The 229110-nt window shown below is 69.6% G+C and carries 190 protein-coding genes, 3 tRNA genes, 2 pseudogenes and 1 riboswitch (2 of these 196 cut by a window edge); of the genes and pseudogenes, 110 read left to right on the forward strand and 85 right to left on the reverse strand.

The genetic code is table 11. The annotated features are described in order from the left end of the window. The 6 genes from AC07VX_RS18515 to AC07VX_RS18540 form a co-directional block, all read right to left on the reverse strand. On the reverse strand, positions 1 to 234 hold the beginning of the coding sequence (locus AC07VX_RS18515) for a patatin-like phospholipase family protein (protein WP_493166041.1). It extends 873 nt beyond the left edge of the window; 234 of the gene's 1107 nt are visible here — the first part of the coding sequence; the start codon lies at positions 232 to 234; the stop codon falls past the left edge of the window. After that, positions 234 to 860 (reverse strand): glutathione S-transferase family protein, encoded by a 627-nt coding sequence (locus AC07VX_RS18520; protein WP_493166040.1) that lies wholly within the window; start codon positions 858 to 860, stop codon positions 234 to 236. The genes AC07VX_RS18515 and AC07VX_RS18520 overlap by 1 nt, the downstream gene beginning before the upstream one ends. Then, complete coding sequence (locus tag AC07VX_RS18525; protein WP_493166039.1) at positions 857 to 1381, reverse strand: hypothetical protein; 525 nt, start codon at positions 1379 to 1381, stop codon at positions 857 to 859. Before AC07VX_RS18525 ends, AC07VX_RS18520 begins: the two co-directional genes overlap by 4 nt. 8 nt (positions 1382 to 1389) lie before the next feature. Beyond that, positions 1390 to 1848, reverse strand: a complete 459-nt coding sequence (locus tag AC07VX_RS18530; RefSeq protein WP_493166038.1) for a hypothetical protein — start codon at positions 1846 to 1848, stop codon at positions 1390 to 1392. Between the two features lie 65 nt (positions 1849 to 1913). Next, positions 1914 to 2336: a VOC family protein gene (locus AC07VX_RS18535; RefSeq protein ID WP_493166037.1), complete on the reverse strand. Its 423-nt coding sequence runs from the start codon at positions 2334 to 2336 to the stop codon at positions 1914 to 1916. Positions 2337 to 2347: 11 nt separating this feature from the next. Next, entirely contained in the window at positions 2348 to 5125 is a 2778-nt protein-coding gene (locus AC07VX_RS18540) for a M16 family metallopeptidase (RefSeq protein WP_493166036.1), read from the reverse strand. A 285-nt stretch (positions 5126 to 5410) separates the two neighbouring features. On the opposite strand from AC07VX_RS18540, the gene AC07VX_RS18545 reads away from it, so the two are divergent. The 3 genes from AC07VX_RS18545 to AC07VX_RS18555 are packed head-to-tail and all read left to right on the forward strand — an operon-like array spanning position 5411 to position 8364. After that, entirely contained in the window at positions 5411 to 7792 is a 2382-nt protein-coding gene (locus AC07VX_RS18545) for a hypothetical protein (RefSeq protein WP_493166035.1), read from the forward strand. 1 nt (position 7793) lies between these two features. Further along, a complete protein-coding gene (locus AC07VX_RS18550) occupies positions 7794 to 8111 on the forward strand; it encodes a DUF1360 domain-containing protein (RefSeq protein ID WP_493166034.1) in 318 nt (105 codons plus the stop codon). Positions 8112 to 8154: 43 nt separating this feature from the next. Next, positions 8155 to 8364: a hypothetical protein gene (locus AC07VX_RS18555; RefSeq protein WP_493166033.1), complete on the forward strand. Its 210-nt coding sequence runs from the start codon at positions 8155 to 8157 to the stop codon at positions 8362 to 8364. 7 nt (positions 8365 to 8371) lie between these two features. Here the strand turns inward: AC07VX_RS18555 and AC07VX_RS18560 are convergent, their stop codons facing one another. From AC07VX_RS18560 to AC07VX_RS18620, 13 genes are all read right to left on the reverse strand, one after another. Further along, positions 8372 to 10183 (reverse strand): putative bifunctional diguanylate cyclase/phosphodiesterase, encoded by a 1812-nt coding sequence (locus tag AC07VX_RS18560; protein WP_493166032.1) that lies wholly within the window; start codon positions 10181 to 10183, stop codon positions 8372 to 8374. Beyond that, positions 10180 to 10758: a YfiR family protein gene (locus AC07VX_RS18565; protein ID WP_493166031.1), complete on the reverse strand. Its 579-nt coding sequence runs from the start codon at positions 10756 to 10758 to the stop codon at positions 10180 to 10182. Before AC07VX_RS18565 ends, AC07VX_RS18560 begins: the two co-directional genes overlap by 4 nt. Positions 10759 to 10766: 8 nt before the next feature. After that, positions 10767 to 12749: a TonB-dependent receptor plug domain-containing protein gene (locus AC07VX_RS18570; RefSeq protein WP_493166030.1), complete on the reverse strand. Its 1983-nt coding sequence runs from the start codon at positions 12747 to 12749 to the stop codon at positions 10767 to 10769. A gap of 113 nt (positions 12750 to 12862) precedes the next feature. Beyond that, positions 12863 to 15811, reverse strand: coding sequence for an EAL domain-containing protein (locus AC07VX_RS18575; RefSeq protein WP_493166029.1), 2949 nt, complete (start codon positions 15809 to 15811; stop codon positions 12863 to 12865). After that, complete coding sequence (locus AC07VX_RS18580) at positions 15808 to 16419, reverse strand: FecR family protein (RefSeq protein WP_493166028.1); 612 nt, start codon at positions 16417 to 16419, stop codon at positions 15808 to 15810. The genes AC07VX_RS18575 and AC07VX_RS18580 overlap by 4 nt, the downstream gene beginning before the upstream one ends. 184 nt (positions 16420 to 16603) lie before the next feature. Beyond that, positions 16604 to 17767 (reverse strand): MFS transporter, encoded by a 1164-nt coding sequence (locus tag AC07VX_RS18585; protein ID WP_493166027.1) that lies wholly within the window; start codon positions 17765 to 17767, stop codon positions 16604 to 16606. Next, positions 17764 to 19110 (reverse strand): DNA recombination protein RmuC, encoded by a 1347-nt coding sequence (locus AC07VX_RS18590; protein WP_493166026.1) that lies wholly within the window; start codon positions 19108 to 19110, stop codon positions 17764 to 17766. Before AC07VX_RS18590 ends, AC07VX_RS18585 begins: the two co-directional genes overlap by 4 nt. Positions 19111 to 19127: 17 nt before the next feature. Continuing rightward, on the reverse strand, positions 19128 to 19919 hold the full coding sequence (locus AC07VX_RS18595; RefSeq protein ID WP_493166025.1) for a hypothetical protein: 792 nt from the start codon (positions 19917 to 19919) through the stop codon (positions 19128 to 19130). Further along, positions 19916 to 20899 carry a 2-hydroxyacid dehydrogenase gene (locus tag AC07VX_RS18600; protein WP_493166024.1) on the reverse strand — a complete coding sequence of 328 codons (984 nt, stop codon included), beginning with the start codon at positions 20897 to 20899 and terminating at the stop codon, positions 19916 to 19918. The genes AC07VX_RS18595 and AC07VX_RS18600 overlap by 4 nt, the downstream gene beginning before the upstream one ends. Continuing rightward, positions 20887 to 22212, reverse strand: coding sequence for a sodium:proton antiporter (locus tag AC07VX_RS18605; protein ID WP_493166023.1), 1326 nt, complete (start codon positions 22210 to 22212; stop codon positions 20887 to 20889). The genes AC07VX_RS18600 and AC07VX_RS18605 overlap by 13 nt, the downstream gene beginning before the upstream one ends. Beyond that, positions 22212 to 22925: a nitroreductase gene (locus tag AC07VX_RS18610; protein WP_493166022.1), complete on the reverse strand. Its 714-nt coding sequence runs from the start codon at positions 22923 to 22925 to the stop codon at positions 22212 to 22214. The genes AC07VX_RS18605 and AC07VX_RS18610 overlap by 1 nt, the downstream gene beginning before the upstream one ends. Next, the gene (locus AC07VX_RS18615; protein ID WP_493166021.1) at positions 22922 to 23362 is read right to left on the reverse strand and encodes an acyl-CoA thioesterase; all 441 of its coding nucleotides are present in this window, start codon (positions 23360 to 23362) and stop codon (positions 22922 to 22924) included. The genes AC07VX_RS18610 and AC07VX_RS18615 overlap by 4 nt, the downstream gene beginning before the upstream one ends. Continuing rightward, positions 23359 to 24297 carry a histone deacetylase family protein gene (locus AC07VX_RS18620; protein ID WP_493166020.1) on the reverse strand — a complete coding sequence of 313 codons (939 nt, stop codon included), beginning with the start codon at positions 24295 to 24297 and terminating at the stop codon, positions 23359 to 23361. The genes AC07VX_RS18615 and AC07VX_RS18620 overlap by 4 nt, the downstream gene beginning before the upstream one ends. Positions 24298 to 24466: 169 nt before the next feature. Here AC07VX_RS18620 and AC07VX_RS18625 point away from each other — a divergent pair, with 169 nt between their 5' ends. The 5 genes from AC07VX_RS18625 to AC07VX_RS18645 all read left to right on the forward strand — a co-directional run bounded on the left by AC07VX_RS18625 (position 24467) and on the right by AC07VX_RS18645 (position 28653). Next, positions 24467 to 25021: a phasin family protein gene (locus AC07VX_RS18625; RefSeq protein WP_493166019.1), complete on the forward strand. Its 555-nt coding sequence runs from the start codon at positions 24467 to 24469 to the stop codon at positions 25019 to 25021. A 168-nt stretch (positions 25022 to 25189) separates the two neighbouring features. Then, complete coding sequence (locus AC07VX_RS18630) at positions 25190 to 25915, forward strand: LiaI-LiaF-like domain-containing protein (protein WP_493166018.1); 726 nt, start codon at positions 25190 to 25192, stop codon at positions 25913 to 25915. 4 nt (positions 25916 to 25919) lie between these two features. Further along, entirely contained in the window at positions 25920 to 26981 is a 1062-nt protein-coding gene (locus AC07VX_RS18635) for a sensor histidine kinase (RefSeq protein WP_493166017.1), read from the forward strand. Further along, complete coding sequence (locus tag AC07VX_RS18640) at positions 26978 to 27724, forward strand: LytR/AlgR family response regulator transcription factor (RefSeq protein WP_493166016.1); 747 nt, start codon at positions 26978 to 26980, stop codon at positions 27722 to 27724. Before AC07VX_RS18635 ends, AC07VX_RS18640 begins: the two co-directional genes overlap by 4 nt. A gap of 98 nt (positions 27725 to 27822) precedes the next feature. Next, positions 27823 to 28653: an alpha/beta hydrolase gene (locus AC07VX_RS18645; protein WP_493166015.1), complete on the forward strand. Its 831-nt coding sequence runs from the start codon at positions 27823 to 27825 to the stop codon at positions 28651 to 28653. A gap of 4 nt (positions 28654 to 28657) precedes the next feature. Here AC07VX_RS18645 and AC07VX_RS18650 read toward each other — a convergent pair whose 3' ends face one another. Genes AC07VX_RS18650 through AC07VX_RS18660 form a run of 3 tightly spaced genes read right to left on the reverse strand, consistent with a single transcriptional unit; the run spans position 28658 to position 30685 of the window. Beyond that, a complete protein-coding gene (locus AC07VX_RS18650; protein WP_493166014.1) occupies positions 28658 to 29290 on the reverse strand; it encodes an LON peptidase substrate-binding domain-containing protein in 633 nt (210 codons plus the stop codon). Between the two features lie 3 nt (positions 29291 to 29293). Beyond that, positions 29294 to 30214 (reverse strand): patatin-like phospholipase family protein, encoded by a 921-nt coding sequence (locus AC07VX_RS18655; RefSeq protein ID WP_493166013.1) that lies wholly within the window; start codon positions 30212 to 30214, stop codon positions 29294 to 29296. Between the two features lie 45 nt (positions 30215 to 30259). Then, positions 30260 to 30685 carry an Lrp/AsnC family transcriptional regulator gene (locus AC07VX_RS18660; RefSeq protein WP_493166012.1) on the reverse strand — a complete coding sequence of 142 codons (426 nt, stop codon included), beginning with the start codon at positions 30683 to 30685 and terminating at the stop codon, positions 30260 to 30262. A 134-nt stretch (positions 30686 to 30819) separates the two neighbouring features. Here AC07VX_RS18660 and ocd point away from each other — a divergent pair, with 134 nt between their 5' ends. After that, positions 30820 to 31857, forward strand: a complete 1038-nt coding sequence (gene ocd / locus AC07VX_RS18665) for an ornithine cyclodeaminase (protein ID WP_493166011.1) — start codon at positions 30820 to 30822, stop codon at positions 31855 to 31857. Positions 31858 to 31946: 89 nt separating this feature from the next. Further along, positions 31947 to 32858, forward strand: coding sequence for a DUF4399 domain-containing protein (locus tag AC07VX_RS18670; RefSeq protein WP_493166010.1), 912 nt, complete (start codon positions 31947 to 31949; stop codon positions 32856 to 32858). Positions 32859 to 32861: 3 nt separating this feature from the next. On the opposite strand, the gene AC07VX_RS18675 is transcribed toward AC07VX_RS18670, so the two are convergent. After that, positions 32862 to 35789, reverse strand: coding sequence for an HD domain-containing phosphohydrolase (locus AC07VX_RS18675; protein ID WP_493183937.1), 2928 nt, complete (start codon positions 35787 to 35789; stop codon positions 32862 to 32864). Positions 35790 to 35950: 161 nt separating this feature from the next. Here AC07VX_RS18675 and ybiB point away from each other — a divergent pair, with 161 nt between their 5' ends. The 15 genes from ybiB to AC07VX_RS18750 all read left to right on the forward strand — a co-directional run bounded on the left by ybiB (position 35951) and on the right by AC07VX_RS18750 (position 48706). Beyond that, the gene (ybiB, locus tag AC07VX_RS18680) at positions 35951 to 36883 is read left to right on the forward strand and encodes a DNA-binding protein YbiB (RefSeq protein ID WP_493166008.1); all 933 of its coding nucleotides are present in this window, start codon (positions 35951 to 35953) and stop codon (positions 36881 to 36883) included. 124 nt (positions 36884 to 37007) lie between these two features. Continuing rightward, positions 37008 to 37775: a sulfite exporter TauE/SafE family protein gene (locus tag AC07VX_RS18685; protein WP_493166090.1), complete on the forward strand. Its 768-nt coding sequence runs from the start codon at positions 37008 to 37010 to the stop codon at positions 37773 to 37775. A gap of 2 nt (positions 37776 to 37777) precedes the next feature. Further along, positions 37778 to 39493, forward strand: coding sequence for a nitrite/sulfite reductase (locus AC07VX_RS18690; RefSeq protein WP_493166007.1), 1716 nt, complete (start codon positions 37778 to 37780; stop codon positions 39491 to 39493). 6 nt (positions 39494 to 39499) lie between these two features. Then, positions 39500 to 39994, forward strand: coding sequence for a DUF934 domain-containing protein (locus AC07VX_RS18695; protein ID WP_493166006.1), 495 nt, complete (start codon positions 39500 to 39502; stop codon positions 39992 to 39994). Next, positions 39991 to 40746, forward strand: a complete 756-nt coding sequence (locus tag AC07VX_RS18700) for a phosphoadenylyl-sulfate reductase (protein ID WP_493166005.1) — start codon at positions 39991 to 39993, stop codon at positions 40744 to 40746. Before AC07VX_RS18695 ends, AC07VX_RS18700 begins: the two co-directional genes overlap by 4 nt. Next, positions 40743 to 41708, forward strand: a complete 966-nt coding sequence (gene cysD, locus AC07VX_RS18705; protein WP_493166004.1) for a sulfate adenylyltransferase subunit CysD — start codon at positions 40743 to 40745, stop codon at positions 41706 to 41708. The genes AC07VX_RS18700 and cysD overlap by 4 nt, the downstream gene beginning before the upstream one ends. Beyond that, positions 41708 to 42994 (forward strand): sulfate adenylyltransferase subunit 1, encoded by a 1287-nt coding sequence (locus AC07VX_RS18710; RefSeq protein ID WP_493166003.1) that lies wholly within the window; start codon positions 41708 to 41710, stop codon positions 42992 to 42994. Before cysD ends, AC07VX_RS18710 begins: the two co-directional genes overlap by 1 nt. Positions 42995 to 42996: 2 nt before the next feature. After that, positions 42997 to 43779 (forward strand): uroporphyrinogen-III C-methyltransferase, encoded by a 783-nt coding sequence (gene cobA, locus AC07VX_RS18715; RefSeq protein WP_493166002.1) that lies wholly within the window; start codon positions 42997 to 42999, stop codon positions 43777 to 43779. Between the two features lie 2 nt (positions 43780 to 43781). After that, a complete protein-coding gene (gene fdxA / locus AC07VX_RS18720) occupies positions 43782 to 44105 on the forward strand; it encodes a ferredoxin FdxA (RefSeq protein ID WP_493166001.1) in 324 nt (107 codons plus the stop codon). Positions 44106 to 44131: 26 nt separating this feature from the next. Continuing rightward, positions 44132 to 45229 (forward strand): NAD(P)/FAD-dependent oxidoreductase, encoded by a 1098-nt coding sequence (locus AC07VX_RS18725; protein WP_493166000.1) that lies wholly within the window; start codon positions 44132 to 44134, stop codon positions 45227 to 45229. A 61-nt stretch (positions 45230 to 45290) separates the two neighbouring features. Then, positions 45291 to 45392, forward strand: a riboswitch (TPP riboswitch). A gap of 71 nt (positions 45393 to 45463) precedes the next feature. Then, positions 45464 to 47584, forward strand: coding sequence for a TonB-dependent siderophore receptor (locus tag AC07VX_RS18730; RefSeq protein ID WP_493165999.1), 2121 nt, complete (start codon positions 45464 to 45466; stop codon positions 47582 to 47584). A 36-nt stretch (positions 47585 to 47620) separates the two neighbouring features. Continuing rightward, positions 47621 to 47696, forward strand: a tRNA-Asn gene (locus AC07VX_RS18735). Between the two features lie 56 nt (positions 47697 to 47752). Continuing rightward, positions 47753 to 47828: transfer RNA gene (locus AC07VX_RS18740), tRNA-Asn, on the forward strand. A gap of 88 nt (positions 47829 to 47916) precedes the next feature. Further along, complete coding sequence (locus AC07VX_RS18745) at positions 47917 to 48351, forward strand: nucleotidyltransferase substrate binding protein (RefSeq protein WP_493165998.1); 435 nt, start codon at positions 47917 to 47919, stop codon at positions 48349 to 48351. Further along, positions 48335 to 48706, forward strand: coding sequence for a nucleotidyltransferase domain-containing protein (locus AC07VX_RS18750; RefSeq protein WP_493165997.1), 372 nt, complete (start codon positions 48335 to 48337; stop codon positions 48704 to 48706). The genes AC07VX_RS18745 and AC07VX_RS18750 overlap by 17 nt, the downstream gene beginning before the upstream one ends. Positions 48707 to 48851: 145 nt before the next feature. Here the strand turns inward: AC07VX_RS18750 and AC07VX_RS18755 are convergent, their stop codons facing one another. From AC07VX_RS18755 to AC07VX_RS18780, 6 genes are all read right to left on the reverse strand, one after another. Next, on the reverse strand, positions 48852 to 49136 hold the full coding sequence (locus AC07VX_RS18755; protein WP_493165996.1) for a type II toxin-antitoxin system RelE/ParE family toxin: 285 nt from the start codon (positions 49134 to 49136) through the stop codon (positions 48852 to 48854). After that, positions 49133 to 49426 carry an antitoxin of toxin-antitoxin stability system gene (locus AC07VX_RS18760; protein WP_493165995.1) on the reverse strand — a complete coding sequence of 98 codons (294 nt, stop codon included), beginning with the start codon at positions 49424 to 49426 and terminating at the stop codon, positions 49133 to 49135. Before AC07VX_RS18760 ends, AC07VX_RS18755 begins: the two co-directional genes overlap by 4 nt. A 359-nt stretch (positions 49427 to 49785) precedes the next feature. Next, a complete protein-coding gene (locus tag AC07VX_RS18765) occupies positions 49786 to 51435 on the reverse strand; it encodes a PEP-CTERM sorting domain-containing protein (RefSeq protein ID WP_493165994.1) in 1650 nt (549 codons plus the stop codon). A gap of 286 nt (positions 51436 to 51721) precedes the next feature. Continuing rightward, the gene (locus tag AC07VX_RS18770; RefSeq protein WP_493165993.1) at positions 51722 to 52171 is read right to left on the reverse strand and encodes a universal stress protein; all 450 of its coding nucleotides are present in this window, start codon (positions 52169 to 52171) and stop codon (positions 51722 to 51724) included. A 172-nt stretch (positions 52172 to 52343) separates the two neighbouring features. Next, a complete protein-coding gene (locus AC07VX_RS18775) occupies positions 52344 to 53246 on the reverse strand; it encodes a spermine/spermidine synthase domain-containing protein (RefSeq protein WP_493183936.1) in 903 nt (300 codons plus the stop codon). Then, positions 53221 to 53982, reverse strand: coding sequence for a YoaK family protein (locus AC07VX_RS18780; RefSeq protein WP_493165991.1), 762 nt, complete (start codon positions 53980 to 53982; stop codon positions 53221 to 53223). The genes AC07VX_RS18775 and AC07VX_RS18780 overlap by 26 nt, the downstream gene beginning before the upstream one ends. A gap of 146 nt (positions 53983 to 54128) precedes the next feature. Between AC07VX_RS18780 and AC07VX_RS18785 the strand changes: the two genes are divergently transcribed. The 6 genes from AC07VX_RS18785 to AC07VX_RS18810 all read left to right on the forward strand — a co-directional run bounded on the left by AC07VX_RS18785 (position 54129) and on the right by AC07VX_RS18810 (position 56523). Continuing rightward, positions 54129 to 54314, forward strand: a complete 186-nt coding sequence (locus AC07VX_RS18785) for a CopG family transcriptional regulator (protein WP_493165990.1) — start codon at positions 54129 to 54131, stop codon at positions 54312 to 54314. A gap of 135 nt (positions 54315 to 54449) precedes the next feature. Further along, on the forward strand, positions 54450 to 54791 hold the full coding sequence (locus AC07VX_RS18790; protein ID WP_493165989.1) for a zinc ribbon domain-containing protein YjdM: 342 nt from the start codon (positions 54450 to 54452) through the stop codon (positions 54789 to 54791). A 152-nt stretch (positions 54792 to 54943) separates the two neighbouring features. Then, positions 54944 to 55696, forward strand: coding sequence for a PRC-barrel domain-containing protein (locus AC07VX_RS18795; protein WP_493165988.1), 753 nt, complete (start codon positions 54944 to 54946; stop codon positions 55694 to 55696). Positions 55697 to 55768: 72 nt separating this feature from the next. Further along, positions 55769 to 56008 carry a hypothetical protein gene (locus AC07VX_RS18800; protein WP_493165987.1) on the forward strand — a complete coding sequence of 80 codons (240 nt, stop codon included), beginning with the start codon at positions 55769 to 55771 and terminating at the stop codon, positions 56006 to 56008. Positions 56009 to 56042: 34 nt separating this feature from the next. After that, the gene (locus AC07VX_RS18805; protein ID WP_493165986.1) at positions 56043 to 56201 is read left to right on the forward strand and encodes a DUF3309 domain-containing protein; all 159 of its coding nucleotides are present in this window, start codon (positions 56043 to 56045) and stop codon (positions 56199 to 56201) included. A 37-nt stretch (positions 56202 to 56238) separates the two neighbouring features. Beyond that, the gene (locus tag AC07VX_RS18810; protein WP_493165985.1) at positions 56239 to 56523 is read left to right on the forward strand and encodes a sll1863 family stress response protein; all 285 of its coding nucleotides are present in this window, start codon (positions 56239 to 56241) and stop codon (positions 56521 to 56523) included. Here the strand turns inward: AC07VX_RS18810 and AC07VX_RS18815 are convergent. Further along, positions 56507 to 56788 (reverse strand): BON domain-containing protein, encoded by a 282-nt coding sequence (locus tag AC07VX_RS18815; protein ID WP_493165984.1) that lies wholly within the window; start codon positions 56786 to 56788, stop codon positions 56507 to 56509. The two genes, AC07VX_RS18810 and AC07VX_RS18815, sit on opposite strands and share 17 nt — an antisense overlap. A 201-nt stretch (positions 56789 to 56989) precedes the next feature. Between AC07VX_RS18815 and AC07VX_RS18820 the strand changes: the two genes are divergently transcribed. Further along, positions 56990 to 57130 carry a hypothetical protein gene (locus AC07VX_RS18820; protein ID WP_493165983.1) on the forward strand — a complete coding sequence of 47 codons (141 nt, stop codon included), beginning with the start codon at positions 56990 to 56992 and terminating at the stop codon, positions 57128 to 57130. Next, positions 57127 to 57804 carry a lipid-binding SYLF domain-containing protein gene (locus AC07VX_RS18825; protein WP_493165982.1) on the forward strand — a complete coding sequence of 226 codons (678 nt, stop codon included), beginning with the start codon at positions 57127 to 57129 and terminating at the stop codon, positions 57802 to 57804. Before AC07VX_RS18820 ends, AC07VX_RS18825 begins: the two co-directional genes overlap by 4 nt. On the opposite strand, the gene AC07VX_RS18830 is transcribed toward AC07VX_RS18825, so the two are convergent. After that, entirely contained in the window at positions 57723 to 58601 is an 879-nt protein-coding gene (locus AC07VX_RS18830) for a DUF6920 family protein (protein ID WP_493165981.1), read from the reverse strand. The genes AC07VX_RS18825 and AC07VX_RS18830 overlap by 82 nt on opposite strands. 189 nt (positions 58602 to 58790) lie before the next feature. Here AC07VX_RS18830 and AC07VX_RS18835 point away from each other — a divergent pair, with 189 nt between their 5' ends. From AC07VX_RS18835 to AC07VX_RS18845, 3 genes are all read left to right on the forward strand, one after another. Then, a complete protein-coding gene (locus AC07VX_RS18835) occupies positions 58791 to 59438 on the forward strand; it encodes a J domain-containing protein (RefSeq protein WP_493165980.1) in 648 nt (215 codons plus the stop codon). A gap of 225 nt (positions 59439 to 59663) precedes the next feature. After that, positions 59664 to 60074 (forward strand): PRC-barrel domain-containing protein, encoded by a 411-nt coding sequence (locus AC07VX_RS18840; protein WP_493165979.1) that lies wholly within the window; start codon positions 59664 to 59666, stop codon positions 60072 to 60074. Between the two features lie 58 nt (positions 60075 to 60132). Further along, the gene (locus tag AC07VX_RS18845; RefSeq protein WP_493165978.1) at positions 60133 to 60315 is read left to right on the forward strand and encodes a CsbD family protein; all 183 of its coding nucleotides are present in this window, start codon (positions 60133 to 60135) and stop codon (positions 60313 to 60315) included. 80 nt (positions 60316 to 60395) lie between these two features. On the opposite strand, the gene AC07VX_RS18850 is transcribed toward AC07VX_RS18845, so the two are convergent. Then, entirely contained in the window at positions 60396 to 60803 is a 408-nt protein-coding gene (locus tag AC07VX_RS18850) for a hypothetical protein (RefSeq protein ID WP_493165977.1), read from the reverse strand. Between the two features lie 219 nt (positions 60804 to 61022). On the opposite strand from AC07VX_RS18850, the gene AC07VX_RS18855 reads away from it, so the two are divergent. Then, entirely contained in the window at positions 61023 to 61859 is an 837-nt protein-coding gene (locus AC07VX_RS18855; protein WP_493165976.1) for a beta/gamma crystallin-related protein, read from the forward strand. Positions 61860 to 62027: 168 nt separating this feature from the next. Continuing rightward, positions 62028 to 62333: a fasciclin domain-containing protein gene (locus AC07VX_RS18860; RefSeq protein WP_493165975.1), complete on the forward strand. Its 306-nt coding sequence runs from the start codon at positions 62028 to 62030 to the stop codon at positions 62331 to 62333. Between the two features lie 66 nt (positions 62334 to 62399). On the opposite strand, the gene AC07VX_RS18865 is transcribed toward AC07VX_RS18860, so the two are convergent. From AC07VX_RS18865 to AC07VX_RS18905, 9 genes and pseudogenes are all read right to left on the reverse strand, one after another. Then, entirely contained in the window at positions 62400 to 62606 is a 207-nt protein-coding gene (locus AC07VX_RS18865) for a hypothetical protein (protein ID WP_493165974.1), read from the reverse strand. Positions 62607 to 62629: 23 nt separating this feature from the next. Beyond that, complete coding sequence (locus AC07VX_RS18870; RefSeq protein ID WP_493165973.1) at positions 62630 to 63169, reverse strand: ferritin-like domain-containing protein; 540 nt, start codon at positions 63167 to 63169, stop codon at positions 62630 to 62632. Beyond that, entirely contained in the window at positions 63166 to 63906 is a 741-nt protein-coding gene (locus AC07VX_RS18875) for a diguanylate cyclase domain-containing protein (RefSeq protein WP_493165972.1), read from the reverse strand. Before AC07VX_RS18875 ends, AC07VX_RS18870 begins: the two co-directional genes overlap by 4 nt. A gap of 33 nt (positions 63907 to 63939) precedes the next feature. Beyond that, complete coding sequence (locus AC07VX_RS18880; protein WP_493165971.1) at positions 63940 to 64662, reverse strand: Crp/Fnr family transcriptional regulator; 723 nt, start codon at positions 64660 to 64662, stop codon at positions 63940 to 63942. A 56-nt stretch (positions 64663 to 64718) separates the two neighbouring features. Then, a complete protein-coding gene (locus AC07VX_RS18885; protein ID WP_493165970.1) occupies positions 64719 to 65453 on the reverse strand; it encodes a Crp/Fnr family transcriptional regulator in 735 nt (244 codons plus the stop codon). A gap of 104 nt (positions 65454 to 65557) precedes the next feature. Beyond that, positions 65558 to 66304 carry a S1 family peptidase gene (locus tag AC07VX_RS18890; protein ID WP_493165969.1) on the reverse strand — a complete coding sequence of 249 codons (747 nt, stop codon included), beginning with the start codon at positions 66302 to 66304 and terminating at the stop codon, positions 65558 to 65560. A 261-nt stretch (positions 66305 to 66565) separates the two neighbouring features. Beyond that, entirely contained in the window at positions 66566 to 66814 is a 249-nt protein-coding gene (locus AC07VX_RS18895; RefSeq protein ID WP_493165968.1) for a hypothetical protein, read from the reverse strand. 14 nt (positions 66815 to 66828) lie between these two features. Then, the gene (locus AC07VX_RS18900) at positions 66829 to 67071 is read right to left on the reverse strand and encodes a hypothetical protein (protein WP_493165967.1); all 243 of its coding nucleotides are present in this window, start codon (positions 67069 to 67071) and stop codon (positions 66829 to 66831) included. Between the two features lie 214 nt (positions 67072 to 67285). After that, positions 67286 to 67819, reverse strand: a pseudogene (locus AC07VX_RS18905) (DUF1003 domain-containing protein); the annotation flags it as partial. Positions 67820 to 68004: 185 nt separating this feature from the next. On the opposite strand from AC07VX_RS18905, the gene AC07VX_RS18910 reads away from it, so the two are divergent. After that, positions 68005 to 68595, forward strand: a complete 591-nt coding sequence (locus AC07VX_RS18910) for a hypothetical protein (protein WP_493165966.1) — start codon at positions 68005 to 68007, stop codon at positions 68593 to 68595. 17 nt (positions 68596 to 68612) lie between these two features. Continuing rightward, positions 68613 to 69254, forward strand: a complete 642-nt coding sequence (locus tag AC07VX_RS18915; RefSeq protein WP_493165965.1) for a sterol desaturase family protein — start codon at positions 68613 to 68615, stop codon at positions 69252 to 69254. Here the strand turns inward: AC07VX_RS18915 and AC07VX_RS18920 are convergent. Genes AC07VX_RS18920 through AC07VX_RS18930 form a run of 3 tightly spaced genes read right to left on the reverse strand, consistent with a single transcriptional unit; the run spans position 69211 to position 70968 of the window. Further along, a complete protein-coding gene (locus AC07VX_RS18920; RefSeq protein ID WP_493165964.1) occupies positions 69211 to 69531 on the reverse strand; it encodes a BON domain-containing protein in 321 nt (106 codons plus the stop codon). The genes AC07VX_RS18915 and AC07VX_RS18920 overlap by 44 nt on opposite strands. Before the next feature lie 55 nt (positions 69532 to 69586). Then, positions 69587 to 70528 carry an OmpA family protein gene (locus tag AC07VX_RS18925; RefSeq protein ID WP_493165963.1) on the reverse strand — a complete coding sequence of 314 codons (942 nt, stop codon included), beginning with the start codon at positions 70526 to 70528 and terminating at the stop codon, positions 69587 to 69589. Between the two features lie 32 nt (positions 70529 to 70560). Continuing rightward, on the reverse strand, positions 70561 to 70968 hold the full coding sequence (locus AC07VX_RS18930) for a DUF4398 domain-containing protein (RefSeq protein ID WP_493165962.1): 408 nt from the start codon (positions 70966 to 70968) through the stop codon (positions 70561 to 70563). Positions 70969 to 71196: 228 nt separating this feature from the next. On the opposite strand from AC07VX_RS18930, the gene AC07VX_RS18935 reads away from it, so the two are divergent. From AC07VX_RS18935 to AC07VX_RS18945, 3 genes are read left to right on the forward strand one after another with little or no spacing between them, the layout of a single operon-like run. Next, entirely contained in the window at positions 71197 to 71361 is a 165-nt protein-coding gene (locus tag AC07VX_RS18935) for a DUF1328 domain-containing protein (RefSeq protein ID WP_493165961.1), read from the forward strand. Continuing rightward, positions 71351 to 71539, forward strand: coding sequence for a hypothetical protein (locus AC07VX_RS18940; protein ID WP_493165960.1), 189 nt, complete (start codon positions 71351 to 71353; stop codon positions 71537 to 71539). Before AC07VX_RS18935 ends, AC07VX_RS18940 begins: the two co-directional genes overlap by 11 nt. 29 nt (positions 71540 to 71568) lie before the next feature. After that, positions 71569 to 79806, forward strand: a complete 8238-nt coding sequence (locus AC07VX_RS18945; RefSeq protein ID WP_493165959.1) for a GH36-type glycosyl hydrolase domain-containing protein — start codon at positions 71569 to 71571, stop codon at positions 79804 to 79806. Positions 79807 to 79959: 153 nt separating this feature from the next. On the opposite strand, the gene AC07VX_RS18950 is transcribed toward AC07VX_RS18945, so the two are convergent. Both AC07VX_RS18950 and AC07VX_RS18955 read right to left on the reverse strand, forming a co-directional pair. Next, positions 79960 to 81990 carry a hypothetical protein gene (locus AC07VX_RS18950; RefSeq protein ID WP_493165958.1) on the reverse strand — a complete coding sequence of 677 codons (2031 nt, stop codon included), beginning with the start codon at positions 81988 to 81990 and terminating at the stop codon, positions 79960 to 79962. 198 nt (positions 81991 to 82188) lie between these two features. Further along, positions 82189 to 82566 carry a hypothetical protein gene (locus AC07VX_RS18955; RefSeq protein WP_493165957.1) on the reverse strand — a complete coding sequence of 126 codons (378 nt, stop codon included), beginning with the start codon at positions 82564 to 82566 and terminating at the stop codon, positions 82189 to 82191. 277 nt (positions 82567 to 82843) lie between these two features. Here AC07VX_RS18955 and AC07VX_RS18960 point away from each other — a divergent pair, with 277 nt between their 5' ends. After that, a complete protein-coding gene (locus AC07VX_RS18960; protein ID WP_493165956.1) occupies positions 82844 to 84241 on the forward strand; it encodes a B12-binding domain-containing radical SAM protein in 1398 nt (465 codons plus the stop codon). On the opposite strand, the gene AC07VX_RS18965 is transcribed toward AC07VX_RS18960, so the two are convergent. Further along, positions 84231 to 85238: a hypothetical protein gene (locus AC07VX_RS18965; protein ID WP_493165955.1), complete on the reverse strand. Its 1008-nt coding sequence runs from the start codon at positions 85236 to 85238 to the stop codon at positions 84231 to 84233. The genes AC07VX_RS18960 and AC07VX_RS18965 overlap by 11 nt on opposite strands. A gap of 65 nt (positions 85239 to 85303) precedes the next feature. On the opposite strand from AC07VX_RS18965, the gene AC07VX_RS18970 reads away from it, so the two are divergent. Then, positions 85304 to 86482: a nucleotidyltransferase family protein gene (locus tag AC07VX_RS18970; RefSeq protein WP_495122024.1), complete on the forward strand. Its 1179-nt coding sequence runs from the start codon at positions 85304 to 85306 to the stop codon at positions 86480 to 86482. Here AC07VX_RS18970 and AC07VX_RS18975 read toward each other — a convergent pair. Continuing rightward, on the reverse strand, positions 86458 to 87558 hold the full coding sequence (locus AC07VX_RS18975) for a glycosyltransferase family 4 protein (RefSeq protein WP_493165954.1): 1101 nt from the start codon (positions 87556 to 87558) through the stop codon (positions 86458 to 86460). The two genes, AC07VX_RS18970 and AC07VX_RS18975, sit on opposite strands and share 25 nt — an antisense overlap. A 14-nt stretch (positions 87559 to 87572) precedes the next feature. Here AC07VX_RS18975 and AC07VX_RS18980 point away from each other — a divergent pair, with 14 nt between their 5' ends. Next, positions 87573 to 88385 (forward strand): class I SAM-dependent methyltransferase, encoded by an 813-nt coding sequence (locus AC07VX_RS18980; RefSeq protein ID WP_493165953.1) that lies wholly within the window; start codon positions 87573 to 87575, stop codon positions 88383 to 88385. On the opposite strand, the gene AC07VX_RS18985 is transcribed toward AC07VX_RS18980, so the two are convergent. The 12 genes from AC07VX_RS18985 to AC07VX_RS19040 all read right to left on the reverse strand — a co-directional run bounded on the left by AC07VX_RS18985 (position 88349) and on the right by AC07VX_RS19040 (position 99837). Then, positions 88349 to 89755, reverse strand: coding sequence for an oligosaccharide flippase family protein (locus AC07VX_RS18985; protein WP_493165952.1), 1407 nt, complete (start codon positions 89753 to 89755; stop codon positions 88349 to 88351). The genes AC07VX_RS18980 and AC07VX_RS18985 overlap by 37 nt on opposite strands. After that, a complete protein-coding gene (locus tag AC07VX_RS18990; RefSeq protein ID WP_493165951.1) occupies positions 89752 to 90849 on the reverse strand; it encodes a glycosyltransferase family 4 protein in 1098 nt (365 codons plus the stop codon). Before AC07VX_RS18990 ends, AC07VX_RS18985 begins: the two co-directional genes overlap by 4 nt. Before the next feature lies 1 nt (position 90850). Next, the gene (locus AC07VX_RS18995; protein ID WP_493165950.1) at positions 90851 to 92338 is read right to left on the reverse strand and encodes a B12-binding domain-containing radical SAM protein; all 1488 of its coding nucleotides are present in this window, start codon (positions 92336 to 92338) and stop codon (positions 90851 to 90853) included. After that, positions 92335 to 93444 carry an amidohydrolase family protein gene (locus AC07VX_RS19000; RefSeq protein WP_493165949.1) on the reverse strand — a complete coding sequence of 370 codons (1110 nt, stop codon included), beginning with the start codon at positions 93442 to 93444 and terminating at the stop codon, positions 92335 to 92337. Before AC07VX_RS19000 ends, AC07VX_RS18995 begins: the two co-directional genes overlap by 4 nt. Then, complete coding sequence (locus AC07VX_RS19005; RefSeq protein ID WP_493165948.1) at positions 93441 to 94106, reverse strand: class I SAM-dependent methyltransferase; 666 nt, start codon at positions 94104 to 94106, stop codon at positions 93441 to 93443. The genes AC07VX_RS19000 and AC07VX_RS19005 overlap by 4 nt, the downstream gene beginning before the upstream one ends. Further along, a complete protein-coding gene (locus tag AC07VX_RS19010) occupies positions 94103 to 95098 on the reverse strand; it encodes a radical SAM protein (protein ID WP_493165947.1) in 996 nt (331 codons plus the stop codon). The genes AC07VX_RS19005 and AC07VX_RS19010 overlap by 4 nt, the downstream gene beginning before the upstream one ends. Then, positions 95085 to 96167, reverse strand: a complete 1083-nt coding sequence (locus tag AC07VX_RS19015) for a hypothetical protein (RefSeq protein ID WP_493165946.1) — start codon at positions 96165 to 96167, stop codon at positions 95085 to 95087. The genes AC07VX_RS19010 and AC07VX_RS19015 overlap by 14 nt, the downstream gene beginning before the upstream one ends. Beyond that, entirely contained in the window at positions 96164 to 96613 is a 450-nt protein-coding gene (locus AC07VX_RS19020; protein ID WP_493165945.1) for a hypothetical protein, read from the reverse strand. The genes AC07VX_RS19015 and AC07VX_RS19020 overlap by 4 nt, the downstream gene beginning before the upstream one ends. A gap of 74 nt (positions 96614 to 96687) precedes the next feature. Further along, positions 96688 to 97401, reverse strand: coding sequence for a TorF family putative porin (locus tag AC07VX_RS19025; protein WP_493165944.1), 714 nt, complete (start codon positions 97399 to 97401; stop codon positions 96688 to 96690). Further along, positions 97401 to 98612, reverse strand: coding sequence for a S8 family peptidase (locus tag AC07VX_RS19030; protein ID WP_493165943.1), 1212 nt, complete (start codon positions 98610 to 98612; stop codon positions 97401 to 97403). Before AC07VX_RS19030 ends, AC07VX_RS19025 begins: the two co-directional genes overlap by 1 nt. After that, positions 98609 to 99220: a zf-HC2 domain-containing protein gene (locus AC07VX_RS19035; RefSeq protein ID WP_493165942.1), complete on the reverse strand. Its 612-nt coding sequence runs from the start codon at positions 99218 to 99220 to the stop codon at positions 98609 to 98611. The genes AC07VX_RS19030 and AC07VX_RS19035 overlap by 4 nt, the downstream gene beginning before the upstream one ends. Beyond that, the gene (locus AC07VX_RS19040) at positions 99220 to 99837 is read right to left on the reverse strand and encodes a sigma-70 family RNA polymerase sigma factor (RefSeq protein WP_493165941.1); all 618 of its coding nucleotides are present in this window, start codon (positions 99835 to 99837) and stop codon (positions 99220 to 99222) included. The genes AC07VX_RS19035 and AC07VX_RS19040 overlap by 1 nt, the downstream gene beginning before the upstream one ends. Before the next feature lie 79 nt (positions 99838 to 99916). On the opposite strand from AC07VX_RS19040, the gene AC07VX_RS19045 reads away from it, so the two are divergent. From AC07VX_RS19045 to AC07VX_RS19065, 5 genes are read left to right on the forward strand one after another with little or no spacing between them, the layout of a single operon-like run. Next, positions 99917 to 101086, forward strand: coding sequence for an MlaE family ABC transporter permease (locus AC07VX_RS19045; protein WP_493165940.1), 1170 nt, complete (start codon positions 99917 to 99919; stop codon positions 101084 to 101086). A gap of 2 nt (positions 101087 to 101088) precedes the next feature. Continuing rightward, positions 101089 to 102009 (forward strand): ABC transporter ATP-binding protein, encoded by a 921-nt coding sequence (locus tag AC07VX_RS19050; RefSeq protein WP_493165939.1) that lies wholly within the window; start codon positions 101089 to 101091, stop codon positions 102007 to 102009. Between the two features lie 3 nt (positions 102010 to 102012). Next, the gene (locus AC07VX_RS19055; RefSeq protein ID WP_493165938.1) at positions 102013 to 102978 is read left to right on the forward strand and encodes an MlaD family protein; all 966 of its coding nucleotides are present in this window, start codon (positions 102013 to 102015) and stop codon (positions 102976 to 102978) included. Beyond that, complete coding sequence (locus tag AC07VX_RS19060; RefSeq protein ID WP_493165937.1) at positions 102975 to 103553, forward strand: ABC-type transport auxiliary lipoprotein family protein; 579 nt, start codon at positions 102975 to 102977, stop codon at positions 103551 to 103553. Before AC07VX_RS19055 ends, AC07VX_RS19060 begins: the two co-directional genes overlap by 4 nt. Before the next feature lie 34 nt (positions 103554 to 103587). Further along, on the forward strand, positions 103588 to 104400 hold the full coding sequence (locus tag AC07VX_RS19065) for an alpha/beta hydrolase (RefSeq protein ID WP_493165936.1): 813 nt from the start codon (positions 103588 to 103590) through the stop codon (positions 104398 to 104400). 1 nt (position 104401) lies between these two features. On the opposite strand, the gene AC07VX_RS19070 is transcribed toward AC07VX_RS19065, so the two are convergent. From AC07VX_RS19070 to AC07VX_RS19090, 5 genes are read right to left on the reverse strand one after another with little or no spacing between them, the layout of a single operon-like run. After that, positions 104402 to 105169, reverse strand: coding sequence for a PEP-CTERM sorting domain-containing protein (locus AC07VX_RS19070; RefSeq protein ID WP_493165935.1), 768 nt, complete (start codon positions 105167 to 105169; stop codon positions 104402 to 104404). A 19-nt stretch (positions 105170 to 105188) separates the two neighbouring features. Then, entirely contained in the window at positions 105189 to 106187 is a 999-nt protein-coding gene (locus tag AC07VX_RS19075) for an alpha-ketoacid dehydrogenase subunit beta (protein ID WP_493165934.1), read from the reverse strand. Continuing rightward, positions 106184 to 107083, reverse strand: a complete 900-nt coding sequence (locus tag AC07VX_RS19080) for a thiamine pyrophosphate-dependent dehydrogenase E1 component subunit alpha (RefSeq protein ID WP_493165933.1) — start codon at positions 107081 to 107083, stop codon at positions 106184 to 106186. Before AC07VX_RS19080 ends, AC07VX_RS19075 begins: the two co-directional genes overlap by 4 nt. A gap of 11 nt (positions 107084 to 107094) precedes the next feature. Then, positions 107095 to 107241: a hypothetical protein gene (locus tag AC07VX_RS19085; RefSeq protein ID WP_493165932.1), complete on the reverse strand. Its 147-nt coding sequence runs from the start codon at positions 107239 to 107241 to the stop codon at positions 107095 to 107097. Positions 107242 to 107252: 11 nt separating this feature from the next. Beyond that, entirely contained in the window at positions 107253 to 108338 is a 1086-nt protein-coding gene (locus AC07VX_RS19090) for a hypothetical protein (RefSeq protein ID WP_493165931.1), read from the reverse strand. Between the two features lie 298 nt (positions 108339 to 108636). Between AC07VX_RS19090 and AC07VX_RS19095 the strand changes: the two genes are divergently transcribed. The 3 genes from AC07VX_RS19095 (at position 108637) to AC07VX_RS19105 (ending at position 111328) form a co-directional block, all read left to right on the forward strand. Continuing rightward, complete coding sequence (locus AC07VX_RS19095; RefSeq protein ID WP_493165930.1) at positions 108637 to 109119, forward strand: hypothetical protein; 483 nt, start codon at positions 108637 to 108639, stop codon at positions 109117 to 109119. Next, positions 109116 to 110501: a GAF domain-containing protein gene (locus tag AC07VX_RS19100; protein WP_493165929.1), complete on the forward strand. Its 1386-nt coding sequence runs from the start codon at positions 109116 to 109118 to the stop codon at positions 110499 to 110501. The genes AC07VX_RS19095 and AC07VX_RS19100 overlap by 4 nt, the downstream gene beginning before the upstream one ends. A gap of 77 nt (positions 110502 to 110578) precedes the next feature. Next, positions 110579 to 111328 (forward strand): substrate-binding periplasmic protein, encoded by a 750-nt coding sequence (locus AC07VX_RS19105; protein ID WP_493165928.1) that lies wholly within the window; start codon positions 110579 to 110581, stop codon positions 111326 to 111328. A gap of 3 nt (positions 111329 to 111331) precedes the next feature. On the opposite strand, the gene AC07VX_RS19110 is transcribed toward AC07VX_RS19105, so the two are convergent. The 5 genes from AC07VX_RS19110 to AC07VX_RS19130 all read right to left on the reverse strand — a co-directional run bounded on the left by AC07VX_RS19110 (position 111332) and on the right by AC07VX_RS19130 (position 117279). Continuing rightward, positions 111332 to 112423, reverse strand: coding sequence for a zinc metalloprotease (locus AC07VX_RS19110; RefSeq protein WP_493165927.1), 1092 nt, complete (start codon positions 112421 to 112423; stop codon positions 111332 to 111334). Positions 112424 to 112525: 102 nt separating this feature from the next. After that, the gene (locus AC07VX_RS19115) at positions 112526 to 112912 is read right to left on the reverse strand and encodes a RidA family protein (RefSeq protein WP_493165926.1); all 387 of its coding nucleotides are present in this window, start codon (positions 112910 to 112912) and stop codon (positions 112526 to 112528) included. Then, complete coding sequence (locus tag AC07VX_RS19120) at positions 112909 to 114873, reverse strand: amidohydrolase family protein (RefSeq protein WP_493165925.1); 1965 nt, start codon at positions 114871 to 114873, stop codon at positions 112909 to 112911. The genes AC07VX_RS19115 and AC07VX_RS19120 overlap by 4 nt, the downstream gene beginning before the upstream one ends. Positions 114874 to 114946: 73 nt before the next feature. Beyond that, positions 114947 to 116008, reverse strand: a complete 1062-nt coding sequence (locus tag AC07VX_RS19125; RefSeq protein ID WP_493165924.1) for a dipeptidase — start codon at positions 116006 to 116008, stop codon at positions 114947 to 114949. Then, on the reverse strand, positions 116005 to 117279 hold the full coding sequence (locus AC07VX_RS19130; RefSeq protein WP_493165923.1) for an MFS transporter: 1275 nt from the start codon (positions 117277 to 117279) through the stop codon (positions 116005 to 116007). Before AC07VX_RS19130 ends, AC07VX_RS19125 begins: the two co-directional genes overlap by 4 nt. A 204-nt stretch (positions 117280 to 117483) precedes the next feature. On the opposite strand from AC07VX_RS19130, the gene AC07VX_RS19135 reads away from it, so the two are divergent. The 6 genes from AC07VX_RS19135 to AC07VX_RS19160 are packed head-to-tail and all read left to right on the forward strand — an operon-like array spanning position 117484 to position 124112. Further along, positions 117484 to 118437, forward strand: coding sequence for a sugar kinase (locus AC07VX_RS19135; RefSeq protein ID WP_493165922.1), 954 nt, complete (start codon positions 117484 to 117486; stop codon positions 118435 to 118437). Positions 118438 to 118441: 4 nt separating this feature from the next. Continuing rightward, the gene (locus AC07VX_RS19140) at positions 118442 to 119755 is read left to right on the forward strand and encodes a pectate lyase family protein (protein ID WP_493165921.1); all 1314 of its coding nucleotides are present in this window, start codon (positions 118442 to 118444) and stop codon (positions 119753 to 119755) included. After that, positions 119752 to 121359 carry a family 43 glycosylhydrolase gene (locus tag AC07VX_RS19145; RefSeq protein ID WP_493165920.1) on the forward strand — a complete coding sequence of 536 codons (1608 nt, stop codon included), beginning with the start codon at positions 119752 to 119754 and terminating at the stop codon, positions 121357 to 121359. Before AC07VX_RS19140 ends, AC07VX_RS19145 begins: the two co-directional genes overlap by 4 nt. A 10-nt stretch (positions 121360 to 121369) precedes the next feature. Continuing rightward, entirely contained in the window at positions 121370 to 122326 is a 957-nt protein-coding gene (locus AC07VX_RS19150; RefSeq protein ID WP_493165919.1) for a TRAP transporter substrate-binding protein, read from the forward strand. Next, complete coding sequence (locus AC07VX_RS19155; RefSeq protein WP_493165918.1) at positions 122323 to 122817, forward strand: TRAP transporter small permease; 495 nt, start codon at positions 122323 to 122325, stop codon at positions 122815 to 122817. Before AC07VX_RS19150 ends, AC07VX_RS19155 begins: the two co-directional genes overlap by 4 nt. Then, positions 122817 to 124112, forward strand: a complete 1296-nt coding sequence (locus tag AC07VX_RS19160; protein ID WP_493165917.1) for a TRAP transporter large permease — start codon at positions 122817 to 122819, stop codon at positions 124110 to 124112. Before AC07VX_RS19155 ends, AC07VX_RS19160 begins: the two co-directional genes overlap by 1 nt. On the opposite strand, the gene AC07VX_RS19165 is transcribed toward AC07VX_RS19160, so the two are convergent. After that, positions 124109 to 124864 carry a substrate-binding periplasmic protein gene (locus AC07VX_RS19165; protein ID WP_493165916.1) on the reverse strand — a complete coding sequence of 252 codons (756 nt, stop codon included), beginning with the start codon at positions 124862 to 124864 and terminating at the stop codon, positions 124109 to 124111. The two genes, AC07VX_RS19160 and AC07VX_RS19165, sit on opposite strands and share 4 nt — an antisense overlap. Positions 124865 to 124937: 73 nt before the next feature. On the opposite strand from AC07VX_RS19165, the gene AC07VX_RS19170 reads away from it, so the two are divergent. The 4 genes from AC07VX_RS19170 (at position 124938) to cutA (ending at position 127169) form a co-directional block, all read left to right on the forward strand. Continuing rightward, entirely contained in the window at positions 124938 to 126038 is a 1101-nt protein-coding gene (locus AC07VX_RS19170) for a dienelactone hydrolase family protein (RefSeq protein WP_493165915.1), read from the forward strand. Between the two features lie 86 nt (positions 126039 to 126124). Beyond that, positions 126125 to 126439: a hypothetical protein gene (locus AC07VX_RS19175; RefSeq protein WP_493165914.1), complete on the forward strand. Its 315-nt coding sequence runs from the start codon at positions 126125 to 126127 to the stop codon at positions 126437 to 126439. Then, positions 126436 to 126858, forward strand: coding sequence for a GFA family protein (locus AC07VX_RS19180; RefSeq protein WP_493165913.1), 423 nt, complete (start codon positions 126436 to 126438; stop codon positions 126856 to 126858). The genes AC07VX_RS19175 and AC07VX_RS19180 overlap by 4 nt, the downstream gene beginning before the upstream one ends. Continuing rightward, positions 126858 to 127169: a divalent-cation tolerance protein CutA gene (gene cutA, locus AC07VX_RS19185; RefSeq protein ID WP_493165912.1), complete on the forward strand. Its 312-nt coding sequence runs from the start codon at positions 126858 to 126860 to the stop codon at positions 127167 to 127169. The genes AC07VX_RS19180 and cutA overlap by 1 nt, the downstream gene beginning before the upstream one ends. A 2-nt stretch (positions 127170 to 127171) precedes the next feature. Here cutA and AC07VX_RS19190 read toward each other — a convergent pair whose 3' ends face one another. The 4 genes from AC07VX_RS19190 to AC07VX_RS19205 all read right to left on the reverse strand — a co-directional run bounded on the left by AC07VX_RS19190 (position 127172) and on the right by AC07VX_RS19205 (position 134380). Then, a complete protein-coding gene (locus tag AC07VX_RS19190; protein ID WP_493165911.1) occupies positions 127172 to 127924 on the reverse strand; it encodes a rhamnogalacturonan acetylesterase in 753 nt (250 codons plus the stop codon). A 14-nt stretch (positions 127925 to 127938) separates the two neighbouring features. After that, on the reverse strand, positions 127939 to 130746 hold the full coding sequence (locus tag AC07VX_RS19195; protein WP_493165910.1) for a pectinesterase family protein: 2808 nt from the start codon (positions 130744 to 130746) through the stop codon (positions 127939 to 127941). Then, positions 130743 to 131312 (reverse strand): PEP-CTERM sorting domain-containing protein, encoded by a 570-nt coding sequence (locus tag AC07VX_RS19200; protein WP_493165909.1) that lies wholly within the window; start codon positions 131310 to 131312, stop codon positions 130743 to 130745. The genes AC07VX_RS19195 and AC07VX_RS19200 overlap by 4 nt, the downstream gene beginning before the upstream one ends. Positions 131313 to 131443: 131 nt before the next feature. Further along, a complete protein-coding gene (locus AC07VX_RS19205) occupies positions 131444 to 134380 on the reverse strand; it encodes a TonB-dependent receptor (protein WP_493165908.1) in 2937 nt (978 codons plus the stop codon). Between the two features lie 445 nt (positions 134381 to 134825). On the opposite strand from AC07VX_RS19205, the gene kduD reads away from it, so the two are divergent. From kduD to AC07VX_RS19330, 25 genes are all read left to right on the forward strand, one after another. Further along, the gene (gene kduD, locus AC07VX_RS19210; RefSeq protein WP_493165907.1) at positions 134826 to 135587 is read left to right on the forward strand and encodes a 2-dehydro-3-deoxy-D-gluconate 5-dehydrogenase KduD; all 762 of its coding nucleotides are present in this window, start codon (positions 134826 to 134828) and stop codon (positions 135585 to 135587) included. Positions 135588 to 135650: 63 nt separating this feature from the next. After that, a complete protein-coding gene (locus AC07VX_RS19215; RefSeq protein ID WP_493165906.1) occupies positions 135651 to 136538 on the forward strand; it encodes a carbohydrate ABC transporter permease in 888 nt (295 codons plus the stop codon). Positions 136539 to 136546: 8 nt separating this feature from the next. Beyond that, the gene (locus AC07VX_RS19220) at positions 136547 to 137407 is read left to right on the forward strand and encodes a carbohydrate ABC transporter permease (protein WP_493183933.1); all 861 of its coding nucleotides are present in this window, start codon (positions 136547 to 136549) and stop codon (positions 137405 to 137407) included. Between the two features lie 4 nt (positions 137408 to 137411). Continuing rightward, positions 137412 to 138518: an ABC transporter ATP-binding protein gene (locus AC07VX_RS19225; RefSeq protein ID WP_493165904.1), complete on the forward strand. Its 1107-nt coding sequence runs from the start codon at positions 137412 to 137414 to the stop codon at positions 138516 to 138518. Further along, positions 138515 to 139804, forward strand: coding sequence for an ABC transporter substrate-binding protein (locus AC07VX_RS19230; protein ID WP_493165903.1), 1290 nt, complete (start codon positions 138515 to 138517; stop codon positions 139802 to 139804). Before AC07VX_RS19225 ends, AC07VX_RS19230 begins: the two co-directional genes overlap by 4 nt. Before the next feature lie 2 nt (positions 139805 to 139806). Next, positions 139807 to 140973: an oligogalacturonate lyase family protein gene (locus AC07VX_RS19235; protein WP_493165902.1), complete on the forward strand. Its 1167-nt coding sequence runs from the start codon at positions 139807 to 139809 to the stop codon at positions 140971 to 140973. Further along, positions 140970 to 142061 (forward strand): pectinesterase family protein, encoded by a 1092-nt coding sequence (locus AC07VX_RS19240; protein ID WP_493165901.1) that lies wholly within the window; start codon positions 140970 to 140972, stop codon positions 142059 to 142061. The genes AC07VX_RS19235 and AC07VX_RS19240 overlap by 4 nt, the downstream gene beginning before the upstream one ends. Continuing rightward, a complete protein-coding gene (locus AC07VX_RS19245) occupies positions 142058 to 143311 on the forward strand; it encodes a pectate lyase family protein (RefSeq protein ID WP_493165900.1) in 1254 nt (417 codons plus the stop codon). Before AC07VX_RS19240 ends, AC07VX_RS19245 begins: the two co-directional genes overlap by 4 nt. A 53-nt stretch (positions 143312 to 143364) precedes the next feature. Continuing rightward, positions 143365 to 144171: a DNA-binding transcriptional regulator KdgR gene (gene kdgR / locus AC07VX_RS19250; RefSeq protein ID WP_493165899.1), complete on the forward strand. Its 807-nt coding sequence runs from the start codon at positions 143365 to 143367 to the stop codon at positions 144169 to 144171. An 89-nt stretch (positions 144172 to 144260) separates the two neighbouring features. Continuing rightward, a complete protein-coding gene (locus tag AC07VX_RS19255; RefSeq protein WP_493165898.1) occupies positions 144261 to 145280 on the forward strand; it encodes an NADP-dependent oxidoreductase in 1020 nt (339 codons plus the stop codon). After that, positions 145280 to 145726, forward strand: coding sequence for a GNAT family N-acetyltransferase (locus tag AC07VX_RS19260; RefSeq protein ID WP_493165897.1), 447 nt, complete (start codon positions 145280 to 145282; stop codon positions 145724 to 145726). Before AC07VX_RS19255 ends, AC07VX_RS19260 begins: the two co-directional genes overlap by 1 nt. Positions 145727 to 145728: 2 nt before the next feature. Next, the gene (locus tag AC07VX_RS19265; RefSeq protein WP_493165896.1) at positions 145729 to 146613 is read left to right on the forward strand and encodes an SDR family oxidoreductase; all 885 of its coding nucleotides are present in this window, start codon (positions 145729 to 145731) and stop codon (positions 146611 to 146613) included. Between the two features lie 22 nt (positions 146614 to 146635). Then, a complete protein-coding gene (locus AC07VX_RS19270) occupies positions 146636 to 147883 on the forward strand; it encodes a TIGR03862 family flavoprotein (RefSeq protein WP_493165895.1) in 1248 nt (415 codons plus the stop codon). A 113-nt stretch (positions 147884 to 147996) separates the two neighbouring features. After that, positions 147997 to 150321 (forward strand): Tex family protein, encoded by a 2325-nt coding sequence (locus tag AC07VX_RS19275; protein ID WP_493165894.1) that lies wholly within the window; start codon positions 147997 to 147999, stop codon positions 150319 to 150321. Between the two features lie 172 nt (positions 150322 to 150493). After that, positions 150494 to 152731 carry a TonB-dependent receptor plug domain-containing protein gene (locus tag AC07VX_RS19280; protein ID WP_493165893.1) on the forward strand — a complete coding sequence of 746 codons (2238 nt, stop codon included), beginning with the start codon at positions 150494 to 150496 and terminating at the stop codon, positions 152729 to 152731. A 61-nt stretch (positions 152732 to 152792) separates the two neighbouring features. Continuing rightward, positions 152793 to 153881 carry a patatin-like phospholipase family protein gene (locus AC07VX_RS19285; RefSeq protein ID WP_493165892.1) on the forward strand — a complete coding sequence of 363 codons (1089 nt, stop codon included), beginning with the start codon at positions 152793 to 152795 and terminating at the stop codon, positions 153879 to 153881. A 180-nt stretch (positions 153882 to 154061) separates the two neighbouring features. Beyond that, positions 154062 to 155969: a threonine--tRNA ligase gene (gene thrS / locus AC07VX_RS19290; protein ID WP_493165891.1), complete on the forward strand. Its 1908-nt coding sequence runs from the start codon at positions 154062 to 154064 to the stop codon at positions 155967 to 155969. A 69-nt stretch (positions 155970 to 156038) separates the two neighbouring features. Next, complete coding sequence (infC, locus tag AC07VX_RS19295; RefSeq protein ID WP_132570088.1) at positions 156039 to 156584, forward strand: translation initiation factor IF-3; 546 nt, start codon at positions 156039 to 156041, stop codon at positions 156582 to 156584. Between the two features lie 119 nt (positions 156585 to 156703). Then, complete coding sequence (gene rpmI / locus AC07VX_RS19300; RefSeq protein WP_025564002.1) at positions 156704 to 156907, forward strand: 50S ribosomal protein L35; 204 nt, start codon at positions 156704 to 156706, stop codon at positions 156905 to 156907. 27 nt (positions 156908 to 156934) lie between these two features. Beyond that, on the forward strand, positions 156935 to 157291 hold the full coding sequence (rplT, locus tag AC07VX_RS19305; protein ID WP_025564000.1) for a 50S ribosomal protein L20: 357 nt from the start codon (positions 156935 to 156937) through the stop codon (positions 157289 to 157291). Positions 157292 to 157377: 86 nt separating this feature from the next. Further along, the gene (gene pheS, locus AC07VX_RS19310) at positions 157378 to 158421 is read left to right on the forward strand and encodes a phenylalanine--tRNA ligase subunit alpha (protein ID WP_493165890.1); all 1044 of its coding nucleotides are present in this window, start codon (positions 157378 to 157380) and stop codon (positions 158419 to 158421) included. A 13-nt stretch (positions 158422 to 158434) separates the two neighbouring features. Beyond that, positions 158435 to 160864: a phenylalanine--tRNA ligase subunit beta gene (gene pheT, locus AC07VX_RS19315; RefSeq protein WP_493165889.1), complete on the forward strand. Its 2430-nt coding sequence runs from the start codon at positions 158435 to 158437 to the stop codon at positions 160862 to 160864. Positions 160865 to 160885: 21 nt separating this feature from the next. Next, positions 160886 to 161257: an integration host factor subunit alpha gene (locus AC07VX_RS19320; RefSeq protein WP_025563996.1), complete on the forward strand. Its 372-nt coding sequence runs from the start codon at positions 160886 to 160888 to the stop codon at positions 161255 to 161257. Positions 161258 to 161292: 35 nt separating this feature from the next. Beyond that, complete coding sequence (locus tag AC07VX_RS19325) at positions 161293 to 161811, forward strand: MerR family transcriptional regulator (protein ID WP_493165888.1); 519 nt, start codon at positions 161293 to 161295, stop codon at positions 161809 to 161811. A gap of 35 nt (positions 161812 to 161846) precedes the next feature. Next, positions 161847 to 161923 (forward strand) — tRNA-Pro (locus AC07VX_RS19330). Positions 161924 to 162214: 291 nt separating this feature from the next. On the opposite strand, the gene AC07VX_RS19335 is transcribed toward AC07VX_RS19330, so the two are convergent. Further along, the gene (locus AC07VX_RS19335; protein ID WP_493165887.1) at positions 162215 to 162355 is read right to left on the reverse strand and encodes a hypothetical protein; all 141 of its coding nucleotides are present in this window, start codon (positions 162353 to 162355) and stop codon (positions 162215 to 162217) included. Between the two features lie 8 nt (positions 162356 to 162363). Continuing rightward, positions 162364 to 162492: pseudogene (locus AC07VX_RS19340) on the reverse strand (type II toxin-antitoxin system RelE/ParE family toxin); the annotation flags it as partial. An 11-nt stretch (positions 162493 to 162503) separates the two neighbouring features. Between AC07VX_RS19340 and AC07VX_RS19345 the strand changes: the two are divergent. After that, positions 162504 to 163403: a DNA/RNA helicase domain-containing protein gene (locus tag AC07VX_RS19345; protein WP_493166088.1), complete on the forward strand. Its 900-nt coding sequence runs from the start codon at positions 162504 to 162506 to the stop codon at positions 163401 to 163403. A 232-nt stretch (positions 163404 to 163635) separates the two neighbouring features. On the opposite strand, the gene AC07VX_RS19350 is transcribed toward AC07VX_RS19345, so the two are convergent. After that, positions 163636 to 163962 (reverse strand): helix-turn-helix domain-containing protein, encoded by a 327-nt coding sequence (locus AC07VX_RS19350; RefSeq protein ID WP_493165886.1) that lies wholly within the window; start codon positions 163960 to 163962, stop codon positions 163636 to 163638. A 101-nt stretch (positions 163963 to 164063) separates the two neighbouring features. Here AC07VX_RS19350 and AC07VX_RS19355 point away from each other — a divergent pair, with 101 nt between their 5' ends. Genes AC07VX_RS19355 through AC07VX_RS19365 form a run of 3 tightly spaced genes read left to right on the forward strand, consistent with a single transcriptional unit; the run spans position 164064 to position 166209 of the window. After that, on the forward strand, positions 164064 to 164657 hold the full coding sequence (locus tag AC07VX_RS19355) for a hypothetical protein (RefSeq protein ID WP_493165885.1): 594 nt from the start codon (positions 164064 to 164066) through the stop codon (positions 164655 to 164657). Positions 164658 to 164662: 5 nt separating this feature from the next. Beyond that, the gene (locus tag AC07VX_RS19360; protein ID WP_493165884.1) at positions 164663 to 165157 is read left to right on the forward strand and encodes an RNA polymerase sigma factor; all 495 of its coding nucleotides are present in this window, start codon (positions 164663 to 164665) and stop codon (positions 165155 to 165157) included. A gap of 56 nt (positions 165158 to 165213) precedes the next feature. Further along, the gene (locus tag AC07VX_RS19365) at positions 165214 to 166209 is read left to right on the forward strand and encodes a FecR family protein (protein ID WP_493165883.1); all 996 of its coding nucleotides are present in this window, start codon (positions 165214 to 165216) and stop codon (positions 166207 to 166209) included. A 143-nt stretch (positions 166210 to 166352) separates the two neighbouring features. Here the strand turns inward: AC07VX_RS19365 and AC07VX_RS19370 are convergent, their stop codons facing one another. From AC07VX_RS19370 to AC07VX_RS19400, 7 genes are all read right to left on the reverse strand, one after another. Then, on the reverse strand, positions 166353 to 167198 hold the full coding sequence (locus AC07VX_RS19370) for an efflux RND transporter periplasmic adaptor subunit (protein ID WP_493165882.1): 846 nt from the start codon (positions 167196 to 167198) through the stop codon (positions 166353 to 166355). Then, a complete protein-coding gene (locus tag AC07VX_RS19375) occupies positions 167195 to 169240 on the reverse strand; it encodes a preprotein translocase subunit SecA (protein ID WP_493165881.1) in 2046 nt (681 codons plus the stop codon). Before AC07VX_RS19375 ends, AC07VX_RS19370 begins: the two co-directional genes overlap by 4 nt. Further along, positions 169233 to 171425 (reverse strand): hypothetical protein, encoded by a 2193-nt coding sequence (locus AC07VX_RS19380; RefSeq protein ID WP_493165880.1) that lies wholly within the window; start codon positions 171423 to 171425, stop codon positions 169233 to 169235. Before AC07VX_RS19380 ends, AC07VX_RS19375 begins: the two co-directional genes overlap by 8 nt. Beyond that, positions 171407 to 173278, reverse strand: coding sequence for a GAF domain-containing protein (locus AC07VX_RS19385; protein WP_493165879.1), 1872 nt, complete (start codon positions 173276 to 173278; stop codon positions 171407 to 171409). Before AC07VX_RS19385 ends, AC07VX_RS19380 begins: the two co-directional genes overlap by 19 nt. Positions 173279 to 173340: 62 nt before the next feature. Beyond that, entirely contained in the window at positions 173341 to 174102 is a 762-nt protein-coding gene (locus tag AC07VX_RS19390) for a SapC family protein (RefSeq protein WP_493165878.1), read from the reverse strand. Between the two features lie 193 nt (positions 174103 to 174295). Beyond that, entirely contained in the window at positions 174296 to 204340 is a 30045-nt protein-coding gene (locus AC07VX_RS19395) for an LEPR-XLL domain-containing protein (protein WP_493183931.1), read from the reverse strand. 453 nt (positions 204341 to 204793) lie between these two features. Then, positions 204794 to 206662 carry a S8 family peptidase gene (locus tag AC07VX_RS19400; protein WP_493165876.1) on the reverse strand — a complete coding sequence of 623 codons (1869 nt, stop codon included), beginning with the start codon at positions 206660 to 206662 and terminating at the stop codon, positions 204794 to 204796. Between the two features lie 135 nt (positions 206663 to 206797). Here AC07VX_RS19400 and gspG point away from each other — a divergent pair, with 135 nt between their 5' ends. The 17 genes from gspG to AC07VX_RS19485 form a co-directional block, all read left to right on the forward strand. After that, positions 206798 to 207223, forward strand: a complete 426-nt coding sequence (gene gspG, locus AC07VX_RS19405) for a type II secretion system major pseudopilin GspG (RefSeq protein WP_493165875.1) — start codon at positions 206798 to 206800, stop codon at positions 207221 to 207223. A gap of 10 nt (positions 207224 to 207233) precedes the next feature. Next, entirely contained in the window at positions 207234 to 208418 is a 1185-nt protein-coding gene (locus AC07VX_RS19410; RefSeq protein WP_493165874.1) for a type II secretion system F family protein, read from the forward strand. After that, entirely contained in the window at positions 208415 to 209953 is a 1539-nt protein-coding gene (locus tag AC07VX_RS19415) for a GspE/PulE family protein (protein ID WP_493165873.1), read from the forward strand. Before AC07VX_RS19410 ends, AC07VX_RS19415 begins: the two co-directional genes overlap by 4 nt. Beyond that, positions 209934 to 210956, forward strand: a complete 1023-nt coding sequence (locus AC07VX_RS19420) for a PilN domain-containing protein (protein WP_493165872.1) — start codon at positions 209934 to 209936, stop codon at positions 210954 to 210956. The genes AC07VX_RS19415 and AC07VX_RS19420 overlap by 20 nt, the downstream gene beginning before the upstream one ends. Further along, positions 210953 to 211462 carry a hypothetical protein gene (locus AC07VX_RS19425; RefSeq protein ID WP_493165871.1) on the forward strand — a complete coding sequence of 170 codons (510 nt, stop codon included), beginning with the start codon at positions 210953 to 210955 and terminating at the stop codon, positions 211460 to 211462. The genes AC07VX_RS19420 and AC07VX_RS19425 overlap by 4 nt, the downstream gene beginning before the upstream one ends. Beyond that, on the forward strand, positions 211459 to 211968 hold the full coding sequence (locus AC07VX_RS19430) for a hypothetical protein (RefSeq protein ID WP_493165870.1): 510 nt from the start codon (positions 211459 to 211461) through the stop codon (positions 211966 to 211968). Before AC07VX_RS19425 ends, AC07VX_RS19430 begins: the two co-directional genes overlap by 4 nt. Then, positions 211965 to 214106, forward strand: coding sequence for a secretin GspD/PilQ domain-containing protein (locus AC07VX_RS19435; RefSeq protein WP_493165869.1), 2142 nt, complete (start codon positions 211965 to 211967; stop codon positions 214104 to 214106). The genes AC07VX_RS19430 and AC07VX_RS19435 overlap by 4 nt, the downstream gene beginning before the upstream one ends. A 19-nt stretch (positions 214107 to 214125) precedes the next feature. After that, positions 214126 to 214566: a type II secretion system protein gene (locus AC07VX_RS19440; protein WP_493165868.1), complete on the forward strand. Its 441-nt coding sequence runs from the start codon at positions 214126 to 214128 to the stop codon at positions 214564 to 214566. Positions 214567 to 214571: 5 nt separating this feature from the next. Beyond that, the gene (locus AC07VX_RS19445) at positions 214572 to 214952 is read left to right on the forward strand and encodes a type II secretion system protein (RefSeq protein WP_493165867.1); all 381 of its coding nucleotides are present in this window, start codon (positions 214572 to 214574) and stop codon (positions 214950 to 214952) included. Further along, on the forward strand, positions 214927 to 215457 hold the full coding sequence (locus AC07VX_RS19450; RefSeq protein WP_493165866.1) for a type II secretion system protein: 531 nt from the start codon (positions 214927 to 214929) through the stop codon (positions 215455 to 215457). Before AC07VX_RS19445 ends, AC07VX_RS19450 begins: the two co-directional genes overlap by 26 nt. A gap of 137 nt (positions 215458 to 215594) precedes the next feature. Beyond that, positions 215595 to 216464 carry an XrtB/PEP-CTERM-associated transcriptional regulator EpsA gene (gene epsA / locus AC07VX_RS19455; RefSeq protein ID WP_493165865.1) on the forward strand — a complete coding sequence of 290 codons (870 nt, stop codon included), beginning with the start codon at positions 215595 to 215597 and terminating at the stop codon, positions 216462 to 216464. 290 nt (positions 216465 to 216754) lie between these two features. After that, positions 216755 to 217537, forward strand: coding sequence for a PEP-CTERM sorting domain-containing protein (locus AC07VX_RS19460; RefSeq protein WP_493165864.1), 783 nt, complete (start codon positions 216755 to 216757; stop codon positions 217535 to 217537). Positions 217538 to 217640: 103 nt separating this feature from the next. Further along, the gene (locus AC07VX_RS19465) at positions 217641 to 219131 is read left to right on the forward strand and encodes a hypothetical protein (RefSeq protein WP_493165863.1); all 1491 of its coding nucleotides are present in this window, start codon (positions 217641 to 217643) and stop codon (positions 219129 to 219131) included. Positions 219132 to 219330: 199 nt separating this feature from the next. Then, positions 219331 to 220389, forward strand: coding sequence for a PEP-CTERM sorting domain-containing protein (locus tag AC07VX_RS19470; protein WP_493165862.1), 1059 nt, complete (start codon positions 219331 to 219333; stop codon positions 220387 to 220389). 11 nt (positions 220390 to 220400) lie between these two features. Beyond that, entirely contained in the window at positions 220401 to 221426 is a 1026-nt protein-coding gene (locus AC07VX_RS19475; RefSeq protein WP_493165861.1) for a PEP-CTERM sorting domain-containing protein, read from the forward strand. 154 nt (positions 221427 to 221580) lie between these two features. Continuing rightward, positions 221581 to 223179: a ShlB/FhaC/HecB family hemolysin secretion/activation protein gene (locus AC07VX_RS19480; protein ID WP_493183941.1), complete on the forward strand. Its 1599-nt coding sequence runs from the start codon at positions 221581 to 221583 to the stop codon at positions 223177 to 223179. Positions 223180 to 223190: 11 nt separating this feature from the next. Beyond that, positions 223191 to 229110: the 5' portion of a filamentous hemagglutinin family protein gene (locus AC07VX_RS19485; RefSeq protein WP_493165859.1), read on the forward strand. The gene runs 6869 nt beyond the window's last position; 5920 of the gene's 12789 nt are visible here — the first part of the coding sequence; its start codon is at positions 223191 to 223193; its stop codon lies beyond the right edge, outside the window.

Genomic DNA, 229110 nt, shown 5'->3' on the forward strand with positions numbered 1-229110 from the left:
CGCCAGCCCCGGGCGCGTCACGCGGTCCCAGAAGCTGCGCAGCGCCTGGAGCCGCTCGGCCGGCGCATTGCCGGCGACAAGCGCCGCGTTGATGGCACCGATGCTGGTACCGACCAGCCAGTCCGGTGGCAGGCTCGCATCTTCCAGTGCCTCGACAAAGCCGGCCTGGTAGGCGCCCAGGGCGCCGCCGCCCTGGAAGACATAGACCGTTTGCGGCGGATGCTTCGTGGCCATCAGTCCAGCGTGACGGCTTCGTCACAGGGGATGGAACGGAACACCGGCAGCGCCTCGGCCGCCGCGGCATGCGCTACGAGATGCGGGAATCCAGGCGCCGGCACGATCTCGGGCAGCATGAACTGCGTGAAGGTCCAGGCCACGCCGACCGTGATGCCGGACTGGCGGATGCCGGTCTCGGTCGCGTCCAGGCTGGCCGCTGCGAGATCCTCGTCCAGCGCACGGTAGGCAGCGTTCAGCTGGCCCGTGACGCGGGCTATCCAGGGCTCGTGGCGCTTCTCGGGCGGCCGCAGCCCGCGCTCGTAGACGATCTGTGCCGTCTTCTCGCACGCCGCCAGCGCCAGGCCGATCAGGCGCAGCTCGTGCCGCAGCTCGGCTGGGGCGGCTGGCATCAGGCTGCGGCCCGCGAGGGCCTCCGCATACACCAGCATCAGCGTCGAATCCATCAGCACGCTGCCGTCATCGCAGATCAGCGTGGGCGCCTTGACGACAGGGTTGATCTCCTGAAAGGCGTCGAAGCCGCGGAACACCGAGAAGGCCGCGTGCTCGAAGGGCAGCCCCAGCAGCCGTATCGAAATGGCGACGCGGCGCACATAGGGCGAGTCGAGCATGCCGACGAGCTTCATGGATTGTCCTTGCCGTCCGGTTTCGCGGCACTGCCGTCGAGCTCGCGCATCAGCTGGTCCATCAGTTCCCGGCCATGACGGCGCTCGATTTCGGCCTGCATCACGCGGTTGTAGGCGTCTGCGTGAGCCTGGGTCAGCGGCGTGGCAGCCTTGCCCTTGTTAACCCAGGCGAAGCCATAGCGATGTTTCAGGCGTTGGGCCTTGGCTGGCAGCGGCGCGGCATTGAAGGTCTCCAGCTGCAGCAGGCCTGCCTCGATGTCCGCGCGTGCCTTGGCCTCGCCACGCTCGGCTGCCCCGGCCGGGTTGCCGACGCGCAGGTCGATGGCGGCGATCAGTTGCCGCTCCGGCTTGGCCTCGCCCTTGAAGACGCCAAACCGGTTGAAGAGGCTGAAGACGACGGTAGCCGCCAGCAGGGCGCTCAGAAGAGCCACGACACGGATGGCCTTGCGCTGGCGACGCCAGCCGGTGCCGAGTCGTTCGTCCGCCAGGGCCACGGACATGCCGGTTTTCGCTGAATCCATGGATTGCATCAGTTCCTTGAAGTGGGGTGGGCGGCCAGCGGCGCCAGCGCGCTGCGCACGCGGGCCTGCCAGGCCCCCTGCTCGGCCGCACTCCAGTCCGGCCAGCGCACCGACTCGGTTTCGAGTTCGTCCGCCAGGTCCTGCAACTCGCCCAGGCCGGTCACGGCAGCTGCCAGGCTGAGCCGGGCCAGCCATTCCTGAGCTTCGCGCACACGCGGGTAGGCGGCGAACAACCAGCGCGCCACCTCGGGGCGGGCGCGCCAGTCGGCGCTGCCGAAGCGTTCCTTGGCCTGCTCGGTCAGGCGCTGGCCGGCCCCCAGGCAGTCGAAGGCGACACAGCCGGCAAAACCCTGAGCCTGCAGCTCGGCGTGGATGCCGCAGCGGTGGTCGGCACAGAGATGCTGGCAGGGCGTCTCGGCCGGCTTGTCGAAGCCGAAGCCCTGCAGCGCGTCAAACGGGGGGATCACGCAGCACAACGCGGCGCAGGCCGAGCAATCGGCCTTGAGGTGGGCGGGAAGTTGGACTGGGTTGGTCACCCCGCATTGTCCGACACACCCACCATCCAGCCCACGCCAAAGCGATCGGTGACCATGCCGAACAGGGGGGCCCAGAAGGTCTTGCCCAGCGGCACGCTGACCTGGCCACCGTCGGCCAGCGCCGCGAAGGCCTCGCGGGCGGCGTCGGCGTCGGGGCAATCCAGTGACAGCGAGAAGCCCTTGAAGCCGCCCTGGCCGCTGCACATGCCATCGGACATCATGACCAGCGCGCCGCCGATGTGCACCGAGGCGTGCATGATCTTGTGCTCGGACCCCGGCGGCAGCACGCCCGGCGGCGGCGGCTCGGGGCTTTCCGAGTTGCGCATCATGAATTCCACGGTGGCGCCCAGGGCCTTCTTGTAGAACTCGATGGCCTCCTCGCAACGGCCCTCGAAGAACAGGTAGGGATCGATCTTCATCGTGCGCTCCTTCACTTGAAATCGCCGGCCGTCGAGATGACGAAGTCGCCGGCCCGGATGTGGCGGCGCCAGGCCGCGTTGGCCTGCTCGACGGTGACGGCCGCCAGCGCCCCGTCGCGCTTCTGGGCGGCGGCCCAGGTCTCGCCGCGCTCGGCAAGACTCGTCAGACCGCCGGCCAGCGCGCCGGGGTCGGCACGGCCCTGCTTGCGGCCTTCGAGGATGTCCTTCCTGGCGCGCGCCAGCTCGGCAGCGGTGATGCCGTCGGCCGCCATGCGCGCCACTTCTTCCTGAACGACGGCGATGACACGCTCGCGCTTGTCCGGCGCGAAGCTCGCCTGGATGGCGAAGCTGCCGGCATTGCCCCAGTAGCCGGCGCTCAAGGAGGCACCGATGCCGTAGGTGAGACCTTCCTTCTGCCGCACGCGCTCCGAGAGGCGGCTCTCCAGACCGCCGCCGCCGAAGATGTGCACGGCCAGTTCCAGCGCCGGGTAGTCGGGATCTTCGGCGTTCAGTGGCAGCGTCTCGTGCAGGCGCACGATGGCGTTGGCCTTGTCGCGTGCGATGGCGTCGAAACGCGCCGGCGGCACGACGACATGCTGCGGGATGTGGCGGACAAACTTCGGTGCAGCGGGCTTCTTCCAGTCGCCGAAGAGCTGGTCCACCTCGGCGGCCAGGCCGTCGGGGAGAGCGCCGACGACGCTGACCTGCGCGTCGTTCGCGCTCCAGTAGTCGGCGTAGAAGCGTTTGACCTCGTCCAGCGAGGTCGCCTTGAGGTTGGCAAGGCGCTCGTCGACGCTCATCACATAGTCCGGATGGCCCAGCGTGACGCCGCGGGCCTTGTTGTAGTGGCCACGCGTGGCCTCCTGCCGCAGCACGGCAGGCTCCTGGCGCGAGGCCTCGATGCCGGCGATGGCAGCCTTCACCTCACGGTCGAAGGCGTCCTGCGGGAACAGCGGCCGGCGCAACGCATCGGCGGCCACGCGCAGCGCCTGCAGCAGCGTGTCGCGCTCGGCGCTGATGAAGACGGTGGCACCCTGGTCGTAGCTGGTGATGCTGAGGCTGGCACGCAGCTTGATCAGCGCGTCCTGCAACTGCTGCTTGGTGTAGCCCGCACTGCCCTCGTCCATCAGCTGACCGACGAGGCCGGTGCCGTTGCGGGCGAAGGTGGCGTCGCGCTCGCCCCAGCGCAGCTGCATCTGCAGCACCACCGTGTTGCCGCGCGTCTGCTTCTTCAGCGTGTGCAATGCGATGCCGCCGGGCAGCGTCTGGCGGCTCATGCGCGTCTCCAGCACGACGGGCACGGGGTCGAGCTGCTCGCCCTCCTCCACCTTGGGCGGGCCCTTGAGCTCGGCCAGGCGTGCGCTGAGCGGCGGTGCGGCCGGGATCTCGACGCGCTCCACGCTGGCGGCCGGCAGATAGCGGCCCAACGTGCGGTTGGCGGGCTTGAAGTAGGCCGCGCGCACGCGCTCCACATCGGCGAGCGTGACCTTGGGGATGTCCTCCATCAACTGGAACAGCAGCCGCCAGTCGCCGGCAGCGATCAGCCCGGAGATCTGCTGGATCAGCGCCTCGGGGTTCTTCATCTGCTGGCGGTAACTGTTGACGGCGATGTCACGCACACGCACGAGCTCGCTCTCGTCGAAAGGCTTGGCCATGCGACCTTCGGCGAGGTCCAGCAGCAGGGCTTCGACCTTGGCCACGTCGGCATCCGGCGGCAGCACCGCGTAGGCGCTGCTCAGGTTCGGGTCCGCGCCGCCCACGCCACCGATGCCGGCGGCCACCGCCAGCTTGGGCTCGACGAGCTGCTTGTAGAGCTGGCCGCTGGGCTGCAGGCTCATCAAGAGGCCATAGACGAGGATTGCCGGCGTGTCTGGGTGGGTGATGGCCGGTACGTGGTAGTTGGCCAGCAGGATGGGCTGGCCGCCCACGCGGCGCACGACGACCGTGCGCTCGCCGTCCTGGGCCGGCTCCACGGTGTAGGGCTGGGGCGCGGGCGCGGCGGGCCGCGCGATGGGGCCGAAGTGGCGGCCGATCAAAGCCAGCGTGGCCGCCTTGTCGAAGGCGCCGGCAATCAGCAGCGTCGCGTTGTCGGGCCGGTAGTAGCGCCTGTAGAAGCCCTGCAGCTTCTCGATGGGCACGTTCTCGATGTCACTCTTGGGGCCAATGGTGGCGTGGCCGTAGGGATGCCAGGCGAAGGCCGCCGCATTGACGCGCTGGGCCAGCACGGCGAAGGGCTGGTTCTCGCCGCGCTCGAATTCGTTGCGCACCACCGTCATCTCGGTGTCAAGGTCGGACTTGGCAACGCGGCTGCCCATCATGCGGTCGGCTTCCAGGTCGAGCAGGAAGGCCAGCGTCTCGGCATTGGCGTTGAAGCTCGCGAAGTAGTTGGTGCGGTCCACCGTCGTCGTGCCATTGAAGCGCACGCCGCGCTGGGCCATCGCACCGGGGATGTCCTTCTGGCGCGCCGTGCCCTTGAACAGCAGATGCTCCAGCAGGTGGGCCATGCCGTACTCGCCGGGTGACTCGTGGCGGCTGCCGACGCGGTAGGTGATGTTGACGGTGGTGGTGGTCTGCGTGGCGTCCGGGAAGAGCAGGATCTGCAGGCCGTTGGGCAGCTGGAACTCCTCGATGCCGCCGAGCTCGCGCACCGGCGTCGGCACCACGGCGGCCGGCGCGGCCGCCGCACGGGCCGCCGCAGGCCGGGGCGCCTTTTGCGCCTGCGCGCCTCCCGGCGCCAGCCACAGGGCCGCCACCACCAGGGCCAGCGGCCGCCATCCGTTCCAAGTCATCCGCATTCGTTTGTCTCCACCAGGGGCCCGTGTTCGGGTCGGGGGCATTCTGCGCGGATTCTTCTGCGGAGCCGTTCGTCAGATGCCAATCGCGGCCTGTAACGCTTAGGCCGTTACACCCCGCCCCGCCTGTGAATATGTCCTGCCCGCCCTAGGGAGATGGCGTCCGCGCCCTCCGCCTAGCTTTGGAACGAGGCCCCGCGACGGCTCCCCGCCGCCGCCCTCTCGAAGAGCCCGCGGTACGCGCGGCCCGCCCATCGCCACACCATCTCCAGGAGGCACACCATGGCCACCCCACCCAAGCCGGCCCGTCCCGGCGCCATTCCCACTTCGACCGCGGCCGAACTGCTGCGCCCCGCCGCCGGCAACGACGACGGCGAGCCGCTGGACGAGGACTTCCGCTTCGTTCTCGGCGAGCTGCTCGCGGCCTACAAGCCCGTGCTGGAGGCCGACCTCCAGCGCGCCGAATCCTCCGAGGCACTCATCAAGGACGCCCTTGCCAACCCGCCCAGCTGTGAGGACGAGTTCACCCAGGCCTTCGCGCTGTTCGAGCGCTTCGGCAGCGAGGACGTCGCGCAGCGCCTGCTGCCCGCCGAACTGCGCGAGCAGCTCGGCGCCGTGGAGCGCTGGCGCTGGTGCCTGCTGCATCTGCGCTGCTGCATCGTGTTCGGCTGGCTGATGTGCCGCGGGCCGCGGAGCTTCCGCGGCTCCAGCTACTACCTGTGGCGCTACTGGCGCTGCGTGCGCGAGGTGCTGGGCGCGCCGGTCGCCAACCCGCCCACGGCCACCGAGCGGGCCGATTTCGCCCAGCTCGTGAAGGCCCTGGCCACGGCCTACAAACCCTACCTCGATGACCAGCTCGCCAACGTCGAGTTCGCGCAAGGCCTGCCCGAGCAGGTGCTGTCGGGCCAGGTGGACTGCTTCGAGGACGGTGACGCCAACACGCTGATCCTGGAGCGGCTGCTCAGCACCGACACGGCCGCTGCGCTGATGGGCCGCGAGCTCATCGCCAAGCACCGCGCCGATCCCTTCTTCTGGTTCTGCCGCTGCTGGTGCCTGTGCGCCATCCGCTTCGGCTGCTGCCTGGCGCGCGCCCGCAACCTGCGCGACGTGTTCCGCTGCCTGCGCAGCTACCGCGCCTGCCTGCGCCGCTGCCAGCGGCCGCTGCACTGCCGCCTCGTCGGCCCGACGGGCTGCGTGCGCGGCGAGACCGACATCCTGCCCGGGCGCATCCTGGAGCCGCTGCTGGGCGATGCCGAGGGCAGCGACTTCGGCCATTACCTTGTCGAGGTGCGCAGCCCAGGCGGCAACCTGCTCGGCGGCTGCGTGCTCTACCCCAACAACCTGGCCCTGCCCGACCTGGCCGCCACGCAGGGCAACTTCTCCGTGTCGGGCGGCACGCTGGGCTGGGTGGACACGCGCAAGTGCGCCGTGGACGCCGGCATCGAACTGCTCACCTCCACGACGTTCACGCTGACGCTGCGCGTCTTCTCGGCCAGCGGCGCCGAGCTGCAGCCGCCCTGCACCGGCAGCTTCTCGCTTTCGGTCAACGAGGTCTATATCAAGCGCGTCAGCACGCCCTGGTCGGTGGACTACCCCAATCCGGCTGAGCCCCTGCGCGCCAGCGACAGCGCGGCGGCCATACTGTCGACGATTGGCGGCGGCATGCACGTGCGCGGTGCGGCCAATGTCTACGGCTGCCTGGGCGAGAAGATCCGCGAGTACACGATCTGGGCCATTCCCGACCCGAGTTTCAGCGAGCCGCAGCCTGCGCCGTTCACGAGCATCGTGCCCGGCGGCAGCTGGCGCCTCGTCACGCACATCGAGTTCGCGCCGATGAGCATCGCCCAGCCCAGCGGCCCGCCCATCAACTACACGGCCGACCAGGTGCGCAGCAGCAACGTGCTGGACGGCGACCCCACGCCCAGCGTGCTGACCAATGTGTGGAGCGCCCGCAGCGAATGCATCTGCGTGCACATCGACTCCACCAACTTCTGCACCTGCTGGAACGTGCCGTCGCTGGCGCCCAGCGCGTTCGACAGCAACGCCCTTCCCAAGCAGGATCCGCCCAACCAGCAGGGCGCCAGCGGCAAGTTCAGCTTCCTGCTGCAGGTCATCGACACCGCCGGCAACACCTACTACGACATCCAGCGCGCGTGGGTGGACAACGAGCCCATCCAGGCTTCCATCGTCGGCATCGGCAACCAGGCGCCCTGCTCCGACATGTACACGCAGACGCCCGAAGGCGTGTTCAAGACGGTGGACATCCGCGGCTACGCCTGGGACCAGTACATCGACCGCATGGACCTCACTGCGCCCACCAGCAACAACTTCGACCGCTACGAGGTGCGCTTCGTCAAGCAGGGCGCAGTGTCGCCGCAGGTCCAGCTGATCAACTCGACCAACACCGTGCCGGCCCGAGCGCTCGCGCTGCCGGCCGAAAGCCTGGCCACCGGCACGCTGACCCCCTGGAACCTGCAGGTGCTGGACGCCGCCAGCAACCCGCTGGGCCTGCCCGGCGACCAGCTCCTCGGCCCGGGCGAAGCCTGCGTCTACAACGTCATCCTCGAAGCCTGGGACAAGACGGTGGTCAACGAAGGCACCGTGCACTACTCGGGCTGGGTGCTGTTCCCGATCAAGATCATCAACGGGCCGGAGCCCGTCTGACATGAGCTGGGAGGAGCTCGGCTTCTGGCCGCGGCTGGCGCTGGCGGTGCTCGCCGCCTGGCGCCTGACGCATCTGCTCGCGGCCGAGGACGGGCCCTTCGGCCTCGTGCTCAGGCTGCGCCAGCGCCTGGGCAGCGGTCCGTGGGGGCAGTTGATGGACTGCCCCTACTGCGTGTCGCTGTGGGTGGCCGCACCGCTGGGGGCGCTGCTGGCGAACGACTGGCTCGGCTGGGGCCTGAGCGTGCTCGCGCTGTCAGGCGCCGTCTGCATCATCGAGGCCGGGCTGGACACCCGTGTCTCGGCACACAAGGGGAATTGACATGGGTTGCTGCGGACAAGGCCGCGCCACGTTGCGCCAGGCCATGAACACCTCGCCCGCGCCGGCACGCGCGGCCGCCGGGCCGGCCGAGCGGCGGGTGCTGGTGCACTACCGCGCCAGCGCGCCGGTCGTCGTGCGCGGCGTGGCGAGCGGGCGGCTCTACGAGTTCGACGCCGGCCAGCCGACGCTGTACGTCGCCGAGGGCGACGCGGCCGCGCTGCTGCGGTCGCGCTGGTTCGAGCGGCGGGACTGAGCCCGGCTCACTTCCCCAGCAGCAGCGCAGGCACATCCTCCGGCATGACGGGCCGGCAGAAGCCGAAGCCCTGCATGAGGTCGCAGCCCATGGCGATCAGTGCCGCCTCGTCAGCCGGCAGCTCGACGCCCTCGGCCACCACCAGCATGTGCATGGCATGCGCGACGCGCACCATGGACTCGACCAGCGTGTGCGAGTCGGCGTTCGTCGACAGCCCATGCACGAACAGCCGGTCGATCTTGAGCTTGCGGCAGCGGATGCGGCGCAGATAGGCCAGCGAGCTGTAGCCGGTGCCGAAGTCATCGATGGCCAGGCCATAGCCCAGGCCCTGCAGCGTGAAGACGAAGGAGTCGGGCGTGTCGATGTCCTCGAAGCCCGCACTCTCCGTCAGCTCGAACTCGACCTCGGCCGGCGTCAGGTGCAGCTGCTTGAGCTGCTGCAGGAAACGCTCGCGATGCTGGGGCTTGCGGCACTGCTCCCAGGACAGGTTGATCGACACGGCGGGCGGCTTCAGGCCGATCTGCTTCCAGGCATCCAGGTCGCGGCGCAGCACGGCCAGCAGCGCCAGGCCGAGATCGACGATGAGGCCCGAGCTCTCGGCCACCGGGATGAACTCGACCGGCGACACCCAGCCCCGCTCGGGATGCCGCCAGCGCGCCAGCGCCTCCATGCCCAGCACGCGGCGCTGGGCGTCGTACTGCGGCTGGTAGGCCAGGGAGAACTGCTCCTGGGCCAGCGCCTCCAGCATGTCGTGCTCCAGCGCCAGCCGCGAGCGCAGCGCCTCGCCGATCTGCGGCGTGAACAGCTGGAAGCTGTCCTTGCCGAGCTGCTTGGCATGGCGCATGGCCGCGTCGGCGCAGCGCATGGCCTCGCTCGCGTCCTGCGCATGCTCGGGCAGCAGCGCGGCGCCGACGCAGACATGCAGCGGCAGCCAGTGGCCGTCGTAAGACACCGGCTGGGTCAGCTCGGTCTGCAGCTGCGCGACATGGGCACGCAGGGCCTCGCCCTCCAGGCGCGGCGCCAGCAGCAGCGCGAACTCGTCGGCCGACAGGCGCGCCGCCTGGTCGCCCGGCCGGCACAGCAGCCGCAGCCGCTGGCTGAAGGCCTGCAGCACGGCGTCACCCGCGGCATGGCGGTGCTGGTCGTTGATCTGCTTGAAGTCGTCCAGGTCCAGGATCAGCAGCGTGGTGGCCTCCTGCTGCTGCAGCGCGCGCTCCAGCAGGCCGCGCATGTGCTCGCGGTTGGGCAGGTCGGTCAGCGCGTCGAAGCGGGCGATGTAGCGGGTGCGGCGCTCCACCTCCTTCATCTGCACGCGCAGCCGCTTGGACATCCACCAGGCCAGGCCGGCCGTGACCAGCAGCGTGCCGAACGTCGCCACCAGGAAGCGGGCCTGATCCATCCACATCGGCAGCCGGCTGGCCTCGATGGCCAGCAGGCCCACCCGGCGCCCATCGGCCATCACCAGTACCTCGACCCTGGCAACGCCCGCCAGATCGTGCAGCCACAGCCGCTCGGCGGGCGGCCGCGAGAACTGCGTGAAGGCGCTGCCATCGTTCTTCAGCAGCCTGGCGTGGACGATGGCTGGGTTCTGCTGCAGCGCCAGCAGGCTCTCACCGGCGTCGCTGCGGCTGTCGAAGACCATGGCTGCGGACACCGTCTGCGCGACGATGCTGGCCTGGGTGCGCAGGTCCTCGTCCTGGCGGTCCAGCAGCCGCCAGTACTGCAGCAGGCTCAGCACCAGGGCGAAGGTCAGCAGGGCCGCGAACGCGACCATGAGCTCGCGCAGGCGTTCCGAGGCGTCGGCAAATCTCGGTTTCATGGGGCGGCTGTCTGGTGTCGCACGTAGCGGGCCAGGCGCAGCAGCTTGGTGCTGACGGTCAGGCCGGCGCGGCGGGCGGCGTCGAGATCCACGTCGAAGACGATACGACCGTCCTCGACCTGCAGGTTGATCATCGCGCCCTGATCGAGCATCGCGGCCACGTCGGACACGACGAGCAGCGGCAGGTCGGCAATCTGTGGACGCAGGCCGGTCTGCGGCGCCGGCAGGTAGAGCAGGTGGCAGCCGGTCAGCGGGTCGCCGCGGCCCAGACGGCGCACGTCGACGGTGAGCTGCCGGATGGGCCGGCCGGCCAGCCCCTGCAAGGCGCCCTCCATGCGCCCTTCCCCCAGCGTGCACAGCTGCAGGCCGCGGCCGGGCTGCTCGCGCTCGGTCGGCCAGCTCACGAACATCAGCACGCGGTAGACGACCTCCGCCTTCAGCGCCTCTGGGGTCCCCCCCTGCGCCAAGGCCGGCCGCGGAGCCGACAGGCAGAGCGCCAGGCAGGCCGCCAGCGCACAGCCGGCGAGCCATCGCCAGCGCGCACTGTGGGTCGGGGCCGCCTTATGCCAGGGCATGCTGTTGCTCAGAGCGTGATGCGCCAGTCCAGGCGCCAGGCGCGGGCCGGCTGGGGAATGGCACTCAATGCGGTGTCGGGCGTCGACGGGTCGAGGTTGCGGCGGTCCAGCGCGTTGTTCACGTGCAGGGACACGCTCTGGCGCTCGTCGACGTGGTAGCGGAGGTGGGCGTTGAGGCCGACGTTGGTCGGCACTTCCACCCGGCCAAGGCGCGGGCCGAGCAGCAGCCCTTCGAGGCCCAGCTGCAGACCCTTCCAGGGCGGCGACACGAGGTGCCCCTTCAGCATCCAGGTCGGCGCGTTGCTCAGCCGCTCGCCGCCCTCGTTGCGGGCGTCCATCCAGGAGGCGCTGGCGCGCCACAGCCAGCCATCGCTGGCACGCTGCTCCACCCCGAGGTCCACGCCGCGCAGCCGCACGCGGCCGACGTTGCGGTACTGCACCACCGCGTCCGGCTCATCCGTCAGCGGCACCGGCTCGATCAGCCGGTTCATGCGCGTGTAGTAGGCGTTGGCGCTGAGCGCGTGGCCGCCGTGCAGCAGGTATTCCCACGAGGCCTCGGCCGAATTGAGGCGCTCCGGCCTGAGGTTCTCGCTGCGCAGCTGGGAGACGCCGCCATCCTCGTAGAAGCGCTCGTACAGGTTGGGCGTGCGAAAGGACTGGGCCCACATCAGCTTGAAGGACTCGCGCTCGTCCGGGCGCAGCGCCAGCACGGCGCGCGGGGAAGCGGCGAGCGAGAAGCCACGCACATGATCCAGGCGCAGGCCGGTGGTCAGGTGCAGCGTCGACGACAGCCGCCATTGGTCCTGCGCATAGACGGCCGCGGAATGCTGGCTGACATGGGAGTCCAGGCTGACCTGGTAGGGCTCGACGTCGTAGTTGCGCTGCACGCCATAGGGCGAGGCGCGCAGCTCGGCGCCCACCATCAGCTGGTGGTTGAGCAGGCCGCGCCACTGCATGCGGCCTTCCAGCGTCGTCCATTGCGTGTAGGCCACATCCTTGTTGATGCGCTCGGGAGCAGGGCCGAACACATAGCGGCCGCGGAAGTCATAGCCCGCGACGTTGAGCCTGACCGTGCGACGCACATCGTCCTGCCAGTCGTCGTCGTAGGCCACTTCGCCGAGCACCAGGCTGTCGCTGTAGCGGGTGCCCGGCGCGCCAGCCACGGTGCCGTAGGGGGCGGTGGCGGCATCCTTGTCGCGGCGCACGGCACTGAGCGAGACGCGCCAGGCGCCGTTGCGGTACTTGGCGAGCAGCGCCGCCTGGCGCTCGCCGTCCAGGCCGCGCACCCAGCCATCGGGCGTGCCAAGCTCGGGCAGGTGGAGGTTCTCGCCCGCCATGCTCAGCAGGTTGACGCCGAGGAAGAGGTCGCCGCCGCCCGCGGGCGCGGCGCCGTAATGCATCTCGACCCGGCGCAGGCCCAGCTGCCCCACGCTGCCCTGCGCCGTCAGGCCCGGGGCGTCCGCGCCGTTCAGCGTGACGACGTTGACGACGCCCAGCAGCGCATTGCTGCCGTACACCGACGACCCGGGGCCATGCACCAGCTCCACGCGCTTGACCCACTCCGCCACCATGGGCAGCTCCAGCTGCGGCAGCCCCTGGTCGTAGATCGCATCGTTGACCCGCTGGCCATCGATGGTCATCAGCACGCGCGAGCTGTAGTCGCCGGGCCGGTTGAAGCCGCGCAACCCGAGCGCACTGTAGGTGCGCGAGTTGCTCAGGTAGACGCCCGGCAGGCGGGCCAGCTGGTCGCCGACCGTCAGGTGGCCCAGGGCGTCGGACTCCTCGCGCTCCAGCACCGTGACCGACGCGGGCGCGTCCATCAGGCTCTGGGCATAGCGGGAGGGGCCTTGCACCTCCCGTTTCAGAAGTGCTTCGAGCGCCTTGTCATCCGAGGCTTCGGGGGCGGGGGCGGCGCTAGCCGCGAAAGACAGTGCCAGCGTGGAAGACCAGGCCAGCGCAGAGATGCGGCTTGTCACGATTTCGGTCGCCATCGTCGCGATGGCGGAGGGGAAACGGAAACCTCAGCTTACCTTTGACACCCCCCGAAGTCGCTGTCACATGTCACGGCCGCCGTGGATTCGATCACCTCCGTGCAGCTGTCGTCTCAACGTCGCCACGGCGTCGTCCTGATCGCCTCCGTAGCCTGCGCCTCTGGCAGCGCTTTCGCAAACAGCCAGCCCTGCCCCACCTGCACGCCCAGCTGCTCCAGCAGCGCCGCCTGCTTCTCGTCCTCGACGCCTTCGGCCAGCGTCTGCTTGCCCAGGGCCAGGGCCAGGCCGACGATGGTGCGCACGATCTCCAGCGCCTCATGGCCTGCGGCCAGGCGGATGACGAAGCTGCGGTCCACCTTCAGCGTGTCGAAAGGGAAGCGGTGCAGATAGGCCAGCGACGAATAGCCGGTGCCGAAGTCGTCGATGCTGAGCTTGAAGCCCATGCGCGCCAGCTCCTGCAGCACCTCGGCGCTGCGCTGCGGGTTGGCCATGGCCATGCTCTCGGTCACTTCCAGCTTGAGGCGGTGCGTGGGCACGTCGCCCAGGGCCGCCAGCGTGGCTCGGGCATCGGCCAGCAGTTCGAGGTCGCGCTCCAGCTGCACGCCGGACAGGTTGACGGCCACCTCGCCCGTGAAGCCCAGCGGCTGCCAGCGCCGCAGCTGACGCGCCGCCTCCAGCAGCGCCCAACGCCCGATGGCGCAGATCTGGCCACTGGCCTCGGCCACGGGGATGAAGTCGCCCGGCATGATGACGCCCCGCTCGGGGTGGCGCCAGCGGATCAGGGCCTCGAAGCCCAGCAGCGCGCGGTCCTGCAGGCGAACAAAGGGCTGGTAGTGCAGCTCGAACTGCGTGCCGCTGGCGAGGGCCGCGTCGATGGCCTCGCGCAGCCAGCGGCGCGACTGCTCGACGAGCTGCTCGGCCTGGTCGAACTCATGCGTCTGCCCGGGCCCACCGGCCTTGGCGCGGGCCAGCGCACCTTCCGCGGCCGTCAGCAGTTCGTCGGCCGTGGCGGGGCCGTGGCGGCGCTGGGCCCAGGCAATGCCGGCGGTCAACTGCAGCATCGGCGTGGCAACGTTGAAGGGCTGCTGCAGCAGCCCCCGCACGCGGCGCGCCAGCTCGGCCGCGCCATCGCCGCCGGCCAGCAGCAGGGCGAACTGGTCCGGCCCCATGCGGGCGACGAGATGACGCGCGCCGAAGGCGGACTTCAGGCGCGCCCCCAGCTCGATCAGCACCGCGTCGCCGACGATCGGGCCGTGGGCCTCGTTCAGCCCGCGAAAGCCGTCCAGCCCCAGCAGCAGCACGCCGGTCTCGGGCGCGAACACGCCGGCCAGCAGCTGGGTCAGCTGCTCGCGGAACAGCACGCGGTTGGCCAGGCCGGTCAGGCGGTCGTGCAGCGCGTCGAAGCTGATCTGGCGCTGCAGGCGCTGGCTCTCGGAGATGTCGGTCAACGACCCGGCCATGCGCACCGGCCGGCCGTCCTCGCGCACGGCCAGGCCGCGCGCCAGCAGCCAGCGCTCCTGGCCGCCCTGGTTGAAGTGCAGCACGTGATGGAACTGCAGGCTTGCGCCAGCGAGGTGGGCCTGCAACTCGGCCTCGAAGGCGGCACGCATGGCAGGCTCCAGCGGCTGCGTCCAGGCCTGGATGGTGTGGCCGGCCTCGGCGGCGGACAGGCCCATCAGCGCCAGCCAGCGCGGCGAGTAATAGACCTCGCCCGTGGCAAGATCCCAATCCCACAGGCCGTCGTTGGCGCCCTGGGCAGCGAGGGCATAGCGCTGCTCGCTGGCCGCCAGGCGGCGTGCGGCGTCTCGGCGCTGGCTCTGCTCGATGCCGGCGCGCAGCGCGCTGCCGCCCAGCGTCGCCACGGTCAGGGCCAGCAGCGGGGGCGCCAGCCAGAACACGAAGTAGCGGCTCTCGAAGGCCCACTGCGCGGCCCCCAGCAGCGCCAGCACACCCAGGCCGATCAGCGCCAGCGCCAGGCCCAGCGGCCGGCGCGCCAGCAGCAGCACGGCTCCCAGCGGCAGCAGCAGCACGGCGGCCAGCTCCGCCGCGCCGCCCCAGGCCGGGCGCACGAGGCCGCGGCCGGTCAGCAGGTTGTCGGTGACGGTGGCGATGCGCTCCATGCCGGGCAGGCGGGCGTCGAAGGGCGACGGCAGGTGGTCGCCCGCGGCCAGGGCCGACACGCCGACGACGGCGATGCGGCCGCGCAGCCGCGCGGGATCGACCTGGCCGCCCAGCAGTTCGGCCAGGCCCACGCTCTCGAACGGGCTCTGCGGACCACCGGGGCCGTAGTAGTTGACGCCGGTGCGGGACAGTTCGTCCAGGGGCAGCACGAGTGCTTCGCCGACGCTGACCTCGGCGCCGAAGCGGGCCCGGGCCTGGCGCCAATCGGCACCGCGCGCGAAGGCGGCCAGGCGCAGAGGCAGCGAGGGGTAGACCTCGCCGTCCAGGCGCAGCACGGGCAGGTCGCGGCGGATGCTGCCATCGCTGCCGGGCCGCACGCTGATGTGGCCCAGGGCCGCGGCGGCTTCGGCAAGGCCCGCCTCGGGCGCGATGAGCCGGCGAGGCCGGTAGTGGCTCTCGCTGCGCTCCAGCGCCGCATCGCCCTCGTAGCGCAGCAGGGCCTGGGCCAGCACCGCGGGCGGCACCGCGGCGTCGGCCCTGCCCTCGTCGGGCAGGGAGAAAGGGATCAGCACGCAGGCGCAGGCCTTCATGGCGGCCGCCAGCGCGGCGCTGGCCTCGGCCGTGCCGCCGCCCGGCAGCAGCAGGATGTCCAGCGCGATGGCGCGCGCGCCGCCGGCGTGCAGGGCCTGCACCGCACGGGCCAGGTCGGCGCGGTCGGGCGCGCGGCCGCCCAGGGCCTCGAAGGCCGCATCGTCCACGCGCACCAGCAGCAGCGGCAGCTCTCGGCCCGGTGCCAGCGGGCCACGCCAGAAGGTGCGCCAGTCCTGCAGCCAATGGTCGGGCCGCTCCAGCGCGGGCATGTCCGCCCGCCACGCGGCCATGGCGAAACCCAGCAGCGCCGCTGCCAGCGCGATCAGCGCAAAGCCGAGCCTGGCCCTCAATCCAGCGACCCCAGGCGCTGCTCGACGCGCTGCACCCGCTCGGCCGACCAGGCGACCGCGGCGCTGCATCGGCTGGCATCGCATTGCGTGCCGTTCTGCGCCCGGTTCAGGCGCACCGGCTGGCGCGGCTTGATGCTGCCGGCCTGCTGGCCGGCAGGCTCGACATCGACCTCGCCCGTGCTCAGATGCACGGCCGTCGCGCGGTCGTCGCCGACCTCGACGCTGAACTCGGTGCCGCGCACGGCCGTCACTGCGGTCGGCGTGCGCACCGTCCAGCTGCCGTTGGCCGAGGGCGTCACGCGCTGGCCGACGAGGCCCAGCTCCAGCAGCAGCCCGGCCGCGCGCGGCTGCGTGGCCGGGGCGCTGAAGGCCTCGATGCGCAGCTGGCTCCTGTCGGCAAGAACGAGCACGGAGCCGTCGATGAACTTCAGTCGCACGCGACCCGTGGCACCGGTGTGCAACGTGGTGCCGACGTCCAGCCGGTCACCCACCGCGAGCGCCCTGCCGTCCAGGCGCCGGGCATCGCCGCTGACGGCCGTCACTTCACAAGCCTGCTGGGCAAGGGCCGCAGAACTCAGCAGGGACAGGCACAGCAGCAGCGCACGCATTGCAGGCTCCTATCGAGGCAGATCGCCGAAGAGCGCATCTCCGGCCCAGTAGAACGGATGCGTGCGGCGCCCGCCACCGAGGTTTCCTCGGATCATCCCCATTTGAGCCACGCGCGGCGGGCGGCCACCGCCACCGCCACCGCCACCGCCACCGCCACCGCCACCGCCGATGCTATCGGCGGCTTCAGAGCTTGCGCGCCGGCCACTGTGCCGCCAGCAGCGCCGCGGCCATCACCCACATCGGCGCCGTCAACGCCGTCGCAGCGGCCAGCATGCCGAAGCCGACCGGCATACCCACCGTCGCCCCATTCAGCGTCAGCATGCGCAGGCCCAGGGCCTGGCCATGGCGCTCGGGCGGCGTCGCACGGTGCAGCATGGCCAGCACCATGGGCTGCACCGAACCCAGCGCAATGCCCAGCAGCGCCGAACCGCATATCAGGCCCAGCGTGCCAGGCAGCCAGGCGTAGGCCATGAAGGTCAGCATCGCGACGGTCATCGCCACGCGCAGCGCCTTGGCTTCGTCGATGTCGTCGGCAAAGCGCACGATGGCCAGGCGCACCACCGTCGCGGCCGCCGCGAAGCTGCCCAGCACCAGGCCGATGCTGGACGCCGACAGGCCGCGCGCGTGACCCACGACGGGCACGACGAAGCTGTGCGCGTCCCAGCCGGCCGACAGCGCCAGGTTGACGATGAGCAGGCGGCGGTAGGCCGGCAGGCGGAACAGGTCCCAGGCCGCCCGCTCGCGAAAGCTCTTGGTGTAGACGGCCGGCGGGTTGCGCGGCACCTTGCGCGCCAGCGCCCAGGCCAGCACGGGCAGCACGGTCGCAAAAGCGAAAGCGGCCGTCATGCCGATGTGGTCGATGAGCAGACCGGCAATGATGGGCGACAGCGCGTTGGACATGGCCGGCCCCAGCGCCATCCAGCTGAAGATGCGCTTGAGCTCGCCGGGCTCCTCGGCCATCAACCCGGCCTCGCGCTGCAGGGCCACGGCCGCGACCGCCACGGCCCCGCCGCACAGCAGGCAGCCGGTGGCGATGGCCCAGAGCTGAGGGACCGCAAGCGGCAGCAGCGCACCGGCGAAGGCCAGCGCCACGCCGATGCCGACCGGCCGGTGGAAGCCGTGCCGGTCGGCCAGGCGGCCGGCCCACAGCGACAGCGCGATGGGCGCCACGGCGAACAGGCTCAGCAGCATGCCGACCGAGGCTTCGCCGTAGCCCTGCTTGAGCACCCAGAGGCTGGCGGTCACGCGCGTCGTCGCCATGCAGGCATGCACGCAGATCATGGTGGCGATCAGCCACGAGAAGGCGTGCCTCAGGTTCTGCTTGCCGGCCGGGGCAGCGTCGCTCACTCGGCGTCCTCGCCCAGGCTGATCTGCAGCAACTGCTGGGCCGCGTCATCGGGCAGGGCCTCCACGCCCTTGAGCTTGCGCGTCATCGCGCGGGTGCGCACCTCGGCTGCGTCCAGCGTGTTGCCGGCCTCTTCCAGCTTCTTCTTGGCCTTTGCCAGCACGTCGCCGAACTTGCCGAACTCGGTCTTGACGGCCCCCAGCACTTCCCAGACCTCGGCCGAGCGCTTCTCCAGCGCCAGCGTGCGAAAGCCCATCTGCAGGCTGGTGAGCGTGGCCAGCAGCGTGGTGGGTCCGCACAGCATGACCTTGTGCTCGCGCTGCAGGCCTTCCAGCAGGCCGGGACGGCGTAGCGCTTCGGCGTAGAGGCCCTCTGTGGGCACGAAGAGGATACCGAAGTCGGTCGTGTGCGGCGGGGCGACGTACTTCTCGCGGATGGTCTTCGCTTCCAGCCGCAGGCGGTTCTCGATGGCCTTGCCCGCCGCCTCGGCAGCGGGTGCATCCGCGCGCTCCTGGGCGTCCAGCAGGCGCTCGTAGTCCTCGCGAGGAAACTTGGCGTCGATGGGCAGCCACAGCGGCTGGCCATCGTCACGCTGGCCGGGCAGACGGATGGCGAACTCCACGCGCTCGTTGGAGCCGGGCAGCGTCGCCACGTTGGCCGCGTACAGCTCGGGCGTGAAGACCTGGTCCAGCAGCCCCGCGAGCTGCACTTCGCCGAACACGCCACGCGTCTTCACGTTGGTCAGCACGCGGTTCAGCGAGCCGACGTCGCGCGCCAGGTTCTGCATCTCGCCCAGGCCCTTGTGCACCTGCTCCAGCCGCTCGGCCACCTGCTTGAAGCTCTCGCCCAGGCGCTGCTCCAGCGTGGCGTGCAGCTTCTCGTCCACCGTGGCGCGCATCTGCTCCAGCTTCTTCTCGTTGTCCTGCTGGATGGCAGTGAGGCGCTGCTCCACCGTCAGGCGCAGTTCGGCCAGGCGCTGCTCGTTGGTCTTGGACAGGGCCTGCAGCTGCTCGCGCATCAGGTCACCCAGGCGCTGCATGGCCTCGGTCTGCGAGAGCGCACTGCGCTGCGCGGCGGCGTCCTGGGCCTCGCGGGCGGCCAGGGCCTGAGCGGCCAGCGACTGGTTGCTGCCCTGCAGCCCCTGCGTCAGCACCTGCTGGAACTGGGCCAGGCCCTGCATCAGCTCCTGGCGCGTGCCGCTGGCGCTGCGGCCCAGCTCGTCGCGCAGTTCGCGCTCCAGCCTCTCGTTGCTCTGCAGCAGCTCAGGCGGCACGCCGGCTTGTGGCTTGCCGCGCAGCAAGATCCAGACGAGCAGCAGCAGGATCAGGGCCAGCAGGCCCAGCATCAACAACTCATACACGCTCATGGAGCAACGAGCCCCGCCACGGCCTTGGGCAGCTCGGCCTCGATCAGCGCCTCCAGCGCCTTTACGCGCTGCTCGGGTGTCGTGGCGGCCCAGGGGTTGGCGGCGTCGGCGGCGGCCACCGGCAGGCGGGCCGCCACGGCGAGGGACTGCTCGCGCCGGAGCTTGAGGTCGCCGAGGTCGACAAGGGCCACCCGGATGGAGACATAGGGCGCGAACACCGGCAGGCCACCCTGGCCGTCGAAGCCGATCTGGCCGCTGGGCCGCTGGTCCAGCACGAAGCCAGGGCCTTCCAGCGTGGCCAGGATGCGCTGCGGCAGGGCCGCGGCCAGGGCCGGCTCCTGGCGGCTGCGCGTGACCAGCAGCAACCGGGCCGCGCCGCTCTGGCGCACGGCCTCGCCGAGCTTGCCGGGCAGGCTGAGCCTGCCGTTGACGAACAGGTTGGCCGGGTCGCCGAACAGGCTGCGCGTCGACGAGGTGTAGAGCTTGACCTCACGCTCCTTGCCCGAGGCCTTGACGGCCTCGTTCAGGGCCTGCAGCACCGCGTTGTCCAGGCCGCCGGCAGGCGATGACGTCCACTCGCCGGTCTGCACGGTGTCGCCGCGCGCCGGGCTCAGGGAAATGAGCTGCACGTTGTCGCCCAGCAGGGACAGCGCGGCGAACTTGGTTGGATCGCGCGGCGTCTTGTCCTCGACGACGGGCTCGGGTGGCGGCGGCGCAATGCTCTTGCTTTTCTGCGCGAAGGCAAGCGCGGGCAGGAGGCAGAGCAGGCAGATCAGGCGGCGGTTCATGCGCAGAGGACTTCGGGGTTCAGCGGCGTGAGGGGCTGGCGCGTGGTCAGCGCCGCGAGGAGGTTGTCGGCGGCGAGCGTCGCCATGGCGATGCGGGTCGGCATGGTGGCGCTGGCGATATGGGGTGTGAGGACGACGTTGGGCAGGGTCAGCAGGGCCGGATTGACCTTGGGCTCGCCCTCGAAGACGTCCAGGCCTGCCGCGGCGATGCGGTGCTCGCGCAGCGCGGCGGCCAGCGCGTCCTCGTCGACGATGCCGCCGCGAGCCACGTTGACCAGCGTCGCGGTCGGCTTCATCAGCGCGAGTTCGGCCGCGGCGATGCAGTGGTGGGACTCGGCGGAATAGGGCAGCACGAGCACGAGGTGATCGGCCTGGCGCAGCAGTTCGTCCTTGGACGTGTAGCGGGCGCCGAGCTCGGCCTCGGCCTCGGCCGGCAGCCGCGAGCGGTTGTGATAGATCACGTTCATGCCGAAGCCGAAGCGGCCGCGGCGCGCGATGGCCTGGCCGATGCGGCCCATGCCGAGGATGCCCAGCGTCGTGCCGTGCACCTCGGCGCCGGCCAGGAAGTCCCAGGCCCAGCTCTTCCAGCCGCCGTCGCGCAGCAGACGCTCGCCCTCGCTCATGCGCCGGGCCGTGGCCATCAGCAGCGCGAAGCCGAAGTCGGCCGTGGACTCGGTCAGCACGTCGGGCGTGTTGGTGACGAGCACGCCGCGCGCCGTGCAGGCGGCCAGGTCGATGTGGTTGTAGCCCACGCTCATCGTGCAGACGGCCTTGAGGTCCGGGCAGGCGTCCAGCAGCTCGGCCGTGATGCGCTCGGTGCCGGTGATGTAGGCGCCGGCCTTGCCTTTCAGTCGGGCGCGCAGCTCGTCGGGGCTAAGCGGCGATTCACCGTCGTGGAAGTCCACGTCAAAGCGGGCAGACAACTTCTGCACCACCTCCGCCGGCGCACGGCGGGCAATCAAGACTTTCAACGCATCCATATCCAGGCCATCACAAAAAGAAGAGGCAGCAGCACTGCGCCGGACCAGAGCAGATAGCCACCAAAGCTCGGCATCTTGACACCTCGCTCCTCGGCGATCGCCTTGACCATGAAATTGGGGGCATTGCCGATGTAGGTCATGGCCCCCATGAAGACCGCGCCGGCAGAGATCGCGGCGAGCACCGGGGCCCCTTCCGTCATCAGCCGCGCCGCGTCGCCACCGGCCAGGTTGAAGAAGGCGAGATAGGTGGGCGCGTTGTCCAGCACCGAGGACAGGCCGCCGGTCAGCCAGAAATAGGCCGCCGGCGAATCGAGCAGTGCCGCCAGCGGCGCAAAGGCGCCGGCCGGGCCGGCCTTGAGCATGGCGATGACGGGCACCATGGTCAGGAAGATGGCGATGAAGAGCTTGGCCACCTCTTGCATCGGCGCCCAGCTGAAGCGGTTCTTCTCACGCACGCCGGCGGGCGTGATGGCCAGTGACACGAGCGCCACCGCCACGAGGCCCGCGTCGCGCAGCAGGGCCTGCAGCGGCAGCGGCGTGCCCCAGAGATCGAAGACGATGCCCGGCTTCCAGGTGCCGCTCATCAGCACCAGGCCGACGGCGGCGGCCAGCGGCAGCAGATTGACGGCGCCTTCCAGCCCCGCCCGGGGGGCGTCGGGCGTGGGGTCGACGGGCGTGAGGCCCTCCCTGCGGTAGAGCCACGCGTCGATGCCCCAGAACACGGCCAGCAGGCTGGTGAGCAGGAACAGGGTCTCGGGCCACAGGTGGCCGGCCGTCCAGAAGAAGCCGACGCCCTGCAGAAAGCCGAGGAAGAGCGGCGGGTCGCCCAGCGGCGTCAGCGAGCCCCCAACGTTGCCGACGATGAAGATGAAGAAGACGACGACATGGGCGTTGTGGCGGCGGTTGTCATTGGCCCGGATCAGCGGGCGGATCAGCAGCATGGATGCGCCCGTCGTGCCCATGAAGCTCGCCAGCACGGCGCCGAGTGCCATCAGCCCGGCGTTCAGCGTGGGGCTGCCGTGCAGGTTGCCACGGATGTAGATGCCGCCTGCCGCCGTATAGAGCGCGCCGAGCAGGATGGTGAAGGGCAGGTATTCCTCCACCAGTGTGTGCAGCAGCACGCCGCCCGCTGCGGCTGTGCCGAAGGCCAGCGTGAAGGGCAGCAGCAGCGCCAGCGTCCAGGCCGCGGCGATCTTGCCGAAGTGGTGGTGCCAGAGCGCGGGCGCTGCCAGCGGCATGACGGCGATGGACAACAGCAGACCGGCGAACGGTGCCGCCCAGGCCAGGCCGAGTTCGGCGCCTTGCAGCGCCATCAGTCTTCGATGAAGCGGGCGAACTCGGACACGGGCGCGCGCTCGGTGACGAGGCTGTTCTCGACGGCGGCCGGATCGGCAAAACCCATGGACATGCCGCAGACCAGCATCTGCTCGTCGCTCAGCTGCAGCTCCTCGGCGATCAGCTTGTGGAACTGCGTGAAGGCCGCCTGCGGGCAGGTGTGCAGGCCGCGTGCGCGGGCCGCCACCATGATGTTCTGCAGGAACATGCCGTAGTCCAGCCAGGAGCCCTGCTGCATGACGCGGTCGATGGTGAAGAACATCCCCACCGGCGCGTCGAAGAAGATGAAGTTGCGGCCATGCTGGTACTGCATGCGCGCCTTGTCGGTCTTGGCGATGCCCAGCAAACCGTAGAGATCCCAGCCCACCTTGCGGCGGCGGTCGATGTAGGGGCTGCGCCACTCCGTCGGGTAGTAGGCGTACTCCTCCTTGTGAGCCGAGTTCTGCTCGGCGTCGAGGTAGGCGGCCTGGATGCGACCAGAGATGCGCTTGAGCGCTGCCCCGGTCAGCACATGCACCTGCCAGGGCTGGGTGTTGGTGCCCGAGGGGGCCCAGGAGGCGACTTCGAGGATGTCCTCGACGGTCTGGCGCGGCACGGGCGTCGGCAGGAAGGCGCGCAGCGAGTGCCGCGTCTTGATGGCGGCGTCGACGGCAGCGGTCTGCTCGGGCGTGGGGGTGTCGAATCGGCTCATGGGGTCAGGGTCTTGAGGGCGGTGAGGTAGGCGTCGGGCAGCGCGGCCACCGGGCGGCGGCTGTCGCGCTCGACGTAGACGTGAACGAAATGACCCCGCGCAGCGCACAGATCCGCACCTTCGGCGAACAGGCCGATCTCGTAGCGCACGCTGGAGCGGCCCTGTTGGGCCACCCGCACGCCAGCCTCGATGCGCTGCGGGAAGGCCAGCGACTCGAAGAAGTTGCAATGCGTCTCGACGACCAGGCCGATGACCGCGCCGCCGTGGATGTCCAGCGCGCCGGCCTCGATCAGCAGGCTGTTCACCGCCGTGTCGAAGAGGCTGTAGTAGACGACGTTGTTCAGGTGACCATAGACGTCGTTGTCCATCCAGCGGGTGGTCAGCGGCACGAAGCGGGGGTAGGCCTCGCGGCCGTCGGGCTGGGGGCGGGAAGTCATGGCGAGGATTCTTTCATGCGCTGCCAGGCAGCCCAGGACGCCGCGGCGACATTCAGCGTCGTGACCTGCACGGCCACCGTCGTGGCCAGGTCGTGGCCGTAGCCGCCCGCCATGCTCAGCGCCACCGGGATGCGGCGCTCGCGCAGCGCGTCCAGCACGCGGCGGTCGCGCTCGGCCAGGCCGGCGTAGCTCAGCTTCAAGCGGCCGAGGCGGTCGGCCTCGTGGGGGTCTGCGCCGGCCAGGTAGAAGACAAGGCCGGGGTCGCAGCGGCGCCAGACCTCAGCCAGCGCCGCGTCCAGCGCCGCCAGGTATTCGGCGTCGCCGCAGCCATCGGGCAGGCCCACGTCCAGGTCGCTGGCCTCCTTGCGGAACGGGAAGTTCTTCTCGCCGTGCATGGAGAAGGTGAAGACCGTGTCGTCGTCCCGGAAGATGGCGGCCGTGCCATTGCCCTGATGGACGTCCAGGTCGATGACGAGCACCCGCAGCAGGCGGCCGTGGCGCCGCTCCCATTGCGCCTGCATGAGCCGCGCGGCTACCGCCACATCATTGAAGACGCAGTAGCCGGAGCCCTTGTCGGCGTAGGCATGGTGGGTGCCTCCCGCCATGTTGGCGGCCACACCCTCGGTCAATGCCGCCTGCGCGGCGGCGATGCTGGCACCGACCGAGCGCTGCGACCGCTCGGCCATCGACGGGCTCCAGGGGAAGCCGATCTCGCGCTGCTCGGCGGCATCCAGTCGGCCCAGCAGCACCGCGTCCACGTAGTCCGGCGTGTGGGCCAGCATCAGTTCGCCCTCGGTCGCAGCCGGCGCCGGCCGCATTCTCAGCAGCCCCGGCTCGCGCTCGAAATGCTCCCGCAACAAACGGTACTTAGATTGCGGGAAGCGGTGCCCCGGCGGCAGCGCCAGGCTGTGGGCGTCGGAGTGGAAGGCCAGCATGGCCGCCACGATAGCCGCAGGTGCTTTTTTGCAGATTGACACCCCTAATTTGCTGCACTGCACAAAAAGTTCTTGCAATCCGGCGCAGGACCCCTATCATTCAGTCCATGTTGCAGTGCAGCAAAAGAAGCACAGCAAACGGTTCAACCACCCAACCCGGAGTAACACCATGCTGACCGCTGAACAAGTCCTCGCCGCTCACAAGGCCAATGTCGAAACCCTCTTCGGCCTGACCAACAAGGCTTTCGAAGGCGTCGAGAAGCTCGTCGAGCTGAACCTGCAGGTCGCCAAGACCGCGCTGAGCGAAGCCGCCGACACGACCGCTGCTGCCCTGTCCGTCAAGGATGCGCAAGAGCTGCTGTCCCTGCAGGCCGCCCTGCTGCAGCCGACCGCCGAGAAGGCCGCTTCCTACAGCCGCCATGTCTACGACATCGCCTCCGCCACCGGCGCCGAAGTCGCCAAGGCCGCTGAAGCCCAGTTCGCCGACGCCCAGAAGGCCTTCACGTCCGTCGTCGACAACGCCGCCAAGAACGCCCCGGCCGGCACCGAGAACGCCGTCGCCCTGGTGAAGTCGGCCGTCGCTGCCGCCAACAACGCTTTCGAGTCGGTCCAGAAGGCCGCCAAGCAAGCCGTCGAAGTGGCCGAGTCCAACTTCCAGGCCGCCACGACGCAAGCCGTCAAGGCCTCGCAGACGGCGACCCGCGCCACCAAGCGCGCTGCCTGATCTCCGGCTACCGCCTGAAAAGCCCGGTGCGAAAGCACCGGGCTTTTTTTTTCATTGGCGCAGCAGGCTGTCGATTCGTCGGCGGCTGGCGTCGATTGGCCGGAGGAGCCGCGCCGGCGCCGCAAGTTCGGGGTCTACTGGCGGCCAGTTCAAGACTGCAACCCCACCATGAGAGATTCCCGCATCAAGGTCCGCCGCGAGGCCCGGCATGCCGGCCACCGCGTCCTCTTCGGCCTGGCCGTCATCGGCATCGGCGTGCTGGCCCTGCTGGACAACCTGCGCTTCTTCGACGTCGCGCTGCTGCGCACCTTCTGGCCCCTGGGCCTGGTGCTGTGGGGCCTGGCGCGGCTGGCCTGGCCGCATCACCGCGGCAGCGGCCTGTTCGGCCTCATCCTGATCGGCGTCGGCCTGATGCTGACGGGGCAGAACCTCGGCTACGTGCACTTCCACTGGCGCGACTGGTGGCCGGTCTTCATCATCGTGGCGGGCCTGTCCATCCTGATGCGGGGCTTCTTCCCGCGGCATGAGGCGCAGGCCTGCTTCGACACCTCCACGCTGGAGCATGGCGAGGTGGCCAACATCCACGCCAGCTTCGGCGCCGTCAGCCAGCGCCATGACTCGCGCAGCTTCAAGGGCGGCCGTGTCGAGGCGACGTTCGGCGGCGTGGAGCTGGACCTGACCCAGGCCGCCATCGATGGCCCTGAGGCAAAGCTCGACATCGCAGCGCGCTTCAGCGGCATCGAGCTGCGCGTGCCCCGCGACTGGCAGGTCGTCGTCGAGGTGGCATCGACATTCGGCGGTGTCGAGGACAAGACCGTCCCGCCCATGAACCCCGTCGCCCGCCTGGTGCTGCGCGGCGAAGTGGTGTTCGGCGGCCTCGAAATCAAGCACTGATCCCTTGCATCCGCTGCTGACTCACTGGCGCGGGCTGGCCGTCTACCTGCTGGTCTGGGCCCTGGCGGGCCCCGCGCTGGCGGCGCTGCTGCACGTCCTGCACGTTGCGCCCCTGGGCGCCGCCCTGCCCTGGACGGTGCCGCTGTGCGGGGTGCTCGCCTTCGTCGCGCTGGCCACCTACTACCCTTGCCGCGGCCGCCCTTTTGGCGACACGGCGTGGGCGGTGGCGCTGGGCTACCGCGCCGCCCTGGTCGCCACCCTGGCTGCGGCGATGACCGGCCTGGCCGCGGGATGGGATGCCGCGGGCGTCCTGTTCGGCCACCCGCAAGGGTGGGTGGGCCTGGCGCAGGGCGGCCTCGTGATGCTGGCCGCCGCCCTGCTCGGCCTGTTGACGCTGGCAGTGCTGGCCCATGACCTGCTCATCGCTTTCCAGCGCGCCCAGGCCGCCACGGCGCGCGAGGCCCAGGCACGGCTGCTGGCACGCGACATGGAGCTGCAGCTGCTGCGCCTGCAGATCGACCCGCACTTCCTCTTCAACAGCCTGAACTCCATCAGTGCCCTCACCCATCTCGACCCCGCCGGCGCCCGCACGATGGCCATCGACCTGGCGCAGTTCTTCCGCCAGACCCTGGACCTCGCCGGCCGCGACCGCATCCGGCTGCAGGACGAGCTGTGCCTGGTGCAGCACTACCTCGCCATAGAGCAGCAGCGCCTGGGCGACAAGCTGACCACCGCCATCGACGCCACGCCAGACAGCCTGGACGCGCTGCTGCCACCGCTGACCCTGCAGCCGCTGGTGGAGAACGCCCTCAAGCATGGCCTTCGCCCGCTTGATGCTGGCGGGCTGCTCAGCCTGCAGGCGCTGGTACGCGACGGCTGGCTGCATCTGGCCGTGCGCAACCCCGTACCCGCTTCGCCGGCGCAGGAGGGTGGGCTGGGCCTGGGCCTGCGCAACCTCCGCGAACGCCTGGCCGCCCATTACGCCGGTCGCGCCCACGTGCACTGGAGCCGCACGGACGAGGGCTTTGCCGTCGAGATCTCCCTGCCCTTCGAGCCCCTGCCATGACGCCCAAAGCCCCCTTGCGAGCACTGATTGCCGACGACGAGCCGCTCGCCCGCCGGCTGCTGGCCGAATACCTGCGGGCGCACGACGATGTCAGCCTCGTGGCCGAGGTCGACAACGGCCTCGCCGCCGCCCGCGCCATCACCGATCTCAAGCCCGACCTCGTCTTTCTGGATATCCAGATGCCCAAGCTCACCGGCCTGGAGGTGCTGGCGCTGACCGGGCGGCGTGACGGCGTCATCTTCACGACCGCCTACGACCAACACGCCCTGCGGGCCTTCGAGCTGCACGCGGTGGACTATCTGCTCAAGCCCTTCGCCCAGGCCCGCTTCGACACGGCACTGGAGCGCGCACGCCGCCTGCTGGGCCAGCCCGCGCCGGGGCTGGACGGCCTCGTCGCCCCGGCTGGCCCGCGCATCGCGCGGGTGCTCGTGCGCGACAACGACAGCACCGGCGGCATGCAGGTGCTGCTGGTGGACGACATCGCCTACATCGAGGCCCAGGCCGACAACGTCGCCTTCCACGCCCACGGCCGCGAGCATCTGAAGGCGCAACGCATCTCGGAGCTGGAAGTCCAGCTCGACCCGGTGCGCTTCGTGCGCGTGCACCGCTCCTTCATCATCAACCTCGCCGCGCTGCAAGGCCTGGAGCGCACCGACAGCGAGGCCTACGTGGCCCGCATGAAGAACGGCAAGCGCATCCCGGTGAGCCGCAGCGGCTACGACAGGCTGCGCGCGGCACTCTAGGTCGCGCCGCCACGCTGCGTCGCGTCCCTGGCCGGCCCGCGGCGGATGTTGCGCCAAGCTCGTGCAAACTTGCGCACCGCTTCCCAACCTCCGACGCGATGACCACCACGACCACCGACGACGGCCTCAAGCTCCACCTCCGCCACTGGCCCGCGGCGACCTCCCCCGCACAGGGCCAGCTGCTGATCTGCCATGGCCTGGGCGAGCACATCGAGCGCTATGCCCATGTCGCCACGGCGTTGAACGCCGCCGGCTGGGATGTGCACGGCTGGGATCACCGCGGCCACGGCCGCAGCGAGGGCCGCAAGGGCGACATCCCCGAGCACGACGCGCTGCTGCGCGACACGGCCCGTGTCATCGACGCGGTGCGCAAGCCCGGCCAGCGCTTTGTGCTGCTGGGCCACAGCATGGGCGGGCTGATCGCGGCGCGGTTTGCTGCCGAGTCGCTGGCGGACAAGCCGGCCGTCTGGAGCCGACCGCTGGACGGCCTCGTGCTGTCGTCGCCCGCGCTCGATGCGGGCCTGTCCGGCCTCCAGAAGCTGCTTCTGGCCGTGGCCGGGTCGCTCGCACCCGGGTTGGCCGTCAGCAACGGCCTCAAGCCTGAGTGGATCAGCCGAGACCCGGCCGTCGTGCAGGCCTACGCCAGCGATCCGCTGGTGCACGACCGCATCACGGCCCGGCTGACGCGCTTCATCGTCGACAGTGGCAGCCGCGTCATCAGCGACGCGCCGCGCTGGGCCATGCCCACGCTGCTGATGTGGGCCGACGCCGACCGCTGCGTCGCACCGCGCGGCAGCGAGGCCTTCGCCACCGCCGCGCCGGCCAACGTGGTGGCCACCCGGCCGTGGGACGGCCTCTTCCACGAGATCTTCAACGAGCCGGAAAAGGCGCAGGTCCTGAAGACGCTCACGGACTGGCTGAACGGCTGAACGCCTATGGGCGCGGGGCCGTGATGGCGTCGAGCCGGTCGACCACCAACTCCAGCCTGAGCAGCGGGCTGTCCATCGCCATCAGCCGCTGACGCGCCTCGACGGGCATGGGCAGCAGTTCGGCCCAGCGGTTGGACAGCCAGCCGGCATCGTCCCATTCGTAGGGCGGCTGCACGGGCGGCTCCCCGGCGGCGGCGCGGGCGCCCCAGCCGGCGAGCAGATCCTGCAGCCGTTGCGCCGCATGGCGCAGGTCGTCGGGCACCGGCACGTTCACATCCTCGGGCAAGCGGTCCAGCTGACCGACCCACAGGCCGTGGCTCAGGCAGCGCGCGCCGCGCACGCGAAAACGCTGCACGCCGCGTGCGCGGATCTCGATGAGCCCGGCCTGGGTGTGCTCGAGATGCTCGATGCGCGCGAGCGTGCCGACCTCATGAAAGGCTTCGCGCTGGAAGCCTTCGCCCTCGCGGCGGCGCACCTCGTCGCCCGCCGTCAGGGCGACGACACCGAAGGGCTCGCCGAGGGCGTGACGGCGCTGCACCATGTCCAGGTAGCGCGGCTCGAAGATGCGCAGCGGCAGATGGCCGCCGGGGAAAAGCACCAGGCGCAGCGGGAACAGCGGCGTCTCGGTGTCGCTCATGCCTCAGCGCGTCTTCTCTGCGATGCGCTGGCGCAGCAGCGGCAGGATGGCCTGCGCCGCCTCGCGCCCGGCCTGCACCGCGCGGCGCCGGGCCGTGAAGTCGGCACTGCCGACGCCGTCGAGCCGGGGCCGGATGACGACGTCGGCCTCGCGCAGCTCGAACATGTTGATGCTGCGCCCCATGATGGAGAAGGTCTGCATCAGCATGCGGAAGGCGTCGCCGGGCGGGTCCTTCTCGGGCGGCGAGCTGATGTCCACGGCAATGACCAGCTGCGCGCCCATCTCGCGGGCGGAGCGCACCGGCACCGGTGAGACCAGGCCGCCGTCCACGTACTCACGCTGGCCGATCTTGACCGGCTGGAAGACGGCCGGCACGGCGCTCGACGCGCGCACCGCGGTGCCGGTGTCGCCGCTGCGAAAGAGGATGGAGGAGCCATCGGACAGGTCGGTGGCGACGATGCCCAGCGGCAGCGTCATCTGCTCGATGGCCTTGCCGCCGGTCTTGTCGCGGATGAAGCGGGCCAGCGCCTCGCCACGGATCAGGCCGCGCAGCGGGAACGACCAGTCGGTGATGGCTCCCTCGTCCATGGTGTCGGCCAGGGTCTGCAACTCCTTGCCGGTCTTGCCCGAGGCGTAGAGCGAGGCGACGAGGCTGCCGGCGGAGGTGCCGGCGACGAGGTCAACCTTGATGCCGTTTTCTTCCAGCACCTGAATGACGCCGATGTGGGCAAAGCCGCGCGCCGCGCCGCCACCCAGGGCCAGGCCCAGGCGCGGGGGCCTGGGGGCGGGCTTGACAACAGGCGCGGGCTCCGGCGCCGGCACGACAACGGGCGGCTGCGGCGGCTGGCTGGGCAGCACGGAGCAGCCGGCCAGCACGGCGAGGGTGGCCGCGAGCCAGGCGCGGCGGATCAGGGCGAGGGTCATGGAGAGAACGGGAAAGCGCGGCGCACGATACCCGAGTCGGGGACCCTAGCCGAGCTTGTAGCTTTGCAGATGGATTGACGTCTCGGTGCCGGCAATGCCCTTGATGAGCCGCACCCGCTCCAGCACGGCCGCCAGTTCATTGAGGTTGGAGCTGCGGATCTCGGCCAGCAGGTCCCAGCGGCCGTTGGTGTCGAACAGGCCGGTGATGCCGGGCTCGCCGAGCAGGATGGACACCACCTCCCTCGTGCGGTTGCCCTCCACCGTGATGCTCATCCAGGCGGTGATCTCGTCAGGCACGGAATCGGGCCGCAAGCGCACCGTGTAGCCGGTGATGACGCCGCCGTCCTCCAGCCTGGCGATGCGGTTGGTGACGGTGCCCCGCGACACCTTGAGCTTGGCCGCCAGTGTGGCGACGCTGGCGCGGGCGTCGGTGCGCAGCAGCGCGAGCAGTTGCTGGTCTAGAGCATCCATTTGGACAAATCGTCAATTTCAATTGCCATTTTGCCAAAAGCTTTTGCATTACGTGGCAAGACTTGCGCTTCTGTTTGCCGCCTCGCCTCGGAAGAATCGCTTCAAGCCCTTTCAAACACTTCCCGGAGACAGCCATGACCACCGTTCTCACCACCCAGGACGTCGCCCGAATCGTGCAGCGCGTCGGACTCCCCGATTTACTGCGCCGCCTCGTCGCCTACCTCGAGGCCGACTACCTGCGCTGGGCCGAGTTCGACAAGACGCCGCGCGTCGCCGCCCACTCGGCGGACGGCGTCATCGAGCTGATGCCCATCGCCGACGCATCGCTCTACAGCTTCAAGTACGTCAACGGCCACCCCAAAAACCACCGCCTCGGCCTGCCGACCGTGATGGCCTTTGGCGTGCTCGCCGACGTGGCGACCGGCGCCCCGGCTCTGCTGTCCGAGCTGACGCTGACCACGGCGATGCGCACCGCGGCCACCTCGGTCATGGTGGCCAAGCGCCTGGCCCGCCCCGACAGCCGCGTGATGGCCCTGATCGGCAATGGCGCCCAGAGCGAGTTCCAGGCCCTGGCCTTCCACCACGTTCTCGGCATCCGGGAGTTGCGCCTGTTCGACATCGACCCCGCCGCCACCGCCAAGCTCGTGCGTCATCTGCAGGCCACGCCCGGCCTGACGCTGACGGTCTGCGCCTCCACCGCCGAGGCCGTCCGAGGCGCCGACATCGTCACCACCGTCACCGCTGACAAGACCAACGCCACCATCCTGACGCCGGACATGATCGAGCCCGGCATGCACGTCAACGGCGTCGGCGGCGACTGCCCCGGCAAGACCGAGCTGCACCATGGCGTGCTGGCCATGGCCCGCGTCGTCGTCGAGTACGAGCCTCAGTCGCGCATCGAGGGCGACGTGCAGCAGATGCCGGCCGAGTTCCCCGTCACCGAGTTCTGGCGCGTGCTGGCCGGCGAGGCCACGGGCCGCGACTCGTCGAGCCAGGTCACGGTGTTCGACTCCGTCGGCTTCGCGCTGGAGGATTTCTCGGCGCTGCGCCTGCTGCGCGACGTCAGCATCCAGCTGGGCCTGGGCGCGCCGCTGGACCTCATTCCGCAGATGGCCGACCCCAAGGACCTGTTCGGCGAACTGCAGCTGAGCGCCCAGTTGCAGGCCGCTTGAACGGGGCCGGCGGCGTCACCACTTTTCACTAGACGGGCCGTCATCCAGCCCCCCCAAAATCGGCCGCAAATGCCGATGAAGGGGGTTGTATGCGGAGAGCTGTTGGCGGTGGCCTGATCCTGATCGGAACCCTGGCGCTGACGCCTTGCCTTGTCACGGCCGAAGCCTTGCCGGCCGACCCGCTGGAGCGCCAGTGCTGGCTGTCCCACACGGCCCAGCGCACGGCCGTGGATCTGCGCGAACCGGTGTCGGTGCACTTCAGCAACCTGAAGAGCGGCTACCGCGTACGCACGCCTTTCTGGGTGGAATTCGGCATCCGCGGCATGGGCGTCATACCGGCCGGCAACAAGAACGAGAAGGCCGGCCACCACCACATCCTCATCGACACGCCGCTGCCGCGCGACCACACCGCGCCCATCCCCTTCTCCGACACGCACAAGCATTTCGGCAAGGGCCAGACCGGCACCCAGATCGACCTGCCGCCGGGCCGACACACGCTGCGGCTGCTGTTCGCCGACCATGCCCACAAGCCCTATTTCGTGTTCAGCAACGAGATCGCCATCGAGGTGACGGGAAAGCGCAGCGAGCCCGGCCCCAAAGTGCTGCCGGGCGGCGACTTCCGCGAGAGCTGCGCGGCCTGGTACGAGGACGCACGTGCAACGCCGCGCGCGACCACCGGTCGCGAGGTCTACGTGAAGAACCTGCGTGACGAGGAAACGGTGTCGAGCCCCTTCACGCTGTCCCTCGGCGTGCTGGGCGCCGGCCTGGGCGTGGCGCCGGCGGGTACCGAGATCAAGGACACCGGGCACTTTCGCCTTGCCTTCAACCCCAGGGGCGGCGCCACCACGCAGCGCCAGAACCTGGTCGATGGCCGCACCGAGGCCATCGTCGACCTGCCGCTGGGCGACCACGAGGTCGTCGCGTCACTGCACGACGGCGCCGGCAACCTGCTGCTCAAGGGCACGCCGGTCAAGTTCAGCGTCAACCGCCACGATCGCTAGGACTCACAGAAAGCCCGTCACGTCCTCGACGTCGATCAGCTCCGCCGGCATGAAACGCCGCGCATAGGCCATGCAGGTGCCAGAACGCAGGAAGAGCTCGTAGAGCTCGGTGTCCAGATGCCCCTCGCGGGCCATGCGGCCGAGGATTGCCAGCGCCTCGGACAGCGGCTTGCCCGGCTTGTAGGGCCGGTCATCGGCCGTCAGCGCCTCAAAGACGTCGGCAATTGCCATCATGCGCGCCTGCGGACTCATCTGCTCGCGCGTCAGGCCGCGCGGGTAACCCTTGCCATCCATGCGCTCGTGGTGGCCACCGGCAATCTCGGGCACCTCGCGCAGATGGCGCGGGAAGGGCAGCTCGGCCAGCATCTTGAGCGTCTGCACTATGTGCTCGTTGATCTTGTAGCGCTCCTCATCCGTCAGCGTGCCGCGCGACACCGAGAGGTTGTGCAGCTCGCCGCGGTTGTAGAGGTGCTCGGGCTGGGCCATGCGAAAGCCCCAGCGGTTGTCCCGGTCCAGCCGCTCCCCTGCGGGGCGCGGCTGCACCTGCTCGGGCCTGTCGGCCAGCAGGCGCTCGGGCGCGGGCAGCGGCGGGCGCGGGCGTGGCAGACGGCGGGCCTCCTCCACCGACAGGCCCAGGCCGTCGTCCAGCGTGCGCTGCCAGGGCCGCGCGCCGATCTCCCGCAGCCGCGCCTGGTGCTCCGGGCTGAGGTATTCGCCGCCCTGGTTGCAGGCCGCGACGAAAGCGTAGTCGCTGTCCAGCGCGGCCAGCGCCTCGGCGGCATCGGCGCGCGCCCGGGCGGCCCCGTCGGCGCCGATTCGCTCCTCCAGGCGCTCGATCAGCGCGTCGCGCTTGAGCACCTCGAAGCGCGTGCGGATCTCGTGGATGCGGTTGTAGAGCGTTTCCAGCTTGGTCGCCTTGTCGACCACGTACTCGGGCGTCGTGACCTTGCCGCAGTCGTGCAGCCACGCGGCGATGTGCAGGGCCTCCCACTCGTCGGCGGTCATCGAGAAACGGGCATAAGGCCCTTCGGTCGCTTCGCAGGCGGCCTGGGCCAGCATGCGCGCCAGCTCGGGCACGCGCTGGCAGTGGCCGCCGGTGTAGGGGCTCTTGGCGTCGATAGCGCCGGCCACGAGCTGGATGAAGCTGTCCAGCAGCGCCTTGCGGGCGTTGAGCAGCAGGTGGTTGTCGATGGCCAGGGCCGCCGTGCCCGACAGCGCACGCACGAAGGCCACGCGCGCCGCGCCCAGCGGCTCGGCCTGGCCCTTGGCCGGCATCGCGAAGCTCAGCGTCAGCGTGCCGATGGTCTCGTCCTGGCGATTCTTCAGCGGCAGCGACAGCAGGCGCATGCGCGAGGCGCTCAGTCCGGCGAAGAGCGGCTCGTAGGCCTTGAGGTGGCGCGGGTCGTCCCAGCGCAGGTCGGTCTCGATCGGGGCATCCGCCCGCAGCGCCTGCACCGGGGCGGCGATGCTGTCGCCGTCCTTCAGGTCCCAGACCAGGGCAGCCGCCGGCGCCGGCTTGCCGAGCAGCTGCGCAGCGGCCGGCAGCAGTTGGTCCTGGTCTGCCGACAGCAGATGCACCGCACCGCCGCTGGCACCGGACACGGCAATGGTCTCGCTGAGGATGCGCTCCAGCAGCCTGTCGAAATCGCGCTCGGCGCTCAGCGCGCCGCTGATGTCGAGGAAGCGGCGCAGCGAGTGCTTCATCGCCGTCATCGCCAGGCCGAGCCGGTCCACCTCGCGGATCATGCTGCGCCCCGGGTCCGGCCAGTCGAACTCGAAATGCCGGATCGCCTCGGCCTGGCGCGCCAGGTGGCGCAGCGGGCGCGACACCCGGTCCGCCAGCAGGTGCACCACGGGCAGCAGCAGCAGCATCAGGCCCAGCGAGATGTAGAAGCCGTGACGCCGGCTCTCGATCTGGAAGGCCTGCAGCTCCTCGCGCGGCGCGGCCATCAGCAGCGTCAGCTCCGCGCCGGCCTCCCCACTGGCCGCCAGCGGCAGCGCATGGGCCACCCACTCCCGCCCGGCCACGGCCTGCACCGGCGCCAGCCGGCCTTCGGCATCGCGGCGCGACCACAGCTCGCGCATCAACGATGACGCCGTTTCCCCGATCTTGGGCAGGGACTTGGCCGTGCCGGCCTGGGCCAGGGTCTGGTGGCGAGCCTGCGCCACCAGGTCGCCGCCCGGGGTGGCGATCAGCAGCTCGGCGGACGCGCTGATCTGCGGCCGCGCCAGCATGCGGCCCAGGGCCTGCAGGCTGACGTCGGCGCCGACGACCGCTCCGCCCCGCGCCTCGGCCAGCGTCACACCGGGCTCTCCCGTCGTGAAGAAGACATAGGGCTCGGACTGCACCGCCCGGCCCTCTCCGGCCCGGCGCGCCAGCTCGTACCAGGGGCGGGTGCGCGGGTCGAACTCGTAATCGGGTCGGTCCAGCCGCTGCAGCTCGCGCAACTCGGCGTCGTAGAAGCGATAGCTGCCGCGCGGAGCGCTGCCGTCGCGGTCCACGCTCTGCAGGCCGTAGACCGCCCCCACCGGTGCGCCCATGCGGCTGCGCGTGGCTGCGTCGCCCAGCCGGCGCAACAGGAGAAAGGAGCCACGCGCGGTGCCCACGTAGACGGCTGACACCGAATCGTTGCTGCGCAGCGCCGCCGCGAACTGCGGCAGTGCCGCCAGACGCTCGGCCTCGCTGCCCACCCGGCCCAGGGCGCCCGAGGCCAGCAGGGCGACGCTGACCCGCGCCGGCCTCAACTCGGCCTCGACCGTGGCGGCGGCCTCGCGCCCGATGCGCTTGGCCGCCGCGCCGGCCTGCTGCAGCATCAACGCATCGCTGCGCGAACGCTCGTGCAGCAGCAGTGCGCCATAAACCAGCGTCACGAGGCCGATCATCAAGACGCTCAGCGTGATGTAGAGCGTCTTGGGCTTGAAGTAGGTCATGGCGTCGAAGTCAGACCGAGATGCGGAGCAGTATCCCCGGGGCGGGACCCGAAAGCCCGCCTTCGATCGCCGCGCTCCACAGGATGCGAGTCCCTTGCCTTCGGGCAACCCGGCCGCCAAGGCCGCCACGTGCAGCCCGCGGCGTTCCTACACTGGGCGCCATGGACTACGCACCCCTCATCAAGGAACTGGGCCGCGGCGCCCGTGGCGCACGCGACCTGAGCCGGGACCAGGCCGAAGAGCTCTTCGGTGCCATGCTGGACGGACAGGTGCCCGACATGGAGCTGGGCGCCATACTGATCGCGTTGCGCGTGAAAGGCGAAAGCGCCGACGAAGTGGCCGGCTTCCTGGCGGCCATGCAGGCGCGCACCGCCCACCTGGCCGCGCCGGCCGGACCGCGCACGGTGCTGCTGCCCAGCTTCAACGGTGCCCGCAAGCAGGCCAATCTGATGCCGCTGGTGGCCCGGCTGCTGGCCCGCGAGGGCGTACCGGTGCTGGTCTTCGGCCGGCACGACTTCGACAGCCGCCACAGCCCCTTCGAGCTGCTGGACGCCCTAGGCCTGCACGCCAGCGCATCGCTGCAGGACGCCGAGGCGCGGCTGGCAGGCGACAGATTGGCCGTCCTGCCTTTGCGGATGCTCAACCCAGGCTTGAACGCCCTGATGGCGCTGCGCCCGCGCCTGGGCGTGCGCAACAGCGCCCACAGCCTGGCCAAGCTGCTCGACCCCTTCCCCGCCAGCCGCGGCGTGCGCGTCGTCGCCGTGACCCACCCGGAATACCTGGACAGCATGGCCGCCGCCCTGCCCGGCCTGACGACCGTCCCAGAAGGCGGCGGCCGGGCCCTGCTGATGCGGGCCAGCGAGGGCGAGGCCTATGCCCACCTGCGCCGCAAGGCCCACCTGATCGGCTTCCAAGACGGCCAGACCGCCCCGCTGCACCCGGCCGACACGGCAGACCTGGACTGGCCGCTTTCGCCGGCCTGCGCCCCGGCCGAGAATGCGGATCTGATCCGTGCCATGTTGAATGGCACTGAAATGGTGCCTCCCCGGATTGCCGAGCAGGTCGCCGCGCTGCGGGTTCTCGCCACAAACTGAGGTTGCTTATTCAGCTCAGGCATATGGCCCGAAGAAGAATGTAGTTCTGCGGCACTGCAACATTCCCTAGAGTCGCGCCCTCGGGTGGCATGGGGCCGCCCGTCAGAGGCCTGGAGTTCGAGTGCTGGACGGAATTGCGATTGCGAGCGGATTGGGTGTCGGCCTCATCGTCGGCATCACCGGCGTGGGCGGCGGCTCGTTGATGACGCCGCTGCTGCTGTCCGTCTTCAAGCTGAACCCGGCGGTGGCCATCGGCACCGACCTGTGGTTTGCGGCCCTGACCAAGATGAGCGGCTCCGTCGCCCATGCCCGCCACGGCCACGTGGACTGGGCCATCGTGCGCCGCCTGCTGACCGGCTCGGTGCCAGCCTCGATTGCCACGGTCGCGCTGATGCACCTGACCGGCATCACCAAGGGCTGGGCCTCCGCGCTGACGCTGTCGCTGGGCATCGCGCTGCTGCTGACGGCCGTGGTCGTCGCCTTCAAGCAGAGCTGGCAGGCCCTGGGCCTGAAGCTGGAACGCTGGATTCCCGACAGCCGCAAGCCCGCGCTGACCATCCTCAGCGGCCTCATCCTGGGCGTGCTGGTGTCGCTGTCCTCCATCGGCGCCGGCGCCATCGGCGCAACGCTGATCCTGCTGATCTACCCGCGCATGAAGGCACGCGACATCGTCGGCACCGACATCGCGCATGCCGTCCCGCTGACGCTGGTGGCCGGCATCGGCCACGCCAGCCTCGGCAATGTGAACTGGGAGCTGCTCGCGTCCCTGCTCATCGGCTCCTTGCCCGGCATCTGGCTGGGCGCCCAACTGACCCGCCGCCTGCCCGACGGCGTCGTGCGCAGCCTGCTCTGCGTCTCTCTTCTGATGGCCGGCTGGAAGGTCATCCACTAATCATGTACCGCTACACCGACTTCGATCGCCGCTTCGTCCTTGCCCGCGCCGCGCAATACCGCGACCAGCTCGAACGCCACCTCGCCGGCACGCTCAGCACCGACGACTTCCGCGCGCTGCGCCTGCAGAACGGCTGGTACATCCAGCGCCATGCACCCATGCTGCGCGTGGCCGTGCCCTATGGCGAGCTGTCATCGCGCCAGCTGCGCCAGCTCGCACGCATCGCCCGCGACTACGACCGGCAGCCCGACGGCCCGTTTGCCGGCCAGGGCGGCTACGGCCACTTCACGACGCGCCAGAACCTTCAGTACAACTGGATCCCGCTGAAGGACAGCGCCACCGTCATGGACCTGCTGGCCGAGGTGGACATGCACGGCATCCAGACCAGCGGCAACTGCATCCGCAACATCACCAGCGACGCCTTCGCCGGCATCGCGCCCGATGAGCTCGTTGACCCGCGCCCCTACTGCGAGATCCTGCGCCAGTGGAGCACGCTGCACCCCGAGTTCGCCCACCTGCCGCGCAAGTTCAAGATCGCCGTCAGCGGCGCCTCCGAGGACCGCGCGGCCATCGGCTGGCATGACATCGGCCTGCAGCTGAGGAAGAACGCGGCCGGCGAGGTCGGCTTCCAGGTCTTCGTCGGCGGCGGCATGGGCCGCACCCCCATCCCCGGCGTGGAGATCAACGCCTTCGTGCCCTGGCAGCAGATCCTGGTCTACATCGAGGCCATCGTGCGCTGCTACAACCTCGCCGGCCGGCGCGACAACCTCTACAAGGCCCGCATCAAGATCCTCGTCAAGGCCGAGGGCCAGAAGTTCTTTGACGCCGTCAACGAGGAGTTCGCGCGCATCCTGGCCGACGACCCGGCGGGCCACGAGCAGATCATCCCGCAGGCCGAGCTGGACCGCGTGAAGGCCAGCTTTGTGGACCCCGATGGCGTGAAGGCTGAGGCCGCTGCGCAGCTCGACACCAGCGATCCGGCTTTCTCCCGCTGGCTGTCGCGCAACGTGCACGGCCACCGCCTGGGCGGCTACCGCGCCGTCACGCTGAGCCTCAAGCGTGTGGGGATCGCCCCCGGCGATGCCTCGGCCGACGTGATGGACACCGCCGCCGCACTGGCAGACAGGTTCAGCCACGGCGAGCTGCGCGTGACCCACCGCCAGAACCTGGTGCTGCCCTGGGTGCGCGAGGCCGACCTGGCCGAGCTCTTCCAGGCTGCGCGCGCCGCCGGCTTCGCGACGCCCAACGGCGGGCTGCTGACCGACCAGATCGCCTGCCCCGGTGGCGATTTCTGCGCGCTGGCCAACGCCCGCTCGCTGCCGCTGGCGGCCGAGATCGCCGAGCGCTACCAGGACCAGGACGAACTCGAAGAGCTCGGCGAGATCGACCTGCACATCAGCGGATGCATCAACTCCTGCGGCCACCACCACAGCGGCCACATCGGCATCCTCGGCGTCGACAAGGACGGCGCCGAGTGGTACCAGCTGACGCTGGGTGGCAGCGATGGCTCGACGCTGTCGGGCACGACGGTGGCCGGCAAAGTCATCGGCCCGAGCTTTGCCGCCGACGAGATCGCCGACGCCATCGACGCCGTCATCGAAACCTTCAAGCGCGAGCGACAGGCAGGCGAGCACTTCGTCGACGCCGTGCGCCGCCTGGGCCTCGATCCGTTCAAGACCGCAGCGAATGCCGTTCGCACCTCCACCGCGAAGGCCTGACCCGAAATGAAGTTCATCAACGCCACCATCTGCCCCTGGCAGCACGCCGTCGGCGAAGACGGCCCCAAGCCCGACCCTGATCCGGCGCCGAACCGGCTGCTGAGCCTGGAGCAATGGCACGCGGTCAAGGGCCACTGGCCGGCCGACGTGCCGGTCGCCATCGAGTTCCCCAACGACGCCGACATCCACCAGCTCGCGCCCGACCTGCCCCGCATCGCGCTGATCGTGCTCGACTTCCCCAAGTGGACCGACGGCCGCGCCTACAGCCAGGCTCACCTGCTGCGCATCCGCCACAAGTTCAAGGGCGCCATCCGCGCCCGCGGTGAGGTGCTGGTGGACATGATGCAGCTGCTGGCCCGCACCGGCTTCGATGAAGTCGTGCTGCGCGGCGACCAGTCCAAGGCCGCGGCACAGAAGGCCCTGGACCTGTTCGCGCCGGTGGGCTTCTACCAGGGCGACGTCAGCGAGACCCGCCCCTGGTTCCAGCGGAGCGCAGCATGAGCGAAGTGAGCAGCCTGCCCTGGGCGGCCGCGCCTGCGACGGGCAATGCCATCGGCCTGTACGCCAGGTGGACGCCTGCTCTGGACGCCAAGATCGAGGCTGCCCTTCAGCGTCTGCGCGATGCCAGCATCGAGCATGGCGACGGCTTGGTGCAGAGCAGCAGCCTGGGCGTGGAAGACATGGTCATCACCGACCTGATCGCCCGCACACGGCTGCCCATCGCCATTGCCACGCTGGACACGGGCAGGCTGCATGCCGAGACGCTGGCACTGCTGCCACGCATCGCCGAGCGCTACGGCCGCGAGGTCGAAGTTTTCAAGCCCGTCGCGGATGCCGTCATCCAGTTCGTCCGCAAGGAGGGCGAGGACGCGATGTACAAGAGCATCGAGCTGCGCAAGGCCTGCTGCGGCCTGCGCAAGATGGAGCCTCTGGGCCGCATGATGACGGGCCGCTCGGCCTGGATCACCGGGCTGCGCCGTGAGCAGTCAGGCGCGCGCGCCGACGTGGCCTTTGACGAGGATGACGGCAATGGCCGGCGCAAGATCAGCCCCATCGCGGACTGGACCTGGGCCGAGGTCTGGGCCTATGTTCAAAAATACGAGGTTCCTTACAACCCGCTGCATGACCAGTTCATGCCCTCGATCGGCTGCGCGCCTTGCACGCGCGCCATCGCGGTCGGTGAAGACTTCAGGGCCGGCCGCTGGTGGTGGGAAGACTCCACCAAGGAATGCGGCCTGCACGCCAAATCATGAATGCTGCTGTGAAACCCGAACAACTCATCGCCGACGTCGACCACGCCCACCTGGATGCGCTGGAAGAGGAAGCCATCTTCATCCTGCGCGAGGTGGCCGCGAGCTTCGAGCGCCCCGCCCTGCTCTTCTCCGGCGGCAAGGACTCGTGCGTCGTGCTGCGCCTGGCCGAGAAGGCCTTCAAGATGAAGAACGCGGCCCACCCCAGCGGCTACTCGGGCCACCTGCCCTTCCCGCTGGTTCACATCGACACGGGCCACAACTTCCCCGAGGTCATCACCTTCCGTGACCAGCGCGTGGCCGACATGGGCGAGCGCCTGGTCGTGGGCCACCTCGAAGACTCGATGGCCAAGGGCACTATCCGCCTCAGCCATCCGCTGGAAAGCCGCAACGGCCACCAGACCGTGACCCTGCTGGAGACCATCGAGGAACACAAGTTCGACGCCCTGATCGGCGGCGCCCGCCGCGACGAGGAAAAGGCGCGCGCCAAGGAGCGCATCTTCAGCCACCGCGACAGCTTCGGCCAATGGCAGCCCAAAGAGCAACGCCCCGAGCTGTGGACGCTGTTCAACACGCGCATCCGCCCGGGCGAGCACTTCCGCTGCTTCCCCATCAGCAACTGGACCGAGCTGGACGTGTGGCTCTACATCGCCCGCGAGAACATCCCGCTGCCGCAGATGTACTACGCCCACGAGCGCCAGGTCATCCGCCGCAAGGGCCTCTTGGTGCCGCTGACCGAGGTGACGCCGCCCGAGGCCGGCGAGACCGTCGAGACCGCCACCGTGCGCTTCCGCACCGTGGGCGACATGACCTGCACCTGCCCGGTCGAGAGCCCCGCCGCCAACGCGAGCGAGGTCGTGGCCGAGACGCTGACCGTCACCGTCAGCGAGCGCGGTGCCACGCGCATGGACGACCGCACCAGTGAAGCTTCCATGGAGAAGCGCAAGAAGGAAGGGTATTTCTGATGAAGGCGCTGCGATTCCTAACGGCGGGCTCCGTTGACGACGGCAAGAGCACGCTGATCGGCCGCCTGCTGTTCGACGGCCAGGCCATCCTGGCCGACCAGCTCGACACGCTGGAGCGCCGCGCCGCCGGCCGGCCCATCGACCTGAGCCTGCTGACCGACGGCCTCGAAGCCGAGCGCGAGCAGGGCATCACCATCGACGTGGCCTACCGCTACTTCGCCACCAAGACGCGCAAGTTCATCATTGCCGACGCCCCCGGCCATGAGCAGTACACCCGAAACATGGTCACGGCCGCCGCGGGCAGCGACGCCGCCGTGGTGCTGGTGGACATCACCAAGCTCGACCTGACACAGGACGAAGTGGTGCTGCTGCCGCAGACGCGCCGCCATTCGCTGCTGGCGCAGCTGCTGCGCGTGCCCAGCATCGTCTTCGCCATCAACAAGATCGACGCGCTGGACGACGCCGGTGCCGGCTTCGCCAAGGTGAAGGCGGCTCTCGACAAGTTCGCTGCCGCTGCCGGCCTGAACGTGGCCGCCACGGTGCCCGTCAGCGCCCTGCGTGGCGACAACGTCACCCAGCCGCTGGACGCGCCCTGGTGGAGCGGCGAGAGCCTGCTGCAGGTGCTGGAGCGCCTGCCCACGCTGAGCGAGCGCACCGACGCGCCGCTGTCGCTGCCCGTGCAATACGTACAGAAGGACGCCTACCAATCCCAGGGCACCGGCGTGCAGCCGCGCGTGCTGTGGGGCCGCATCGCCCACGGCGCCGTCAAGGCCGGCGACACCATCGAAGTGCTGCCGTCCAGGCAGACGGCGGTGGTCGCGGAAGTGCGACTGGCCGGTGAGACCGTCGCCAGCGCCGAAGCCGGCGACTCGGCCGGCCTGGTGCTGGACCGCCAGCTCGACGTCAGCCGCGGCGACTGGATCGTCACGCCAGACTCGGCCACGTCCACCAAGCACTTCCCCGCCACGCTGGCGTGGCTGGATACCGAAGCCGCCAAGCCCGGCCGCAAGTACTGGGTGCGCCACGGCAATCGCTGGGTGCAGGCCCGCATCTCGGCCATCGACTCGGTGCTGGACATCAACACCCTGCAACCCCAGGACGCGCACGAGCTGCCCGTCAACACCATCGGCCGCGTGCAGATGGAAGTGCAGCACGAGCTGCCGGTCGAGCCTTTCAAGGACAACCGCGTCGGCGGCGCGCTGATCGTCGTCGACCCGGCCAGCCACCGCACCAGCGGCGCACTGCTGGTGGATGTTCAGACCGCTCCGGCGGACGAGGCCTGGTGATCATGGGCAAGGTGATCTTCGTCAGCGCCGGCCCCGGCGCAGCCGACCTGATCACGCTGCGCGGCGCCCGTGCGCTGTCGCAGGCCGACGTCGTGCTCGCCGACGCGCTGGCCGACCCGGCCCTGCGCGAGCTGGCGCCCCATGCCCGCTGGATCTCCGTCGGCAAGCGCGGCTTCGAGCATTCGGCCAAGCAGACCGAGATCAATGCGCTGCTCGTCAAGGCGGCACTTGAAAACGCCCTGGTCGTGCGCCTCAAGGGCGGCGACGCCAGCGTCTTCGGCCGCCTGGAGGAAGAGCTGATCGCGCTGGCCCAGGCCGGCATCGCCAGCGAGGTCGTCCCCGGCGTCACTGCGGCCCTGGCCGCCGCGGCCCAGGCCCAGCGCCCGCTGACCCGTCGTGGCCGCGGCCGCAGCGTCAGCCTGACGACCGCCATGACCGAGGCCGGCGAACTGCGCGCCGCCCACTCGGCCGACACCGAAGTCTTCTACATGGCCGGCCGCCAGTTGGCCGCGCTGGGTCGCCAGCTGCTCGCGGCCGGCTGGGCGCCCGACACCCCCACCCTCGCCGTCAGCCGCGCTGGCTGCGCCGATGCCCTCACCAGCGAACACGCCCTGGCCAACCTCGCCCAGGCCGCGCTGCTGCACCGCGGCCGGCCCACCGTCGTCACTGTCGGGACAGGCGCAAGCCTTGTGGTGGATCAGGATCTGCCTCGGCCGGTGTCCAATAAAATCGCTGTTTCGCCCGAAATCCCACCGATGACGGCGCCCCTCACTGCCAAGAGCTGAACATGACCCACGTCGTCACCGAATCCTGCATCCGCTGCAAGTACACCGACTGCGTCGACGTCTGTCCGGTCGACTGCTTCCGCGAAGGCCCGAACTTCCTGACGATCGACCCGGACGAGTGCATCGACTGCGCCGTCTGCATCCCGGAGTGCCCGGTCAACGCCATCCTGCCGGAAGAAGACGTGCCCGGCGATCAGGTCCACATGATCAAGCTGAACGCGGACCTGGCCAAGAAGTGGCCCAGCATCACCAAGCGCAAGCCCGCGCTGCCCGACGCCGACGAGTGGAAGGACAAGACGGGCAAGCTGGACGAACTGATCCGCTGAACCCCGGCGCGCCAGCGCCGTCTCGCATGCAAGAACAAGCCTCCCTGCGCCCCGAAGCCATCGAGACCGATGCCGTCATCGTCGGCGCCGGGCCGGTCGGACTCTTCCAGGTCTTCGAGCTGGGCCTGCTCGAAATCAAGGCCCACATCATCGACAGCCTGGCCTACCCCGGTGGCCAGTGCATCGAGCTCTACCCGGACAAGCCCATCTACGACATCCCGGCCGTGCCCATGTGCACCGGCAAGGAGCTGACTGACAACCTGCTCAAGCAGATCGAGCCCTTCGGCGCGACCTTCCACCTGGGCCAGGAAGTGACGGCGGTGCAGAAGCTGGGGGACGAGCATGGCGGCCGCTTCTTCGTCGAGACCAGCAAGGGCACGCAGTTCCTGGCCAAGACAGTCTTCATCGCGGGCGGCGTGGGCTCTTTCCAGCCCCGCACGCTGAAGGTCGAGGGCGTCGAGAAGTACGAGGGGACGCAGGTCCACTACCGCGTCAAGGGCCCCGCGCAGTTCGCCGGCAAGAACCTGCTCATCATGGGCGGCGGCGACTCGGCTCTCGACTGGGCGCTGAATTTCTGCGCCGGCAATGCCGATGGCAACCCGCACAAGGCCGAAAGCGTCATCGTCGTGCACCGCAGGGACGGGTTCAGGGCGGCGCCTGCGAGCGTGGCCAAGATGCGCGAACTCTGCGACGCGATGGAGATGCAGTTCATCGTCGGCCAGGCCACGGGCATCGACGAAGCGGACGGCCAGCTCACCGGCGTCAAGATCACCGGTAACGACGGCATCACGCGCGTCGTGCCCTGCGACCAGGTGCTGGCCTTCTTCGGCCTCAGTCCCAAGCTCGGTCCCATCGCCGAATGGGGTCTGGCGCTGGAGCGCAAGCAGATCGTCGTCGACACCGAGAAGTTCGAGACCAGCGTGCCCGGCATCTTCGCCGTGGGGGACGTGAACACCTACCCGGGCAAGAAGAAGCTCATCCTGAGTGGCTTCCACGAATGCGCGCTGGCGGCCTTCGGCGCGGCGCCCTACGTCTTCCCGGACAAACGCGTGCACCTGCAGTACACGACGACCAGCCCGAAGCTGCACAAGGTGCTCGGGGTCGAGTCGCCGGTCTTCGATTGAGCGGCCGGGCCGCAATCGCAGCCAACTCGTAGAATCCCACCCGCGCACCACCTCTGTGGCGCGTCTTCGCTAGGGGTGTTGATGGCCTGGCGCCATCGACTGAGACAGTCCCTTTGAACCTGATTGAGGTAATCCTCGCGCAGGGAAGCAGCCGGAACCGCGGCCCCCATTCCTTCTCGTCTCCGGGGCCTGACGTCTTCAGTGTTTGCCGACCTGCCATCGCTTTGCACTCCGATGGCAAGACCTACTTTTCACCTCATCTCCGCTGCCGCGACCCTGCTGGTCACCGGCATCGCGTCTGCCCAGTCCCTGCCCCAGGTCAGCGTGACCGGCAAGGCCACCGAGACCGCCCCCGGCCTCGCCGGCTTCAGCGACCCGCCGGCCAGGCTGCCGATGCAGGCGCTGAGCCTGTCCGCCGAAAGGCTGGACGACCTGGGCATCGGCCAGCTCTCGGGCATCACCAAGCTCGACGCCTCCATCTCCGACGCCTACAACGCCGTCGGCTACTGGTCGCAGCTCAAGATCCGCGGCTTCGACCTCGACAACCGCTTCAACCTGCGCCGCGACGGCCTGCCCGTCAGCGGCGAGACAGCCCTGTCGCTCGTCAACAAGTCTGGCATCGAGGTGCTCAAGGGCAGCTCGGGCATGCAGGCAGGCACGAGCTCGCCGGCCGGCATGGTCAACTTTGTCGTCAAGCGCCCGCTGGCCGACGACACCACGGCCCTGATGCTGGAGGCCGTCCAGGGCGGCTCGGTGCAGGCCAGCATCGACCACTCCCAGCGCTTCGGCGCCAGCCGCGAGTTCGGCCTGCGCGTGAACCTCGCCGCCGCACACCTCGACCCCACGCTGCGCAGCAGCCAGGGCAGTTCACGCACCGCTGCCCTAGCTGCCGACTGGCGCGCCAGCCCCGACACCCTCGTCGAGGCCGAGGTCGAGTTCAACCGTCAGAGCCAGCCCAGCCAGCAAGGCTTCAGCCTGCTCGGCAACAACCTGCCCGACCCCAAGCGCATCGACCCGAATCTCAACCTCAACAACCAGCCCTGGAGCCAGCCCGTCGTCTTCGACAACACGCACGCGTCGCTGCGCGTGCAGCAAAAGCTCGGGGGCGAATGGCGCGCCCAGGCCCAGCTCGGCATCCAGCGCCTGCGCACCGACGACCGCCTGGCCTATGCCTACGGCTGCAGCGCGGCCGACGGCAGCTACTACGCCGACCGCTTCTGCCCCGACGGCACTTACGACCTGTACGACTTCCGCAGCGAGAACGAGCACCGCGACACGACGAGTCTGGACGCCTCAGCCAGCGGCCCCGTGCAACTCGCCGGCATGCGGCACGACGTCACCGCCGGCGCCCTCACCAGCCAGTTCAAGAGCCGCTTCCAGCGCCAGGCCTACAACTGGGCCGGCACCGGCAACATCGACGGCAGCGCCGTCACCGCGGCCCAGCCCGATCTGACCGACGAGAACACCAACCGGGACGAGCGCAGCAACGAGCTCTATCTGCGTGATCGCGTGGCGCTGACGGCCAGCACGAGTGCGTGGCTGGGCCTGCGCCACACCCGCCTGCACCGCGAGAGCGTGCGCACGGACGGCTCACGCGCGACGGACTACTCGCAAGGCGTCACCACGCCCTGGGTCGCCCTCAGCCACGCCATCGCCGCTGACTGGCTGGTCTACGCCAGCTGGGGCCAGGGTGTGGAGAGCGAGGTGGCGCCCAACCGCTCGCGCTACGTCAACGCCGGTCAGGCCCTGCCCGTGCTCAAGAGCCGCCAGACGGAGGTCGGCCTGAAGACCGGCAACCAGCGCGTCGAGGGCTCGCTGACCGCCTTCGACATCCGCCGCCCGCTTTGGCGCGACATCGGCAGTTGCGACGCCGCCCTGAGCTGCGAACGCCGTGCCGACGGCGATGCCCGTCACCGCGGCATCGAGGCGAGTGCCGACCTGAAGTGGAGCGGCGGAGGCCTGTTCGCCAGCGCCATGCGCCTGCACGCCCGCCGCGAAGGCAGCGCCGAGGCCGGCCTCAACGGCCTGGTACCGCCCAACGTGCCGCAGACCACGCTGAAGGCCCAGTTCCGCCAGGAACTGCTGCCCGGCCTGCAGGCCCAGCTGGGCCTGCTGCACGAAGGCAGCCGCTTCGCGACGCCCGACAACAGCATCGCCGTGCCCGCCTGGACCGTGGCCGACGCCGGCCTGCGCTACACGCAGGGCACGGGCAACCAGACCTGGATCTGGCGGGCCGCGGTCGACAACCTGACCAACAAGCGCGCCTGGCGCGAGTCGCCCTGGCAGTACGAGCACAGCTATCTCTACCCCCTCGCACCGAGAACTTTCCGCGCGAGTCTCGAGGTCCGACTCTGAAGCCGCGGAAAAAACTGCTATAGTGGCGGGCTCTGTTCCTCGATAGCTCAGTCGGTAGAGCGCCGGACTGTTAATCCGTAGGTCCCTGGTTCGAGCCCAGGTCGGGGAGCCAACAGAACCTCAAGACGCGTGGTGCAACCGCTTGCCACGCTGACATCAAAGAACTTTTCCTCGATAGCTCAGTCGGTAGAGCGCCGGACTGTTAATCCGTAGGTCCCTGGTTCGAGCCCAGGTCGAGGAGCCAAATGGAACCTCCAGCATCGCGAGATGCTGGAGGTTTTTTCTTATCATCAGTGCGAGGCCTGTCCAGGCCTTGTCTGCTGGAGCACCGGATGGCCCTGAACGTAGAGCACCTGCTGCGAACTGCCGCGACGCTTGAGCAGGCCCTGCTGGCTTTGCAGGCTCATCGCGACGGCAACGACGTGATGTTCGACCTGTTTCGCAACGCGGCGATCAAGAGTTTCGAACTCTCGCTCGAAACGGCCGGCAAACTGCTTCGCAAGGCGCTGAAGGGCTATGCCGGCAATCCCCGCACGGTTGATGCGTTGGTATTCAACGACGTGTTGCGCCATGCCGGCAAGCATGGCCTGCTCGATGCAGTTGGTGTGGAGCGCTGGCTGGCCTATCGCGCCAATCGCAACAATACGGCGCACGACTATGGCGAGGGCTTCGCCAACGACACGCTCAAGCTGCTGCCGCTGTATCTGCAGGACGTGCGCAGCCTAGCCGTGAAGCTCCAGGAGGTCTTTGATGCCTCAGCCGGTTGAAGCGAGCCTGCTTCAGTTGGAACCGCGCCATCTGCAGATCCTGCAAGGCCTGCTGAAGCAGCATGTGCCCAAGGCCGAGGTTTGGGCCTATGGCAGCCGGGTCAGCGGCGGCAGCCACGAGGGCAGCGATCTGGATCTTGTTCTGCGCGATCCCCTCGATCTCACACGCGATGTCGACGGCTGGGATGACCTGCAAACAGCACTTCAAGACAGCCCCTTGCCGATGCTGGTCGAAGCCCACCTGTGGTCACGACTGCCCGCATCCTTCCTTCCGGCCATCGAAGAGGTGCATGCCGTGATCCAGCGGGCCGCACCCGAGACTGCAGCAACACGCGGACTTCCCGCTCGACCATAGACCTGTTAATCCGTAGGTCCCTGGTTCGAGCCCAGGTCGGGGAGCCAAATCAAAGCCTCACATGCGTAAGCGTGTGGGGCTTTTCTTTGTGGCCGAGCGCGAGGTCAGTTGGTTGCCGTGACTGAAGACTGCATGTGGGAGGGCTTCACCCGTGCCTGGGTGGCCACATCTGCGCCGTGTGCACCACGGCCAATATCCACAAGGCATCGCTCTGCACCTCGTACACCAGCCGGTAGCTTTCAAGCGGGATCAACTCACGCGTGCCCGGAATCTGGCCTGACCTGCCGAGGTGGGGGTGATCAGCCAAGCGAGCAGCAGCGTCGGCAAAGAGGTCGTCCATCCTGATGGCGGCCAACGGGTTGTCCTGCCCGATATGGTCAAGGATGTCGGCGCGGTCCTGCTCGGCGGCCGAAACCCGATAGACCCTCACGCCTCGGTGCCGCCGGCCTTGGCCAGCAGTTGCGCGCGCCGAGCGGCGAATCGGGCTTCAACCTCTTCTGCGCTGGCGTACTCGCCGCCACGAACTTGCTCCCGCGCTTCAGAGACCTTGCTCTGAAGGAATTCGCCGTACTCGCGCTCCTGCCGCTGGCGCTTGACGAAGTCCCGCATCAGTTCACGCAGGATCTGGGAGGCGGGCCGATGGCTGGCCTCGGCCTCGGCCATGAACTCGGCCCGAAGCTCAGGCTCCAGCTTCATGGTGAAGACGGCTTCCTTGCTCATGAGATGTGCCTCCGTTGATTGACGACCTAACAAGGTGTAGCCATTGTCAGTACGTATAAGGACACAAGAAGCTGCGTTGGGCTTGAGCAGCGGTTGTCCCGTTGCTTCCACTCGAGTGGTGGCCCCATCTGCGAGAAGTCGGCAATCCAGTCAGCGTGCCTTGGCTGGGCCATGGCAGCGCTCCTCCCGTCATCGTCGAGCACCCGCTTCTCGAATGAGTGCGTCTTCAGTCAGCTGTGCGGCAGCTTGGTAGCGATTACGGTCTCATGACTCTCCGAATTCGATGCCCGAAAGCTGCCTTTCTACCCTCAAGCTCGGCGGGGCGGTTCAATGCCACATCCCGTGCATGCGCCGAGACGCTACGACGCCAGCCTTGATGGCCGACGAGCCCAGCCCAGCAGCACCAAGCCTGCCCCCAACATCAGCCCCGATGCCGGCTCGGGCACTGAGGCGGTCACGCTCACACTGCCGTCCACGCTGATCTGGCTGAAGTCGAGGCGGCTGGCGTCGAAGCCGGTCACTGTCACTTGATCGGCGCCCAGCAGGCCGCTGAAGCCGTCGAAGCTGAGCAATTGCAGCCGCTGGCCCGCTTCAGGCGCATAGCCGCCCGCGAAGCTCAGGTTCAGGTGCCCCTCGAAGTGCAGGGCCCCGTGGACCATCAGGAAGCCGGTCTCGAAGAGGGGGGCGGCACCGGTCAGCTCGAAGTCGAGCGTGGCGCGCGGCGCCACGCTCAGGGTGTCGGCCTGCACGCCGCCGTCGCGCAGCATCATCGTGGCGTGTGGCCCCAGCACCAGATTGCGGGCGGTCAGTGAGGCGCCGTCCGTCACCCGCAACGTCACAATCGTTTGCGCCCCCATCGAGAAGTCCCGCGCTTCCCAGTGCGTATCCGGTTGAGCGAGGTCGATGAAGCCGCTGCCGGCGGCCACATCGCCCATGCGGACATCGCCGCTGGCGATGCGCGCCCCGCCGGTTGCGACGATCCGGCCCTGGCCGCCGGCGGCCACGTCCATATCGCCGGTCACGGCCACCGAGGTTCCGGGTGCATCGAGGCTCAGCAAGCCGGACGAACCTGCGCCTTGCGCCACGGTGAGCGACCCGGCCTCGAATCGGCCGCCTGCGGCCAGGATCAACCGGCCCTGGCCGAGCGACCCGCTGCCGATCATGGCCTGGGCGGCGGTGAGCGTGGCCCCTGCGCCGGAGAGCTGCATCTCCCCGCTGCCACCGTCCACCCCCAGGGCCAGCCGGGCCGTCGTTGCCGTCTCGCCCGCGTTGCGCCGCAGCGAGCCGATGCGGCCCGCGGTGCTGCCGACCAGCAGCTCGCCGAAATTGGTGATGCGCGGCGCTTCCAGTTGTCCGCCGTCGATGAACAGCTTCGAGCTGACGAAAGTCGGGTGCAAGCCCGCTCCCGACAGGTCGCCACTGACTTGCAGCGTGCCGCCCGTCAACCGGACCTCGCCGCTGGACCGGGAGTCTTGCCCAAAGGCATCCTGGCCCACCTTGACCGCACCGGCGCGGACGATGCCGCCCTGCATCTCGAACACCGGATTGCGCAGCGAACGGTCGGGCCTCGCGCCCTGGAGCGAATCAGCCCCGACATTGATCAGGCCGAAGGAGCCTTGACCGGCCCCCACGGTGTAGCTGCCGTCTTCGACCGACAGGATGCTGCTACGCATCGTGCCGTACTGCGTGAAGTGGCTCGGGAAGGCCGCCGAGCCGATGAAGCTGGGCAGCCATACCACCCTCGTCAGCAAGAACTGATGTGACTGGCCAGCAGCCTGGCTGGCGTTGTCGCCGCCCAGCGTGGCCCAGTCATCCTGACCGGGTAGCCGCCCCGTCGGCGCGCCCGTGACGGGGGCTGACCAGCACGCCACCTGGCTGAGCTGGGTGCACGCCACCCCGTTGACCTTGGTCAGCAGAATCATTTCAACGGCCCGCGCCGGCCTGGGCGCCAACACCGTGAGCAGGCCAAGGGCCGCCGTGGCAAGCGGCGCGGCAAGGTATGGCTTCATGGGGGATCCTGAGCTGGGGCTGGCGCGGTGAGCGGGACGGGTGAGCGGTCAGGCAAATTGCTGGCTGTCTAGAGAAGACGTCATTGCCCGGCCTCTTGCGACACCCTGGACACCCGCGTCGTCTTGGAGAGGCGATCGACCTTTGAACCGGCGCCGGCCCGATCGCCATCGGGCACTGGACGCCGGCAGCGCAATGTTCTTGGAACCAGCGCACCTGCCAGTCAAAGGCCTCGCTCACCTTCTACGCCGAAGGCAATATCGTGGGCTTACACCACGCGCCGGGACATCAGTCGGACAAGGCGCGCCATACGAGCACCGGCACATCGGAATGGGCCAGGACACGCTGTGTCTCGCTGCCCAAGATGAGGCCCGTCAGGCCGCGCCGACCGTGCGAGGCCATCACAATCAAGTCGCATTGCTGCTGCTTTGCCGCGCGGCAGATGGCGTCATGAGGGTGATCGTTTCGCTCGACCATCGTCTCGCAGGGCACCTTCGCCTCGCTCGCGGTGTCGCGTATGAAAGCCAGATACTTCTCAGCGTGGCTTTGCACATCGAGCGCAAACTGATCTTGCGACTCCGAAATTGCAGCGGCGCGATAGCTGAGCAGATGGAATTCAGGGGCGGCATAGATGCCGGTGACCCTTGCACCGACCTGCCGCGCCAACTCGACGCCGCGAAACACGGCACGTTCTGAAAATTGCGACCCATCCGTGGGAATCAGGATGTGCTTGAACATGGCACGCCTCCACCCAAAACCCGGGCCTCAAGACGCGCGCGCAAGCAATTGCTGCCTGCTCAGACAATCCGACCGGACCCGGTTAGCGGGCGGGTCGCTGGAACTTGATCCTACGCCTCAGTACCTGGCGATGGAAGACTCCCCAGGCGCCGATGCAAGGGTCGCCCGCGCGTCAGTCGAGCACCGTCTTTCGCAGCTCCAGCATGACGCCGGCGAGGTTGGGAGCCAGTCCCTCCCAGGCGCCGATGTCGAAATGCCGTGGTCGTCGAAGCTGCAACGTTTTGCCGCGCTGCAGCCGTCGCCCATTGCAGGCGAAGACGATGCTGTTGCCGCAATCCTCGTCGCCAACGACAAGCATTTGGCCGTCGAATGCGCGACGTACCCTCTCTACGTGTAGCGCATAGTCGCAGTGCCCCATGTGCAGGTTCACGACCAGCAGGCCCTCCGCTCGCAGCGATTCGCGGCAATCGTCGTAGAAGCCTTGCGAGCACAGGGCAGGCGGTATGCCATCAGCGTCGTAGCCGTCCACCATCAAGACATCCAGGCGATGAGGGGGCGAGCGCACGAAGTCTGCGCCGTCGCCTCTGCGCACGGAGAACCGGTCGTCGTCGGGCGGCACATGAAACGCGTCCCTGAGCGCGATCACGTGCGGATTGATCTCGACCACGTCGATGCGGGCCTGCGGCAAGTAGGCACGACAGAACTTGGCCAGAGATCCACCCCCAAGACCGATCATGCCGATGGTGTCGGGCCTGTCATTGAACAGCAGGAAACCCATCATCGTGCGGGTGTAGTCCAGGTCCAGGTCGAGCGGCCTGAGTGACTGCATCCGGCTCTGGATCTCGCAGATAGAGAAGTGGAGCGCTTTGGTCGTCAGAGTCTCGTAGACGAAGGGCTTGACGTGACCTTCGGCGTTGGCGGTATCGGGCATGGTCCAGGTTGGGTATCTATGTTGGCGATGAGGGGCCGCGACGTTGAACAGGCGGCCGCCGTGATTCACGAGAACGGCGTCCTCGGCAAGGGATTGCGGCGCGGCAGCGAGGTGGCCATCAGCGACGACGCGTCCGCAATCCACGTCGAAGGTCGACCAAGAGGGCTGGAGAGGCCACCAGCACAAGCAAGCAAGCGATGGGAATCGTTGCAGCGAACCCGAAGCGCTTGAAGCCGCCAGCGCCGACCAGTCCGCCGAGAAAGAACAGGCTCAGGACCGTGGCGTGAATGAACAGCTTGTCGCGGTTGGCACGGACGAAATGGGTGAGGTTGGCGTCGCGAGACCGATTCCAGTACAGCAACCGACCAATCTCGATGCCCAGGTCGGTCACGACCCCGGTCATGTGAGTCGTGCGGATCTCGGCCTGCGAGATCTTCGTGATGATCGCGTTCTGCAGCCCCATGATGAAGCAAAGCAGCAGCACCGTGGCTGGCACCACCAGGTGAGCAAAGGCCGCCAGGTTCGCACCCAACATGCCGAACAGCAGCAACAGCACCGCCTCAACCATCAGAGCCAGCGCGTAGGTGCCGTGCAATTTACGGCGCCTGGCCCAGTTGATCATGATGGCCGTGCAGGCGGCACCGGTGATGAAGGCCAGCAACGAAGCAAAGCCGGCAAGCGCAAGACGCCATCCACCCATGGCCAGGTCGTCGGCGATCGCCGAAATGATGCCGGTCATGTGCGAGGTGTAGCGCTGCACCGCAAGAAATCCTCCAGCATTGGTCGCCCCGGCGACAAAGGCCAGGATCCCGCCCAACTGGCGGTTGACCGAACGGCTGCGTTGCGGGCCGGCGAGTCGGTGCAGGTGATGAATAGCCACGAGACAGCAGAGCCATCGGCCCAAGAAGCCATGAATCCCGCCAGTTGGCGACGATTCATCCGACCGCAACCACCTCAGCAGAAGGATAATCTACTTTGCATCACATTATTCTGCAATTATAATTTGATTAACATAGGAGGCACTCGATGGAGCAAAAGACCGCGCGCCTGACCGTCCTGATCGATCCGGAGAAGAAGAAGGCTTTCGAGATGCTCTGCGCCACGCAGGACGTCACGCCTTCGCAGGTTGTCCGGCGCCTGATCCGGGAATACCTGGCGACTCATGGCGTCGACCTCGGTCACGGTGGCAGCAACACACCCGGGGCCAGCTGAACCTGGCCCGCTCTGCCCTTCATCGATCCGTGCAGGCGGTGCTCTGTGCGACGGCCTGCAGTCAGCCCGAATCCCCCTGCAGCGCGCACGACCACCAGCCGGCGTACCTTTTCTTCATTCGTCCACACCCTCACGATGAGCCCCCTGCCCGCCTGCCCGAAGTGCCATTCCGCCTACACCTACGAGGACGGCGTCCAACTGGTCTGTCCCGAATGCGGCCATGAATGGCCGGCTCAGGGAGTGGAGCCCGCCACCGAAGAAGCGCGCGTCATCAAGGACGCAGTGGGCAATGTGCTGCAGGACGGCGACACGGTGACCGTCATCAAGGACCTGAAGATCAAAGGCTCGTCCCTGGTCGTCAAGGTCGGCACCAAGGTCAAAAACATCCGTCTGACCGACGGCGACCACGACATCGACTGCAAGATCGACGGGATCGGGGCCATGGGGCTGAAATCGGAGTTCGTCAAGAAGGCCTGATCGCTGTCCACGCTGGCCGACCTGCGGATGCATGAGTCCAACATGCCGCAAGAGCTCAGCTGATTGGCCCGTTCATCTGCAAGGTATGCAACCGCACGGACGGGCTCATGACAACTTGTCAGCATCGCCTGCATCACCCGATGGAGACAGGCATGTTCAACAGCTTCAGCCATGTCGCCGGTGCTCATGTGCATGCGGTAGACGGCGATGTCGGCCCGGTCGAGGACGCGCTGTTCGACGACCGCCACTGGGTCATACGCTATCTGGTCGTGGATGCAGGCACCTGGCTGGCAGAGCGCGATGTGCTGATCTCGCCCTACTCCATCAAGCAACCCGTGGGACGGGACGGGGTGATCGACGTCGCACTGACGCGACGGCTGGTGCGCACCAGCCCGGTCCTCGACATCGAACGGCCGGTCTCGCGCGAGCAGGAGCAGGAGTTCCTGCGTCACTATCACTACCCGGCCTACTGGGACGGCGGAGGCCTCTGGGCACTGGGCGCAACACCGTATCCGTCAGTGGCGCCTCTGTCGCACGTTGATCGCGGGTCAGCCGGCGACTACCCGGAGGACATGCAACTTCGCAGCGTCGAGCAGGTGCTCGGCTATGAGGTCCAAGGCACTGGTCACGGCATCGGCCAGGTGCAGGACTTCGTCTTCGATGACGACAACTGGCAGATCCACTACCTCATCGTCGACACCCACAGCTGGTGGCCCGATGGGCGCCAAGTGCTGATCGGCCGCCCCTGGGTGGATCACATCGACTGGGCCAGGCAGCAGATTCACGTGAAGCTGACGCGCGAGCTGGTCAAGTGCAGCCCGGTCTATCAGGATGTCGCCTCCATCCACCGCGACTACGAGATTGCGCTGCACGCCAACTATCAGCGCCCGGGCTATTGGGCCTGAAAGCTCCCCGGGTGCGACAGCGCACCGACACCATGGCAGCGATCCGCTACCTTGACTTCTGCGCACCGTCTGGTGCTGTCCGTTGCCAAGGAAAAGGCGATGTCGTCACGTTCGGTCCTCTCCCTGTCCGTCCTGGCGCTGCTGCTGGGCGCCTGCCAACGCACTGAACCGCCGCCGGCCACGATCATCCTGGCCCCTGCGGGCGAGCCCGGCGTTCCCGGCTCTGCCGGCGCCACGGGGGAAACCGGCAAGTCCGGCGCGACCGCCGCCGCCGTCGTCACGACACCACCGGCATCGGCCGCGTCGGCCTGAACCGCGCTGCCAACCGCTGCTGAAGGAGCCCGTCATGAGTCTTGCCACCATCCTGCTGATCCTGTTGATCCTGCTGCTTGTCGGCGCTTTCCCCACCTGGCCGCACAGCCGCGGCTGGGGCTATGCACCGTCCGGCGGCGTCGGCCTGGTGCTGTTGATCGTCGTCGCGCTCTGGCTGATGGGCCGGCTGTAGGTCAACAGGCGCGACTCATCCACGGCAAGGCATCGTCATGACTGCACGAGAGACTTATGTCGAGAACATCAAGCTGCAGCTCGACGAGCTGAACGACCAGCTCAGCTCCTTCGAGACCAAGGTGACGCACACCCGACGGGAGGCTCGGGAGCGATATGCGCTCGAGCTGGCCAAGCTGCATGGGCATTCGCAGGCCGCGCAACTGAAATGGGAGGAGTTGCAGTCTTCCAGCGAAGGGTCATGGCACCAGTGGGTGTCCGACATGGATCACATGCGCGACGCCTTTATCCACGCCTTTCACGACTTCAGGGCGCGGCTCTGACGCTGGCGCCACTGGGGCGCAGCGAGATGTCGTTGCTAATGCCCGCGACGCCCGGGAGATGGCGGACGCACTCGGCAGCATCCTGGCGCTGGCAATGCCACAGCACCTCGCCTGACAACGTCAGCCACCCGGCTGCGGCGCTGGCCCTGACTGCCCCGGGCGGCAGGTCCCGGTTCCACGTCAATGCCACCTGCGCCATGTATGCGAGCTCCGCATCGTCGAGCACTGGCACGACGGCTCGAGGGCGCTGCGGGTTGTCGTTCATGGCGGGCCTCTGCGGCGAATGAAGTGCGTTGAGACTGCGCACCGGCATCGCCTGCGTCTGTGCGGCAACGTACGCATGACAACGCACCGGGTGTGCGCGGCCGCACAGTCAGAGTCGCAGCTCCGCCCTAAGGTCGGCGCGTCCAGGCCAGCAATTCCTCGATGCCAGGACTTTGACCGGGAGCACCCCATGAAGAAATCGATGAAGACCAAGCGCCCGCCCGCCGCGCCGGCGGGCCACCCCCCAGTTCTGGAGATCAAGCCTGAACTGCCCAGGCCTTCAACCCCCATGCCAGAACGCCACAAGCACGCCGGCCGCAAGGGCCTGAAAGGTTCGCGATGAACAACCAAACCAGCCCCAGTGCGTCCACCCGCGTTCGCATGCGCACCGACGGGCCACCAGTACCCATCCATCGCCGCCGTGACCAGCGACCCGCGCTTGACGAGGGCTTCCTCGCCATGTCTCGTCGCCACCTGCCTTGGTTGTTGATGGCTGCGATGGGCGCCGTCCTGTTTGGCGGCCTGGTGGGGCACGCCCTGGGCGCGACGGCCCAGGACCTGGACAAGGACGCCGGGCAGGCGCTAACGACTCTGTACACGCACAACCCCACGGCCGAGACCATCGCCAAGAAGGCCAAGGCCATTCTCGTCTTCCCCAAGGTCATCAAGGCCGGTCTGGTGTTCGGCGGCGCCTACGGTGAGGGCGTGCTGATGAAGTCCGGCAGGCCGACCGAGTACTACAACACGGTGTCAGCGTCCTGGGGCTTCCAGGCCGGCGCGGAGTCCTACGCCTATGTCGTCTTGCTTATGAGTGACAAGGCCGTGGACTACCTGGCCAAGTCCAGGGGCTGGGAAATCGGCGTCGGGCCGACCGTCGTGGTCGTCAACGAAGGGGTTGCGAAGAACCTGTCCACCAGCACGCTGAAGGACGATGCCTACGCCTTCATCACCGACCAGCAGGGCTTGATGGCGAGCGTCAGCATCGAAGGCACCAAGATCAGTCCGATCAAGCGCTGAACCGGTAGCGGAGCTTGCCAAGGTGGCCGCGCCAATAGATCTGGCGCCCGCCCAGCAGCAGCCAGACCGCCTCGCCGGTCAGCGGGCACGCGCATGCCGTCGCGGCTCGCCCAGTCCTTCCAGCGTCCCTCCCAGGGCGTCATCACCAGGCGACTCCCCACGCCTCGCCCGCGCGCCTCACAGCGCACGGTGTCCACCATGCCGGCGTCGCCGAACCTGAAGCGCAGCGTCACCGACACAGCGCCATCGGCCAGCGTCGCGTCGGCCTGGCTGGCATTCACTGCCGCCCAGCGCACGCCCTGGCTAGGCAGCAACGCCGTCGGGTACCCGGGCGACTCGGCCAGGAAGCGCAACAGCCTGCTCCGCGCCAGTTCCTCTGCGCCCCGCATGTTCGGCATGCTGAGCAGGGCTGGCACCGCGGCACGCAACAGGCCTGTGCCGTTCAGATAGCCGTCACGCAGCCACAGATCCAGCCCTGCGAACAGTGAGACGCGCGCGTTCCACGGCAGCCCCGTTCTACAGGTCGCTACCTGCTGATCCGCCGCGAACGACTGCCAGCGCAAGCCGCAGGCAGGCACGCCGATGCGGCCGCTCTGCGTCAGCCGCAACCCGCTCACCAGCGGCTGGCCCGAGGTCAGCGCCATGCGCAGATAGCGCTGCACGGGTGCCCGCAGATTCTTCAGCTCGGCAGGGTCGAAATGCGTGACCTGCGCCGGACCGGGCTCGGCGTCGAGGCTGCTGGCCAGAGAGCGCGCGCGCCCGCCACCGGCGCCGGCCGCCCACGGCCAGCAGGACAAGCAAGGCGGCCAGGGTGGCAGACAGGGACAGGACGAGGGGCAGCCAGTGCATGAAGGGCGACCAGTTCCATCGGTTTGAAGCCGGGCAGGCTCGCCGCAGCGGCCACAGGGGTCTGTGCGTTGACGAACACAGCCTGCGGCGTGCGGCGGTGCACAGACACCCTTCAACCCGCCCTGCACCCTGGTCCCATGACCGCTCCAACACCATGCGCCGCTGCCTTGGGGGATCGCTGCGCGACCTCAGAAGTGGAACCCTCCGCCACGCGGGCCCCGATCCAATGCGCCAGCCGCGAGCGCTTCGCGACGGCGACCGGACAGTACTTCGCCAATGGCGACGATGAGTACGCCGTCATCCTCATAGCGCTGGCCGACGCCTACGGCGGCGCCACGCGCCGCATCCACTTGCAGATTCCGGCTTTCGACGGCCAGGGCGTGCTCGAGTTCAGCGACCGTCATCTCAACGTGCGCATCCCCAAGGGCGTGCGCGAGGGCCATCATCTGCGCCTGAAAGGACACGGCGTGAACAGTCGTGGCCGCGCATCAGCCGGCGACCTGTACCTGGAGGTGATCTTCATGCCGCACCGGCTCTTCCGGCTGGATACCGCCGACGTCTACCTTGACCTGCCCGTCACAACCCGGGAGGCTGCCCTGGGCGCGACCATCACGGTGCCCACGCCGACGGGCACGGCGCTGCTGACCATCCCGCCCGGCTCGGCGAACCATCGACGGCTGCGGCTCCAAGGCCATGGCCTGCCGGGTTCACCGCCCGGTGACCTGTACGCGGTGCTAGACATCACGCAGCCGCCCGACGACGGCATGCCCGCTCAGCAGAGCTGACGCGCGCTGGCCCTCGCATTTGCCGACTGCCCAGCCGGGCGGGTGACTTGCATCGACGTGGTGCCGGATGCCTGCACGACCGCGTCGAAATCCTGGCAGCCGCTTCGCCCGCTGCGTGGCCCTGCGTACAGACCGCCGCCGGCGTTTCACCTAAGGTCCACCGCATGGCAGCGAGATCATCTCGTGCCGCTCCAGCGTCGCAGAGCGACACATCAAGGATTACGCATGACCACCAGCTACCTCACCCGCGACAGCCCCGGCATGCATGCCAGCAACGGAGCTTGCCCCGGGCCGGCCCTGACGGGCGCCGAGACCCTGCCCAGCAACGACGACCACAACGAAGAGGGCGAAGACCTCGGCGACATCAAGGAGTTCACGATTGACATGCCCACCGGTCGGATCGCCTGCGCGGTCCTGACCTTTGGCGGAATGCTGGGCCTCGGGGACAAGCTCCTCGCGGAGCCCTGGATGGCCTTGACGCTGGACACCACGACCAAGCGATTCACGCGCGACTCGCTCAAGGCGTCGCTGAAGGATGTCCCCGGCTTCGACAAGGCTCACTGGCCGACGATGTCCGACCAGTCCTGGACCGACGGCCTGCACAAGTACTTCCGCCGGCCCGACGCGTCCGAATGATCCGCCCCGCGCGGCCTAGGCCGTGCGGATCCGTTTAATCCAAGTGAAGGAGAACCGCATGAACAAGGACCAGGTCAAGGGCACCCTCAAGGATGCTGCCGGCAAGGTGCAGCAGACCACCGGCAAGCTGATCGGCAGCACCGAGCAGCAACTGCACGGCATCAAGAAGCAGGTCGAGGGGCAGACGCAGAAGGCCGTCGGCGACGTCAAGGAGGCCGTCAAGGACGTCATCAAGAGATAGGCGACAGCCATCTTCCTTGCGGGGTCCCGGTCAGAAACCGGGACCCCGCCTTTTTGTGCTGTCCATTGAAGCGGGCTGGCTCAGCGGCCGGTCACCGGCTTGTCGACAAGGGCCGGCTCCGTCGTGACGAGTTCCCTGTAGATACCACCGCCGGCGACGCTCCCGCTCACCGTGCCGGCTCCCTGCATGCGCGCTGTGCAGGCCTGCCGCAGTTCCGGCGGCAGGACGTCGCATCGCCGGCTCGCGTTGCGCGCGTAATCGGCGGCGCCATCGTCAAGGTCGGCCTTGAGTGCCTGGGCATGGGCCGCATCGGCCTCCCGCAGACAGGTCTGCAGGCTCTGGTGGGATTGGCCGTCCAGGCAGACATCGCGCTCCACGCGGTAGCGCTCCTGCGCCTGCTTCAGCGCTGCCCTGCCGATGGCGCCCGAAGTGCTGGGCAGCAGCGCGAAAGCCAGGGTCAGAGCCAGTGTCGAGATTGTCTTGGTCATGCGGACCCTTCCATTGCGGCGCGGCCAAGGCCTTGCGGTCTCGCTGGCGACTTGATCGCACCCGCAACCGCTTGTAGCGCCGCGGCGCGGGTGCGTCTGTGTGCTGCCGCGCTGTGTACAAGCCGGCCTGCCAGCGCAAGCGGCACCGTGAGTCCGTCAACGCACAGACGGCCCGCCGGTGCGCAGCCAGACTGCAGCACGTTCCAACAGGAGAGCCCTATGCACTCACCACAAACCGCCTGGCTGCGCGGCCATGCCCTGGTCCTGCTCTGGGGCCTGGCGGCCGCTGCGCCTGCGCTGGCGCAGATCACCTTCTACGAGCAGTCCGACTTCGGCGGCCGCTCCATCACGACCAACGGCAACATCAGCAACCTCAGGAGCAGCAGTTTCAACGACCGCGCCTCATCGGCCGTCGTGCGCGGCCAGCGTTGGGAGGTGTGCGTTGATCAGCGCTACGCCGGCCGCTGCCGCGTGCTCCGTCCGGGCCAGTACGCGTCGCTCGAAGCCATGGGGCTGGACGACCAGATCTCCTCAGTTCGCGTGGTTGCGGGCGATACCCGTGACGACGAGCTGAGCTACGCGCCCTACCCCAACGTACCGGGTGACTACCGCCGTCGGGATCACGAACGCCTCTACCAGGCGCCCGTCAGCGACGTGCGCGCGGTCTACGGCGACGCCGGACAGCCACGATGCTGGACGGAGCATCAGCAGGTCAACGAAGGCAGCCGCAGCGAAGGCAGCATGCCAGGCATCGTCATCGGCGCCGTCATCGGCGGCATCCTGGGCCACCAGGTGGGCGGCGGCACGGGGCGCGCGCTGGCAACGGCCGGTGGTGCGGTAGCCGGTGGCATGGTGGGCAACAGCATCGGGCGCAACAGCAACGGGGAGTCGGTCGTGACCCGCGATGTGCAGCGCTGCGATGATCGGCCCGCGAGCCAGACCCCGGCCTACTGGGATGTGACCTACGACTTCCGAGGCCGGCAGCATCATGTGCAGCTCGCCAGGCCTCCCGGCGCGACCGTGACGGTCAATGCGCAAGGTGAACCGCGCGCCTGACCGCTGCCTTCAAGGACGCCATGACCACCGCCACGGCCACGGCGGCCTTGGGGCCTGCAGCCCCGCACGAGACTCTGCTTATACCGACCGACCGGTCGGGCCGCATCAAGTACCTGATGGCGGCCTTCAAGGCCGCGGGTCGGGCCAACATGCTCGGCGGTGCATGGAATGCACCGTGTCAGCGCCCAACGACAAGGCGTTCGACAAGCTCGCCAGGAGCGAGTGGGCCTACCTGTTCAAGCGCGAAAGCAAGGCGACACTAGCCGCGCTCCTGAAGCTCCATCTGGCTCGGCCACGTGTCCGCCGCCGCAGGCGAGCAGCCCATGCTGCTGGCGACGCTGCAGGGCGCGGAGCCTGGGCACGGTGCGGGCGTATCTGGGCGTGAACAAGGCCCGTGTTGTCGAACCTGACATCCAGGCCACCAACGGCGTGATCCACGTGATCGACACCGTTCTGATACCGACCCCACCCTGACCTGCGATCCCTCGCACCCTTGCGGGTGTCGATGCAGGCAGCGCGCAACGACGCCGCGCATCTGATTCAGCGCTTGGCGTGCTTGCTCGCCACTGCCAGCGCCGGCGGACCGCCGTCTTCGTCGGGCAGCGCGGGGCGCCCGGCGCCTACCTTGCCGGGCGGCGGAGATCCTTCGGCCGTGAAGTCGGTCTCCTGCTGCTCTTTGGCAGGTATGCGGGCCGGCCCCAAGCGATGGGGGCGGCGTTGTTCGGCTCTGGTGTCGCGCAGCTTCATGAGGGACTCCTGGGGGTCGAGGCTCAATTCGAAAGCCATACCTGCAACTCGCCGGATTGCCGCTGCTCGTCGGACAGCAGGTCTTCCAGCAAGCGACTTGTGCTGGGGTCGCGGTCACCGACCAGGCGCTCCAACTGGCTGTAGATCTTGATGGCGACTCGCTCGGCGGCCAGGTTGGCCCAGCTCATGGTCACCAACGCCGGAGGGCCGTCATAGCCCGCATGGCTGCGCTGCGCGAGTGTGCCGGGATCAAGGTCAGGCTGCCCGCCCTGCTGCACGATGCGCCTGGCGAGGCGGTCAGCGTGCACAGACTCCTCCGCCTCGCGAATCGCGAACGCCTCGGCGACGCGCGGTGACGCCAGGCCGCGGGCAGTGAAATGATGGCGCTCTTGGCACAGCGCGCAGACCAGTTCGGTGGCCGGCGCCCCGTTCAACGGCACCTCCAGAGCCTGCCGCCAGCCGTTGAAGCCCGCTGACGGTCCGCGGCGTGTGGCATCCATCGCATCGGTGTCGATTTCCATCTGGCGGGCGACGGGTCGAACCGGTTCGAACAACGCAGTCATCCAGCCTCTCCAGGCGGTGGCGAGTTGTCATCAGGCCCTGCCGCAGATGGGATCTGCGCGCTCTCGAACCGCGCCGGCACGGGCTGCAGGGCATGGTTCCTGCGATGCCACTTGGCGCGGTACATCGCGGCATCCGCGCTGGCCAGCAACGTGTCGACGCAGGCGCCGTCACCGGGGCTGATCGCCAGGCCCAAGCTGGCCTGCAGGCTCATGCGCCGGCCGGCCACCTGCATGGACGAAGCGATGGAGGCGCTGAGCTTGTCCGTCAGCGCCAGCAGGTTGGCGGGCGTGCCAGCGTTCTGCAGCAGACAGGCAAATTCGTCGCCGCCGAGGCGGCTCACCACATCGCCGTTGCGTAGCGCATGGACCATGCGGGCCGCGATGATGCGCAGCACCTCATCGCCTGCGGCATGGCCGTGATGGTCGTTGACGAGCTTGAAGCCGTCCAGGTCCAGCATCACGACCGCGACGGGTGCTCCGCAGGCCAGTGCCTGCCGGACCCGCCCGCGGAAGGCAGCGCGATTGGGCAGGCCCGTCAGGTCGTCATGCTCGGCGCGGTGCAGGTGGCGGCGCTCGCGCAGCTGGCCATCTCGCAACTGCATTTCCAGCTGCTGGCAGCGCTGCTGTGCCACGGCCAGCTGCAGCAGCGCCTCACGCTGTTGGCGGTGCAGGTCGAGGTCTCGCTTCGCCAGGCTGTTGCCTGTCAGTGCTGCGGTTTGAGCCTGGGCTTGGACCATGGGATGAGATTGATGGGTCACTTGACACCCCCGTCAGTGCGCTGGAGCAAGGAGGGCAGCATCCGTTGCAAAGCTCATCCCCAGGGAGTAGCTCGCCCGCTCCTGCGCATAGCAGCAGCAGGCAGCCGCCTCCAGGCCGGTGCGGTCACTGACGGTGATCCAGCCGCGGTGGTAGCGGATCAGGCCGGCCTCCTGCAGTCCACCCGCCGCCACCGTGACGCCGACACGCCGCACACCCAGCAGATGAGCCAGCCCCTCCTGCGTGACGGAAAAGCCCTCGCCAGCCGCGCGATCCTGGCCCATCAGCAGCCAGCGCGCCAGCCGCGCTTGCAGCGCGTGAAAGTGCAGACAGGCCGCGGCAGTGGCGGAGTTGCGCAGCTGCACCAGCAAGTAGCGCGTCAGCATCCGGCGCAGGCCGGGACTGCCAGGCAGCTGGCGACGCAGCACGGCGGCTGGCAGGCCCCAGGCCTGGCCCTCTTCCTGCACCATCGCGCTGACCGGGCTTGCAGGCAGGCCCAGCAGCAACTGCGCGCCCAGCACTCCCTCGCGGCCCACCATGCCCACCTGTAAGGGCGGGTGGGCATCCAGCGGCGCGACCAGCGACATGAAGCCCCGCAACGGAAAGAGCAGCACACGCGCCGGTACATCCTGGGTGGCCAGCTGCTGCCCACTGCGAAGAGGTACCTGCGACCCCAGGGCGAGCAGGCGTCGCAACTCAGCGGCAGGCAGATGATCCAGCAGTTGGTTGGCAGTCATGCCCCAGTCTGGGCGCGACCGGCCCGGCCCCGCTGTGCGCCAGCGCACCCTGCCCGTCAGCGGGCAACTGGCAGGGGCTGGTTGAGCAGGCGGTCGTACTCCAGCTTGACAACGCCGTAGCACTCGCAGCTGCGCTTCTCGAGACCGGGGCGGTCTATGACGGTGATGTGGCCACGGGCGTAGTCAATCAGCCCGAGCTTCTGCAGCTTCAACGCTGCTTCCGTAACACCTTCGCGTCGCACGCCCAGCATGTTGGCGATGAGCTCCTGCGTCATCACCAGCTCGTCGCCGGAGATGCGGTCCAGGCTCAACAGCAGCCAGCGGCACAGCTGCTGCTCCAGCAGGTGGTGCCGGTTGCAGACGGCCGTCTGCGCCATCTGCGTGAGCAGCGCCTGGGTGTAGCGCAGCAGCAGGTGCATGCAGACGCCGTAGCGGCCGAACTCGGCTTTGATGGCCGCGGCGCGCAGCCGGTGGCAGCCACCGGCACTCTGCACGACGGCGCGGCTGGGCGTGGTCTCGCCGCCCATGAAAAGCGACACACCGACGATTCCTTCGTAGCCCACCACCGCGATCTCTGCCGACGCACCGTCCTCCATCACATAGAGCAGGGACACGATGGCCGTGGTGGGAAAATACACATGGCTCTGAGGCCGGCCAGATTCGTACAACACCTGGCCCAGCTGCAGCGGCACGAACTCGAGCTGACCGGCAAGGCGGGCCCATTCCTCTTCCGACAACGCAGCCAGCAACCGGTTGCTGAGCGGATTCAGTGCATCAGGCGGAGCAGGCATCCAGCCTCCCGTGCTGTTGCATTGTCCAGGCTCCGACTCTAGCCAGCCCGTCGTGGCTTGTGTGTGCCATAACGAACACAGTCGCTGTTTCGGGTGTCATGGGCCTACTGAGTCAGCGCGAGCAGCACGTCCGAATACCAGGCCAGGTTCAGGCTTGGCGAGGCCTCATGCCCGTTGCCGCGCTCTCCCGGGTCCATGCGCGAGCCATGCACGCCCAGCAGCTGCCAGGGAAGGCTGGAGTCGCCGTCGGGATCGTGGCGCACAACCGGTGCGCCGCTGCTGCCGCGCTGCATGGGTGCGTCTGTCAAGAAGCAGCCCCGGCCCTGGAAGCGCACGCCAAATGCCGAGGCCACCACGGCGCCCCGCGCCACCGGAAGGTGGTGCAGATTGTCATGCCCCCCCAGAGGGAAGCCCACCAGCAGCAGCGGCTGGCCCAGGCGCACTGCGTGCACCTGCACCTGGATATGGCGGATCGTGAAGGCACAGAACTGCGCGTGCCGCGGCATGGCCATGCCCGGAATCTCCAGCGCCGCCACATCCACATCGCCGCCACTGTCACCAACCTGGCGCCAAAGCGGCAATCCGTTGTCGTAAAGCGGTAGCGATACGCGGTGCCGCTCTGCCAGGTCCACACCGGCGGCGTGCAGGGTGAACTCGATGCGTTGCGGCCGGTGGTCGGCGGCGAGATCCAGCAGCACGTGGCGGCTGGTGACGAGGAAGAGGCGCGCGCACCTCTGGAAGAAGAAGCCGCTGGCGGCCATCAAGGCCTGAGGGCCGATGAACGTGGCCACCTGGGTGCAGCTCAGCAGCAGGGGTTCCACTCCGGGTGCGCGCGGCTGAACGGCATGCATGGGCTCACTCCCGTAAAGGCACAGATGCTGACGGCGCCGGGCTGCGCCAACCGTGCGCTAGCGCACCAACCACGGCCCAAAGACCCGTGTGACCGGCGTCAGTGGCAGCGAGCCTGGCAGGCGAACCTACACCGGCAACACGCCTGCGGCAGCCTCCCCTGCCACGGCCAGCAGCAGGTGCCGACGCACCGCGGCACGAGATGCCGTGCGGCCTCGGCACAGGCCGGCCGCCCTGGGAAAGCAGCCAGGTGGTGGCCGCCGTCACGGCGCCGCGTCGGTGCTGTGGACCAAGTCCAGGTCGGCCGACAGCTGACGGCGCAGGCCGGCCCACCGCAGCACCGCCTGACCGGCCAGCACGACGCTGGCCAGCAGCGCGCCAGCCGCAAGCATCCGCAATCGGGTGCGGCGCAGCCAATCCGCGCTCAGCATCTCGCCATAGGCCCAGGCCTGTTCTGCCAGTAGCTCAGGCTGGGCCGGCAGCGGCCAGAACAGGCGACGGGCGCTTGCCACCGCAGGCAGCCCAGTCAGCGGCCCAGCGCGCGCAGGAGCAGCGCCAGCACCATTCCGGCGCCCGTGGCGATCAACACCGAGCGCAGCGGATGGGCGCGGATGTGCCCGGCCGTGCCATCTCGCCAGACCTCGGCCTGGCCACGCCAATGCTTGACGCTACGCTGCGTCAGATCGCCGGCCTTGGCCACGAGCTGACCCACCGCATCTCCGCCCTGGGTCGCGGCGTTATGCAGTGCCTCGGCCGCGAATTCGGTCACGGGGGGTCGGGGGCGCGGTCGGGTCAGTGCGATTCATGGCGAGTCCTTGCTAAAAGCTTGTCGGGCGCCGCCGGCCGCGACTGCTGCGGGGCGAACCGGGCACGGTCTCCCGTTCCTGGTCCGCGGGACCGGCGGCAGCACCATCCTGCAAGACCGACGCCGATGGCGTCGGTACGCTGGCGTACCCTGTCGGCAGGCCGGCCGCCAGAACAGCCAGCAACCGCATCTGCTCGGCCTGCATGGCCAGCAATTCCGCCCATTGCTGCTCGCGCAGCTGGTCCAGCTTGTCGTGCAACAGCATGATCTCCAGCTCGGCCTTGAGGTTGATCTCGTAGTCATGCCCGGCCGTGAGGCGGTCCTTCTGGGACTGTCGGTTCTGCGACATGAGGATGATGGGTGCCTGCACCGCGGCCAGCATGGACAGAAAGAGATTCAGCAGGATGAACGGGTAAGGGTCGAAGGCCTGGCCCCAGCGACCCAGCAGCAGCACGTTCAAGGCCACCCACACCAGCATCACGGTGGCAAACAGCCCGACAAAGAACCACGAGCCGCCGAAGGCCGTGACGGCGTCGGCGGCGCGCTGGCCACGGGTAGGTGGTGCGGCCGAAGCGGCCTCGGGATGTCGTGTGATCGGCTGGTGCAGGCCGATGTGCCGGGCCACACGCTGCGCCTGGGCGTCGAGCTCGGCAAACGGCCGACCCAGCAGTGCTGCGGCCTGCGCGTCGTGGACGTCATCGAAGGTAGGCATGGCGCACGGGAGAGGCGGATTGGGAAATTCGAGTCTGGCCCGGCCCGCGCAAGTTCACCGTCTGCTGGCGCACACAGCGTGGACGCGCTGGGTGCGCTGTCGAACCGACTGGACGACGCACCACCCTCAGGCTGGGCACCCGTCCCGGAGCGCCGGCGCGAGCGACTTACTCCAAAGGAAACACCATGAACACCCGCCTCCCGAATCCGTCCCGCACCATCCTGTTCACCCCCCGGCTGGCCATGGCCTGCCTGCTCACCGCGCTGTGTGCCAGCCCCGCCCTGGCCGCCAGCCTGACGAGCGTGGACGAATTCAACGCCGGCAAGGCGCGCGCCGAGGCCACGCTGCTGACTGACCGGGCCGCATGCGACAAGCTCGCGGGCACACCGCGCGACATCTGCCGCGAGCAGGCCCGCGGCAAGGAACTGGTAGCCAAGGCCGAGCTGGATCTGGCCCACACCGGCACCCGCAAGTCGCAGGACAACGTCACCTCCATCAAGCTGGACACCGCCTACGAGCTCGCCCGCACGCAGTGCAACGACAGGTCTGGCAGCGCCAAGACCATATGCACCAAGCAAGCCCATGCCGTGCGCGCCAAGGGCCAGGCCGACCTGAAGATGAACCAGCGTGTCACCGACGCCAAGCTCGACGCCGCCAGGGACCGGCGCGAGGCCGACTACAAGCTGGCCGCCGAGCAGTGCGGCGCGATGACCCCTGACGCGCGCGCCAGTTGCCTGGCCAGCGCCAAGGCCAAGGCCAAGGCCGGCAGGATCTGAACCGCGCCGCGATTCCCATGCGCTGGTTGGCCTTCGAACACAGTCCTGGCGCCTACCGCGCCGATTTCTACCTCTACGGCGCGGTCGACCTGGCCCTCGGTGCCGCTTTGCTGCTGGCAGCCCCGGCCAGCCTGGGTCTGGCGGGCTGGGCCGCAGCCGGCGTCCTGGGCTGGAGCTTGCTCGAATACCTGTTGCACCGCTTCGTGCTGCACGGCATGCCGCTGTTCAGGCGCTGGCACGCCGAGCACCATCGCCGCCCGGGTGCGCTGATTGCAGCACCCACAGCGCTGTCGGCCGCGCTCTTCGCCACGCTGCTGCTGCCTGCCATCTGGTGGCTGGGGGTCTGGCCGGCTGCAGCGCTAAGCTTCGGAATGCTCGGCGGCTACATCGCCTACGGGCTGACCCACCACGCCATCCACCAGCCAACGGCCGCCAGGCCCTCGCGCATCGGCGGACGCTGGCTGCGGCGCCGGCGCCAGTGGCATGGTCTGCACCACCGGCCCGCGCGCCTAACGCCAGACAGCCCACCGCCGATGTCGAGGGTGGGCTACTACGGTGTCAGCAGCACATTCTGGGACCGCGTCTTCGGCACCGACCGACCGCGTGCCCAGGATGTCACTTCATCCGCATGTCATTCGCCACCCCGCTCACGCCCTTGACGTTGCGGGCCACCATCACGGCCGTCGCCATCTCCGGCTTGGAAGACACAAAGCCGCTGAGCTGCACACGGCCCTTGAAGGTCTCGACGTTGATCTCGGCGGACTTGAGCGTGGGCTCGCCCAGGATGGCGGCCTTGACCTTGGCGGTGATGACGGTGTCGTCCACGTACTCGCCCGAACCCTCCTGGGTCCGGGTGGCGGCGCAAGCGCCGAGAAGCGCGAGCGCCGCGCCAGCGGCCAGCAGGCGCGCGGAATTCTTGAGGTTCAAAGTGTTCATGCCAACTCCTGTTCAATAGGGGCCGGCGCGGCACGGGAGCGGCCGCGCCAGCGGTTCACTTCCGCACCAGATCAGCCGCCTGGCTGGCGAAGACGACCTCGACACGGCGGTTCATCTGCCGACCGGCCGTGGTGTCGTTGCCGGCGACGGGGCGCTCTTCGCCGAAGGCCTGCGTGCTGAGCTGGCTGCCGGGCACGCCGAGCTGCACGAGGGCCGCCATCACCGAGTGCGCGCGGCGGTCCGACAGGGCCTGGTTGGATGTCGTGCTACCGGTGCTGTCCGTGTAACCTTCAATGGACGCACGCCTTTCGGGGTTGTGCTTCATGAAGACCGCCAGTTGGTCCATGCTGCGCTGACCTTCGGGGCGCAAGCGCGAGGCGCCGGTGTCGAACAGCAGGTCCCCCAGCGTGACGACGAGGCCGCGCTCAGTCTGCCGGGCGTTCAGCTCACGCAACTGGGCCTCGAGGGCACCGACCTTGGCGTCGCTTCGCTCCACCCGGTCACGCTCGGACTGGGTGTTGGCCTCGGACTGGGCCAGTTGCACCGTCTTGACCGCCGAGGCCTGCTCGGCGGCGGACTTCTGCGCCTGCGCCACGTCGGCTTCGCGGGTACGCATTTCCAGACGCATGCGGTCACGCTCGGCAGCCGCTCCGGTGACGATGGCCTGAGCGTTCCGGCTGGCAGCCGTGTCCTCGGCAATGCTTACGTGCTGAAGCGCCAGGTAGGACAGGTGGTCGACCTGGGTCACGCTGTCACCGTTGACCAGGGCCTGGTCGGCGCGGCGCAACGATTCACGGGCGCGCGCCAGTTCGTCTGAGGCCACGGCCACCGTCGTGGGCTGGGCCTGCGCGGCATTGAGCCGGGCGCGCGCCTGCTCCAGCGCGGCATTCTGGGTCGGCATGGAGGAGCACGCCGCCAGCAGCACCAGACAGGTGGCCGCGGCGGAGCCGGCAAGCGCGGGGTGGGTCGAGACAAATCGGGAAGGTCGTAAGTTCATGGCATGTCTTTCAAAGCTTGGGGGTGGTCCGCTCAACGGACCGTCTTGCGTTGGATCTCTTCGGCCAGCGCCCGGGCCGCGTCCTGCGACTCCTTCGCGGCCCTGCGCGATCGCACGCTGTCCGCATGCAACTCGGCGACACGGGCGTCGACCCCGGCCTGCTCGGAAAGCGCACGTGCGCGGTCCAAGTCCCCCGCGGACACGGCGGCCCGCGCGGCTGCCAGCTTGTCGGTAGCCAAGCGCAGTTCGGCAGGTGCGTCACTGGCAGTGGCCGGCGTACTGGCACGCTGCACGGCGGCCTCCGCTACGGCGAGCTCTGGGGGCGGCTTGGTCGGCGCAGCGCAGGCCCCGAGCAGCAGGGCGGCGATGGCAGCCACGGGAGCCCATGCCGAAGAGCGGAAAACGCCAGGCAGGGGAAGGGTGCAAAGGGTTGGATTCATGAATGCTCCTCGGGTCAGGCCGCGGGTTGCGGCGCCACGTCGGCGGATGCCGGCGACCCAGTGCCCTGCCGAGGACTGACCCCGCCGCAGCGCGCTGTGCCACCGACTCTGGGGGACCGTGTCCGCCCTGTCTGTCCGCCAGCGCACGCTGCCAACGTCTGCTGCCGCACAGACGACGGACGTTGCCGCTCCTCAGCATCGGCCTTCAGCCATTCCAACGAGCGCACCATGCTGCATTACGCATTGATCTTTCTCGTCCTGGCCATGGTGACCGCGCTGTTCAGCCTTGGCGGCCTGGCCGCTGGCGCCGTTGGCCTGGCCCATCTGATGGCCATGCTCTTCATCGTGCTGGCCGTGGCAGGCCTGATCGTGGGGATGCTGCGTGGCCGTTGATCCGCACACCGTCGACGATGCACTGAGGGGCCACTGTGTCGACTGCGCGGCCGCTCGCGGCCGTTGGCATGGTGCCGCCGGCACGTTTCAGACGATGCATGCGGTCCTTCGACCGCGCCTGATGTCCACGCTGACGGCATTGCTGCTGCTCATCGCGGGCGCGCTGTGGTTCGCCTGAGGCGCTGCTGGCCGCTCTGGCGGCGGTCAATGCAGGACACCCTTCTCGCGCCCGCGCGCGGGCCACTACAGCCGCCGATCCGCGCGGCGCTGCTGGGCGCCGAGGGATTCGCGTTGCACGGTCATGCGCTGGCCCGCACGCATGGCCTGCCACAGCGGGCCGACCCGCCGCTGACCTTCTTTCCGCGGCTGCGCTCCAACGTCGCGGTGCTTCGCGCGGCGCAGGCCACCATCGAGCGCCAGCAGCGCCTGGGGCGCCCGCTGAGCCCGGCCGGCGAATGGCTGCAGGACAACATCCACGAAGTCATCGCGCAGGCCCGTGTCGTGCGGGGCGAACTGCCGCATCGCTACTACCGGCAGCTACCCGTGCTGACCGCCCCCGGCCTCACCGGCCTGCCGCGCATCTACGCTGTCGCCTGGCACTACCTTGCCCACACCGATGGCGCCTTCGACGTCGACCTGTTGGCCAGCTTTCTGGAGGCCTACCAAGGCGTGCATTGCCTCACCCAGGGTGAGCTGTGGGCGCTGCCAACGACGCTGCGGGCCGTGCTGGTGGAGAACCTGCGCCGGCTGGCCGAGCGCGTCGCCACCGAGGAGGCTGCACGTGAGGTCGCGCACAGGCTGTGCGACACCCTTGCCGAGGAAGGCGCTCCACCGATGGCGCCACAGCCATGGTTCGAGCGCCTGCGCGTCCGCGGCGTGGCTGTCGCGTTCGCGCTGCAGATCATGCAGCGCCTGCACGCCGACTCAGAGACTGGCACCGCCCAGGGTGCCGCCGGCCGCGAGGCCATCCGCCTGGCGCTCGCCCAGTCCTTGCCGGACCCGGCCACCGCGCTGGAGGGCCAGCAGGCCGAGGCCGCCGCCGACGCCTTGAGCGTGGGCCACGCGATCGGCTCACTGGCTCGCCTGTCGCGGACCAACTGGCGAAGCCTTGTGGACCAGTCCAGTGCCCTCATGCAGCGGCTGCTGGCCTGGCCTGCCTTCGCCGCGGAGCACCGCGACACCCAGGACGCCAGTCTGCACGAGATCGAGCGCTTGGCGCGGCGCTGCGACCGCAGCGAGCGCGAAATCGCGGACCAACTGCTGAGCCTGGCCGCGCACGCGGCCCCGCTGGAAAGCGGTCCGGCCGCCGCGTCGCTGGGCTACTGGCTGCTCGGTGCGGGCCGTGACGCACTGCATGCCAAGCTCGGCCTGCCACCACCACGCGGGCCGCGCTGGCGCCCCCGCGCGCTGCCTCTGCTGCTCATCGGCCTTGCGCTGGCCAGCGCCGCCCTCGTATTCGTCTTCATGCATGCTGCCGCTGCGAGCCTGCACGGTTGGCTCTGGGTCGCGCTCGCGCTGCTGGCCCTGCTGCCGGCCAGCGAGGTGGCCCTCGCACTGCTGAACCGTCTCATCAGCGAGTCGCTGCCGCCACGGCGGCAGCCGCGGCTGGCGCTGGCTGCAGGCATCCCGCCCGAGCACCGCGTTCTTGTGGTGATGCCAGTGCTGCTGGACAACGCCGCCGCGGCGCAGGCCCTTGCGCAGCGGCTCGAGCGTCATCACCTGGCCAACCTCGAACAGAACGCCCAGTTCGCGCTGCTGAGCGACTTCGCCGATGCAGCCGAGGCCGACACCGACGCCGACGCCCCACTGCTGCGGGAGACCCTGGCGCAGATTGACGCGCTGAACGCGCGCCACCCGGCGCCGTTGGGCGAGCCCCTGCGATTTCTCCTGCTTCACCGCCCGCGCCGCTGGAGCGACGGCGAGCGCCGCTGGATCGGCTGGGAGCGCAAGCGCGGCAAGCTGGAGCAGCTGATGGCACGACTCAGCGGCCAGGCAGACGCCTTCCTGGACTTTGGCCTACGCTCGCAGCCGGTGGCCGGTACGCCGCATGTCGTTACGCTGGACAGCGACACCGTGCTGCCGCCTGGCTCGCTTCGCGAGCTGGTGGCAGTTGCAGCCCACCCGCTCAACCAGCCGCAGCTGGGTCGCAATGCCGACGGGCTGTGGCGAGTGGTCAGTGGCCACGGCATCCTGCAGCCGCGCGTGCAGGTCGCATGGCCGCCTGCAGGCCAGGGCAGCCTGTTCTACCGGCTGTTCGCTGGCGCGGGTACCGGCCACGACCCCTACAACGCTGTCGCCTCCGAGGTTTACCAGGATCTGCTCGACGAAGGCAGCTTCAGCGGCAAGGGCCTGCTTCACGTGGCCGCCGTGCATGCCGTGCTGGCGGGGCGCATGCCTGAAGGCCAGGTCTTGAGTCACGACCTCATGGAAGGATGCATCGCCCGCTGCGGCAGCGTAGGCGACGTCGCGCTGATCGAGCCGGCGCCGCAACATGCCGACGTGGCGAGCGCCCGGACGCACCGCTGGACACGCGGTGACTGGCAGTTGCTGCCATTGCTGTCGCGCCGCTACGGGCTGCGTGCGCTGGACCGCTGGAAGGTGCTCGACAACCTGCGCCGCAGCCTTGTCGCGCCTGCCGCGCTGGCGCTGGTGCTGCTGGCACTGGCCGGCGTGCCGCTGTCGGCATGGGGCGCGCTCGCCCTCGCCGCTGCGGCTTTCAGCGCCGCACCGCTGCTGGGCGCCATCGCCGGTCTGGCCCCAAGCCGTGACGACCTCGCCCTCGGCCACTTCCTGCGTGTGGCCCTGGCCGACTTCGGCCTCGCGCTCGCTGGCCTGGCCTGGCATCTGGCCTTGTGGCTGCGCCAGTCGCTGCTCAACGTGGACGCGATCGCTCGGGCGCTCTGGCGCAGCGCCGTCAGCCGCCGCCGCCTGCTGGCCTGGACGACAGCGGCAGCCTCCGAGGCCCGGGTCGCACAGGGCCTGCAGGACCAGCTGGTGCGCAAGGCGCCGCTATCGATGCTCGCGCTGGCCCTGGGCGGCGTGCTGCTGACGCTGCACACGCCGACCCCGTGGCTGGCGACGGGTCTGAGCCTGCTGTGGGCTGCCACGCCGCTTTGGGTAGCTTGGGCCAGCCGCCCACCCGCTGCCGTGGCGCCGCCGCTGGCGGACGACGACCGGCAGTACCTGCTCGGCGTCGCGCGCGAAACCTGGGGCTGGTTCGCAACCCATGTCGGTCCCGCGAGCCACCACCTGCCGCCCGACAATGTGCAGGCCGTACCGCGGCTGATGGTGGCGCAGCGCACCTCGCCGACCAACATCGGCCTGTACCTGCTGGCCGCCGCATGCGCTCGCGCCTTCGGCTGGATCACGCCGCTGGAGCTGCTGCAAAGGCTGCGGGCCACGCTGGACACGCTGGACCGTCTGCCGCTGCATCGCGGCCACCTGTTGAACTGGATCGACACCGCCACGCTGCAGGCGCTGCTGCCGGCCTATGTGTCCACCGTCGACAGCGGCAACCTGTGCGGCCATCTGCTCGCGGTGGCCAATGCCTGCGAGGAAGTTGGTGCCGCCGAGCCTCTGCAGCGGCAGCTCGACCGCATCGCACAGCGCTGCCGACGCCTTGCCGAGGACACCGATTTCAGCTTCCTGTATGACCCGCAGCGGCGGCTGCTGCACATCGGCTGGCAGGTGGCGGACCAGAAGCTCGATCCCCACCACTACGACCTGCTGGCCAGCGAGTCCCGGCTGGCAAGCCTGTGGGCCATCGCCAAGGGCGACGTGCCAGCCTCGCACTGGGCCGCACTGGGCCGCAGCTACCACGTCGACGGTGCCGCGCTGGGGTTGAAGTCCTGGTCGGGCTCGATGTTCGAGTACCTGATGCCGCTGCTGGTTCTGGACGAGCCGGCCGACAGCGTGCTGGGCCAGGCCGCGCGCATGGCCGTGCAAGAGCAGCGCCGCCATGCCGACGAATTGCGCCTGCCCTGGGGCATCAGCGAGTCGGCCTACGCCGCCACCGACCGCGCGTTGGCCTACCAGTACGCTCCGCAGGGCGTGCGCGGCCTGGCGCTGCGCCGCGCGCCGGCTGACGAGCGCGTCATCGCACCCTATGCCACTGCCCTGGCCGCCATGATTGCGCCGCAGGCCGCCGCGCGGAACCTGCGCCGGCTGCAGGGGCTCAAGATGCGCACCGCCCTGGGCTTCTTCGAGGCGCTGGACTGCACGCCCGCGCGCCAGGTCGATGAGCACCTGTGCACGCGCGTGCAAACCCACATGGCCCACCATCAGGGCATGACGCTGGTGGCCCTGGCCCAGGTACTGCTGGACGGACGACCACGGCACTGGGGGATGGCCGACGCCCGCCTGGCCGCCGTGGCCACGCTGCTGCACGAGGGCCTGCCGCGCGAAGTTGCCGGGCAGCGTGACCTGGCACCGGCGACGGTGGAGCGCGAACACTCGGACGCGACGGGTGCACCATTACGCGAGGTGCAGCCCGGCGAGGAGGCCCTGGCGCGTACCCAGCTGCTCGGCAATGCCGGCTATCGACAGGCGGCCGCACTGGCAGCCGGGCTCGCCCCCGACATGACGCGTCCGGCCTACAGCGTCTCGCTGCGCGCGAACGGCGCAGGATGGAGCCGGCTGGGCGACGTCGACCTGGGTCGCTGGCGCGACGACGCACTGCGCGACGACCATGGCCATTTCCTGTACCTGCGCCGCAGTGCCGGCGGCGCACCGGTGTCGCTGACTCAGCACCCCGCTCCCGACCCCACCGCCCGCTATACCGCCCGCTTTCTGCCGGACCGAGTCTGCTTCGACGCAACCTGGCCCGACCTTCACGCACGCTGCACCGTCTGGGTCAGCCCCGAGGACGACGTGGAACTGCGCCGCGTCGAGCTGTGGAACACCTCCGGACGACCCATCACGCTGGACGTGATGTCGGCATTCGAGGTGAGCCTGTCGACGGCGCGCGCCGACGAGATGCACCCAGCCTTCGCCAACCTCTTCGTCAGCGCGGACTGGGACGCCGCCACCCAGGCACTGTTCCTCGCGCGGCGGCCACGTCGCGAAGCCGAACCGGGCCGGCACGCAGTGCATTTCATCGCCCACGCAGAGACCGGTGGCTTGCTCGCGGCACGCGCGCTGGCCGACCGCGCGCGCTGGCGCGGCCGATTGCGCGGGCACTGGCAGACGCTGGCGGACTTCGAGCCGACTGCCACACCCAGCGGTGCGATGGACACCGGGCTGGACCCGGTGGCTGCTGTGTGCCTGCCGCTGACATTGGCGCCTCACGGCACCGCCCAAGTCACCTGGGCCACAGCCGCCGCCCAGGACGCGCCGACGCTTGCTGCACTGGTGGACAGCTACCGCCGCCCCGGCGCCGTGGAGCGCGCCTCGCAGCTGAGCGCCACGCTGCATGCGTTGCAGCAGCGCGAGCACCGCCTGCACAGCGACGACCTGGCCGCCATCCAGGTGCTGACCAGCTTGCTCGTGCTGCTCCACACCCGCCCCGACGCCGTCACGCCCGGCCAGGCCTGCGACCGCCGGCTGCTGTGGCGCTTCGGGCTCTCGGGCGAGCGGCCGTTGGTGGTCGTCACGGTGTCGACCGTGGCCGGCCTGGCACTGGTGCAGACCCTGATCCAGGGGCTGCTGCACTGGGCCCACGGCGGTGTCGGTGTTGACCTGGTGCTGGTCAATGCGGAGCCCAATTCCTATCTGATGCCACTGCGACAAGGCCTGCAAAGCCTGGGCGAGCGATACGCACCGGAGCTGCAGCACGGGTTGCCGGCCGGGCGCGGCGTGCTGCTGCTGCTGCAGTCCGCCGACCTGAGCCCCTCCGAGCGCACCACCTTGGCCCAGCTGGCACGGTTGCGCCTCAACGCTGATGGCCGGCCGCTGGGTCGCCACGTGGCTGACCTGATGGCTTGGCACGAAGGGGCCCGGCTGTTGCGCGAAGCGCGCGAGCGCAACGCAGCAACGGCGCCAGCGACAACCGTTGCCCCACCCGCTGAGCAGGGCCGCTTCGATCCGCTCGACGGCGGCTACAGCTTTGTGACCGCGCGGGCCCGGCCCACGGCCAGGCCGTGGGTCAACGTGCTGGCCAACCCGGACTTCGGCGTGCTGGTGTCGGAGAGTGGCGCCGGCTGGACCTGGGCCGGAAACAGCCGGCTACACCAGCTCTGCGCCTGGAGCAACGATCCTCTCGCTGATACCGCGCGCGAGCACTTCGCAGTGCAGGATCTGCAGACAGGCGAGGCCTGGAACCTCGCACCCGGCCTGGGTGCGGCCGAGACCAGCTACCGCGTCGAGCACGGCCCCGCAGGCACGTCCATCCGCCACAGCCACAACGGGCTGACGGTGACACTGGCCTGGCGCGTCGACGCGACGTTGGCGGCCAAGCGCGTACGGGTCTCGCTGAGCAACACCGGTAGCCAGGTCCGTAGACTGCGCGTGCTCGGCGCCATCGAGTGGTTGCTGGGCACCGTGCTCGTGGACCGGCAGTCGGTGCGTACCAGCCATGCCCGGCTCACGCCGGCCGGCTGCGCTGCCCTGGATGTTCTGATGGCCACCCAGCTCGACGAACATGACGCTGCTGCCGGCCAGACCGCGTTCTGGATTCTGCAGGCCCACGACGAGGGCGGCCGGGACGCCGTGTTGCCCGACTGGACCTGCGACCGCCGAGAGCTGTTCGACGCACGCGGCCGCCTCACCTGGCCCGACAGCTTCGGCCGGCTGTCTGGCCAGGGCGGTGACCCCTGCGCGGCGTCGAGCCTGAGCCTGAGGCTCGAGGCCGGCGCCACGCGCGAATGCGAGTTCCTGCTCGGCCACGCGGCGACGCCGCCGGCAGCGCTGGCGCTGGCACAGCTGCTGCTGGACGGTGAGCAAGGCCTGGGCGTAACCCGCCTGGACGCCGTGCAGGTGCAGAGCCCTGACCCGCGCTTCGACGCGCTCGTGAATCACTGGTTGCTTCACCAGACAACCGCCTGCCGCCTGTGGGGCCGGGCGGGCTTCTACCAGGCCGGGGGTGCATATGGTTTTCGCGACCAGCTGCAGGACGCCATGGCCCTCGCGCTGACCGCGCCCGAGTTGCTGCGCGAACATCTGCTACGCGCCGCAGCACGCCAGTTCATACAGGGCGACGTGCAGCATTGGTGGCACCCGCACAGTGGCGCGGGCGTGCGCACGCGCTGCAGCGACGACCTGCTTTGGCTGCCCCACGCCACCCACCACTATGTGCTGACCAGCGGTGACTCAGCCGTACTGGACGAGGCCGTTCCGTTCATCGAAGGTGACGCGCTGGCCGCAAGCGCAGAGGACGCGTACAACGTGCCGCGCGCGAGCGTCGAGGCGGCGCCGCTGTTCGAGCACTGTGCGCGCGCCATCGACGCACGGCTCAAGGTGGGGGCCCACGGCCTGCCTCTCATGGGTGCCGGCGACTGGAACGACGGCATGAACCAGGTCGGCGCGGCCGGGCGCGGCGAGTCGGTGTGGCTGGGCTGGTTCCTGTGCCGCGTCGTCGCGGACTTCGCGCCGCTGGCCCAGAGGCGCGGCGAGACCCATCGCGCCGCCCGCTGGCTGGCGGCCGCCGAGGGCTGGCGCCGGGCACTGGACGGGCCTGCCTGGGATGGACAGTGGTACCTGCGCGCCTTCTTCGACGACGGTACGCCGCTGGGCACTCAGGCCGGCACGGAGTGCCGCATCGACTTGATCGCCCAGGCCTGGAGCGTGCTGTCCGATGCCGCGCCGCAGGCGCGTCAGCACCAGGCCATGGCCTCGGCCGAGCGCATGTTGCTGGAACCCGACTGGCTGATGCTTCGCCTGCTGGACCCGCCGCTCGTCAACCACCGCCCTTCAGCAGGCTACATACAGGCCTATCCACCGGGCGTGCGCGAGAACGGCGGCCAGTACACCCATGCCGTCGTCTGGGCTGCAATGGCCTGGGCCCAGCTCGGTCAGGCCGACGCCGCCTGGCGCGCCTGGATGGCCTGCAGCCCTGCCCACCGCGCCGAAGACGCCACGGCGGGCCTGCGCTTCGGGCTGGAACCCTTCGCGGTGGCGGCCGACATCTGCAGTCAGCCTCCCTGGACAGGCCGGGGGGGCTGGAACTGGTACAGCGGCTCCGCCGCAGGCCTCTACCGCGCGGCAGTGGGCTCCATATGCGGGCTGCAGGTGCAGGGCGACCGGCTGCGCTTCGTGCCTGCGCTTCCAAGCCACTGGCCCGCCGTGGATCTGACGGTGCGCCGCCACGGCCGGCTGTTTCGCTTCAGCGTGTGCCGGGCCGACGCAGCCGCAACTGCACGGGCCCAGGGTGCACAGCCGCTCGCGATGGGGGAGTGGCTGAGGACGGACGGCGAGCCGACGACATTGCACTATCTCGTGCTCGTGCCGACCGAACAGGTTCGGCAACGGACCGGCCTGCCACAGTCCCTGGTGCTGCGAGACGACACATGAATTGCATGTCCTCCCAGCTTGGCCAGCACCAGGCGCCGTGAACAGCGATTGAGGAGTATCGGAAACCTGGCTCCACCCAACTGTCTAGCTTTCCTGCACGGACAGGCCGCGTGAGCCTCGCGCGGCCACGCTTCAAGCGGCATGCCGCATGAACTACAGCCTGAAGCACGACCAATTGCCGATGGGGTCCGTGGATTGCCCCCCGAACGTCGATGCCGTGTAGGTGCCGCTCATCGTGCCGCGCTCGGCACCGTCGATGGCAATCTGGCCGTAGTAGTGGGCCTTGTAGTTGCTGCCGATGGTGATCTCCAGCTGTCCACTGCCCTCGTCCAGGGTCGAATAGGACGGAATACCCTGGTATGCAGGCAGGCCGCCGGAGATGGTGAAGTATCCAACCCCGATGACGGTACAGATATATTTTCCGTCATAGCGGTGCGTAGAGGGGGTTACCGCGACGTCGAATTTCACGCTGCCGCCCCCTGGAACTGTCGCCGTGACGTATTGCGCGCCGGCAAGGTGGAAATAGATATCGAACGGCGTACCCGCACTGCCGCCAACGGGAGTATAGAGTTGCGCGGTTCCATCCGCCATCGTCGCGACGCTCACAGGATTTGTCGAGTAATACCCATCCGACGCCTGGAATGTCACCGGAGCATTTGAAACCGGATTATTCAACCTGTCCGTGACCAGAATCTTCGGTATCACCGCCAAAGGCTGATGCTGCACGACGCTTTGCTGATCACCGCTGAGTTTGGCGATGAAAGCGGCGCCAGCGGCATAGCAATCGATGACGGCGCCCGCTGTCGTGGCACCAACCGTTCCGGCACCATTCGCCACGGCACAAATCTGCGCCGGCGCCGTGGGCTGCGTCAGCAGCGTGATATTGAAGGGTGCCGCATTCGCGACCGGAGACGCGAACAAGAAACTGGTACTGCCGGCCGCCAACGTGATGGTCTCCGATGAATTCAACTGCAAGACCAGGCCACTGCCGGTCAACCCGTTGATCGTGCCGCCCAATGCCCGACTGGACACCCGCCAGGTGCTTGAACTGGCGCCAACGGAGACTGTTGACGAATGCGTGAGCGCATAACCCGGGGACGTGACGCGGACTGCCAGCGTGTCACCGTTCTGGACGACGGTGCGCCTGCTCGTCAGCGCCACGTTGTTCTTGATGATCGTGGTATCTGCGTCGACGGCAACGGCCACCGAGACGCCGGCCCCCAGGCCGGCAATCGTCACGGCGTTGCTGGTCACGACCGTCGCAGGGCTCATGCCGGCAACATCCGTGAAGACAAGCCCGGCGACTGCCGCCTGGCGCTGTGGCAGCACGCCCGAGCCGCTCGCATCCAGCCACTCTTCGAACTTGGGCGCCACCATCGCCACGGCTTGGGCTGCGTAGTAGGTCTCCAGATTCGAGCGGACCAGGGGGATATTGACTTCCGTCTGCGCCAGCTTGCGCGCGGCCACAATCGTCTGACTGGTTATAGAACCGGAATTTCCAATCTGCACCGCAATGCTGTTCACCAGGGTAGAAAGCTCCGCCGCCTGACTGGTCCCATTGGCCTTTGAAGCATCGGTTGCCATTTGCGCCAGCGTGGCCGAAACCGCCAGCAGAACTGCATCGGCATCCTTGATTCCGTCGATCCTCATCGCATCAAGGCTGGTCAGCCCGTTGACTCTCGCAGAGTCGACCCCGAATGCCGCCAGCACTTCGTTCTGAGACTGCGCATAGGCGGCGCTGAATGCGCCGCCCTGCAGCATCAAGGCTTTGAGACGGGGTGCCTGCAGAGAGGTCAGCACATTGACCGTCGGCACCGACTGGACGCCGAGATCCACTGTCGCCTGAAGATCGATGACCGAGGTCGACAGCCGCCCGGTAATTTCATCCAGGTAATAGCCATTGACGGAAATATCGACCAGCCGGGTGCCAATCTGCGTCGCAAAGGCAAAACTGCCGAGGTTGTCCGTCGTCTGGACCTTGTATATTTTTCCGGTCGCGCTCAGATTGGCATTCAATTCGCTGGCCGACACCTGCGAGCCAATGGCGAACGGGCCTTTCTGCGCCTTTCCGGACAGCGAATAACTTGGCGGGACCCCAGGCCCCCCACCGTCTGGCGACGAAGAGCCACCGCCGCCGCATCCCGCCAGCAACGCCAGAAGACACCAAACCAGTCGCAACGTCATCACTTGCCCCGGACTAGACAGACGATTCACGGACCCGACCACCGGCAGGCCCTGTCGCTCGCCCGACCGCCTGCCAGCGTCGGGAAGATCCAGACACCAGGCCAGCTATCTCCGGGATCGGCCCAGCGCCTGCACCCGACCAGCTTGCAGCGACTCTAGCAAGATTGGCCATTCTCCTAATGTCCAGTCTTCACGCAGTTACACATGGCCGTCGGCGCTTCGTCCGGTGGGCAACTCTTCGGCGCCCAGCTCACCATGGCCGGGGTAGCCGTTCACCGTCAGGCTGCCGCAGTTGTTCAGCAGGCTGGCGCTGGCGAGCCTGCCGTTGGGCGGGTAGGCCACGGGCGGGCAGATCGTCAGGCTCTTGTCCAATAGTTCGCCGGGGGCCATCCAGCCATAGCCCGTCACGCCGGGCCGGTCAAAGGCGCGGAACCAGCCCAGTCCGCCAGGCAGTTGCGGCTGCGTGAAGTACTGGTTGACCTTGAGCGTCGGCTGCTTAACACCGGCCACGCGGCTGTTGTCGATGATCTCGAAGCCCCAGGTGCGGTTCTTGAAGTACTGGGGTACGAACGTCAAGAAGTTGCGCGAGGCCGGCGCCATTGGCCGGAAACCGGATCGCCGTCGTGGCGATGCCCGCCATCGTGTTGTCGCTCCCCGGTGACTTGAAATCGACCTCGAACAGCGAGTAGCCATAGGTGCCAAAGAGGCGAGGCCCCGGTCTACCGCCGTCGCCAGCCTCCGCCCACTTCTTGCTCGCCGTTACAAGTCGGCGGCGCGCCCCTCCCGCCGCGCCGGTTGAACCCATCGCCCCCCGGACGGCACACACCTGCTGACTCCATGCCAAGGAGAAGGCGTGCTCTCCATCCTGGTCGGCCACAGTTTCTTTTTGCGCTTCGACGCCAAGCAGTTCGAACGCGCCAAGCCCTACCCCCCGCTCGCAACACTGCAGGTCGCAGAGATGCTGCGCCGCCTCGGCCACGGCGTTGCCCTCTTCGACGCCATGCTGGCCACGGGCACACAGGACTTCGACGCCAGCCTCGCAGCCGCGCGGCCCGACGTCGTGCTGCTCTACGAGGACAACTACAACTACCTCAGCAAGATGTGCCTGGCCAGGATGCGCGAGGCGGCCTGCGCCATGGTCACGAGCGCACGCCGGGCCGGGGCTCGCGTCATCGTCGCGGGTTCGGACGCCAGCGATGCACCCGAGGTCTATCTGCGCGCCGGTGCCGACATCGCGCTGCGCGGCGAAGGCCTGGACATGCTGCCCGCACTGCTGCGCCGCCTGCACGCCCAGCCGGCGCTGGCCGGCGCCAACCTCCTCGCCGGGCTGGAGCAGACCGTCGCCCTGCCCCGCCACGAAGCGGCCGACCTCGAAGCGCCCGTCGCCTGGGATCTCGTCGACATTGAGCGCTACCGCGCCACCTGGGTCGCCGCCCACGGCCGATTCAGCCTCAACATGGCCGCCTCCAAGGGCTGTTCCTTCCGCTGCGCCTGGTGTGCCAAGCCCATCTGGGGCCAGCGCTACCAGCAGCGCAGTGCCACGGCGGTGGCGGCCGAGATGGCCGAACTCAAGGCCCGCTTCGCGCCCGACCACATCTGGTTTGCCGACGACATCTTCGGCTTTCGCGCCGACTGGGTACAGCGCTTCGCCGCCGAGCTGGACCGGCTGGGTGGCGGCATCCCTTTCGCCATCCAGACCCGCGCCGACCTCGTCAGCGACGCCATGGCCCAGGCACTGGCCGACGCCGGCTGCCATGAGGCCTGGATAGGCGCCGAGAGTGGCAGTCAGCGGGTGCTGGACGCCATGAACAAGGGCACGACGGTGGCCGAAATCCACCAGGCCCGCCGCCGCCTGCAGGCCGCAGGGGTGCGCGTGGGCTTCTTCATCCAGCTCGGCTATCTCGGCGAGAGACTGCCCGAACTGCTGCAGACCCGCCGGCTCATCGAGGAAGCGCGACCCGACGACATCGGCGTCAGCGTGTCCTACCCGCTGCCGGGCACGCGGTTCCACGAGCAGGTCAAGGCCCAGCTCGGCGCCAAGACCCATTGGGATGACAGTGCCGACCTGGCCATGATGTTCCGCGGCAGCTTCGGCACCGAGGTCTACCGTGCGGTGCGCGACCTGCTGCACGCGCAGGTCGACCTCGGCCGGCTGGATCAGCAGGCGCGCCGTCGTGCAGGTGACGAGATCCGGCGCCGCTGGGCCAGCCTGATCGACAGCCTCAGCCCGGCTGCGGCCGTCATGCCATGAGCAGGTCCTGCAAGGCCGCCGCCCCGGCGCGTGGATGGCTGCCGCGACGCAGCTCCCAGCCATGAAGCCGCGCACAACCCTGGACGAAGGCCGCCCAGCCCGGCTGGGCGGCTGCATAAGGCTGGCTGATGTGCAGGCGCTCCAGCACCTCGATGGCATCCAGCGGCCTGAGCAAGTCGCAGCCGGCCGCGGCTTCGGGCGACGCAAAGACCAGATGCGCCAGCCGCAGCGGCTCGGCGGACAGCGACGCCCAGCCACCGCGCAAGTCCAGCTCGTGCTTCTCCACGCCACTGCGCCGGCGAATGACCGGCGCAGCCTGGATGCGATCACGCAGCGCCGCGTCCTCCACCCAGTGCAACGCGTCAAAGCGCAGGTGCAGGAAATTGGCCACGCCCGTCGCGCGCAGCGTGCGTGGGTCGACGAAGCTCGCGTCCTCGGTGAGAAAACTCAGGCCCTGCGCCATCGCCTGCAGAGCCAGCGTCGACTTGCCCGCGCCGCTTGCGCCGATCAGCAGCGCGCCCGCGCCGCGCCATCCCACGCAGCCGGCATGCAGCGCCACCAGGCCCTGGGCGCGGCAGGCCAGCGTGAAGACGGCGAACTCGATGAGCTCGTAGCGTGCGTGATAGGGCCAGCCCAGCAGCGCCCGCGAGACCTGCACGACGGCGCGGCCGGCCTGCGGGTTTACCAGTGCCAGGTTGTGCGCGTCCATCGCCGCGCCCAGCAGGCCCGCGCCACCCAGCATGCGCGCTGCAGGGGGCTCGGCGGCGAAGGCGTCGCCGCCCTCCATCAGCCTGAGCTCCACCTGCAGCGCCGGCCCGCCCAGGTCATGCGCCGGCAGGCCGGCATAGGCCGCATCGGCGAGGGCCAGCAGCTCGGCACTGTCGCTGAGGAACTCGATGCGGGCGCCCAGCAGCGCATGGGCGCGGCGCAGCGCCAGCGGCGCCTGCTCGGCAAAGGGATCGGCAATCTGCCGGAGGTCGGCGCGCCAGGTGCTCATGAAGGAGAGGCCTCTTGAAAGAGATGGCATTGCCAGGCACCAACATCGTGCAAGCGGCTCTGCGGATGACGACAAGGCAGCTGGCCGCCGAACTGGCCCGGCCGGGCCTGGTCGCGCCAGGATGGGATGAATTTGAATGGCGAGCCGCAATGGCCGTGTCCGTCATGCACGGCATCAGCGCCCGGCTGGCTGGCCGGCTGCGCTGGCAGGGGCCCACGGCCTGGCAGGCCTTCCTGGCCGAGCAGGCCGAGCAGGGGCGCCGTCGCGAGCAGCGCATCCGCACCCTGCTGGCACGGCTGGACCGCGCGAGCCAGGAGGCCGGCCTGCCACTGCTGGCCATGAAGGGCTCGGCCCTGCTGCCGCTGGGCCTTTACGCCCCGGGCGAGCGGCCGATGAGCGACGTGGACCTGCTGGCCCGCCCAAGCCATGCCGATGCGGCCGACCGCCTCATCCTCACCGCCGGCTATGCACCGGGCCTGCGCCAGCACCGCCATGTCGCTTACGAGCCGCTGCGGCAGCCGGCCGACCGTGCCTTTGGCGAGCACGAAGACAACCCGGTCAAGATCGAGCTGCACTGGGCCGTCCGCGAGCCCCTGCCGCTGCACGAGGTCGACATCACGTCCGGGCTGCTGCCCACCGCACCCCGGCCAGGGCTGAACGGCTACTCCAGCACCGCCGCACTGATGCGCCATCTGCTGCTGCACACTGCCGGCAACCTGTGCGGCCGCAGCGTGCGGCTGATCCAGCTGCACGACATCGCGCTGCTGGCGGGACAACTGAACGCTGCCGACTGGGACGAAGCGCTGGCCCCGGCCTCGGACGGCCGCGCTGCCTGGTGGGCCGTGCCACCGCTGACGCTGGCGCAGCGGCTGTTCCCAGGCTGGATGCCGGCCCTGCCCGCCATGGCCGTCGCTGCCTGCCCGCCACGGCTGCGCCGCAGCCTTGCCGGCTGCGAGCTGGCCGACGTGTCGCTGTCGCGCCTGGCCATTCCGGTGCTGCCCGGCCTGGACTGGACGCGCAGTCCCGCCGAAGCCCTGGGCCTGGCCTGGCAGCGCCTGCACCCACCGGAGCGGGCCGCCACGGCGCAGCTGCTGCCACGCCAGCACTCCCTGGCCGGCTCGGCCTGGACACGCCGGCCGCCCTGGCGCAAGGCGCTGAGCTTCCTGCTCGGCGCGCCACCACGGGCGCAGACGCTGTACTCGCTGCATCGTGCCCTCGCCTACCGGCCCGCCAGCCCGGCATGAAGCTGCTCGAACCGGCCATGGCTGAAGTCCGCATCCTCGGCAAGCGCGCAGCGTTGCGCTGCGCGTGCCAGCTGCAGCCGCAGGCCCTCGTCGCTGTCCACGCGGGCGATCAGCGCGGCCAGACCCGGGGCGTCGCCGGGCCTGACCACCAGGGCTGCCTGCGGCGCCCACTCGGCCAGGTGTCCGACCGCCGTGCCGACACTGGGCACGCCGAGTACCGCAGCCTCCAGCACCGCCAGCGGCCCGGCCTCGTGCCGCGAGGTGATGACGTGCAGATGCGCACGGGCGAGCAGCGGCCGCAGCTCGGCCTGCGCCCTGAAGCCATGAAAGCGCACCCGCATGCCCAGGCCCAGCCGCGCGGCGAGGGCCTGGATCTCGCCGTGCAGGGTGTCCTCGCCGATGAGATCCAGCGCCACGTCCGGCAGCAGGGCCAGCGCCTGCAACAGGCAGGCCTGGTCCTTCACGCGGTTGAGGCTGGCCAGCTGCACGAGGCGCAGCGGCTCGCCAGGTTCGCGCGGACGCGGCTCGCATGGTGGCCAGGCGCAGAGATCCACGCCCAACGGCAGCCGGCGGCCGGTGCGGCCAAGCGCCTCCAGCTGATCCAGCACGGGCTGGCTGGCCGCCGTCAGCGCGTCGGCGCCCTGCAGCACAAACGCCTCTCGCAACCGGCCGCGCCAGTCCTGGCGGCCGCCGTAGCCGATGTCGCGCAGCGCGACCAGCTCGCCGCCGGCCACGTGCACGGCGCAGCGCAGGCCCAGCAGCCGCGCCGCAGTCACCGCTACCACGCCGGCCGCACCCGACCAGATGGCCTGCACGACATCGAAGCGGCCTCGCCGGTGCTCCTTCGCGATCGCCCACACGGCACGCAGCTGGCCCAGGGCCAGGCTGGGGCCGCCGATGTTGTGCACGCGCGCACCGCACAGCCACCACTCGCCGGCCCGGGCCTCCTGGCGCAGCGCAAAAACATGTACTTCGTGCCGCACAGACAGGCGCCTGAGCAGTGCCAGCAGAGCCGGCACCACCCTCACCTCGCCCGAGCGGTCCACGCCGCCAGGCACGACGACCGCGATCTTCACAGCAAGCCTCCCCCATGAGCACCCAATCCCGACTGCTTGACACCCAAGAGGCCTTCGACAGCGTCGCCGCCGACTACGACGGGCCGCGCGGCAACAACACGGCCATCCAGGACATGCGCGCCGAGATGTGGCGCTGGCTGGACGCGAGCTTCGCGCCAGGCAGCCGCCTCATCGACCTCGGCTGCGGCACAGGGCTGGATGCCGTGCACCTGGCCGGGCTTGGCCATCGCGTGACAGCGACGGACTGGTCCGGGCGCATGGTCGAGCGCACACGCGAGCGCGCCCGCGAAGCAGGCCTGGACGTCGACGTGCGCGCCATCGGCGCCCACGAACTGCAGCGTCTTGAAGGCGACGCCGCCTTCGACGGTGCCTACTCCAACCTCGGCCCGCTGAACTGCGTGCCCGACCTGGACGCCGTGGCAGGCGAGTGTGCGCGCCTGATCAGGCCAGGAGGCCGCCTCGTCTTCACCGTCATAGGACGCTGGTGCCCCTGGGAGATCGTCCACTACCTGCGTCAGCGCCGCTGGGCGCGCGCCGGCATCCGCTTCGCGCGAGACACCGTCGCCGTAGGCATGAACGGCCGCACGATCTGGACGCGCTACTACACGCCTGCCGAGTTCTTCGCGCCCTTCGCCGAGGACTTCGAGCTGGAGGTGCAACGCGGCCTGTGCATCTTCGTGCCGCCGCCCTACCTGACCTGGCTGGCCGAGCGCCACCCACGCTGGCATGAACGGCTGTGGGCACTGGACCGGCGCGTGGCCGGCTGGCCGGGCGTCAGCAGGCTTGGCGATCATTTCCTGCTCGTCATGCGGCGCCGCACGAGCTGATCCAGCTCGTCGAGCAAGGGGTGGCGGCACCAGCGCCAGACCGCAATGCAGGCGATGGGAGCCAACGTCAGCGGCACGGCCAGCACAGCCAGCGCCGTCAGCGCACTTCCGCCCAGTGCAGCCGCCAGGGCGCGGGGGGGCTGGCCAAGAAGGCGGGCCGCCAGCCAGAGCTGGACAGGCAGCGCCAGGCAGGCCGCCCCGCACAACGCCCAGGCGAACGAGACCAGGCTGCCGTCGAAGAGCGCGACACCCAGCACGAGGCGCGCAGCCAGCGTCACGCCGGCGGGCCAGGCCGCCAGCCCCGGCCGGCCCACGGCCGCCAGTGCAGCGCCCAGCTGCGTGAACACCAGTCCCAGTGCCGCCGCCAGCGCCAGGGGCGGCACGGCGGGCGTGCAGTCGACCCAGGCCGGGCCGTAGAGCCATCGCACCAGCGGTTCACGGTAGGCGACGGTCAGCGCGAGCAGCGGCCAGCCCAGGCCGGTCAGCAACGCGGTCGCACGGCGCAGCGCCGGCTCCAGGCTCTCGGCCCGTGCGTGACGCCCGGCCAGCACAGGAAGGGCCCCAAAGCTCAAGGCCTGGCCGGAGACCGCCTGCAGCAGGCTGACTGCCGACTGCGCGCGGCCGAGCAGGCCGACGAGGTGGGCCGAGCCCAGCCGCCCCAGCCACAGGTCAGGCAGCACGGCGTTGACGCCGCTCAGAAGGCCGACGAACAGGGCCCCGCTGCCGAAACCCAGCACTTCGGCCCAGCCCCGCGCCGACGGCCGCCAGCTGCGCTCCGTCGGCATGCACGCATAGGCCAGGCCGCAGACGAGGATGCCGGCGACCTGGGCCCAGGCCAGGCCCAGCGCGCCCCAGCCTTCAAGCGACAGCAGCACGGCCACGCCCGCATGCGCGAGCGTGCCGATGCGCGACACGAAGGCGATGCGCGCCGCCGCCAGCTCGCGCAACTGCAGCGCGGCCATGACGCTGCCATACGCCGACAGCAGCAGGCCCAGGGCCAGCACCTGCAGCAGCGCGACGAGGCCGGCCTGGCCGAAGTGCGTGGCCAGCGGTTCGGCCAGCATCAGCAAGGCCAGCGTCGCCAGCCCCGTCGTGCATGCCAGCAACCCCAGGCAGGCCGAGAAGCGCGCCGGCGTCAGCACGGGCTCGCGCTGCAGATAGGCCGAGACGCCCGCGTCGCGCAGCAGCTGCACGACGCTGAAGACCGCCAGGCCCACGGCATACAGCCCCAGCTCGGCCGGCTGCAGCAGCCGCGCCAGCAGCAGGCCCAGCAGAAAGCGCGTGGCGACGCCGCCGGTGGACGAGGCCAGGTTGACGAGGAAGGCGCGCCGGAAATCGACGGCCGCCGTGGCGAGGACGATGCTGTTCATGCCGCGAGCAAATCGTCGTAGGCCGCCGCGAGGCAGCGGCCCAGGGCCTGGGCCGAGCAGTGCGACTCGAAACGCGCGCGGGCCCAGGCGCGGCGGGGCGCCGCCGGCAGGGCGGCCAGCTCCACGATGGCATCGGCCAGGCGCGCGGCATCGCCCGCCGGCCACAGCCGCGCGGCCGGACAGCCCGAGACCAGCGCTTGGAAGGACGGGATGTCGGTCACCGCCACGGCCAGGCCGCAGGCCAGGGCCTCGACGACGCTGAATCCCGTGGCCTCGCGGTGGCTGCCCTGCACGAGGACGTCTGCCGCCGCCATCAACATCTCGATGCGTGCATGCGGCTGGGTGCCGAGCAGATGCACGCGGCCGGCCAGCGCGGGCGAGCGCATCCGCTCGCGGACCGCCTCGTAAAGCGGTGCGCGGTCATAGCAGAGCCACAGCTGCAGGCCCGGCAGGCGCTGCGCCGCCAGCGCCACGCCGTCGAGCACGGCCAGCGGGTCCTTGTTGGCGTCCAGGTGCGCCACCCACAGCAGGCAGGGGGAGCCGGCCAGGCCGGTCTCGGCGCGCGCAACTGGCAGGTCGTGCGGCGTGAAGCCGCAGCTCGACCCCGGCACTTCGTAGACGCGCGTGGCGGCCGTGATGAGGCCGCGGCGGCGGAAGGGCAAGGCCTGATCGCGCGAGCAGAACATCAGGCCCCGCGCCGTCGCCAGCGCACGCCGCCAGGCCGGCCAATGCCAGGGGCGCGGCGGCGCATCGGCACGGTCCTGCAGCACGATGGGCCGGCCGGGTGCAAGGGCCGCAAGCGCCCGCACCTGCTGCACAAAGCCCAGGCCCTGCACATGCACCACCTGCGGCCGCAGACGCTCGAACAACTCGATCAACCGCTCGGGCTGGCTGTCGCAGGGCAGAAAGTGATAGTCGATACCGCCGCGCCGCACGTGCGCCACGCCGGCACAGGCCTGCACGACGTTCACCTCGGCGCCGGCGCCCGACGCAGCCTCGGCGAGCTGGGTGACGGTGGGCCAGTCCTGCAGCAGGCGCTCGGGCGCGCGGCCCTTCGGGTCGCGGTGAAAGCTGATCTGCAGGACGCGGGCCATGTCAGAGTGCATTCAGTTGCGGGTCCCAGAGCTTCACGGCGCGCTCCAGCCAGCGCAGCTCGCGCGGCCTGTCGTAGCGCGCCAGGCGGTAGCGCCAGGCAGAGGCCGCGCGCAGGGCGGCCTTCTGCCAGCGCGGTGCGCGGATGTCGGTCAGCGTCGGGAAGCGGCAGCCCAGCACGGTGCGGAAGTCCTGGATGCGCTGGCGCAGCGCGGGCGCCATCCAGGGCGCATCCCTGTGACACCAGTAGTCCACCCAGGCCTGCTGCGCCCAGGCGTCGGCACTGTCCGGAAACACGAAGCCGCGCGGCAGGGCCGGGTCGCGCGGCGTCCAGCGGCCTTCCTTGCCGCCTCCGAGGCGCCGCGGCGGCAGCGGCGTGTGGATGTGCAGCATGATCTCGGCGCCGGGGTGCAGGCGCTTGATCTGGCGGATGAAGGCAAAGGTCTTCTCCGTCTCGCCCTCGGGATCCTGCGGCGGCGCCAGCATGAAGGACAGCTCGGGCACGACGCCGTTGGCGCGGCAGGCCTCGACGGCGGCCAGCGTCTGATCGGCCCGGCTGCCCTTGCGCATGTCGCGCAGCAGGCCGTCGCTGGGCGACTCGGCGCCAATGTAGGCCATGCGCAGGCGGCTGCGACGCACCAGTTCCCACGACGCCGGCGACAGGCCCAGCAGCGCATCGGCGCGGGCATAGCACCACCAGGGCAGCTGCAGCCGCGCGAGCACTTCCAGCAGCGGCTGCATGTCGACCTCGCGATCGAAGAAGTTGTGGTCGTAGAACTGCACCGAGTCCGCGCCGAAGCGGCTCTGCAGCAGGCGCAGGTCGCGCTCCAGGCGCTCGGCCTCGGGCAAGGCCGTCTTGCCGCGGAACATCGCCGCCACGCCGCAGAAGCTGCAGCGGTAGCGGCAGCCCAGCGCCGCCTGGTAGCCGGTGGTGCGGCGGCCGAGGTAGGTAGGGCCCAGGTAGCGCTGCGGGTCGTCGACCTCGTCGTAGCCGAGCTCCAGCCGCAGCGGCGCGGTCGAGAAGCCGCGGTCGGCGTTATGCACGACCTCGCCATCGCGGCGCCAGGACAGGCCCGCGACATCGTCCGGCGGCGCACCGCCGGCCAATGCGTCAAGCAGCTCCAGAAAGCCCTGTTCTCCCTGACCGCGCAGCGCGAAGTCCACGCAGTCGCTGTTCAGGGCTGCGTCGGTGCACAGCGTAGGGAAATAGCCGCCCCAGACAATGGGCAACCGGGGCGCGACGGCGCGGATGGCGCGCGACACGGCCAGCGCCGCCGGCAACTGGGGCCCGCCCATGACGGACAGCCCCACGGCCGCATAGCCGCCCTCGCGCACGGCGGCGGCGGCGGTATCCGGCAGGTGGCGGTCCAGGTTGCCGTCGAGGATGCGCGTCGTATGGCGGCCCTTCAGCGCGGCAGCCAGCTGCATGACGGCCAGCGGGAAGCGCGCATTGGACGTGATGCGTGGGTTGATGAGCAGCACGCGACTCATGCCGGCGCCTCCTCGGCCAGCCGTTCCAGGCCAGGCTCGGCGACGAGCAGATGCGCAGCGATGGCCTTGAGGCGGCCGTCGACGCGCACAGGCACCAGGCCCAGCGCTTCGCCCAGGTCGGCGTCGGCATACAGCGGCCGTCCCGCCACCACCACCAGGCGCAGGTCGGCCCGCGACGCACGCGACAGCGGCAGACCTGGGGGCAGCGCAATCAGGTCGGCGCGCAGGCCCGGCTCCAGCCGGCCACGGTCGTGAAGGCCCAGCAGCCGGGCCGCGCCCTCTGTGACCCAGGCCTCCAGCCGTTCATCAGGCCAGCCGGTCAGCCCGCGCACGAGCGCGAGTTCGGCCAGCAGGTCGCGCCCGCCGCTGATGCGCGAGTCGCTGCCAAGCGCCAGCCGGCCCTGGGCGAACAGCCAATCCGGGTCCAGCGTGCGGCCGAACAGGTGCAGGTTGGACCCGGGACACCAGACGACGCCCGCCCCCGCGTCGACGGCGCGGCGCTGCTGCGCGGCGCTCAGGGCAAGGCCGTGCACCAGCAGCGTGCCCGGCGCGATGCAGCCGAGGGCTTCGAGACGGTCGAACTCCAGGGCCGCAGCCGTGTCCATGCCCTCGGCCGCGTGAATGATCCAGGAGCGTCCGGCCGGCGTCGCCCGGTGCGAGGTGCGCACGGCCTCCTCGCCGTCCAGTGCCAGCGAGTGGGACCAGCCGCCGGGCTCGGGCGCGTCGATGGGGAAGTCCGGCTCGTCCAGCAGCGCCGCACGCGGATCGTGGTGCAGCACTGTCGTCACGCCACTCAGGAGATTCTTCACGCCGCCCGCCAGCAGACGCTCGGCGCGCGGCAGGGCTCTGTGCGCCAGCAGGCCCGGGTCGGTGGCCAGGCACGGCGTGATGTCGGCAATCCAGGCGCTGGCATTGCGATAGCCATCGCGAAACTTCAGCCGCGGCAGCGCGCCGTTAAGGTGCAGGTGGTCATGCGCGTTGATGAGGCCAGGCAGCAGGCGCGCGCCATCGAGGTCGATGCGCCGGCCGCCGGATCCGGCAGCGATGCGCCCGCCCTCCATGCCCAGGCTCCTGCCACCCGCTGCGTTGACCAGGTGGAGCCTCATGGCTTCACCAGCCTCAATGCCAGCACGACGGCCAGCCCCGCCCAGCGCGCGTAGAAAGCCTCGGAGCCGGCGAAAGGCTCGCGAAGCTCGCGCCCGACGCACACCTCTCGGCTGGCTTGCAGTACCAGACCGGCCCGACCGGCGGCGGCCCGGTGAGCGTCGAGGCCGTAGAGCGCGTGCAGCAGCTCGTGGCGCTGGCCGGCGGCGTCGGTGAAGCTGCGCGTCATGCCTGCGCCCGCGGCGTCGACGTGAAAATCCGAGTAGACCAGCCGGCCACCGGGCGCCAGCACGCGCGCGACCTCCACCATCCAGGCGTCGAGGCTGGGCGCATGGCCGACGGCCAGGCCCGAGACGACGATGTCGAAGCTCGCCGCGGCGAAGGGCAGGCTCAGCATGTCAGCGCGAACGCGGTGCGCGAGTGGCGCCCGGGCCAGCATGCCGGCGGACAGGTCGCAGCCCACGACGATGCCTGCACCCCGCTGCTGCAGCAGCAGGCCGTAGCGTCCGCTGCCACAGGCCAGGTCCAGCGCACGCTGGCCAGCCAGGCCGGGCAGCAAGCCCAGCACCGCGGCCTGCTCGGCGCGCATCAGCGGGTTGTGCGGCAGCGGCGGATAGCGCTCGGCCCAGAGGTCATAGGCGGCTTCGTTGGCGAGGCTGTTCATGACTCAAACCACTTGGAGCAGACGCAGTGCCGGCACTCAGGCCGCTCACCCGCACGGATGCTGGTGCGCAGCCGGCGCATCGACGGCGAGTTGATCCCCTCGACCAGGCCGGCATCGCCAGGCTTTGAGCCGCCTGCGATGAAGAAGCAGGGCCGCAGGCCGCCATCGGCCTCGATGACGACCGAGTGCTCGGGCGCGTTGCATCGCACCGGCGGCGGCGCGGCCAGGCCCAGCCGGGCGCGGTAGTGGGCCTCGATGCGACGCAGCTTGGCGGGCGACTCTGCGATGAAGCCACTGGCGAAATCGGCTTCGTCCAGCGCATCGAGGCTGCGGACCAGTGCCGGCAGATCCTCGGCCCGCAACGCGACGCTGTCGACCGGCTCGCCGTGGCGGCCGAAGGCTTCGGCATGGCTGACATCGGCGGCGAGGAAGGAGATGCCCGCCACACCAAGCTTGTGCGCGAGCGCGACGAGTGCGTCCAGCTCGCCCGCGTTGCCGCGCTGCACCGTCACGCGCAGGCCGACGTTCAGCCCCTCGCGCACCGCGGCGCGGATACCGGCGCAGACGGCCTCGAAGGCGTCCAGGCCACGGATGGCCGCGTAGCTCGCTGCCGTGCTGCCGTCCAGCGAGACGGTGACCTGGTCGAACAGCCGTGCCACCTCGGCAGCGTGCCTGGCCAGCGCAAGGCCGGCCGTCAACAGCCAGAGCCTGTGGCCCTGGCCGCGCAGCAGGGCCGCGATGCCGGTCCATTGCGGGTGCAGCAGCGGCTCGCCGCCTGAAACCAGCACCGTCTGCGTGCCGAGGTCGCGCAACCCCGGCAGCAGCTGCCTGACGGTCTCGATGTCGATGTCCCGCCGCCCGTGCCGCCAATAGTCGCAGCTGACGCAGCGCGAGTTGCAGCGCTCGGTGAGGTAGAGCGTCGCCAGCGGCAGCCGCGTGATGGCGGGTGCCGGCGCAACGGGTCGCTCGACGGTGACGCTAGAACAGTCCATGCAGCTCGACAAAGCCCTGCCGCCGGTTGTCGATCGCGTTCTGCGGAATGCCGCCGAACTTGCGCCAGCCCGCGCGCAGCTGCACGAAGGCAAAGGGCGTGTACTCATAGACCAGGCTGTAGCGCACCTTGTTGTCATGGGCCACGCGGCGGTCTGGATCCAGGTATTCGCTGGTCAGCTTCAGGTTGTGGCCCTGCTGCACCAGCCAATTGGCTTCAAGCAGCGTCGCGAGCTGCCGGCGCCTGCCCTCGGGGTAGCCGGCGTCGCTGACCAAGTCGAACTCGGCCAGCCAGGCGATAGGCCCGGTCGTCGTGCCGGCGAACAGGCCCCAGGCCTGGCGGTCACCGGCCGATGACTTGACCTGGGCCGCGGCCACGCCGATGCGACCCCAGGGTTGCATCCAGATCGCCTGGGCCGTGGTCTGGTGGCCCGTCGTGCCCCCCTTGTTGCCAGGGCCGTTGCTGCGCACGAGCTGGAGGGACCACTCGTCGCTCTCGTGGCCCAGCTCCAGGCCCTTGTCGGGAACCGTCATGCTGACGCCGCTCAGCTGCCGTACGAAGGCCAGGCTGTCCTGCAGCCGCCAGCCGAACGGCAGGTAGAACTGGCCGGCCTTGGCGTACCAGGAGAGGCCGGGCGTCGACAGCCGCACATAGGCCTCCTGCCGCTCGGACTTGCCCGGGGCGACCTGCTGGTCAAGGTAGGCGCCGAGGTAGTCCTTGACCAGCTGCAGATCGGCATAGAGCCGCACCTGCTCGGTGCCGCCGACGCTGCGCGTGGGCTGGCCCGAGACCGAGGTGCGCGTCGTCGCCGTACGCAGGTCCCCGCCCAGGCGCAGGCGCTCGTCCAGCAGCGAGCCGGTCCAGCCCTGCAGGGGCTCGGGCAGCGCGTTGGCCGGGATGACGTTCTGCGCGAAGCTGTTGCCCACCGCGTTGCGCAGGCCGCCGCCGGTGGGATTCACATGGCAGGCCACGCATTTAAGGCCGGCGCGGACGGCGAGATAGGGCTCGGCGCGTGCCGTCGACACGAGGGCCAGCAAAACCAGGCCGAGGAGGATCCGCGCGGCCTTCATTTCTGCGCTCCGTTGGCAATCCACTGGCGGATCAGCGCGATGGTCTGGGCATCCAGATAAGGTCCGCCAAAGGGCATGCGTGCGCCCACCGCCTGGTGGCCCTCGAGCTTGTGGATGAGGTAGCTGTTGGCCGCATCGCCCGGTGCCACGCGCTTGAGCGCGGGCACCTCGGCGCTGGCCACGCCGACCAGCATCGTGAAGCTGTTAGACGCATCCAGCCTGAGGCCCTGCGGCGCCGCACCACCGGCATGGCAGGCCGTGCAGATGGGCGTGAACACATGCGACTGGATGGAGCTGAAGCTGGCCGTCATCGGGCCGCCAGGGTCGTCACCCTCGCCGAGCGGCCGGCCGTTGGCGTCCAGCCCCGCGCCGCTGCCACCGCCGCAGCCCGCAACCAGCACGGCCGTGGCGGCGAGCGCGCCGCCCCAAGTTCTCGAGATTCTCATCACGGCCCTTTCCTGGCTCTCACTGCGTGGTAAGTGCCGACCCGCCCGTTTCGGGTTCAAGGAAAGCCCGGGATTCAGAAGGCCGTCGTGAGGTTGAGCACCACCCGGCGCCGCTGCGTCGAATCCAGCCAGGTGTAGGGCCCGCCCCGGCTCACCGAGACCCAGGCGAGCTGCAGCTCGCTGCTAGCGCCCGGCTGCCAGGACGCGCCCAGGCGCAGGTCCAGCCGCGTCGGGCCGTGGGGCTCGACGTAGGGCAGGTCCGCCCCCCCCAGCGCGCGCAGCACGCCGAGATGGCCGAGAGCTGCCCAGCCATCGGCCACCGGCCAGCGCCCGTTGAGCTCGGCGTAGGCACTGCGCTGGCCGCTGCCGTAGTAGTCGGGTGAGTGGTACAGCCGCAGGTTCCAGCGCTCGCCCAGCAGACCGACATAGACCTCGTGGAAGTCGTAACGTGACACGTTTTCGAAGCTGCGCGTGAGCACGCCGGCCTCGGCGTCAAGCCCTGGCGCCAGCTCGAACACGCGGCCCCCATAGACCAGCAGCGAGGCGTCACGGCGCCGGGCGTCGAAGCGCGCCTGCGCCAGCTGGGCGCCGGCATACCAGCCGGCCGCGCCGTCCCAGGCCAGGCCGACCTGGGCGCTGGGCCGATTGCGGCTGTAGGACATGCCGCGCTCGCGCGCATCCGTCTGCAGCGCCAGCGTGCCGCCCACATCGGCGCGCGCACCCCCCACGCCGGACAGCAGCGTGGCGATCAGCGTCGTCAGTCGGGCCAGGCGCGCGGGGGGAGACATCAATCGGCAGTGTGCCCCAGTGCCGCGCAGGCCTGTGCGCGCGTGCCGGCATGGCGGGCCAGCGTGGCGCAGCTGTCGATGCGGCCCTCGGCGGCGGTGACGAGGGCCGTCTTCAGCGCCAGTGCACCGCGCGTGCCGTCCAGCTCGCGCACCAGCGCCAGCAGGCCGGCCGCGTGGGCCGCCGCGAACGACGAGCCCGTGACCAGCGACCAGCCGCCCCCAACCGCGGTGCTCGGCACGTCGCGCCCCGGCGCCATCACCGCCCCCGCCGGCAACGGCGGCCCGCTGCCGACGACGAAAACGCCCGGGTGATTGGCCGGGAACTGGTTGTGGGGCCCGCCGCTGCCCGGAAGCGCTGCGACGACGCTCGCGCCGCGCGCCTGGGCCTGATCCAGCAGCAAGGCCAGCAGCCGGTCGTCAGGGCCGCCCAGGCTCATGTTGATGATGTCGGCGCCCTGCTGGATGGCCGCGTACAGCGCCCGGGCCAGGCCCAGGCTTGTGCACAGCGTCTGGTCCTGGGCGGCCTGCCAGCAGGCGCGCAGGGCCAGCAGGCGCGCCTGCGGTGCAATGCCGGCAATGCCTGCGCCGTTGTCGGCCCTCGCACCAATGATGCCCGCCACCGCCGTGCCATGGCCCTCGGCGGGCGGCGCCTTGTCATCGACGAAATTCTGGTTGAAGACCACCTGGCCGGCCAGGTCCGGGTGCAGGGCCTCGACGCCGCTGTCGACGACGGCCACGCGCACGCCGCGGCCCGTGGCCAGCTTGTGCAGTTCGGCCAGATGCCATTGGCCGGCGGCCGGCTGGGCCGCGTAGAGCGGCTCCTGCTCGCTGCCCTGGGCACGGTAGAGGCCCACCGGCTGGGCCCAGGCGACACGCCGGTCCTCAGCCACGGCCCGGGCAGCCTCGGCGGACGTGCGCGCGTCGCCATCGGGCAGGCGCATGACGAAGCAGTCCACGCCCGCCAGAGGCATGGCCCATTCGCTGCGCATCTCCAGCTTGTGGGCCTGGGCCAATGCCTGGGCCATCTGCTGGCGCGACTGCCGGCCCACGCCCTCGCCGTAGGTGCCGGCGTAGCTGCCGTCCGGCCGGTAATGGGCCTTGGGCAGCTGCAGCATGACGAGCACCTGGCGCTGGGCCTCCTCGGCCTGGGCAAAGGCCGGGCTGACGACACAGCACAGCAGCAGTGCCAGCAGGCGCAGCAGCATGCTCATCGCGCCGGCCCCGGTTGCAGCGGCTCCGCCATGGCAACGATGGGCGCCATGCGCAGGGCTGCCAGGCCGCGGGCGTCGACACGCAGCAGCCAGGCCCCGGCCTCCGTTGGTCCGGCAACGACGCCGGCCTTCTCGTCCTGCAGCAGTTCGCGCACGGCCTGCTCGCTGGTACCGGGCTTGAACATGACAAGGGCGTCCGCCACCACGGGAGCGCTGCCGGCGGCCGACAGGCCCTGGTAGGCCGCCTCGTCCTGGCGCGTCGTCAGCAGCAGGCCCAGCAGCAGCGCGACGGCCGCGCCCTGGATGCCCAGGGCCCAGGGGATCCAGCGCGGCACCGCAGCAGGTCGGGCTGCAGCAGGCTGCATCAGGGCATGCATCCTGGCCAGGCCGGCCTCGACGTCAGCGGCCGCCATGGGCGCGCCAGCCACGCTCAGCAGCGTCTGCATGGGCTGCTCCGCCGCCAGCTCATTGCGGCAGGCCTGACAGTGCAGCAGATGGCGCTGCACCTGGGCAGTCTCGTCCTCGCCCAGCTGACCACGGGCATACCAGGGCAGCAGGGCCTGGGTGGCCGCGTGCTCGTCGTGTTCCATGGGGATGATCACACTCATCACAGTTCTCCGTGCCCGGCCAGATCGTCGAGCAACAAGCGCAGGCGCCGCCGCGCATAAAACATCCGTGTCTTCACGGTCTCGGCCGGGCTGCCGACGACCTCGGCGATATCACCGTAAGCCATGTCATGGAAATAGCAGAGCTCCACGACGGCCCGGTGTTCCGGCGACAGCTCTGCCATCGCCGCGCGCAGCCGCCCGCGCAATTGCGCCAGCCCCATACGCTGCTCCGGCCCCGGCGCGGTGTCGACGGGCTCTTCGGCAGATTCGGCGTCCACCGGCAGGTCCTGCCGGCTCAATGCCTTCAGCGCCTTGCGGTAGGCAATGCCGAAGATCCAGGTCGAGAGCTTGCTGCGCCCGTCGAAGCTGTCGGCGCGCTGCCAGACGACCAGCAGGGTGTCGTTCAACACCTCTTCCAGTACGTCCGGCTGCCGCAGCATGTGCACCAGAAAGCGCGACAACCTCGGGTGGTAAAGCCGGTACAGCGCGTCGAACTCGTCCCGCTGGCCGCGCCTGACACCGTCCAGCAACGCCAGCTCCAGCCGCTCGGCGGCCGGCCCGCGGCCGTCGGCCGGGGCGTCCTCGCGCTTCTTCCTGACGTTGAGCCACTTCAACATGGGGATCCTTGGTTGCGCGTGTGTACCGCCCGCGCGCCGGAAGGTTCAAACCCATCCTAAGGGCGCTATCGTTGCACCCATGAGCGATGCTGGCGCCCTGCCCCTGCAAACCCAGCCCACGGGCTGGGCGGGCGAGCCAACCGATAACGACACGCCGCCCCGGCTGGAGCCGGGCGGTGCCCGGGAATGGCGGGTCAGTGGCGACTGGACGGTGCTGGCCCTGCGCGAGCGCTATGCGGAGTTCCACCAGCGCATCGCCGCGGCCGTCGCCGAGTCGCCGGACGCGCTGTGGGATCTGCGGGCCCTGGGCCGGCTGGACACCGCCGGCGCGCTGACGCTGTGGCAGGGCTGGGGCCTGAAGACACCTGCCCGCCTGCTGTGGTTGCCCGAGCATGTGACGCTGTTCTCGCAGTTCATGCAGCCCGGCGCCCTGCCCCGGCGCAAGCGCAGCATCGGCCCCGGCCTGGAGCTTGCCAGCCTGAAACTGCTGGCTTTCGCACAGCATGGCGTCGACATCGTCGCCCTCGTCGGCCGGCTGTTGCTGGACTTCGTGCGCGTGCTGCGCCATCCCGCACTGATCGGCTGGCGCGAGATCTCGGCCAACATCTTCCGCACCGGCGCCCAGGCGCTGCCCATCACGGCCCTGGTGGGGTTCCTGGTCGGATTGACGCTGTCCTACCTGATCTCCAAGCAGCTCAAGACCTACGGGGCCGACATCTTCGTCATCAACATCCTCGGCCTGGCGGTGCTGCGCGAACTGGGGCCGCTGCTGGCTGCCATCATCGTGGCCGGCCGCTCGGGCTCGGCGATGACGGCCCAGATCGGCGTCATGCGCGTGACGCAGGAGCTGGACGCACTGTCCGTCATGGGCATCTCGCACACGGTGCGGCTGGTGCTGCCCAAGGTCCTCGCGCTGGCCGTGTCGCTGCCGCTGGTGGCGCTGTGGACCAGCGCGCTGATGCTGCTGGGCGGCATGACGGCCGCGCACGCCCAGCTGGGGCTGGACCCGTTGCAGTTCCTGCACATGCTGCCCACCGTCATCCAGCCGGCCAACCTCTGGCTGGGCTGGAGCAAGTCGGTGCTTTTCGGCGGGCTGATCGCGCTGCTGGCGTCGCACTTCGGGCTGCGGGTGAAGCCCAACACCGAGAGCCTGGGCCAGAGCGTCACGCAGTCGGTCGTCACAGCCATCACCCTCGTCATCGTCGTGGACGCAGTCTTCGCGGTGCTGTTCTCGGACGTCGGCATCTAGCCATGACAGCCCCCACGTTCGCTTCGCTCGCAGCTCCCCAGGGGGGCGCGTCAGCGCCTTCTGAGGGCCGGGCGACGCTGATCGCCGAACCCGTCATCGAAGTCGACAATGTGACGACGGCCTTCGACGGACACGTTATCCACCGTCACCTCAACCTCACCGTGCACCGTGGCGAGGTCGTGGCGCTCATCGGCGGCTCGGGCTCGGGCAAGACCACACTGCTGCGCCTGCTGCTGGGGCTGGAGGTGCCGCAGGCGGGCAGCGTGAAGATCTTCGGCCACCCGCTGGGCCGCTGCGCCGCCCGGGACCTGGAACGCGTGCGCTACCGCTGGGGCGTGCTGTTCCAGGCCGGTGCGCTGTTCTCGGCACTGACCGTGTTCGACAACATCGCCCTGCCGCTGCGCGAGCTGGGCAGCGTACCGCCCGATCTGGTCACTCCGCTGGTCATGCTCAAGCTGGCCCAGGTGGGCCTCAAGCCCGAGGACGCCTTGAAGCGCCCGGCGGAGCTGTCGGGCGGCATGGTCAAACGTGTCTCCCTGGCACGGGCGCTGATCCTGGACCCGCAGCTGCTGTTCCTGGACGAGCCCACGGCCGGCCTGGACCCCGAGAGCAGCAAGCAGTTCGTCAAGCTGCTGCGCCGGCTGCGCCAGGAGCTGGGCCTGACCGTCGTCATGGTCACGCACGACGTGGACACCCTGTTCGCCGTCGTCGACCGCGTCGCCGTGCTGGCCGACCAGCACATCGTCGCCTACGGCCCGCTGGCCGAGGTGGCGCGCCTGCCTCACCCGTTCGTGCGCAACTTCTTCCTCGGCCATGTCGAACGCTGCGCCGAAGAGGACGTGCGGCGCTTCCGCCTCAGCCTGGACGACACCAGCGACGAAGGCGGCGTGCCCGCCGTACTTCGAGAAGAACACGCCCTCTGATCTATGGAAAACAAAGCCCATGCCCTTGCCGCCGGTCTGTTCATGCTGCTGCTGGGCCTTGCCCTGGCGGCCAGCGTCGCCTGGTTCCAGGGCGATCGCACCGAGCGCCTGCGCTACACCGTCGTCGCGCGCAGCGGCGTGCCGGGGCTGAACCTGAAGGCGCCCGTGAAGCTGCGCGGCGTCGAGGTGGGCTATGTGGAGAGCATCGGCTTCGACCCCGACGACCCGCGCCAGATCCTCGTCGGCATTGCCGTGGACGCCGCCGCACCCGTGTCGGCCACAACCCATGCCCAGCTTGGCCTGCAGGGTGTCACGGGCCTGTCCTTCGTCAGCCTGGAGGAAGGGGACGCCAGCGCGCCGCTGCGCCGTGCCGCGGCCGGCGCGCGCATCGCCCTGAAGCCGACGCTGCTGGACCGCCTGGCCGAGAGCGGCCCCGGCCTCGTGGCCGGCTTCGCCGAGACGGCCACGAGGCTGAACGCGCTGCTCAGCGACGACAACCGCGCCCAGCTTGGCCGCACGCTGGCCGAGTTGCAGCAGGCCGCCGGCGACACCAGCCGGCTGATGGCCGCGTTGCAGCCCGGCGCCCGCGAACTGCCCGGCCTGCTGAAGGATGCCGACGCCGCCACCCAGCGCGCCGACGCCGCGCTGCGCCGCATCGAGGCGCTGGCCGCCGATGGCCAGCAGCTGGCCCAGGAGCTCAAGTCGCGCGCCGCCGTGCTCGAGCGCCTGGACGCCGCGGCCGCGCAGGTGCAGGCCACCAGCCGCAACCTCGAACTCGCACTGGTGGGTGACACGCCGCCGCGCAGCCGCCCCGTGCTGGCCGACATCTCGGCCGCCAGCCGCAGCGTGGAGCGCGCCGCCAACGACCTCGGCGAGCAGCCGCAGAGCCTGCTCTTCGGGCGCGGCGCGCGACCACCCGGGCCCGGCGAAGCCGGCTTCGCGGACCGGCTGAAGGCGGGCAGCAAATGAGATCGACCCTCGCCCTGCTCGCCGCGGCCCTTGGCTTGAGCGCCTGCTCCCTCGCGCCGACGACACCGGCCCGCACCGTCTACGACCTCGGCCCGGCGCCCGCCGTGGCCAGCACCGGCGGCTCGGTGGCCTGGCGCGTGGCCGACGTGACTGCCGCGCCCTCGCTCGGCGGCGACGGCATCGCCTACCGCCTGGCCTTCCAGCAGGCCCAGCGCCTGGAGCAGTACCGCGACAGCTTCTGGGCCGCGCCGCCCGCCGCCCTGCTGACGCAGCGCCTGCGCGAACAGCTCGCCACGCCCGCTGCCTGCACAGGCCGGCCCGCGGCGCTGCTGACCGTCAACCTGGACGAGTTCGAGCAGGTATTCAGCAGCCCGGCGAGCAGCCAGGTCGTGCTGCGCCTGCACGCGACGCTGTGGCCGGCCGGCACCACCGGCCCGGCGCTGCAGCAGCACTGGCGGCTGGAGCGGCCGGCCGCCACGCCCGATGCCGCTGGCGCCGTTCGTGCACTGGCCCAAGCCGTGGACGAGTTGATACCCCAGCTGGGTGCCTGGCTGGCTGCGACCGCCTGCGGCTGAATCCGCCGCCGCAGCGGCCTCGTAACAGCACTTCATGCGCCCCGCACTTCGCCGCCTGCTGCTCACCGCCGTGCTGCTGCCCACCATCGCCTGGTCGGCCGCGACAGCGGCGCTGTGGCTGAAGCAGGAGGCCCTGCTATTCCACCCCGAGCCGCTGCCGGCCGACGCGCGCCTGGCCGCCGAGCCCGATGTGCACGAGGGGTTCGTCGACCTGCCAGGCGCGCGGCTGTCGGTGCTGGAGCTGCGCCTTGCCGAGCCGCGCGGCGTCGTGCTCTTCCTGCACGGCAATGCCGGCAACCTGCAGAGCTGGTTCGTCAACACCGAGGTCTACCGCCGCGCCGGCTTCGATCTCGTCATGCCTGACTACCGCGGCTTCGGCAAGAGCACGGGTCGCATCGAGAGCGAGGCCCAGCTGCACGCCGACGTGGCCGCTGTCTGGCGCAGCGTGGCGTCGCGCTATGCCGGCAAGCCCGTCGTCATCTACGGCCGCTCGCTGGGCACGGGCCTGGCGGCCGAACTGGCGGCCAGCGTGCAGCCCGCGCTGACGGTGCTGGTCTCGCCCTACGCCAGCATCGCGGGCCTGGCACGCGAGCACTACCCCTGGCTGGCGCCTCAGGCCGTGCGCTACCCGCTGCGCACCGACCTGGCGGTGCAGCGCCTGCGCGGTCCGCTGCTGCTGGTGCACGGCGACCGGGACGAGGTCATCCCCGTCGAGGAGAGCGCCAAGCTGCAGGCCATGGCGCCGCAAGCACGGCTGGTGCGCATCGCGGGCGGTGGCCACAACGACCTGCAACGGCTGCCCGCCTACCAGCAGCTGCTGGCCGAGACCCTGGCGGCGCTGCGCTGACTCAGGCGTCGCCGCGGCGGCGGCGGCGCAGCATCAGGCCAGCGAGGCCGCAGGCCAGCAGCAGTGCGCTGGCTGGCTCGGGCACGGCCGAGGTCATGAACTGGCCGGAGGCCGAGCTCGTGGTCATGCCCTCCGGCAGCGTCCAGTTGAAGTGCAGGGTGTTGCCGAAGTCGGCGCTGGCGTTGGGGCTGCCGACATAGGGCAGCGCGGTGGCCGAGGTGTAGAGCTCGGCGAAGATGAAGTAGGTCCTGTCGCCCAGCGGGATGAGCAGCTCGTCGCCCAGCACCGTCGTGCCGGAGGTCAGCGCCACGGCCGGGGCGTAATCGCCCAGGCGGTCGAAGAAGTCGGCCTTCGGGTCGCCCACGTAGAAGCGCACCAGGGCCTGCGCGTTGCCTGGCGTCAGCGTGCCGTCGATGCTGACGCTGAGTTGGACCAGACCCAGGTTCTGGCCGTTGCGGAAAGTCACCGTATCCCAGTAGCGCGCCATCGAGATGGCGCCCGTCTTGGCATGGCAGCCTGGACAGGGCGTCGCGCTGGACGCCGCGTGCAGCGTGCCGTCGCCCAGTCCAGCCATGGCCCAGGCATAGGAGTACTTGTAGTAGGACGGCGTGTTGGCCATGGCCGAGAAGCTGCCTTCGCCGCCGCTGCGGCTGCTGCCGCTCGTGTCGGCATAGGCACCGTAGGCGGGCATGGCAGCCTGGGCCGGCGCCGCGGCCAGCAGGGTGGCGCCGGCCAGGGCCAGCAGCAGGGTCATCGAGGTCTTGTTCATCGCGTTCTTCCACTAAAGGTCAGGGGTTGAGGGAGAGTTCTTGCAGCAGAGCCCGGGCGCGGGCCGAGATCTGCTCGGGCTGAGGAACGGCGGCCTGCTCCAGCAGCCGGCTGGCCAGGGCCGGCGCGTCCGGGCCGGTCAGGCGCTGTGGCGGCGCCTTCAGCGCACCAAAGGCCTGCTCGGCAACCAGCGCACAAAGCTCGGCGGCCAGGCCGCACAGTCCGCTGGCCTCGGTCACGCAGAGCAGCCGGCCGGTCTTGCGCACCGAGGCCAGCACGGTGACCGCATCCAGCGGCTTGAGGCTGCGCAGGTCGATGACCTCGGCCTCCAGGCCCTCGGCGTGCAGTGCCTGCGCCGCAGCCAGGCAATGGCCCACGGTCTTGCCGTAGCCCACCAGCGTCAGCGCGTCGCCATGGCGGCGCACGGCGGCGTGGCCCGGCAGCAGCAGTTCGTCACCGGCGACTTCGCCCGGCTGGTGGACGAGCGCGATGTCGCTGAACAGCAGGCTGGGCCGCGGCTGGGTCAGCGCCCCGGCCAGCAGGCCCGCGGCGTCCGCCGGTGTGCAGGGCATCAGCACCTGCAGACCGGGCGTGTGGACGAACATCGCCTCCAGGTTGTGGTTGTGCTGGCCGCCGATGGCCCAGCCGGCGCCGGTCTGCGCCAGCACGATCAGGGGGAACTCGAACTGCCCGCCGCTCAGTGCGCCGAGCTTGCCGGCGCTGTTGACGATGGCGTCCATGGCGAGCATCAGGAAGGGCGCAAAGAGCAGGTCCACGATCGGGCGCAGGCCCATGGCCGCGGCACCCACCGCGCAGCCGGCGATGCTGGCCTCGGCCAGCGGCGTGTTGCGCACGCGCTCGGCACCAAAGGCCGCGAGCAGCCCGGGGTTCCTGGTAGCCACGCCCTCGCCGAGGAAGATCACGCGCTCGTCGGCTGCCATCGCGCGGTGCACGGCACCCATCAGGGCCTGCTGGGAAGTCATCTGCATGTCGTTCTCGTTCAGGTCTGTCAGGCTCATGCCGCCGCAACGGCTGCGGCATGGGCGTGGACGATGCGTTCGCGGGCATGTGCCCGGCGCTCGGCCAGGGCCTCGGGGCTCAGGGCCAGCCGCTCGGACTGGCGCTGGATCGGGTCCCGCGCCAGCCATTGCGCGTGCTCGCCGGGGCAGACATAGGACTGGTCGTCGGGCTCGAAGTGGCCGCGCTGGCGATAGGTCGTCAGCTCCAGCAGGCGCGGCCGGCCGCTGTCGCGGATGGCGGCCACGGCCTGGGTCGCAGCGGCGTGCACGGCCTCGACATCGTTGCCGTCGACCACCTCGGCCACCAGACCGTGGCCCTGCACCCAGTCGGCCACGTGTTCGCCGGGCATGGTTTCGCGGCGGTGCACATAGGCCTGCCACTGGTTGTTCTCGCAGACGAAGAGCAGCGGCAGCCGCCAGGTCACGGCGAGGTTGACGGCCTCGTGGAAGATGCCCTGGCAGGCCGCGCCGTCGCCGAAAAATACCGTCGTGATGCCATGCGGCTGCGTGCCCAGCTTCTGGGCCAGCGCGACGCCCGGGGCCAGCGACAGCCCGCCGCCGACGATGGTGGACGTCAGCACGACACCCAGCGACCGGGCCGAGATGTGCAGCGAGCCGGCGTGGCCACGGCAGTAGCCGCTGGCGCGGCCCAGCACTTCGGCGAACAGGCGTTCAGGGTCGGCGCCGCGCGCCAGCAGATGGCCGGCGCTGCGATGGTTGCTCAACAACCGGTCCTGCGCCTGCAGCGCGGCCACGACGCCGACGGCGCAGGCCTCCTGGCCGATGGAGGTGCAGGTGCCGGGCTGGCCGGCAGAGGCGGAGTCGGCGAGCTGCTGCTCGTAGGCCCGGATCAGCAGCATGGCGTCGAGGCGGGCCAGCGCATCGGTTGCGTTCATGGAGGACGCCCTCAACCGGCCAGGCTGACGACCGCGCCCTGGGGGCGGCCAACTGAAGGGAAGACATCGCGTGGCAGGGCCACGGCCGCCACAGGCGGAGGTTCGGCGCGACGCGACGGCGGCACCGCGATGACGGGAGGCTGGATCGGGATGGTCATGACAGGCTTTCTCAGTTCAGCAGGGCTGCAAGGCGGTTGAGATCCAGCGCGGCGACGGCGTCACGCATGGGCTGGGCATAGGCGGGGTTGCCGGGGTGGCGGCTGGCACAGACGGTCAGCAGCTGGATGCGCGTGCGATTGCGGGCGTCCCAGGGGAAGCTCGGATCCAGCTTCACGAGACGCTTCAGCGGACGGACAGCCTCTCCCGGGCCGGGCAGACGGTGTCGGCCGCTGCCCAGGCGATAGGGCTCGGCAAGCTGGGCCGCGTCCAGGCCGGCGCGGGTGTTGCGCAGGCTGTCGAGCTCGTCCACGAGAAGCTGCCGGCCACGCGCCAGCTGGACCCGGTAGTCGGCCTCGCTGTCCTTGCGCAGGCGCGCCGCCAGCAGCAGCGCGTCGGCCGCCTTCGCGTTCTGGGTCCGGATCTGCCGGGCACGGTGTTCGGCGGCGGCCAGGTCGAAGGGCTGCTGTGCGCTCGCATGGCGGCGGTCCCAGTCCTCGATGCGACGCTGCTGCTCGCGCTCGAAATAGCCCAGCATCTCGCCGACCGTGACGGGCACCCAGGGCAGGCGCCGCTCGGGGCCGATGACGGTGCACTCGCCATGGACTGGCCAGCCCTGCATGGGCTCGCCGCGCTCGCCTTCGAGGTAGGCGCTGAGCTGGTCGTCGTGGGCCCAGCGGTTCAGCGTGACCAGCGGCGCATTGACGAAGAAGCTGAAGCCGGCACGCGGCCCGATGCGCTCGGCGGCTTGGGCGTGGATGTCGCAGCCCTTGCCGACCCAGGTCTTGGGGCCGTAGCCGTGGGCATGGATGACAGCCTCGCGCGGACGGCGGGCCGGCTCGTCGGAGTCCATGATGTCGCGGCGCAGGCGCAGCCTGACATCGGGCAGGGCCAGCAGGCCGGGGTTGGGCCGGGCCTGGGCCTCGAACTGGTCCAGCACGGCGTGCAGCGGCCTGAGGCTGGGATGGTCGACGCGCAGGCCGTCGTTGGTGAGCGGCTCGGCCACGGAGGCGGCCCAGCAGTTCTCGGCCCGTGCGGTGGCCCACAGCAGGGCCAGCGTGATCAGGGCTGCGAACAAGGACAGGCGATGGGAGGGCATGGCGTTTCTCGACGTGCGGATGTCGGGACAAGGCGCCGCCCTGCCGGCGCTCAGGGCGCTTTGACAATGCGGTGACTTGCGGGGGTGCCGGCGGCGTGCCGGCCTGGGCTCTACTGTGGTCGTCCCGCCGCGACCGCGCTGCTAGTTCTCGGCTAAGGGCTTGTTAAGTCTTTGCTAAACGCCAGCCTGCCTATCATTCGGACTCCTCCACTCGCCCCAGTGCCTTGCCTCAGCTTTGTTCCGACCGGCGCGCTCATCGCGAACGCGGCGTCTCGCACCATCACCGGGTGCGGGCCTGATGGCGCGCCTGCCCGAGGAATGGATCGAGCACCTGGCGCGGGGCGTCTCGCTGCGCGTCGGCTCGAGCACGCCTGACGGACGGCCCGAATTGCACTTCGGACATGCCGCATGGACGCTGCCCGACGGGCGCATCGAGGTGATGGTGCGCAGCCTGCCCGGGGCGGAGCTTCTCGACGCCATCCGCGCCACAGGCCGCATTGCCGTCTGTGCCGGTCAGCCCAGCAGCTACCGCGTGCTGCACATCAAGGGCATCGACGCCGAGGTACGGCCTGCCGAGGCCGGCCAGGCACAGCGGTTCGCCACCTGCCTGGAGGCATGGCTGCAGCAGGTCGAACGCTTCGGGGCCGACCGCCGCCAGATCCTGGCCGTCCTGGGCGATCTCTGCATGGCCGACCTGAGCTGCGTGCGCTTCACGCCGCTGGCGGCCTGGGACCAGACCCCCGGCCCCGGCGCGGGCCAAGCCGTGGACCTGCTGCCTTGAACGACGCCTCCCTGACCCAGCCAGAGCGTCGCGCGCTGAAGCTGCGCGATGTGCGCCGCCTGCTCGAAGGCGTCATCCCGCCGGCCATGTGCAGCGTGGCCGCCGACGGCATGCCGCACGTGAACTACCTGTCGCATGCCGAGTACGTCGATGACGACCACGTCGCGCTGACCTACCAGTTCTTGAACCGCAGCCGCGCCAATGTGCTGGCCACGGGCCGCGTGGCGCTGAGCGTCGAGGACCCGGGCAGCGGCGTGTCCGTGCTGCTGCAGCTGCGCTACGAACGCACCGACACGCAGGGCCCGGTGTTCGAACGGCTGCGCGCCAAGCTGGCCGGCATCGCGGCCCAGACCGGCATGGAGAAGGTCTTTCACCTGCGCGGTGCCGACGTCTACCGCGTCGAGTCGCTTCGCAAGCTGGACCCCGCCCACCCGCTGCCGGCGCTGGTGCCGCGCTGCGACCTCGCCGCCGGCGTGCGCGCCTTGAGCGAACAGCTTGCCGAGGCGCCGGACCTGCGCACGCTGCTGCAGTACTTCATCGACGGCCTGCAGCGCGACCTGCGCATCAGCCACGCCATCGTCTGGCTGCTCGACGAGCAGCGCCAGGGCCTCTACACCCTGGCCAGCCTGGGCTACGAGCAGGCCGGCAGCGGCGCCGAGCTGCCGCTGGCCGAGGCGGGTCTGGCGGGCGTCGCGCTGCGAGAGAACGTGCCCATCCGCATCGGCCACATGAGCCAGATGTACGGCTACGGCCTGTCGTGGCGGGCCAAGGCCGAGCAGCTGGGCCTACAGGCGGCCATGGCCGACGCCATCCCGCTGCCCGGCCTGGCAGCACCGCGCAGTCAGCTCGCGGTGCCGCTGCGCGCGCGTGGCCGCACCGTGGGCGCGCTGCTGGTAGAGAGCGAGAGCGACCAGTTCTTCAGTTACGACGACGAGGACGCGCTGACAGCCTTAGGCGCCCAGCTCGCCCAGGGCATGGCCGCGCTGCGCACCGCGGAACTGGTGGAGGAGCCGCCCGTCGCAGCGGCGCTCGCGGACGTGCCGGCGGCCGGCAGCATGCCGCTGCGCGTGCGCCACTACCCGCGCGACCACAGCGTCTTCGTCAACGACCAGTACCTCATCAAGGGCGTGGCCGGGGCCATCGTCGCCAAGCTCGTGCGCGACCAGATCGACAGCGGCCGCGAGGCCTTCAGCACGCGCGAGCTGCGCCTGGCCGGCGGCGACCTGCGCCTGCCCGAAGTGCAGGACAACCTTGGCGTGCGCCTGCTGCTGCTGGAGCGCCGCCTGGCCGAGCGCGACTTCGGCCTGCGCATCGAGCGCTGCGGGCGTGGCCAGTACCGCCTCATCGCCGGCGGACCGCTGAGCCTGTCGACCGAGGGCTGAGGCGCCGCTGACTTGCGTAGTCAGCGGGGCATGCGCTACCTTCGTGACAGAGCGCAATTGCGCCAACAAGGTGAGGCATGGACCCAGCTCGCGCAGCTTCCGTCGAAATCGCCGTCCGGCGCCGGGCGCTGCTGGCCGCGCTGCTGGGGCTGGCCCCGGCGCGCGACGCGCTGGCGCTCCAGACGCTGGTCATCACCGCCGTCAACAAGACCGGCGGCAGCGGGGTCGCAGCACGGCTGCTGGCCGACATCTACCGCCGCGCCGGCCTGGGCCTGCAGATCGAGGTGCTGCCGGCTCCGCGCGCCAGCCTGATGGCGCTGAGCGACAAGGCCGACGGTGAGCTGATCCGCATCGCAAGCTATGGGCAGACCTATCCACAGCTGCTGCGCGTGGATCCCGCCTTCTATCGCGTCAGCGTGCGCGCCTACTCGCTGCCTGCGCGCAGCGTCAGCGTGCAGTCGCGCGAGGACCTGAAGCACTACTCGCTCGGCTCGATACGGGGCATGACCTATGTGCAGGAGTTGACCGAGAGCCACCCGGCACTGACGCTGACGCAGAACCCGCTGCAGCTGTTCCGCATGCTGGCCGCGGGCCGGCTGGACGTGGTGATCTGCACCACGCTTGCGGCGCAGTCGGCCATCGCGACCCTGGGCCTCAGGGACCTGGACAGCTCGCCCGAGCTGGCGCGCTTCGAGCTGCACCACTACCTGCATGTGCGCCGCAAGGAGCTTGCGCCGCGTCTGGCCGAATCCATCCGGCACATGAGGGACAGCGGCGAGCTGGAGCAGCTGACGGCCCAGTACGAGGCCGCCGCCCAGCACGATTAAGCCTCAGGACACCATCAGCGACGTGACCCCCGTCTGCCCCGGGTGATACAGGCGCAGGCGCACGTGGTAGCGGCGCCCGGCGAAGAGCTTGTAGACGATGCGGGCATTGCGGTCCGTCCCGCTGTCATCGTCAGTGGCGAGGTTGCGCGGCACGCCGTTGACCTCCTCGAACAGGCCCAGCAGCGTGTCGGAGGCGCCGGTGGTGGCGACGGTATACCTGCGCGATTCGGTGGGCTTGAACAGGTAGTCCACCTGCTGGCCGGCCGCCAGCGTGACAGACTGGGCCTTGAGGGCCTCCAGCACCGGCGACTGGGCGGACATCGCCGGATACCACTTGACCACCCAGTCCTTGTCGGACCTGGAGAGCTTGCCCGGCGGCACCAGGCCATCGACGTCGTACTTCTCGGGCTCGTCGATGAGGCCGGGCTCGAACTCGTACTCCATGATGGAGTCTGGGTCCCAGGAGGAACCCTGCACCTGGGCGGTGTCGAGCTTCTCCAGAATGTTGCGGAAGGTCGTCTCGCGCGACCAGCTGTTGGGCGGCTTGCCCAGCGAGGTGTAGACCGCCTCCTCATGCCACCTGATGCCGGCGAAGGGGTTCTGGTGCTCGTGCTCCATGCCCAGCACATGGCCCAGTTCGTGAAGCGCGGTGCCGCGGCCGTAGGGGGTCGTCAGGTCCCAGCCGTAGACAGTGGTGGGCTCGTTGATGGGCACGTGCAGCACGTCGCGCCCCACGGCCGAGGCCGAGCTGCCGTCGGCCTCGGAATACCCGATGCGTACCTCGGCCTCGCTGAGCTGCGCCACCTCCTGGAAGACCAGGCCGATGCCGACGGCCTTCCACTCCGCGAAAGCCGCGCGCACAGCGTCGGCCTGCTTCTTGGGCACGGCAAAGTGACCGCTCTTGAAGAAGCTGTAGTGCAGCACCGTGCCGTTCAGCCACTTGTCCTGCGTGTTCAATATGGCACGGGCGCGGCGCGGGTCGTTGGCGATGACGGCCGGCAGCGCAGGCTTGATGCGCGGTGGCGTGCTGCACAGCGGCTTGGGTGCGGGGCGGTTGACCTTCCTCGAATCATCCTGCTTGCGCGAGCGTGCCATGACTGTCTCCGACGGGTTGCACTGCAGATTGCAGCAAGGCAACCAGCATGAACCGCCGGGCGGCCGGGACCAATAGCAAAGCTAGGGAAGGATCGTGGTTTGTCAGCTTGCCGCAATGCATTCGATCTCGACGCGGGCCCCCAGCGCCAGGCCGTTGCAGCCCAGCGCGCTGCGTGCCGGCAAGGGCGTCGCGCCGAAGAACTCGCGGTAGACCTCGTTGAAGGCCGGCCAGTCGGCCATGTCGGCCAGCATCACCGTGCAGCGCACGAGATGCTGCAGGTCCAGCCCCTGGCCGCGCAGCACGGTGCGGATGTTTTCAAGCGTCTGCCGCGTCTCGGCGCGCAGGCCGCCTTCGACAAGCTTGAGATGCCCGGGCACGTTGCCGAGCTGGCCCGACAGGTAGAACATGCTGCCGACGCGCACGCCCTCGGGGAAAGGCACGCTGGCAGGCACGACCTGGCCGCTGTTGAAACGTTGGATCTCGCTCATCTGGCCGTCATCCCCATGGCTTGTTCGAGGGCGGCGGGATCGAAGACCTGGCCGCCCTTGATGGTGCGGTGGACGCGGCGGATGTCGCTCATGTCCTTGAGCGGGTCGCCGTCCACGAGGATCATGTCGGCCAGCTTGCCGGCCGTGATGGTGCCGCGGTCCTTCTCGACGCCCAGCACGCGCGCCGGCACCAGCGTCGCAATGCGCAGCACCTCGGCGTTGGCGATGCCGGCCAGGGCGTAGAGCTCCAGTTCGCGGTGCAGGCTGTAGCCGGCGAAGCCGTCGCTGCCCGGCATGATCGTGACGCCGCCGTCATGCAGGCGCTTGAGCATGCGCAGCAGGCCCGGCAGCGCCTGCGCGTAGACGGCTTCCTTGCCCGCCGGCACAGCCACCGCGCCGGACAGCTGGCGGCGTTTCACCACGGCGGGGAAGCGCTGTACCACCGGCCGCAGTGCCGGCGCCGCACGCGCGGGTTCGCCGGAAAAAAGCCCCTCCATCACGACCAGCGTCGGGTCCAGCACGGTCTGGTGCCGACGCAGGAAGCCGACGAACTCGCCGAAGCGGCCGTCGTCGAAATCGAACCGTGCAAGCTTGTCCGCCAGCACCGTGTAGCGGTCACGCGTGCGCGTGTCCTTCACCTCGTCGGCGAAGAAGTTCAGCAGGATGAAGTTCAGGTGCTGGATCTCGTCAGCCCCGGCCTCGACGAAGGCGCGGGCATAGGTGAAGGCCGGCACGTGGCCGCTGACGCGCAGGCCGCGCTCATGGGCGCGGTCGGCCACCGTGGCGACCAGCGCCGGGCTGAAGGACGAGTAGATCTTGACCTGGGCATAGCCATGGTCGGCGTACCAGTCCACCGCGGCGCGGGCCTTGTCGGCCGTGTCCACCCGCACGTCCGTCGGGCCGGCCAGCGGGCCGATGCCCTCGATGATGCCGGCCAGCGTCACGCGCGGACCGAGCTCGGTGCCGGTGTCGAAGCGCTTCGCGCGCGCCAGCATGGGCAGATTGTCGTTGGCCATGTCGCGCGCGCTGGTGACGCCGCCGATCAGGTCGAACACGCCGTCGACGTTGCTGAAGTGCTGGTGCACGTCCCACAGGCCCGGCATCAGGAGCCGGCCGGAAGCGTCCAGCAGTTCGGCGTCGGCCGGTGCATCGACGTCGGCATCAGGCCCGACGCGCACGATGCGCTCGCCGCGGACCAGCACGCTGGTGCCGGCGCGCGTGGTCAGGGAGACCGGATCGAACAGCCGTGCGTTGCGGATCAGCAGCGCGCCCCTGGGCTTGTGCGTGTGCTGCTGGGCCAGGCGGGCGTGCCAGGCCTGGTCGGCGGCCTGCTGGGCGCGCTGCAGCTCCGCCAGAGCCGGCAGCAGCGGTGCCTCCAGCACCTCGAACCAGTCGTCGATGACGCCGGCGGTATCACCTTTTTCGTCGAGCCAGACGGGCACCGGCGTGAACTCGATGCCACCGATGCGGTAGAGCGTCAGCTTGCGGCCGGCCGCGTCGACGTCGGCGCTGCCCTCCAGCCAGGCCTCGCCGGTGGGCAGCAGCTTGAGCCGCCTGCCCGGCGCCTTCAGCAGCGCGCGCGTCAGCACGCCCATGAACTCCGGCGGCGGGTTGGCCGGCAGGTAGAAGCCCGCCGCACGCGCCTCGCCCTGCTCGATGCGGTTGCGCCAGCGCGCCAGGCCCGCCGCGTCGCGCTCGAAACGTTCGCCGAACTCGACCTTCCAGTAGTCGTTGCCGCCGGCCTCGTAGAACGTCGGCAGGCCGGCTGCGTCGAGCCGCCAGCGCGCCTGGATGACGTCGCCGCGGCCCCGGTCGTTGAAGCGGTAGTCGGCCGCAGTGACGCCGGGCTCGGGCGCCGTGACCGCCTGCGTGCCGGCCGCGTTGCCGTGGATCTGGACCCGGTCTTCACGCGCGCCGGCCGCGCCGGCCAGCAACGCCAGGATGAACAGCAGCTTCTTCATGTTGACACCCTTCGCGCTGTGCGCTGTCCCGTCAAGCGGGAGCGAGCTTGCTCGGGACGGCCCTGCGCGGCGCTCATGCCCAGGCCTCCTGCATCACGCGGCGGAAATTGCCGCCCAGAATCTTGTCGATACGTGTCGCGCCGTGGCCGCGCGCGGCCAGCAGCTCGGCCAGGTGCGCGAACTGCGCCGGGCCGCAGAGGTCGGGCAGGAAGAGGCTGATCTCCGCCGACTCCCCCGGCGCGCCGATGCCCATGCTGCGCCTCAACTCGGTCTCGGCGGCCAGCATGGCGCGGTAGGCATCCATGTCGTCGACGGCCGTCGTGCCGCCGTCGGTGCCGATGCCGACATGGTCCTCGCCGCAGACGTCCAGGGCGTGTTCCAGGTGGGCGATCAGGTCGGCCGCCATGGGCTGGCCCTCAAGGCGCAGATAGGGCATGAAGTACATCCCGACGACACCCCCCTGTTCGGCCAGCAGGCGCAGCTCGGCGTCGCTCTTGTTGCGCGGGTGGTCGGCCACGGCGCGGCAGCCGGTGTGGGTGATGGCCAGCGGCCGGCGCGCCAGCCTCAGGGCATCCAGACAAGTCTTCTCGCTGCTGTGGCTGAGGTCCACCAGCACGCGCTCAAGCTGCAGCCGCTCGACGACCTCGGCGCCGAAGGGGCTCAGCCCGCTGTCGTCGGGCACCGTCGCGCCGCAGCCGACTGCGTTGCGCCCGTTGTAGGTGAGCTGGATGACGCGCACGCCGAGGCCGGCGAACAGCGCGACGCGGTCGGCGCTGCGGCCCAGCATCTCGGTGTTCTGGAAGCCGTAGATGACACCGATCCGGCCCGACTCGTGCGCGGCGTCGATGTCGGCCACCGAGAAGACCTTGCGCAGCGCGCCGGGCCGGGCGCGGATGAAGGCGTCCCAGCCGGCGATGTCGGCCACCGTGGCCTCGAAGGGCTCGGCGCTGCCGGCCACATGGCCCAGCGTGACGTTGACGGCCGAGAGCCCGGAGGCCGTCGCATCGGCCAGCGAGCGCTCGTCCACGTTCTGCCCGGTGCTGCTGTAGGCCATGGCACCGCGGTCGCCGGCGCTGGCCTCGATGGCAATGTTGGGGTTGTCCAGCACGCCCAGGGCGTTGATGACGAGCTTCATGGAAGTTTCCTCAGAAAAGGCAGCACCAGCAGGCCGAGGAGGCCGACGAGAGCGTCCAGCCCGAGCGTCGCCGCATAGCCCCAATGCTGCACGGCATGGCCCTGCCAGACGACGCTATAGGCGATGGAGAGATTGGTCAGGGCCATGTAGGCCGCGAACTGCGTGGCCGCGACAGCCGGCTGGGTGATGCCCATGAAGAGGGCCACACGGGCGCCGTAGATGAAGCCGAACAGCAGTTGGTAGCCGACGACGACGGCCATGAAGGTGGAGACCAGCGAGGCGGCGGCGGGCTGGCCCGGCGCCCAGCCCTGGCGCTGCAGCTCGGCCATCAGGCAGAGGCCCGGCAGGCTCAGCAGCGCGACGTAGACGGCCATCGCCGCCCGCAGATTGACGCGGTCGGACAGCCAGCCGCCAACGATGCAGGTGAGGGCCGTGGCCGCCTGCGAAGCCGTCGCGAGCCAGCCAATCTGGTCGTTGGACAGGCCCAGATCGACGGCCAGGTTGGACTGCAGCCCGCGCGCCAGGGCCATGGCCGAGATAGGCAGGATCCCGAACAGCAGCCCGGCCACGGCCAGGCGCGAGCCGACCAGGGCCTGCAAGGCCTGGCCCAGAAAGACGCGGACCTCCTGGCCTGCGGCAGCCAGGCCGTCCGCGGCAGGCGCGGCGCAGTCGGCCTGCGGCTCGCGCATGGGGATAACGACGAGGACCATGACGGCCACGATGACCAGGGCCAGCACGAGGATACCGGCCTCGAATCCGATGCGCCCCATCAGCAGCAGCGCCCCGCCGCCACCAACCAGCGCACCCAGGGACTGGCCGCCGAACATCATGCCGCTGGCAAAGGCTCGCTCGTCCACGTGCAGCGTCGTGACCGCCAGCGCGTCGACGGCCACGTCCTGCACGGCGCCACAGAGGTTGTGCACGACGAGCAGGGCGGTGAAGAGGCCCAGCTGCGTGGCGAGGTCCAGACCGGCCAGCGGCACCAGGGTCAGCACCATCATCAGCTGGGCACCGAGGATCCAGCCGCGCCTAGGACCCAGGCGCCTGGAGGCGATCAGGTCGACGAAAGGGCCATAGGCCCACTTGAAGGCCCAGGGCAGCAGCGCCAGGCCCAGAAAGCTGCCGATCTCGGCCGCGCCCGAGCCCTGGCGGCGCAACTGAGTCGCCACCGCCGTCATCGCGAAACCGACAGGCAGGCCCTCGGTCAGATACATCAGGAAGAAGGCCGCGATCCGCCCCCTGCGGGACGCCAGCAGATTCGGCAGTCGCATCGACTCGTGATTCCCTCGCCTTGGCAGAGCCCGATTCTGGGATTGCCGACCGCCGAACCAGACCCGAGGTTCCACGGGTGATGCGGCGCCTGTCCGCCCCGGCGCTCATGTGCCTGAGCGATCCGGCCGGGCCTGGGCAAACCCTGTGGCTCGATATGAACCGGGTAAGCTATCTTTATTGAACCGCTGTTTCATTTTTATAACGTGAACCCCTCCCCCGCGGCCGCCAACCGGCCGGTGTCCATCGCCGCCCTGGGCGAATGCATGCTGGAACTGCAGGGCCAGGCCTTCGGCCAGCTGCACCAGAGCTTTGGCGGCGACACGCTGAACACCGCCGTCTATCTCGCCCGCTGTGGCGGCCCGCGGCTGCGCGTGCACTACGCGACAGCCCTGGGGGACGACTCGCTGAGCGCCGGCCTGCTGGCACGCTGGGCGGCCGAAGGCGTGCAGACCGGCCTGGTGCAGCGCCTGCCCGGCCGCCTGCCGGGGCTCTACCTGATCGAACTGGACGAGGGCGGCGAGCGGCGCTTTCACTACTGGCGTGGCCAGGCAGCGGCCAGGGCCTACTTCGACACGGCGACGACCGCGCTTGAAGACCAGGCCGACGCGCTGGACGCGCTCTACCTGTCGGGCATCAGCCTGGCCATCCTGCCGCCGGCCGGCCGCGAACGCGTGCTGGCGCTCATGGTGCGCATGCGCGCCAGCGGGAAGGTCGTCGCCTTCGACAACAACTTCCGCCCGCGGCTCTGGGAGTCGGCGCCCGACGCCCGCTACTGGTACGGCCGTGCGTTCGCGGCCGCCTCCATCGCGCTGATCACGGCGGACGACCACCAGGCCCTGCACGGCCTGCCAGACCTGGCCTCGGCCGTCAGCGCGGCCCAGGCCCTGCCGGTGGACGAGGTGGCCATCAAGCGCGGCGCCCTGCCCACCGTCATCGGCGGCGACGGCGTCTGGCAGGAGGTGGCGACCGAGGCCGTGCCCCGCGTCGTCGACACGACGGCCGCCGGCGACTCCTTCGCTGCCGGCTACCTCGGCCAGCGGCTGTGCGGCACCGCGCCTGCCGAGGCCGCTGCCTTTGGCAACCGGCTGGCGGCCCGCGTCATCCAGCACCCTGGCGCGTTGATTCCCCGCGACGCCATGCAAGACCTGATCGGCTGAATCCATGCGCCTGCTCTGGACCCTGGCCCTGTGCGCCGGCCTGTGCCACGCCCAGAACACCGCACCGCTGCACCCGGCCACCTATGTCCACCCGGGCTGGGCGCAGACGACGGGCGGCCAGGGCGGCAAGATCATCCGCGTGACGACGCTGGCCGCCGACGGCCCTGGCAGCCTGAAGGCCGCGCTGGACACGCCGGGGCCGCGCATCGTCGTCTTCGAGGTGGGCGGCGTCATCGACCTGGGCGGCAGGAGCTGGAAGCTGCGCGAGGGCAAGCTCACCGTCGCCGGCCAGACGGCACCCGACCCCGGCATCACGCTCGTCAGGGGCGAGCTCGAGGTGTTCGCCAAGGACGTGATCCTGCAGCACATCAGCGTCCGGCCCGGCGCCTACGGCCGGGGCAAGCGCAGCGGCAACGACCACGACGGCCTGTCCACCTCCGACGGCGCCGAGCGCGTCATCGTCGACCACTGCACGTTCTCCTGGGCCACCGACGAAAACCTGTCCGCCAGCGGCCGCCGCTTCGAGGGCGCCACGCCCGACGACTGGCGCGCCCACACCTCCCACGCCCTCACCTACAGCCACAACCTCATCTACGAAGGTCTGAACGAGGCCGTGCACATCAAGGGTGAGCACAGCAAGGGCTCGCTGATCCACGACAACGTCACGCAGATCCTGCTGCTGGGCAACATCTACGCCTCCAACCGCGAGCGCAATGCGCTGTTCAAGGGCGGCGTCTGGGGCGCCATGGTCAACAACCTGATCTACAACCCCGGCTGGCGCGCGGTGCACTACAACCTCATCGCCCACGAGTGGGTCGGCCGGCCCTACCAGGTCGGCAGGATCACGCTGGCAGGCAATGTCTACCGCGCCGGTCCGGGCACGGAGCGCAACCTGCCCCTCTTCACGCTGGGTGGCGTGGGCGACGTTCAGCTCTACGAGCAGGACAACATCGCCGTCGACCGCCAGGGCCAGCCGCTGCCGATGACAGGCAGGTACACGACCAGCGCCGAGATCGTCCCCGTGCGCCAGCCCTATCTGCCTCCCGGCCTGAACTGGATGCCGCCGCGCGAGCTTGAGAAGCTGCTGCCGCTGTATGTCGGCTCGCGCCCCTGGGCGCGCGACCCGCTGGACTTCAAGCAGCTCTCCGACATCGCCGAGGACCGCGGCCAGCTCATCGACGACGAGACCCAGAACAACCCCGACGGCCTGCCCAGGCGCAAGCCAACGCAGCGCGTCTTCGTCGAAGCCGACTGGAACCTCGCCGACATGAGCCCGAAAGCCGGCTGGCAATCGCTGTTCACGCAGGTCTCCAAGTGACCCTGTTGCGCCGCGAGCTGCTGGCGCTGCTTGCGGCGCCACCCGCCTTCGCCGTTGACTGCACCGACGTGCCCGGCCAGCCCTATCTGCCGCCCTGCCGGCCCTGGCCCAAGGGCGTCGAGGGCCAGCGCAGGGCCGACCTCGGGGAATCGGGCGCAGGCCTCTACCTGAACCCCGTGCTGGCCGGCGACCGGCCCGACCCCACGGTGCTGAAGGACGGCGACGACTACTACCTCACCCACTCCAGCTTCGAGGCCGTGCCTGGCCTGCTGATCTGGCATTCGCGCGACCTCGTCAACTGGCGGCCCATCGCCAACGCACTGCACGAGGCGGTGGGCAGCGTGTGGGCACCCGACCTGTGCAGGCATGGCGGCCGCTACTACCTCTACCTGCCCGTCAAGGCCCAGCCCAACGACATCCTGGTCATGTGGGCCGACCGCATCGAGGGCCCCTGGTCCAAGCCCGTGCCGCTGGGGCTGAACAAGCACATCGACCCCACGCACGTCGCCGACGAGAACGGCCAGCGCTGGCTCTTCCTGTCGGGCGGAGACCGCGTGCGCCTCAGCGACGACGGCCTGAAGACCATCGGCCCCGTCGAGCATGTCTACGACCCCTGGCGCTACCCCGACGACTGGGACGTCGAGAGCTTCTCGCCCGAAGGGCCCAAGATGCTGCGCCACGGCGGCTGGTGGCACATGCTGCTGGCCGTGGGTGGCACGGCCGGGCCGCCCACCGGCCACATGGTCATCGCCGCGCGCAGCCGCAGCCTTGACGGTCCCTGGGAGCAGGCGCCCCACAACCCGCTGATGCGCACCCGCTCGTCGCGCGAACGCTGGTGGTCGCGCGGCCACGGCAGCCTCGTGCAGGGGCCGGCCGGCGACTGGTGGATGCTTTACCACGGCTACGAGAACGGCTTTCACACGCTGGGCCGGCAGATGCTGCTGGCGCCGGCACGCTTCAGCGCCGACGGCTGGTTTCATGTCGATGCCGACGACGGCCAGCCGCTGGCCAAGCCCAAGGGCGGCCAGGCCGTGCCGCACGGCCTGGCGCTGTCCGACGACTTCGGCGGCACGACGCTCAAGCCCCACTGGCAGTTCCTCAGCGGCAGCCACCAGGCACCGCGCGCCCGCGTGGCCGACGGGCGGCTGCACCTGCGCGCCACGGGCAGCAAGGGCCCCGGCGACAGCCCGCCGCTGGGCTTCATCCAGGGCGACCCGGCCTTCGAGGTCGAGTTCGACCTGGACTTCGACGAAGGCGTGCAGGCCGGCGTCGTCATGTTCTACAGCCCGCGGCTATACGCGGGCATGGGCGCCAACGCCAGGAGCTTCCAGCTGCATCGTTACGGCCAGGACATCCGCGCCGTGCCCAAGCCCGCCGACATCCATCGGCGCATGCAATTGAAGCTGCGCTACGTGCGCCATGTACTGACCCTCTTCAGCCGCGCCGACGCCGGGCAGCCCTGGAGCAAGTTCCCGGTGCAGATGGACGTCAGCGGCTACCACCACAACACCGCGGGCGGCTTCGCCAGCCTGCGCCCCGGCATCTACGCCGCCGGCAACGGCGAGGCGCGGTTGTCGAACCTGCGCTATCGCGCACTCGACTAGGAGACAAGCCATGAAGTTCATCCCCCTCATTGCCGCCCTGCTGACGATTTCCGCCGCTCACGCCCTGGAGCTCAAGTCCGCCGACGTGCACAACAGCGACGACTACCCCACCGTCGCCGCCGTCAGGCACCTCGGCCAGCTGCTTGCCAAGAGCAGCGGCGGCGCGTTGACCGTCAAGGTTTTCAACAAGGGGGCCCTGGGCAGCGAGAAGGAGACCGTCGACCAGGTCAAGCTCGGCGCACTCGCGATGACGCGCGTCAACCTCGGCCAGCTCACCGCCATGTGCCCCCAGACTCTGGTGCCGGCCCTGCCCTTCCTGTTCCGCGACACGGCCCACATGCGCCGCGCCTACGACGGCGCACCGGGCGAGCAGATCCTCAAGGCCTGCGAGCACCAAGGCATGGTGGGCCTGGCCCTGTACGACTCCGGCGCCCGTTCGGTCTATGCCCGCAAGCCCGTCAAGACCCTGGCCGACATGAAGGGCCTGAAGATCCGCGTGCAGCAGACCGACCTGTGGGTGGCAGCGATGACGGCGCTGGGCGCGAACCCCTCACCCATGCCGATCGGCGAGGTCTACACCGGGCTCAAGACCGGCCTCATCGACGCGGCCGAGAACAACGTGCCCAGCTACGACGGCTTTCGCCACATGGAGGCGGCCAAGTTCTACAGCCGCACCGAGCACGCGATGACGCCCGAGGGCCTGTTCATCAGCAAGAAGATCTGGGACAAGCTGACGCCCGATCAGCAGAAGCAGCTGCGCGAGGCCGCCCGGGCCTCGGTGCCGGTGGAGCGCCAGCTCTGGGACGCCCAGGAGGCCAAGGCCCTGGCTGCGGCCAAGGCCGCCGGTGCGCAGTTCATCGACGTGGACCGCGAGGCCTTCCGCCAGGCCGTGCAGCCGGTGATCGCCAAGTTCGTCAACACCCCCGAGCTGCAGGCGCTGGTCAAGTCGATCCAGGACATCAAGTGAGCGCCTATACCCGACTCTGCGCGGCCCTGTCGCGCTGGTCGCTGCGAGCGGCGGTGCTGGGCCTGATCGTGCTCGTCGTCTGCGTGCAGTGGCAGGTGCTGGGGCGCTATCTGCTGAACGACTCGCCCACCTGGACCGAACCTTTCGCGCTGCTGCTGGTGCTCTACATCACGGCCCTGGCCGTGGCGGTGGGCGTGCGCGATGCTGGCCACCTGGGCATGGAGTCGCTTGTCGTGCTGCTGCCGAGGGGCGCGCAGCGCGTGGCGGAAGCCTTGATCCACCTCTGCGTGCTCGCCTTTGCCCTGTTGCTGGCCGTGGCCGGCTGGGAATGGCTGGCGCTGAAATGGGACGAGCCCAAGCCCATGCTGGGTGTTCCTGAAGGGCTGGACTATCTGCCGCTGGTCATCGCCGGCGTGCTCATCGTGCTGTTCTGCGTCGAGCACCTGATCGCGCTGTGGCGCGGCCAGGCCATCGAGGAGGCGGGGGTCTGATGGAGCTGTGGATCATGTGCGGCAGCTTCGTGCTGCTGCTGTTGCTGGGCGTGCCGGTGGCCTTTGCCATCGGTCTGTCCTCCGTCGCCACCGCCTTCGCGGCCGACCTGCCCATGGCCATCGTCTTCCAGAAGATGGTGGGCGGCATGCAGGTGTTCTCTTTCCTCGCCATTCCGTTCTTCATCTTCGCCGGCGAGTTGATGCTGCACGGCGGCATCGCCGAGCGCATCGTCAACTTCGCCAACCGGCTGGTGGGCCATGTGCGCGGCGGCCTCGGCATGAGCAATGTGCTGGGCTGCACGCTGTTCGGTGGCGTGGCCGGCTCGCCGCTGGCGGACGTGTCGGCCATGGGCTCGGTGATGATCCCGCTGATGAAGCGCGAGGGCTACGACGCCGACTACGCTGTCAACGTCACGACGCATGCCGCGCTGGTGGGCGCGCTGATGCCCACCTCGCACAACCTCATCATCTATGTGCTGGCCACGGCCGGCATCGCGGCGGTCAGCGTGTTCAACCTCATCCTGGCCTGCCTCATCCCGGCGCTGCTGCTGACGCTGTCCAACCTCGCGGCGGCCTACGCTGTGGCGGTGAAGCGCGGCTACCCCACGCATGGGGCCTTCCCCGGCTGGCAGGCCGTCTTCGCAGCCCTCGTGGCGGCGCTGCCCGGGCTGTTCGTCATCGTCATCATCCTGGGCGGCATCCTGAGCGGCGTGTTCACGGCCACCGAGTCGGCGGCCACCGCCGTCTGCTGGGCGCTGATCGTCACGGGTCTGGTCTACCGGTCCCTGTCCTGGCGCGGCTTTCTCGAAGCCTGCGCGAAGGCCTGCAAGACGACGGGCGTGGTGCTGCTGCTGATCGGCATCTCGGCCGCCTTCGGCTACTTCATGGCGCTGTACGAGGTGCCGCAGAAGACCGGCGACTGGCTGCAGGCCCTCAGCGGCAACCGCCCCTGGGCCATCTTCCTGTGGGTGAACGTGCTGCTGTTCCTGCTCGGCACCTTCCTGGACATGGCGGCCACCATCCTCATCTGCACGCCCATCTTCCTGCCCATCTGCATGAAGGCCGGCATGGACCCGACGCAGTTCGGCGTCGTCATGCTGCTGAACTGCGCCCTGGGCCTGAACACGCCGCCCGTGGGCAGCACGCAGTTCGTCGGCTGCGCGATCGGCGGCGTCAGCGTCGGCCAGGTGATGCGATCCATCGCGCCGTTCTACGGCGCGCTGCTGGCCACCCTGCTGGCCGTCACCTATTTCCCGGCGCTGTCGATGGCGCTGCCGGCATGGGTGGGCGGCTAGAGCCCCGGGTAATGGGCCATCGCCTGCGCCCACTCCGCCGACTGGCGGGCGCGCAGCAGGCCCTGGTTGAGGCGCTGCATCAGCTCCGGCCGCTGCTCCAGCGTGCGCCGCGACACCAACAGGTGCACGGGGCTGACCGCCAGCTCCAGTGCAACGACAACGGCCTCGCCGGGTGCATTGGCCGCGCGGTACAGCACGGTCACCGGATCGTCGATGACGTAATCGACCCGACGGCCGCGCAGCGCCGACAGCGACAGGTCGTTGGCATGCAGCGGCACCACCAGGCGCTGCAGTTCGGGGTCGTCCAGTTCGCGCTGGACAACCGCCGGGAAGACCACGCCGCGGATCCTGCCGATCCGCACGGGACGCCCCCTGAGCTCGGCCAGCCGCGCCGGTGCGGGTGTACCCACCAGTGCCATCAGCGCCACCCGCTCCTGGCGGTAGGGCTGGGTGTAGTCGGCAAAGCCCAGGCGGTCCGGCGTGTAGGTGGCCGCGGTCATCACGTCGAGCTGGCCCAGCATCAGGTCCGACAGCTGCCGCGCCCAGGGCATGCGCAACCACGCCAGGCGTTCGCCGCCAAAGCGGGCCACGAGGTTCAGCAGCTCCACGTCCAGGCCGACCGGGCCGTCGGCGCCGACGCGCTGGAAAGGCGGATAGTCGCCCCAGCCGACGCGCAGCGGCTCCCGCCCGCCCGCCACTGCCCAGCCGCCGCCCAGCGGCAGCGTCAGGGCAGCACGACGACTCAGGCGCATTGCAGGGCTGTTCCGGACGGATCGGGTGCACCGACTCTGGCACAGCTGCAACACGCTCGCATCCCCACTGACCATGAGCACTGAACGCCGCCGTCTGCTGGCCGCCCTGGCCTTGGCGCCATGGGCCGCCCGCGCCGACAGCCTGGACGCCGCGCTGGCCCGGCTGCAGCAGCGCTGGCGCCCGCGCCTGGCCTGGCGACCCGACCCGGGCTGGCGCGCCGAGGCGCTGGCCACAGCAAGGCGGCTGATGCTGCAGCCAGGCGACGACGGCAGCGACCTCGCCACCGAGCCGCTCGCCGAGGAAGACCGCGGCAGCCACACCGCGCGGGCGCTGACGCTGCGCGGCGCACTCGGCGAACGCGTGCCGGCCCTGTACCTGCGGCCCAAAGGCCCGGGCCCTCATCCCGCCGTCCTCGCCCTGCACGACCACGGCGCACGCTTCGACATCGGCAAGGAAAAACTCGTCCGCCCACTGGCTTCGGCCGGCCCGGCGCTGCAGGAGTCCGCCCAGGCCTGGGCGCTGCGCTATTTCGGTGGCGTCTTCGTCGGCGACACGCTGGTGCAGGCCGGCTTCGCGGTCCTGGCCATCGACGCCCTCGGCTGGGGCGAGCGCAGCCGCCCCGGCTTCGCTCGCGACGACCAGCAGGCCCTGGCCAATCACCTGCTGCAGCTGGGCCACAGCTGGGCGGGCCTCATCGCCAGCGACGACCTGCGCTCGCACCGCTGGCTGCGCGAGCGGCCGGAGGTCGACGCCGGGCGCGTGGCCGTGCTGGGCTTCTCGATGGGCGCCTTCCGCGCCTGGCAGCTTGCGGCCGTCTGCGAAGAGGTCTCGGCCTGCGTCGCCGCGCACTGGATGTGCACGCGCGACGGGCTGCTGCGGCCGGGCGAGCACACGCTGGTCGGGCAGTCGGCGTTCAGCATGGCGCACCCGGGGCTGGCAGCGGTGCTGGATCACCCCGACGTGGCGGCCCTGATCGCGCCCAGGCCGCTGATGATGTTCGGTTCGCAGGAGGACAGGCTGTTTCCGTGGGACGCCGTGCAACGGGCCTGGCGCCAGTTGGGCCAGGCCTGGCCTGCCGGCAGCGCCCTGAGCCTGAACGCCACGGCAGGAGGCCATCGTTTCGACGCCGGGCAGCAGGCGGCCGCCACAGCCTGGCTGGCTGCGCGGCGCTGACGACCGCGGGGTCCCCACAAGCGCGATGGTTTTTCGTGCGCCGCTGCGCCACACTCGGCGGACACAGCGCCCCGTCCGTCGCCACCATGAACGAACTCCTCGCCGCCTTCCGCTACACGACCAACAACTACGCCCAGATCGAGAAGAGCAGGCAGTGCGGCTGCTGCAACTGCGTGGAGCTCTTCAAGCCCGACGAGATCGTCGGCTGGACGGGGCTGGACATGCACAACATGGAAGACCCCAAGGCTATCAGCCAGCAGACGGCCATGTGCCCGCGCTGTGGCAGCGAAGCCGTGCTGGGCGACGGCTGCGGCTTTCCCGTCAATGCCCACTTCCTGGCGCGCATGAACGAGGCCTGGTTCCAGCGCACGATGATCCACCGGCCGGCGGCGAAGAAGTGAGCACGCCCGGCCCGGCGCTGACCGGCCGCTGCCTGTGCGGCGCCGTGCGCTACGCGTCGACCGGCCCGGCCCTGTTCTCGGTGGTCTGCCACTGCCGCGACTGCCAACGTGCCTCGGGCAGCGGCGGCGTGCCCGTGCTGGGCGTGCCCAAGCCCTCCTTCAGCTGCACCGGGCCGGTGAAGCAGTCGCGCATCACCGGCGGCAGCGGCCTGCCCGCCGTGCGCAACTTCTGCGCCGACTGCGGCAGCCTGTTGTTCGGCACGCCGGAGTCGGCGCCAGAGATCATCACGATCTACGCCGGCAGCCTGGACGACACGGCCGGGTTCAAGCCGACCGACGCCCTCTTCGCCAGCCAGCGCCCGCCATGGGCCAGGCTCGCCCTGCCCCTGGCCGAGCACGCCGGGATGCCGGAGCATTGATGGACCTGCTGGCGGTCTTCACGACGGTGGCGACTCAGCAGCAGGCCGATGCCCTGGCCCGCGACGCCGTCGAGCAGCGCCTGGCCGCCTGCGTACAGACGGAGGCCATCCGCAGCACCTATCGTTGGCAGGACGAGGTCGTCTGCGAGGACGAGGTGAGGCTGATGCTCAAGACCGACCGGACGCATGGCCCGGCCCTGGAAGCGCGGCTGCGCGAGCTGCACCCCTACGAGCTGCCTGCGATCTTCGCGCTGCCCGTCGTCGGCGCCACGGCCGAGTACGCCGCCTGGGTGCGCGAGTCGCTAGGCTGAGCTCAGGACCTGAGCGTCTTCGCGCCGGCCAGCTCCGGTCTGAGCTTGATCAAACCCTCCATCACCTGCTCCGAGAACAGCGCGGCGCCCTTGGGCCCGAGGTGGGTGCGGTCGAAGCGCGGCGGCGCCTCGGCCAGCGTATCGGCTCCAGCCTGGCCCATGGCGGCCACCGCAGCATGGCTGACGGCGTTCAGGTCCAGCACCGGCACACCCTGCTCCGCGCCCACCCTGAGGACGGCCTCGGCCCAGGGGCGCAGGTCGTTGGGCAGTTCGCCCTCCTTGAAGGTGCGGCGCGTCAGCGGCGTGACCAGCACGACCTCGGCACCGGCCGCTCGCACGTCCTTCACGTAGCCGGCCATGTTGGGACCGAACTCGGTGGCGAGATCGGTCGAGCGGCCAGGCTTGCCCGGCTGGTCGTTGTGGCCGAACTGGATCAGCACCAGCGTCTTTTGCCTGGCCGGCCCACCCTCGTTCAGCAGCGCCAGCACCGTGGTCCACAGCCCCTCGGCGCGAAAGCTCATGCTGGAGCGGCCACCACGCGCGAGGTTGATGCAGGCGACCTGCTGGAAGCGGGCGCACAGCGCGTTGCCGTAGCCGCTGCGTGGCGCCATCGTGGAGTCGCCGACAAGGATGAGGCGCGGGCCGGTGGCAACGTTGGTCGCGGTCTCGCCCTTGGGCGCAGACGCAGCGGGTGGCGGTGTCTGGGCCGTGGCACAGGCGGCCAGCAGAGCGGCCAGGAGGGTGAGTCGTTTCATGGCAGTGTCAACTCTCAGGGCGCAGGCACCCAGCCGCCGGGCGCGCCGGTGGCGATGGTGGAGTTCTGGAAGATCTCGGCGCGGGTCGTCAGGCCGGCAGCCGAGCCGAGCGGCTTGGCGAGCTGGACGCTGGTGGCCACGTTGGCGACCTTGACCGAGGCGACACCCAGCCGCGCGCTGACATCCAGCGGCGCGCCGCCCGCGTCCATGCTGCCGAACTCGCGCCAGCCGACCGTGTCGGTCGTGCCGCCATCGGCCGTGCCGGCCCAGGAGGGCGGGTTGCTGCCGCAGCTGCCCGTGCCCACGCCGGTCTTGCTCGTGCCCGTGCCCACGCACCAGCCCGCGGGCAGGATGTGGACGCCCATCTTCGTGTTCACGAAGGCGATGTGGTCGATGTAGCTCGTGGACGTGGTGCCGCCGCTGCGGGCCAGGTAGGCCTGGGTGACGGTGGGGTCGGCGGTCAGCGCGCTGTTCAGGAAGACAAAACCCTTGTCGCCCGCCGTGGCGCGCGATTGCAGGACGAAGCCTGCCGAGCTGCTGGCTGTATCGGCCACGGAGCGGATCTCGCATTCCTCGAACAGGCTGGCCATCACGCTGCCCCAGATGAAGTCGACGTTGCCGGCGACCAGCGACTGGTAGAACCAGCTGTAGCCCTTGAGCTGCAGCGTGTCCTGCTGGCTGTAGAAATTCATCTGCCGGGCCACCAGCCGTGCGGCCGCGGCCGTCGTGCCGGTGTTGAAGTAGATCGCTTCGGCCTGGTTGTCCCAGCTGGTGCTGCGCACGTGGGGGTTCTGCAGCGTGAAGTTCGTCAGCGTCAGCAGGTCGGACGTCTCGACGAGCAGCGAGGCCCGCCCGCCGCCGAGCACGCGGTGGCCCAGCGTCTTGCCCGAGGTGCTGAGCGCCGTGCCGGCCGCGGCGCTGCTGGCACCGCTGCCCGAGTTCAGCGACTCGAAGTTCACGTCGCCCACCACCACGCCGTCGCGGCTCGCGCCGACGATGCTCAGGTTGGAGACCTTGCGCAGGATGTTCAGCTCGGGGTAGCTGCCATTGGCGATGCTGATGGTCTTGGGCGTGGTGACCGTGTTGCAGCCGTTGGCAGCCGGACTGTTCGTCGAGCAGTTCTTCATGATCCAGTTCAGCGCGCCCTGCAGCGTGCGGAAGTCGGCCGTCGTGCCGCTGTCGTCCACGCTGACGCTGGTGAAGCTGGCCGGTGCGGCGCGGGTCGTGAAGGTCCAGCCGTCGGCCTTGCTGACGCCGGCGAAGGCCGCACCCTTGATGGTGCCGGTGAGCACCGGGGCGTCCATCGTCACGTAGTACGCCGTGCCGAAGTCCAGCTTGTTGCTGTGCAGCTTGACCGAGGCCGTGCTGCCCTTGACGCTGACCGGGCGGTACCAGACGTAGCGCGCAAAGGTGGCGCCGTCGGGCATGGCGCCCAGACCCAGCGCGTCGATCTCGAGGTTGGTGCGGGCCAGCACGGCCTGCGTGTCGGTGGACGACGGTGCATTGCTCAGGTCGATGCTGTCCACCAGCACGTCGTCGCTGACTCGGTAGACGTAGACCTTGCCACTGTTGCCGATGGCCGGCGGCGCATCGAAGGACAGCGAAACGCGCGTGTCGATGGGCACGCCGGTCTCGTTGGCGGCGGGCGACCGGGTGCCGGCCACGTCCGACACATTGCCGCTGCCGCTGATCTGCGTCGTGATCTTGCCGGCGCCGGCCAGCGCCATCGCGTTGGCCTTCACCAGCGCGACGGGCCGCGGCTTGAAGGCGTAGCCCGGCGTGAAAGCCGCGCCCGCCGCCACGCTGCAGGCGCCTAAGGCGCCGCCGTTGAGCAGCGAGCCACTGTCCTGGAAAACGCCCGTGTGGTCGCTGCTCGGGTAGGTGACGACGCTGTCGCAGCCCGTCGCACCGTCGACGGAGAAGACGTTGGCATGCGACAGGATGTTGGCCTGCTTGCCCGCGCCGATGCTGTAGCTGTGCGGATAGGGGCTGGCCGTCTTGCTGCCGATGAAGACGTTGTTGAAGACATGCACCTGGCCGAAACGCACGCGCGGCACGCGCTGGGTCACGCCGTTGAAGACGTTGTTGGCGAAGGTGATGCGCAGCTTGCCGGCGTCGCTGGTCAGGCTGTCGGAGCCACCGATCAGCATGGTCTTGTCGTGCTGCGTGACGACGTTGTAGGAGACGGTGATGAGGTCGGCGCCCTTGGTGATGTCGATGGCGCCGTCGTGGCACTGCTTGGTCTTGCCGTTCTCAACGGGCAGCGTGTCGTCGGTGACGGGGGCGTCGGTGATGGTGTTGCGGTCGATCCAGACCTGGGTGGCCGTGACGATGCCGATGGCGTCGAACTGCGAGTTCCAGTTGCCGGTGGCACCGTCGGTCGGGTCCCAGACGGGACCGACGTCGCAGGGCGCGACAAGGTGCAGGTTGCGCACGATGACCTGGCTGACGCCGGTGATGTCGATCCAGGCGTTGACGAAGCCGGCGCCGGGGCCTTCGCCGATCAGCGTGGTGTTGCTCGTCAGCTTGACGCGCGCCCTCACCTTCTGGTCGGCCGTGCTCGCGAACGGTGCGCCCTCGGTCATGTCGATGGTGCCGGCCACCTTGATGATCTTGGCGTTGTTGCCCGCGTTGGCCAGCGCGTTCAGCAGCTCCGCGCGGTTGTGCACGGTGTAGATGTGCTCGGGCGTGGCGGCGCTGCCGCCCACGGTGCCGGCGCCCCAGCCGTCGGCGGGCGCCGTCTGCAGGGCGGCGTCGAGAGCGTGGGCCTGCAGGCTGAAGGCCAGCAGCGCAGCGATGCTAAAGGGCTTGAGGAGGCTCATGCGGCTCTCCTCATGCGACGCAGGGCCACCAGGCCAAGGCCGGCGCCCAGCAACGCCAGGCTGGCGGGCTCGGGCACGGCACTGACGGCGAGCCGGGTCGTGAAGCTGCCGTACTCGCCCGTGAAGCTGAGGTTGTTCAGCGTCAGGCTGACGCTGCTGGGGCCGACGAGCTGCAGGCCCACAGTGCCACCGCTGACGCCGTCCATGTCCAGCGGCGCGAAGCCGGTGACCGGGGCGGCCAGGCCGGCGAAGGTGAACGTGAATGTGTAGCTACCGACCAGCGTGGCGGCGGCGCTGTTGTTCCAGACCTGTACGCGGCCGTCGGCGAAGAAGTCGACGGCGACATTGGCATCAGCGGTGATGAACTCTAGGTCGGCCGGGGCAAGCGCCGTCGTGTTGCTGCCGGGTTCGTCGGCGAAGCCGTGGTCCAGGCCCAGCAGCGAGCTGCTCGCGCCGCTGACGATGCCGGTGATGAGGGTGCCGGCAGGCAGCGGGTCCGCTGCCTGGGCGGAGGTGGCGGCCAGCCATGCGGCAGCTGCGACCACCAGGGTCCTGTGGGTCTTCATGGTTTGTCTCCGTGGTGAGGTCTGGCGCGCCAGGACGGCGGCCGACGCTTCTGTCGGGGGCTGAAGACCTGCAGGGTCCGTCGAGCGAAGAAGAGCGCGGACGGCAGGTCCGCGCTCTTGCCATCAAGGGGTCAGAACTTGTAGCGGCCGCCGATGATGAACTCGCGGCCGGTGTAGTTGTTGACGACGACGTTGTTCATCGCGCGGGAGATGAACTGGTCGTTGGGCTGGTTGGTCAGGTTGGTGGCCTCGAAGGTCAGCTGCAGCTGCTTGTTGACCTGGTAGCCCATCGACAGGTCGACGTTGAAGGTCTTGTTCTTGCCCGCCACGTCCTGGTTGTTGCCAGCCGGGATGGTGGTCAGGAAGGCCGAGCGCGCCGAGGTGGAGACGCGGCCGCTGAGGGTGCCGTCGTCGTAGTAGACGGACAGGTTCCAGGAGCGCGGCGACAGGTTGACGAGGTCTTCCGTGACGGTGCCCGCACCGACGGCTGCCGACAGCACGTAGTCCATCTTGGACTTGACCTGCGTGTAGTTGGCCAGCAGGCCAAAGTTCTTGCCCCAGCCCGGCAGGAAGCTGAAGGGCTGCTGGATGTTGATCTCGAAGCCCGTCAGCTTGCCGCCCTGGGTGTTGACCGGCGCGCTGACGAGGAAGATCTCGTCGCCCGTGAAGTTGCTCGGCAGCAGCGACATCGGCAGGCCGGTCTGGTTGTAGGGCACGTTGCGACCCTGCGTCAACACATAGCTCTTGATGTCCTTCTGGAACAGGCCCAGGCCGATGAAGGCGTTCTTCGAGTGGTACCACTCGCCGCTGAGGTCGAAGGTGGTGGCACGGAAGGGGTCCAGCGCCGGATTGCCGCCGGTGTAGCTCAGCGTGCCGGTGGTGGACAGCGTGCCGCCCGGGTTGAGGTTCTGCAGCGGCGGGCGCGACATGACCTTGGCCGCCGCGGCGCGCAGGATCAGGTCCTTGGTCAGGTTGACGGCGATGTTGGCCGAGGGCAGCCAGTCGTTGTAGTCGCGCGTGGCGGTGACGGCGCTGCCGCCGCCGGTGGCCAGATAGCCGCTGGCGACGATGGCCGTCTTCACGTAGCGGGTGCCGAGGTTGCCGCGCACGGGCATGCCGCCCAGGCGAGTCTCGAAGTCGGCCATCAGCCAGGTGCCGGTGTCGGTTTCCTGGATGGCACGGTTGCCGCCGCGGGCGTTGCCGTTGGTGATGGAGGTCAGCGTGTAGTCGCCGGGACCACCGGCCGGGCCGGTCTTCAGGCAGTTGCAGTAGATGTCATAGGCCTTGGCGATGGCGTCCAGATTGGGGATGACCCAGGACGTGACCGAGCCGGCAGGCAGGCTCTGGCCCTTGCCGAAGCCCGACAGCGTCGTCACCAGCGTGGAGGCGTCGACGCCGGCGGGCAGCGTGTTCATCGTCTCGACGGTGCGGCGGATGTCGAAGCTGGTGAACTTGAACTGCTTGTAGCTGACGCCGCCCTTCAGCGTCAGCACGTCGGGGATGACTTCCCAGGCCACGTCGGCGGTGGCGACGTCCTGGCGGTTGGTCACGCCGTTGGGGCGGATGCGGACCTCGCTGGGCGTGAAGTTGGCAATGCTGGTGGCGCCCACCGGCACGCCGTAGATCTTCAGGCCGCTGGCGTCGCCGGTGTTGAGGTTGCCATAGCTGATGAGCGGGGCGCGGTCGTCGCCGCGCGCGTCGTAAACATAGCCATTGACGTTGGGCGCATCCAGCGTCGTCGTGGTCTGGATGGGGTTGTTGAACTTGGACTTGGCGCGGCCACCGCGCACGGTGAGCTTGAGGGTGTCGGTGATGTCCTGCTCAACGGTCAGCGTGGGCTGCGTGAACTCGGTGCTGAGCTTGTCGAAGCGCGACTCGGAACGGATGTCCACGCCGTTGAACTTGCCGTAGACCATCTGGCCGCTGGGCGCGAACTGGGCTTCCAGCACGCTGGTCTGCTGCTTGCCGCCGGCCGACAGCGCGCGGCTGAAGGAGATGGCTTCGAGGAAGTCTTCCTGGCGGGTGGCATCCAGCTTGGAGTACAGCATGTCGAAGGTGACCAGCATGCTGTCGGCCGGGCGCACCTGGATGGAGCCGGTCAGGCCCGTGCGCTCCTGGTCGTGCGTGAGACGGCCGTAGCGCGGCAGGCGCGGGTGGAAGTTGGTGGCCTTGCTGGCCTCGGTGTAGGCGGCCAGGTTCTCCGGCGTGTTGGGCAGGCGGGCCACGCCCTGGGCGGCCGGGCCGCAAGTGGTGGCGGTGGAGCCGGTGGGCAGGTTGGTCGTCACGCCCTGGGGCGGGCACCAGCCGCTGAACGTGTTGCCGCTGGACGGTCCGTTGTCCCAGCGCACGGTGCTGAAGCCTTCCTCGTAGACCTGGCGCTTGGAATAGGCGCCCGACAGCAGCACGCCGATCTTCTTGTCGGCAAAGGTGTTGGAGATCAGGAAGGCCGCCTTGGGCGTGGTCTTGCCGCGGATGTCGTTGTAGGTGCCCTTCACCGACACGGCGGCCGCAAAGTTCTTCAGGTCGAAGGGACGGGCCGTCTGCAGGTCGATGGTGGCGCCGAGCGAGCCTTCGTCCACATCAGCCGAGCTGCTCTTGCGCACGGTCAGCGAGTTGAAGAGGTCGGCGGCGAAGACGTTGAAGTCGAAGGCGCGGGTACGGTTGGCGCCGCCGGAGCTGTCGGTGCCACCGGTGGTGGCCAGGGCCTCGATGCCGTTGATGCGGGTGCGCGCGAAGTCGCCGCCCAGGCCGCGCACGGTGATGTTGCGGCCTTCGCCGGCGTCGCGGTCGATGACGACGCCCGGGATGCGCTGCAGCGATTCGGCCAGGTTGGTGTCCGGGAACTTGCCCATGTCCTCGGCCTTGATGACATCGACGATGCCCTTGTCCTGGCGCTTGGCGTTCAGCGCGCTCTCCAGCGAGGCGCGGATGCCGGTGACGGTCACCGTCTCCAGCTGGGCGGAAGCTGCTGGTGCGGTCTGCGCCCAGGCGGGCGCAGCGACGACCAGCGTGACGGCCAGCGCCACCGGGCGCAGGGCAAGGCGGTGGGAAGGACGGAATGAGGGCATGGGTGTCTCCTGGTGCTAGGCCGTCTGAGCGCCGTTGGCGCCGAGGGCTCTCGGGTTATGCGAGGCGATGGATCCCGGGCGCACGCAGGGCACCCGTCAATTTCTAGACCGGCGACGCTGCAGTGCGAGCGCCGGTTCTTGTCGCCGGCGACTTCAGCATGTCGCCGCGACGAGGGAAAAACTGGTCAGCCAGCAGGACGCCACCACCGAGGGAAAACCGCTCATGACGGTGCGTTCTTGTCTGGCTTGTGGACGATGATAGGTCGAAGATGCGAAAATCGGAACATCGGTTCACTAATTAGAAACCATGATTCCGCAACACTTGTGGCGTGACTAAAGTCGCCTCATCGGAAAAAGTGGAACTGCGTTTCAACTGAACCCCCACCCCCGCGGGCGCCCAGCGATCCAGCCTGCGCAACCGGTGCCCCGCACCTTGGACAAAGACATGGTTCTTCAAAACTTCAACCTGGCCGGCAAGACCGCCATCGTGACCGGCTGCAACACGGGCCTGGGCCAGGGCATGGCGCTGGCACTGGCGCAGGCAGGCGCCGACATCGTCGGCGTCAACGTCTCCGAGCCCGACGAGACCAAGGCCGCCGTCGAGGCCCTGGGCCGGCGTTTTCTGGACCTGCGCGCCAACCTGGGCGACGTCAGCTGCATCCCCGACCTGGTGGCGCAAGCCAAGGCGCTGAACGGCGAGGTGCACATCCTCGTGAACAACGCCGGCATCATTCGCCGCGAGGACGCCATCAAGTTCTCGGAAGCCGACTGGGATGACGTGATGGATCTGAACCTGAAGTCGGTGTTCTTCCTGTCGCAGGCGGTGGCCAAGGTCTTCATGGCCCAGGGCAAGGGCGGCAAGATCGTCAACATCGCGTCCATGTTGAGCTTCCAGGGCGGCATCCGCGTGCCTTCCTACACCGCCAGCAAGAGCGGCGTCATGGGCATCACGCGGCTGATGGCCAACGAGTGGGCCTCGCACGGCATCAACGTGAACGCCATCGCCCCGGGCTATATGGCCACCAACAACACCGCCCAGCTGCGTGCCGACGAACAGCGCAACAGCGCCATCCTTGAGCGCATCCCGGCCGGCCGCTGGGGCAAGCCCGAGGACCTGGCCGGCCCGGTGGTGTTCCTGGCCTCCACCGCATCTGACTACGTCAACGGCTACACCATCGCCGTGGACGGCGGCTGGCTGGCACGATAAGCAATACGAGGCCCGCCAGAAGGCGGGCCCGGTGAAAACAGGCCTCGGAGGAGACACCGGGCGATGTACGAGAACAAAAAGCTGGGCTTCATGTTCGTCCTGCCATTCGTGCTGGGCGTGCTGCTGTTCAAGCTCTTCCCCTTCGTGATGAGCTTCGCGCTCAGCTTCACGCAGTACGACCTGATCGACCCGCCCGAGTGGGTCGGCATGCGGAACTACGAGGAGATGCTGACCGGCGACCCGCTGTTCCGCAAATCCCTCGGCGTGACGCTGACCTTCGCGCTGCTGGCGGTTCCGCTGCGCGTCGGCTTCGCCCTCGTCGTGGCCCAGGTACTGAACTTCCGTCTCAAGGGCATCAACGCCTTCCGCGCCGCCTTCTACATCCCGTCCATCCTGGGCGGCTCCATCGCCGTGGCAGTGCTGTGGCGCTTCGTGTTCGCCAAGTACGGGCTGGTCAACATCATCCTGGGCAAGCTCGGCTTCGAGCCCATCCCCTGGCTGGCCGACGAGCACTACTCGATGTGGACCATCGTGCTGCTGTTCACCTGGCAGTTCGGTTCGGCCTGCGTCATCTTCCTGGCCGCGCTGCAGAACGTGCCCAAGTCGCTCTACGAAGCCGCCGAGATCGACGGCGCCAGCGTCAACCAGCAGTTCTGGAAGATCACCGTGCCGCTGATCACGCCGGTCATCTTCTTCAACATGATCATGCAGATGGTCCACGCCTTCCAGGAGTTCAACGGGCCCTACCTGATCACCGAGGGCGGCCCGCTGCACTCCACCTATGTGCTGGCCCTCTACATCTACGACCAGAGCTTTCGCTTCTTCAATCTCGGCTATGGCGCGGCGCTGAGCTGGGTGCTGTTCGCCCTGGTCGCGGGCCTGGCTGCGATCTCCTTCTGGAGCAGCAAGTACTGGGTGTTCTACGCCGGTGAGAAGGAGAGCAGGAAGTGAGCGCCGCCGTGGAAATCCAAGAACCGGCCGTCGGCAGCGACGGCAAGACGCCCTGGCTGCGCTACCTGCTGCTGGCCGCCACGGCCATCGTCATGCTGTATCCGCTGCTGTGGCTGGTCGGCGCGTCCTTCAAGAGCAACAGCGAGATCTTTACGTCGGCCGGCTTCTGGCCGTCCAAGTTCTCCCTTGACGCCTACGCGAAGGGCTGGAAGACCAGCACCGAGTACACCTTCGCGACCTATTTCTTGAACAGCTTCCTCATCACCATCCCGCGCATCATCGTGACGGTGATCTCCTGCGTGCTGGTGGCCTATGCCTTCGCCCGCTTCGAGTTCTGGGGCAAGAAGATCCTGTTCAGCATCATGGTCGGCACGATGATGCTGCCGCTGATCGTGCTGCGCCTGCCGCAATACCTGGTCTTTCGCGAGCTGGGCTGGCTGGACAGCTACCTGCCCTTGATCGTGCCGTCGGCCTTCGCCACCGACACCTTCTTCGTCTTCATGCTGGTGCAGTTCCTGCGCGGCATCCCGCGGGACATGGAAGAGGCCGCACTGATCGACGGCTGCAACGCGCTGCAGCTGCTCTGGCACATCATCGTGCCCCTGCTCAAGCCTGCCATCATCAGCGTCATCGTCTTCCAGTTCATCTGGACGATGAACGACTTCATGGGCCCGCTGATCTACCTCGCCTCGGTCGAGAAGTACCCGGTCAGCCTCGCGCTCAAGATGAGCATCGGTGCCACCGAGGAGGTCGAGTGGGCCAACGTCATCGCCATCTCGGTCGTCGCGCTGATCCCCTCCGTCGCAGTGTTCTTCGCGGCACAAAAACATTTCATCGAAGGCGCCACCTCCAGTGGCGTGAAGGGATAAGGCCGTGGCCGCTGTTTCCTTGCGCAAGGTCGAGAAGACCTACCCCAATGGTTTCAAGGCCGTGCACGGCGTCGACCTCGACGTGCGTGACGGCGAGTTCATGGTCTTCGTCGGCCCCTCGGGCTGCGCCAAGTCCACGCTGCTGCGCATGGTGGCGGGGCTGGAGTCCATCAGCGGCGGCGAGCTCAACATCGGTGGCCGCACCGTCAACGACCTGCCGCCCAAGGCGCGCGGCATCGCGATGGTGTTCCAGAACTACGCGCTCTACCCGCACATGACGGTCTACGACAACCTCGCCTTCGGCCTGAAGCTGGCCAAGACAGGCAAGGCCGAGCTGGACCAGCGCGTGCGCCACGCCGCCAGGCTGCTGGAGATGGAGCACCTGCTGGAGCGCTACCCCAAGCAGCTGTCCGGCGGCCAGGCCCAGCGCGTGGCCGTGGGCCGGGCCATCGTCAAGAAGCCCGAGGTCTTCCTCTTCGACGAGCCTCTGTCCAATCTTGACGCCAAGCTGCGCGCCGCCATGCGCGTGCGCCTGACCGAGCTGCACCGCAGCCTGCGCGATGCCGGTCAGCCGGCCACCACCATCTACGTCACGCACGACCAGACCGAAGCCATGACCATGGGCGAGCGCATCTGCGTGCTCAAGGCCGGCGTCATCCAGCAGGTCGATACACCCACGGCGCTGTACGACCGCCCGGCCAACGCCTTCGTGGCCAGCTTCATCGGCTCACCGGAGATGAACATCGTGCCCGCCCAGCTGCGCGAGGGTGCGGTGGAACTTGGCGGCGTGCGCCTGCCCCTGCCGGCAGGTCGCTTCAAGCCACACGCCGACGGCGCCGCGCAGTTCGGCCTGCGCCCCGAGCACATCGGCCTGCAGCCCAAGTCGGGCAGCCTGCCGGTGCAGGCAACGCTCAAGTTCTGCGAGAACATGGGCGCCGAGGTCTTCGCCTACTTCGACGTCGGTGGCGTGGCCTTCAGTGCCCGCGTGCCCGCCGAGGAAGGTACGGCCCTGACCACCCTGCCCCGCGGCTCGGCGCTCGCTCTGCATTTCCAGATGGCGCACGCCCACCTCTTCGTGGCGGACGACCACGGCGCGAGTCTGTTGGCATGACGATCCGTCGCCGCCTCGTCCTCGCCAGCGGCGCCGCACTGGCTGCGCCCTTCGTCCACGCGCAGGAGCGGCCCGTGCTGCGCTTTGCCTGGTGGGGTGGCGCCAGCCGCCACCAGGCCACGCTGGCCGCGCTCAAGGTCTTCGAGCAGCGCCATGGCGTGCGCGTGAAGGCCGAGTACATGGGCTTCAACGGCTATCTGGAGCGGCTGACGACCCAGATCGCCGGCCGCTCCGAGCCCGACGTCATGCAGATCAACTGGGCGTGGCTGGCCATGTTCAGCAAACGCGGCAACGGCTTCACCGATCTGAACGGGCTGGCCAAGGACCTGGCGCTGGACCAGTTCACCGAGGACGACCTCGCCTACGGCCGCGTGCAGGGCAAGCTCAACGCGCTGCCCACGTCCTTCAGCGCGCGCATCTTCCTGTGGAACCAGACGGCCTTCGGCCGCGCCGGCGTCAAGCTGCCCGAGACCTGGGACGAGCTCTTCGCCACCGGCCCCGCCTTCCGCTCCAGGCTCGGCGACAACGCCTACCCGCTGGACGGCGAGCTGTACGACATGATCCTGCTGTCGCAGAGCTACATCCAGCAGCGCCATGGCACGCCCTTCGTCGACCCGGCCAGGCCGCAGGTGGCGATGAGCGCCGCCGCGGCTCTGGAATGGGTGCAGACCTACAAGCGCGTCATCGCCCAGCATGTGGCCACACCGCTGCCGTTGCGTGCCAGCCTCGGCGGCGCCGAGAAGCCCACCGAGCAGCAGCCCGACTGGGTCGCCGGCCGCTGGGCGGGCAACTACACCTGGGACTCGGTCATCGGCCTGCGCGGCTCCACGCTCGCCCCGGGCGAGAAGCTGGCCCTGGGCGCCTTCCCGACGCTGCCCGGAGCCAGGGAGAGCGGCCTCTTCGGGCGCCCCACGGTGATGTACACGATCGGGCGCAACTGCAGGCAGCCCGAGCTGGCGGCCAAGCTGATGAACTTCCTGCTGACCGACCCCGAGGCCGCACGCATCCTCGGCCGCACGCGCGGCTTGCCCAGCGCCAAGGGCGCACTGGCCGTGCTGCAGAAGGCCGGCGGCCTGCCACCGCTGGAACTCGCCGCGCACGACCAGATCCAGGCCCAGCGCGACGCCGGCCGGCTGATCCGCCCCGCGCCGCTGTTCGAGCACGCCCGCTTCCAGAAATTCATGCGCGAGGTCTTCGAGACCGTCGCCTACAACAAGACCACCGAGGCCGAAGCTGCACGCCGCCTCGTCGATGAGGGCAATGCCCTGCTGCAGAGGATCCAATAGCCATGAAGTCCACCGAACGCAAGTTTGAATTCCTCACGCGCGAGGACCCAGACACCGGCGCCCGCGTCACGCGGCTGACGCCGCCCGACGTCACCTGCCATCGCAACTACTTCTACCAGAAGTGCTTCACGAACCACGGCTCCAAGCTGATGTTCGGCGGCGAGTTCGGCCCGGAACCCAGCCCGAACTGGAACCTGCACCTGCTGGACCTGCCCTCGCAGACGGCCATCCAGCTGACCGAGGGCGCACGCGAGAACACCTTCGGCGCCTTCATGAGCCCGGATGACCGATTCGTCTACTTCGTGCGCGGCGACCGCAACCTCATCCGCCTGGAACTGGCCACGCTCAAGGAGGAGGTCGCCTACGTCGTGCCCGAGGGCTGGGTGGGCTACGGCACCTGGGTCGCCAACAGCGCCTGCACCAAGATGGTCGGCATCGAGATCGCCGCCGCCGACTGGTTCCCGCTGAACACCTGGCAGAAGTTCAACGAGATGTTCCACAAGAAGCCGCTGTGCCGGCTGTTCAGCGTGGACCTGGCGACCGGCAAGCGCACGGTCATCCTCGAGCAGCGCGGCTGGCTGGGCCATCCGCAGTACCGCCCGTTCGATGACAACACCGTCGCCTACTGCCACGAGGGCCCGCACGACCTCATCGACGCGCGCATGTGGTTCATCAACGAGGATGGCACCAACCGCCGCTGCGGCAAGGAACACGGCGCCGGCGAGAGCTGCACGCACGAGTTCTGGGTGCCGGACGGCAGCGCCATGATCTACGTCAGCTACAACGAGAGCTCGCCCGAGCGCTGGATCTACAGCCTGGACCCGGTGACGCTGGAGAACAGGCTGCTGACTGCCATGCCGCAGTGCTCGCACCTGATGAGCAACTTTGATGGCACGCTGATCGTCGGCGACGGCTGCGGCAAGGCCAGCAGCGGTGACGCCAGCAACGAAATGCTGGTGGGCGACCCCTATCTTCACCTCTTCGACCTGAAGGCCGGCACCACCCGCCCCATCGCCCGCCACGACAGCGGCTGGGATGTCTACAAGGACAGCCGCCAGGTCACCCATCCCCACCCCAGCTTCACGCCCGACGAGAAGCAGGTGCTGTTCAGCTGCGACAAGGAGCGCGCGAACGGCGTCGAACCGGCCCTCTACCTGGCCGATCTGTGAAGCTCGCGCTGGCCACTGCCTTGCTGCTGGTCGCCAGCGTGAGCCAGGCCCAGACCCGCCCCCAGCTCACGCCGGAACAGGCCAGTGCGCACACGGTGGCCGCCTACCTCGGCGATTGGCAGCCCGCGCCGCTGGCCGATCTGGCCGCGGCGCCGCCGGACTTCGTCGTCAGACCCGGCGACTCGGTCCAGGCCGCCATCGACAAGGTGCCGGCAGACGGCACGAAACGCTGGGTCATCCACATCCAGCCCGGCAGCTACCGCGGCCCCGTCTGCATCAAGGACAAGGCACCCATCGCCCTCATCGGCTCGGCGCTGGACGCCGCCGCCGTCGTGCTGGTGGACAACCGCTTCGCCGGCAGGCCCAAGGCCGAGAACGAACCCGCCCACCCCTGCTGGCCCGAACTGGGCAAGACCACCATTGGCACCAGTGGCAGCACCTCCATGCTGGTGCAGAGCAACGACGTGCAGCTCATCTCGCTGACCATCGCCAACGACGCGATGGACGGGGTGCGCCGCGGCGAGGCCTACCCGCCAGGCGTCGGCGAGAGCGGCGGGGCCCAGGCCGTGGCACTGACGCTGGCCGGCGACCGCATCCAGCTGGACAACGTGCGCCTGCTGGGCCACCAGGACACGCTCTACGCCAAGCGCCGCGCACCCGAGGCGCCAGCCCGCCAGCTGATCCGTCACAGCCTCATCGCCGGCGACGTGGACTTCATCTTCGGCAACGCCGTGCTGGTCATTGAGCACTCCACCATCCTGACCCGCGCCAACCGCCGAACTCCCGGCCACGGCGGCATCATCCTCGCGCCCAGCACCGCCCCAGATGTGGCGCAGGGCTTCCTTGTCGCGCACAGCCGCCTGATCGGCGAGCCGGGCATCGCCCACGGCGCCACATCCATCGGCCGCGCCTGGGATGCGGGCGTAAGAGCCGGCACCTGGCAGGCGGGCGCGAGCCCCAACGGCGTGGCCGTCGTGCGCGACAGCGAGATCGGCGCCCACGTCGGCCCCTGGTCGGCCAGCACCTCGCGCCGCCCCTTCGACGCGGCCTCCAACCGCTTGAACGAGTTCAACAACAACCGCCCATGAAACGCCGCCACGTCTTCGCCCTCGCCGGCCTGCCCATCCTTGGTGGCTGCGCCAGCACGCCGCATGCGCCCGCCGAAGACGCCGGCGGCTGGGCCGGAGTCGGGGCCACCACCGGTGGCCCCAAGGCCATTCCCGAGCACATCTTCGACGTGCGCGACCGCGCCGGCCTGGACGCCGCGCTGCGCATCGGCGACAAGCCGAAGATCATCCGCGTCCACAAGTTCATCGATCTCTGCCCCGGCGGCGTCGAAGCCTTCCGCGACCCCGAATTCAACTTCGACGCCTTCGACCGCGCCTATGACCCCGCCACCTGGGGCCGCGACGACCCGACCGGCCCGCTGGAGGCCGCCCGCAAGCGCTCGGCCAAACGCCAGGCCGAGGTCTCGGTCGTGCGCCTGCCCTCCAACACCACGCTGATCGGCGCCGCGCCGGGCGCCGGCTTCCAGCACGGCATGGTGCTGCTGGACAAGGTCAGCAACATCGTCGTCCGCGACCTGCGCTTCTCCGACGCGTACGACCATTTCCCCGAATGGCAGCCGCGCGACAACGGCCACGGCGAATGGAACTCGGAGTACGACGGCCTGTCGCTGCGCGGCGCCGACCGCGTCTGGGTGGACCATTGCCATTTCGACGACGGCAACCGACCCGACAAGCTCGAGCCCATCCGCCTCGGCCAGCGCGTGCAGCACCACGACGGCCTGCTCGACATCACCAACCAGAGCGATCTCGTCACCGTGTCCTGGTGCCGCTTCCAGGCCCACGACAAGACCATGCTCATCGGCAGCAGCGACAGCAAGACCGCCGACGAGGGCCGGCTGCGCGTGACCCTGCATCACAACCACTTCCATGCCTGCAAGGAGCGCACGCCACGCGTGCGCTTCGGCCGCGTGCATGTCGCGAGCAACCTCTTCAGCGCCGACCGCGCCGAGGACTTCGGCTATTCCCTGGGCGTGGGCATCCAGTCGCACCTGTTCAGCGAGAACAACCGCTGGGAGCTGCCCGCCGAGATCACTGCCGACCGCCTGATTCGCCGCCTCAAGGGCAGCGCCTTCCAGGACCGTGGCAGCCGGCTCAACGGTCGTCCCGTCGACATCCTCGCCGCCTGGCACGCCGCCCATCCGGGAGAGACACTCTCCGCCGACGTCGGCTGGCGCCCGGAAGAGGCCTACGACACCACTGGCCTTCAACCCGCCGATCCCGATCGTCTTGCTGAGCGAATTCGCGCCGGCGTGGGGCCCCGCCGGGCCTGAGTGAGAATCCGCTTCTGCATATCCTGGAACAAGCGTCCGAAAGAATCAGAACGATGGATGAAGACACTGGTGATTCGAAGCAGCCGGAATCGGTTGCCGCGGTACTGAAGGTGTTCGCCATCCTGAACGCCCTGGGCGAGCGCAGTGACATCGGTATCACCGACCTGTCGGTGCGCCTGGCCATGCCCAAGGCCACGGTCTACCGCTTCCTGCAGACCATGAAGAGCCTGGGCTATGTGCGCCAGGAGGCCGACAGCGAGCGCTACGGCCTGGCCATGCGCATGTTCGAGATCGGCGCCAAGGCCCTGCCTTCGCCCGATCTTGTCGAGCTGGCCAAGCACCCGATGCAGATGCTGGCGGACGCCACCGGCGAGACCGTCCACCTGGGCAGCCTCATCGACAGCGAGATCATCTACATCCACAAGGTCGACTCGCGCCACATGCTGGGCATGTACTCGCGCGTCGGCCGCCGCGCGCCGCTGCATTGCACGGCCATCGGCAAGGTGCTGATGGCCTGGGAGCACCCCGAGCGCCGTGACCGCATCCTGGACGGTGCCGAGTTCAAGCGCTTCCGCGACAAGACCATCACCGACAGGACCGCCTTCCTGGCGGAACTGGCACAGGTGCGCGCCCAGGGCTTCGGCGAGGACCGCGAGGAATTCGACGATCACATCCGCTGCCTGGGTGTGCCCATCTTCGACCGCCTGGGCCAGCCCATCGCGGGCATGAGCGTGTCTTTCCCCACCTTCCGCTTCGACGTCGAGAAGGCGCCCGAAATCGTCAGGCAGCTGCAGACCGCCAGCCGCGACATCTCGGAGAAGCTGGGCTGCACCAACTACCCGATCAAGATCGGGGCCTGAGGCCGGCCCCTAAAAGTCTGTCGCCCCTGGGACGCAGGGGCCTGCGCTGGGATGCTTCAATGCCGGCTGTTGTTTTCACCAGCAGCCCCATGAGCATCCTCAATCGCCAGATCGTCCTCGCCTCCCGCCCCAAGGGTGAGGTCAAGCCCGACAACTTCCGCCTCGTCGAAGCGCCGCTGGCGCCGCTGGCCGATGGCCAGGTGCGCGTGCGCAACCATTTCCTCAGCCTCGACCCGTACATGCGCGGCCGCATGAACGACAGCAAGAGCTATGCGGCCTCGCAGGCCATCGACGAGGTCATGATCGGCGGCACGGTCGGCGAGGTGGTCGAGTCGAAGAACGCCAACTTCGCCGTCGGCGACAAGGTCGTCGGCATGGGTGGCTGGCAGGAGTACCAGACCGTGGACGCCAGCCAGCGCGGCGTGCTGCAGAAGGCCGACACGACGCACATCCCTCTGTCCGCCTACCTCGGCGCCGTCGGCATGCCCGGCGTGACGGCCTGGTACGGCCTCGTGAAGATCATCAACCCCAAGGCCGGTGAGACGGTCGTCGTCAGCGCCGCAAGCGGCGCGGTCGGCAGCGTCGTCGGCCAGCTCGCCAAGGCCCGCGGCTGCCGCGTGGTCGGCCTGGCCGGCGGTGCCGACAAGTGCGCCTACGTCGTCAATGAACTGGGCTTCGACGCCTGCATCGACTACAAGCAGCATCCCGACGTGAAGTCGCTGTCCGCCGCGCTGAAGGCCGAGTGCCCCAACGGCATCGACGGCTACTTCGAGAACGTCGGCGGCATGATCCTGGATGCCGTGCTGCTGCGCGCCAATGCCTTCAGCCGCATCGCCATGTGCGGCATGATTTCCGGCTACGACGGCCAGCCCATCCCGATGGCCGCGCCGCAGCTCATCCTCGTCAACCGCATGAAGGTCGAGGGTTTCATCGTGTCCGAGCACATGGAAGTCTGGCCCGAGGCGCTGAAGGAGCTGGGCGGCATGGTGGCCGCCGGCAAGCTCAAGTTCCGCGAGTCCGTCGCCGAAGGCATCACCAGCGCACCCGAGGCCTTCATGGGCCTGCTCAAGGGCAGGAACTTCGGCAAGCAGCTGGTGAAATTGATCTGATGCGCTGGACCTGCGTCCCGTTCAAGGCGCTGAACGTCGAGCAGCTCTACGACGTGCTGGCCCTGCGCTGCGAGGTCTTCGTCGTCGAGCAGCATTGCGTCTTCCTCGACATCGACGGCCTGGACCGCCAGACCTGGCACCTGCTGGGCCATGGCGATGACGGCCGGCTGCAGGCCTATCTGCGCCTGATCCCGCCGGGCTTGAAGGGTGCCGATGCCCTCATCGGCCGCGTCGTCACGGCGCCCGCCGCCCGCGGCGGTGGCACCGGTCGCCAGCTGATGGCCGAGGCCCTCGTGCAGTGCGAGCGCCTGTGGCCGCGCCAACCGATCACGCTGCACGCACAAGCCCATCTGGAGCGCTTCTACGCCAGCTTCGGCTTCATGCCGGTCGGCGAGCAATACATGGAAGACGGCATCGCGCATATCGAGATGCACAAGGAGACATGAGCATGAAGAAAACCGCCGTCATCACCGGCGCCGGCTCCGGCTTCGGCCTGGAGGCCGCCCGCATCGCCGCCCAGCGCGGCATGAACCTGGTCCTCGTCGACGTGCAGGCCGATGCACTCGACAAAGCGGTGGCCGAGTTCAAGGACGTCGAGGTGCTGTCCCGCATCGTCGACGTGGCCAAGGCCGACCAGATGGAGGCACTGGCCGCCGCCGTGCAGGAGCGTTTCGGCGCGCCGCACTTCGTCTTCAACAACGCGGGCGTCGGCTCCGGCGGCCTGGTCTGGGAAAACGCCCTCAGCGACTGGGACTGGGTCATGGGCGTCAACGTGATGGGTGTCGTGCATGGCGTGCGCCTGTTCACGCCCATGATGCTGGCCGCAGCCAAGGCCGACCCGTCGTACTCGGGCCATATCGTCAACACGGCGTCCATGGCCGGCCTGCTGGTGCCGCCCGTCTCCGGCGTGTACAACGTCAGCAAGGCCGCCGTGGTCGCGCTCACCGAAACGCTGCATCACGACCTCGCCCTGGTCACGGAGCAGGTCCATGCCTCGGTGCTCTGCCCTTTCTACGTGCCCACCGGCATCAGCCAGAGCCAGCGCAACCGCCCCGGCGACCTGCCCGGTGGCAAGCCGACCGTCAGCCAGATCGTCTCGCAGGCCCAGACGGACAAGGCAGTGTCCTCGGGCAAGCTGACGGCGGCCGACGTGGCGGCCATGGTGTTCGACGCCATCGACCACAACAAGTTCTGGATCTTCAGCCACCCCAAGGCCCTGGCCGGCGTGCAGACGCGGATGGAAGACGCCATGCTGCAACGCAACCCCACCGACCCCTACGCCGCCCGGCCGGACATCGGCGAGGCGCTGAAGGCCAAGCTGCGCGCTGAATAAGGCGGCAGAGACAATCGGGGGCATGAGTTCCCCTGATTCCATTGCCATCATCGGCGGCGGCCCCGCCGGCCTGATGGCGGCCGAGGTGCTGGCCGCGGCCGGTCACACCGTCACCGTCTTCGACGCCAAGCCCAGCGTCGGCCGCAAGTTCCTGCTGGCCGGCAAGGGTGGCCTGAACCTGACCCACTCCGAGCCCTTCGAGCCCTTCGTCGGCCGCTTTGGCGCGCGCGCGGCACAGATCGCGCCGCTGCTGCGCAGCTTCGATGCCGACGCGTTGCGCACCTGGGCCGCAGGGCTCGGCGTGCAGACCTTCGTCGGCACCTCGGGCCGCGTCTTCCCCACCGACCTGAAGGCAGCGCCGCTGCTGCGCGCCTGGCTGCACCGCCTGCGTGCGGCCGGCGTGAAGTTCGCGATGCGCCATCGCTGGACGGGCTGGGCCGAGGACGGTGCGCTGCGCTTCGAGACGCCCGATGGCGAGCGTCTCGTGCAGCCTCAAGCCACGCTGCTGGCCCTCGGTGGCGCCTCCTGGCCGCAGCTGGGCTCCGACGGCGCCTGGGCGCCCTGGCTCGCCGCGCAAGGCGTTGACGTCGCGCCGCTGCAGCCCGCCAACTGCGGCTTCGACGTCGGCCCGACGGCCGCGCACGCGGGCAGCCCGGGCTGGAGCGAGCGCTTCGCCACCGAGTTCGCAGGCCAGCCGGTCAAGCCCGTGGCGCTGGAGACGGCAGGCTTTGCCAGCCGCCCCGGCGAGTTCGTCGTCACGGCCACGGGCATCGAGGGCTCCCTCGTCTATGCGGCCAGCGCCATGTTGCGCGAGCAGATCTCGCGCGACGGCCATGCCACGCTGCACCTCGACCTGCTGCCACAGCTGGCGCCCGAGCGCGTGCTCGCCGAGGTGAAGCACCCACGCGGCAGCCGCTCGCTGTCCTCCCACCTGAAGAGCCGCCTGCATCTGGGCCCGCTGAAGATGGGCCTGCTGCACGAGCTGCTGACGCGTGAGCAGATGCTCGACGCCGCCACGCTGGCTGCGGCGCTGAAGCGCCTGCCGCTGACGCTGCATGCCGCGCGGCCGGTGGCCGAGGCGATCAGCACGGCCGGCGGCGTGCGCTTCGAAGCGCTGACCGACGGCCTGATGCTCAAGACCCTGCCCGGCGTCTTCTGCGCCGGTGAGATGCTGGATTGGGAGGCGCCGACCGGCGGCTACCTGCTGAGTGCCAGCATGGCCAGCGGCCGCGTCGCAGCCCAGGGTCTGAGCGACTGGCTGGACCACTGACGAAGCCTTGATCGGTGCCTGCGCACCCGGTCCGGGGTTTCTGGTGCCGCCGCTTTGGCAAAATGCAGGCATCGCGTATTTCACAGGGCGCCAGTACGGCGCCCTTTGCTTTTGTGGACCCCATCGTTGCCCAGATTGCCGCCGAGCTGAAGGTTCGGCCCGCCCAGGTTCTAGCCGCCGTCGAACTGCTGGACGGCGGGGCCACCGTGCCCTTCATCGCCCGCTACCGCAAGGAAGCCACCGACGGCCTGGACGACATCCAGCTGCGCGAGCTGGAAGCCCGCCTGGCCTACCTGCGCGAGCTGGCGGACCGCCGCGAGGCGGTACTCAAGAGCATTGCCGAGCAAGGCAAGCTGACGCCGGAACTCGAAGCCGCCATCAAGGCCGCACCGACCAAGCAGGAGCTGGAAGACCTCTACCTGCCCTACAAGGTGAAGCGCCGCACCAAGGGCCTGATCGCCCGCGAGGCCGGGCTGGAGCCGCTGGCCGACCAGCTGTTCGCCGATCCGTCCCTGGAGCCGCTGGCCGCGGCCGCGGCCTTCATCAACGCCGAGGCCGGCTTTGCCGACGCCCACGCGGTGCTGGACGGCGTGCGAGACCTGCTCAGCGAGCGCTGGGCCGAGGACGCGGTTCTCGTGGGCAAGCTGCGCGAATGGCTGTGGGCCGAGGGACTGTTCCAGAGCAAGCTGATGGACGGCAAGAACGGCGAGCTGCCGGACAACGCCAAGTTCCGCGACTACTTCGACTACGCCGAGCCCATCCGCAGCGTCCCGTCGCACCGGGCCCTGGCCGTCTTCCGCGGCCGCACGCAGGAACTGCTGGACGCCAAGCTGGTGCTGGACGAGGAACCCGTCGCCGGCCAGCCGGGCCTGGCCGAAGGCCGCATCGCCTCGCACCTGGGCTGGCGCCACGCCAACCGCCCCGGTGACCCGCTGATCCGCAAGACCGTCGCCTGGACCTGGAAGGTCAAGCTGTCACTGAGCCTGGAGCGCGACCTCTTCGCCCGGCTGCGCGAATCTGCCGAAGCCACCGCCATCAAGGTGTTCGCCGAGAACCTGCGCGACCTGCTGCTGGCCGCACCGGCCGGCAAGCGCGTCGTCATGGGGCTGGACCCGGGCATCCGCACCGGCGTGAAAGTCGCCGTGGTCTCCGACACGGGCCGCGTGCTCGACACCTCCACGGTCTACCCTCACGAACCCCGCCGCGACTGGGACGGAGCACTGCACACGCTGGCCAAGCTCTGCGCCACCCATGGCGTCAACCTGATCGCCATCGGCAACGGCACCGCCAGCCGCGAGACCGACAAGCTGGCCGGCGAGCTCATCAAGAAGCTGCAGGCGCTGGATGCCAACGTGAAGATCGAGCGCGTGGTCGTCAGCGAGGCCGGTGCGTCGGTCTACTCGGCGAGCGAGTTCGCTTCCAAGGAACTGCCCGACCTGGACGTGTCGCTGCGCGGAGCCGTGTCCATCGCCCGCCGCCTGCAGGACCCGCTGGCCGAGCTGGTCAAGATCGACCCCAAGAGCATCGGCGTGGGCCAGTACCAGCACGACGTCAACCAGAGCGAGATGGCCCGCGCGCTGGACGCCGTCGTCGAGGACTGCGTGAACAAGGTGGGCGTGGACCTGAATACCGCATCGCAGGCTCTGCTGGCCCGCGTGTCCGGCCTGTCGGCCTCGGTGGCCAGCAGCATCGTGCGCTGGCGCGATGCGAATGGCGCGTTCAGGAACCGCCAGCAGCTGCTGGACGTCACGGGCCTGGGGCCCAAGACCTTCGAGCAGGCCGCGGGCTTCCTGCGCATCCGCGGCGGCGACAACCCGCTGGATCTCTCCGGCGTGCATCCCGAGACCTATCCGCTGGTGGAGAAGGCGCTGGCGCTGCTGAAGCGCCCGGCCGCCGAGGTCGTGGGCCGCAGCGAGGTGCTGCGCGCGCTCAAGCCCGAGCTGCTTGCCGACGAGAAGTTCGGCCTCATCACCGTGAAGGACGTGCTGGCCGAGCTGGAGAAGCCCGGCCGCGACCCGCGGCCCGACTTCAAGGTCGCGCGCTTCAATGACGGCGTCGAGGACGTCAAGGACCTGCAGCCCGGCATGCTGCTGGAGGGCACGGTCAGCAACGTCGCGCAGTTCGGTGCGTTCGTGGACCTGGGCGTGCACCAGGACGGGCTCATCCACGTCAGCCAGCTGAGCAACAAGTTCGTCAACGATGCCCGCGAGGTCGTGAAGACCGGCGACATCGTCAAGGTCAAGGTGCTGGAGGTGGACCTGGCCCGCCAGCGCATTTCGCTCACGATGAAGCTGGACGCCCAGGCGCCGCGCGGCCCCAAGCAGGACAACAGCTTCCGCCCGGCGGCCCGCAACGAGCGCCCGGGCGGCAGCGCCCGCGATGCCCAACCCGCAGGCGGCAACGCCATGGCCGCGGCTTTTGCCAAGCTCAAGCGCTGACACGGGCGCTGCCGGCCTGACCTTCGTCATTGCACACAAGTTTTGCCATCATCGCGGCCCGCACCACGGGCCGTCGCTTGACGCCCCGAAACCCGCAACCGGTCGCAGCAGCGCTGCGCCACGACAACGCTGCCGCTATGGTGCGCGCCGCCACGAACACCCGGAGTTCCTCTTGAAAACCCCCGCCCTCGCCTTGCTGCTTCTGCTCAGCCCCGCCCTGGTCCTGGCCCAGCAGGAGGTCGACCGCGCCGCCACCTCGCCGACGCCGAGCGGCAACAACCAGCTCGAACGCGTGTCCGTGACGCGCCAGCAGACCGACACCGACCTGCGCCGCCGCGAGCCCGTGGCCAAGCAGCTCTACGGACGCGAGGAGCTGGACAAGTACGGTGACACTCAGCTCTCCGACGTGCTCAAGCGCCTGCCCGGCATCAACGTCTCGGGCGGCCAGCTGCGCATGCGCGGCCTGGGCGGGGCCTATACGCAGATCCTCGTCAACGGCGAGCCGGCGCCCCCGGGGTTCAGCCTGGACAACCTCAACCCTGCTCAGGTCGAGCGCCTGGAGGTGAGCAAGGCTCCGACGGCCGACCAGAGCGCCCAGGCCATCGCCGGCACGCTGAACATCATCTTGAAGGACGCCCCGCGCGTCGTGCAGAAGGACCTGCGGCTGGGCGTGGCCTACGCGAGCGAGAAGCCCGTCATCAACGCCGGCTTCACCTACGGCGACCGGGCGCTGGGCGGCGTGGGCTTCGTCATCCCGGTCTCGGTCTACCAGTGGAACTTCAAGAACGAGCTGGACGGCGAGCGCCTGACCAACGCCACGCCGACCCCGCCGCTGCAGCTGCGCCAGCATGTCAGCAACGAGGGCCATGACCGCGCCCATGGCCGTGGCTTCAATGTCTCGCCGCGGCTGAACTGGAAACTGGGTGACGACGAGACGCTGACGCTGCAGGGCTTCTTCGTCAACAACCAGTTCCGCAACGAGGGCGCCAACACCGTCACCAGGCTGCCGGACAACGACCCGCTCTACACGCCGCGCACCATCGACGAGACGACGCGCAACCGCGGCACGTTCTCCGCGAACCGCCTCAACCTGCAATACAACAACCGATTCAACGAGGACCGCCGCATCGAGCTGCGCGCCGGCGCCGGCTCGGGTGGCGCCGACTTCAACTTCGACTTCGAAGGCCGCAACGGCGCCACGCCCATCTCCCGCACGACCACGGGCAAGAACCGCAACCACCAGGCGACGCTGGGCGGCAAGTACAGCCAGTACGCGGGTGAAGCCCACACCATCACGGTCGGCAGCGAACTCGAGCGCCGCGTGCGCGACGAGAACCGCACGACGATCGAGAACGGCGTCGAGCTGCTGCCCGGCATCGAAGGCCAGCCCTTCAATGCCACCATCACGCGCACGGCCTTCTACGCCCAGGACGAGTGGGAGATCAACAAGCAGTGGTCGGCCTACTTCGGCGTGCGCCACGAGCAGATCAAGACCGAGAGCGAAGGCAGCGGCAGTGTCGGCAGCAGCGACTTCCAGAGCACCAGCAAGGTCACGACGCCCCTGCTGCACCTGAACTTCAAGCCCGACCCCAAGGGCCGCGACCTGGTGCGCGCCAGCCTGACGCGCAGCTACAAGGCGCCTGATGTGCAGCAGCTCATCAACCGCCCGTCCATCAACACGACCGAGCCGCTGGCCCAGGGCAACACGCGCACCACGCCCGACCGCACCGGCAACCCCGCGCTCAAGCCCGAACTGGCCACCGGCCTGGACGTGGCCTACGAAAGCTACCTGCCGGCCGGCGGCCTGGTGTCGGTGGGCGTCTTCCATCGCCGCATCACGAACCTGATCCGAACCGACCAGCCGCGCCTGCAGACGGTGGCCTGGGCGCCGACGCAGCGCTGGGTCATCACCCAGATCAACCTCAGCAAGGCCACGACGCAAGGCCTGGAGCTGGAGGTCAAGGGCCGTGCCGGCGAGCTCTTCCCAAGCCTGTTCGAGCCGGCGACCGCGCTGTCCCTGCGCGCCTCGCTGAACCTCTACCGCTCCAAGGTCGAGGACATCCAGGGCCCCGACAACCGCCTGGAAGGCCAGCAACCCTGGCAGTTCAACTTCGGCGCCGACTACCGGCTCAAGAGCCTGCCGATCAACATGGGCTTCAGCGCCCAGATCGCGCCCAAGTTCAACGTGCAGCAGAGCGCCCTGCAGGCCCAGACCACTCTGCCGGCTCGTTCGATGGACGCCTTCGCCGCCATGCAGGTGACCAAGCAGGACGGCGTGCGCCTGAGCGTGAACGGCCTGTTCCAGCCCAAACAGGGCACGCGCGTGACCTACACCAGCCTGCAGGACTTCGTGCTCAACGAGCGCAAGCCCGTCGCCTGGTGGGCGGTGAACTGGGAACACAAGTTCTAACCGTGCTCGACGTCCCGGCCGCGTCATCCGGCGCGGCCTGTCTCCGCTATCTTTTCGGGCAATGAACTCCCCCGCCCTCCAAGTCTTTGCCGGCCCGGCCGCCCAGGCGCGCCTGGCCGAGCGCGGCCTGCGCGCCGAGGACATCGGCCTGATCCCCGCTGCAGCGGGCGGCCCCAAGGGGCTGATCCTCAACGGCCTGGACCGTTTCATCTTCGGCGACTGGCTGGCGCAGAGCCGCCAGACCGTGCACCTCGTCGGCGCCAGCATCGGCGCCTGGCGCATGGCCACGGCTGCCCTCTCCCACCGCGACGTCGGCCCGGCCTTCGACACCATGGCCGAGGCCTACGTGACCCAGGAGTACGACGTGCTGCCGGGTGAGAAGCGGCCACGACCCGAGGGCGTCAGCAAGCGCTTCGGCGAGATCCTCGGCGAGATCTTCCAGGGGCATGAGTCGGAAGTGCTGTCCCATCCGCGGCTGCGACTGCACGTCGTCACGTCGCGCGGCCGCGCCGGCCTGCTGGCGCGTGAAGGCAAGCTGCGCACGCCGCTCGGTTACCTGGGCGCCTTCGCAGCCAATGCCCTGTCGCGCCCGCTGCTGGGGCGTTTCCTGGAACGCGTCATCTTCTCGGACCCACGCGACCGCCTGCCGCTCAAGCTGGGAGACTTCACCACCCGAGAGGTGCATCTGTCGCGCGCCAACCTGCGCGGCGCCCTGCTGGCCAGTTGCTCCATTCCCTTCTGGCTGCAGGCCCAGCACGACCTGCCAGGCGCGCCGCGCGGCGCCTACTGGGACGGCGGCATCACCGACTACCACCTGCACCTGGACTACCGCGCGCTGCAGGGTTCAGGCACGCCGCTGGTGCTCTATCCGCACTTCCAGCGCCAGGTCGTGCCCGGCTGGCTGGACAAGGCGCTCAAGCACCGCCACCGCTCGACGGCCTTCCTCGACAACGTCGTGTTGCTCTGCCCCTCGCCCGAGTTCATCGCCGGACTGCCCGGTGCCAAGCTGCCCGACCGCAACGACTTCATGGCCCTGGATGCCGCCGAGCGCCGCCGCCGCTGGCGCATCGCGGTGTTGGAGAGCCAGCGCCTGGCCGACGAATTCGCGGCGTTGACGCAGCGGGACACTCTCCGGGCGCTGAGCCTTTAGAATCGTGGCTCCCTCCCCTCACAAGAGCGAGAAAGGCACCCTGGTTATGACACCGCGAACTACGACCTCCTTCACAGGTACCTAGTCGGCCGCGGCTCGTCACGCCAGTCCTTTTCGGACTTCACCAATCAAGCGCGGCAAGTGGCCGCGCTTTTTTGTTTGTCGCTCTCGGAGCACCCCATGATCTCGATTCAACTCCCCGACGGCTCGCGCCGTGAATTCCCGGCCCCGCTGTCCGTCGGCGACGTCGCCGCCAGCATCGGTGCCGGCCTGGCCAAGGCCGCCCTGGGCGGCAAGGTCGACGGCAAGGTCGTCGACCTCTCCCACGTCATCGACCGCGACGTCCAGCTGTCCATCGTCACGGACAAGGACGAAGACGGCCTGGACATGATCCGCCACTCGACGGCCCACCTGCTGGCCTATGCCGCCAAGGAGCTCTACCCCGACGCCCAGGTCACGATCGGCCCGGTCATCGAGAACGGCTTCTATTACGACTTCTCCTACAAGCGCCCCTTCACGCCCGAGGACCTGGCCGCCATCGAGTCCAAGATGACCGAGCTGGCCCGGAAGGACGAGAAGGTCGTGCGCCGCGTGCTGCCGCGCGACGAGGCGGTGGCCCACTTCAAGGCCATGGGCGAGGCCTACAAGGCCGAGATCATCGGCAGCATCCCGGCCGACCAGGACGTGTCGCTGTATGCCGAAGGCAAGTTCGAGGACCTGTGCCGCGGCCCGCACGTGCCGTCCACGGGCAAGCTCAAGCACTTCAAGCTGATGAAGGTGGCCGGCGCTTACTGGCGCGGAGACCACCGCAACGAGATGCTGCAGCGCGTCTACGGCACGGCCTGGGCCACGAAGGACGACCTGCAGAAGTACCTGACGATGCTGGAGGAGGCCGAGAAACGCGACCACCGCAAGCTCGGCAAGGAACTGGACCTGTTCCACATCGACGAGCACGCCCCCGGCGTCGTCTTCTGGCACCCCAAAGGCTGGACGGTGTGGCAGGAGGTGGAGCAGTACATGCGCCGCGTCTACCGTGACAACGGCTACCAGGAGGTCAAGGGCCCGCAGCTGCTGGACAAGACGCTGTGGGAGGCCACGGGCCACTGGGACAAGTACCGCGACAACATGTTCACGACGGAATCGGAAAAGCGCGACTACGCGCTCAAGCCGATGAACTGCCCCGGCCACATCCTGATCTTCAAGCACGGCGTCAAGAGCTACCGCGACCTGCCGCTGCGCTTCGGCGAGTTCGGCCAGTGCCACCGCAACGAACCCACGGGCGGCCTGCACGGCATCATGCGCGTGCGCGGCTTCACGCAGGACGACGGCCACATCTTCTGCACGGAAGACCAGATCCTGCCCGAGTGCGTCGCCTACACGGCCCTGCTGCAGAAGGTCTACAAGGACTTCGGCTTCACGGACATCATCTACAAGGTCGCGACGCGCCCGGACGCCCGCATCGGCTCCGACGAGGTCTGGGACAAGGCCGAGCACGCGCTGATGGAATCGCTGCGCGCCTCGGGCGTGGACTTCATCATCGCCCCGGGTGACGGCGCCTTCTATGGCCCCAAGATCGAGTACACGCTGAAGGACGCCCTGGGCCGCCAGTGGCAGTGCGGCACGATGCAGGTCGATTTCTCGATGCCGGGACGCCTGGGCGCCGAGTTCGTCGACGAGGACGGACTGCATAAAAACCCAGTCATGCTGCACCGCGCAATCGTCGGCAGCCTGGAGCGTTTCATCGGCATCCTGATCGAGCAACACGCCGGTGCCCTGCCCGTCTGGCTGGCCCCGACGCAGGTCGTGGTGGCCAACATTACCGATTCCCAGGCCGATTACGTTGCGGAAATTGTGAAATCGCTGCAAAAACAAGGGCTTAGGGCCTCAGCCGATTTGCGCAACGAGAAGATCACCTATAAAATCCGCCAGCATTCCATGCAAAAGCTGCCGTACATCCTCGTCGTAGGCGACAAGGAAAAGGCGAACGGCAGCGTTGCGGTACGCGCCCGTGGCAACCAGGACCTCGGTGTGATGCCCCTGCAGGACTTCCTCGACAGGATCTCCGCAGACATCACCAACAAGGTCTGAAACGCCATCCAGGGCGCGCTTTGTTTTGTTTGGGCTCCTCGCCTTGGGGCCCGTTGAAAGGTCTACACCATCGCTACGTTTGCCGACCGTCGTGCGATTCCGGAGCGCAAGCACCGGTTGAACCGCGAAATCATGGCTCCCGAAGTCCGTCTGAACGGTCCCGAGAATGAACCCATCGGGATCGTCAGCATCCAGGAAGCCCTGCGTATGGCGGGCGACATGGATGTGGACCTGGTCGAGATCTCCGCCACCGCCAATCCGCCGGTCTGCCGGTTGATGGACTACGGCAAGTTCAAATACCAGGAGCAAAAGCGCGCCGCCGAAGCCAAGGCCAAGCAGAAGATCATCGAAATCAAGGAAGTCAAATTCCGTCCGGGCACGGACGAAGGCGACTACCAGATCAAGATGCGCAATCTGCGCCGCTTCATCGCCGAGGACGGCGACAAGGGCAAGGTGACGCTGCGCTACCGGGGCCGTGAGATCACCCACCAGGACATCGGCATGCGCCTCCTGGAGCGGATCCGCGACGAACTGGCCGATGTGGCGGTGGTCGAGAACATGCCGAAGCTCGAAGGTCGGCAGATGATCATGGTCCTGGCGCCCAAAAAGCGCTGAGACCCGAAGAGTTCAACCGGTCGGTTTGGTCACTGGCCGGTTCACAAGTCTCCTGAGGCCAACAAGCGCGTCGGAATCTCCGTCGCCGCCCCAGGGACACACTTAGAAGGAGCATTCACATGCCCAAAATGAAGACCAAGAGCAGCGCGAAAAAGCGTTTTCGCGTTCGTCCGGGTGGCACCGTCAAGCGCGGTCAGGCGTTCAAGCGCCACATCCTGACCAAGAAGACCACGAAGAACAAGCGTCACCTGCGCGGCGCTGTGAACGTGCACGAAACCAACATGGGTCACATCGCTCAGATGCTGCCCTTTGCTGGTCTGTAATCCCACCAACGACTCAAGGAGAAACACATGCCTCGCGTCAAACGTGGTGTAACCGCTCGTGCCCGTCACAAGAAGGTCCTGGCTCTGGCCAAGGGCTTCCGCGGTCGTCGTAAGAATGTCTTCCGCATCGCCAAGCAGGCGGTGATGAAGGCAGGCCAGTACGCCTACCGTGACCGCCGCACCAAGAAGCGCGTCTTCCGTCAGCTCTGGATTGCCCGTATCAATGCCGCCTCGCGTGGCCTGGGCCTGTCCTACAGCAAGTTCGTGGCGGGTCTGAAGAAGGCCCAGATCGAGATCGACCGCAAGGTCCTCGCCGATCTGGCCGTGAACGACCCGGCTGGTTTTGCCAGCATCTTCGCCAAGGTGAAGGCCGCGCTCGCCTGATTGCGAATCATCCCGACTCGTCGGGATACGCAAACTTTTGAGGGCCGGCCCCACTGGGTCGGCCCTTTTTCATTTCCGATTTCCGAATGTCTGATCTCGACGCTCTTCTTGAAGCGGCCCGCAGCGACTTTGCCGCCGCCCCGACGCCCGCCGAACTCGAAAATGCCAAGGCGCGCTTCCTCGGCAAGTCCGGTCGCGTGACCGAACTGATGAAGGGCCTGGGCGCCCTCAGCATCGAGGAGAAGAAGACCCGCGGCGCCGAGATCAACCAGACCAAGGTGGCCATCGAGGCCGCCCTGACAGCCCGCCGCGACGCCCTCGCCGCCGCCGAGCTCGAAAAGCAGCTCAAGGCCGAGGCCCTGGACGTGACACTGCCCGGCCGTCAGCGCGGCACCGGTGGCCTGCACCCCATCACGCGCGCCATGGAGCGCATCGAGTCCATCTTTGCCTCCATGGGCTTTGACGTGGCCGACGGTCCCGAGATCGAGACCGACTGGTACAGCTTCTCGGCGCTGAACAACCCCGAGAACCACCCTGCCCGCTCGATGCAGGACACGTTCTACGTCGACATGAAGGACGAGAACGGCTCGTGGCTGAACCTGCGCCCGCACACCAGCCCGATGCAGATCCGCTACGCCCAGGCCCATGCCAAGCGTTATGCCGGTCAGGAGACGATGCCTGAGATCCGCGTCATCGCGCCGGGCCGCACCTACCGCGTCGACAGCGACGCCACCCACTCGCCGATGTTCCATCAGGTCGAAGGCCTGTGGGTGGGCGAGAACATCTCGTTCAAGGACCTGAAGGCGGTCTACCTGAACTTCATCACCGCCTTCTTCGAGACCGACCAGCTGCAGCTGCGCTTCCGGCCCAGCTACTTCCCCTTCACCGAGCCCAGTGCCGAGATCGACATCATGTTCGAGAGCGGCCCGCTGAAGGGCCGCTGGCTGGAGGTGTCGGGCTCCGGCCAGGTGCACCCGCAGGTCATCCGCAACATGGGCCTGGACCCCGAGCGCTACATCGGCTTCGCCTTCGGCTCCGGCATCGACCGCCTGGCCATGCTGCGCTATGGCGTCAACGACCTGCGCGCCTTCTTCGACGGCGACCTCCGCTTCCTCTCGCAGTTCAAGTAATCCGACGACCGATATGCAATTCCCCGAGTCCTGGCTGCGCGAGTTCTGCAATCCGCCGCTGTCCACTGAAAAACTGGCCGAACTGCTGACCATGTCCGGCATGGAGGTCGAAGAGCTGCGCCCTGTCGCGCCGCCCTTCCACGGCATCGTCGTCGCCGAGATCCTCGAAGCCGAGCAGCACCCCAATGCCGACAAGCTGCGCGTGTGCAAGGTCAACGCAGGTGGCGCGCAGCCGCTGCAGATCGTCTGCGGCGCACCCAACGCCCGCGCCGGCATCAAGGTGCCGCTGGCCACGGTCGGCGCCGAACTGCCTCCGGGCGAAGACGGCAAGGCCTTCAAGATCGGCGTCGGCAAGCTGCGCGGCGTCGAAAGCTTCGGCATGCTGTGCTCGGCCCGCGAGCTCAAGCTGAGCGAAGACCATGGCGGCCTGCTGGAGCTGGCAGCCGACGCCGTCATCGGCGAAGACATCCGCAAGCACCTCGCCCTCGACGACACGCTTTTCACGCTGAAGCTGACGCCCAACCTGGGCCATGGCCTGAGCGTGTTCGGCGTCGCCCGCGAAGTGGCCGCGCTGACCGGCTCGCCGCTTCTGAAGGCCGAGTTCCCGGCCGTCAAGCCGACGCTCGACGACAAGCTCCCCGTGCGCATCGAGGCCAGCGACCTGTGTGGCCGCTTCTCGGGCCGCATCGTCAAGGGCATCGACACCAAGGCGAAGACGCCGGCGTGGATGGTGCAGCGCCTGGAGCGCTGCGGCCAGCGCTCGGTGACGGCTCTCGTGGACATCTCCAACTACGTGATGTTCGAGTACGGCCGCCCGTCGCACATCTTCGACTTGGACAAGATCACCGGCGAGCTGGTCGTGCGCTGGGGCAAGGCCGGCGAGCAGCTCAAGCTGCTGAACGGCAACACCATCACGGTCGACGAGAAGGTCGGTGTCATCTCGGATGCTCGCGAGGTTGAGTCCCTCGCCGGCGTCATGGGCGGCGACCACACCGCAGTGTCTGACGACACGCGCAACGTCTACGTCGAGGCGGCCTTCTGGTGGCCCGAGGCCGTCATGGGGCGCGGGCGCCGCTACAACTTCTCGACCGACGCCGGCCACCGCTTCGAGCGCGGCGTTGACGCCTCGCAGACCGTCGAGCACATCGAGCGCATCACCCAGCTCATCATCGACATCTGCGGCACGCCCGACACCAAGGTCGGCCCGATGGACGACCAGTCGCCCAATGTGCCGTTGCGCCAGCCCGTGGCACTGCGCGTTGCCCGTGCCGCCAAGGTCATCGGCATGCCGCTGACGCAAGCGCAATGCGAAGGCGTGTTCACGCGCCTGGGCCTTCCCTTCACATCCGCTGACGGCGTGATCACGGTGACCCCGCCAAGCTGGCGCTTCGACATCCTGATCGAGGAAGACCTCATCGAGGAAGTCATCCGCGTGCTGGGCTACCCCACGCTGCCGTCCACGGCACCGCTCGCGCCCATCGTTGGCCGCACGCGTTCGGAAAGCCGCCAGGCCACGCATGCGCTTCGCCGCGCCGTCGCCGCACGCGACTACTTCGAGACCATCAACTTCAGCTTTGTGGAAGAGCGCTGGGAGCGCGAGCTGGCCGGCGTCGCCGACCCGATCAAGCTGCTGAACCCCATCGCCGCACCGCTGTCGGTGATGCGCACCAGCCTGATAGGCAGCCTCGTGCAGGTATTGCGCCACAACCAGGCCCGCCGCGCCACGCGCGTGCGCGTGTTCGAGCTGGGCCGCGTGTTCAAGCGCGACGCTGGTGTGACCAGCGGCCCGCTGAGCGTGGCCGGCATCGAGCAGCCGCTGCGCCTGGGCGGCCTGGCCTGGGGTCCGGCCGATCAGCAGCAGTGGAGCCAGCGCGACCGCGCCGTCGACTTCTTCGACGTCAAGGGCGACCTGGAAGCCCTGTTCGCGCCGCAGACGCTGACCTTTGAAGCCGCAGAGCACCCGGCCCTGCACCCGGGCCGCAGCGCCCGCGTGAAGCTGAACGGCGCCACCATCGGTGTCGTCGGCGAGCTGCACCCGCGCTGGCGCCTGGGCTATGAGATCACGGGCAGCGCGCCCATCGTCTTCGAGTTGGAACTCGACGCTGCGCTGACGCGCACGCTGCCGCAAGGCCAGCCCCTGCCGCGCCAGCAGGCCGTGCAGCGCGACCTGGCCCTGGTCGTCAAGGACAGCACGCCGCATGACGCGCTGATGGCCACCATCGCCAACGCCGGTGGCGCGCTGCTGCGCTCGGCCCGGCTCTTCGACGTCTTCAAGCCCGCCGCCGGTGCCAGCACCGACCTACAGGCCGATGAACGGTCTCTGGCCGTGCGCCTGGAACTGCTCGATGACGAAGCCACGCTGACCGACGAGCGCATCGATGCGGCAGTAGCCGCCATCGTGGGCGCGGCCGGCACCCAGCTCGGCGCCCGACTGCGCGGCTGACCCCAAGGAACAGGAACACGAATGGACGCGAACGACGCCAAGAAATCCGAAGCCGCTGCGGTCGTCATCGGCAGCCTGGAAACGCCAACGCTGACCAAGGCGGAACTGGCCGAACTGCTGTTCGACAAGCTCGGCCTGAACAAGCGCGAGTCCAAGGACATGGTCGAGGCCTTCTTCGACATCCTGCATGACAGCCTCGTGAAGGGCCAGGACGTGAAGCTCTCCGGCTTTGGCAACTTCAACATCCGCCGCAAGGCGCCTCGCCCGGGCCGAAACCCGCGAACGGGCGAGTCCATTCCCATCAAGGCGCGCAACGTCGTCACTTTTCACGCCAGCCACAAACTCAAGGGGGTCGTGCAAGGCGATGCGCCAGCCGGGGAAGACTTCGAGTAGAGTCTGCCTTCCCCTCGCGAACTTGTTGATTTGCAATGGAAAAGGCGCTTCCCGCCATCCCCGCCAAACGTTACTTCACCATCGGTGAGGTGAGCGAGCTGTGCGGCGTGAAGCCCTACGTGCTGCGCTACTGGGAACAGGAGTTCACCCAGCTCAAGCCCATGAAGCGACGCGGCAACCGGCGCTATTACCAGCACCACGAAGTGCTGCTGATCCGCCGCATCCGCGACCTGCTCTATGACCAGGGCTTCACGATCAGCGGCGCACGCAACCAGCTTAGCGAGGGCCTGCCGCCTGCAGCGGCACAGAATTTCCGCGACGAGGCCGAAGCCGCACAGGCGCTCGAAGCCCTCGACGATGACGACGACATCGACCTGCCGGATGACCTATCGCAGCTGCCTGCCCCTCGGTTGACGAGTCCGCATATCCATGCGCAACCGCTGAAGGCTGCAGAAGCCTCAATGACGTTGCCAGTGCTCGCCCTCGATCCTCTGACATCGCTGGAGCAGGTGCGCACCGAACTTCTCGCGATTCGGGCCAGCCTTTTGAGCTGAGGCCTGGATTTCTAGGTTATACTGCTTGGCTCAGTCGGGGCGTAGCGCAGCCTGGTAGCGCACTTGCATGGGGTGCAAGGGGTCGCGAGTTCGAATCCCGCCGTCCCGACCATTTTATTGAAGTAGATCAACGGGTTACGTCGCAAGGCGTGACCCGTTTTTCCTTTCTCACCTGCCCTTTTGTCCTGAGGGATATACGAAGGGATATACCGCTGAAATGCTCAGACGTCTCCGTGTCCATCGACGGATGCCCTGTCAGCGGAAGAAGTCTCTCGACTCGAGGGCCGGCGCACGCGAGATGGCCATCTCCATCCGCCGCAGTGGCATCGCCCTGCCCCTCATGCGGAAGGTCGTCGAGATGATCATGGAAAGCGCTGCGTGCGCTTACCGAACGCGGAGCGCCTCAGCCCTTGTGCAGACTGTCGCCAAAGCCCGAGTCGGCTCGCGGGCAACTGTTGTGTCGGTCCCCAGCCCTGAGCTTCGCCCGGGCGTCGATCGCGGCCCGATAGATGGCCTTGGCCTGCTCCATCGACAGATCTTGCATCGAGCCTCCTAGTGGTAGTCGTCTTCGAGCTGGTGGCGCACCGCACCGACCACGACATTGGCGTCGTCCATCACTTCGAACAACGCCACGTAGCCGCTTCGCCCGAACGAGATGATCAGCTCACGCAGGAACGGGCTCCGGCGCATACATCGCCGAAAAGCACGATGCTTTCGACTTCCTGGTGGTCGACGAGGCCCACCGTCTTAACGAGAAGTCAGGCCTGTACGGCAATCTGGGTGACAACCAGGTCAAGGAGCTGATCTCCGCCGCCAAGTGCACGGTCTTCTTCCTAGACGAGGACCAGCGCGTCACGCTCAGCGACATTGGTTCCAAAGAGCTGATCCGCAGATTCGCCGCCGACAAGGGCGCCGAGGTCGAGGTGTTGGATCTGGCCTCTCAGTTCCGTTGTGCTGGCTCGGACGGCTACCTCGCCTGGCTGGACCACATCTTGGACATCCGAGAAACCGCCAACCCGACCCTGGACGGCGACAGCTTCGACTTTCAGGTTTTCGACGACCCTGAGGCGATGCACGCCGCCATCGAGGCGCAGAACGGGCAGAACAAGGCGCGGGTGGTCGCTGGCTATTGCTGGCCCTGGGCCAGCAAGCGCGATCCCGGCGCTTTCGACATCGAGATCGGCGACGCTTACCGCCGGCGCTGGAACCTGGACCAGGATGGCAGCCTCTGGATCATCGCGCCCAACTCCATCAAGGAGGTGGGCTGCATTCACACCTGCCAAGGTCTAGAGGTGGACTATGTCGGCGTCATCATTGGCCCCGACCTCGTGGTCCGCAACGGTCAGATCAAGACTGACGCGACAGCACGAGACCGTCATGACAAGTCGATCAAGGGGTTGAAGTCATGGTTGCGCCGTGACCCTGTCGAAGCTGCAGCGACGGCGGATCTGATCGTCAAAAACACCTACCGCACGCTGATGACCCGCGGCATGAAGGGCTGCTACGTCTACTGCACCGACCCAGAAACGCGAGAGCACCTTCGCCGGATCTCCAAGGTAGCAACTACTCCCGCTGACGCCTCGGGCGACTGACCGGCGAATCGCCTTGCCGCGACGCCACCTCTTTCTGCGTCAGGCCTGCTTGCTTGCGGAATGCCTGCAGCAGCGAAGACAGTTGATCGGGCGTGCGGGCGACGAACTGCGACATACAGCTTATAGGCTATATATCCTATTTACAGCTTCTGATGTGTATTTACTGTCTGCGTATCGCAGACAGTAAATTCGGTAAACCGCCATTGAACTGTAGTTGCGGGCCGTCAACGAGCTAGGTTATCGACGCAAGTAGCTGGGCAGCACGACGCGCCCGTTGGGCTGGAGGGAGCTGGTGAAGGGCCTGCAATAGATTAGCAACCTCATCGTCTTCGCAATAGAGATACGGTAGCGACACGCCGAGAGCCTCCGCGATCAGCCTTGCAGTTGCAACGGCCGGCTCATGAACGCCCAACTCGTACCGGCTGATCCTCGCCCGACTGCTGGACTCATCAATACCGATAAGCACGCCCACCTTCTCCTGAGACCAGCCCAGCGCCTCTCGCCGCGCGCGCATTCGCCGCCCGACAACAGTTTTTTCTGAACTCTCCTCCACTTTCATGTCACGAGTCTCGTAACAGGCGCATAATTCGTCGTCACGAAATACGTGACAACAGCCGGGGGCTGATGCCTGGTGCGTTGCGGCCTTAAGGAGAGCGATCTATGTCCTACTTCTTTTGGGATTCCACCCGCTGGATCGGCAGCGCCCTCTGCTGCCGCTACACGGTTGTGCAGTTCGGCAAACTCCGGGTTCCGATGCGGATCAAAGGGTCGCTCACCACTGCCGAATGGCACTGGGCGCTGGGCCTCTTTACGGATGGCCGGCTCCAGGTGTTCGGCACCTGGCGCGAGGAAGGCCCAGCGACGGCTCAACGCATCGCTGCGGACCTTCACGACCGCGGGTTGGAGCGGGTCACGGCACTTGCTGCCGGCGAGAGCTTGGTTGGCACCATGAAGGCACTACGCCCCAAGGTCTGCGAGCACACTGTGGCCGAGCTTGTCGAGTCCGGCACCCTCAGCTCACGCATGCGACGGGCCATCCGTTGGACCGACGCTGCCGCGCACCGATTGCAGGAGCGCATGTCGCGTGCTGTGAAAACGCATGGCCCATTCGTCGATCACGCAGCGGCGGCCGACTTCATCGCGCGGGCTTTCCAGCGCGCAGACCGGGATTTGCTGTCTGATTACCGGGACCGTGTGACGCCGGCCCCCTACGGCGCCGGTGCCGCACCTGCTGTCATGGCGCGAGCCGCCTGATCACCATGTCTGCCCGGCTCGTGAAGAACTGGCAGGACATCCTGGCAACGGTGAAGGGAGCGCTGCGGCGTCGCGGCCGTACCGAGCACGAAGCGGAGGACATGGTGCAGGAAGCATGGCTGCGCCTGGTCCGCTACGAGGAAGGGCGCCAGCCCGTCGAAAAGCCCGAAGCCTTTCTGATGCGCACGGCGCTGAACCTGTCCATCGATGAACACCGTCTGTCCGTGAGTCACGGCGAGCAGGTTCTGCTGGAGCACGTGGTGCTGGTCGACACCACGCCGTCGGCAGAGGCCGTGCTGCTGGCCAAGGAGCGCATGGCGCGTCTGGCCGAGGGGGTGGGTCGGCTAAGCCCAAAAACCCGTGACGTCTTCCTGGCGCATCGGATCGATGGCCTGCCTTATTCCGAGATCGCGAAGCTCCACGGCATCGGCGTCACGGCCGTGCATCAACACATTGCCAAGGCGACACTGCGACTGACTATTTGGATGGAAGGTTGGTAGCTGTGCAGCCGCCGGACGCCTCCGGGACGCCGGGGGCATGCGACAAATCGCCACTCGTGACCCAGGAAATCCTGGCAGAGGCTGCCGTGTGGCTGGCGCGGCTGCATGGTCCCGGCCGGTCACGCGCAATGCAACGTGAATGCCTGGCCTGGCAGGCGCGGTCTGCCGCACATCGTCTCGCCTTCGAACGCAGCACGGACATCTGGCAGGACGTCGCGGGCGTGCGGCGCTCTCACATCCCCGATGCAACTGCCGACGATCAGGCGCACAGGAAAGGTGCCGGGATGGGTTGGCACATGGCGCTGGCCGCCGCAGCACTTGGCTGCGCGATGACATTTGCCTTGAGTCTTCGGCCCGATGGCGCGTACAGCACCGGCGTGGGCGAGCAAAGGCTCATCATCCTGGACGACGGCAGCCGGATGACGCTGAACACGTCCACCGACGTCCGCGTGAAGCTCACGGACGGGCTGCGCGCGGTGACGGTGGAGCGCGGAGAGGCACTGTTCGAAGTCGCCAAGGATGTCGATCGGCCCTTCATCGTCAGCGTGTCCGACGCCAACGTCGTCGCCACGGGGACGGCCTTCCTGGTTCGATCCATGCCACCAGCCAGGACGGGCGCTGACGTCTTCGACGTAACGCTGCTTGAAGGTCAGGTGATCGTGCAACGCTCGGGCGGCGCCTTGCAGAGCGCGTTAAGCACCCCGGTGGTCATGGCGCCCGGCGACCGTTTGCGCGTGGACCAGGCGATCAACCAGACCGGGCATGCATCGCCCATGGGCGCGCGTCTGGACCGCCCCAAGCTCGACTCGCTGCTGGGTTGGAAGCGCGGTGTTGCCGTGCTCGATGACGTCACGCTGATCGACGCAGGCGTTGACATGAACCGATACAGCAAGGTGCAAATCACGGTCACCGATTCGGACGTCGTGAGGAAGCTGCGGGTCAGCGGGGCATACCGCACTGGCGACAACGAAGCCTTCGCGCAAGCGGTGGCACAACTGCATGGCTTGGTAGTGAACGTGCGTGACGGTGGGCTGGAGCTGGCCAGCAAGTAGCGACCAGAGTGATGGCCTCTCGCGCTGGACAAGCCTGGCGCCTGTTCCTACCGGCTCCGAGGGGCCGGGCTGGCCGCCGAAACAGCCGATCCCGAACCGGGCCCTCTGCTGATCAGCAAGGCCCGACCCATCGGCACGCGGGCTCAGGGCCGCGACCGGGCAGGCGCCGCCACGCCGTCGATGCTGGCGAGGCAACGGGAACCGCCAGGCACCTTGTCGCCGGGATTGGACACCTCCAGGCGCGCGACGAAGGTAGCGCTGGCGGCGTCGATGACACGGTCGACGCTTCGCACGGTGGCGCTGAAACTGCCACCGCCTACGGTGGCGCGCACCGTGGCCTTGCTGCCCGGCCTGACCTTGCCAAACAGCACGGCGGGCAGCGCAACGTCGGCGCGCATCGGGTCGATCTGCGCCACCTTGAGCACAGGCTTGCGGCCACTGCCGGACTCGGCCAGTTCGCCGACATTGAGCATGCGGTCGATCACGACGCCGTTGAACGGGGCCGCCACCGTGCGCAGCGACAGCTGCTCCTGGGCGCGCAGCAGCTCAAGCTTGGCGAGTTCGCGGTTTTCCAGCGCGCTTTGCAGCTCAGCGTCGGCCAGGCGCTTCTCGGCATGGGCCTCATCGCGTGCCTGGGCCGACGCGAAGTTGTCCTTCTCCAGGTCAGCCAGCCGGGCCAGGCGCCGACCGGCGTAGTCGATGCGGTTGCGTGCCGAGTTGATCTGCCCCTCCATCACGGAGCGCTGGCGCGCCAGCTCGACGGCCACCCGCTCACCCTGGGACTGCAGCTCCATCAGCGCCTGGCCGCGGCGAATGCTGTCGCCGCGGCTGACATTGATGGCGGAGATGATGCCCTCGACCGAGGTCCGCACTTCGATCACCTGCCAGGGCTCGAGCAGGCACTCGTAGCCCGTCTCCGCCGCCTGCGCCAGCACGGCCTGCGCCGAGGCCCACAGGCTCAGCGCCAATGTCAGACGTCTTGTCGTCATTCACCCCTCCCGGAAAACGCCAGCACGGCGGCAAGCCGGCGGTCGTGCTTGAGACTGGCCGCGCGCGCGCCACGGCTGCGCGACTCGGCCGAAGACTGAGCGACGCGGCGCAAGGCCCACAGCAGCCAGGCTGGCAGGTCGCCGCGCAGCGCCAGCCAGCGCCCTGCCCACTGCGCCATGCGCGGCGCGTGCACCCGAAAGACCTCGTCATCGAGCGCGACGATGGCCGCACCGCTGCCGGGGTCGCCCTGGCGCGCGGCGCGACCGAAGAGTTGGCGGTCGATGCGCGCGGAATCGTGGTATTCGCTCAGGATGACGTGCAGGCCCCCGCGCTCGGCCACGCCGGGCGCGAGCGCGATGTCGGTGCCGCGGCCAGCCATGTTGGTGGCCACCGTCACGGCCCCCACGGCGCCGGCGCGCGACACGATGTCGGCCTCGTCGCGGTCGTGCTTGGCGTTCAGCACCACATGCGCGATGCCGGCCGCCGTCAGCCGGGCCGACAGCTGTTCGGAGGCCAGCACCGTGCGCGTGCCCACCAGCACGGGCTGGCCACGCCGCAAGGCGGCCTGCACGCTGGCGACGACAGCGTCCCAGCGCGCGCTGCCGTCACGCAGGCAGCGCGGCGCCGCGCGGAGAGCCTGAGAAGGCCGATTGAGCGGCACGCGCCACACCGGCAGGTTGTAGACGCGGCCGATCTCGGCGGCCACCTCGGTAGCGGTGCCGGTCATGCCGGCCAGGCGCAAATAGCGGCGGAAGAAGCGCTGGTAGGTGATGCGCGCTAGCGTGACGCGCTCGCCCGTGGACTCCAGGTTTTCCTTGGCCTCGATCATCTGGTGCAGGCCCCGCTCCCAGGCGCGGTCGGCCATGACGCGGCCGGTGGATTCGTCCACGATCTGCACCTTGCCGTCGGCAACGACGTATTGCTGATCGCGGTGGTACAGCCACAGCGCGGACAGGGCCTGGGTGACTGCCTCGGTGCAGGCGCGGCGCGTGACGTCGGCCGGCAGCGAGCCGCCCGCGGGCACCACGGCGCCATCGTCCAGCGCGGCTTCGACGCGTTCGCGGCCCAGTTCGCTGAGGCGCACGCGCATCAGCGCGCGTTCGACCTCGAAATCTTCGCCCGCCCGCAGTTCGGCGGCCAGGGCCAGCGCCCAGCCGACGAGCTGGCTGCGCTCGCCGCCCGGCACCGTGGCGGACAGGATGAGGGGCGTGCGGGCTTCGTCGATGAAGACGCTGTCGGCCTCGTCGACGATGGCGAAGGCTAGGCCGCGCAGCACGGTGGCCGGACCGGCGCTGCCACCTTGCGGGCCGGCAGCCAGGGCCACGGCCCGGTGCAGCGGACTGGCGCGGTCCCCCAGCGCGGTACGGTCGCGCAGGTAGTCGAATGTCAGCTCCTTGTTGCTGCAGTAGGCGATGTCGCCACCATAGACGACACGCCGCTGCTCGCGCGTGAGCTCGTGCACGATGGCGCCGCAGCGCAGGCCGAAGAAGGCATACAGCGGCGCCATGGCCTCGGCGTCGCGTGCCGCGAGGTAGTCGTTCACAGTCACCACATGCACCGGCAGGCCCACCAGCGCAGCGGCGCACACCGGTAGCGTGGCGGCGAAGGTCTTGCCCTCGCCGGTGGCCATCTCCGCCAGCGTGCCATGCAGCAGCAGCCAGCCGGCATGCACCTGGCTGTCGTAGTGGCGCTTGCCCAGCACGCGGCCCGCCGCCTCGCGCAGCAACGCGAAGAAGGCGGCCGTGGCCTCGGCGCCGAAGTGGCTGCGGCGCATGTCGTGGCGCAGCGCAGCGGCGCGCTGGCGCAGCTGGGCATCGTCCAGCGCAGCCATCGCAGCCTCATGGGATCGGGTCAGCGCCACGACGCGGCGCGCGCTGACCGCCTGGCCACCCGCGGCGCGCAGCAGCGGGCGCAGGCCGCCGTGCCACAGCCCCAGCGCCAGTTCGTCGTGCCAGGCAGGCGGGCGCTCGTCGCGCTCGGCATAGGGGCGCCCGCTGGCAAGGTCGCGCGGGCGCAGCCGCAGCAGGGCGGCTTCAGACATCGAAGTGGCGCAGGAAGAGGCGGCGCAGTGCCGGCCAAGCCTGCACGGCCAGTGGGGCGGGTGCGTGCGTGAAGCGCAGGTGCACGCGTTCGCCGTAGCGCAGCGCTTGGCCTGCCAGCCCGTCGACCTCGACATCGAGCTGGAACACGCGGTCCAGCGCGCGCAGGCCCTTGGGGTCACGCGGGTCCACGCCGATGACGCCGCCACCCGCGGGCGTCAGTGCCTGGCTGGGCAGTTCGTCGCGCCCGGCAGGCACCTGGCGCACCACCCGCCCCGCCCAGCCCTGCCCCGGCTCGCTGGCGCGGCGCACCTGCACCTGCAGGGTGGACGAGGTGACGGTATCCACGGCGGCCTGGTCCAGCACCACGCGCACCACTGGCAGCGCGTCGCCCAGCACATAGCCGATGACGGTGCCCTGCTTGAGGTGGCGCCCGGGCAGGTCGCCGGGCTGGGGGACGGTGAAGCGGCCCCGTGCGCCAGCGGCGGCCAGAAGGCCCTGGGACCTTTCGCGCGAGCGCTGCAGCGCGGCCTGCGCATGCTGGAGCTGGTCGCGCACCATCTCGGCCTTGGCGCGGTCGGCGACGAACTCGACCGCGTAGCTCGCCTCCAGCTCTTCCACCCTCGCCTGCAGCAGCCGCGCCTCGGCGTCGAGGGCGGGGTCGACGCTGCGCGCCAGCAGCGTGCCGGGCTCCACCAGCGCGCCGGGCGCAGCCTCGAACCTGCGGAAGAACCCGGACGCCCCGGCGCGCACGATGGACTGCTCGGGCAGCCACACCACGCCCTGCGCCACCGTACGGTAAGGCAGCGGCAGCACGCCCACCGCCAGCACCAGCACGGCGACAGTTGCGGCCAGCGTCAACCGCACGTGGCCGGCACGCTCGCGTGCCTCGGGCAGGGCCCGCAGTGCCTTGAAAGCCTTGAACAGCGGCGCCAGCGTCATCGTCGCCACCGCCCACAGCGCGAGCACCACGCCGACGAAGAAGAAGCGCGAGCCGATGAAGAGCGAGATGGCCAGCGAGACGAAGACGCGGTAGAGCGCCGAGCACAGGCCGTAGAAGCCATACCAGAGGCGCTCGGAGCGCGTGTGCGCGGGCGACTCCACGTCGCGCAGGCGCAGCAGGTAGCGCTGCAGCAGATAGCCCCAGTAGCGCGCCGACTGCGCCGCCAGGTTGGGCAGCTCGACGAGGTCGGCCAGGATGTAGTACGCGTCGTAGCGCAGCAGCGGATTGCCGTTGAAGATCAGCGTGGAGATGCCGGCGACGAAGAGGACGTTGAACAGCACAGCGCGCACCAGGCCGGGCTCCACGAGCAGCCAGGCGTAGAACGCCAGCGCGGCGATGAAGAGTTCCACCACCATGCCGGCGGCGCCCACCAGTGCGCGCTGCCAGCGCGAGCGCAGCACGTTGGCGGCCGACGCGTCCACATAGGGAACGGGCATCAGCACCAGCACCATGACGCCCATGTCGTGCACCTCGCCGCCGCCGGCGCGCGTGGCGGTGGCATGGCCCAGCTCGTGAAAGAGCTTGATGAACGGGAAGATCAGCGCCATCAGCAGCAGGTTGTCGGCCTGCAGCACGCGGTCGGACAGGTTGCCCGTGAGCTCGCCCCACTGCGACGGCAGCATCAGCGCCGCCGGGAGCACCACGGCCAGCCACAGCAGGCCGGTGCCACGGCTCCAGAGCCCGCGCCACAGCGCGACATGGCGGTCGAGGAAGCGCCCCGGGTCCCACAGCGGCACGCGGATGGCCATCGGGTTGACCCAGGAGCGCCGCCGCTTGGCCGCGGCCTCGCGCTGGCTGCGATCGAACAGCTCCAGTGCATCGGGCGGCACGTCGGTGGCCAGCAGGTCGGCGCCGTGCAACTGGCCCAGCAGCTGGATGAGCTCGTCCTGCGTGGGCGCGTCGTCGCCGAGTTTGTCGCTGGCGATCTCCCACAGCTCGCTGACGCTGCGCTGCCCATCCATGGCCGCCAGCACCAGCCGCGCCGCAGGGGTGAAGCGGTGCACGCGGCCGGAGGCCGGATCCTGCAGAAGGTACCAGACCCGCCCGCGGTAGCGATGCCGGTGCAGCCGCGCTCGGGCCACCAGGCGCGGGCGCAGGTCCGCCACGCGATACCAGAGACTGCTTTGCAGCGGCGCGTCGAGCATGGCCGGCCGCACCCGCGCCCTCAGGGCGCCCAGCTCCACAGCGTCAGGCGCAGCCAGTCGACCAGGCCGTGGGTCCAGATCCACAGCAGGCTGCGCTGCCCCACCACCACCTTGGCGATGCCCTGCATGCCAGGGCGCAGCGCGGCGTCGACGGGGCCGTCGATGGCCGCCTCGACCGCGAACACGTTGTGCCCGTCCTGCTGTGTGGATACGGGTGTGATGCGCTTGACGCTGATGGGCAGCTTGCGGTCGGGCAGGCCCGACAGCACCAGCTCGCCGGTCTGGCCCAGCGCCAGCGGCGCGATGTCGCGGTCATCGACCTGCATCATCACGCGAAAGCCCCGCAGCGGCGCCACCTCGAAGAGCGTCTGCCCCGCCTGGGCCGGCGAGCCGATCTGCTGGCTGAGGTCGCCCGAGACGACCACGCCATCGAAGGGGGCCACCAGCGTGGTGCGCGCCAGGCGCTCTTCGGCCAGCGAGAGCTGAGCCTCGGCCTGGTGCACCTGGGCCGCCAGCACGCCCATGGAGGCGCGGTCGCCCTGCGCCTGCGCCACCTGGTAGCGGCGCTGCAGTTGCTCCCGCTCGGCGGCCCAGCGGGAGCGTTCGAGCTTGAGGTCACGGTCGTCCAGGCGCGCCAGCGCCTGACCCTCGCGCACGGTGTCGCCGGCCCTCACCATGCCCTCGGCCACGAAGCCGTCGAAGGGCGCCGCGGCAGCGATTTGCGTGGAGCCCTCGACCACCGTGCGCGCGGCGACGCGGTAGTCGACCTGCCAGAAGCCGATGAACAGCAGGGCCAGCGCCGCCAGCACGCCGGCCAGCTTGAGCCCCGGGTGCTGCGGCCCGCTGAACTCGCGCACGCCGCTTCGCGCCGCCTCGCGCCAGCGCGCCAGCACGCCGCGTTCGTTGGCACGCTGCAGGCCCCAGTGCGGCCCCAGCAGCACGGCCACGGCAGCCGCCTGCTGCACCTCGGCCTGGGTGAAGGCCGGGCCGGCGATGCGCTCCAGCGTCAGCACGCCCAGGGTCTGGCCCTGGTCGGGGACGGGCACCGACAGCATGACGGCCACGCCCAGCTGGCGCGCGCTGTCGGCATGCGCCAGCGCGCCCAGCGGCTCGTCGGCAGGCACGGGCACCTGCACCGGCACACCCAGGTCCAGCACCTCGTCCATGGCCTCGGCTATCCAGCGCACGAGGTCGCTGCGCGGGTCGAAGGTGGCGGTGTTGGACATCACCAGCGGCGCCACCTGCCCGCCCTGCTCGAAGCCCACCGAGACGCGGTCGCAGCGAAGGCGCTGGGCCAACTCGTTGGCCACCGACAGCGCCGACGGCTGCAGCTGGTGATGCTGCATGGCCGTGGCCATGATCTCGTTGAACAGGGCCGAGCGCGCCAGCTCGGCCTCGCGCTCGGCCAGCGCCAGCTGGCGGAAGTGATCCATCAGCCAGGCAGCACCCCAGTGGATGTCGCGCAGCGCCGTCTGCAACTCGGGCAGCGGGCCCGGGCCGATGTCGAACACCACGGCGCCGCACATCTGGCCGGCCACCTCGATCGGGTAGCCGACGTGGGCCAGCCCATCGGCGGCCGGCGGGCCGTCGCCGCCCGGCCCACTGACCACACCCTCGCGCCCCTGCAGCGCGCGCTGCGCCACGGCCGCGAGGTATTGCATGTCGCGCCGCGGGTCGGGCCAGACGGCGGCCACGCCGAAGCTGCCGGCGTCGCCCTCGCGCGTGAGCAGCAGTGCGGCCCGGGCGCGCTGGATGCGGGCAGCCAGCAGCGCCAGCCAGGCGGCATAGAGCTCGGCGGCGTCGCCGGGTGCGTTGAGGCTCGCCCAGGCCGCCGATTCGTGGCGCGCACGCTGTTCGTCGGCCAGCGAATAGACGGGGGCAGTGTTCTGCATCGGTCAGTCGACTTGACGGCGGCAGCCGCGTGGCAGAACGGCCTGCACCCGGCGCATCCCGCTCAGGCGGGCGTGGCGCTGGGGACGGCCGCGTCCTCGGACAAGGTGCCGATGAGGCGGTCCTTGACGTCGACGAAGTTGCGCAGCGAGTGCATCTGCAGGTACAGCAGCTCCAGCTCGTCGGTCTGGGCCAGGCCCGTCATCGCCTCGGCATCGAGCTTGCGCAGCTTGGTGCGGCTGGTGCAGTAGAAGCCGTTCAGCGACAGCTTGGCGCCGGCAGGCGTGGTGACCTGCGCCTGCATGGGCTCCAGCAGCCCCAGGTCGAAGACCTTGCGCCCGAACTGGCGGGTGCGCTCGAACTGGGCCTGGTACTCCTGCAGGAACTTCAGCACACGCTCGACGTAGGGCGTGGGCTTGCCGTCGTCGCCGAACAGGCGCTCGCCGCGGCCCTCGCGGTTGACGCCAGGGTGCGACTCGTCGATGCACAGCGTGAGGGACTTGCCGTCGGTGCTGCGTGAGAACACGAAGGGGTAGCGGCGGATGAAGGCCGGCACATACTTGGCCCGCCACTGGCGGTCGTCGCCGAGGTAGAGGTTCTGGTCGCCGGTCACTCCCAGCACGGCGGCGGGCATGACGTCTTCGCCGACGACGGTGAACACGATGGCGTATTCGACCGCCGCACGCGGGAATTCGACGGCCATCAGCGGCACGGCGTTGATGCCGGCGGAGAAGGCGTAATCGGGGCTGGGCTCCAGAGATACCGTGGCATGGCGGGCCGCAGACACCGGCACCGCAGTCTCGTAGATCAGAAGTTGCTTGGACATGGCTCCCTCGTGTTCATGAGAAGGTACTGGCGCTGTGAGCCGCGCCTCGCTCGCTGTAGCGTACCGGAGCGCCCTGCCGCCGCTCTCAGAGGAAACCTGGGGCCACGCAGGGCGCCTCACGCGCACCGGCACCGCGACCGGGCGTTTGCCTGCCCGGTCCCGGCGCGGGTGACGGTCATGCCCGTTTGTAGCCTTATGCCGCCACCGTCACTTTGTTCACCGCCTGCGGTGCCGCACCCAGGTGCAGGCGCAGCCCGGCATTGGGGTTGGCACGCTGCTCCGACAGCCCCAGGTCGCTGACGAAGCGATCCTGCCAGCTGTTGGTGACGCGCGGCCCGGCCGCTGCGGGTGCGGTGTCGTTCAGGCCCAGGACACTCCAGTCGATGTGCACGGGCGCCAGGGTCGCACCCGAGGCACTCGTGACGGGCAGCACCGCCGCGGTACGGACCGCAGCCACTGCGGCGGCGCCTGACGGGTCGGTTACGCCGGCGGGCGCGACGGTTGTCACTGCCAGCGCTGCTGCCTTGTTCTCGGGATGCGCCTGCTGGTTGCCGTTGTGCAGGTTGCCGGCCACGAAGAGCACCAGCTTGCCCTGCGCGTCACGGATCTCCATCTGCGCGAAGTCGGTACTGCCAGGCTCGCCGTTGTCGGTGAAGGTGAAGCGGATGGTGTAGCCAGCCTTGCCGTTGAGCGTGCCGGTACCGACACCCACCAGGGTGTCGAAGGGTGCCGGCCGCGGCAGCGGGTTCAGGCGCGGATCGTCGTAGCAGGCGGCGAAGGTCAGCGTGTCGAGGTGGAAGTTGTTCTTGTCCCAGTTGACCTCGAGGTTGTTGGGCCCGATGTCGGTGTCGCAGTGAAGCTCGAAGCCGTGGGTGACGCGCGTGCCGTCCTCGGTGTAGACGCTGCCGCCACCGGTCATGCGGCCCATCGTGTGCGCCGGCTGCGCGACCACAAAGTAGGCCGGGTCGTCGTCGCGTACCGAGGCGCCGGTGGTGACACCGGTGGCGCTGACCTGGGCCACGTTGACGTAGGCACCGGCCGGCGGCGCCATCGTGTAGACACCCGCGGAGGTGTAGCGCCAGGTCTCGCCCGGGTCCAGCAGGCCGTTCTTGTTGACGTCGCCGACGATGTTGGCGCCCTGCATCACCGGCACCGGCTTGAAGTCGTCGCCGGGCTGGTCGGTGGCGGCGTCGTCGGTGACGACGACGTTCTTCAGGGCTTCGGTGCCGAGGTTGGTGACCAGGAAGGTGTAGGTCGGCACGGCGCCGTTGACCAGGTACACCGGCGCATCGACGCTGTTGGCGTCTTCCTGCACGGTGGGCTTGGCCGGGTCGGCGGGGTTGATGGCCTTGACGATGCGCACGGAACTCGTGGGCGTGACCACCGTGCCGAAGTAATTGGCCAGGTCGTCGTCGCTCACGATGCTGCCCGCATCGTTGGTGGCCACCACGGTGACCTTGTTGCCGTGCTGGCCGGCCAGCGCCGAGGCTGGCGCGCCCACCGCACCGGCGGAGGTGAAGAGCCACACCTCGTCGACGTCGAGCCGCATGTCGCCGTTGATGTCGCCGCTCACGTACAGCGGCAGGAAGCCGTCGCTGTCGCGCAGATCGACGATGTCCAGCGTCACGCCGGCCTGGTTGGTGACGAGATAGGTCCAGACGATGGGCGATCCCACCGCCAGGATGGGGCCGGTGGGCTGGTCGGCGTCTTCATAGCGGGTGGGCGCCGTGGCATGCACGGCGTTGATCGCCTTCTCGACGCGGATGGCACCGGCCTGGCCCTGGTAGCTGGCGGTATCGGTGTCCGTGGCGGTGCGGCCCGTGCGGCCGTCGGTGGCGGTCGCCGTGACCGTGTTGGTGTGCAGGCCCAGCTCGGCGGTCGCACTGCCGGCGGAGGTGCCGACCGAGGTGTAGCGCCACACTTCGCCCACGTCGAGCATGCCGTCCTTGTTGATGTCGCCGACGTTGAAGCCACCATTGAGCACCGGCGCGGGCGCGAAGTCGTCGCCGGCGGCGCTCGGGGTCGCCGCGTCGTCCTTCAGCGTGACGAGCTTCAACGCGCCGTTGCCGGTGTTGGACACCAGGTAGGTGAAGACAACGCTGTTGCCTTCGTTCACCAGCAGCGGGTGGGTCGGGTCGTTGGCATCCTCGGCCGCCGTGGGCGCAGCCGGGTCGACGGCGTTGACGGCCTTGCGGACGTCGATGCCGGCGACGGCGCCGAAGATGTTGGCGGGGTCGTCGTCGCGCACCTGGACTTGCGTGCGCGAGTTGGTGCCGCTGGCTTGCGCGTAGTTGGTGTAGGCGCCGGGCGCAACCGTCAGCGTGGCGGTGTAGAGCCAGGTCTCGTTGCGGTCGAGCAGGCCGTCCTTGTTGCTGTCGCCGGCGTTGTAGACCTTGCCGCCGGCGGTGACGGTCACCGCGGTGGGGGCGAAGTCGTCACCCGGCAGGCCCGCGGTGCCGTTGTCGTCCATCACCTTCAGCCCGCTGATCGCATCGGCGCCCAGGTTGCTGACGGCGTAGCTGAAGACCACCGTGCTGCCTGCGGCCAGCATCACCGGCGTGGCCGGGTTGTTGGCGTCCTCGGCCGTCGTCGGCTGCAACGGCTTGAGCGCATTGACCGACTTGACAATGTTGAGCTGCGCCGCACTGCCGAAGTGATAGGCCACGTCGGTGGACGTGGCGCTGCCACCACCGGCCGGCGCGCTGACGTCGACACGGGCGCTGTTGACGTACTGGCCCTGCGTCACCGTGCCGGTGGCGCGGAACAGCCAGACCTCGTTGGTGTCCACCAGGCCGTCGCGGTCCAGGTCGCCGATGTTGAAGCTGGTGCCGGCGGCCAGCACGGCCGCGGGGGTGAAGTCGTCGGTGGTGACGAGCGCGGTGCCGGCGTCGTCGCGCAGCGAGCTGATGGCAAAGGCGGTGCTGCCGGTGTTGAAGACCTGGTAGGTCCAGACCGCCGTGCTGCCCACGGTGAGTACCGGGCCGGTGGGGCTGTCGGCGTCCTCGTAGGCGGTGGGTGCGCTGGGGTTGGCCGCATTGACCGCCTTCTCCAGCCGCACGCCCACGGCGCCGGGGTTGCCGCCGGTGTTGTAGTAGGCAGCGTCGCTGTCCTGCACCGCCTGGCCGGAGCTCGTGCCGATGGCCTTGACGGTGGCGATGTTGCCGTACGTGCCCGGCACGGCCGCGTAGCCGCCGGCGCTGGTGCCGGCCGAGGTGTAGAGCCAGGCCTCGCCAGGGTCCAGCAGGTTGTCGCGGTCGGTGTCGCCGACGTTGAACAGCGCCGCCCCCACCGTCACGGTGACGGCCGCGGGCGCGAAGTCGTCGGCGCTGACGCTGATGGTGCCGTGGTCGTCCATCAGCGAGGTGATGCGCACCGCCTCGGCGCCGTCGTTGAAGACCTGGTAGGTCCAGACAACCGGCGTGCCGGCGACCAGTTTCACGCCAGGTGCCGTGTCGGCGTCCTCGGCGGCCGTCGGGTGCATCGGATCGACCGCATTGATGGCCTTCTCGACGCGCACCTTGGGCAAGGCCACGCCAGGCGCGTTGTAGTACAGCAGGTCGTCGTCGCTGACGACGTGACCGCTGCTGCTGGTGCCACGCACGGTGGCGACATGGCGCTGCGCGCTACCCTGCGCGGTGAGGCCTGCGGGCGCGGCATACAGCCACACCTCACCGGTTTCCAGCACGCGGTCGCCGTCGTCGCCGCTGACGTAGACCGGCACGATGTCGTCGGCCAGCACGCCCGGCGTGCCGCCATCGTCAACGACCTGCACGTTGAAGATCGGTGAGCCGTCGGACGAGGTGTTGGTGACCAGATAGGTCAGCCTGAGCGCCGCGCCCGCAGTGAGTGCCGGCCCCGGGGGCAGGTCGGCGTCTTCGGCGGAAGTGGGCGCCAGCGGCAGCACCGCGTTGATGGCGCTCTCGATGTGCACGGCGCCCTTGTCGGCGACACCGGCCACGCCACCGCTGGGCGTGCTGCCGTGGGCGGTCTGCAGCGGCGCCAGCGTGCGGTCGTCTTCCTTGCCACCAGTGCCGTCATGGGCAGCATGGCCGTTGCCGGGCTGCGGGTCGCGCGGGCCGCCGTGCTGGTCGTTCCACTCGGGGTCGTGCTGGGTCACGAGACCGATCTCGCCATGCGGCTCGGCCAGCGAGCGGTCGGCGCCGCCGGCGGTAGCCAGCTGGGTGATGAAGTCGACGGTGGCCGGCGAGATGAGGCGGTTGATGGTGGGTGCGCCGAAGCGGGCGAACGGCACGATGAAGCTGTTGAACTCGCCCGTCCAGTCGAACATGCGGTCGTGGCCGCTGTTGGCGATGAGCACGTCCAGGCCGCCGCCGCCGTAGGCGAAGTCGCCCGTGCCGGCGGTGTTCTGCACGTCGGTGGCGTCGTCGGTGTTGATGTTCAGGCCGCCGTCGGTGTCAAGGTTGTCGTCAAGCTGGTGGTAGTCGTCGCCCAGGCCACCGAACAGGCGGTCATGGCCCGTGCCGCCGAACAGCGCGTCGTTGCCGTCGTCGCCGAAGATCCAGTCCTTGCCGTCCTCGATCAGCACGCCCTGGTCGAAGGCGTCGAAGTTCAGCAGGAAGCCTTCCACCTTCTTCATCGGGTTGTCGGCGTCGTAGAAGTCCAGCTTGCGCGTCACCGGGTCGTACTGGAACGGCGCCGCGGTGGCGGCGCGCACGTCGTCGTAGAACGGGGTCAGCGCCTCGGCGCCGGACAGCGCGTCGTTGCCGGCACCGCCGTGGATGAAGTCATCGCCCAGGCCGCCGTAGACGATGTCGTCGCCGCCCGCGGTGGGCACGAGCAGGTTGACGGTCTTCTTGATGTAGCCGCTGAGGTCGACCCAGGCGCCGGTGAAGGGGCCGGGCAGCTCGATGAGCCGCTCGGTGCTGGCGGCGATGCCGTACAGCGGCTCGGCCACACCGTTGCGGCTGGTGGAGATGCGGCCATCGTCGGCAACGATGCCGTCCTCGCCGCTGCCGCCGAAGATGCGGTCGCTGCCGGTGCCGCCGTAGAGGTCGTCGTCCCAGCCGTCGCCATACAGCACGTCGTTGCCGCGGCCGCCATGGACGATGTCGTCGCCGTCCTCGGCCTTGACGAGGTCGTTGCCGCCAATGCCCACCGCGTCGTTGCCTGGCGTGTAGTCGAGCAGGTCGAAGGTGCGCACGACGACGCGCAGGCTGCCGCGGGCCTCGGTGCGCTGCGGGTTGGCCGGGTCGGAGCCGATGTCGACGGTGCTGTCGTAGGCGAAGGACAGCGGCTTGCCGTCGGTGCCCAGGATGCGCAGCACCACGGCGTTGTCGCCCATGATGACGTCGGCATCGAAGGCATGTTCGGCGACCTGGCTGGTGCGGGAGTCGCCGCCCGTGCCCAGCGTGTTGCGGTCGATGCGGGTGCCGGCGCCGCCGAAGATGATGTCGCTGCCGTCGGGGCGCTGCTCCGGCGCGCCGAGCCCGAAGAGGTTGGAGCTGCCGCCGATGATGTCGTCCTGGCCGAGGTTGCCGAAGATGACGTCGTCACCGCCGCCGCCCTCGATGTAGTCGTCGCCATCGGTGGCGCGGTTCTCGACGGAAGGCAGCACGACGAGCGCGCCGCCCGAGGTCACCACGGCACCGACGCTGGCACCGAGGATGGAGCCGTCGCCCTGGATGACGTCGGCACCCAGGCCGCCGAAGATCTCGTCGTCCTGCGCGCCGCCGGCGATGTAGTCGTTGCCCCAGACGCGGACGGCCGCGTCATTGGGCTGCGCCTGCAGGGCCAGGCTGTGGTCGAGCAGGCGGGTGCGGTACTCGCGGTGCGTGACCGCCGCGGGCGGCAGCGCGCCGTTCGGGTCGGCGAACAGCGGCCGGCCCTGCGCGTCGACCGACACGGTCTGCGACTTGCCTTCGTCGGGGCCGGGCACCTCGTTGTAGAGCGTGGCGCCGGTGAGCTGGGCAAAGCGCGGATCGAGGTTGTCCGGGCGGTAGTAGATGTCGGCGTTGTCGCCGGCAATGACATCGAAGCCGTTGCCGCCGTCGATGCGGTCGTCGCCGTCGAGCGAGCCGACGACGTTGCTGCCACCGATGAGGATGTCGTCGCCGTTGCCGCCGAAGATGGTGTCGTTGCCTTGCTCGCCGAGCACGACGTCCATGCCGTCGTCACCCCAGATCTGGTCATCGCCGCCGCTGGCGTTGGTCTTGGTGTCCAGCGCGGTGAAGACCACCGAGCGCTGGCCCGCCGGGCGCAGCTCGGGCGCGATGGGAGGCAGGCTCTCGGCCGACAGGAACAGGCCGCCCACGGTCTGCACCAGACCCTGGTCGCCGAAGACGAGGTCGTTGCCGGTGCCGGCGTGAATGGTGTCGCCGCCCGCGCCGCCAAAGATGAGGTCGCCGCCGCTGCCGCCGAGGATGCTGTCGGCGGCGCCGTTGGCGAACTGCTCGCTGGCCGCCGAATCGATGAAGCCGGTGGTCAGCAGCTTGTCGCTGGCCGTGACCGGGAACTGCGCCGTGGCGGCGTTCGCGGTGGCGTAGCCGAACACCGCGGCGCGGCCCTTGGCGGGCGTCCAGTCCGGGTACACGGTGCCGCGCGGCACCACCTGGTTGACGACGCCATGGTCGCCGAAGATGACATCGGCACCGCTGCCGCCGTCGATCGTGTCCTTGCCGGCCACCATGCGGTCGCGCACCGGGCCGAAGGGCAAGGTGCCCACGCCCGCGTCGGCCGTCACCATGACCAGCGTGCGCGTGATCGGGTCGACGTTGAAGCCGCTGTCGCCGTAGATCAGGTCCACGCCGCCGCCGCCGCTGATGGTGTCGTCGCCGGAGCCGCCCGCAAGGTGGTCGCCCGCACCGGTGCCGATGATGGTGTCGTCGCCCGCGCCGCCGTAGATGGCGACGCCCAGCACCGTGGTCTCGGCATCGGCGCCGGTGAACAGCGCGCTCGCATCGATGACGTCGTTGCCGGCGCGCAGGAAGGGGTTGGCGCGCGGGAAGCGGAAGAAGTCGTCCGCCGTGCCGGCCTGGTCGAACAGCTTGGCGCCCAGCACCAGGTTGTCGATGCGGCTCGTGAGGTTGGTGAGGCCGCTGTACCAGGTACCGTCCTGCGAGGTGTCGCCGTAGATGACCAGCGGCGAGGCCGCGCCGCCGCCACCGGTGACGGTGATGCGGTCGCCCACGATGTTGCTGCCGCCCGGCGTGAGGTCGAGGTTGCCGCCGCCATGCACGCTGACCAGCGTGCCATGGCGGGCCGGGCCGCGGTTGGCGCCGCTGCCTTCGTCGGCCGCGTTCAGCGTGCCGGTGATCGTCAGCGTGTCGTTGCCCTGGCCCATCAGCAGGTTCAGCACCTCGATGCCGGACTTGCCCGTCGCGGCATCGCCCCAGCTGATGCCGCCACGCGCCACCGCGGGCTCGCCGAAGGGGTTGGTGCCCAGCGCCAGGTCGGGCGCCATGCCGAAGCCGGTGAGGCCGGTGCTGCTCAGCACGCCGGTCTTGTCTTCCAGACTGGAGTCGTCGTAGATGTTGAGCGTGTCGATCTGCTCGCGCTCGTCGGGCTGGGCACCGATCTGCAGCAGCGGCGCGTTCTTCTCGCCCGGCAGCAGCAGCGCCTGGCCGAGGGGGCGGGCGCCGACGGTGCCACCCACCACTTCGAGCGGGCCGCCCAGGGCGGTCAGCAGGTGCTCGCGCGGTGCCCACACCTTCTGCGTCGTCGCGTCGACCGGCAGCTGGCTGGGATCGAAGGCCGGGTTGGCCTTCACCGTCACCGTCTGCGGCCGGTACCAGTTGCCGGCGTTGAACAGCAGCGAGGCCGGCACGGTGACGACCTGGCCGTCGGTGGTGATGCCGATGGTGACGTCACCGGTCGGCGCCTGGGTCAGGCGCACCGTGTAGGTGTCGGCCACCGACTCGTCGGCCGGTGTGGCGGGGTCGTCCTTGACGACGTTGGTAGAGCCGTCGGACTGCAGGACGATGACGCCAGGGCGGTCGTTGTCGTACACCGTCACGGCCAGTTGCGTGGCCTGGCCGGCATAGAGCGCAGCGCCGGTGTTGGCCGTGACCGCGGCATTGACGAAGGAATGCTTCACGTCCTCGCGCGTGGCGTCGTCCACGGCGGTGACGCTGACGTTCACGCCGGCCAGCCAGTTGTTGACGTCGAACTTGATGGTGGCCTGGCCGTTGCCGAGGTCGGTGACGCCGGCGCCGCCGAGCTTGACCTGCGAGGCGTCGTAGCTGAGCGTGACGGTCACGGTCTGACCGGCGGTCAGGGACTTGCCCAGGCGCAGGTTCACGCTGTCGGCGATGCCCTGCGTGAAGCCCTGCGCATCGGCCACCAGGCTGCCTTCGAGCACGACGGTGGCGCCGTCGGTCTGGGTCAGGATCAGCGTGGACGCGTCGTCGTCGAGCACCTTGACTTCGACGTTGCGCACCCGGGCGAAGTCGAACGTCGCCACCGTGGCGGCCTGAGCGGCAGCCGTGGCGGCAGCGGCATTCGTCACCACGGCACGCACGCTGTGGTTGACGGTCACCGTGCGCTCGCCCTCGGCGAGCTGGTCCTGGGCGCCGTAGACGTAGACAGCCTGCTCGACGTTCCAGTTGGCCGCGGTAAAGGCCAGCACCAGCGCACGGTCGGGCTGCTGAGAGGTGACGCCGTCGCGCGTGACGCTGCGGGTGAAGCTGGCGTTGGCGTGGTCAGCCACCCACAGCGTATCGCCGCCGGCGGCGCTCTCGTTGCGGCTGGAGCGAGCGGCGGAGACAGTGACGTAGATCGTCACGCCTTCGGCCGGCTTGGTGGCCAGGCGCACGAAGTAGTTGTCGACGCTGAGCGATGCGTTCGTGGCGCCTTCCTGCACGACCGTGCTGCCGGCGGTCTCCCGGATGACCACGGCACCGCTGCTGGCCTGCGCCACCGTCGGGTCCACGCCGCCAACGGCCAGGCCGTCATAGGCCGTGCCCGGCGCGGTGACGGTGTGCCCGATGGTGCTGGAGCTGCCTTCGAGCTGCTGCATCACGATGGGCTCGGCCACGTCGCCGCCGACGTTGACGGTGTCGCTGCCCAGTCCGCCGATGATGCGCGTGATGACGCCAACCGGCGTGCCGAGCACGTAGAAGTCGTCGTCCGACTCCAGGCCGTCGATCTCCAGCGCCTCGATGTTGGTGAAGCGCACATTGACGCCGGCGCCGTAGACCCCGTCTTCGGTGATGACGAAGTTGTCCGGGAACTCGGTACCGAGGATGACGACCTTGTCGAAGCCCGACCCGCCATCGACCGACACGGGCGCGTTGATGTTGTACTGCACCGTGTCGTTGCCGTCGCCGGGCCTGACGTTCATCTGCGCGGCGGTGGACACATCGGCCGTGGTAAGCGGCTTGGCCACGCCGTTGGCGTCGAGCACGATGTTGCCCGCGGCGTCCACCTGCGCCAGCGCGAAGGCGCGCACGGTGAACAGGTCATCGCCGGCGTCGCCTTCCAGGCGCAGCTCGGCCTTGTTGCTGTAGACGACGAAGCTGTCGTTGCCGTCGCCGCCCTGGGCCACCAGAGGCGCCGACACGCCGCGGCTGACGTAGCCGCGCGTGGTCGCGATGGTGTCGAAGGCGTCGGCGGCCGGCAGGTTGGCCGGCTGGCGCTGGCTGCCGTAGATCTGGCCGATCTGGAACAGGTCGTCACCGCTGCCGCCGTCGAGCGTGACGATGGTGCTGGTGTCGTCGACCGCGAAGACGTCGTTGCCGCCGCCGCCGAAGACGTTCAGCCGCCCGTTCAGGTTGACGTCGTAGTTGACGCGCTGCACCTGCTGCGGCCGCACCGCGGCATCGCTGCTGGCGGTGCGCGCCTGGTCCAGCGAGCCGTGCAGCAGCGCGACGAAGGCCGGCGCCGTGGCCGCCTCGTCCGGAATGAACGACGAGCGGCGCAGCAGGAAGATGTCGTCGGTGGCGCCGGAGGCCTGGCTGCCGTCGATGCCGTAGACGGCGGCTTCGTCGACGCCGTCGTCCGGCAGGCCGGTGTCGAGGATGTTGACGACGTAGTTGCGCTGCGCGCCCTGGCTGCCGGTGGTGCGGACTTCGTAGAAGTCGGTGTCGGCCTCGCCGTCCAGCGTGAGCGTGTCACCGCTGCCGTCGGCGAAGACGTGCATGGACTGCAGGCGGTCGACGATGAAGCGGTCTTCGCCATCGTCGGCCAGCGTGGCGCTCGTCGGCGACCAGCTGCCATAGGCCGTGGTGTTGGCGGTGAGGAAGGTCTGGTCGAAGGTGAAGGTGTCAGCGTCGTCGTGGCCGAAGAAGCGCGTGAACTCCTTGGAGTTGGTGTTGAAGGCGGCCAGATCGGTCGGCGCGCCGAGGCGGCCGATGGTGCCGCGCAGCGTCATGCGTGTGCCGCGGCCGTCGTCGGACTCCTTCGTGTCGACGCTGTCGGTCTTGCCGACGCGGCGCGTGTCGCCGCGCACGGTGATGCCCAGGCCACCGGCCCCGCCGGCGACGATGCGGCTGCTGGCCGCCGTGGCGACGTTGTCGCCCACCCACAGCGTGGCGGTCAGCGCAGCCAGCACCTCGCCCTGCGGCACCGCGGTGGCGGCCGACTCGAACACCCGCGCCGTGGCGCCGGCGGCGTCGAGCAGCACGAAGTTCTCGGTATCTGCGGCCGAGGTGTCGGGCACCGTGAGCCGCAGCGTGCCGCCCAGCGCGCGCGCTGCCAGCACGTTCAACGCGCCGTTCACCTCGGTGATGTAGACGTCGGTGGCAGCCTGCGCGAACAGGCGACCGCCGGTGCGGGAATCGATGTCGAGGTCGTCGCCTGCCCGGCCGATGCTGCCGCCGCCGCGCGCGTCGAGATCGATGTCGAAGGCGAAGACGTTGACGGCGTCGCGCACGGTGCCGTCGGCATCCTTGAAGGCATTGCCCGCATCGTCGGTATCGCTGGTGTGGCCGTCGACGATGGAGCCGCTGCGCGCCACCAGCGTGGCGTTGCCACCGGTCGAGTAGACGTGGTGGACGCGCAGGTCGCCATCGGTCTCTTCGAGGTAGATGCTCTGCGGCGCATCGGCCTTCAGCACACCGGTCCTGGCGGCGCCGTCCACCTGGTCGAGCAGGTTGGTCTCGACGAAGTTGATGCGCGTGCCGGTGCCGGCGCTGCCGATGCTGCCGGCCACGGCCTTCAGCGTGATGTTGACGCCGGTGACGTCGGCATCGGCGTCGTCCAGCGCGTCGACGATGGACAGCGGCGCGGTCAGCGTCACGTCGTTGGCGGTGGACGTGATGCTGCCCACACGCATGTCGCCCAGTTGCTCGGTGAGCGTGACGAAGCCGTTCGTCAGCACGTCGATGTGGCCGGTGGCGGCGCCGAGGATGTCGGTAATGCCGGTGACGTTGACCTGCGGCGCCGACGGCGCGGCGTTGAAGGCCTTGACGACGATGTTGCCGGTGGTGGGGCTGCCGTCGGCGACCAGGCCGGCGGAATTGCCGTTCGGGCCGTTCGGGTTGACGAAGTTGTAGGTGGCCTTGATGGTGGTGCTGCCACCGTTGCCGCCGTAGAAGCCCGGGTCCAGCGCCGCGCCGAAGGTCGCGTTCGCCGGGTCATCGGGCCGGAACTGGTTGTAGAAGTTGCGGTCGACGGCCGGGCCGGTGGTGGCGCGCACACGCACGCCGCCGGCGTTGCCGGTGGCCGTTTCCAGCACGCCGGCCTGCAGGATCACGTCGTCGCTGCCATTGCCGGTGATGCCCGCGCGAACGAGGTCGATGTTGAAGGTGTGCGGGTTGGGCAGGCCGGCGCCGCCGAGCTGGGCCGCGGGGTCGCGCAGCCGGCCCTTCAGGTCGAGGTAGTCATCGGCACCGGCCTGCGCCACGAGGCGCGTGCCGGCGGTGATGGGGATCTGCGTCGCCCCATGCGTCAGCGTGTGCGTGCCGTTGTCGAGGTTGGCCGGGTCGACCGCGATGGCGATGCCGTTCTGCGCGTTGGCCAGCGAGCTCGCCAGGCGGATGCGCTGGTCGTCGAGGCGGATCACGTAGTAGGTGGCGCCATCCGTGAGGTTGCCCAGCGGCGCGGTGGCGGGGCTGGCGTGGTAGACCACCGTGGCGCCGGTCTCCAGCAGCTGCGGCGTGCTGAACGCGAACAGCGGGCCCTGCACGATGTCCACCGACAGGTGGTTCTTGGCGCCCGGATCCTGCGCGTCGTAGCCGATGGTGCCCTTCTGCGCGTCGAGCGTGAGGTCGCGCGTGCGGATCAGCGTCGTGCGACCGGCCACGGTCTGGTCGCGCTGCGTGGCAGCGACGATGTCGCCGGTCAGCGCGGTGACGCGGGTGGTGCCGATGGGGTTCTCGATCGTGCCGTTGAGCACGATGTCAGGCGCGAAGCCGAGCTGGGTGTTGAGGTTCTCGATCACCACGTCGGTCGGCGCGACCGTGCGGCGCAGGTCGAAGGTCAGGCTGGCCTCGCGGTCGTCGTCGTGCGCCTGCAGGTCGACAAAAGCGTCGGTGGCGCCGCCGACGTTGATGTTGTTGATCTGCAGCCGGCGCGTCGACAGATTGGTGATGGTGATGCCGCTGTAGGTATCGGCGAACTGGAACAGCGCGCGGAAGTCGGTGCCGCTCGGGTCGGCCTGGTCGTTGAGGATCTTGTTCGAGATGAACAGCGCCTGGCCGCCCAGTGCTGCGGGCGTCGGCACGTCGCCGACGATGGCGTCGCCGTTGGCCGCGATGGTCACAGTGGTGCCGATGGCCTTGACGACGTTGCCGTTGGCGTCGATCAGCACTTCGGGGCTGGGGCCGGCGGAGATCTCGACGTCGGCGTCCCAGCGGATGCTGCGGCTCTGGCTGGAGGTGTCGCCGACGTTGACGTCGTCGGCCTGCACCAGCAGCGCCAGCGCCGTGTAGGTCTCGTTGACGCCGGCGCTGGTGGCGCTGGTGTCGCTGCCGTCGATGCGGCGCAGCGGCGTGTTCGAGTTCGCCCGCGGCGCGGTCTGGACGCGCGCGCCGTCCATGGCTCGCACCAGGTCGGTCAGGTTGGTGTTGTTGCCGCCGGTCTCGATCGGGATCGGGATGAAGGCGATCGGGATCGCCTGGGTGTGGCGCTCCGCATGCGTGTCGCGGTGGAAGGCGCCGATGTCCACGCCGCGGGTGCTGCGGATGCGGGCGTCGGCACCTATGAAGGTGGTGACCGTCGACTGGGTGTCGATGTTCGCGTCGGAGATCGCGACCGCGACGAAGCCGCCAGCCAGCGCCTGGCTGCTCGCATAGGTCTTCAGGTGCGACACCTGCGCGTTAAGCGTCAGCGTGTCGGCGTCGATCTGGACGCGCTGCCCGACCATGCTCGCCGTGCCGTGACCGTTGGCACTGCTGTTGTCGACGCTGGTGGTGGCGCTGGCGTTCGAGCCCGCGCCGACGCCGCCGCCCTTGGCCGTGGCGTAGACGTGCGTGTCGATGGAAGAGTCGGACAGGATGGCGACATGGCCGCGCGACTTCAGGATGGCGCCGTCGGCGAGGGTGGCCTTGCTGGTGTTCGTGACGTCAACGCTGCTCTGGTCCTTCATGGCCGAGATGCCGCCGCCGCCGACGGCCGATACATAGGCCGAGCCCCTGCTGACGGAATGCGTGGCGACCGTGATGCCGGTCTCGGCGTCGACGCTGGCGGCGCCGATGGAGGCTTGCACGTCGTTGGTGATCGTGAGGCGGGCCGTGGGCAGGTTGACGGCCACGCCACCGCCGGCGCCGAAGTCGACGCTGGAATGCGACATGCCGTCGCCGGCCGGCGGCGCCAGCAGCCGCAACGAGGTACCGCCCTGCCCCAGCAGCTTGTGGCTGCCGCCGGGCACGGGGCTGGTGAGGTCAATGTGCAGGGACTGCGTGCCGCCCGTGCCGGCGAGCTCGACGCCCGCGCCGCCAAAGGCGTGCGTGCCGCTGCGGCCGGTGTCGTCGACGTTCAGCACCGCGCCGCCGGGCGTGGCCGCGAGCTGGAACTGACTGCCGTTGCTGTTGACGACATAGTAGGTCACGCCGGCCTGCAGCGCGCCGAGAGACTGGCGCACCAACTGGTGCTGCACGCCGCTGCCGCCGGCTTTGTCCGGCGTCAGCGCCAGGGCCGTGCCGCGCAGCGTGGCGGCGTGGTTGGACTCGTTGGCCAGCACGTCGCCGGCGAAGCTGAGCGTGTTGCCGCTGACGCCCAGGATGGTCAGCGTCTTGTTGTTGCTGCCGCTGCCGGAGATGACGATCTGCTGGCCGGCGGCGAAGCCGTCGCTGGCCCAGTTGCCGCCGTCGTTGCGCACGATGGTGTCGGCCGCGTTGTTGACCTGGTTGAAGCTCACGCTGCCCAGCGCCGCATAGCTCGGCAGCAGCTGGATCTTGTTGGCGTCGGTCGCCAGCGTGTAGTAGGTGGCGCCGTTCGCCAGGCCGCCGATGGCGGCGCCGTTGGTGATGTAAGTGACCTTGTTGCCGGTGGTGTAGCCCGAGCCGCCGACGTAGTTGCCGTTGGTGTCGAAGCGGGCGAGGTAGATGCTGTCGTTGTTGACGGTGGTCAGCGCCGGGCTGCCAGACTTGATGTTGCCGTCGCTCTCGCGGGCGCCGTCGGTGTCGACCTGGATGCTGCTGAAGCTGGTCGGGGCCGGCGCGACGTAGCTGACGGCCTGACCGTTGCTGAAGCCGCCGAGGTGAATGACGTTGTCGGAAGTGACGGTGGACGGCGATGCCGAGGGGTCGAAGCCCACCGTCGGCGCGGTGGCGGCGGCCTGGGTGGTGAAGAGCTTGACGGTGTAGTCGTCCAGCACGCGCACGAAATAGGTGGTGTTCGTGCTGAGCCCGATGCCGGCGGTGCTGCCCGGGTCATAGAGCACGGCGTCGCCGTCGGCGAAGCCGTGCGGCGCCGCGAAGCGGATCACGTCGCGCGCCGCATCGACGCCGACGCCCGGGTTGATCAGCGAGCCGGTGTTGGCCGAGCCGGCACCGAAGGTGGCGCCCAGCTGCACGCGGTTGCCGTCGACGACGATGACTCGGTAGTTGCGGTCGGTCTGCAGCGCGCCGCCGGCGGTCTGCACCGGCGTGTTGTTGTTGGGGTCGTAGGTGACGACGTCGCCCGTGCTGAGGCCGTGCGACACGAAGCGGATGGTGTCCGCCCCGGTGTCGACATCGGTGGCGGGCTGGAAGGTGTCGCCAAGCGTGAGGCCGCCGGTGTCGGTCTGCGCCAGGATGTCGGCCAGCACGTCGACGCGGCCGCCGGCGACCACCGTGGCCTTGTCATCGATGGTGGCGCGCACGGTGGGCGTGACGAAGCCGTGGTTGGTGATCGTGCCGACGGCGACACCGCCGATGGACGCGCCATTGGTGGACAGGTTGGCGGCGGCGCGATGCGATTCAGCGTCGAGCTTGACGTCGCCGCCGGCGGTCACCGTGGCGCCCTCGCCGATCGATGCTGTCACCTGCGGTGTCAGGTCAGCGCGCGCCTCGGAACCGACGCCGGCGCCAAGCCCGCCGGAGCCCAGCACGACCTTGACGTTGGCCTGGTTGGTGCTGCCCGCGACGAGGCGGACATCGCCGGCGGTGTCGATGACGGTCTTGTCGCCGACAGTCGCCGAGACGGCGTGCGTGTCGGTCACCCGGGTGTTGGCCTGGGCGCCGGCCACCAGGCCGACACCCACGCTGGTCTCGTCGGACGACAGCGTCGTCGCGGCCACCGCGTCCAGAAGCAGCGAGCTGGCATGCAGCACGGCCCCTTCGGCCACCGTGGCGAGCGTAGCGCCGGCCGTGCTGGCGTCCACCTGGATGATGTTGATGGACAGCCCGGCCACGCTGGCGCCGGTGGCGCTGGCCTTGCTGCGGTCGGTGCTGCTGGCGCGCGCTTCCACGGCGGCACCCTTGTCATTGACGCGGGCCGTGCCGCCGAAGCCGGCCTGCACCGTGGCGCCGTCGGTCACGCGGGAGACCGGCGCGATGCCCACGCCGCCGCCCAGGCCGATGCCGATGCCCAGGGCCTCGGTGTTGGCCAGATTGCCGCCGGTGGCCTTCAGGGCCACCGCCGCGGCGTGCGACACCGTGCCGTCCATGCCGGCCTGCGTGCCGGCGGCCACGGTGGCCTTGAGATTGGAAGCCGCGATGCCGATGGCGCCGCCCGAGCCGACGTCGGACTTGGCATGGGCCGTGTTGGTGGCCTTGGCATCGACCTTCAACGTGCCGGCGGTGGAGACGTCGGCATGCGCGTCGACCAGGGCCGACACCTTGGCGGACGAGGCGATCTCGGCGGTGGCGCCGGTGACGCCCAGGCTGACGCCGGCGGAAATGTTGACCGACAGGTCCACCGCCTCCGCGAGGTTGGTGGCTTCTGCCGAGACGGTGACGTCCGACGCGGCCAGCACGGTGCCGTCCATCGTGGCCGTCGTCGCGCCACGCACATGGGCCTCGGGCAGCATCACCGAGATGCCGGCAAAGGCTCCCGCCGCGCCGCCCTTGGCCGAGGCCTCGGCGATGTTGTTGGCGCTGGCGGCAACGTCGAGCGCGCCGCTCAGGCGGATCCGTGCATCGCGGCCGATGCTGGCCTGCGTGGTGGCGGCCGACGTGATGTCGGCATAGGCCGACACGCCGGCGCCACCGGCCAGGAAGCTGGCGGCGAAGGAGACCACGTCGGCCACGGCCGTGTTGTCGGCGTGGGCGTGGGCGTCGAGACTGGTGGCGTCGATGACGGCACCGGCACCGATGTCCGCACCGGTGTGGGCGCCGATGACGGCCTGCTGCTTGACCGCGCTGACCGACAGCAGGCCCGACAGGGCGAGGCCCAGGGTGCTGCCGTCGACGGTGTTGGTCGCATCGGCGGACACGGACACCTTGCCCGCATTCACATGCGCACCGGCGCCGATGCCGGCCGTGGTGTCCCCGTTGACCGTGGCGTCGACGAGGACGACGTTGATCGCGACGCCGACGCCCGCCGCCACCCCGGTGGTGGAGGCCGTGGCGTGCGACGTGCTCTTGGCGTCGATCGAGACCTCGCCCGTGCCCGAGGACACGCTGGCGTTGTCGCCGACGAAGGCGCGCGTCGAACGGCTGATCAGGCTGCTGGAACGCACCCCCGCGCCGGCCGCCAGGCCGATGGCCACGACGTCGGTTTCGGGGGTGGCGGTGTTGTGCGACTCGGCCAGGATGCCCAGTCCGCTGGACACGATGCTCGACTGCCCGGTCGCGCCGGCCAGCGTCGCGCCGGCGATCGTGACCTCGGAAACCACCGCGGCGACGCCGACGGTGCCGGCGGACGCGCCGACCGTCAGCGCATCGATGTCGGCGCTGGAGCTGGCGTGCACGCTGACGCGGTGGCCAACGGCCGTCAGCGTGGACGCGTCGACCAGGGCCTGCGTGGTGCCGGCGATGGTGGCACGCGACAGGCCGACGGCGGCCGAGGCCGTGGTGGACACGGCGGCCACCGCGCTCTTGGTCGTGACGGTGGGGACGTCATGCGCCGTGACGCTGATGTCGCCACCGTTGGCGGTGACGGTCGAGCGGCCGATCGACGCATTGACGTCGTCGTGGATGTCGTTGTCGGCCACCAGCACGCCGACCGCGATGCCGACGGCACCGCCGGCCACCGCCACCGAGGCGTTCTTCGCCGAAATGGTGGCCGTGTCGTCGGCGAGCACGGTGACGCCACCGGCACTGCGCACCAATGCGGCATCCAGGATGTGGGCATCGACCTGGTTGCCGATGTGGTTGGTGGCGGCCACGCCGGCGCCGGCGATGGCGCCGCTGCCGATGGCGCCGGCGATGGCCAGCGAGGCCGCGACCGACACAGCTTCGATGCTGGCGTTTTCTGTGGCGGTGATGGCGATGTCGCCCTTCAGTGCGTCGACGCTGGCGTCGTCGATATAGGCCGAGACGTGGTTGTCGACCGAGTTGTTGGCCAGGGAAACGCCCACCGAGACGGCCACGGCCCCGAAGGCGGCGAAGGCGCCGGCCACCGCGACCGCCGCGGTGTCGGCGTGGATGTGGGACAGGTCGCTGGCGTGCAGGTCGACCGTGCCCGCCGAGATGCCGGTGGCGCCGCTGCCGTCGATGTAGGCGGCCACGTCAGTGGTGACGCGGTTGTCGCTGGCCACGCCGGCGCCAGCTGCCGCGGCCGAGGCCAGGGCACCGGCGGCGACGGCCACCGAGCCGGTGAGCACGAAGGCGTCGACGATCTGCTGGCCATTCGCCACCATCGACAGGGCACCGCCGGCCAGGATGCTGCTGTCCTCGGCGAAGGCCTTGACCTCCAGCGGTGCGCTGTTCAGGTTGACCAGCTTCCACAAGGTCGCGTCGGCGAAATCACCCTGCACCGCGGTGACCTGCCGCCACAGCTTCAGGTCGGTGTAGTCCTGCGTGGCCAGGCTGCCGGCCGCCAGGGGGCTGGTGCCGAAGTATTCGAACACCGCGTCTTCGGACGCGCCGCCCACACCGGCCAGGCGCTTGACTCGGTCGCCGGTCTTGACCTGGCCGCTGCTGCTGGACGTGGTGAAGTCGTACTTCACTACCAGCGGATCACCGAGGTACTCGTACACGTCGCCGCTGCGCGGGCCGTCGGTGACGAGCACGGTCGCCCCCGTGCCGAGTGCCAGCACGTTGTCGCTGCTGGTGTAGGTGTGGGGCGAGTCGATGTGGTTCTGGGTGCCGATGTAGTTGCGCGCCAGGCCGACGCCGAGCGAGGCGCCGATGCCGCCCACCGAGCCGCCGACGCCCACGCCGACCGCAGCGGAGACGATGATGGCGTCGATGCTGGACTTGTTGTCGGCGCGCAGCGCCACGGCACCGGACGCGGTCAGGCTGGCCTGCGACAGATAGGCGTCGGTGCGGCCGAGGATGACGTTCTCGGCCAGCGCACCGGCACCGGCCACGCCGACGCCCACGGTGCCGGCGGCGCCGATGGCCACCGAGGCCGCGGCCGACACGGCCCGGATCGTGGCCACATCGCTGGCGGCCAGCGTGATGTCGCCATGCTTTGCATGCAGGGTGGCGCCGCTGACCGTCGCCAGCACGCTGTTGTTGATCGTGTTCTCGGCCAGCGACACGCCGATCGAGACGCCCACGCCCACGGCGCCCGCACCAATGCCAACAGCGACCGCGCCGGCGAAGGCGCTGATCGCCGAGCGATCATCGGCCGCCAGCGCCACGCTGGACGCCTCGACCGTGGCGCCAGCGCCGCCGATCGAGCTCTGGACGTTGGCGGCAATGCGGTTCTCGGAGAACACGCCGGAACCGGCGATGCCGACACCCACGGCCCCCGCGCCCACCGCCACCGAGCCGGCGAACACGATGGAATTGATGGCCTGGCGTGCCAGCGAGTCGAGCCGCACGGCGCCGTCCGCGACCACGCTGGTGTCGCTCAGGTAGGCGCGCACCTCCATCGGGGTCGGGTCGGCGCCCGGCTCCCAGCCGATGAAATTGCGCGCCACCGAGACGCCGATGGCCGCGCCCGCGCCCACCTCGCCCACGCCGACGGCGATGGCCAGCGAGACGACCGTGGAGGAGATGCTGGCCGTGCTGACGGCGTTCAACGCCACATTGCCGGCGCTGTGCAGGATGCTGCCTTCGGCGAAGGCATTGGTTTCGCCCAGGATGACGTTCTGGGCCACGGCGCCCGCGCCGGCGACGCCGATGCCGACCGTCCCGAGGCCGATGGCCACGGAGCCAGCGGCGGAGATCGCGTCGATCGAGCCCTTGCTGACGCTGACGACCAGCGGTGCGCCCACGGCGCTGGTGCGCTCGAGCACGAAGGTCTGGCCGTCGGGGGCAACCACCAGCCAGCTGCTGCCCGGCACGGACTCGGACACCTTCAGCTTGTCCACCCTCAGCCAGTGCGCGGCATCGGCGTAGTTCTGGGTGGCGAGGTTGGCGTCCTTGCCGTCGCTGTCGCTGCCGACGTAGCGATAGACGCCGCCGGACGCCTTCACCGTCGTGCCGTCGGTCAGGTTGTACAGGCGCCGCAGTGACTGGCCGCCCGTGCCGCCGGCCGGCGGCGTGAGCGTGATCACCACGGGCACGTCGGCCTTGGCGTTGGCCTCGGACGTGGCCAGCTGGATGACCTTGGCACTGACGTTGACGACGTAGTAGGTCTGCCCGCTGACCAGGCCGCCGATGGCCGGGCCGCCATGGGCGTCGTAGCGGATCTTGTCGCCGGTGGCGAAGGGGTGCGAGGCGTCGAAGACGAGCTGGTTGCCGGCCTGGGCGGCGCCGATGTCGATGAGGCCGCTTTCGGGCGTGAGCATCGCCTCGGGCGTGACCGACTCGGTAACGGCCAGCGCCGGCAGGCCGGCGGCCTGCAGGGCCGCATCCATGGCAGCGCGCAGCCGACCCAGCAGCACCACGTCGCCCTTGGCATCCTGCGTGGCCTCGTTGACCGCCGCCGTCTTATCGATGTCCTGATCGACCGTGGCGGCATCGAGCAGGTCGTCGGCGGTGAGCAGGCCGCCCAGGTTCACGTCGAACAGGTGCCGGCCCTGCTGCAGCGCCGTGATCGTGACGTCGCCGGCGGACGCGACCACGCCGGTGTCGGCATTGCGGATGAAGGCGTCGACGTGGTTGTCGATCTCGTTGAAGGCCAGCGACAGGCCGATGGAGACCGCCAGGCCCACCTCGGCACCGAAGCCGACGGCCACCGAGGCGGCGCCGGCGACGGCGTGGATGCCGGGCGAGTCGTCGGCCACGATGTGCACGCTGCCGGCCTGGATACCGCCGCTGCCGTCACGGTCGATGAAGGCCTGCGTGTCCAGGGCGATCTTGTTCTCGGCGTAGCTGCCGGCACCGCTCAGGGCGATGCCCACTTCGCTTCCGCCGCCGATACCGGCGGCCAGCGCCACCACGGTCGCGTCGATGGTCTCGGTGGAATGGGCGCCGATGGCCAGCTCGCCAGTGGCGCGGATGCTGCTGTTGCCGACGGAGGCCTCGATCTGCGATGCGTTCTTGGCCGCGTTGACCTGCTTCCACAGCCGCGTGTCGCGGTACTGCTGGATGCGCAAGTCGAAGCCCTGGGCTCCCGCGGTGTCGGGGTCGCTGTCGCTGACCTGCGGGCCGACGTATTCGTAGATGTCGCCGGCCAGGGCACCGTCGACGACGCGCACCTTCAGGCCCGGCGTCAGCACGGCCTGCCGCGGCGCGGCCTTGTCGCCCTGGCGCGGCACGTCGACGTCGGCGGTGACGCCCGGCGCGTTCGGATTCCAGCCGATGAAGTTGCGTGCGACGGCGATGCCGACGGCCGCGGCCACGCCGACGCCATCGGTGCCCAGGCCCACGGCCACGGCCACCCCGGCAACGGTGGCGTCGATCTCGGCGGTGCCGGTGGCGTCCACCGTCACCTTGCCCACCTTGTGGGCATCGCTGCCGACGACGCTGCCGTCGATGTTGGCGTGCGTGTGCGAGAGCACGATGTTGGTCGACTCGGACGCGCCGCCTGCCACGCCCACGCCGATGCTGCCGACCGCCACCGCCACGGCGGCCGCGACGGTGACGACCTGCACCGACGATGCGTCGTCGGCCGTGACCACCACATCGCCGCCGAGGGTGTCCACGCGGCCCAGGTTCGTCAGGCTCGCGCCGACGTCCTTCTCGATCGAGTTGTGCGCAAGCGCCAGGCCCAGCGAGACGGCGATGCCTGGGCCGTCCGTGGTGCCACCGATGCTGGCCGCGGCGGCCAGGCCGAAGGCGTGGATGGCGGAGTGGTCGCTGGCCGTCACGCTCAGCTTGCCGTGGGAATCCACCGTGCCGGAGAGGTCGGGGTTCGCGGCGCTCGGCGCGTTGGTGTTGGCGATGCGTGCCGAGACGGTGTTGTCGATGTCGTTGAAGCTCAGCGCCCCGGTGGCAGCAACGCTCACCGCGCTGGCGCCGCCGCTGATGGCCACGGACAGGCCGATGCCGTAGGCGACCGAGGTGATCTCGGCCGCGCTGTCGGCCGAGACGGTGACCATGCTGGCCGACTTGATGTCCGAATCGAGCACCTCGGCGGCGAGGGTGTTCTCGATCTCGTTGACGGTGAGCGAGAAGCCCAGCGATGCCGCGATCGCGGTTTCCTGGCTCACCGCGAAGCTCAGCGCCGCGGCGCCGGCCACGGAGACGATGGACGACTCGTCGCTGGCCGTGACGGCAATGCCACTGCTGCTGCCCGTGCGGTTCTGCAGCACGCTGTCGCCACGCACCCGCGCCTGCGTGTTGTTGCGCACCTTGTTGTAGCCCACCGAGCCGGCCAGGCTGACGGCGCCGACGGCACCGCTGCCGGACGCGCCCAGGCTGCCCGCGGCGCCGATGGCCAGCGACAGGATCTTGCCCGTGCTGTCGGCGTCGACGGTGACGGCACCGCCCGCGGTGACGGTGGAATGATCCACCTCGGCCCAGGTCAGGTTGCCCTCGCCGTCGCCGTCGATGCGGTTGACGGCGAACGAGCCGCCGATCGCGACGGCCGCGGCCGTGCCCTGGGTAGAAGCCCCGAAGGCGATGGCCAGCACGCCGGCGCCGGCGATGATCTCCGCGTCGTTGTGCGCGCCGACCCCGACCGCCCCCTCCGCATTGACGGTGCTGCGACGCACGGCCGCCAGCGTGTCGGCATCGACGTTGTTCACCGAGCCCGAGCCGGCCAGCGCCCCGGCGAAGCCGGTACCCGACTGCTGGGCGGTCGCGCCCCCGAAGGCGCCGGCGACCGTGAAGGCCTTGATACTGCCGTTGGCGACTGCCTGGACCGACACACCCCCGGTGGCGTTCGTGCCCCACAGGATCGAGCTGTCTTCCAGCAGGGCTTCGGTGTCGGTGGCGATGGTGTTGACGGCGATGGCCACGCCGGCCGACAGGGCCACGCTCGTGCTCTTGCCGGTGGCCAGCGCGGCCGACAGGCTGCCGGCGAGGGCGAAGATGTCGGCGTCGTTGGTGGCGCGCACCAGCGCATCGCTGAGCGCCGCCCCGCCGAGCATGGTGGCGTCGCTGTCGGTCATGCGGGCACGCGTGTGCCCGGTGATGAAGTTCAAGGCCACCGAGCCGGCCAGGGAGCCGGCGACGGAAGTGCCGCTGCCCTTGCCGCCGCTGGCCACGGCGCCGGCACCGCCGGCCGCCAGGCTCCAGATGTTGGAGACGTCGTCGGCGGTGACCGACAGGCGGCGCACGGCGGTCTCGACGACGAAGTCCTCGAAGGCGACGCTGCGCAGCGTCAGGCTGGCATCGTCCAGTTGCGCGTCGGTGCGCGCATCGATGCCGTTGTAGCTGAAGGCCCCCGCCAACGAGACGGCGGCGGAGCCCGAATCGGTCTTGGACAGCGCCAGGCCGCCGGTGGCCGAGACGATGTCGTTGTGGTTGACGGCCTTGATGTCGACGGCGTCGGCCTTGACGACATAGTCGGTCAGCGCGGCACGCGTGACGTCGGTGACATGGTTGACGGCCACGGCCGCGGCCACGGCCAAGCTGCTGTTGGCTTCCTGGTCCTTCTGGCCCTGGGTGGGCGCGCCTGCCGCGGGTGGCGGCGTGTTCGTCTGCGAGCCTGCACCTGAGGCAGGCGCATTGCCGCCCGCGTCGGCCTTGGGCTGGTCGGGCGAACCATTGGCCACCGCGCCGGCCACCGTGAAGGCATACAGGCCACCGGCCACGCTGGCACGGGCGGTGACGGCGCCGACGACGTCGATGCCCTGGGGCAGGCTGTGGTCGATGCCGTTGTCGTCCAGCTCGCCGATGAGGGCGCGCGTGTCGCGGTCGATCTGGTTGATGGCCACCGCGATGCCGGCGCCGATGGCCTTGCTCTTGGCCACGCCGCCGGCCCAGTTGATCTGCGTCTCCAGGCTGCCGCCGTAGACGTCAACGCGGCCGCCCGTGATGCGGGAACCTTCGGCGATGTGGGCCAGCGTGTCGCTGTCCTGCTTCAAGAAGGAGAAGGTCCCTCCCACCGCCAGCTTGCCGGCATCGGCGCCGGCCTGGTTGAAGGAGAAGCCCATGATGGCCTCTTCGGCCTTCACGTTCAGGCCCGACTGCCGGCCGCTGTAGAGGTCGACGCCCTTCTCGACGATGGCATGCGTGGTGTTGTTCAGGAAGCGCAGGCTGATGGCGCCGCCGACGCCGCCCTTGCCACCCTTGGTGGGCGTGAGGCTGGCGTCGAACGAGGGGTCGATGTCGTCGATGCCGTTGGCCAGGAACGTGGCCGGGTCGCTGATCTCGAGGCTGGGCAGCTGGAAGGCGAACACGCCGGTCACGCCCATGAACTGCATCCAGTTCGTGGCCTCGATCGAGACGACATGCTCGTCGACGTTGTTGGCGTTGGCACTGTGCGTGACGTTGTCGTTCTTGGTCGGGTCGTAGTGGTCGGGGTCGGTGTAGTAGTTGTCGGCCGGGCGGTAGAACGGATCCTGGTTGAGCTTGGCCCCGCTGCGCACGATGGACTCGGCGACGTTGTTGAAGACCATCACGTTGATGGAGCCGGCCGCCGCGACCTTGTCGGCCGAGGTGGTGCTGCGCGTGAAGGTGTTCATCAACGACTTCAGCCCGCCGGAACCGTCGAGGTAGGTGTTGATGAAGTCGAAGCCGTCGGCGGAGATGCGGTCGCTCAGCTCGCCGGCCGAGACGGGCACGAACTCGTCCGGGCGCACGAGGAAGGGGTAGGTGACACCCGACAGCAGGCGCAGGGCGCGCATCGAGTCCAGCTGCGCGCCGGATTCGACGATGGCACGCGAGGTGTTGTTGATGACGCCCACGGTGAGGGCCGCGCTGACGCTGTAGTCGGCCGAGGTGTTGGGCGTCGCCTTGCCCTGGTCGTCCTTCTTGCCCTCCTGGGCCTCACCCGTGGCCTCGGCGCTGATCGAGAGTTCCTCGGTGATGCCCGAGGTCAGCTCCATGTCGTCGTTGGAGTTGAGGTCGGCGGTGCTCTTGATGATGGTCTGGACGACGTGGTCGGTGTAGCTGAACGCCGCCGCACCAGCCATCTGCAGCGTGGCCTTCCCATTGGCGCCGCCGGCGTTGCTGTTGGTCTTGTACCTGTCCGAGATCTGGTTGAACAGGTTGTCGAAGAAGCTGCTCTTGTAGTCGTAGCCGCCGGAGTCGTCCTTCTTCTTGTTCACGTCCTCGGCTTCCAGCCCGGCCGAGGCGGACGACTTGTCGCTGGCGCCCAGCGCCGAGCCGATGCCGAAGGTGAGGAAGGTGGAGTCGAGGATCTGCGTCGCCGCCAGGCGATAGTGCTGGCCTGCCGGCAGGGCCGTGACGTGGCCCAGCTTGACGCGCGCGATGCCGCCGCGGGTTTCGTTCTCCAGCGCGCCGAGCTGGAAGGTCTGCTGGTCGACCAGACGCTGATCGCCGATCAGGTTGAACTGGTCGGTGCCGGCCATGATGTAGTACAGGCCGCCATGCTCCAGGCCCTCGATCAGGGGCACGTAGATCTGGCCGTCGATGACGCCATCGGGGTCGCGCCAGCGCGAGATCTGGTTGCCGCTGGCATCGAGCTCCGGATCGCCGTTCGGCAGGAAGCTGGCCACGACGCGGTCGTTGTCGTCATGGCCGGGCTCGAAGTAGTTGACGGCCTGGCCCAGTTCGAAGGTGTTGCCGGGACCCTTGACGGTGATCTTGTCGTCGTGGATGTCGTCCTGGGTGAACTGGTTCGAGTTGGTGGTGGGCGAGAAATCCATCGGCCCGTACAGGGCCGTCGCCGCCGCCAGGGCGTTCGCGATGGAGATCGGGTCGGAGGCCCCCGAGGCGGCCACGAACTCGGCAATCGCCTTGGCCTTCGCCTGCGCGGGCGTCAGCAGGTCGATTGCCACGCCATCGATGGCGTTCTGCTCGTTGCGCGCCAGCTTCACATAGCGGCTCTCGTCGACGGCCGTGGTGGGGTCGTCTTCGAGCGCGATGATGGTGTAGGTCTGGCCGTTGGTCAGACCGCCGATGCTGAAGCCGCGGCGCGAGGAATAGTCGGCCGTGTCTTCGGTGACGACGACCCAGTTGTTGGCCTGGTTTTCCTGGTTGTAGACCGAGATGCGGTTGTTGGCGAAGTCGACGTAGCCCCAGGGCTCGGAGGTGACGCGCCACAGCGTCGGGTCGCGGTAGTTCTGCTTGGCCACCGACAGGTCGATGCCGTTGGCGTTGGAGACGGCCGGGCCGATGTACTCGAACACGGTGCCGGCGGGCATCAGCAGGTCGGACCAGCTGGCCGGGTCGGTCGACGACACGGGCACGGCTTCCTTGACCTGCACGGTGTCGCCGACGATGCCGTTGGCGTCGTCGGCGGGCATCAGGCGCTTGACCGTGTCCGCGCTGGTCACGGCCGCCGCCTTGAGCGTCGGGTCGAACTCGAACTTGACGACTTCGCCGCCGTTCGTGTTCATGTCGGCCTGCACCTTGCCGGCTACCTCGGCCAGGATGTTGGCCTTGGAGAACTGCAGCGACAGTGCGACCGCCGCAGTGCCATCGGCGTACAGGCCCGACTCGGCTTCCGCCTCGGACTCGGTCTCGCCCAGGGCGCGGATGTTCACCGTGCGGCCGCCGTGCACGAAGGCGTCGGCCGCCACCGTGGTGGTGGAAGTCAGCCGCGCCAGCGACACGGCCACCGAGGCGGCGAAGCCGGACGACTTCTTGCCCTTCACGCTGCCCTGCTCTTCGCGCGTGGTCTCGGTCGACATGCCGGCCGTGGCGCTGCCGTCGGAGGTGATGTTGACGGCCCCGCCGCCTTCGATCTTGGCGCCGCCCTGCACGTTGATGGTGGCGGTGGCGTCGGCCTGCGAATAGCCCACGCTGAAGAGCTGGCTCTTGGCCTGCGCGGTGGCATCGGCCGAGGCGGTGGCGTAAATGCCGATCACGTCCTTGGCCAGGATCTGCGCGTTGCTGCCGATGGTGACGTTGGCCTCCGAGGCCTTGATCAGCACCTTCACCGGCAACGCGACGATGTCATTGAGGAAGTTCAAGGCCGGATCGACGAACCACTGCTTCTGCAGCGTCGTCAAGCCCAGCTGGGTGGCGATGTCGCGGTCCTCGGCCTGCGCCACCAGGTAGACGCTGCCCGCCGTCAGCTTGGCGCCGGCGCCGATGTCGATGGAGACGGCCTTCGGGATGTAGCCGGAGGGCAGCAGGTTCTCCAGTTCGGGCGTACCGATGCGGCGAGCGCGGAACACGATGTCGTTGTCGGCATCGGCCGCGTTGGTGGCCAGCGTGGACAGCGTCACACCCGGCTTGACGATGATGTCGTCGGCAAACACTTCCAGCAGGCCGCCGTGGGTGGCGACGTTGCCCTCGAAGATCACCTTGTCGTGGCCCAGGTCGGACTCCGGCGTCGGCCGGCCCGGCAGGTTGCCGTAGATCTTCAGGTCGGCCGCGAAACTTGAGTCCAGCGACTGCACGTGGATGATGTCCGCGCCGCTCCAGGTCTTCAGCGTCAGCGACTCGGTCGGCGCCTTGAAATCGAGGGTCGAGCCATAGACCAGGCCGTCGCTGGTGAAGCGCAGGGTGTTGAACAGCAACTGCATCGCGCCGTCGCTCGGCGTGCCGACGTCGCGCAGCACGATGTCATCGTCAAACAGCGTGCCATTGAGGGTGCGATGGGCATCGTCGCCTTCCATCAGGCGGTAGGTGTCCATGCCGGTGTAGACGATGTGCCGACCCTGCAGGTCCACCGCACCGCCCTGCTCCGCGGTCGTCGGGATGAAGACGTCGGTGATGCTGCCGTTGGACACGGCAAAGCCATCCAGCACGGTATTGCCCGCCAGCATGCCGCCGTGCAGCGTGCCGCTGAGCGAGCCGCCCGCCTCGAAAAGGAAGTAGTCGTTGACGTCGTCGCGGCCAAACAGGGTCTCGATGCCACGGAAGGCGACGCCGCCGACATGCCCGGCGTTGGCGCCGTCGATGGTCCAGTTGACCGTCTGGTCGGCGTCGCCGGGACCGATCAGCTTGTCCTCGCCGGCACCACCACTGCCTTCGACCACGTCGATGCGCGAGACCGCCCCCACATCGGTGGCCTGGGCCAGCCCGAGGTCGACCGTGATGGCACTGCTGCGCGTGGCATAGCTGAGCGTGTCGGGCGCCGACTTGCCGGTGTTGCCCACCTCGCGGTCGAGGCCACCATCGACCAGGCTGCTGATGCTGCCGCCGGCAAGCAGGCGGAACTGGTCGCTGGCATCGCCGCCGATGACGGCTTCGATGGAGCTGAAACGCGTGCCGTTGACGCTGCCGGCGTCGGCGCCATCGATCAGCCACAGGTTGTCGGCATCGGGGCCCACGATCGAATCGACACCCAGCGCGCCGCCGTTGCCGCCATCGATGACGCCACTGATGGCACCACCGCTGCGCAGCACGAAGCGGTCGTTGCCGGTGCCGCCCCGCAGGTTCTCGAAGCCGCTGAAGGCACTGATGCCCATGGCCGAGCCGCTGCCCTGGCCGGTGATCTCCCACTCCAGGTTGTCGGTCGGTGCGCTGTTCGAACCCACCAGCGTGTCGGTGCCCGCGCCGCCGTCGATCTCGACGACGATGTCCTCGGGCAGCACCACGGCCATGGTGATGGTGTCGTCGCCGCCGCGGCCGAACACATGCACCTCCTGCACGCCGCCGCCGTCGCTGCCCAACGTCTGCACGTGGCCGCCGTCCAGCCTGACGTCGAGGATGACGCCGCCGCCACTGAAGCTGGGCGACATGGCGAACGAGACCGTGTCGCTCACGTTGCGCAGCGTGGCTGTGAGGATGCCGCTGCTGTACTGCAGCAGCGCGCCGGCAAAGGCCGGGTCCAGCGCCGTCACGTTGACGGTGTCGGCGCCGGTGCCGGTGATCAGCGTCAGCGAGCCCGTGGGGCTGGCGAAGGTGTAGCTGGTGGACGAGCCATCGCTGAAGCTCAGGTTCTGGAACGCCACGCGCGTCTGTCCGGCGACCGGCGAATCGACGATCACGTTGGCGTCGAAGATGGAGCCGGTGAAGACGACGTGCTGGCCGGAGACGCTGAGCGCGTCGTAGTGGTCCATGCCGGTGTAGCTGCCGCCGTGGCCGGTGGCCCCGCTGGCGTCAGCGCCCACGGGCTGGAAGACCGTCAGGTGGCCGTCGGCCGCGAGCGTGGCAAAACCGTCATGCCCGCCGGCGCCGCCGGCGATGGTGCCGCTGATGCTGCCGCCACCACTGAAGACGAACGCGTCGTCGCTGCCGGCCTGGCCGGTGAGGTTCTCGAAGCCGGCGAACGCGGTGCCGCTCACGCTGCCGCTGTTGGCACCGCTGATGTCCCAGCGCGTCTGGTCGAGGAAGGCGGCAGGGCCGACGAGGGTGTCGTTGCCGCTGCCGCCCACGAGCTTCTGGATGCCGGCGAAGGCACCGACGCCGGTGGCGCTGGCCGCCTGCAGGTTGACCGTGACCGACCCGCTGCGGCCGGAGAAGTCCAGCGTGTCGACGGCCGGTGCATTGCTGTCCACCAGGCCGCCATCGACGCGGCCGGATACGGTGCCGGCGCCGCCGAACTTGAAGATGTCGGCCGCCGTGCCGCCGACGAGGTTTTCCATGCCCAGGAAAGCCACGTCGCCGAGGCTGCCGCCGCCCGCGGCGTCCACCGTCCAGAGGTTGTCGACGCTGGCGCCGAACAGGGTGTCCGCGCCCAGGCCGGCATCGAGCTTGCCGTCCAGCGCGCCCGTGGAGGTGAGACGGAACTCGTCCTTGCCGGTGCCGCCGGTCAGGTTTTCTACGTTCTTGAAGACACCGCCGTTCAGGGACCCGGCATTGGCGTCGTTCAGCGCCCAGGCGTTGTCCTGGTTGGCGCCCAAGAGGGTGTCTTCGCCATTGCCGCCGTCGAGCTGGCCGCTCAGCGAAGCGCCCACGACGAAGGTGAACTTGTCGCTGCCGCCACGGCCCGCGACGCTCTCGATGCCGCTGAACGCGGCGATGCCCTGCGCCGAGCCGGCATTGGCGCCGGAGAGCAGCCACTGGGTGTCGGCGTCGGGGCCGATGAGCATGTCCTCGCCGGCACCGCCCGAGATCGTCAGCGGTGCCGTGAGCGCATCGGTGGTGATGCGGTCGTTGCCGGCACCCGTGTTGAGTACCAGGCCCAGAATGCCGTTGGTCGAATCGCCCAGCGTCAGCGACTTCAGCTTGGCACCATCGTCCAGGTAGCTGAGGTTGACGACCACACCACCGTTGGCGGCCACTGCGGTCTGGTGGATCTCCACCACATCGTCGGAGCCCCCGAAATTCACGGTGTAGACGCCGGCGGCACTGCTCGTCGCCGGGTCGGCCGACAGCAGGATGCGCGGCTCCAGGGCTTCCAGCCGCAAGCCTGCATGCTGGCGCGATGGGCGTGTCGCTTTTGCCAGCTGGACGCGGCGCGCCTGTTGCGACTGAAGTAGGCGGCTCGTGAGCTGACGCAACCACTGCATGGCGATCTCTCCTGCGGGGACGCCTGATCTGAAGCGGCTGAACCACCTCCTCCGTACATCCGCGGCATCAGGAGGGCCGCGGGTGGCTAGACGCTATTTGGTATGGGGCGAACTACAGGAAAGGTTCGGCTTCGTGCAGCGTCTTCTTGCATCCAAACCTGGACCCGGGACAGCGGCCAGTAACTGACGAATGTTGCTGAACTTTGCTGGCCCGGGCGACCTTCTTTTTCATCCCCTTCACCCCCTCGTCTGAGGGGGTCCACAAGCGGACGCAGCATCGCTGCCCGTGCATGCGCACGGGCTGGCCTCCAGGCTGGCGCCCCGGTCCGCAGCGGCGCGCTGGAAACCAGGGCGCGGGGCCGGCCTCATGCAGCGTCATCTTCCATGTGCAATCCAGGCCCAGGGGGCGTGCGTGAAGTCATGGATGTTGCTGGCCTAATGCGGAGGCGGCGCCTAGGCGCGGCCGGTGCGGCGCGGCTTCAGGGTCAGCCCGGCTCCCAGCAAGCCGAGCAGCCACCAGGCCGAAGCCGCGCCGCCACCGCCGCCGGAGGACGGCGCGGGCGCTGGAGCCGGCGTCGGAGCCGGTGTGGGCGCCGGTGCCGGTGCCGGTGCCGGCGTTGGTGCCGGCGCCGGCGTGAGCGGGATGGCCGTGCTGCCCTGCGCCTGGCCGCAACGACTCAGGTTGGTGCTCTGCAGGCCCAGCGACGTGCGCACCGGCGCGGTGTAGGTGACGGGCGCCAGCGCGTACCTGACGGCCTCGGCTGCGTCCAGCAGGCCGGCGCCGCCGGTGGTGGTCTGCAGGGTGCAGCGGCTGTTGTTGCCCGTGGTGCAGTAGCCCAGTGCATAGGCCGTCACATGGGGGCGTGCGCTCGCCTTCAGTCCGGCCTCCACCTGCGCCAGCGTCAGGCTGGGGTTGGCCGACCACATCAGCGCCGCCGTGCCCGCGACCTGGGGCGCCGCGAAGCTGGTGCCGCTGACGGCGCCGTAGCCCGCGGTCGAAGGCGTCGTCTTGCCCGTGTTGATCGTCGACACGACGCCGCTGTCCGCCAGCTCGGTGTCGCAGGTGCGCTGGTAATCAGCGTCACCGCCCGGCGCCAGCAGTTGCACCTCGGGGCCGAAGTTGGAGTAGATCGCCTTGAAGCCCTGGCGGTTGGCCGCAGCAACACCGAAGACGCCGCTGCAGTTCGCCGGACGTCCTACCGCACCGCGCAGATTGCCGGCGGCAGCCACGATGAGCACCCCCTTGGCACGCAGTTCGGCGATCGCGTCCTGGTAGAGCCTGGCAGCGGCTGCCACGTCGGGGTTGCTGTCCGTCGCGCTGCAGGAGGTGACGCCGGCAAAGCCGATGACGAGGATCTTGGCCGGGTTGGCATTGGCGGGAACGCCCGCCACGGTCAGGCCCGCGGCCCAGCGCATGCCGTCCACCATGTCGGCGACCGAGGCGCCGCACTTGCCCGACACGCGCACCGGCAGGATGCGGGCATTCCAGTTGATACCGGCCACACCGCCGGCGTTGTTGGTCACCGCACCGAGCTGGCCGGCCACCAGGGTGCCATGCCAGCTGCTGCTGGCGTTGACGAGGCAACCGTCCCACAGCGCCAGGTTGCCATCATGCTCGGCCTGGCTCAGCGCGTCGCCCGGGTCCGCGGCGCCAGCGCTGCGGCCCGTGCCGCCGTTGTTGGCGTACTCGGGCTTGCTGACGAAGTTGTAGCCTGGCAGCAGGTTGGCGTTCAGATCGCCATGCGTGGTGATGCCGGAGTCCAGCACGGCGACGATGGGCGCGGCAGAACCCGTCGTCGTATCCCAGGCCTTGGTGAAGCCGGCAGCACCGGCATTGGTGGTGTCGCTCTGGTCGTCCAGCCACCACTGGCTGGAGGTCGGGTCGGCCGCACTGCGGAACAACGGGTCGTTGGGCACGGCGGCCCGCTGCTCGCGCAGGTCGGGCATGGCGTGGCTCAGGCGTGCATCGGCACGCAGCGTGGCAAGCCAAGCGGCCCTGGCCGTCGCGTCCGCCTCGACGCCGGCCTGCAAGCGCCACCAGCCTGCCCCCAGCGGGCGATCGGCCTTCAGCGGCAGGTCGGTATCCGCGAGGACACGGCGCAGCAGAACCTGCTGCTGGGCGTCGCTGCGGCCGTCGCCGGCCAGCTTGACGATCAGCGCCGTGCCGTGGCCGGACTCGGCCGCCAGCACGGGCTGCACCCGGGCGGCCAGGCCGACCGCGGTAATCCCAACGGTCAGCACCGTCGCGGCTGCAACGAACTGGGTGAAACGAGAGCCGCTGGTGGCGGGCCGGGGGGGTGGGGTCAGGGGTCGTGTCTTCACGGGCGGCACCTTAGGCAGCCGAGGTGAAGCGGCCATGACATGAGCCGACCGGCTCATGGTCACCGTAATTTCCCCTTCATTCACGTCGCGGTCATTGCGGCTTCCTAAGCTGCGCCGCCCTGACCCGATCGGACCATGACCGCCCTGCCCCACCCCTCACGCCTGCGCGGCTTCACGCTGCTGGAACTGCTCGTCGTCATGGTCATCATCGGCCTGCTGGCCGGCTATGTCGGGCCGAAGTTCTTCGGCCAGATCGGCAAGAGCGAGGTCAAGGCGGCGCGCGCGCAGATCGACGCGCTGACCAAGTCGCTGGACCAGTACCGCCTGGACGTCGGCCGCTACCCCAGCACCGAGCAGGGCCTGGCGGTGCTGGTCACCAAGCCGGCCGACGAGCCCAAATGGGCCGGGCCTTACCTGTCCAAGGCGCTCCCCAAGGATCCCTGGGGCAACGACTACCAGTACCGCAGCCCCGGCGAGCATGGCGAATACGACCTGCTGAGCCTGGGCAAGGACGGCCGCCCCGGCGGCGAGGGCGAGGACGCCGACCTCACCTCCTGGTGACGACGACCCCATGGCCGAGTTCGACGTCCGCTACCTCGACGCACGCCGCCAGCCGGCGCAGGCGCGGGTGCAGGCGCCGGACGCCGGTGGCGTCGCGGCGGCGCTGGGGCTCCCGCCGGCCGCGCTGCTCGCCATCGAGCCGGTGCGCGCCGTGCCGCACAAGGCCGGCCGCGGCCGCTTCGCGCGCCGCCAGTTCGCGCAGCAGCTCGCCGTGCTGCTGCGGGCCGGCATCCCCTTGCTGGAAGCCCTGCAGACCCTGCAGTCGCAGGACAACCCGCCCGCCGTCAGCGCGGCGCTGGCAGGCGTCATCGAGCGCGTGCTGCTGGGCGAATCCTTCTCCGCCGCGCTGGCCTCGCAGCCGCAGGCCTTCGATGCGCTCTTCGTGGCCGTCGTCGAGGCCAGCGAACGCAGCGGCCAGCTGGAGCAGGCGCTGTCCGAGCAGGCAGCCTATCTGGGCTGGGTGGAACAGCTGCGCGGCAAGCTCGTGGCCGCCGCCATCTACCCCGCCATGCTGATCGCGGCGGGCACGGCCGTCGTGCTCTTCCTGCTCGTCTTCGTCGTGCCGCGCTTCGCCGGGCTGCTGGAGGGCGTGGGCGGCGAGCTGCCCTTCGCGTCGCGCGCGCTCATCGCGGTGGGCGCCTTCAGCGGCGCGCATCCGTTTGCGCTGCTGCTCGCGGCGGCGGGACTCGTGGCGCTGCCGGCGTGGGGCTGGACGCATGGGTTGCGCGAGGCCCTGCAGTCGCGGCTGTGGCGGCTGCCGCTGATCGGGCCGCGCCTGCATCTGCTGGCGCTGGCCCAGCTCTACCGCTGCCTGGCCATGCTGCTGCTGGCCGGCGTGCCGATCGTGCCGGCGCTCGTGAACGCGCGTGGCGTGGCCGCGGCCCATCTGCGCGCCGCGCTGGACCGCGCGACCGAGGCCGTGCGCCTGGGTGAGCGCCTGTCGGCCTCGCTGCAACGCGAGGGCCTGGTCACGCCGGTGTCGCTGCGCATGCTGAAGGTGGGCGAGCACAGCGGCGAGCTGGGCGCGATGCTGGCGCAGGCCGCGGGCTTCTACGACGAAGAGCTCTCCAGGCTGTCCGAGCTGGTGACGCGGCTGGTGAATCCGGCGTTGATGCTCATCATGGGGCTGGTGATCGGCACGGTCGTCGTGCTGATGTATCTGCCCATCTTCCAACTGGTGGACCAGGTGCAATGAACGCCATCCTGCAGCCCGGCCCCGACGTGCTGGATCGCCTCCCCGCCTCGGACGCGCCCTGGTCGCTCAGCTTCGAGCCCTGGCCCCACGCCGATGCGCAGCGCTGGCGCGCCGTCATGGCCACCTCCGCCCGCGGCCGCCTGGCCCTGCTGGCCGACCGCCCGCTGGAGCCGCTGCTGCGCCTGCGCATCGAGTCGCGGCTCAAGAAGCCCGTGCTGTGGTGGCCCTGCACGCCCGCCGAGATCGACAACCTGCTGGAAGCCGGCGAGGCCGACTACCGCGCGCTGAGCTCGCTGGCCGAGCACTTCGGCGAGGCCAGCGTCGCCGACACCGCCCAGGAACTGTCGGCCCTGAACCTGGCCGAGCAGGCCAGCCCCGTCGTGCGGCTGCTGGACGCGACGCTGTACGACGCGCTGCAGGACGGCGCCAGCGACATCCACTTCGAAAGCCAGCTGCGCGGCATGAAGATCCGCAGCCGCGTGGACGGCGTCATGCTCGACGTGAAGGCCATCGAGGGCGTGCAGGCGGCCGAACAGCTCGTGTCGCGCCTGAAGGTCATGGCCGAGCTGGACATCGGCGAGCGCCGCCTGCCCCAGGACGGCCGCTTCAAGCTGCGCGTGCAGGGCCGCGAGGTGGACTTCCGGCTGTCCATCATGCCCAGCGTGTTCGGCGAGGACGCCGTCGTGCGCGTGCTGGACCGCGCCCAGGTGCAGGCCCAGGGTGCGCTGACGCTGGATGCCCTAGGCTTCGAGCCCGAGGCGCGCGCGCAGATCCGCGCGCTGGCCCGCCAGCCGCACGGCATGCTGCTCGTTACCGGCCCCACGGGCTCGGGCAAGACGACCACGCTCTACGCCGCCATCAGCGAGGTCAACACCGGCCGCGACAAGATCATCACCATCGAAGACCCGGTGGAATACCAGCTGCCCGGCGTCGTGCAGATCCCGGTCAACGAGAAAAAGGGCCTGACCTTTGCGCGCGGCCTGCGCTCGGTGCTGCGCCACGACCCCGACCGCGTCATGGTGGGCGAGATCCGCGACGCCGAGACGGCCCAGATCGCCGTGCAGGCGGCCCTCACCGGCCACCTTGTCTTCAGCACCGTGCACGCCAACAACGCCTTCGACGTGGTGGGCCGCTTCATGCACATGGGGCTGGACCTCTACAACGTCGTGTCGGCACTGAACGGCGTGCTCGCGCAGCGGCTGATGCGCATCAACTGCCGCCACTGCCTAGTGCCGCTGGGCACCACCCCCGAGCAACTGCGCAACCACGGCCTGCCCGGGGACGCCCAGCTGCTGCACGGCCGCGGCTGCACGCACTGCCGCGGCACCGGCTACAAGGGCCGCCGTGCCGTCAGCGAGCTGCTGTGGCTGGACGACGAGCTGCGCGACCTCATCGCCAGCCGCGCCCCGCTCTCGCGCATCAAGGAGATGGCGCGCGGCCGCGGCATGCGCTCGCTACGGGACGCGGCGGTGGCTCTCGTGCTGCGCGGCGAGTCGACGCTGGAGGAACTCGAACGTGTCACGCTCGCGGACTGAACGGCTGCTGCTGGCCGACGACTTCGCGGGCTGGTGCGCGGCGCATGCGGGCGCGCGGGTCGAGCTCTTCGTCGGCGCCGAGCGCATGCACAGCCTGCTCGTGCCCGAGGACCTGCCGCTGCGCGACGAGGCAGAGCTGCTGGGCTATGCACGGCTGCAGTTCGCCCACTACTTCGGCCCGGCGGCCCAGGCCTGGCCGCTGGCCGCCTGGCCGCGCGGCGCCAGCGCCCTGGCCGTGGGCGATCTGGCCGGGTTGCAGGCGGCGGCAGCGGCGCACCGCGTGCGCATCGTGTCGCTGCGGCCGAGCTGGACGCTGGCGCCGGCGCGGGATGGCGACACCGCCGTCCTCGACGACGGCCTGATGACCTGGCTGCGCCACGAGGGCGGGCGGCTCGTCGAGCTGCAGCAGCGCCATGTGGATGAGGCGCTGCTGGGCGAGCTGGGCGGCGCCCATGTCGTGCAGGCCAGGGATCTGCTTGGCCAGACCGGCGGCCAGCCCGGCCCCGACTTCATCGCCCGGCCCGCGCGGGCGCGGCCGCTGATCTGGGCCTGGGCCGCCACGGCCGCCGCGGCCTGTGCCCTCGTCGCCGTCCAGGCCCGGGGCCAGCACGACGAAGCCCGGCGCCTGGCCGAGCAGGCCGCCGTGCTTGACCGCCTGGCCCTCCCGGCAGCAGCGCCCAGGGCTGCGCCGCCCAACCCGGCCGCACGCGGCCGCGCCTGGGCCGCGGCGCGCCAGCTCGACACCGACTGGGCCACCCGCTGGTCCGAGATGGAGCGTGCCCTGCCGCCCGGCCTGCAGCTCAGCGGCCTGGACCTGGACGGCAAGTCGCTGCGCCTCGAAGGCCAGGCCGCCGCGGCTGACGAGGTGACCCGGCTGGTCGACCGCCTCGCCATGCAGGCCGCGCCCGGCGAGGAGGTGGTGCTGACCCGCCTGCAGCGGCCGGACAACGGGGCCGAGCTGCGCTTCGAGCTGGTGCGCCGCGCCGCCGGGGGCCTGCGATGAAGCCCTGGCTGAACGGCGCACGCCGCCTCGGCTGGCCCGCCGCGCTGGCGGCGCTGCTGACGCTGGCTGCCACCGCCGGTGCGCTGTGGCTGCCACGTGAGCAGGCCCGGCTGGACGCGCTGCGCCAGGCGCTTGCCGCGCGCCGCCTCAGCGTGCAGCGCGCACCCGCCACGCCGCCGGCCGACGCCGACGCCTTTGCCCGCAGCCTGCCGCCCGACACCGAGCGCCAGGCGCGCACGGCAGCCCTGCTTGCACTGACAACCGAGCAGGGCCTGCCCTGGCCGCGCAGCGAGTTCCGCTACCAGGCCGACCGCGAGCTGGGCCTGGCCCAGTACCGCATCGCCATGAGCGTCGCCGGCCGCTACGGCGCGCTGCGCGGCTTCGTCGCCGAGGCGCTGCGCCGCGACCCGGCCCTGGCCCTGGAGGCCCTGCGGCTGCGCCGCGAACCGAATGGCGAGCTCAAGGCCGAACTGGCCTGGGTGCTGCACATGCAGGCCGCGAAATGAAGCGGCCCGAGCCACGCCAGATCGCCCTCTTCGCCGCGCTGGGCCTCAGCCTCGCTGCGACGGCCTGGGTCGCCAGCCGCGACGAGCCCGAGGCCGTGGCCCCCGTGCCGCGCCGCGCCACGCTCGCCGGCAAGCCGGCGGCACCCCAGGACTGGCCCGGCCCGGCATCGGCCGCCCGCGCCGCCTGGCCCGAGGCCGACGCCGAAGCGCGCCGCGCCTGGGGCGAGTCGCCCGCGCCACCCGCAGTGCTCGCCGCAGCAACACCGGCGCCGGTCGCCGAGGCCGAACCCGAGCCTGCGGCGCCGCCTTTCCCCTACCAGCTCGTCGGCCGCATGACGGACAGCCGCCCGCGCGTCGTGCTCAACGGCGCGCAGCGCAGCCTCGTGCTCGGCATCGGCGAGGTCATCGACGGCCAGTGGCGCATCGAAGCCATCGAAGCCGGCGGCCTGCGGCTCATGCGCCTGCCCGAGGGCCCCAGCCAGTTCATCGCCTTCCCGCCCTCATGAAGCCCCTGCTCCCCGTTCTCTGCCTGGCCCTGCTGCTTGCCGGCTGCGCCCACCCCGCGCTGCGCGAGGCCGATACCCTGTCGCGCCGTGGCGACCATGAGGCCGCGCTGCGTCTGCTCAGCGACGCCAGCTCGCACGAGCCGCAGGACATCGCGTTGCGCAGCGAACTCGCCCGCCAGCGCGAGCGCACCCTGCTGGCGCTGGCCGGCCAGGCCGAGACGGCGCGCGCGCTGGGCCAGCTCGACCTGCTGGACGCGCTGCTGCAGCGCCTGCGCGCCATAGACGCCGACGCCCCCCGCACCCGCGCTCTGGCCCTGGCCCTGGCACGCGCCCGCACCCACGACACGCGGCTGCGCGAGGCCCAGGTGCAGTTCCAGGCCGGCCAGCTCGACGCCGCCCGCGCCACCGTGCAGCAGGTGCTGGCCGAAGACCCCGGCCAGCCGCAGGCGCTGGCCCTGCAGCAGCAGCTGCGCCAGCGCTACAGCCCGCCGCCCCTGCCCTCGGCGCTGGCCGCGGCATACCAGAAGCCCGTGAGCCTGGAGTTCCGCGACGCGCCGCTGCGCACCGTCTTCGAGGCCATGGGGCGCGGCGCCGGCGTGAACTTCGTCTTCGACAAGGAGGTGCGCGGCGACGCCAAGGTCACCATCTACCTGAAGGACGTGACGCTGGACGAGGCCATGCGCGTCATCCTGGCCACGCAACAGCTGGAACGCAAGCTGCTCAACGACCGCTCTGTGCTGATCTATCCCGCCACGGCGGCCAAGCAGCGCGAGCACCAGGAACTGGTCACGCGCAGCTTCTACCTCAACAACGCCGACGTGAAGCAGGCCCAGGCGCTGGTGCGCATGATGGCCAAGACGCGCGACGTGTTCATCGACGAGCGGCTCAACCTGCTCGTCGCGCGCGACACGCCCGAGGTCATCGCGATGGTGGAGCAGCTCATTGCCGGGCTGGACCTGCCCGAGCCCGAGGTGATGCTGGATGTGGAGGTGCTGGAGGTCAGCACCGACCGCACCGCCGAGCTGGGCCTGCAGCCCGCCACCGACGCGCAGTACGCCCAGCCGGGCGCCCCCGCCCTGGTGCCCTGGAGCAGCCGTGGCAGCTTCGCCACGCTGGTCACCAACCCCATCGTCACGGCGCGCCTGAAGGGCAGCGCGGGTGCCTCCAACACACTGGCCAGCCCCAAGCTGCGGGCGCGCAACCGCGAGAAGGCCAAGGTCCAGATCGGGGACAAGGTGCCGGTGTTCACCAGCACCTCCACCGCCAACGTCGGCGTGTCCACGGCGGTGACGTATCTGGACGTGGGCATCAAGCTGGAAGTGGAGCCCACCGTGCAGCTGGACAACGAGGTCGTCATGAAGGTCAACCTCGAGGTCTCGACGCTGGGCACCAAGGAGAGCTCGGGCGGCCCGCAGCCAGCCAGCGCCTACCGCATCGGCTCGCGCAACGCCAGCACCTCGCTGCGCCTGCGTGACGGCGAGACCCAGGTGCTGGCCGGCCTCATCAAGGCCGAGGACGGCAAGGGCATCAGCGGCGTGCCCTACCTGTCGGAAGCACCGCTGCTGGGCCGCCTTTTCGGCGTGCACACCGACACGCGCAGCAAGACAGAGATCGTGCTGCTCATCACGCCGCACGTGCTGCGCAACCTCAGCCTGCCCGACGCCAGCCGCAGCATCCTGGCCTCGGGCGTTGATGCCAACCCGGGCGCCGAAGGGGCAAGGCTGCGGCCAACGGCCCAGGTGGCGGTGCCCATGGCAGGCGCCGTGCCAGCCGCGGGCGGCAGCGCGGCCGCGCCGGCCATGCTCGACGCGCTGCGGCTGTCGGCTACCGGCGACGTGGTCGTCGGCGACGCGGTGTCGGTGACCGTGCTCAACCCGACGGCCTACACGGCCGAGGGCGAGCTGGCCTACGACCCCTCGCTGTTCGCACCGGCCCAGGCGGGCAGCGGCCAGGGCGGGCGCCTGCGCTTCAAGCTCGGTCCGCGCGGCGGCCAGGGCGTGTTCGTGCTGCGCGCGCTGGCCGCTGCAGCCGGGCAGACGGCCGAGTTCAGCCTCGCCGGCGCCGTCGGCCGCGACGAGCAGGGCACAAGCATCCCGCTGCGCAGCGAGGGCCAGGCCCGTGTCGTCGTCGAGCGCTAGAGGCTTCACCCTCATCGAGATGCTGGCCGTCGTCGCCATCGTCGGCGTGCTTGCGTCCGCCGCTCAGCCGCTGCTGCTGTGGGCGCACAAGCGCGAGAAGGAGTACGAGCTGCGCCAGGCGCTGCGCACCCTGCGCGGCGCGCTGGACGACTACCACCAGGCGGTGCGTGAAGGCCGCATCGGGGTGCCCGCGGGTGACAACGGCTACCCCCGCGAACTGCGCCTGCTGGTGGACGGCGTGCCACTGGCCGGCCAGCCCCAGGGCGGCAAGCGCCTGTACTTCCTGCGCCGCCTGCCGCGCGACCCGCTGGCCGACGCCCACCTGCCCGCCGAGCAGAGCTGGGGCCTGCGCAGCTACGACAGCCCGCCGGACGCCCCCCGGCCGGGCAGCGACGTCTACGACGTCTACTCCCGCTCCGAGGCCCGCGCCATCGACGGCTCGCGCTACCGCGACTGGTGACGGCCATGAAGTCCGCGCGCGGGTTCACCCTCATCGAGCTGATCGTCGTGATGGCAATCGTGGCCCTGCTCGCGGGCATCGCCGCGCCGCGCTACTTCCACAGCGTCGAGCGGGCCCGGGAGAACAGCCTGCGCAGCTCGCTGCGCGTCATGCGCGACGCCATCGACCAGTTCGCCGCCGACCGCGGCCGCTACCCCGACAGCCTTGACGAACTCGTGCAGGCTCGCTACCTGCGCGCCGTGCCCGACGACCCGCTGACCGGCGGGCGCGAAAGCTGGGTGCTGCTGCTGCCCCCGGCCGATGCCGACATCGCCGGCCAGGTCTTCGACGTGCGCAGCGGCAGCGCCGAGAAAGCCCCCGATGGCACGCTGTACGCGGACTGGTGAGGCGCAAGGCGGCTTCACCTACCTGCTGCTGCTGTTCGCGCTCGCGATCGGCGGCATCGGCCTGGCCGCGCTGGGCGAGCAGGCGCGCACGCGCGCGCTGCGCGAGCAGGAGGCCGAGCTGGGCGCGCGCGGCGCCGAGATCGCGCGCGCCATCGCCAGCTACGTGGACGCAGGCCCGGCCGGCAGCCGCGCCCTGCCGCAAAGCGTGGACGAGCTGCTGGAGGACCGCCGCTCGGGCCGCGTCGTGCGGCATCTGCGCCGGCTGCGCACCGATCCGCTGGGGGGTGACTGGGTCTGGCTGGCACCCGGCGAGGGCGGCTGCGCTGCGCCGCCCCCGCGCGCCGCAGCGGCGCGCGGGCTGAGCGCCGTGCGCAGTGCCAGCCCGCGCCCGCTGCTCAGGCGCGAGTCCGACCCGCCCAAGCCGGCCTGCGACCTCGTGTTCCGCCACGAGGCCTACCGCCCGGCAGCCAGCAAGCCTGCTGCAAGCATCGCGCCTCCGCCGTAGGCCGAACGGCACATGCCGTCGCCGTTTCTTCAACGGCGAGTCACGCGGCCGACCTAGCCTCGCGTGCTTCTCGACGGCGGATGCACCACTGAAACGCCAAGGCTTTCCTTCCAGGACGCAAAGTTTTGTCTCCATCCATGTCCCAGAGCCCCACCGACTCGGCACACACCTCGCTCGTGCTGAGTGACAACCACGTCGAGGCCATGGTGAGTTCCGCCGAGGCCGGGCTGGATGTGCGCCGCCGCTACCAGTTCTTCGTCTGGGTGCAGGGCAGCCTGCAGGTCCTGCTGCCCCATCAGCTGGCCATCTGCGGCGCCTACTCGCGTGCCCGCCACGAGCTGCAGTTCGAGGCCTTCAACTCCGTGCCGGTCGACGCCCAGCTGCTGGTCCGCTTCGCCGACACCCACGGCACCCTGCTCGGGCTGCTGCAGGAGATGTGGCTGCGCGCGCGCTGCAAGCCCGTCAGCCTCTTGCTTGCACAGGCGTCGCTGCCGGAGACCCATGCCGAACAGGGCCGGCAGCTGCAGGCCGCCGGCTTCCAGGAGCTGATGGCGCACGGCGTATCGCGCCCGCAGCGGCCCAACGAGATCGAGAGCTTCTTCGTGCTCGCGTCCCAGGGCGCCACCTATTCACCGCGCCACCGGCTCTGCTTCGAGCTGCTGATGCCGCACATGCACAGCACCTGGCAGCGCGTGCAGGTCATCGAGCGGGAGCTGCGCGAGCTGCCGCCGCCCCAGCTCTCGCGGGCCGCCTCGGGCTCGCAGATCACCGACCGCGAGCGCCAGATCCTGCGCTGGCTGCGCGAGGGCCGCAGCAACCCGCAGATCGGCGAGACGCTGGGCATCAGCGCGCTGACGGTGAAGAACCACGTGCAGAAGATCCTGCGCAAGCTCGGCGCGGCCAACCGTGCCCAGGCCGTGGCCATCGCCATCAGCCTGAACCTGCTCAGCAGCTCGGCCCAGCCCGGCGAGCTGACGGGCCGGCGCCGCGAGCCCCCCCAAGCTTGAAGCCCGCGCATGGGCCGGGCGTCATGCCATCCGGGCTCGTACGTAGTCCGATCGGCCTGCCAGACGGGGTGTGACATCTGCACGCATGTCACCCCGCACTGCGACAGTGCTTCTTGTCGCAGGACGACACACGTTCTTTGAATCAGGGACAGCCCCTTGCACCCAGACAGACCGCCGGACGCAAGCACGCGTCTGAGCACGCTGCTCCAGGTGCACGCATCCGCAGCGGCGCCGGTTCGCCGGCGTCAAGACGACACAGAACCTTCCCTACCCAATCTGGAGAGACTGCAATGAAGTTCATCAAGACCCTCGCCGCCGCCGCCGCCCTGGCCGCGATCAGCGCCCCGGCCCTGGCCAGCATCAAGCAGGTCAACAACGGCACGTCGGAACTGTTCCTCGCCGTCGGCGACCAGAACGGCTCCTTCATCCTCGACACCGGCGTCTCGCTGGCTTCGCTGCTGAGCAACCCGTCCAGCTTCAGCCGCGCCGTCGCAAGCGCTGCCTGGACGAGCTACACCGCTGCCGACACCAATCTGTTCGACGGCGCCTCCAACAGCACCACCGGCACGCGCTGGGCCCTGTTCGTCTATGACGGCTCCACCCTGCCCGACTTCGACCAGCAGCGCGTCATCACGACGCTGGGCAGTGGTCTGACAGCCTCGGACGTCAACATCATCGCCGGCACGATGAACCAGGCTGTCGGCGGTACCGGCAACGTCGGCCAGTCCGCCAACAACACCGGCACCCACATCAGCCAGGCCGACGGCACCAGCTACAACCTCAAGGGCACGCCGGGCTATGCCGGCGCCAGCTTCTTCCGCTTCAGCGACGCCAACACCTTCATCGGCAACAAGGTCGGCGACAGCTCCAAGCTCTTCCTGCTGCAGGGCGACGCCACGGACGGCACCGACCCGACGCTGCCCGTCATCGCCACCCAGCTGGGCCTGACCGCCAGCTTCGATGGCGCGACGCTGACCGTCGCCGCCGCCGTGCCGGAACCTGAGTCCTACGCGCTGATGGCCGCCGGCCTGGCCGCTGTCGGCTTCATCGTCCGCCGCCGCCGCAACGCCTAAGCAGGCCTGTCTGGCCGGCGCCTGGCGTCGGCCTTCACCTTCCCGCCTCATCGCGCCTTCACGGCGCGAGGGGCTTTCTCGACCCGACCGGATCCCACACATCATGAAACTGCGCCTCCTCGCCCTCGCCGCCGGCCTCGTCGCCGCCTCCGGCGCCCAAGCCCTGACCCCCGCCGACATCGCCGCCGCCCGCACGGCCGGCACGATCAAGGAGATCTCGATCTCCGGCGCCTCCGCGCTGCGCCTGTCGATCGGCGCCTACGTGCAGGAAATCTGCAACCCCAGCACGCTGCACGTCTACTTCAACGGCACGCTGCCGGTCAGCGGCAGCAGCGGCTCCAACCACCGCGCCTACGCCTGCCAGCTTGGCGCCACGGTCGGCAACTACGCCGCCGGCACGCCCGTCGTCGTCTACAAGCGCGACCAGGGCGGCTCGGGCCAGGGCGTCAACCCCATCGCCCTGAACAGCGCGATCGCCCACCTGAAGATCGCCGACGACGCCAGCTGCGCCGTGACGCCCAATCCGACGTTCAGCGACATTCAGATCCCGAACTACCTGTGCTCGGGCACCGAGAACCGCGTCTCCGACGCCGGCATCTCCGACGTCGAGCCCAACATGCTGAACCAGGCCCCGAACCTGGCTGACACGACCGCCGGCGACCCGACTTCCGGCGTCGTCGCCGCCGTGGACCTGAGCAACGTCGTGTCCGCCCCCTTCGTGCAGGGCATCTTCGGCGTCGCCGTCAACAAGCAGGCCTACCTGGCCCTGCAGAAGACCCAGGGCCTGGACAACGCCGGCGCCATCGACGAGTCCGATGCCAAGCGCCCCAGCCTGCCCACGAGCTTCGTGCGCGCCATGCTGACGGGCGGCCTGTCGGCCACCACCACCACCAAGCGCGGCTGGGGTCTCGTCATCGACGAAGCCGTCGACGCCTCGGTCAACACCAAGGCCTTCAACGTCTGCCGCCGCCAGCCGGGCTCCGGCACGCAGGCCGCGTCCAACATCTACTTCGCCCAAAACCCCTGCGGTGGCGAGGCTGTGGCTACCGTTCTGCGCCAAGCCAGCTCCACGACGCCGACGCATGCCGCGACCGGCAGCTACATCGTCAACGAGCAGTCCGGCACCGGCGGCGTCGAGACCTGCCTGGGCACGACGGTCAATAACATCGCCGGCGCCTATGGCCTGGCCGTGCTGGGCCGCGAGAACAACCCGTTGGCCAATGGTGGCGACAAGGGCTACCGCTACGTGAAGCTGGACGGCATGGAGCCGGTGCGCTGGAACGCGGCAACCCAGAAGGGCGCGACCACCGGCCACTACGACTTCGTGTTCGAGTCGACGATGCAGACCAACAGCGCCAACCCCAACCTCAACGCCGACAAGCTGGCCTTCATCACCGCCATCCGCACCGGTGCGCCCAAGCCTGCCTCCCTGGCCGTGGCCGACGCCGATACCCAGCAGGGTGTGATGTCGCCCTCTGGCGCCTGGTCGGCCCTGGGCCAGTACCCGACGCTCAGCGCCAGCAACAAGCCGTTTGCCTCGCGCGTCACCCGCACTGCTGGCAACAGCTGCACCGTGCTGAAGATGGTTCGCTGATCAACGCCCAAGGACCGGCACGACATTGCTGCTGCAGTCTCGTGCCGGCTTTGCGCCGGGTCGCAGCGCGAGCGCGCTGCGACCCGCTTTGCCTTGCTCCATCGCACCCACCCATGCGCCGATCGGACCATCACCGGCTTCGTGAGGCCTTCACGCAGGCTGTCCACACTGCCGCCAATCGCTTCTGCCGCCTAACGCCATGAAAACTGCATTCCATCGCTGGCCACGCGCCGGCGCGGCCCTCACGCTGCTGACCGCCTGCGGCCTGGCCGGCGCCACCATCAAGACCGGCCCCGGCTTCGAGTTGGTGTTGACGGTGCTGGATCAGACCACCGCCAAGATGAGCTACACGCTGGACCTTGGCATCGACGCCAGCACCTTCTGGGTGCAAGCCCAGCAGGACACCGGTGCGAGCTACTTCAAGACCATCGACCCTGCCACCGACAGCGCCTTCAACACCTTCATCAGCCAGGCCGCGCTCGTCAACACCCGTTGGATGGTCACCGGCACCTATGTCGGCGCACCGTTGCCCTCGGACTTCACCCTCTACACGACCCAGACCAACAACGGCAGCGTCGCCACGCAGACCAAGTACTTCGAAAAGGCGCACGCCGTCAACTCAGCCAACGGGTTCGCCGATTCATTCGGAGCCCTGCAGAACTACTACACCGCAGTGAACACCGCCACCACCGGCGGTGCCATCCTGCAAAGCACACACAGCACGCAGGACAACGGCAGTGCCGTCGCCAGCAAGAACGCCGGCAACAACGGCACCTACGCACAAAAGAGCACCGGCTTCAGCGCGGACGGCGGTGCCGGCGACGGGGACTGCATCATCAGCGCCAACTTCTGCGCCGGCAACCCGCTGGGCACCTCCTCCTGGTTCTACAAGGTCACGCCGGCACTTGTTGACGGCGACGTTGACGCCTCCCCGGTGGTCATCGACGAATTCGACAACCTCAGCGCCGACGGCTACTGGGGCTTCATCAAGGACCCCAACAGCAGCAAGTACATCCTCAGCTACACCCTCAACGGCGCCAACCCCAAGACCCTGGTCAGCACCGACGCCGGCCGTGCGCGCCTGTCCTCGCTGGACTACAGCGCCCAGAGCGGCGGTGCCCGCCTCATCGACGTGCTGGCCAACGACGTGGCCCTGCAGGGGGCTGCGGTCAGCGCGGTGCCCGAGCCACAGAGCTGGGGCCTGATGGCGCTCGGCCTGGTCACGCTCGCCATGCGTCGGCGCGGTCGCCGCGCGTGAGGGGGCCGATCATGAGCAGTTCAACGCCCTTCCCGTCGGCCATCGCCCTGCGCGCCACGCTGGCCGTCGCGCTGGCCGCCGGCGGCTTGCCGGCCCAGGCCGCCGTGCGCACCGACGCCCAGCCCGACCTCGTCTTCGCGCTCTGGGACAGCGCCGCCCGCGTGGCCTACACGCTGGACCTCGGCATCGACGCCAACAGCTTCTGGGCCTATGCCCAGCAGGATGCCGGCTACAGCTGGACCTACACCCTGCCCGCGACCGACACGCGCCTGGCCGCCTTCCGCGCCGCATCGACCACGATCACCAACCAGAACTGGGCGGTGCTCGGCGTGCAGAGCAACGCCGCCTCGCCCACACCGGGCGACAACAAGCTCTACAGCACGCTGCGCCAGGGCCCCGGCGACGGCAGCCTGAACCCCAACTACGCCGACATGACCGGCATGCCGTCGGTGGAATTCCTCAGCACCACGCAGCGCGCCTCAACGCGCTGGTTCCGTGACCTGAACTCGCTGGGCAACGGCGACGACGCCGCCATGAACACGCACGCCACGGTGACCAACGGCAGCGCCTTCCACCGCGGCACCAGCCCACGCTACTTCGCCAACAACGGCACCATCTACGCCAAGCTGAACCCCGGCGCCGACGGCAGCTTCTACGGCGGCATGTTCGACGTCGGCAACGCGGTCAACAAGTCGTCCTGGTTCTACCAGGTCAGCAATGCCGCCAGCGGCAACGTCGTCGTCGACGAGTTCGACAACCTGACCTACAACGGCTACTGGGGCCTGGCCCTGACGTCCACCAACACCTACCAGCTCAGCTTCACGCAGACGGCGGCCAACGTTCCCAAGGCCAGCGCCGCCACGCCGGAAGGCAGCCTGCGCGCGCTGACGACGGACTACGCTTCCTCGGCAGGCTCGGCACGCCTGATCGGTCTGGACGTGGCGGTCAGCGCCGTGCCCGAACCCTCGCAGACGCTGCTGCTGGCCGGCGGCCTGGCCGGACTGCTGGCGCTGCGCCGGTCCCGCCGCCGGCCCTGAGTCCGCCCATCCCGGCGTAGTCCATCCGGCTCACGCCACTTCATCGCCGGTTCACCGCGAACCGGAACACTGAACCCATTGCTCCAGAGAGCCGGCCCGCCGCCAACGCGGGCCGGGCGCCGTCGTGCTGAATCGAGGATTGATTGCTTTGTCGATGGCGCTCGCGCCGCTGCTGGCCGGAGCGCAAGACGCACCCGCGGCAGCGCCGCGCTTTGACATCCTCGAGTTCGAGGTCGACGGCAACACCGTGCTGCCCACCACCGCCGTCGAGCAGGCCGTCATGCCGTTCATGGGCCCGCAGCGCAACCTCGACGACGCCGAGGCCGCCCGTGCGGCGCTGGAGAAGGCCTACCAGGCCGCCGGCTACCTGACCGTCTTCGTCGACCTGCCCGAGCAGCGCGTGGACGGCGGCATCGTGCGCCTCAAGGTCATCGAAGGCCGCATCGACCGCCTGGCCGTGACCGGCTCGCGCTATTTCGACCAGGGCCAGATCCGCCAGCGCGTGGCCGAGCTGGCACCGGGCAGCGTGCCCAACTTCAACGAGGTGCAGCGCCAGCTCGCCACGGTCAACACCGGTGAAGAGCGCCGCGTGCAGCCCATCCTGCGCCCGGGCCGCCAGCCCGGCACCGTGGAGGCCGAGCTGCAGGTGAAGGACAAGTTGCCCCTGTCCGGTTCGCTGGAGCTCAGCAACGCCAACAACGCCAACACGACGGCCGAGCGCGTGACCGCCGGGCTGCGCTACGACAACCTCTGGCAGCTGGGCCACAGCATCGGCCTGACGCTGACCACGGCGCCCACCGAGCCTGCCCAGACCACCGTCGCGGTGCTGAACTACGGCGTGCCGCTGGCGGGTGGCGACAGCCTCAGCGCCTATGCCGTGCACTCCAACAGCAACGTCGACGCGCTGGGCGGCACCCGCGTACTGGGCAAGGGCAACACCGTCGGCCTGCGCTACGGCATCAATCTGGGCGCCACCGAGCGCAGCAGCCAGAGCCTGGCCCTCGGGGCCGACTACCGCGACGTGCAGGAGCAGATCCAGTTCGGCGACCTGAGCATCGCCAAGCCGCTGCGCTACCTGCCGCTGCAGGCCGCCTACACGGCCAGCTGGGCGGATCCGCGCCGCCAGATGCAGTTCAACCTCGCGCTGTCCGTCGGCCTGCGCCCGCTGCTGGCGCGGCGCATCGACGGCTGCGAGCTGGAGGACGGCAGCCTCGGCAACGACGACCAGTTCCGCTGCAAGCGCAAGGGCGCCGACGGCGGCTTCGCGACGCTGCGCTGGGACCTGCGCCACACCGAGGTGTTCGACGCCTTCGCGGTCGCAGCCCGCCTGTCGGGCCAGCTGGCCTCGCAGCAGCTCAGCAGCGCCGAACAGTTCACCCTCGGCGGCGCCGACACGGTGCGCGGCTATCACGAAGGCGCCGCCGCGGGCGACCACGGCCTGCTCGCGTCGCTGGAGCTGCGCAGCGCCAACCTCGCCGGCTGGCTGCAGCGCCACCACGCCGGCTCCGAGGCGCTGGCGGACCTGGGCGAGCTCAGCCTGCTGGCCTTCGTCGACGCAGGCCGGCTGCAGACCATCAATCCCGATGCCGGCCAGAACCGCCGCCAGCCGCTGCTGGGCGCCGGCCTGGGCCTGCGCTTCGCCAGCCGCAGCGGCGTCAACCTGGACCTGCAGGTCGCCGAGGCCCACAAGGCCGTCGTCGGCGCTCCCAAACCAGGCCGCCGCGTGCACGCGCGCATGGCCGTGAAGTTCTAGCCCCGACCGCCATGGCCCGCCCGCTGAACCTGCCTCCCCTGAAGCCGATCCTGGTCGCGCTGGCCGCTGCCATGCCCTGGCAGGTCGGCGCGCAGACCAAACCCGCCGCCAGCGTCGTGCCGCAGGCAGCCACCAGCGGCTGGCGCGTCTATGGCAGCGGCGCCGCGGCGCCCGTCGTCACGCCCAACGCCAGGGGCGGCCAGGACATGAGCGTGCAGCAGACCAGCCAGCGCGCCATCTACAACTGGGCCAGCTTCAACATCGGCGAGGCCAGCGCCGTCACCTTCGACATGCCGGCCGGCGGCGCCAGCGCCCTCAACCGCATCCACGACGCCAACGCCAGCCTCATCTACGGCAGTCTCAAGGCCACCAACGGCGGCGAGCTAATCCTCTACAACCGCAACGGCATCCTGTTCGGCGGCGGTGCCCAGGTCAACGTCGGCAGCCTCATCGCGACGACGCTGAGCCCGCGCGACGACGACTTCAAGGTCGGCTTCGCGGCCAACGTGCTGGGCCCGGACCCAGCCTTCCGCTACAGCTTCGACCCCGAGAACACCGCCGCGCTGTTCGACCGCAGCTTCGTGCGCGTGGACGCCGGCGCCACGCTGAGCAGCGCCGAGGGCGGCCGCATCTTCCTGTTCTCCCGGCAGGTGGACAACGCCGGCAAGCTCAGCACGCCGGGCGGCCAGACCGTGCTCGCGGCCGGCGCCGAGGCCTATCTGCGCCTGCCCACCGACGCCCCCATCGAGCAGAAGGTCTACGCCTCCGAATCCAACCCGGCCGTGCCGGCCCTGCGCGGCCTGCTCGTCGAGGTGGGCCGGGCCGACCTCGGCGCGGCCGGCGACGGCAAGGTCACGAACGCGGCCGGCGGCGAGATCGCCACGCCGCGCGGCAACACGACGCTGGTGGGCATGGCCGTCAACCAGCTCGGCCGCATCTCGGCCACGACCAGCGTGTCGCAGAACGGCTCCGTGCTGCTGCTGGCCCAGGGCGACACGACGGGCAGCCTGACGTCGTCCGACGCACAGTACAAGCGCGCCCGCATCGGCGGCCAGCTGGTGCTCGGCGCGAACAGCGAGATCACGATCAAGCCCGAGGACCTGGGCACCGACGGCAAGCCCCTGACCTCCGACGGCAACGCCGGCTTCACGGCGTCGCGCCTGGCCCTGTCGGGCGCCGACATCCAGCTGCAGGGTGGCGCCAGCATCGTCGCCCCCGGCGCCCAGGCCAGCGTGCGCGCAACGAGCACGCCCGACTACGGCACGGCACCCGGCGTCACGCAGGAGTTCAACCCCGACAGCGGGCGGCTGACGATCGCCAGCGGCGCGCGCATCGACCTTTCCGGCACGACCGACACCAGCGTCAGCGTCGGGCGCTACTTCGTGACCACCGAGCTGCTCGGCAGCAACGACCTGAAGGACGCACCGCTGCAGAAAAGCGGCCTGCTCTACCGCAACAAGGTCACGCTGGACGTGCGCAGCGCCTCCGACATCCTCGGCGACCTGGCCAGCTACCGCAGCGGCCTGCAGCGCAGCGCCAGCGAGCGGCTGTCGGCGGGCGGCACGCTCAGCATCGTGGCCGGCGGCACGGTCAGCGTGGCCGCAGGCGCGCGGCTGGACGTCAGCGGCGGCCGCGTCAACGTCGGCGAGGCCACGGTCAGCCCGACACTGCTGAGCGCCGAGAACGGCCAGGTCTACACGCTGAACACGGCGCCAAGGGACCTGGTCTACGCCGGCATCAGCAACGCCTTCGCGAACAAGAGCGCCTGGAACCGCAACGGCGCCACCGTGGCCTTCGGCCTCAGCGGCAGCGCGCGCGTGGAGGCCGGCTACGTGGAGGGCCGCGACGCCGGCAGCATCAGCATCATCGCGCCGCGCCTGAGCCTGCTGGGCGACCTCGGCGGCGCCAGCACCCAGGGCCGCCGCCAGCTGCTGGGGCTGGACACGCGCGCGGCGCTGGGCGCGCTGAGCCTGGGCGCACCGCGCAACCGCGGCGATTTCGGCTCGACGAGCTACGACAGCGCCGTGCTGCAGGGCCTCGCCATCAAGGCCCGCGCCAGTGACGCGGGCGCCGAGTTCTCGCTGGCCCAGATCGAGCAGGGCGGCTTCGGTCGCATCCAGATCGCCACGCTCTCCGACCTCGAACTGCCCGCCGGCGCCAGCCTGCGCCTGCCCGTGCTCGCCAGCCTGGAGCTGGACTCGCAGGACGGCCGCGTGCGGCTGGGCAGCGACATCCGCCTGCCCGGCGGCAGCCTGCTCGTGCGCAGCCTGGACGGCGGCATCGAGGTCGGCGCCCGGATCGATGCGTCCGGCACCTGGACGAACGCGCAGCTGGACGGCGGCGTCGGCTCGGCCGCGGGCACGGCTGGCGGCAGCATCCAGCTCAGCAGCCGCGGCGCCGTCGCCACGGCCGCCGGCTCGGTGCTCGACGTCTCGGGCGGCGGCTGGGTGGACGCGGGCGGCACGGTGCGCGGCGGCAACGGCGGCAGCCTCGCGCTGGCAGCCGGCACCGCCAGCTTCACCGACGACCGCGACCAGCGCCGCCTGACGCTGGCCGGCAGCTTTGCCGGCTACTCCATGCAGCGCGGCGCGGCGCTGTCGCTGACCACGCAGAGCATCGGCATCGACAGCAGCAGGGCTGCCGACCTGCAGCTGGGCAGCGACTTCTTCAACCGCGGCGGCTTTGCGAGCTTCACGCTGGACGGCCGGCAGTTCCTCGACCTGGGTGCCAGCACGCGCATCGCACCCGTCGTGGCGGGCTGGATCCCGACGGCCGCAGCCCTCAACCTCGCCACCGGCTCGTCCGCCGCGCTGGCCATGCAGGCCGGCCAGGCGGCCAACACGCTGCCTCCCGCCGTCAACCTTGCGCTGCGCTCCAGCGGCCTGGGCGCCGGCCATGCCGAGGGCCGGCTGACGGCCGCGGCCGGCGCCAGCATCCAGCTGCGCCCGCAGGCCAGCCTGCAGCTCGGCGCCGCGACGGCGCTGGCCTGGAACGGCCAGGCCAGCGCGCCCGGTGGCTCGGTCAGCCTTGCCGTCTCGCGCAGCGGCGGCAGCGGCGACGAGGCCATCCCGCAGTACCTGTGGCTGGGCTCGCAAAGCCTCATCGACGTGGCCGGCACGACGCTGCTGACGCCCGGCAGCGACGGCCTGCTGCGCGGCCAGGTGCTGGCCGGCGGCAGCGTCAGCGCGACGGTCGCCGGCGGCCTCGCCGGCAGCCTGGTGTGGCAGCAGGGCGCGCAGATCCGGCTGGACGGCGCCAGCGGCGAGCTGGACGTCCCGCTGCGCGAAGCCGGTGCCATCAAGACGACGCGGCAGACGGTCGCCAGCAGCGGCGGCAGCCTGAGCTTCAGCGGCAACGGCGCGATGCTGCTGGAAGGCCGCTTCAGCGCTGCCGGCGGCGATGCCACCCAGGCGGGCGGCCGCCTCTCGGTCGCGCTGAGTTCCGGCGCCCACGACGTCAGCGGCGCACTGCCCCCCGCGCGCGAGCTGCAGCTGACCGCCCAGGCCGGCCAGGCCAGCGCCACCCTGCGGCCGGAGAACCTGGCCGCACCCACGTCGCTGGACGCTGCCGGCGCCGCCATCTCGGCCGCCCAGATCGGCGCCAGCCACGCAGCCGACCTGCTGCTGGCCGCGCAGGACGGCCTGCGCATCGCCGACGGCGTCAGCCTGAGCCTGGACCGCAGCCTGGTGCTGGACACGCCGCGCCTGGCGCTGGACGGTGCCGCGAGCGCGTCGCTGAGCGCGGCCAACGTCAGCTGGCGCAACCAGCAGGTGCGCCCGGCCGCCAGCAACAACACGCTGCGCGCCCTCCCCGGCGCGCTGGCCGGCGGCGCCACGCTGAACCTCGCGGGCAACAACCTCGTGCTGGCCGACCGCATCGCCACCCAGGGCGTGGGCACGTTCAACGTCACGGCCCGGCAGGACCTGCGCCTGCAAAGCGCCGCCATCGGCGACCCCGACCGCGCCGGCCTGCTGCTGACGCAGGCCGACCTGACGCTGCGCGCCGCGCAGATCTACCCGGCCACCGACACGCCCTTCACGCTCGACGCCAGCGGCCACCGCGTCAGCATCGGCGCGACGAACAGCCCCGCCGACCAGCCCGCCAGCGCCGGCGGCCAGCTGACGATCAAGGCCGCCCGCATCGAACAGGGCGGCGTGCTGCGTGCGCCCTTCGGCAGCCTCAGCCTGCAGGCCAGCGAGGAACTCACGCTGCGGCCCGGTAGCGAGACCTCGGTCAGCGGCGCCGGCCAGACCCTGCTGTTCGGCGAATTCAACGGCGACAGCTGGTCGCCGCCCAGCAACACGGTGCGCAGCACGGACTCGCAGCTCAAGCTGACGACGCCGCTGGCCAAGGCCGTCACGCTCGAAGCGCCCCGCCTGGACCTGCAGGCCGGCGCGGTCGTGGACCTCAGTGGCGGCGGCGAGCTCAAGGGCTGGCAGTTCGTGCCCGGCCCCGGCGGCTCCAGGGACGCCTTCACCGGCAGCGACGGCGCGTTCGCGCTGCTGCCCGGCCGCAAGCTGCAGGGGCTGTGGGACCCGTCGCTTGCCACCTCCACGCCCACGCTGGGCCGCGAGATCATCATCGGCGAAGGCGCCGCCATTCCCCCCGGCCGCTACACGCTGCTGCCGGCGCGCTACGCCGTGCTGGACGGCGCCTGGCTGATCCGCCCTGCCAGCGGCACGCCCGCGGCGCTGGGCACCGCGATCACCCAGGCCGACGGCAGCCAGCTCATCGGCGCCCGCCTGGCCGACGCCGGTACGCCGCTGCAGGCCGCCCTGCCCGGCAGCTGGACGCTGGAAAGCTCGGCCCAGGCACGCAAGCGCAGCGAGATCCGGCTGACCGACTTCGACGCCCAGTTCGCCGCCAACGCCGCCAAGGCCGGCAGCCCCGTGCCCGCCGGCGCGCGCGACGCCGGCCGCCTGGTGCTGGCCGGCCAGCAGATGAACGTCGACGCGACGCTGCGCAGCGCCGTCGGCAGCCTGCAGCAGGGCGCGTCGGCCGCGCAGCCCGGCCGTGGCGCCGAGGTCTACATCGCCGCCGGCCAGATCCAGGTCGGCGGCCAGCGCGCCGCCGGCGACACCCAGACGCTGCTGCTCGACGCCGCCCAGCTCGGCCGGCTCGAAGCGCAAACCCTGGTGCTGGGCGCTCGCCCCGGCACGCCGGGCAGCAGCGCCGACGCGCTGGCGCTGGACGTGCAGGCCGTCAGCCTGCGCGTCGCCGAGGGCGTCACGCTGAAGGCACAAGACCTGACCCTGGCTGCGCGCGACACGCTGGCGCTGGACGCCGGCAGCACGCTGGCCGCCGCCGCGCCCGCCACGCCGCTGGCCGCCGCCACGCCCTGGCAGTACCGCGTCGGCGGCGATGGCGCCGCGCTGCGCATCAGCAGCAACGCCCGGGCCGAACTGCTGCGCAGCAGCCCCCAGGCCTTCAGCGGCCGGCTGGCCATCGGCGCCGAGGTGACGCTGGCCGCAGGCAGCGGCGCAATCACGCTCGACAGCTCGGGCCAGGCCCGCTTCGGCGCCGACCTCGCGCTGCAGGCCGGCGCGCTGACCCTGGGCGCCGGCGCCCTTGGGCTGGGCGGCAGCGACCCGCAACGCCTGCAGCTCGACGTCGGCTGGCTGGCCGGCCTGGGCAGCGGCGCCGACCTGACGCTGCGCAGCTACAGCAACATCGACTTCGCGCCCGGCAACGCGCTGGGCGCCCTGCTGCCGCACCGGCTGACGCTGGACGCCCCGCAGCTGCGCGCCGCCGCCAGCGGCGAAGCCATCGTGCGCGCCGGCGAGCTGGTGCTGACCAACCGCAGCGGCATCGCGCCCGCGCCCACCGACAGCCGCGCCGGGCAGCTCAGCCTGCAGGCCGCAACCACGCTGACCCTGGCCGGCGGCGCCCAGGCCAGCGCCGCCGCAGCGACGACCTGGAGCGCCGGCCAGG

It is taken from the genome of Roseateles sp. GW821-FHT03B02, from assembly GCF_059421025.1.

What these genes read in the sequence shown, in the direction of transcription:
- AC07VX_RS18520 (WP_493166040.1), bottom strand. Translation starts at nt 860, where the DNA reads ATGAAGCTCGTCGGCATGCTCGACTCGCCCTATGTGCGCCGCGTCGCC.
- AC07VX_RS18525 (WP_493166039.1), bottom strand. Translation starts at nt 1,381, where the DNA reads ATGGATTCAGCGAAAACCGGCATGTCCGTGGCCCTGGCGGACGAACGA.
- AC07VX_RS18535 (WP_493166037.1), bottom strand. Translation starts at nt 2,336, where the DNA reads ATGAAGATCGATCCCTACCTGTTCTTCGAGGGCCGTTGCGAGGAGGCC.
- AC07VX_RS18540 (WP_493166036.1), bottom strand. Translation starts at nt 5,125, where the DNA reads ATGACTTGGAACGGATGGCGGCCGCTGGCCCTGGTGGTGGCGGCCCTG.
- AC07VX_RS18545 (WP_493166035.1), top strand. Translation starts at nt 5,411, where the DNA reads ATGGCCACCCCACCCAAGCCGGCCCGTCCCGGCGCCATTCCCACTTCG.
- AC07VX_RS18550 (WP_493166034.1), top strand. Translation starts at nt 7,794, where the DNA reads ATGAGCTGGGAGGAGCTCGGCTTCTGGCCGCGGCTGGCGCTGGCGGTG.
- AC07VX_RS18555 (WP_493166033.1), top strand. Translation starts at nt 8,155, where the DNA reads ATGAACACCTCGCCCGCGCCGGCACGCGCGGCCGCCGGGCCGGCCGAG.
- AC07VX_RS18560 (WP_493166032.1), bottom strand. Translation starts at nt 10,183, where the DNA reads ATGAAACCGAGATTTGCCGACGCCTCGGAACGCCTGCGCGAGCTCATG.
- AC07VX_RS18565 (WP_493166031.1), bottom strand. Translation starts at nt 10,758, where the DNA reads ATGCCCTGGCATAAGGCGGCCCCGACCCACAGTGCGCGCTGGCGATGG.
- AC07VX_RS18570 (WP_493166030.1), bottom strand. Translation starts at nt 12,749, where the DNA reads ATGGCGACCGAAATCGTGACAAGCCGCATCTCTGCGCTGGCCTGGTCT.
- AC07VX_RS18580 (WP_493166028.1), bottom strand. Translation starts at nt 16,419, where the DNA reads ATGCGTGCGCTGCTGCTGTGCCTGTCCCTGCTGAGTTCTGCGGCCCTT.
- AC07VX_RS18590 (WP_493166026.1), bottom strand. Translation starts at nt 19,110, where the DNA reads ATGCTGGGCCTGCTGGCCCTGATCCTGCTGCTGCTCGTCTGGATCTTG.
- AC07VX_RS18595 (WP_493166025.1), bottom strand. Translation starts at nt 19,919, where the DNA reads ATGAACCGCCGCCTGATCTGCCTGCTCTGCCTCCTGCCCGCGCTTGCC.
- AC07VX_RS18600 (WP_493166024.1), bottom strand. Translation starts at nt 20,899, where the DNA reads ATGGATGCGTTGAAAGTCTTGATTGCCCGCCGTGCGCCGGCGGAGGTG.
- AC07VX_RS18605 (WP_493166023.1), bottom strand. Translation starts at nt 22,212, where the DNA reads ATGGCGCTGCAAGGCGCCGAACTCGGCCTGGCCTGGGCGGCACCGTTC.
- AC07VX_RS18610 (WP_493166022.1), bottom strand. Translation starts at nt 22,925, where the DNA reads ATGAGCCGATTCGACACCCCCACGCCCGAGCAGACCGCTGCCGTCGAC.
- AC07VX_RS18615 (WP_493166021.1), bottom strand. Translation starts at nt 23,362, where the DNA reads ATGACTTCCCGCCCCCAGCCCGACGGCCGCGAGGCCTACCCCCGCTTC.
- AC07VX_RS18620 (WP_493166020.1), bottom strand. Translation starts at nt 24,297, where the DNA reads ATGCTGGCCTTCCACTCCGACGCCCACAGCCTGGCGCTGCCGCCGGGG.
- AC07VX_RS18625 (WP_493166019.1), top strand. Translation starts at nt 24,467, where the DNA reads ATGCTGACCGCTGAACAAGTCCTCGCCGCTCACAAGGCCAATGTCGAA.
- AC07VX_RS18630 (WP_493166018.1), top strand. Translation starts at nt 25,190, where the DNA reads ATGAGAGATTCCCGCATCAAGGTCCGCCGCGAGGCCCGGCATGCCGGC.
- AC07VX_RS18640 (WP_493166016.1), top strand. Translation starts at nt 26,978, where the DNA reads ATGACGCCCAAAGCCCCCTTGCGAGCACTGATTGCCGACGACGAGCCG.
- AC07VX_RS18645 (WP_493166015.1), top strand. Translation starts at nt 27,823, where the DNA reads ATGACCACCACGACCACCGACGACGGCCTCAAGCTCCACCTCCGCCAC.
- AC07VX_RS18650 (WP_493166014.1), bottom strand. Translation starts at nt 29,290, where the DNA reads ATGAGCGACACCGAGACGCCGCTGTTCCCGCTGCGCCTGGTGCTTTTC.
- AC07VX_RS18655 (WP_493166013.1), bottom strand. Translation starts at nt 30,214, where the DNA reads ATGACCCTCGCCCTGATCCGCCGCGCCTGGCTCGCGGCCACCCTCGCC.
- AC07VX_RS18660 (WP_493166012.1), bottom strand. Translation starts at nt 30,685, where the DNA reads ATGGATGCTCTAGACCAGCAACTGCTCGCGCTGCTGCGCACCGACGCC.
- ocd (WP_493166011.1), top strand. Translation starts at nt 30,820, where the DNA reads ATGACCACCGTTCTCACCACCCAGGACGTCGCCCGAATCGTGCAGCGC.
- AC07VX_RS18670 (WP_493166010.1), top strand. Translation starts at nt 31,947, where the DNA reads ATGCGGAGAGCTGTTGGCGGTGGCCTGATCCTGATCGGAACCCTGGCG.
- AC07VX_RS18675 (WP_493183937.1), bottom strand. Translation starts at nt 35,789, where the DNA reads ATGACCTACTTCAAGCCCAAGACGCTCTACATCACGCTGAGCGTCTTG.
- ybiB (WP_493166008.1), top strand. Translation starts at nt 35,951, where the DNA reads ATGGACTACGCACCCCTCATCAAGGAACTGGGCCGCGGCGCCCGTGGC.
- AC07VX_RS18690 (WP_493166007.1), top strand. Translation starts at nt 37,778, where the DNA reads ATGTACCGCTACACCGACTTCGATCGCCGCTTCGTCCTTGCCCGCGCC.
- AC07VX_RS18695 (WP_493166006.1), top strand. Translation starts at nt 39,500, where the DNA reads ATGAAGTTCATCAACGCCACCATCTGCCCCTGGCAGCACGCCGTCGGC.
- AC07VX_RS18700 (WP_493166005.1), top strand. Translation starts at nt 39,991, where the DNA reads ATGAGCGAAGTGAGCAGCCTGCCCTGGGCGGCCGCGCCTGCGACGGGC.
- cysD (WP_493166004.1), top strand. Translation starts at nt 40,743, where the DNA reads ATGAATGCTGCTGTGAAACCCGAACAACTCATCGCCGACGTCGACCAC.
- AC07VX_RS18710 (WP_493166003.1), top strand. Translation starts at nt 41,708, where the DNA reads ATGAAGGCGCTGCGATTCCTAACGGCGGGCTCCGTTGACGACGGCAAG.
- cobA (WP_493166002.1), top strand. Translation starts at nt 42,997, where the DNA reads ATGGGCAAGGTGATCTTCGTCAGCGCCGGCCCCGGCGCAGCCGACCTG.
- fdxA (WP_493166001.1), top strand. Translation starts at nt 43,782, where the DNA reads ATGACCCACGTCGTCACCGAATCCTGCATCCGCTGCAAGTACACCGAC.
- AC07VX_RS18725 (WP_493166000.1), top strand. Translation starts at nt 44,132, where the DNA reads ATGCAAGAACAAGCCTCCCTGCGCCCCGAAGCCATCGAGACCGATGCC.
- AC07VX_RS18730 (WP_493165999.1), top strand. Translation starts at nt 45,464, where the DNA reads ATGGCAAGACCTACTTTTCACCTCATCTCCGCTGCCGCGACCCTGCTG.
- AC07VX_RS18745 (WP_493165998.1), top strand. Translation starts at nt 47,917, where the DNA reads ATGGCCCTGAACGTAGAGCACCTGCTGCGAACTGCCGCGACGCTTGAG.
- AC07VX_RS18750 (WP_493165997.1), top strand. Translation starts at nt 48,335, where the DNA reads ATGCCTCAGCCGGTTGAAGCGAGCCTGCTTCAGTTGGAACCGCGCCAT.
- AC07VX_RS18760 (WP_493165995.1), bottom strand. Translation starts at nt 49,426, where the DNA reads ATGAGCAAGGAAGCCGTCTTCACCATGAAGCTGGAGCCTGAGCTTCGG.
- AC07VX_RS18765 (WP_493165994.1), bottom strand. Translation starts at nt 51,435, where the DNA reads ATGAAGCCATACCTTGCCGCGCCGCTTGCCACGGCGGCCCTTGGCCTG.
- AC07VX_RS18770 (WP_493165993.1), bottom strand. Translation starts at nt 52,171, where the DNA reads ATGTTCAAGCACATCCTGATTCCCACGGATGGGTCGCAATTTTCAGAA.
- AC07VX_RS18785 (WP_493165990.1), top strand. Translation starts at nt 54,129, where the DNA reads ATGGAGCAAAAGACCGCGCGCCTGACCGTCCTGATCGATCCGGAGAAG.
- AC07VX_RS18790 (WP_493165989.1), top strand. Translation starts at nt 54,450, where the DNA reads ATGAGCCCCCTGCCCGCCTGCCCGAAGTGCCATTCCGCCTACACCTAC.
- AC07VX_RS18795 (WP_493165988.1), top strand. Translation starts at nt 54,944, where the DNA reads ATGTTCAACAGCTTCAGCCATGTCGCCGGTGCTCATGTGCATGCGGTA.
- AC07VX_RS18805 (WP_493165986.1), top strand. Translation starts at nt 56,043, where the DNA reads ATGAGTCTTGCCACCATCCTGCTGATCCTGTTGATCCTGCTGCTTGTC.
- AC07VX_RS18810 (WP_493165985.1), top strand. Translation starts at nt 56,239, where the DNA reads ATGACTGCACGAGAGACTTATGTCGAGAACATCAAGCTGCAGCTCGAC.
- AC07VX_RS18815 (WP_493165984.1), bottom strand. Translation starts at nt 56,788, where the DNA reads ATGAACGACAACCCGCAGCGCCCTCGAGCCGTCGTGCCAGTGCTCGAC.
- AC07VX_RS18820 (WP_493165983.1), top strand. Translation starts at nt 56,990, where the DNA reads ATGAAGACCAAGCGCCCGCCCGCCGCGCCGGCGGGCCACCCCCCAGTT.
- AC07VX_RS18825 (WP_493165982.1), top strand. Translation starts at nt 57,127, where the DNA reads ATGAACAACCAAACCAGCCCCAGTGCGTCCACCCGCGTTCGCATGCGC.
- AC07VX_RS18835 (WP_493165980.1), top strand. Translation starts at nt 58,791, where the DNA reads ATGACCGCTCCAACACCATGCGCCGCTGCCTTGGGGGATCGCTGCGCG.
- AC07VX_RS18840 (WP_493165979.1), top strand. Translation starts at nt 59,664, where the DNA reads ATGACCACCAGCTACCTCACCCGCGACAGCCCCGGCATGCATGCCAGC.
- AC07VX_RS18845 (WP_493165978.1), top strand. Translation starts at nt 60,133, where the DNA reads ATGAACAAGGACCAGGTCAAGGGCACCCTCAAGGATGCTGCCGGCAAG.
- AC07VX_RS18850 (WP_493165977.1), bottom strand. Translation starts at nt 60,803, where the DNA reads ATGACCAAGACAATCTCGACACTGGCTCTGACCCTGGCTTTCGCGCTG.
- AC07VX_RS18855 (WP_493165976.1), top strand. Translation starts at nt 61,023, where the DNA reads ATGCACTCACCACAAACCGCCTGGCTGCGCGGCCATGCCCTGGTCCTG.
- AC07VX_RS18860 (WP_493165975.1), top strand. Translation starts at nt 62,028, where the DNA reads ATGCACCGTGTCAGCGCCCAACGACAAGGCGTTCGACAAGCTCGCCAG.
- AC07VX_RS18865 (WP_493165974.1), bottom strand. Translation starts at nt 62,606, where the DNA reads ATGAAGCTGCGCGACACCAGAGCCGAACAACGCCGCCCCCATCGCTTG.
- AC07VX_RS18870 (WP_493165973.1), bottom strand. Translation starts at nt 63,169, where the DNA reads ATGACTGCGTTGTTCGAACCGGTTCGACCCGTCGCCCGCCAGATGGAA.
- AC07VX_RS18875 (WP_493165972.1), bottom strand. Translation starts at nt 63,906, where the DNA reads ATGGTCCAAGCCCAGGCTCAAACCGCAGCACTGACAGGCAACAGCCTG.
- AC07VX_RS18880 (WP_493165971.1), bottom strand. Translation starts at nt 64,662, where the DNA reads ATGACTGCCAACCAACTGCTGGATCATCTGCCTGCCGCTGAGTTGCGA.
- AC07VX_RS18885 (WP_493165970.1), bottom strand. Translation starts at nt 65,453, where the DNA reads ATGCCTGCTCCGCCTGATGCACTGAATCCGCTCAGCAACCGGTTGCTG.
- AC07VX_RS18890 (WP_493165969.1), bottom strand. Translation starts at nt 66,304, where the DNA reads ATGCATGCCGTTCAGCCGCGCGCACCCGGAGTGGAACCCCTGCTGCTG.
- AC07VX_RS18910 (WP_493165966.1), top strand. Translation starts at nt 68,005, where the DNA reads ATGAACACCCGCCTCCCGAATCCGTCCCGCACCATCCTGTTCACCCCC.
- AC07VX_RS18915 (WP_493165965.1), top strand. Translation starts at nt 68,613, where the DNA reads ATGCGCTGGTTGGCCTTCGAACACAGTCCTGGCGCCTACCGCGCCGAT.
- AC07VX_RS18920 (WP_493165964.1), bottom strand. Translation starts at nt 69,531, where the DNA reads ATGAACACTTTGAACCTCAAGAATTCCGCGCGCCTGCTGGCCGCTGGC.
- AC07VX_RS18925 (WP_493165963.1), bottom strand. Translation starts at nt 70,528, where the DNA reads ATGAACTTACGACCTTCCCGATTTGTCTCGACCCACCCCGCGCTTGCC.
- AC07VX_RS18930 (WP_493165962.1), bottom strand. Translation starts at nt 70,968, where the DNA reads ATGAATCCAACCCTTTGCACCCTTCCCCTGCCTGGCGTTTTCCGCTCT.
- AC07VX_RS18935 (WP_493165961.1), top strand. Translation starts at nt 71,197, where the DNA reads ATGCTGCATTACGCATTGATCTTTCTCGTCCTGGCCATGGTGACCGCG.
- AC07VX_RS18945 (WP_493165959.1), top strand. Translation starts at nt 71,569, where the DNA reads ATGCAGGACACCCTTCTCGCGCCCGCGCGCGGGCCACTACAGCCGCCG.
- AC07VX_RS18950 (WP_493165958.1), bottom strand. Translation starts at nt 81,990, where the DNA reads ATGACGTTGCGACTGGTTTGGTGTCTTCTGGCGTTGCTGGCGGGATGC.
- AC07VX_RS18965 (WP_493165955.1), bottom strand. Translation starts at nt 85,238, where the DNA reads ATGAGCACCTGGCGCGCCGACCTCCGGCAGATTGCCGATCCCTTTGCC.
- AC07VX_RS18970 (WP_495122024.1), top strand. Translation starts at nt 85,304, where the DNA reads ATGACGACAAGGCAGCTGGCCGCCGAACTGGCCCGGCCGGGCCTGGTC.
- AC07VX_RS18980 (WP_493165953.1), top strand. Translation starts at nt 87,573, where the DNA reads ATGAGCACCCAATCCCGACTGCTTGACACCCAAGAGGCCTTCGACAGC.
- AC07VX_RS18985 (WP_493165952.1), bottom strand. Translation starts at nt 89,755, where the DNA reads ATGAACAGCATCGTCCTCGCCACGGCGGCCGTCGATTTCCGGCGCGCC.
- AC07VX_RS18990 (WP_493165951.1), bottom strand. Translation starts at nt 90,849, where the DNA reads ATGGCCCGCGTCCTGCAGATCAGCTTTCACCGCGACCCGAAGGGCCGC.
- AC07VX_RS18995 (WP_493165950.1), bottom strand. Translation starts at nt 92,338, where the DNA reads ATGAGTCGCGTGCTGCTCATCAACCCACGCATCACGTCCAATGCGCGC.
- AC07VX_RS19000 (WP_493165949.1), bottom strand. Translation starts at nt 93,444, where the DNA reads ATGAGGCTCCACCTGGTCAACGCAGCGGGTGGCAGGAGCCTGGGCATG.
- AC07VX_RS19005 (WP_493165948.1), bottom strand. Translation starts at nt 94,106, where the DNA reads ATGAACAGCCTCGCCAACGAAGCCGCCTATGACCTCTGGGCCGAGCGC.
- AC07VX_RS19010 (WP_493165947.1), bottom strand. Translation starts at nt 95,098, where the DNA reads ATGGACTGTTCTAGCGTCACCGTCGAGCGACCCGTTGCGCCGGCACCC.
- AC07VX_RS19015 (WP_493165946.1), bottom strand. Translation starts at nt 96,167, where the DNA reads ATGAAGGCCGCGCGGATCCTCCTCGGCCTGGTTTTGCTGGCCCTCGTG.
- AC07VX_RS19020 (WP_493165945.1), bottom strand. Translation starts at nt 96,613, where the DNA reads ATGAGAATCTCGAGAACTTGGGGCGGCGCGCTCGCCGCCACGGCCGTG.
- AC07VX_RS19025 (WP_493165944.1), bottom strand. Translation starts at nt 97,401, where the DNA reads ATGTCTCCCCCCGCGCGCCTGGCCCGACTGACGACGCTGATCGCCACG.
- AC07VX_RS19030 (WP_493165943.1), bottom strand. Translation starts at nt 98,612, where the DNA reads ATGAGCATGCTGCTGCGCCTGCTGGCACTGCTGCTGTGCTGTGTCGTC.
- AC07VX_RS19035 (WP_493165942.1), bottom strand. Translation starts at nt 99,220, where the DNA reads ATGAGTGTGATCATCCCCATGGAACACGACGAGCACGCGGCCACCCAG.
- AC07VX_RS19040 (WP_493165941.1), bottom strand. Translation starts at nt 99,837, where the DNA reads ATGTTGAAGTGGCTCAACGTCAGGAAGAAGCGCGAGGACGCCCCGGCC.
- AC07VX_RS19045 (WP_493165940.1), top strand. Translation starts at nt 99,917, where the DNA reads ATGAGCGATGCTGGCGCCCTGCCCCTGCAAACCCAGCCCACGGGCTGG.
- AC07VX_RS19050 (WP_493165939.1), top strand. Translation starts at nt 101,089, where the DNA reads ATGACAGCCCCCACGTTCGCTTCGCTCGCAGCTCCCCAGGGGGGCGCG.
- AC07VX_RS19055 (WP_493165938.1), top strand. Translation starts at nt 102,013, where the DNA reads ATGGAAAACAAAGCCCATGCCCTTGCCGCCGGTCTGTTCATGCTGCTG.
- AC07VX_RS19060 (WP_493165937.1), top strand. Translation starts at nt 102,975, where the DNA reads ATGAGATCGACCCTCGCCCTGCTCGCCGCGGCCCTTGGCTTGAGCGCC.
- AC07VX_RS19065 (WP_493165936.1), top strand. Translation starts at nt 103,588, where the DNA reads ATGCGCCCCGCACTTCGCCGCCTGCTGCTCACCGCCGTGCTGCTGCCC.
- AC07VX_RS19070 (WP_493165935.1), bottom strand. Translation starts at nt 105,169, where the DNA reads ATGAACAAGACCTCGATGACCCTGCTGCTGGCCCTGGCCGGCGCCACC.
- AC07VX_RS19075 (WP_493165934.1), bottom strand. Translation starts at nt 106,187, where the DNA reads ATGAGCCTGACAGACCTGAACGAGAACGACATGCAGATGACTTCCCAG.
- AC07VX_RS19080 (WP_493165933.1), bottom strand. Translation starts at nt 107,083, where the DNA reads ATGAACGCAACCGATGCGCTGGCCCGCCTCGACGCCATGCTGCTGATC.
- AC07VX_RS19085 (WP_493165932.1), bottom strand. Translation starts at nt 107,241, where the DNA reads ATGACCATCCCGATCCAGCCTCCCGTCATCGCGGTGCCGCCGTCGCGT.
- AC07VX_RS19090 (WP_493165931.1), bottom strand. Translation starts at nt 108,338, where the DNA reads ATGCCCTCCCATCGCCTGTCCTTGTTCGCAGCCCTGATCACGCTGGCC.
- AC07VX_RS19095 (WP_493165930.1), top strand. Translation starts at nt 108,637, where the DNA reads ATGGCGCGCCTGCCCGAGGAATGGATCGAGCACCTGGCGCGGGGCGTC.
- AC07VX_RS19105 (WP_493165928.1), top strand. Translation starts at nt 110,579, where the DNA reads ATGGACCCAGCTCGCGCAGCTTCCGTCGAAATCGCCGTCCGGCGCCGG.
- AC07VX_RS19110 (WP_493165927.1), bottom strand. Translation starts at nt 112,423, where the DNA reads ATGGCACGCTCGCGCAAGCAGGATGATTCGAGGAAGGTCAACCGCCCC.
- AC07VX_RS19115 (WP_493165926.1), bottom strand. Translation starts at nt 112,912, where the DNA reads ATGAGCGAGATCCAACGTTTCAACAGCGGCCAGGTCGTGCCTGCCAGC.
- AC07VX_RS19120 (WP_493165925.1), bottom strand. Translation starts at nt 114,873, where the DNA reads ATGAAGAAGCTGCTGTTCATCCTGGCGTTGCTGGCCGGCGCGGCCGGC.
- AC07VX_RS19125 (WP_493165924.1), bottom strand. Translation starts at nt 116,008, where the DNA reads ATGAAGCTCGTCATCAACGCCCTGGGCGTGCTGGACAACCCCAACATT.
- AC07VX_RS19130 (WP_493165923.1), bottom strand. Translation starts at nt 117,279, where the DNA reads ATGCGACTGCCGAATCTGCTGGCGTCCCGCAGGGGGCGGATCGCGGCC.
- AC07VX_RS19140 (WP_493165921.1), top strand. Translation starts at nt 118,442, where the DNA reads ATGCGCCTGCTCTGGACCCTGGCCCTGTGCGCCGGCCTGTGCCACGCC.
- AC07VX_RS19150 (WP_493165919.1), top strand. Translation starts at nt 121,370, where the DNA reads ATGAAGTTCATCCCCCTCATTGCCGCCCTGCTGACGATTTCCGCCGCT.
- AC07VX_RS19160 (WP_493165917.1), top strand. Translation starts at nt 122,817, where the DNA reads ATGGAGCTGTGGATCATGTGCGGCAGCTTCGTGCTGCTGCTGTTGCTG.
- AC07VX_RS19165 (WP_493165916.1), bottom strand. Translation starts at nt 124,864, where the DNA reads ATGCGCCTGAGTCGTCGTGCTGCCCTGACGCTGCCGCTGGGCGGCGGC.
- AC07VX_RS19170 (WP_493165915.1), top strand. Translation starts at nt 124,938, where the DNA reads ATGAGCACTGAACGCCGCCGTCTGCTGGCCGCCCTGGCCTTGGCGCCA.
- AC07VX_RS19175 (WP_493165914.1), top strand. Translation starts at nt 126,125, where the DNA reads ATGAACGAACTCCTCGCCGCCTTCCGCTACACGACCAACAACTACGCC.
- cutA (WP_493165912.1), top strand. Translation starts at nt 126,858, where the DNA reads ATGGACCTGCTGGCGGTCTTCACGACGGTGGCGACTCAGCAGCAGGCC.
- AC07VX_RS19190 (WP_493165911.1), bottom strand. Translation starts at nt 127,924, where the DNA reads ATGAAACGACTCACCCTCCTGGCCGCTCTGCTGGCCGCCTGTGCCACG.
- AC07VX_RS19195 (WP_493165910.1), bottom strand. Translation starts at nt 130,746, where the DNA reads ATGAGCCTCCTCAAGCCCTTTAGCATCGCTGCGCTGCTGGCCTTCAGC.
- AC07VX_RS19200 (WP_493165909.1), bottom strand. Translation starts at nt 131,312, where the DNA reads ATGAAGACCCACAGGACCCTGGTGGTCGCAGCTGCCGCATGGCTGGCC.
- AC07VX_RS19205 (WP_493165908.1), bottom strand. Translation starts at nt 134,380, where the DNA reads ATGCCCTCATTCCGTCCTTCCCACCGCCTTGCCCTGCGCCCGGTGGCG.
- kduD (WP_493165907.1), top strand. Translation starts at nt 134,826, where the DNA reads ATGGTTCTTCAAAACTTCAACCTGGCCGGCAAGACCGCCATCGTGACC.
- AC07VX_RS19215 (WP_493165906.1), top strand. Translation starts at nt 135,651, where the DNA reads ATGTACGAGAACAAAAAGCTGGGCTTCATGTTCGTCCTGCCATTCGTG.
- AC07VX_RS19230 (WP_493165903.1), top strand. Translation starts at nt 138,515, where the DNA reads ATGACGATCCGTCGCCGCCTCGTCCTCGCCAGCGGCGCCGCACTGGCT.
- AC07VX_RS19235 (WP_493165902.1), top strand. Translation starts at nt 139,807, where the DNA reads ATGAAGTCCACCGAACGCAAGTTTGAATTCCTCACGCGCGAGGACCCA.
- AC07VX_RS19245 (WP_493165900.1), top strand. Translation starts at nt 142,058, where the DNA reads ATGAAACGCCGCCACGTCTTCGCCCTCGCCGGCCTGCCCATCCTTGGT.
- kdgR (WP_493165899.1), top strand. Translation starts at nt 143,365, where the DNA reads ATGGATGAAGACACTGGTGATTCGAAGCAGCCGGAATCGGTTGCCGCG.
- AC07VX_RS19255 (WP_493165898.1), top strand. Translation starts at nt 144,261, where the DNA reads ATGAGCATCCTCAATCGCCAGATCGTCCTCGCCTCCCGCCCCAAGGGT.
- AC07VX_RS19260 (WP_493165897.1), top strand. Translation starts at nt 145,280, where the DNA reads ATGCGCTGGACCTGCGTCCCGTTCAAGGCGCTGAACGTCGAGCAGCTC.
- AC07VX_RS19265 (WP_493165896.1), top strand. Translation starts at nt 145,729, where the DNA reads ATGAAGAAAACCGCCGTCATCACCGGCGCCGGCTCCGGCTTCGGCCTG.
- AC07VX_RS19270 (WP_493165895.1), top strand. Translation starts at nt 146,636, where the DNA reads ATGAGTTCCCCTGATTCCATTGCCATCATCGGCGGCGGCCCCGCCGGC.
- AC07VX_RS19285 (WP_493165892.1), top strand. Translation starts at nt 152,793, where the DNA reads ATGAACTCCCCCGCCCTCCAAGTCTTTGCCGGCCCGGCCGCCCAGGCG.
- thrS (WP_493165891.1), top strand. Translation starts at nt 154,062, where the DNA reads ATGATCTCGATTCAACTCCCCGACGGCTCGCGCCGTGAATTCCCGGCC.
- rpmI (WP_025564002.1), top strand. Translation starts at nt 156,704, where the DNA reads ATGCCCAAAATGAAGACCAAGAGCAGCGCGAAAAAGCGTTTTCGCGTT.
- rplT (WP_025564000.1), top strand. Translation starts at nt 156,935, where the DNA reads ATGCCTCGCGTCAAACGTGGTGTAACCGCTCGTGCCCGTCACAAGAAG.
- pheS (WP_493165890.1), top strand. Translation starts at nt 157,378, where the DNA reads ATGTCTGATCTCGACGCTCTTCTTGAAGCGGCCCGCAGCGACTTTGCC.
- pheT (WP_493165889.1), top strand. Translation starts at nt 158,435, where the DNA reads ATGCAATTCCCCGAGTCCTGGCTGCGCGAGTTCTGCAATCCGCCGCTG.
- AC07VX_RS19320 (WP_025563996.1), top strand. Translation starts at nt 160,886, where the DNA reads ATGGACGCGAACGACGCCAAGAAATCCGAAGCCGCTGCGGTCGTCATC.
- AC07VX_RS19325 (WP_493165888.1), top strand. Translation starts at nt 161,293, where the DNA reads ATGGAAAAGGCGCTTCCCGCCATCCCCGCCAAACGTTACTTCACCATC.
- AC07VX_RS19335 (WP_493165887.1), bottom strand. Translation starts at nt 162,355, where the DNA reads ATGCAAGATCTGTCGATGGAGCAGGCCAAGGCCATCTATCGGGCCGCG.
- AC07VX_RS19350 (WP_493165886.1), bottom strand. Translation starts at nt 163,962, where the DNA reads ATGAAAGTGGAGGAGAGTTCAGAAAAAACTGTTGTCGGGCGGCGAATG.
- AC07VX_RS19355 (WP_493165885.1), top strand. Translation starts at nt 164,064, where the DNA reads ATGTCCTACTTCTTTTGGGATTCCACCCGCTGGATCGGCAGCGCCCTC.
- AC07VX_RS19360 (WP_493165884.1), top strand. Translation starts at nt 164,663, where the DNA reads ATGTCTGCCCGGCTCGTGAAGAACTGGCAGGACATCCTGGCAACGGTG.
- AC07VX_RS19370 (WP_493165882.1), bottom strand. Translation starts at nt 167,198, where the DNA reads ATGACGACAAGACGTCTGACATTGGCGCTGAGCCTGTGGGCCTCGGCG.
- AC07VX_RS19375 (WP_493165881.1), bottom strand. Translation starts at nt 169,240, where the DNA reads ATGTCTGAAGCCGCCCTGCTGCGGCTGCGCCCGCGCGACCTTGCCAGC.
- AC07VX_RS19385 (WP_493165879.1), bottom strand. Translation starts at nt 173,278, where the DNA reads ATGCAGAACACTGCCCCCGTCTATTCGCTGGCCGACGAACAGCGTGCG.
- AC07VX_RS19390 (WP_493165878.1), bottom strand. Translation starts at nt 174,102, where the DNA reads ATGTCCAAGCAACTTCTGATCTACGAGACTGCGGTGCCGGTGTCTGCG.
- AC07VX_RS19395 (WP_493183931.1), bottom strand. Translation starts at nt 204,340, where the DNA reads ATGCAGTGGTTGCGTCAGCTCACGAGCCGCCTACTTCAGTCGCAACAG.
- gspG (WP_493165875.1), top strand. Translation starts at nt 206,798, where the DNA reads ATGACCGCCCTGCCCCACCCCTCACGCCTGCGCGGCTTCACGCTGCTG.
- AC07VX_RS19410 (WP_493165874.1), top strand. Translation starts at nt 207,234, where the DNA reads ATGGCCGAGTTCGACGTCCGCTACCTCGACGCACGCCGCCAGCCGGCG.
- AC07VX_RS19415 (WP_493165873.1), top strand. Translation starts at nt 208,415, where the DNA reads ATGAACGCCATCCTGCAGCCCGGCCCCGACGTGCTGGATCGCCTCCCC.
- AC07VX_RS19425 (WP_493165871.1), top strand. Translation starts at nt 210,953, where the DNA reads ATGAAGCCCTGGCTGAACGGCGCACGCCGCCTCGGCTGGCCCGCCGCG.
- AC07VX_RS19430 (WP_493165870.1), top strand. Translation starts at nt 211,459, where the DNA reads ATGAAGCGGCCCGAGCCACGCCAGATCGCCCTCTTCGCCGCGCTGGGC.
- AC07VX_RS19435 (WP_493165869.1), top strand. Translation starts at nt 211,965, where the DNA reads ATGAAGCCCCTGCTCCCCGTTCTCTGCCTGGCCCTGCTGCTTGCCGGC.
- AC07VX_RS19440 (WP_493165868.1), top strand. Translation starts at nt 214,126, where the DNA reads ATGCTGGCCGTCGTCGCCATCGTCGGCGTGCTTGCGTCCGCCGCTCAG.
- AC07VX_RS19445 (WP_493165867.1), top strand. Translation starts at nt 214,572, where the DNA reads ATGAAGTCCGCGCGCGGGTTCACCCTCATCGAGCTGATCGTCGTGATG.
- AC07VX_RS19450 (WP_493165866.1), top strand. Translation starts at nt 214,927, where the DNA reads ATGGCACGCTGTACGCGGACTGGTGAGGCGCAAGGCGGCTTCACCTAC.
- epsA (WP_493165865.1), top strand. Translation starts at nt 215,595, where the DNA reads ATGTCCCAGAGCCCCACCGACTCGGCACACACCTCGCTCGTGCTGAGT.
- AC07VX_RS19460 (WP_493165864.1), top strand. Translation starts at nt 216,755, where the DNA reads ATGAAGTTCATCAAGACCCTCGCCGCCGCCGCCGCCCTGGCCGCGATC.
- AC07VX_RS19465 (WP_493165863.1), top strand. Translation starts at nt 217,641, where the DNA reads ATGAAACTGCGCCTCCTCGCCCTCGCCGCCGGCCTCGTCGCCGCCTCC.
- AC07VX_RS19470 (WP_493165862.1), top strand. Translation starts at nt 219,331, where the DNA reads ATGAAAACTGCATTCCATCGCTGGCCACGCGCCGGCGCGGCCCTCACG.
- AC07VX_RS19475 (WP_493165861.1), top strand. Translation starts at nt 220,401, where the DNA reads ATGAGCAGTTCAACGCCCTTCCCGTCGGCCATCGCCCTGCGCGCCACG.
- AC07VX_RS19480 (WP_493183941.1), top strand. Translation starts at nt 221,581, where the DNA reads ATGGCGCTCGCGCCGCTGCTGGCCGGAGCGCAAGACGCACCCGCGGCA.